The organism is Candidatus Palauibacter sp. (assembly GCF_965208055.1).
Lineage (GTDB): Bacteria > Gemmatimonadota > Gemmatimonadetes > Palauibacterales > Palauibacteraceae > Palauibacter.
Map to the genome: position 1 here is coordinate 2239807 of NZ_CBDBNY010000004.1, position 230686 is coordinate 2470492.

Genomic DNA, 230686 nt, shown 5'->3' on the forward strand with positions numbered 1-230686 from the left:
CCATCCACGAGAGCGAGTCCGGCCTGGCCGCGGTCACGGGCGAAGAGATGCGATGCTCCGACGACGGTACGGTCGCCGGCTTCGACTGCTCCGAAGTGGACCTCGTCTCCTTCCTCCCCGCCCGTGAAGTCGGGGGCGCGCGCGGGATCATGGTGAGCGACATCTGGGGCTGGGTGGATCCGCAGACGGGCCGCGAGTACGCGATCCTGGGACGGTTCGACGGAACCTCCTTCATCGACGTGACGGATGCCGGGAATCCGGTCTATCTCGGGAACCTTCCCCTCACCGAGGGGGCGACCCCCAACCTGTGGCGCGACATGAAGGTCTATGCGGATCACACGTTCATCGTGGCGGACAACGCGGGTGAACACGGGATGCAGGTCTTCGACCTCACGCGGCTGCGGGACGTGACCAGTCCCCCGGTGGATTTCGACGAGGACGCGCACTACGCCGAGTTCGCCTCCGCGCACAACATCGTCATCAACGAGGCGTCGGGCTTCGCCTACGTGGTGGGCGGCAGCGGCGGGGGCGAGACCTGCGGCGGCGCCCTGCACATGGTGGACATCCGCGATCCCCGGAACCCGACCTTCGCCGGCTGTTTCGCGGACCCGGAGACGGGGAACGCCGGATCGGGCGGCTACACCCACGACGCGCAGTGCGTGATGTACGAGGGTCCGGACGAGGACCACGCCGGCAAGGAGGTGTGCTTCAACGCGAGCGCGACGAAGCTCGGCATCGGCGATGTGACCGACAAGGACAACCCGACGCCGATCTCGAACGCCGCCTACCCGAACGTGGCCTATTCCCACCAGGGGTGGCTGTCGGAGGACCAGCGCTACTTCTACCTGAACGACGAACTCGACGAGCTGTCGGGGGGGACGACAGGGACCCGGACGCTCGTCTGGGACGTGGCGGATCTCGACGATCCGGTACTCGTGCGGGAGTTCGTGCAGGACAACGCGGCGTCGGACCACAACCTCTATATCCGCGGCGACCTCATGTACCAGTCGAACTACGTGAGCGGACTCCGGATCTTCGACATCTCCGACCCCGAGAACCCCGTGCCGGCCGGCTTCTTCGACACGGTCCGCGGGAGCCCGGACGCGCCCGGTTTCGCCGGATCCTGGAGCAACTACCCGTTCTTCCCCTCCGGGAACATCATCGTGTCGAGCATGCGCGAGGGGCTGTTCGTGCTCAGGAAGCGGGAGACCGCCCTCGTGCCCTAGTCGGGCTGGGCCGCGGCGCGGGTCACGCGGCGGAAGGCGAGGGCGGCGAGGAGGCCGATGGCGCCGAAGCCGGCCACGGCGGCGAACACGTGTTGGTGCCCGGGCAGTCCCGGTGAGTTGTCGAGCAGGACGCCCATCAGCGGCCCCATGAAGACGTCGGGGGTAAAGCCGAGGACGGAGACGACGCCCGCCGCGCTCCCGGTGTAGGCGAGCGGCACGCCCCCCTCGGCCAGGAGGGCGAAGTAGACGCCGCGGAGCGCGTAGATGCCGACGCTGGCGGTGGCGATCGTCGCGATGAGCATCCAGGCCGGGCCGGGCACGAGAACCCCCGAGGCGATGAGCAGGCAGCCGCCGATGAGGATCGCGAAGCCCCACAGGATGACGCGGGAGGCGTCGATCCGGTCTCCCAGGTAGCCCGCCGCGATCGCCGCCGCGGCACGGATCCAGAAGGCGAGCGTGCCGATCCCCGAGGCCTGGACGTCGTTGAAGCCGAGCGCGTCCCGCGACAGGAGCGAGAAGTCGTCCGTCGCCTTGTACCCGGTGTAGGCGCAGACGACGATGACGGCCTGCAGCCACACGGCCGGCAGGCGGCAGGCGGCTCTCACTCCGCTCAGCGACAGTTTCTGCACGGTCTGCGGGTTCTCCGGATCCTGCGGGTCGCCCGCCTCCCCCGCGGGTGTGCTGTCGGGCACGAGGATCCACACGAGGGCCGCGATGCCCAGCGTCATCCCGGTGAAGACCCAGATCACGCCGCGAAAGGCGGTGGCCAGCTCCTCCGGCGTGGCCGTGGCCGCATCGCGGGGGAGCAGCGCCGCGAACACGGCCACCGAAGCCGTCGCCACGAGCGCCGCGAGGAGGCCGCGCCCTCCGTCGAGCAGCCCGTAGGCGCGTCCCTGCCGCGACTGCCCGCCCCACTCGCGGGTGGCCCGGATCATGGCGGCCCAGAAAAGCAGGATGGTCGTCATCCCCCAGAAGGCCCACAGGAGGTTCATCGCCCGCGGCGTGGGGAAGCCCGCGAGCACGACCCCGCCGAGGCCGGTGGCGAGCAGCGCCAGGGCCATGAGCCGGCGGGCCGAGAACCGGTCCGCGAGCGGGCCGCCCGCGAAGTAGGCCGCCATGGCCACGACGCCGTACAGCGAGAAGGCCGTCCCCAGCTCGAGGTTCGTGATCCCGAACACGTCGAGCAGCGTCGGTCGGAAGACGCGCGCGAGGACGAAGGGGAGGAAGAAGACCGCCTCCCCCGCCGCGATGAGCGCGAGTAGGACGAGCCCGCGCTTCATCAGGCTCCCTTCCGGGTCAACGCTCCGGCTGCCGGCGCGGCCACGGGCGGGATTCGACCCGGCCGAGCGGCGTCAGGGTGCGGGACGGGCGGTACGCCTGGCGCTCCGCCAGGTCGTACTGGTCGCCCGGCGCGAGGAAGTAGAACAGACCACCGCTGTCGAGCGTGCTCTGGTTGTCGTAGATGACGACGTACGACTCTCCGATGACCTCGAAGCGGTCGCCCTGGACGACGATGGCGGTGTTCTCGTCGATCCCGATCCCGAGGAGTTCGGGCCGCGCCTCGATGATCTCGAGCAGGTCGAACTGGCGGTTTCGGTACAGGAGATGCTGGTCGATCGCCGTGTTCCTGAGGAACCCGAGTCCCTCCTCGTGACTCCCCATCATGATCGTGTTCGTGGCGGTATCGCCGCGGGCCAGGTACGACCCCTGGATCGTCGCGCCGGCGGATGACCCGCCGATCACGCCGCCGCGCTCCAGCAGCGCCCACAGTTCGTCCTCGGTCCGCGTCCCCATGTAGGAATCGACCAGGCGCCACTGGCGTCCGCCGGTGAACCACACGCCGGTCGCCTCCCGGATCGCGGCGACGAAGGCTTCGCTGTTCGCCTCGTCCCGGTCGTTCGTGTGGCGGACCGTGAGGTGTTCGACTCCCGCCGCCTGGAAAGGCCTCACGCCTCCGAACGACGGCCCGTAGGACTCGGCCCCGCCGGCCGTCGGGATCACGACGATGCGCGCATCCGCCCCGCCGGCGAGTTGCACGAAGCGCTCCGCGATCTCCGGACTCCGCATGGCGCCGCCCACGATGACGAGCGACCCGTTCGGCGGCCCGACCTCCTGGGCTTCGACTCCGGCCGGACCCGCCAGCGCGGCCCCGTACGCCGTCACCGCGACAACCAGGAGTGCACAGGCCACGCTCAACGCTCGCCGCTCTGTTCGCATCGTTCGACCCTCTCGATTCGGTTGCGCCCATGGTCTTCCGGCAGATTCCGGCGGACGATCTCACGGTACGCGGATCGCGGAGGCCGGGCGACCCCGGCAGTCCGTGGCTGCCGGCGCCGCGCTTGTCGCTCGCCGCGGGCTGGGTCACGTTGCGAGACGAACGATCCCCGGCGACCGGAGACGCAGCGTATGTCCACACCGTCCCTTACTCTCCTCGGCTCCTCTCTCTGTCTGGCCGCGCTGATCGGGAGTCTCCCCGGCTTCGCGCCACCCGAAGCCGAAGGACCGCTCCCGCCGCGAGCCGACGCCCTCGCGGGGGCCTGGGCCGCGAACGAATACGTCCTCTCGAGCGGCGACCGGCACGCGGTGCGCGGACGCATCGTCTTCACGGACAGCGAGTGGCAGGTCCTCTTCTTCGTCATGGATGGCGACGAACCCAGACGCGGCTCCGGCGAGGGCGGACGCTACACCTTCGACGGGGAGACGCTCACCTTCGAGCACCTCCATCACCTCTCGTACGGGCGGACGATGGCGGGACTTCCGGCGAGCCCGCTTGCGATGACCGCGAGGGACGGGGAGGGGCCGTTCGAACCGACCGGGGTCGAGATCGACGGCGACGCGTTGACGCTGCGCTTCCCCAGCGGGAACTCGATGTCCTTCACGCGCAGTTCCGCGTGCTGCCCATGACCGGTGCGGGTGCCGGCGACGACCACCACGGCCTGATGGGCCGAAGGGACTGGCTCCGCCTCGGGGCGACCGGCGCCGCCGCCCTCGGCCTCCCCGCCTGCGCCGCCCGGGAGGGGGACGCGCCGCCGGCGGAACTTCCGCCGCTCCGGGCCCCGGCCGGGACGGGCGACGCGGACTGGGACGACGTGCGCGCGCACTTCCTCGTCGAGCCCGGCACGGCCTACCTGAACAACGCGAGCATCGGCATGCCGCCGAGGAAGGTCGTGGACGCGGTCGCCGCGGGGTATCGGGCCATGGCCGAACTCCCGGCCCGCGGCCGCTCGGATCTGAGCGACCGGATCGCGGAGCACGTCGTGCCGGGACTCGCCGACCTGTTCTCGGTGGAGACGGACGAACTCACCCTCACGCGAAACGCGTCGGAGGCGCTCCATCTCCAGAGCATAGGGGTCGCCCTGAGCCCCGGCGACGAAGTCCTGATCACGAGCCAGGAGCATCCGGCGGGTCGCCGTCCGTGGGAGTTCCGGCAGGTGCGGGAGGGGATTCGGGTGAACGAGGTCTTCATCCCCAGCCCTCTGCCTCCCGAGGGGGAGATCCTCTCGCGGTTCGGGGACGCGATCACGCCGCGGACGCGGGCGGTGGCCTTCTGTCACGTGACTCGGGGAGGGCACCTCTATCCCGTCGAGGCGATCTGCGGGCTCGCACGCGAGCGGGGACTCGTGAGTCTGGTGGACGGCGCGCAGGCGGTGGGCCAGTTCTCCGTCGATCTGACATCACTGGGCTGCGACGCGTACAGCGTGAGCCTGCACAAGTGGATGCTGGCGCCGGCGGGGACCGGCTTTCTCTTCGTGCGGCGCGATGCGCGCGACCGCATCCGGACGGCCTTCGCGCCCGACGCCACCCCGGAGCAGCCGCAGTTCGGGCCCCCGGGCACGGCGGCGTTCCCGGTGCGCGCGGCGATCGGGACGGCGGTCGATTTCGTCGCGACGCTCGGACTCGAGGCCGTGGAGGCGCGCTGCCGCTTCCTCTCGGACCACCTGAAGTCGCGCCTCACGGAGATGAGCGGGACGAGCGGCGTCACGCTCCTCAGCGGCGCCCGCGACCGGAGCGCGCCCGGATCGACGATCTTCGAGAAGGAGGGTCTCGACGCGGTGGCCGCAGTGGGTGCGATCGAGGCGAGCATCTCATCCCACATCGACGAGCACCAGCGGGACGGCCACAACGCGATCCGCGTCTCCACGCACATCTACAATACGATGGAGCAGGTCGACCGCTTCGTCGACGCCCTGGCCCGCACGACGGGCTGAGACTGCGCCCATCCCCGGAGGTACGCATGACCGATTCCAGACGAACCCCCGAACCCCTCGCGGTCGCCGCGCTCGGCGCCGTCTTCCTCATCGGCGCGGCCGCGTGCGGCGGCGCCGGGTCCGCCGAATCGGCCTCCGCCGACAGCTCTGCCGAGGCAGCGCTTGCCGACGGGGGATCGGAGGGGGCGGCCGCCCGGGACGGCGCGATCTACGAGATCCGCAACTACCACTTCGATCCGGCCCGGTACGATGAGTACGCCGAGGTCGCGGAGGGCGAGTATATCCGCTACCTGCGCGAACACCTGGACATCGTCGGGTTCTGGATCGAATCCGGCATCCCCGCCGAGGTCCGGGGCGCGGAGCAGGACGAACTCGGTCCGGCGAACGTCACGTGGGTCATCCGCTGGGCGTCGAAGGAGGAACGGGACGAGAAGCTCCCGGAGGTGCTCGGCACGCCGGAGTGGCGCGAGATCTTCGCCGAAGTCCCGGGGGGTGGCGCGAGCTACCTGAGGATCGAGTCGCGCTTCATGGAATCGCTCGACTGACGGGCGGTTCCACCGGTCGGCTTCAGCAGCGCTCCTGCCGGAAGTCGGCGGGCCGGCAGGTGAAGCCCCACTCCGCCCACAGGCCCCTTCCCTCCGCCGATGCGGCGGCCTCCGCGGCTTCGATTCGGTCCTCGTAGCGGCGGTTGGGCGGGATGATGAACGCGAGCGCGTACCCGCTCGCCACCATGTGCTCGTTCAGCATGTCGCCACCCGGCAGGAAGAGGTAGGCGAGGTCCCGGTCGAAGGTGTCGACCCGGACGGCGTCGTACTCGACTCCGAGCGGCGTGCTCACGGGGGCCGCCCGGAGCAACTCCTCGCGGGCGCGGGCGCCCCACGGCTCCTGGGCCATCTCCGGAGCGTCGATGGCGAGGAGGCGGATCTCCCGGCCGTCGGCGCAGCGGACGGAATCTCCATCGATCACGAAGGACAGGACGCAATCCCCGCTCGGCATGAGGGGCGGCGGCGCGGGCGGGGGCGGGGTCGACTCCGAGCAGCCCGCCGCCACGAGGGCGGCAACAACGCCGGCGACCGCGAGGCGACGGCGACCGCTCCGGCGCGGCCGCGCGATCCCGGTCGGAGTTACGGGCCGCAGGGGGGTCACGGGCCGACGCGGACCATCCCCACCTCATCGGTCCCCAGATGGCGACCATCGGCGTTCACGTACCACCCCCGGAGTCGCGGCAGGCGCAGCGCGCCGCCCTCCGTCAGGCCCTCGAACGTGATGTATTCGCCGTCGTTCGCGCTCTCGTCGTGGTAGAAGCGGCAACCCACGAGCTGTGCGGTCCCGGGATCGAAGTAGAAGTACCATGTGTCGCCGCCGATGTCGGGGTCGTAGGTGACCCGGACCGCGTGAACCTCCCGGTCCATGAAAGTGGTCTCGATGACGCCGGGATCGAGGTGGGAGCCGTGGTCGGAGATCTTCATCGGAAGACCGGCCAGGAACCCGTAGTAGCTGCGCCAGAACATCCCATCCTCGCGATGGAGGCGCACCCGTTCGCGATCGGCCTCCGGGAGGTCCGCCTGCGAGACCCCCTCCACGGTCGCCGACCAGCCATCGGCCGTCGTCTCGTACTCCATCATCGATCCCCGATAGCGGCCCGAGAAGGCGAAGTCGCGCTCGTCCGCGCCGAACTCCAGGTCGACGGCGACGCGTTCCCCGCCCTCTCCGTCGGTCCCGACCCACGACATCGAGATGGATCGGCTCCCCCAGACCCCGTCCGGGTCGTGGAAGGCCACCGATCTGGCCACGAGTTCCTGCGCGGGCGTGAGATCGGCTTCCGCGACCGAACCGGAGGCGTCCTCGTCGGCCGGTGGACGGGGGCCGCAGGCGGCGGCGAGCAGGACGAGCGAAACGAGGAGAGTTTTCATGCCTGATACTAGCAACCCGCGTTGAAACGCCGCTACATTCGGGCGATCCGCCGCTTTCCACACTCGGACCACACTCGGAGGCTTTCCATGCAGCGTGATAAGACATCGAACGGGTTTCGGGCCGCGGCGACCTTGCTGCTTGCGCCCCTCGCCCTCGCATGCGCGGGCGACGCGGGAGAGGACGGTGCGGACGGTGCGGAGAGCGCGGAGGAAGCGCCCGCCGCCGCCGAGACGTCAGGCTCGCCCGAGGGTGTGATCACGGACGTCCGGGAAGTCGTCTTCGCCGATGAACTCGCGGTCGATCTCGGTGCGATGGAGGAGACGGGGAGCGGGCTCTTCATTCAGGTCCTGCGGGAGGGGAGCGGACCGCCCGCCGGCTACGGCGACGAGATGGGCGTGCACTATACCGTCTGGCTTCCCAACGGGAGCAAGGTGGACTCGAGCCACGATCACAACCCGCCGGAACCGCTCGACATGGTCCTGGGTTCGACCTCCTTGATCGATGGCTGGGTGGAGGGGGTCACCGGCATGCGGATGGGCGAGCGCCGCAAGCTCGTGCTGCCGTACGATCTCGCCTATGGCCCCGAAGGCCGGTCGGGGATTCCTCCGTACTCGCCGCTCGTGTTCGAGGTCGAACTCGCGGAGCACATTCCCACGGGGGAGGGCTGATCGTGATCCGGACCGGGGCGATCGGGCCGGGGCGGTGACCGCGTACGTCCGTTACCTCGCGCCGGACGCCACCGACGCCGCGAAGCACGCGTACGCCGCGACCGGCGGAGACGGTGGCGCCCGCTGGGGGGTCGTGGAGGATGAGGTCCTCGCGGACGGAATCATCGAGGACAGCATGGTGGAGGAACTGGCGGCGGCTCCTTTCGGCGGTGAGGTCCGAACCGGGAAGCGGGTGCGGCTCGAGGAGCTTCATCTCCTGGCGCCGGCGACCCCGTCGAAGGTCATCGCGGTGGGCCTGAACTACCGGAGCCACCTCGACAACAGCCCCATCGGAACTCGCCCGGAGCCCACGGAACCCGGCCTGTTCACGAAGCTGCCGAGTTCGATCGTCGGGCCGGGCGCCGCGATCGAGATCCCCCCGGACGCGGAAGTCGTGCACGCGGAAGGAGAAGTCGTCGTCGTGATCGGCCGCACGGCGCGTCACATCGGTCCGGAAGAGGCGGGGGACCACGTCTTCGGCGTCACGGCGGGCAACGACGTGAGCGAGCGCACGTGGCAGCGCGACGACCTGCAGTGGCTGAGGGCCAAGGGCAGCGACTCCTTCGGGCCGCTCGGGCCGCGGATCGTGACCGGCGCGGCGTGGGAGGACCTGCGGCTGCGCACGCGCCTCAACGGCGAGGTCGTGCAGGACGCGCGCACCTCGGACCTCATCTTCTCGATCCCCGAGATCATCGCCTACGCGAGCCGCTACATCACGCTGCTTCCGGGCGACGTGATCTACACGGGGACGCCCGGGAAGACCTCGACGCTCTCTCCCGGCGACCGGGTGGAGGTGGAGGTGGAGGGCGTCGGCGTGCTGGCGAACGACGTGAAGGTCGAACCACCGAAGGACGGGACATGATGAAGCCCCGCACGCGACCCCTCGCGGTCGCGCTGACGCTGGCGGTCGCGGTCGCGGCGCCTCTCGCCTCCCGCCCGCTCGCCGCCCAGCAGACGCCCGATCTCTCCACGCTGTTCGAGTTGGGGACGCTCGTGCTCGATACGAACGGCGACAGCGTGCCCGATCTCGTGAATGCCGCGCTCGTTCTCGGGGACGATCCTTCGTCGATCGTCCAGGCGGCGGGCGCCGAGGTCGCCGCCCGGCTGGGATTCGAGACGATGGCGATGGACCTGCCGCTGCCCCGGAACCCAGAGGGCGGCCGGATCGGGATCGTCGTGGGACGGAGCGGACTCGCAGTCGCCGGCCTGCGTGCGCCGGGGATCGACCCCGCCTCCCTCGACTCGGGGGAAGGGGCCGTGGCGGTGCGCGAGGAGGACGGGCGCACCTGGGTGCTCGTGGTCGGCGGGGACGAGGCGGGGCTGCAAGCGGCGGCCAGACTGTTTGCCGGCGTCCTGCCGCATACGCGAACGCTTTCGACCGCGAGGCTGAGCCGCGTCCGGGACGATCTCGCCGAGACGCTGGAGGCCGGGGGCGTGGCGGACGCGGCCGTGCGCCTCACGCAGGCGAGAGTCAGGGCGGGACAGGCCGGCGTGGGACGCGTGATCGCCGAGATCGAGGTGGATGAAGCGCAGCTGGGCACGGCCGCGGAACTCCTCCGCGGACTCGCCACGGGCGACGAGGCCCCCGACCCCGGTGAGCCGGAAGAGACGGCGGACGAGGGCGGGGACGAGTCGGCCGACGCGGAGACTTCCCGGGCGCGCCTGGCGTACCCGGGGCTCGAGTCGGTGGAGGCGCGGCTGGCGGGCGGTCCCGCGATCCGGATTGCCGGGCGGGCGACACCGGATGCCCCGGGACCGATCGCGGGCCGGCCGGGCAGCGGCGGCAAGAACGACATGGACCTCTCCAACCTCTACACCTCGCAGGGGTTGCTGGGTGGAGGCGTGCTCCCGAACCGCGTGGACGCGATGCTCGCCCCCGGCGAGGGGGGCATCGACGGCCTGCCGGACCTGGCCGGACGACTCGGACTCGAATCGACCGGGATCACGGTGCCGCTCGTCGAGCCGGCCTCGGCGATCGAGAGGGCCGCCGCCCGGCCCACGCTGGTCCTGGCCGGGGTGGACAACGCCCTGACCCGGCAGCTCGCCGACAGCGCGAAGATCGATCCGGGTTCGCTCGCCCCCGGCGAGGGGCTCATCCAGGTGGTCCCGGCGGCCTTCGGGTCCAAACCGGCCCTCGTCGTCTCCGGCGCGGACGCCGCCGGGGCCGAGCGCGCGCTCGATCAGCTGGCCCTGACGTTCCCGCACCTGGCGGAGCGCGGCGACGACCGCCCGACCGTCGACGACGTCGAGCGCGGGCTGTGGGACGCGCTGTCCGGCCACTCGCCCGTGGGCCAGGCGGCGATCGGCCTCTACAAGCTCGACCGCATCGCCGACGGGCTCGCGGACCGGCGGATCGCCCGCGCGGACGTGCTGTTCTCCGTCGAAAAGGCGGACCCCGGCCTTGAGGCGTATGTGCAGGCCCGGGCCGCGCAAGCGCTGGGCCTCGCCGACGCGGCGCAGGTCGGCGTCACGATCGACGAACGCGATGTGCAGCGGGCCGCCACGATCTTCGCCGACACGCTCGCGCTCCCCTCGGAGGTCGACCGCTTCCGGGAACTCCTCCGAGCCCACGTCCTCCCGGCGGCCGCCTCCGCCTCGGCCACCGACCCCATCCGGATCGAAGCCCGCCTGAGCGAGCCGCCGGAGATCCGCCGCCAACTTGAGCAGGAGGCGCGCGACGCGCTGATCGACGCCGGGGCGCCGGCCGACGCCGTCGAGGTTCGCATCATCTCCGCCTTCAAGCAGGGCTACTCGTGGCTCGAAGAGGTCATCCTCCCCCGCTTGGAGGGGCGCGATGTGGCGGAGATCGTCATCCGCTTCCGCCGCAACGACCCGCCGGAGGAGTGGCCTCAGCAGGCGATCCATACCCCCGTGCGCTGGCTGCACGAGATCTTCCCCATCGACGAGATCTTCGCCCGCGAACTCGGCCTCGAGCTGGAGCAGGTCCGCTTCGAGCAGACCACGGAGGGGCCGACGTACGCGGTGGATGTCACGGACTCCCGCGGCACGGGGATTCTGTCCGGCGATTTCGAGCCCCGGTGGGTCCTGCGTCCGTACTTCGACCGCTTCCGGGATTACGAGCACGTCCGCGTAACGACGGGCTGGATCCGGGCGGGGACGGGAGACCGCACGCTGGTCGACGAGCGGATCGTCACCGACCCCGAGGCCTTCTGGGACCACTACCAGAGCGTGGTTCTCCCGGCCATCTACGACTACGTGATGGACCGGCACGACGGGATCCCCGACGGCGGGAACGCGGACGCGCCCTATTTCGGCGAACTGACGGTCGAACTCGAGATGAGCGAGCCCAACTACCGGCTCGAGATCGACAACGAGATCCACGCGCCGATGGACGCTCTCCATGAAGAGATCTATTTCGGCACGATCGAGTTCTTCGATGTCCTCGGCCGCAACTCGCGCGGACAGGGGCTGACCTTCCCCGGCCGCATCCTCCCGATCATGCGGCCGCGCGGCGACGGGCGGCCGGCGGAACTCCGCGTGAGCTTCACGGGGTTCGCGACCTCCCGGCCCGCGGTCTCCGTCGCCTTCGAGGACGCGGCGGGCGCGGCGGGCGCGGCGGACACGATGCGGCTCGACATCCCGAAGACCGGCCTCGAGCGCCCTTCTGCCAGACTGGCCGTCGTCCGCGCCGGCGAGCCGGGCATCGCGCACCTCGGCCTGCGCGTTCGCGTCGATACCGACGCCGACATGCGCGACAGCCTCCTCCACTACGCCCCGCCGCGGCAGGTCGACCGGAGCATGGTCTCCGCCGAACAGGTCGAAGCCACGCTTCGCGAGATCGAGGCGCTGCGCGCGGCCGGCCTCTACGCATCCTCGCTGGCCTGGCCCGGACTCGGCTCGCTCGAAGTGTGGGCCGAGTGGACCCACGAACAGGATCCGGAATCACGCCGGACGGGGCGTCTCGCGGCGAACGGGAGGCCGGACGCCCTTCCCGACTGGCGCACCCTGCTGCCGACAGGCTGGAGCTACGGGGGCGAACGCCTCGTCCAGTGGGAGACACCCATCCCGCCCCCCGAAGGCCACGGGATCCTGGCCAGGATGGCCGAGGCCTTCGAGGAAGCGACGATGTACAAGGTCGGCGAGTCCTACCTGGGCAGAGACATCTGGGCGGCGGACCTCATGCCCCCGATCGCGGCCTCACACTGGTCGCGGGTGAAGGCGACGACCTTCAAGCCCACCGTCATCTACTCCGCGCGGCAGCACGCGAACGAGGTCTCCTCGACGAGCCACGTCCTGCGGCACGCGGAACTCCTCCTCACGGATCCCGCGCAGCGGGCGAAGCTCGACGACGTGAACGTCATCATCCACCCGTTCACGAACCCGGACGGCGCCCGGCTCGCCTACGACCTGTACCGGATCACGCCGGACTTCATCCTGCACGCCGGCTACCTGGGGTCTCTGGGCATCGACGCGACCACGGGGTCGCGGGACGACCACCCCATTTACCCGGAGGCACCCGTCCGAAACCGGCTGTGGGGTCGCTGGCTGCCCGACATCTTCCTGAATCCGCACGGGTACCCCTCCCACCAGGTCGTGCAGTTGTTCAGCGAATACTCGGGCCTCGTGCGGCGGGGTCGCGTGACGGAGCGCAACTGGGGGCTCAACAAGGGCTGGTTCATGCCGGGGTTCGGGTACGTCGACAGTCCCGACCATCCCCGGCACCGGGATGCGGCGTTCGAGATCCGCGACTACATCACGCGCGGGATCAATTCCGACCGCGATGTGTTCGAGATGAACCAGCGCAACTACGAACGCTACCGGCGCTACGGAGCCGAGTACGACCCGGATGTGTTCCGGCTGCCGATGACGGACAGCGTGCTCATCCAGATGCCGCTCAAGGGATCGAGCGGCGAATCCCGGTTCGGGTTCGATTCCGCCATCACGATCTGGTCCGGCACCACCGAGGCCCCGGACGAGACCGCCTACGGACCCTGGATGGAACTCGTGGCGAAGGCGGGGCTCTCGTGGGATCAGGCGCTGCTCGACTACCTGTACGAGGGAGAGCACGAGGTGAAACGCTCCGGCTCCTCCTTCTTCGGCGGCGTGTCGTTGCGCATGAACCGTCCCCGGCCGCCCGAGGATGAGGAGGAGTCGGAGGACGAGACCGTCACGGCGGACGGCGGAGGCTCGTAAGGGCGCATACTTGCTCGTTCCCGGCTTCGGAATTCAGTTGGGGGCGTTCTCGGACCCGTTCAACGCAGGGGAATCCCGATGCACATATCGAGGCACATGGCGAGGCGCAAAGCGATGCACATCTCGAACCACGTTCAGCACGCTGTCCCATGGCGAGGGACCCGCGGGTCGGTCTGGATGGCGGCGGTCGCGCTCATCCTCGGCGCCTCGAGCCTCGCGGCCCAGGAGGAGGGCGGCGATGCCGGGGAGGCCGAGGAGGCAACGGCCGCGGCCAACACCACCCAGGGCGTGTTCAGCGAGGAGCAGGCCACGCGCGGCGAAGATGTGTTCTACAACATCTGCGCCGAGTGCCACTTCGAGGAGGACTTCGGGGGACCGTTCATCCAGTCCTGGGCGGGCGCCTCGGTGAAGGACCTCGTGGACGAGATCGTCGCCACGATGCCGGAGGACAACCCGGGCGGGATGCCCACCGAGCAGTATCTGGACGTGGTGACGTACATGTTCAAGATCAACGGCATGCCCACGGCGAGGACGAACTTGCCACGGACGACATGGACGCGGTGGAGATCGCAGTCGACCTCGACCCCTGACGCCGTGCCGTACACGACGCGCGATTCCCTCTCCGGGGTCCGCGCCGGCATCCGCCGCTGCCTCGAACGAGCCGACGACGTCGACCGGCTGGCCGTCTCCGCGCCCGAGGTCTCGGCGTGGAGCGTGCAGGACCACCTCGAGCACCTGCTCTTCTCCGACCGGAACGTGCTGGGCTGGGTCCTGAAGACGCTGGCCCCGCCGAACCCGGAAACGAGGGAACAGTTCCCCCATGAGATCGGCTTGGCACTCCTGGCGCGCGGTTCGATTCCGCGCGGCCGGGGGCCGGCGCCGGACTTCACGCTCCCGGACGGCTTGGCATCCGCCGACGTCCGGGCGGGGTTCGAGGCGTTGGGTGCGCTGGCGGCGGGTCTCCGGACGCAACTGGCGGAACTGGACGCGTGCCGGCACACGCTCCCTCATCACGTCCTGGGGCACTTCACCCCGGCCGAGTGGCTACGCTTCCTCCACCTCCACCACCGCCATCACGACGCGATCATTCAAGACATCCTAAAGGCCTGACCGAATATCAGGTCAGCGCACTCCTACCTCGACGCATCCTCCTCCTGCTCACTCCTCCTGCTCACTCCTCCCCGGCGCTCGCACGCCGAGCGTCGTCAAGCAGGATCTCCATAATGCGGTCCAGCCGGCCTTCAATCCGAACCAAGTGGTCGCCGAGGCGTGTTTCGACTCCAGTGATGTTGGTGTTCAAGCGGGTTTCGGCTTGGGTGATGTCATTCTTCAAGCGCGTCTCGACGTCGGCGATGTCGTCCCTCGTGCTGCTCAGCAGCGTCCAGGTTAAGGTGAACCACGCGATCAGCACTGCCGCCGCACCCACCACGCCCGTAATCTGATGGCGCCACCACGGCGTTCTCGGCTCGGGGCTACTTGAACCTGGGGCACCGGGCTCGGGAATCTCTTCCCGGCCGGTCATTCCTCACCCTCCTGTAACCACTCCCAGAGCGAACGAGCTGTGTAACCGGCGTAGGACCGGTTGAGCTTGAAAACGACTCCAGATGCGAACCTGTCTTCGCCCTTGATCCCGGCCGCTACGGAAACGGCCTCGGCGAGTTGCTTCGTTCGGACCAGAAACGTTGTCGAGTTGATTTGGTACACGTTGTCGGGTTCGTATTGGTCGTTCAGGCTCTCGAGGGTTCGTGCTTCCGGTTCCCGGATCATGACGGCAAATGTATTCATCTCCCCTCCTCCGAATCGACGGCCCCTTCCCGAATCTCGCGATACCGAAATCAACAGCCTCGTCGTGGTTGGCAAAGTTGCCGTGAACCTTGCTGCCTTTGATCATCAGATACCGATCCGGGTATCTTGTCCGAAGTGCATCGATGTTGGCCAAGAGGTACTTCTGCTCCTCGGCCAGCAGGCCTTCGTGGGTTGTCGTGTTCATGCGGCCCTCCCCTTCCGGATTTCTCCTGGTACACCGTAGGAGCGTACACGACACGATCAGCAGATTCCCATCCTGACGCGCGCATCGCAATCCGGTTCGCCCCCCGGGAGCCCGGCCAAGTCGGACTCCGAAACTCAGCCAAGAATGGCCTGTAACCCTTTCAACTCCAGTTCAACTCCAATCTAGAGCCGAGCCTCACCGGGCCATCAACTAGGAACGAAATGAAGTGGATCAAAACGGGAGACGACTGAGCCGGATGGACAAGAGGAGCCTCTCGGACCGCGACATCTGCACCAAGTTCAGCACACCCGCCCTGCGACGGGGCCGGATGGATCTCTGGGCGCGCTACCGGACCCGGAAGGGGCTGACGCCCGAAGCCGAAGAGATCGTCCTTCAGGACTACTTCAACGACCGCGTGTAGTGGTGCCGGTTTTCTGGACAGAGGGGCGACTTGTACTCGCGGATCACCTTCCCGGTCGCCACGTCCAGCGCCCGGATTCGGCCCTTCTCGTCGAAGGCGAACACCACCACCCGCGCCGGCGGGTCCGCGTACAGCCCCGACACGCGGGAGACGGCGCTGCGAACGGCGGTCGAGCAGCCGAGGTGGAGGGCGCTACGGGTCCACCTGCCGGTAGAATTTCTTCGCGCCGTTCTCGATGGTCATGATGACGGCGCTCTTGGTCGGGTGGCGGGCGTCATTGTAGTGGGAGATGCGGGTGGCGCCGGCATACTGCCGGGTGGCCTGTATCTCCCGCCGGACGGCGTCGGCGTCGAGACTCCCCGCCCGCGCCGCGGCCTCCAGAAACAACCGGACCGCATCGTAGCTCACCGCGTCGCCTCCGGTGGGCTCGATCCCGTACCGCGCCACGTAGGTGTCGACGAATGCGCGCGCGGCCGGCTCGTCGGTGTCCGGCGAGAAGTGGCTGCTGAAGAAGCTGCCTTCCACGGCGGCTTCCTCGTTGTCCAGCAGCGCGGCGTTGTCCCAGGCATCGGCCCCGAGAAGCAGAGTCGGTTCTCCGGCGGCGTCGTGCACCGGCAAGGCCCTTGCCTGCGCGCTCAGCAGCGCCACTTCCTCGGCCCGGCCCGGCACGAACACCGCGCCGGGAGTCGCAGCCGCGATCCGCGCCAGCTGCGCGGCGAAATCGGTGGCGTCGCGGTCGTACGACTCCTCGGCCACGATCGCGCCTCCGGAGCCGCGGAACTGATCGACGAAGAACTCCCCGATCCCCTCGCTGTACACATCCCCCCGCTGGGTCACCACGGCGGCGGCCATCACGCCGAGCGTCCCGGCGGCGAACTCCGCCACGACGCGCCCCTGAAACCGGTCGGTGAACGCGGCCATGAAGACCAGGTCGCCAGCCGCGGTCACGCCGGGGTTGGTGGCCGCCGTCGTGATCATCGGCACGCCGAGGCGCTGGGCGATGGCCCCCACCTCGATGGCGTGCGACGAGCGGTTGGGGCCGATGAGGGCGACGACCCCGTCAGTGGCGATCAGGGCGTCGGCAGCCTCCGCAGCGGCCGACACCTCCTCCAGCCCCTCCCGGACGATGATCTCGACCGGACGGCCCGACAGGCCCCCCCGGCCGTTGACCTCATCCACTGCGATCATCGCCCCGTTGGGATAGGTCCGGACGCCCGAGACCAGGAAGCCGATTCTCACCGTCGTATCGTCGGTGTCCGGGCCGGAGGCCGGCGACATCCCGTCGCCGCACGCGGTCGCGAAGATGGCGACGCAGGCGACGCCGAGCAGCCTCATGGACCGTCGGCCTGCGGACCCGCCGGTCGCGACGCCGACCGCGGTCTTGCCGGGCATCTCGCTACCCAAGGGCCCTGCCCGCCCTCACGCGGCGGATTGCGGCGGCGCCCTCGAGCAGGAGCCAGATCTCGAGGATGAAGATCGCGGCGCCGATCACGAGCAGCATCCACTGGTTCGTGCCGAAGAAGCGGTCGAGGTTGATGACCATGGCCCAGGTCGTCATCAGGAGCAGGAAGCCCATCGGGATCATCGTCACCCAGAACGGGCGCCCCTTCCGCATCAGGTAGAGCGACACGATCAGCAGGGTGAGACCCGCCAGGAGCTGGTTCGTCGTCCCGAACAGCGGCCAGATCATCATGCCCCCGGCGCCGCGGTCGGCCGATAGCGCCAGAATCGCGCAGCTGACGACGGCGATCGCGGTCGCGACCCACCGGTTCTGGATCGCCTTGACGTTGTACTCGGCGCCGAGTTCGCTGATGATGTAGCGCTGGAGCCGGATCGCCGTGTCGAGGGTCGTCGCCGCGAAGCTGATCACGACGACCGAAGCGAAGATCACGGCTATGCTCTCCGGGATCCCGATCCCGCCCGCGAGCACGCCCACGCCGTTGACGAAGGCGGTCGTGGCGCCGGCCGTCGCCGCCTCGAAGCTCCCGTAGTGTTCCTGCCACCGGACGAGCCCCTGCGTCGCCCCCACATCCCGGCTGAGGTAGATCGCGAAGCCCGCCGTACACGCGATGATCGACGTGACCGCCAGCGTTCCCTCTCCGATCGCTCCGCCGTAGCCCACGTAGCGGGCGTCCGTCTCCTTCGCGAGCTGTTTCGATGAGGTGCCGGATCCCACCAGACCGTGGAAGCCGCTGATCGCGCCGCAGGCGATCGTGATGAAGAGGAGCGGCAGCCAGCCCGGCGTGTCCGCGGGAAGGCTGGTGTTGACCGTCGGCGCCACGACTTCCGGGTTCACCACGATCACGCCGAGGCTGATGATCCCGAGCGCGACGAAGAGTTGGTGCCCGTTCACGTAGTCGCGGGGCTGGAGGAGCAGCCACACGGGCAGCACGGAGGCGACGAACGTGTAGGCGAAGAGGATGGCGATCCATCCCACGCGCCGCCCGTCCGCTGTCGCCGCCTCCCCGGCGGCCGCCGCATCCCCTCCCGACGCGGCCATTTGCGCCTCGGTCGGACTGAAACCGATGAAGTCCGGCAGGGTGAACGGCATGTCCTGCCCGAACCAGATGAGCACGTACAGCGTCGCCAGCGCCCCGAGCGACGGGATGAGGATTCCCGTCCCCGTGCGGTAGATGAGGAACCCGACGATGAGCGCGATGACGAGCGAGCCCCACACCGGCACCACGGCGCCGGGGTTCGCCATGAACAGGTTCGCGATGATCACGGCGAACACCGCGTTCACCATGAGGAGCAGGAAGAAGATGATGAGGAGGAAGAGGACCCGGGCGCGCTTGCCGAGGATCGACTCGGTCAGCGTCCCGATCGACCGCCCCTTGTGGCGGCTCGAGATCCACAGGGCGGCAAAGTCGTGCACCGCTCCCGCGAACACCGTCCCGAGTACGACCCACAGGAAGGCCGGCAGCCAGCCCCAGATGACGGCGATCGCCGGTCCCACGATCGGCGCCGCCCCCGCCACGGACGTGAAGTGGTGGCCGAACAGCACGTGCTTGTTCGTCGGCACGTAGTCGACGCCATCCTTGAACTCGTGCGCGGGCGTGACGAAGTCGGGGTCGAGCTTGAAGACCTTGCCCGCGATGAACCGCGAGTAGATGAGGACTCCCGTGAGGAAGGCCGACAGACCAATCACCAGCAGGACGATCGCGCTCATCGGACAACCTCCTCCGCAGTTTCGATTACGGGAACCCGCCTGAGTGCGTCCACCCCCACCGGATCGGCGTCCTGGAGGTCGACGCGGAGGACAGGCCAATCTCCGAAAGACCGTGAGATTCTCGCAAGATAGGCGGCCTGGCGTTCGCGCCTGGCGGCGAACAGCGGATCCTCTCCCGCCCCGCCGTCCCGCTCCGGAAGCGCCAGGTTCACGACGATGGCCCCGACCGGGACGCCGTGCTTCGACAGGGCTGCGACGGCCTTCTCCGTCTCCCAGATCGGCAGCCGCTCGGGGATCAGGACGAAGACAAACGCCGTCCGCCGGGAATCGGTGAGGATCCGCCGCGCCTCCCGGAAGCGGTCGCGCCGCTCCTCGAGCGCCCGCAGGAGGGGGTCATGCTCGAGATCGGTCGCCTCGGACCCCGCCACGTTCTTCCACATCTGCGAGAGGGCTCCGACCTTCTTGCGCCGCTTGATGAGTCCGCCGATCCACGTCGTCATCAACTCGGGCAGGGAGAGCAGCCGCAGCGTTTGGCCGGTGGGCGCCGTGTCGAACACGATCCGGTCGTAGTCCTCCCCCTCCTCTTCGAAGATCCGCGTGAAACGGTCGAAGAGGGCGGACTCCGCCGCCCCGGGAGAGACGCGCGCGATGTCGATCTGCCGGTAGACCTCGCCCAGGAGCCGCGGGGGCGCGGCCGACTCCACGCGCGACTTCACGGCCTCGATGTAGCGGTCCGCCTCGCGCTCCGGATCGACCTCCATGGCCCAGCAACCCTCGGCCACGCGCCGCGGCCGGTCCCCCAGTTCCGCCTGGAGCACGTCCCCGGTGGAGTGCGCCGGGTCCGTGGACACGAGGAGCGTACGGTGACCCCGCGCAGCCATGTCGAGCGCGGCCACGGCGGCCATCGTCGTCTTCCCCACCCCGCCCTTGCCGCCGAAGAAGAGGACGGGCCGGTCGGGAAACGGCAGCGGGGTCGTCGGCGGCGCTCCGGTCTCGCGCGAACCCTCGTCGCTCAGCAACAGCGGAAGCCGCCCTCGGGCGGGTGCTCCATCCCGACCCGGACGTGCCACTCGTGAAACTCGTCGATGAGGGACGGATAGAGTTCGAGCATGTAGAACTGGACCGGGTTCGGGACGCCGAGGAGGTCCGAGAACCCCATCAGCATGAACGCGTCGTGCTGCCGCAGGTACTCGCGGTGGATCGTCGCGCGGTACGGGGCGATGTACAGCCCCTCGTAGATGTCCCGCGCCTCCCGGAGCCAGCGGCGCCATCGAGGCGCCGGCGTCGTCACAACCATGCGAGCGTCCTTTGATCCAGGTGCCGTTTTGAGTCGCAAAACGGAAGAAGCGATTCCGAAATCGCGCGCACGGTATCGCTCACGTCACGGTCCGAGCGCACCGATCGGAATCACGGCGACGCCGTCCTTGCGGGTGTACCCGTACCCGTTCCCGACGATGACGCCGAGCGCGGCCGGTTCCCCGCAGCGTTCCGTGTCGACCCTGTCGGCGAACTTGAGCAGGCTGCGCGCGGCGTCGTCGATCCGACCCGTCCCCAGCTTGATCTCGAACGCGGCCCACCGATCCGGCCCGGCATCCACGATCGCATCGACTTCAAGCCCCGTATTGTCGCGGTAATGGAACACGTCGGCGTCCATGGCCTGAGCGTACACGCGGAGATCCCGTACGACCATGGACTCGAACAGAAAACCGAACCACTCGAAGTCACGAAGGAGGTGCTGCGGGCCAGCCCGCAACGCGGCGACCGCGAGCGATGGGTCCACGAAATGCCGCTTGTGTGAACGGCGCAAGCGTGACCTCGACCGGAGCCGGGGCGACCAGGGCGGCTGGTCCTCCACGACCATGAGGCGCTCCAGAGCGGTGAGATAGCTACGGGCAGTGCGCTTCGTCATCGCGTCATCGGGGTCCGCGACATCGCGCCTGATGGTGGAGACCGTCGCGCAGGTGGCGACGTTGCGAGCCAGCGATTGAAGGAAACGGCGAATCCTGCCGGGATCCCTACGGACACCATCTACACGTCGCAACTCGGTTCGGCAGATGTTTTCCAGGTAGTCTCGGCAGGCGGTCAGCGCCTGCCCTTCCGGAAAGCGGCGATGCTCCGGCCACCCGCCGACGCAGATCAGTCCGGCAAGCCGGGCGGCGGACAACTCCACTTCCGGGTTTCGGGCGGGCACGCCGTTAAGCAAATCCCGGAGCGACACGCCACCCGTCGAATGGCCGAGTTCGAACAGGGACATGGTTCGAAGGCGAAGACGGCTTATGCGCCCGGCCCCGGTGTGCCGGGTTACGTCGTCGGGCGGGACCGCCGACCCGGTGAGAATGAAGTGTCCTCTCCCGGCGCGTTCATCGATGGTGTGGCGAACGTGGTTCCAGATCGCGGGCTCGACCTGCCACTCGTCGATCAGGCGAGGGGTCTTCCCTTCCAGGACCAGACGCGGGTCGACGGCGATCATGCTCCGCGCCTGTTTGTCCCTGTCGAGGAACACCGCACTGGCGGCCACGCGGCGTGCCAACTCCGTTTTGCCGCAGGCTCGGGGGCCCTCGACCAGAACGCCGCCGGACCAGGATAGGCGCTCCTTGAGTTCCTGGTCGGCCACGCGGGGAACGTAGGTGCCGATGTCGACCTCCATGGGTTCGTAGCGGTCGCGTGATGGAACCGGAAAACGGGTCGCGATCATCAAACCATAGCTCTCCGTAAGCCCCTTTTGCAATATTTCTAAGGCCCGTTTTGCAATTTCGCCAGTGGGCTATTCCGCAATTCTACTGGGGACCGTTTTGCAATTTTTCTAGGGACCGGTTCGCAAATTCCGCCCCGAAAGCCGGGCCGCGCTCAGCCGTCGTCGCCGATCGCCCGCTGGCGCTGCTCCCAGGCGCGGACGCGGGGGATCGCGGCGTCGAAGATGCGCTCGTAGTTGAGCCGCTCGACCTGGGCTCTTACGTCGGGGTCAAGCCGTTCCCACAGCGGGTCGTAGACCGTGTAGTTGGCGACGTAACCCTCCCAGTCGGCCGGGGCCACGGCGTCGGTGCCGAACAGGAAGCGCGTCGGGTGACGTTCGATGAGCGTGGCCCACGCTTCGAGGGTCGCGTCATCGCCGACCACGTACTTCGCGACTTCGTCCCACGAGATGTCGAGCGCCACGTGGTCATGGCGCGGGTCCGACAGCATGCGGTCGAGCCAGGCGACGTGCCCTTCTCCCGGGGCCACGAAGCGTCCCAGGCCAGTGTGGGCCCAGATGATCGTCGTCTCCGCGTGGCGGGCGAACAGGTCCAGCAGTTCGTCCGCATGATGCGGCGGGTCGCTCGCGCGGACATGGTCGATGTCGTTGTGGAAGATGACGACGAGGCCGATCTCCCCCGCCGTGGTCAGGATTCGGTCCAGAGCCGGGTTACGCAGGCTGGCCGCGTGCCCGGAGACCTTGGATGACACGAACTCCTTGTGGATGCTGAACTCGCCGATGCCGGCGAACACGCCGGGGAAGGTGAGCAGAACGCGCTCGATGTGGTCGGAGGCGTACATGTCCGCCGGGTTGAAGCCGGTGATCATGGGGTCGACGCGGCGGCGATCCTTCTCGGGCAGCGACAGGTACTCCCGCGCGATCACGGCGTCCACGAACGAGTAGTAGTACAGATCCGCGTTCGTGCCCAGGTAGTAGTCCGGCGCGTGGTCGCCCGACAGGAAGTAGTCCCACTTCTGCTGCAGCGGGATCCCGAACATGGCCACGCGCCCCACGCGCCCGGCGGTCATGTCCAGGTACTCCCGCGCCGTCGGGCCGCGCTGGATGTAGTTCAGGAGATGAAAGTGGGAATCGTTGAAGCGCACCGTTCCGGATGGCGTCGCGGTCGCGGCGACGGACGGGGTCGGCGATGCAGTGGTCGGCGCAGTGGTCGGCGCGGCCGGAACCGACGGGGTCGCCACCGGACCGCGCCCCGTCGCGCAGGCGGCGAGGCACGCCATCGCCAGTACACCCGCCGCACGGCTGCGTACGCCCGGGCTCACCACGCGACCGCAGCGCTGTTGTTGCGGTTGTGGGACGCCGCGCGCAGTTGGCCCGTCTCCGGATCGCGCGAGATCGCGACCCACAACCCCTCGCCGCCGAAGCGGGCCTCCATGGGGTAGATCTCCTCGTACGCGTATCCCGTCCCGTCGAGGACCTCGCGCGGAAACTTGCCGCCCGGCACGCGGAACGTGAGGGCGCCGGTCGCCGGGTCGGTATTGGGCATGAAGAAGTCGGGCGCGTCGATCGCTTCGTCCACCGTCATTCCGAACCGCATCACGTTCAGCAGACCCTGGAAGGTCCGGTGGTGCAGGCCCGAGCCCATCGAGGCGAAGCCGAGCATGGGATGGCCACCGCGGAACAGGATTCCGGTCTGCGTGGGCGCCGGGAGCCGCGATCCCGGCTCGAGGCGGGCGATCTGCGCCTGCTGGAAGGACGCCGGGTCGCCGATCGTGATCCCGTCCACGACGATCGCGGTCTTGCCCCACAGGACCGCGTTGATGCTGTGGGTGATCGCCGCGATGTTGCCGTCCGCGTCGATCGCGACCACGTCATCGGAGTGGCCGGGGCCGCGCGGCGCCCAGTTGCCGAAGGGCAGCCCGGCCCGCATGACGTTCCAGAGCCGTTCGGCGTGGTCCGGCGTGACGCGCGCCGCCGGGGTGAACTCGCCGCCGACCAGCGACGCGGCCATTTCCGGCGGCAGGAAGTCGAGCAGCGAGGCGCGGGTCACGTCGAGCGCGGTCCGCAGAGCCTCCGGCGACTCCGTCCAGTGGCCCCCGTCGAGCAGCCCGGAAGCCGCCGCGAGCCGCTGCCCCTCGATCATCGTCACGCCGCCGCGGTTGGGCGGCGGGTTCGTGTACAGCTCCCAGCCGTCCCCCAGGTCCGCCACGAGCGGCTCGTCCCAGATGACCTCGTAGGCCGCGAGGTCCTCGACCGTCATCCGGCCGCCCTCGGCCTGGATCGCGGCCGTCGCCTTCCCGGCCCACGGGCCGCCGTACATGTAGTCGGTCCCCTGCTCGGCGACCGCCCGCAGCGTCGCGGCCAGCGCGGGCTGGCGCAGCACGTCCCCCTCGACGTACGGAGAGCCGTCCTCCTTGAGGAACGTCGCCTTCGTCTCGGGAAGCCGGGCGAGATCTCCGGTCCGCCCCTCCCAGTAGCCTTCCACCTTCCTCGAGATCGGAAAACCCTGCTCGGCGACGTGGATCGAAGGCTTGAAGATCTCCGCCCACGGGAGCCGTCCGAACCGTTCGTGCGCGGCCCCGACCCCCTTCATGAAGCCGCCGACCAGCGCCGTCCGGCCGCTCACGTCGGTCCCGTACATCCCGTCGGGCGAAGAGAGGTCGATACCGCCGGGGATGTTCGCCGGATCGTCCTCGCCGAGCACGGTGTTCCACTCGGCGTTCATGGTGTGGACCCGGTCCGTGCCCGCGTCGTAGTACACGAGCGACATGATGCCGAAGTAGCTGATCGGCGCTCCGGCGGTGAGCGCGACCTGCATGAGCGAGGTCGTCATCGCCGCGTCGATGGCGTTCCCTCCCTGCTTCAGCGCCTCGAGTCCGGCACGCGCCGCGAGCCCGTTGTAGGCGACGGTGACCGCTCCGTTCTCCCCCGTCGCAACGCCGGCTTCCGTCCGGTCCACGAGTTGTGCCTCCATGAACCGCTCGTAGTCGGCGGCCCAGCGCTCCGGCGACAGATCCGTCTCCGCCCGGCATGCCGTCAGCACCAGGACGGAGGCGAGGCACGCGAGGCGAAAGCGCCCCCCGGATCGATTCGCGGCCGGGCTCACTGATCGGACGTCGCGGAGGGACGGAGCCACTGCTCCCACCATTCGAGCTGGACCCACATCCGGTGCACCATGCGCCACGGCGTCCATCCCCCGTGGTAGGAGTCGGGATAGCGCACGAACTTCGCGGGCACCCGCTGCTTCCGGAGCGCCACGTACATCTGCTCGGCCTCCTCGATCGGAACCCGGTGGTCCGATTCCCCGTGGACGAAGAGGGTCGGCGTCGTCACGCCCTTCGCGTGGATGATGGGGGAGGAACGCAGCAGGTGCTCCAGGCCGCGCTCTTCCCACGGCGGCCCGAAGAATTCGCTCTCCTTCGTGCGGGGGATGTCCGCCACGCCGTAGTCGCTGACCCAGTTCGAGATCGACGCGCCCGCGATGGCGGCGGCGAAGCGGTCGGTATGCGTGATGACCCAGTTCGTGAGATATCCTCCGTAGGAATAGCCGGTCACGCCCATGCGCGCGGTGTCGATCTCATAGCGTTCGATCGCGTGGTCGACGCCGGCCATCACGTCATCGTAGTCGTTGAAGCCCCAGCCGCCCCACGTCCCCCAGCGGAAGTCCTCGCCGTATCCGGTCGAGGCCCGCGGATTCGTGTACAGGACCATGTAGCCCTGCCCCGCGAGGAGCTGCTGGTCGAACGAGAAGGTGTTTCCGTAGGCCCCGTGCGGCCCGCCGTGCATCTGGAGCACCATCGGGAAGCCGCCCTGCCCGGCGGCGTAGCCGCGCGCCGGGAGCATCCAGCCCTCGACCTCGGTCCCGTCGGGACTCCGGAACGAGAGACGCTCCGGGCTGGACAGTTCGATCTCGGCGAGCAGGTCGCGATTCACGTCGCTCAGCCGCACCTCGTCGTCCATCGCGGCTCCGACGTCGGCGACCCGGACATCGCCCGGCTCCGTCGGCGCCGTGGCCCGGAACGCGACGCGCGAGAAATCCTCCGAGAAGGAGAAGCTCCCGAGCCGGCGGTCCCCCGCCGTCACCTGCTCGACCGGCCCCCCTCCCTCGGCGACGCGGAAGAGATGCGTGTTGCCGCGAATGCCCGCGGAGAAGTAGACGTGCCCGCCGTCCGCGCTCACGGTGGGTCCGCCGGGGATGAGATCCCACTCCGCGGTGAGGTTGCGGAGGCGCGTCCCGTTCTCGGCGTCGAACACGAGGAGGTCGGAGGGCGCCCCGCGGTCGCGGGCCTCGCGGATGATGATGTCGAGGCCTTCGTTGCCTCGGACGACGAGCCGCGCGCCGTCGGCGGACCAGGCCGGGGAGGAGTAGTTGTATCCGTCGTCCGTGAGCCGGTTCACGTCGCCGTCGAGGTCGACGACCCACAGGTCCGACCGCCCGTACGAGTGTTCATCGCGCTGGTGCGCGTCCGCGGTAAACGCGAGCCGCCGGCCATCGGGGCTCCAGACGAGCCCGGAGGCGTCGACGCCGAGTTCCGTGAGCCGCCGCGCTTCTCCTCCCTCGGCGGGCAGCAGGTACACCTCGCGGGGGGGCGTGGCGTTCGGATCGCGCGGATCGGCGAGGTAGCCCCGCCGGTCGAAGCGGTAGTTCATCCAGTCGTACTCGCGCCCGTCGAACCGCTCCACCGTGCGGCGCTCGAAGTCGGAGTCCCAGGCAGGCTCCGGGGGAGGCGGGGGCGGCGTCGGCTGGGTGAACGCGATCCAGAGGCCGTCCGGACTGAAGACGGGCGAGCCTCGCAGCCCTTCGAGCTGGAACGCTTCGCCGGCCGGCCGGTCCATGCGGAGGAACCACGTGCTCCCGGCGCCCGACCCGCCCGGGTCCGGGCGATTCGACGAGAAGACGAGGAAACGGCCGTCCGGACTCCAGCGCGGCGCGGAGGCGCTGAAGCTCGGGCTCGTCACCCGCGTGGCCTCCCCGGAACCGTCGGCGTCCACGAGCCGGATCTCGCTGTGGCGCCGGTTCTCCTCTTCGAGGACGGACGTCACGACGTACGCGACGCGCGATCCATCGGGCGAGAGCACCGGACTCCCCGCATCCATCAGCCGGTAGTAGTCCGCGAGTTCGAGCGGCCGTCCTTCCTGCGCGGCGAGCGGGGCCGGCGTGACGGCGGTGTGGGCAGCAAGCGCGGCAAGGGCGGCGACCGTCGCGACGGCCGCGACAGGCGAGAACAGGGACGAGAAGCGAACGCGCATCGCGATCCTCCTGGAGCGGACTTGGCTGCCTAGCGAGGTAACCGGTAGGCGAGCAGAAGATTGCCGGGCATCTGGCTGAACAGGTCGTAGCCCGAGTTGACGAGGATGTACCCGCGCGCGACGACGGGCCCGGGTCCGTCGATGGCGCCGCCCCGGCCCGGCACGCCGTTGACGGTCTCGAACTCGCGGGCCGTGTCGACATCCCAGAGCACCGACCCATCGTCGGTGGCAAAGGCGCGCAGGTGGCCGTCGAGGCTCCCCGCCAGGACCGCCCCCTCGATCGCGGTGGGCGCCGCGGAGAAGAATGGCATGCAGCCGGCCCGGCCCTCACACACGGACAGATCGGGGGGAGCGTGCCACAGGACCTCCCCGGCCGCGAGTTCGAGCGCGTACACGCCGGGGGTCGGCGGATCCTCGACGTTCGCCTGCGTGGAAGCGCCCGAGCGCGGGTCCGAGATGATGGCGAACGGGTTGTCGACGTTCGGGACGTAGGCCCGGCGTCCGTCGGAGGTGAGGCCCCAGTGGATGCCGCCGAGGGAGCTCCCCCGCCCGACCCGGCGCGCCCACACGAGTTCGCCCTCCGAATCGGGGTCCAACGCCCACACCATGCCGGATTTCTGTCCGGCGATCAGGAGTTGCGACCCGTCCTCGGCGGTGACGATGATCGGGGCCATGCCGAAATCGTGATCCGGCCCCGTGGGCGCGGGACAGTTCTGGAAGCGGGGCGACAGGCAGGACATGTTCCAGGCGTCGTCCGCCCGCCCCTGGAAGGTCCAGCGGGCCTCGCCCGTCTCCATGTCGAGCGCGGTGATGGCGTCGCTCCCGCCCGTCGCTGGACGCGTGTAGTTCTCGCCGGTCCCGATGTAGAGGAGGCCGCGCGCGGCGTCGACCGTCGGACTGGACCACACCGGCGCCCCGGAGGGCGCGAACAGCCGCGTCCCGGCCTCGTTCTCGCCCACGTGTCGCGGTTCCCCGGCCACGGTTCGGAACTCCCACAGCGGTTCGCCCGTCTGCGCCGAGAAGGCGGCGACCCCTCCGCTGGAAGTGCAGCACTCGTAGGCCGGATCGCCGGCGCTGATGATTTCCATCGAGGAGAGCGGGACGAAGACGCGGTCCTCGTGGACGGCCACGCTCCCCGTGACGACGTGATCCGCGTGGGTCCCGGCGGTCGCGCGCCAGCGAAGGGCGCCGGTCGTCGCGTCGATCGCGTACACGTTCGTCCGGAAGTCCGCGAAGAAGGCGGACTTTCCGCCGCCGGGACCGTCCCCGACCGCGATCGCGCCGCGCACGGCGGCGTCGCCCGCGAACATCCAGTGGACGCACCCACTCTCGAGGTCGATGGAATACACCTCGCCGTACGCCGAGCCGACGATGATCCGGTCGTCGATCACCGCCGGTTTCGAGCGCACCTGGCTCACGTCCGGGAAGCCGAAGGCCCACGCGAGTTCGAGATTCGGCAGGTCGGCGGCGGTGAGTCCGGCGCGGGCCGCATCCGCGAAGCCCGTCTCGCCGCCACCGCCGCCCCAGCCGGACCAGTGCACGACGCCCTCCGCGCCCTTCTCTGGTGGCGCGCTCGCGCAGAAGGCGGAGGAGGGCAGGCGGGTCTCGACCAGCGTCTCGCCGGTGAGCCATTCCGCCACGGCGCGGCGCTCGTCCGGCGTGAGATCCTCGCCGTGCCGGCGCATGCGGCCGCCCTCCAGCGAACCGAGGACGGCCCGGGGCGTCATCGCCCCGAGCGTGGTGAGACCGGGGGCGCGCACCGTGCGCTGCCCGGAATGACACTCCGCGCACGAGGCGGCGTACACCCGCATGCCGGGGCTGTCATCCATGGGAGGCGGATCGAGCAATCCCCGCACCGGCCCCTGGGCGGCCGCGGGCCCGGCTCCGGCAGTCAGGGCACCGGCAGCGAGGGCGGCGGCGAAAGCGGCGGCGGCGAAGCGCATCAGGCGGCTCTCCGGAACGAGATCGAACGGACCCGCGGAACATAGGCCCTCACGTTGCGTTGCGGGACGGTGCGCTCGCTAGCGGCGGATGGGGCGGGCGGCCTCGATCACGCGGTGCACGATGAGATTGGCCACCGCGTCGGCCTGTACGCCATCGTGATCGCCGGTGCCGCGCCAGTGGGTCTGGGCCACGACGACGAGCTGCCGATCCGGCACGACCCACACGAACTGCCCCCCGTACCCCCACATCACGAAGGCGGACACGTCGCCGCCGCCGCCCTGGCGGTCGCTCCAGGTCTGGTAGCCGTACCCCGCGTCCCGCAGGACGTAGCCGAGGTCGCCCACCGAGACGAGCCGGCCGATCTGCGCCTCCACCCAGGCCCGGGATACGATCTGCCGCGAGCCGGAGCGTCCGCCCTGCAGGAGAAGCTGTCCGACCTTCGCGGCATCGCGCGCGCGAAGCGCCAGCGCCGCGCCGCCCACGATCACGCTGTCCTGCATGACCGGCCAGCGCTTGTCGTCGATGCCGAGCGGCTCCAGCAACTCCCGCTCGGCGAACTCCAGCGCGCTCCCGTCGACCACGCTCTCGACGATTACCGTCAGCAGGTGCGACCCGCCGGTGTTGTAGATGAACCGCCGGCCCGGCGGGGCCACGACGGGCAGGTCCAGCACGTACCCGACAGGCTCCCCCGATCGCACCCATGGGCCGAAGTCCTCCTCGTCGGACCACTGCATACCGCTCGTCATCGTGAGCAGGTCGCGCACGCGGATGCCGCCATGCTCGGACCGCCGCGACGGATGCGACAGCCGGTCCGCCATCAAGTCGTCCGGGTCCAGGAGTCCCCGGTCGGAGGCAAGGCCGACGAGCAGCGCCGTGACCGTCTTCGTGACGGACCTCATGTCGAAGGCCGAATCCCCGTGCATGCCGCCGAAGTACGCTTCCTCGACGAGCCGCCCGTTCCGGACCGCGACGAGAGCCCGGATGTTCGGCACGGCCTCGTCGGCGCGGGCGAACGCGGCCTCCAGCATCCCCTCGTCGAACCCCTCCGCTTCGGGCGTCGAGGTCGCCCACGCGCGCGACAGGTCGACCGGCGCGGACACCGGATCGGGACCGGTCCCAGGGTCTCCCGGATCCACCGGCGCCACCGAGTCGCCGCACGCGGCCAGCGCCGTCCACGCCGCCACGCAGACGGCGACGGTCAGTTGGAGCGCTCGCACCCTGCAACGCCGCCCTCGCCATCGCCGTCGCAAAGCCCGCCGCCTATTCGCGGCGACGCCGCCGGAACGGCATCGAGAGCATCCCGCGCAGCGTCCCCCACTCCGAACGGTCCAGGTTCTCGAGCCCGAGACGGATCTCGCCCGGCTCGGACCGCAGCCGGAAGCTCCCGAAGGCCCGGTCCCAGAAGGAGAAGATGCTCGAGTAGTTCGAGTCGGTCTCCGGCTGGTGGTCGGAATGGTGGACCCAGTGCATCCACGGCGTGACGATGAGCCAACGCAGGCAGCGATCCACCCGGCCGGGCAGCCGCACGTTGCTGTGGTGGAAGAGGATGATCGGGAGGAGGATCGCCTCGTAGACCAGGAGTTCCGCCACCGTCACGCCGAGGAGGGGAAGCACGGCGAGCCGCACGGTGGAGGAGAGTACGATCTCCCCCGTGTGAAAACGGAGTCCCGACGTCGCGTCCAGTTCCGCGTCCGAGTGGTGGACCTGGTGGAAGCGCCACAGGAACCGGATTTGGTGATTCAGCCGGTGCCACAGGTACTGCCACGCATCGAAGATCACGACGGCGAGCCCGACCCGGGCCCACACCGGCAGTTCGAGCAGGTGAAGCAGCCCGAAACCGCGTTCCCTCGCCGCCTCCGTCACGAACAGCGTGGCCGCGGCGAAGAGGACGGCCGCCACCGCCGCGTTCCCCACGCCGAGGGCGAGGTTCCGCGCTCCGTGCCCCGCCCTCGCGCTCCGGCCCTCGAACATCGGGAGCACGCCCTCGACCAGCCACAGGATGGCGAGCGCGAGGGTGGCCCCCGCCGTCTTCAGGGTGCTGGGATCGTCGAACACGGGAGCGAACATAGCCCGGCGGGCCGGATTCGGGCACGGGCCGCCGACCCGCTATCGGGCGGGAGCGACGCCCTCCGCGACGCTCACTTCGGCCGCCGCGAAGAAGCCGAACGCGAAGCGGGACGGGCGGTCCAGATTCGTGACGTTCCCGCGTATGGTTGCGGGCGGGATGGAGAAGGGGTTGGCCGACCCGAGCGCGTTCTGCTCGAAGAGCGAGTAGTAGTAATCGTAGCCCAGCCTCGAGAGCGATATCTGGCGGATCTCCGCGTGTTCTCCGGGCACGATGGCGATCTCATCGTTCGGCTGGAAGCCGACCACGTCCTGCCCGTCGTACAGTTCGTCCCGGCTCACGAGGTTGATCGCGTTTCCGGGGTCCGGCGGGATCTCGTTCACGCCCTCCACGAGTTGTTCCCACAGGTAGTAGTTCGCGACGCCGGCCGGGTCCTCGAAGTCGATCGCGGCCCGATAGCCTTCCTCCTCGATGAAGAGCGACTCCTCCTCGAACACGAAGTACAGCGAATCGATCGGGGGCACTCCCCACAGCAGAGCCGACGCTTCGTACACGTCTCCCGCGTACTCGAGGAAGAGCGTATACGTCTCGCCGACGCGCGCGAAGAGATGTTCCGTCCCGTACAGACCCGCCTCGATCTCCGGGAACGCGTAGGCGCGGCCGGCCCCATCGACGACGGTGACGATGGCGCCGGTCGCGGGCGGGGTGGGCCGGCTGTCGAAGAAGCCCGCCGTCGTCGACAGCCGGATGCGCTGCCTGCCGCTCGGCGCATCCTTGACGAGTTCGATCCTTCCCTCCACCACGAGTCTCGGCTCCGGGTCGGGAATGTCGACGTCCACGACCCGTTCGCATCCCGTCGCCGCGAGGCACGCGGCCAACGCGAGCAGACGGCCGGCCGTCACAACGCGATTCTCCGCGCCGCCACGCATCAGAAGTTCCACCGATAGCTGATGCTCGGCACCACGCCGAACACGGCGGTCTCCACGGCCTCGGTGACCGTCCGCGAATCCCGGTTCTGGCGGAAGGCGATCGCCTGCGCGTTGAAGCGGTTGTACACGTTGAACAGCCCGAACTGGAGTTCTCCCCGGCCCCACCTCCTGGTGGCCGACACGTCCAGACGATGATAGTCCGGAAGGCGCCTGGCGTTCCGCGGACCGTACTCTCCCAGAATCAGGCCCGCGAACTGATACCGCGCGACGGGGTACGTCGTCGGCAGCCCCGTGGCGAAGACGAAGTTCGCCCCGAGGCTCCAGTCCTCGCCGAGCCGGTACAGTCCCGTCAGCGCGAAATCATGCGTCCGGTCGTAGGGGGATGGATACCAGTCTCCCCCGTTGACGCCGGGATCCGCCACCGTGAGCCCGGGTGTGCGCTGATCCGAGCGAGCGAGGGTATAGCTCGCCCACCCGGTGAAGCGTCCGCGGGTCTTCCTCAGGAGGAATTCCACCCCGTACCCGCGTCCCTCCCCCGGGAGGAGAAGCGTCTCGAGCCGCCGGCTGAAATAGATGTCCGCCCCGTCCACGTAGTCGATCAGGTGGCGCGCCCGCTTGTGGTAGACCTCTCCCGAAAACGCGTAGCGCCCTCCGGCGAGCGTGGTCACGTAGCCGAGCGCGAACTGGTCGGCGACGTGCGGCTTCACGTAGGGCCCCACGGGATCCCACAGATCGAGCGGGGTGGGGGAGTTCGTGTTCGTCACCAGCCGCAGGTACTGCCGCGTGCGGGAGTAGCTCGCCTTGAGCGACGAGGCATCGTTGAGCCTGAAGCGCAACCCGAGCCGCGGTTCGAGCCCGCCGTAAGAGACGATCGTCTCCCCGTTGCCGTACCGCGTGCTGTCCACGATGGCGCCGGGCTCGTACCGGCCCAGTGCGGGACGATAGACCACGGGCGCGTCGTTCTCGTAGTCGTATACCGTCGCCTCGCCACGGCGGATGAACCCGGTCGCCCGAACCCCGTAGCGGAGCCCCAGGCGTCCGATCTCCGTCTCGTGCTCGATGTACGCCTCGGGGGCGACGCCCTTACGGGACTCGAACTCCGTCGCGATGACCGCCGAGCCTTCGCCGGGGGCGATGTTCGCGGGCTGGATCTCGTAGCTGCGGAACCCCAGCCCGAACTCCAGCCGGTCCGACGGACTCACGTCCCACGACTCGTCCACGGTCACGCTGAAGTTGCGGATCCCCGCGTCGAGCGAGGCGGCCTGGGCGTTGAAGCTGTTCTGGATGTGGTACTCGTAATCGCTGTAGGTCACGGTCAGATGGGAGAAGACCGGGCCGAACACATGGTTCCAGCGCAGCGTGCCCGCCGCATTTCCCCACCCGGCGGAGGCCTGGGTCCCGATCCGCAGCCGGTCGCGGCCGAAGTATCCGGAGAGCATGACCTGGCCGGTGGCGCCGTAGCGCGCGTTCGCCTTGGCGTTGAGGTCGTAGAAGTAGGCGGTGCTCTCCTGGATCGAGGGGTCGCTCGACAGGGCCAGGAAGAGGTCCGCGTAGGTGCGGCGGCCCGCGACGAGCCAGGATCCCTTCCCGTCGAAGAGCGGCCCCTGGAGGCTCAGACGGCTGGAGAGGAGGCCGATCGTGGCCGCCCCCTCGAACTCGCGCGAGTTGCCCTCGCGCTGGTGGATCTCCAGCACGGAGGAGAGCCGGCCGCCGTAACGGGCCGGGATCCCGCCCTTGTAGAGGGTGACGTCCCCCACCGCGTCCGAGTTGAAGGTCGAGAAGAGGCCGATGGCGTGGGCCGGGTTGAACACCTCGGAGTCGTCGAGGCGAATCTGGTTCTCGTCGCCCGCGCCCCCGCGCACGTTGATCGCGGTCGTCGCGTCGTTCGCCGTGCTGATGCCGGGATAGAGGGTCAGCGTGCGGATCGGGTCCGCCTCGCCGAGGACCAGCGGGAGTTCGGAGAGGGCGGGGACGTCGAGCCGGACGACGCTCATGTCGAGGCTCGCCGGGTCGAGATCCGGCGGTTCCCGGTCCGCGGTCACCGTGAGTTCCGACACGATGACCGGCCTGAGGGGGAGCGCGAAGTCCCGCGTCATCGTCTCCTGGAGATCGACGAGCTCGGTCACGGTCTGGTAGCCGAGGCTGGCGACGCGGATCGAATACCGTCCGGGAGGTAACTCGACCGAGTAGAATCCGAACCGGTTGGTCCCGATGATGAGGCCGCGCTCCGTGATGTCGAGCCGGGCGGCCCGGATCACCTCGTCGTTCTCCGCCACCCGCACGTAGCCGGAGAGGCGCACCGGCTCCGGTTCCTGCGCGTATGCCCGGCCGGCTCCCGCCGTCGCGACGACCCCCTGCGCGAGGGCCAGGATCGTCAGCGCTGTTCCAATGTGGAAGCGGATGCTGCCCTCCGCCTGAAGTCGGGATCGTTGCCGGCGTCGTCGGCCGTGGCCGCGCGACGCCGGGGGACGCAGTTTCCGGGGCCGAGGCTCGCGGCCGCGACACCCTGTCGCTGGGAACACAACCTACAACGAACAAACGTCACATAGGACCGAACATGATGAACCGGATTCTCCCCCGGGTGTTCCTTGCATTCGCGGCCTGCGCCGGCGCGACGGAGGTGCGGGACGCGGCCGCGCAGACCTTCCCCACCGACGATCCCGTCATCCGACAGATGTGGGAGGAAGGGATGGGAGAGGGCTCGCAGGCGTTCGATCTCGCCCAGGCGCTGACGGACTCGATCGGCCCGCGGCTCATGGGTTCGCCGGGGTTCGAGGCGTCCGCCGACTGGCTGCTGTCGAAGTACGAGGCCTGGGGGATCGAGGCGGAGAAGCAGGAGTATGGGACGTGGACCGGGTGGGATCGCGGCTACAGCCACATCGACTTGATCGCGCCGCGCGTGCGCTCGCTCGAGGGGATGATGCTCGCCTGGAGTCCGGGCACGGACGGACCGGTGGAAGCGGACGTCGTGCTGATGCCGAGCGTCGGATCGCGCGAGGAGTTCGACGCCTGGCTGCCGGCGGTGGCCGGCAAGGCGGTCGCGATCTCCTTCCCGGAACCGACCTGCCGCGAGGACCAGTCGTGGGAGGACCACGCGACGGAGGCGACGGTGGAGCGGATGCGGGCCGCGCGTGACGAGGCCCGCCGGGCCTGGTTCGAGGGCATGTTCAGCGTGGGCGGGGACTTCGCCCAGCGGATCGCCGACGCGGGGGCCGTCGCCCTGCTCACCGGGCGCTGGTCGCAGGGCTGGGGCGTGGACAAGATCTTCAGTTCGCCGAGCCGCACCGTACCCGGGCTGCACCTGAGTTGCGAGGACTACGGGCTTCTGGCCCGGCTCGCCGAGCGGGGCCAGTCGCCGCGCGTGCGCATCGACGCCCGCGCCGAGTTCCTCGGAGATGTACCCGCCTTCAACGTCGTGGGACGGATCCCCGGCACGGAACTTCCGGACGAGTACGTGGTCCTGAGCGCGCACCTCGATTCGTGGGATGGGGCCTCGGGCGCCACGGACAACGGCACCGGCACGATCATGATGATGGAGGCGATGCGCCTCCTGAAGACGGCCTATCCGAACCCCCGGCGGACCATCCTCGTCGGACACTGGGGCGGCGAGGAGCAGGGACTCATCGGGTCGACCGCCTTCGCGGCGGACAACCCCGAGGTCGTGGACGGGCTGCAGGCCGCCTTCAATCAGGACAACGGCACCTGGCGGATCGACTACATCCGCATGCAGGGCTTCACCGGCGCGGGAGCGCACTTCGGGCGCTGGTTCTCGAAGATCCCCGTGGAGATCACCGGACACATCGAACTCGACATCCCCGGCGTGCCCGAGACGGGCGGCAGCGACCACATGTCGTTCATCTGCAAGCCGGCCCCGGGCTTCCGGCTGCAGTCGAACTACCCGGACTATCGGCAGTACACCTGGCACACGAAACCGGGACACCTTCGACAAGATCGTATTCGACGACCTGCGGAATAACGCGACGCTCGCCGCCATGCTCGCCTATCAGGCGTCCGAGGACCCCGAGCGGGTGCCGCGCGACACGCGCGTGCTGCCGGCGGGCCGCGACGGCGGGCCGGGCCAGTGGCCGCAGTGCCGCCCCCCGCGCCGGAGCGCCGGCGGCTGAAGCCGGAGGCCCCAGGCCGGCTACCCGAGGCGGGGGCCCCGTTCGTCCGCGGGGTTCAGCCCGGGAGCGTGAGGACTTGACCCGGATAGATCCGGCTGCCGTCCAGGTTGTTCGCGGATCGGAGGCGGGTCACGGTCGTGTCGTGACGACGGGCGATCTCCCACAGCGAGTCGCCCGGCCTCACCTCGTACCGCCCTCCGCCGGCCGCGTACCGCTGCGCGGCGGCGCGTGTGATGCGTTCGACGTACGCGGCGTACTGCTGCGGGAAGAGCGCGACGTGGTAGTGCGGCGGCCGGCGCTCCATTGTCGCCTCCAGAACCCCCGAGCCCTCCAGTTGGAGCAGAACCCGTTCCAGCCATGCGCGGCAGTTTCCGGCGGGACGGCGAAAGTCGAGCGCCATGCCCGTCGGGTGGACGGAGCGCGGGGAGGCGTTCCTCGGCTGCCGGTTCTGCGGTCGGGTCAGACTCGTGACGACGAGCCGCTCGCCGCAGGCGCTCCGGTACTGGGGGGCGAGCCGAGATATGAACAGCTTGACCTCGGGTCTGGCGTAGGGAAACGAGATCTCGTGGAGCACGTAGTCCGGCGAGGCGGGCACTTGCACGAGATATCCCTCGTTCACGAAGCGCTCGACCTGGGCGGGCGTGGCGATGTATGTGAAGTCGTGCTCGCGCGCGACCCGGTTCTGAAGGTCCAGCGATCTCGTCCCTCCGCGCAGGCTCTGCCCCGAGGTCTCACCGGATACGGCCACGGCCAAAAGCGCGGCTGACGCGTAAACGGAAAGATGCGAATTTCGAAGGGACCGCGCGCGCAGGCGCGGCAACAGCGTCCAGGTTTTCACGATGCCTCCACCCCGTTGATCCACCCCACCTGAACTGCGTCCGGACCTGAAACATAAGCGAACAGTGCGCCGACCTTCAACTTCGCCGGCGGGAAGGCGATCCGGGGAGCCCGGTCCGCGGCCGGGCCGCCTTTCCTGGTCACGGTGCGCTACGGCTCGCGGCGGATCCCGAAGAAACCCTCCCGCCGGGCGAGCGCGCGGCGGATGGCATCGGGCTCGGCGCGGGCGAATCGGATCGGCGTTCCGGGCCGGGCCTGCGCGAACGCGTCGAGCGCGGTCGGATCCACGGAACCGAGCTTCGCGTAGCCGCCGATGGTCGGGCGGTCCCGCATGAAGACGAGCGGCAAGCCATCGCCCGTGACCTGCACGGTCCCGTCGACGAGAGGCGTCGAGTCGAGGACGCGCGGACCCGAACTCAGGGCGGGGCCGGCCAGTCGGCCGGCTGCGCGGTCGCTCGCCGGGTCGACGGTCCATTCCGCGTCGAACACCCGCTCCCGATCCCCGTTCGAGAACTCGGCCCACTCGTAGCCGACGATCAGCGGCAACGTCAGCGACACCGTCTCGGGCGGGACGAGTTCGGGGGGCAGCCGCCGCACCGGACACGCGCGTCCGGGTTCGCCCCAGCGGAGGGGTTCGCCGGCGCGCAGGGACCGGCCGAGCAGCCCCGGCAGTCCGTCGCGCGCCACGGCCGACGCGGAGCCGAACGCCGTGGGGACGTCGAGGCCGCCGGGGAACGCGACGAAGGCGCGCATGCCGGTCGCGCTGTAGCCGAGCCGGAGCACCTGGCCCGCACGTGCCTGAACGGTGCGCCAGACGCCCGTTTCGACGCCGTCGAGCGTGGCGGCGCAGTCGGCCCCCGTCAGCGCCACGGCCGTCTCGACGGCGAAGCGCAGGGCGAAGCCGCCCAGGGTGATCTCGAGCGCGGCCGCCGCCGGATCGTTGCCGACGAGCCGGTTGGCCCAAAGGTACGCGCGCTGATCCATCGCGCCCCCGGGAGCCAGCCCGGCGCGGCGGCCGGTCCGCCGGCCCAGATCCTGGATCGTGCAGAACGGCCCGGGGCGGTCCACGACGCCGTGCGGGCTCATCCGTCCGCAGCCTCGTACTCGTCCCGGTCGACCGGACGGAACTCGACCGTGCCTCCCGGCCGGAAGCGCGCGATCCGTTCGGCGGCATCGGCGAAGAGCGCCGCGGGAACGCGGCCGATCAGACGCCAGCCCCCCGGCCCCGCCGCCGGATAGACGCCGGTGCGCCGGTCCGCGATCCCGACCGACCCCGTTTCGACCCGCGCGCGGGGCGTCGCGAGGCGCGGCAGGGCGATCCGCGCGTCCACGTCGCCCATGTACGCGAACCCCGGCGCGAACCCGGTCGCGAGCACGGCGTACCTCCTGCCGCTGTGCAACCGGGCCACATCCGCTGCGTTCAAGCCGGCGTTCGCGGCCACCTCCTGGAGATCGGGCGCAAGATCGGCATCGTAGCACACGGGCAGGATGACGGCCTCGCCCGTATCGGCCCGCGGTTCTTCCGCCAGGCATCTGTCCGCGGCGGCGGCCAATGCGGACTCGATCTCCTCGGGGTCCCAGCTATCGGGCGCACCCTCGACGAGCAGCCGGTTGAAGGCCGGAATCGTCGCGCGGAGGTCCGGCAACGCCTCGCGCGCGAGGCGTTCGAGACCCAGGACGCGGGCGATACCGTCCCGGTCGGGCGCCACCGGAAGCGTGACCAAGGCGCTCACCGGCCCCGGGAAGGTGATCACCGGCGATCTACTGCTTCGGCGGCACGAGTTCGCGGATGCGGCGGAGCACTGCCGTGGCCGATGGGTTGTCGCCGTGCACGCAAAGCGTCTCGGCCTCCACCGCCAGCGGGCCCTCGGGCGTCTGCACGAACCCGTCGAGGAGGTTCGCGACATGGCCGGCCACCGCGTCCGCGTCGGAGAGGACGGCCCCGTCGATTCCGCGCGCCTGAAGTCGTCCGTCCGCCGCGTAGGCGCGATCCGCGAAGGCTTCGAACGCCAGCGTGAGCCCGGTGTGCTCCAGCATCGCAGCGTGCCGCTCGCGCTCCGGCGTCGCCTGGAGGACGAAGGCGAGTGACGGATCCACCGCGGCCACGCCCTCCGCCAGCCGAGTGAGCAACTGGTCATCCCTCATCATCGCCAGATACAGTGCGCCATGCGGCTTCACGTGCCGCAGGCCGATCCCCAGCGCCCCCGCGACCGCTTGCAGCGCGCCGATCTGCGCCTGCACCTCGAGCACCAGCGACTCGAGCGGCCAGTCCAGCTTCAGCCGCCCGAAGTTGCGCCGGTCGGGGTAGCCGGGGTGGGCCCCCGCCTGCACGCCGTGCCCGGCCGCCAGACGCAGCGTGCGCGCCATCGTATCCGGGTCCCCCGCATGGCCGCCGCAGGCGATGTTGGCCTGGTCGATGAGAGGCATCACCGCTTCGTCGGCCCCCTTCTCCCAGGGCCCGTAGCTCTCTCCCATGTCGCAGTTGATCAGCATGCGGGAAGATACCGATGCGGGAAGGGCGTCCGCACCTGTTTCTCGCCATGACGCCGCCCGGGACGCCGCCCGGGACCCGACACGGCTGGCGGCGCGCCGTCCGCCAAGCGAGAATCCATGGTGGGCCGGTAATGGCTACTGCATTGGCCACTACATTGGCTACTGCGTCTGTCAACGGGAGTCAGAGCACTATGCTGCGAATTCTCACCCGGACGCCGGCGATGGCGGTGCTGTCCGCGCTCGTTCTCGGACTCGCGGCCGCGGACGCCCGCGCGCAGGACGAGCATCTCGAGATCGCGAAACGCGTGCTGTCGAGCGCCCCCCTGTTCGACGGACACAACGATCTCCCGTGGGCGATCCGGAACGCGGACGCGCCCCGCGATGTCCGCGCCTACGACATCTCGCGTCCCACGCCGGGGCACACCGATCTCGCCCGCCTTCGGGCCGGCGGCGTCGGAGCCCAGTTCTGGTCCGTCTACGTCCCCGCCTCGGTCATGGAGGACGGCGGCGGCGCGCGCATGCAGCTGGAGCAGATCGACATCGCGCGCCAGATCATCTCCGATCACCGCGAGGACCTGGGGCTCGCGCTCACCGCCGCGGACGTGATGGACCAGTTCCACCGCGGCAAGATCGCCTCGATGCTCGGCATGGAGGGAGGCCACGCGATCGAGAATTCGCTCGGCGCCCTGCGGGCCTTCTACGCGCTCGGGGTCCGGTACATGACTCTCACGCACAGCGCCAACCTCCCCTGGGCGGACTCCTGCTGCGAGCTGCCCGAACTTGGAGGACTCTCCGCCTTCGGCGAGGAAGTCGTGCGCGAGATGAACTGGCTGGGCATGCTCGTCGACATCTCGCACGTGTCGCCGGGAAGCATGCACGACGCACTCGACGTGGCCGAAGCGCCGGTCATCTTCTCCCATTCCTCCGCCAGGGCGGTGACGGACCACCCCCGCAACGTGCCGGACGATGTGCTGCGCCGACTGCCGGAAAACGGCGGCGCGGTCATGGTCACGTTCGTCGAATCCTTCGTGAACCAGGACGTCACCAACTACGTCGGCCCACCGGAGGGACGCCCGCGCGCCACGCTGGCCGACGTCGTGGCGCACATCGAGCACATCCGCGACGTGGCCGGCATCGACCACGTCGCGATCGGGGGCGACTTCGACGGGATCGACCGTGGGCCGGTCGGGCTGGAGGACGTATCGACGTACCCCGCCCTGTTCGCCGAACTCTCGCGCCGCGGGTGGACCGAATCCGAACTGCGGGCCCTCGCGGCCGACAACCTGCTTCGCGTCATGCGTGCCGCCGAAGCCACCGCGCGCCGGCTCCAGGCCGAACGCGACCCCTCCATGGCCACGATCGAAGAACTGGACGGGCTGGTGCCTTGAGGCCCGCCGTCCCCAACCGAGAGGAAAGACCCATGAGAACAGCGCCGCTCAGACGAACCCGGACCGCACGGGCCCTTCCGTTTGGAATGATCGCGGTCCTCTTCTCCGCAGCCTCTCTCGCCGCCCAGGATGTCGCGGGCATCGTACTCGTGGAACCGTTCAAGGTGGGAACGTTCGCGATCAGAGACGTACCGCGCGTGGGGCTCGTGCTGCGCGACGCCCTGGTCATCGACATCGAACTGGCGAACGAAGTACTCGAGCGGAACCGCGCGTTTCCGAGGATCCCGCCGCCGACCGACATGCTCGACCTCATCGGCCGCTACGAGTATGGCCTCCAGCGGCGCCTGTATGAGATCGTCAACGAGACGGTGGCCTACCAGCGGCTCACGGGCCCCACCCGCGCGGAGTACGTCTACGACGTCGAGGATGTGCGGATCCTCCCGCCGATCATGTATCCGGGCAAGATCCTGAATGCAGCGAGCAACTTCTACAGCCGTGTCGCGGCGAACGCCCCGGAGGGGGAGGGGGAGGATGCCGTCCGCGAGCGCCGTGCGAACCGGGGCATTCCGTACCTCTACCTGAAGCCGTCGCGTGGCGCGGTGATCGGGACCAGCGACCGGATCGTCATCCCCCACGGCCGGGAGCAGACCGACTGGGAGGTGGAACTGGGCGTGGTCATGGGACGAGCGGCGAAGTACGTCGCCGCGGATGATGCCCAGGCAACCGTCTTCGGATACACCGTGACGATCGACGTCTCCGACCGCGGCGGGCGCCCTCCGGGAGGCAACCCCACGACATCGGACTGGCTCGTGGAGAAGGGGCACGACACGTTCGCGCCCATGGGCCCGTGGATCGTCCCGAAGGAGTTCTACGGCGACCCGATGGCTGAGTTGCGTCAGACGTTGGACGTGGGCGGAGAACGCATGCAGGAGGCGACGGCCGGGGACATGATTCATACGCTATGGGAGTTGATCGAGTACGCTTCCTCGATTCTGACCCTCTTCCCGGGCGACGTGATCAACCTCGGCACCTCCGGCGGCATCGGCATGGGCGAGGAGCGATTCCTGCAGCCCGGCGACGTCCTCAGGGCCACGATCGACGGGATCGGAACCATCCAGCTCCCGGTAGTGGAAGGGCCGCCGCCCGTGGGCGACATAGGTGTCCGACTGCCGCCTCTGTGGAGCTACAGGCGAGATCCCGGCTCATGAGGGCGCTACTCGCGGCCGCGGCTCTGGCGTTCTCCGCCCCGCTGTCGGCCCAGGGAGGGCCGGAGATCGAGATCGCGGAGCCCTTCAAGGTGGGGACGTTCGAGATCGACGGCGTTCCGCGCGTGGCTCTCGTGCTGCGTGACGCGCTCGTCGTCGACATCGGAGAGGCGAACGGGGACCTCGAGCGAAACCCCGCGTATCCGCCGGTTCCGCCGCCAGCCGACATGATCGACCTCATCGGCCGTTACGACTACGGCGTTCGGCTCCGCCTGTACGAGATCGTCAACGACCTCGTGGCCCGGGGCGGGCTGTCCGGGAGCGGCAGAGCCGACTTCGTCCACGACCTCGAGGACGTGCGGATCCTCCCGCCCATCATGTACCCCGGAAAGATCCTGAACGCGGCCGTCAACTTCTACAGCCACGTCAACGAGGCAGGCTCCGAGGAGGACCGACGCGAAGCCCGCCGCCAGCGGCGTGAGAACCGAGGCGTCCCCTATCTCTTCCTCAAGCCGACGCGCGGGGCGGTGATCGGAGCCGACGACCGGATCGTGATCCCCTTCGGCCGGGACCGCACGGACTGGGAAGTGGAACTCGGCGCCGTGATCGGGCGCAGCGCCAAGTACGTGGACGCCCGGGACGCCGAGGACCATGTGTTCGGGTACACGGTGACGATCGACGTTTCCGACCGCGGCGGACGACCGCCCGGCGGCAATCCCATGACATCCGACTGGTTCGTCGGGAAGGGCCACGACACGTTCGCGCCCATGGGTCCGTGGATCGTCCCCAGGGAGTTCTACGGCAACCCGATGGAGAAGCTGCGCCAGACGCTGGACGTCGGCGAGGAGCGCATGCAGGAGGCGACCGCGGGAGACATGATCCACACGCTGTGGGAGTTGATCGAGTATGGGTCCTCGGTCGCGACGTTGTTCCCGGGGGATGTGATCAACAACGGCACCTCGGGCGGCGTGGGCATGGGCACCGCGGTTCGCGGCGAGACGCGATTCCTGCAGCCCGGCGAGGTCGTCAGCGCTTCGATCGACGGCATCGGCACGCTGACGCTCGAGGTCGTGGCCGAGACGGAGCCGGCGGGCGGAACCGGCGCCCGGCTACCGCCCGTCCGCAGCTACCGCGGCAACCGCTAGCACGGCCGGGACGGCGGCAACTCACGCCCGCGGCGGCGGATGACGCCCAGGCCGGCCCTGGGGTTGTGGATGTGCACGGCCCTGGTGGTCGGGAGCATGGTGGGTTCGGGCGTCTTTCTGCTGCCCGCCTCGCTCTCCCCGTACGGGGGAATCAGCATCCTCGGCTGGCTGGTAAGCGCCGGCGGGGCCATGTGCCTGGCGCTCGTGATGGCGCGGCTGGGCACGTTGATTCCGAAGGTCGGCGGCCCCTACGCCTTCGCGCGCGAGGGCTTCGGCGACTTCGTCGGATTCTGGGTCGCGTGGTCCTACTGGATCTCGCTGCTCACCGCCAATGCGGCCCTCGCCGTGGCGACCGTGAGCTACGCGACCGTCTTCTGGCCCATGCTGGGCGCTTCTCCCGTCGCCGGGGGCATTGCGTCCCTCGCGGCCCTCTGGGGCCTGACGTTCGTGAACGCCTGGGGCGTGCGCGCGGCGGGGCATGTGCAACTCGTCACCACGGTACTCAAGCTCCTGCCGCTGGCGGCGGTCGGCACCATCGGCTTCCTCTACTTCCAGCCCGAGCACTTCCGGCCGTTCAACCCCGCAGGAGGGAGTCCGATCACCGCCATCACGGCGACGGTGACGCTCACGCTCTGGGCCTTCATGGGACTCGAGGCCGCGACGGTTCCCGCGGCCGATGTGCGGGACCCGGCGCGGACGATCCCGCGGGCCACGATCCTCGGCACCGTGATCGCGGCATCGATTTTCATCATCAGCACCTCCGCCGTGATGGGGATCATCGCGCCGGCGGACCTCGCCGTCTCGACCGCGCCCTTCGCGGACGCAGCCGGATCGATCTGGGGGAATGCCGGCCGGCTCGTGATCGGCGCGGGCGCCACGATCGCCTGCTTCGGCGCGCTCAACGGCTGGATCCTGCTCTCCGGCCAGCTACCGCGCGCGGCTGCGCAGGATGGCCTCCTTCCGGCCGCCTTCGCCCGCCTCAGTCCGCGCGGCACACCCTCCTTCGGGCTCATCTTCGCGGCGGGCGTCGCGACGGTCCTCATCGCCATGAACTACACGCGCGGCCTCGTCCAGGCCTTCACGTTCCTCATTCTGCTGTCCACGCTCGCGACGCTGCTCGCCTACGTGTTCGCGAGCACGACCGCCCTGCTCTTCGCCTTGCGCGAGCGCTCCGCCGCAAGGGACGCCTCGCGCGCGGCGCAGGCCCCCGGCGGCACGGCCCCCTTGGGGCGGCTGGTCGTGGCGATCCTCGCCTTCGGGTTTTCCTTCTGGGCCATCGCGGGGGCGGGGACCGAAATCGTGTTCTGGGGCTTCCTCCTCCTCGTGGCGGGCGTTCCCGTGTTTGTCGTAATGCGGGCCCGGGGCGGGGGAAGCGACGAGGCAGGCAGGCAGGTCGAGGGCGGCTGAGCCCCGCTCAATCCCCGGTCGCCGCGCGCTCCAGAATCCGGAGGAATTCGTCCAGCGCGGTGCGGCCCTTGTCCCGGGCGTAGTAGCGGCGCACTTCACGATACCGGTCCGCCGGATCCAGCTTCATCCCCTCCGTCATCACCCACTCCTGGATCGGCGCCGGCCGGGGGCCCCACCACCCGCGCTCGCGGAACGACTCGTCGTAGATGATGAGGATCGGAATGGACCGGCTCGTCCCGTTCGTCAGATGGGCGTCCATCAGATCCGGGTTTTCGTCCCGCGGGAGGACGCGCAGTTCGATGTTCCCGACCGCCTCGGCCAGCCGGTCGAACACGGGGAGGGTGTTGATCGCGTCGCCGCACCAATCCTCGGTGAGCGCGACGACGTTCCAGGCGCCGTCGATGGCGCGGGCGCGCTCCAGCGTTCCTTCGTCCACGGCCGCGCGGCGGGCCAGCGCGTGCCACAGTTCGCGGTTCTTCTCGACCGTCTCCAGGTACTCGGAGAACGTCGATGCGTGGCTAAATCGCTCTCGATTCAAGCTCGGGATGCCTCGTGCTGCGGTTCATGCCGGGGCGGCGGGGCCGGCGATGCCGACGGCGCCGCGGCCAGCGAAGGTACCGGTGCCGCCGTAGCTTCAGCCAGATGAACGGACGGCTGCAGACCGAAGCGAGGTTCGGCGTCGCCAGCATGGTGGCGCCGCTTCGGCGCGTGGCGATGCGCCGGCCGGGCCGGGCGACGCTGGCGGCGGATCCGGCGCGCTGGCACTACGCGGAGCCAATCGACCCCGACCGGCTGCTCCGCCAGTACGACGCGTTCGCGGCGTGCGTCGCGGCCTCGGGCGCCGAGATCGAGTGGATCGATGGCGCGGGGGACGACGGACTCGCCGACGCGATCTTCCCCTTCGACCCTTCCTTCATGACCTCCGGCGGCGCGATCCTGTTGCGGCCCGGGAAGGCCCTGCGGCAGCCGGAGGTGGCAAGCCACGAGGCGCTCTACCGGCGGGTCGGTGTGCCGGTGGTCGGCGCCATCGAGCCCCCGGGAACCGCGGAGGGCGGCGACCTCCTGTGGATCGACGATGCCACGCTCGCCGTGGGCCGCGGCTTTCGCACGAACCAGGCCGGCATCGACCAGCTCCGCGACTTCCTGTCGCCGCTCGGCATCGAAGTCCGCGCCTTCGATCTCCCGATGTGGCAGGGAAGCGCCGCCTGCCTTCACCTGCTCTCGCTCGTCAGCCCGCTGGACCGCGATTTGGCGCTCATCTATCCGCGGCTCTTCCCGGTCGCGCTTCACCAGTCGATGCGGGAGCGCGGCATCGAACTCCTGGAAGCGGGAGATGAAGAGTTCCGGGCCTCCGGCGGCCTGAACCTCAACGTCCTCGCGACGGCCCCGCGGCGCTGCATCGCCCTCGACGGCTTCCCCGACACTGTCCGACTCATGCAAGAGGCGGGCTGCGAAGTCACCTGTTTCGAGGGGGACGCGCTCTGCATCCCCTGTGAGGGCGGGCCGACCTGTCTCACGCTTCCCATCCTCCGAGATCATCGATCCTCCGCACTGAAGACGATCCCATGAATCGCACCTTGAAGCGCATCATCATCGGCATGCTCATCGTCATCGCGGGCCTGGTCGGCGTCGTCTACGGCGTCGGCAGTTTCCTGCCGCAGGATCACGTGGCGGCGGTGCGCGCCGAGTTCTCTACCTCACCCGAGGAGATCTTCGCGACCGTTGCCAACTACCGGGCGTATCCCGAATGGCGACCGGCCGTCGAAGGCATCGAGGAGCTGCCGGCGCGGGACGGAAAGCCGGCCTGGGTGGAACTCGGCGCCACCGGACCGCTTCCCATGGAGTTGACGGAGAGCGAGCCTCCGACGCGGCTCGTGACGACGATTCTCTCGGAGGGCATGCCTTTCGGCGGCCGATGGATCTTCGAGATCGAACCCGCCGCCGCGGGAGCGACCGTTACGATCACCGAGGAGGGCGAGGTCTACAGCCCGGTCTTCCGCTTCGTGAGCCGCTACCTCATGGGGCACCACGCCACCGCATCGCTCTTCCTCTCCGACCTCGGCGCCCGCTTCGATCAGGACGTCGCCGTCGACGTGGTTCGGTAAGCCCCCATCCCGGCGACGCGGCGCGATCAGCCTCCGGTCAGCTAGCCGACTCCGTCAGGCGACGAAGAACTCCCGGATGCCGCTGAGGCACATCTGGCAGCCGATGGCGAGCAGGATCAGACCCGAGAAGCGCTCGAAGATCCGCACCGCCCGGCGGCTCAGCGCATGCGAAAGGAAGCTGGCCGCCAGGAGCACCGCGAGCACGCCCAACGACGCGACCAGCACCGCGACGAGCGTGGCGACGGGAATCCCGATCAGCGCGCCGGCCTCGTCCAGCGCCAGCGTGATCACGGCGGTGATCGACGCCGGCCCCGCGATCAGCGGCATGACGAGCGGAACCCAGAGGTGGTCCTCGGTCTCGCCCGGATCCCGGCGTACGCCCGTAATCCCGAACCCGGCCCCGCGGAGCATCTCGAGCGCGGCGAGGATGACGACGAGGCCGCCGGCCGTCCGGAACGCGGCGAAGCTCACGTCGAAGAGGTCCAGGATGCGCGCGCCGGCGACCGCGGCGACGGTGAGTACGATGAGCACTCCCACCGCCACCTTCACGGCCGCGCGCCGGAGTTCCACGCGCGAAAACCCGTCCGTCGCCGCGAAGAAGAACGGAAGCTCGGCGAGCGGATTCGTGAGCGCGATGAGCGCAATGCTGCCGTAGAGAATCTGGTCGGTCACGGGGACACGATATTCCCGCCCGGCCGCCTGCGCGACCTTCGCACCCGTGGCCGGGACCGCGTGCGTCCCGCATGTTGGCAGGGTTCCAGAAACCTGTCGTCCGGATTCCGGGGGAAGCCATGAAACGCCTCACGTTCGCGGCCATCGCGCTCGCTCTTCTCGCACCGGCAGCCGCGGCTGCCCAGCAGGAGCGGTCCTACGATTACTTCGCTCCGCAGCGGGAGATGATCCAGCGCGGCGTCCAGGCCATCCTCCAGTGCAACGGCCTGTTCACGGGAGACCGGACGCTGGAGCAGGTCTTCGAGCAGGAACTCGCCTATCTGCGCGACCCGGTCGGGACGGCCGAGGGCGGCGACTACGTCGTGGACTGGGAGAGGAAGGCCGTCGCCATCGGCGAACCCGGCGCGATCCCGACCATGAGGGCGGCGTTCCGCGAAGGGATCGGGTGCGTGATCCTGTCGCCGGACCAGACCTTCGACGACATCGACGACCTGCCGATCCTGGAGGCGCCGCCGCTGGCCGGCGATCCCTCGGCCGTGGCGTGGCCCGACGGCGACCTCGTCATGAGTCGCCCGCTCCCGGCCGGCGTCGACCCGGGGGCCCTCCAGGCCGCCTCCGACTGGACGTTCGACCGCGAGTCCCCGGAGCAGGTGACGCTCAGTCTCATCGTCGTGCACGACGGGCAGATCATCCACGAGCGCTACGCTCCCGGCATCGACATGTTCACGAAGACCCGCACGTGGTCGACCGCGAAGAGCATCGCCTCGACGCTCATCGGCATGCTCGTGGACGAGGGCAAGCTGGCGCTCGACGAGCCCCTGCCCTTCGACTGGCTGCCCGGGAACGCGGGGTCCGCGGAGACCGATCCCCGGCGCGAGATCACCCTCCGTCACGCACTCAACATGTCCAGCGGACTCTATCCCGTGGACAGCTGGGGGATGGAGTACGCGACCGGTTCCGGCTTCTCCTACTGGGCGGGCGCGAGTTCGGTGGACGGGGCGCGCAACCGCTCGCTCATGCGGGAGCCCGGCACGTTCTGGGACTACGAGAACTACGACACGCTGCTCGGCGTGTACGCGATGAAGCAGGCGATCGGCGACCCGCAGGCCTACCTCGAGTTCCCGCGGGAACGCCTTCTCGACCGGATCGGGATGCGGAACACGTTCCTCAGCACCGACCGCTTCGGCGACTTCATCATGAGCAGCCAGGTCTACACGACGGCCCGGGATCTGGCCCGCTTCGGGCTGCTCTACGCGCAGAACGGAATGTGGAAGGACGAGCGCCTGATCTCCGAGGAGTGGATCGACTTCGTGCGGGCGCCGGCCCCCGCCACGTCCGAGACGGGCAACTTCTACGGCGGCCAGTTCTGGCTCGTGCCCGACGGCCGCACGGACGTGCCGAAGGGCGCCTACTCCACCGCCGGCAACCGCGGCCAGTTCGTCGTCATCGTCCCGTCACACGATGTCGTCATCGTCCGGCGCGGGCTCGACTACGGCCGGCAGGGCTTCGACCGCTGGGACATGACGCGGGAGGTGCTCAAGGCGTTCGAGCCCGTAGCCACGAACCCGTAGCCCAACGGCCACGCTACGCGGCGCGCGGGTCGGGCCCGGCGGGGGTCAGACCCAGCGGCCGCTGTGGAGTTGGAGGACGAAGGGGTTGGTGTCGCGCTCCACGCCCACGGTGGTCTCGGGGCCGTGGCCGGGGTAGAGGCGGGTCTCGGGCGGTAGTGTCAGCACCTGCGACCGGATGGACTCCATGAGCACGCCGTAGTTCCCGTTCGGGAGATCCGTCCGTCCGATCGACCCGCGGAAGATCACGTCGCCCACGATCGCCACGGGGTATGACGTGGAGACGAACATCACGTGTCCCGGAGCGTGGCCGGGCACGAACGCCACTTCGAACTCCGAGCCGCCGAAGGCGATGTTCGTGCCGGGGACCAGGTCGATGTCGGGCGGCGGCGGTTCCACGCATGGCACCCCGAAGACGAGGGCCTGGTTCGCCACGTTGTCGTAGAGCGGCCGGTCCAGCGGATGGAGGTAAATGGGCGCCCCGGTCTCCCCCTTCGCCTCCCTGAGGCCGTCGATGTGATCCAGGTGGGCGTGGGTGACGAGGAGCGCCGCGATGTCCAGGTCGCGGGCGCGCGCCTCGGCCAGCGCCTCCGGTGTCGCGGCTCCGGGGTCGATCAGGAGCCCGGTGCGGCCATCCTCGCAGACCAGCAGCAGCGTGTTCTGCACGAACGGTCCGCCCGTGAACGTCAGAATCTCGATCTTTCCCCCTCGATTCCCGCGCGATTCCCGCTCCATTCCCGCGCGATTGTGCCCGCTTTCGGCCCGCCGAGCGGGTGAGGCGGAGTCTATCCGCGGCGCCGGGGGGCGGCAACGGATTTGCCCTTCCGGATTTGCCTTTCCCTACGCGCCGGGCGCAGGATTGCGCGATGAACCTCACCCCCCGCTGGGCGGACCTCGCCCGCATGCTGCGCCTGGCCCTCCCGATCGTGACCGTCCAGGTCGGCATCATGATGATGGGCGTCGTGGACACGCTCATGGTCGGCCACCTGTCGGCGACCGATCTCGCCGCGGTCGGCCTGGGCAATATCTACTTCTTCCAGATCGCCGTGTTCGGGATGGGCGTGCTCATGGCCCTCGATCCCATCGTCTCGCAGGGTGTGGGGGCGGGCGACCATGAAGCGGCCGCCCGGGGGATCCAGCGGGCGCTCGTGCTCACCCTCTTTCTGACGGCGATCACCTCCCTGCTTTTTCTGCCTGCCACGCGCGTCTTCGCGCTCCTGCGGCAGCCCGCCGATGTCGTGCCGGTGGCCGGGGGGTACGCGCTCGGGTCGATCCTCGGGATGCTCCCCTTCTACGCGTTCGTCGTACTCCGGCAGAGCCTGCAGGCGATGGGTCGCGTGGCGCCGATCGTGTGGACGATCGTGGGAGCGAACGCGCTGAACGCCTTCCTCAACTGGATCCTGATCTACGGGAATCTCGGGGTCCCGCAACTCGGGGCCGTGGGCTCGGCGTGGGGGTCGAGTCTCGCCCGCTGGTGCATGGCGGTGGCGCTCCTGACGCTGTCCTGGCGCTCGATGCGTCCCTACCTGGGCCGGTTTCGGCGCGAGGCCCTCCACGGGCGCGCACTCGTGCGCATGGTGCGGCTGGGCACGCCGATCGGCTTTCAGCAGCAGCTCGAGTTCGGGGCCTTCGCCGTGATCGGCGTCATGATGGGCTGGCTCGGCACCGAGGCGATGGCGGGTCACCAGATCGCGCTCAACCTCGCCGCGCTCACCTTCATGGTGCCGTTCGGGATCGCGGCCGCTTCCGCCGTCCGGGTGGGACACGCCGTCGGACAGGCGGACATGGACGCGGCGAGGCGGGCCGCGGCCGCCGGGATCCAGATCAGCGGCGTCTTCATGCTCGCGACCGCCGCCGCCTTTCTCCTCTTCCCCCGCTTCTGGGCCGGCCTCTACTCGCACGATCTCCCGGTCATCGCGATCGCCGCCTCCCTGATTCCGATCGCCGGCGTCTTCCAGGTCACCGACGGCCTCCAGACCGTCGCGGCCGGCGTGCTGCGCGGCGCCGGAGACACCTTCACGCCCTTCCTCGTCAACGCCCTCGGCTTCTGGCTGCTCGGCGTGCCGGTGAGCTACTTCCTGGCCTTCCGCGCCGACTGGGGGCCGCGCGGCCTGTGGTGGGGCCTGGCCGCCGGACTCGCCGCGGTGGCGGTCCTCCTCTTCGCTCGCCTGCGCCGCGTCCTGCGCCGTGAGGTGCGCCGCGTGGCCATCGACGCGCCGGCGTAGCCCCCATCCCCGGGTTGGTGGGGAGCCATCCGTTTCTCGATGCGCTTTCAAATAGACGAAGCTTGACTTTCAATCAGCCAGATACAATCTTTCAATCAGACGGACGCAATCTTTCAATTGGTCGCAACATCCGGGAACCCGAAAGGACCCAAATGTTGTATCGCCGTTTTGTTGAAAACCGAATCATGGAGGCCTTGACGGACACGCGAGTCGTGATGCTGTGCGGTCCCCGTCAGTCAGGGAAGACCACGCTGGCACAACAGGTCGCGGGCACGGATATCCCCTTCTTCACGCTCGACGACGCCATCACTCTCAATGCTGCCGCGACCGATCCGACCGGTTTCGTGCGTGGCCTCGACCGAGCCGTGATTGATGAGATCCAGCGCGTACCGGATCTCTTGCTGGCGATCAAGACCGCCGTCGACACCGACCCCCGGCCGGGACGCTTTCTGCTCACGGGATCCGCGAACCTGATGACGCTGCCCCGCGTCGCGGACTCCCTCGCGGGACGCATGGAGATCATACGCCTGCTGCCCCTCGCACAGGCGGAGTTGCGAGGAACCCGAACCACCTTTCTGGAGCGGGCATTCGCAGGCGACGCCCCAACCTCCGCCACCCCCATCCTGGATACCGGTCTCCTGGACGTCGTTCTCGCTGGAGGGTATCCCGAGGCACTGACTCGTTCGGCGTGGCGCCGGCGCCGGGATTGGCACCTGAACTACGTCGAAGCAATCCTGCAGCGCGACGTTCGCGATGTCGCCCGCATCGACCAACTCCAGTCCATGCCGAAGTTACTTGGCGTTCTTGCCGCACATTCCGGGCAGCTTGTGAACTACTCGGGATTCGGCTCCGTGCTGGATATGAACCACGTGACGACGAAAAGATACGTAGGCGTGCTCGAAGACCTGTTCCTCATTCGGACGCTTCAACCCTGGTATTCGAACGCTCTGAAACGTCTCGTGAAGTCGCCGAAGCTGCACTTCCTCGATTCCGGATTGCTGGCGTCCTGGAGCCGGCTCTCGCCGGAAAAGCTGCGTCGCGACCGGACGCGGTTCGGCCCACTGCTGGAAACCTTCGTCGTCGGCGAACTCCTGAAGCTGGAGAGTTGGGCTGACGATCCCTACACGTTCTCCCATTTCCGGGACAAGGAAGGCCACGAGGTCGATGTCGTACTGGAAGACGGAGGCGGGCGGGTGGTAGGGATCGAGGTCAAAGCGTCGGCCACGGTCTCGCGGCGCGATTTTGCCGGTCTCGAGCGCCTCAAGGCCGCCTGTGGCGATCGCTTTGCGCAGGGGCTGGTCCTTCACGACCACGACCGGACGACCCCCTTCGGCTCCCGCCTGGCCGCCGCGCCTGTCTCGACGCTCTGGTCCTGACGCCGCCGGTTGCCTCCGCTTCGTCGTGCGGGGCTCTCTACAACGTGACCTTGGCGCCGTGTGTCCCATCTAACGGACGACGGACGACAAGCGGCGGGTTCCATGATTACACGACGACGTACACGACGACGGTTTGAGCGACGATTCCAGCGTCTCCTCCCGGTGGCCCTGCCGGTGGTTCTCCCGGTGGCCATCGCGGGCCTCGCGCCAGCGGCGCTGGGTGCGCAGGCCGGCCATGTCCACTACCTGCGCTCCGTGCAATACGACTTCCACGTGCCGGAGCGCTGGGCGGAGTTGCGCGACCGGATCGCGGCGCAGAGCGCGGCCTCGATGGTGCTTCTCTTCGATGGCTCCCGGTCGATCATGATGCCGGATCCCGAGGAGGCGGAAGAGGCCCGCGGGGGCGGCGCCGGCGGCTCGGACCGGATGGACCGCCGCGCGCTCGGGATGGCCCTGCGACTGCGGATGGCGTCCGCCTCGCGCAGCGATCAGGAGGACCTGCTCCAGGCCTATGTGGACTTCGGGAGCGGGGCGATCACGGAAACGCGCGAGTTCATGGGCCGGACGTTCCTCATCGCGGGGGACCGGCCCACGTACCAGTGGAAGCTCGGCACCGAGCAGCGCGAGTTTCTCGGCTACATGGTCCAGAAGGCAACGGCCGTCCACGACGGGGCGGAGATCGAAGCCTGGTTCACGCCGCAGATCCCGGTGCAGGCAGGCCCCGGCGAGTACGGCGGGCTGCCCGGGCTCATCCTCGTGCTCTCGCTGGACGGCGGCCACCTCCTTTATTCGGCGACTGAGGTGAATCTCGACGGCCTCGGCGACGTCGAGATCGCCCCGCCGACGGAGGGGGAGATGGTCACGCGCGAGGAGTACGAAGCCCTCGTGGCGGAGAAACTCGAGGAAATCCGGGCCACGCGCGGAGCCGGCAACCGGCGTCGCCCCTTCGACGGGGGGCTCCGATGAGGCGGGCCGGGTCGATGGGTCCGACCCCGGCGTTCCCGGCGCGAACGCGCCCGATCCTGGCGCTGGTGGCGACGGCGCTGGCGTTCACGGCGCTCCTGCCCGGTCTCGTCCAGGCCCAGGACGAATACACCGTGAGCGGCGTGATCGCCGACGCGGCGGGCGAGGGGCTTAGCGGCGCCATGGTGGTGGCGCTCGCGAAGCCCGACTCGGTGCTGACCCGTTTCACGACCTCCAGCGGCGACGGCATCTTCGCTCTGGGGGACCTGGAACCCGGGGAGTACATACTGCAGATCACCCTCCTCGGACACGGCACGGTGCGGCAGGATCTCTCCCTCGCGGGTGAGGACGTACGCGTCGGCACGATCACGCTCGAGGTGATGCCGGTGGAGATGGACCCGCTCGTCATTACCCTCGACCACGTGCCCTTCCTGAACCGGCGCGACACCCTCGGCTACAACGCCCTTGCCTTCCGGACGCGGCCCAACGCGACGGTGGAGGACCTCCTCCGCCAGCTTCCGGGGATCGAGGTCGAGACCGACGGATCCATCACGGCGCAGGGCGAAGAGGTCGAGAACGTCCTCGTAGACGGCAGGGAGTTCTTCGGGGGCGACCCCACGATGGCGACCCAGAATCTGCCCGCCGAGGCCGTGGACCGCGTGGAGGTCTACGACAAGGAATCGGACATGGCCGAGTTCACGGGCATCGCCGACGGCGAGGAAGAGCGGACGATCAACCTGGAACTCAAGGAAGAGGCGCGGTCGGGCTATTTCGGCCGCACGTCGGGCGGACTCGGGGCAGATGTGGAGAACGCCTCCGTTTCCCCCGGATTCGGCGAACGCGCGGCCGCGCGGCTCCCCGCCACCAGCGAGTCCGGGACGGTGGCCGGCGGGATTCCGTACGCGGGTGCCTTGTCGATCAACCGTTTCTCCCCCACCACGCAGCTTGCCCTCGTCGGAAGCGCGAACAACGTGAACCAGGCCGGGTTCGGGTGGGGCGATGCGATGTCGTTCGGCGGACGGGACTTCGGCCGCGGCGGCGGCGGCGACGACGGGCTCACCGAGACCGCGATGCTGGCGCTCAACGTCAACCACGACTTCGGCGGAAACGACGACCACTGGATCCGGACGAGCTACCGCCTCACCACGCTCGACAACTTCCAGAACGAGACGCAAAGGCAGGAGCAACTCCTCGGCACGAGCGCTTCATCCCTCGTCGACCGCGCCACGCGCACGGACACCGACAACTCGAGCCACCGGGTCAACCTCAATTCCCAGTTCACGCTCTCGGAGGGCCATGAACTGCGGCTGCGCGGGAATCTGAACGCCCGCGCCTCGCTGCTCGACCGCGTCGACTTCCAGGACACGCGCTCGGGCACCGGACAGTTCCTCACGGCCGCGGCGACGAACTACGACGTGGACAGCGACGACGTGGGCGGCGACGCCCGACTCACGTGGCGCAAGCGACTCGACGACAGCGGGCGGAGTCTTTTCGCGGAGGCCCGGGTGAACCTCAGCGATGCCGACCGCTTTACGAACCTCGCGTCGTCGATCGAGGGCAACGTGGAGAACCCGCGGGCCCGGGCCGGCGACGTGCTCCAGGAGCAGACGAATGTCGGCCAGACGCTGACGCACTCGGTCCGGTTGTCCATGACGCAGCCCATGCCCGCCGGCTCCATGCTGGAGGTCTACGGCGAGCGGAGCGCGACCGCCGAGGACGAGAACCAGTCGGTGTTCGACATCGGGCCTGACGGCCGGACGCTGAACCCGCTCCTCACCTCCGGGTTCGAGCGGACGTACAGCTACCTGCGCGGCGGCTTTCGCTTCAACCGCTCGAACGAGGCCGGACGGCTCGTGCTCGGACTGCGCCTCCAGGGTTCGAATCTCGAGGGGACGATCCTCGACCGGAGCGAGGAGATCACGAACGGATACACGCATGTGCTGCCCAACGCCGAATACCGGCTGCAGCTCGACGACATGCGCACGCTTCAGTTCCGGTACTCGACGTCCACGCGCGAGCCGCGCATGACGGATCTTCAGCCCTTCGTCGACAATCGCGATCCGTTGCGGATCCGGGTGGGGAACCCGGACCTGCAGCCGGAATACACGCACCGTCTGCGGACGGAATACCGCTTCTTCGACACGTTCAGCTTCGTCAACCTGTTCACCTGGGCGAACGTCAGCGTCACGACGAACGACATCTCCCAGGCCCGGACGGTGACGGAGCGGGGGCTCCAGACGATTTCGCCCGTGAACCTCGGGCGCTCGTGGTCGGCGAACGGCGGCGCGAGCTTCGGAACGCCGCTGCGCTGGATGGGCGGACAGGTGGACCTGAACTACAACCTCGGATACTCCAGTTCGAACGAGTTCGTGAACCAGGTCGAGAACCTGAGCCGCTCGCTCTCGCACACCTTCGGGATCGAACTCGAGAACCGCGCCAAGGAGGACTACGATGTGCGCGGCGGCGCCAAGGTGACGCTGAGCGACGTCAGCTATTCCTTGAACGAGGAGTTGAACGAGGACTACGTCAATTCCACGCTGTACGGGAGCGCGGACTTCTACCTGGGGGCGTGGACGCTGGGCACGGAGTTCCAGTGGAGGCTCTACGACCAGGACCTGTTCGGCCCGGGGCGGAATGTCGCGCTCTGGGAGGCTTCCCTGCAGCGCCGCATCCTGAACGACCAGGCCGAGATCCGGCTGGTGGGGTTCGACCTTCTGGGCCAGAATCAGGGGGTGACGTACACGAACTCGCCCGGCTTCATTCGGGAGAGTCGGATCGAGTCGCTCACGCAGTACGTGATGCTGAACTTCACCTGGTATCTCGGGAACCGCTCCATGGCCGGCGGCGGTGGCAGGGGCCGCGGGGGAGACCGCTCCCGCAGGTAGCCCGGAGGACAACTTCCAGCACGGCACGGGGTTCGTCATGACCGAACCGACGGGTGGGCGCGTCGTCTCGCTCGACGCGTTCCGGGGGTTGACGATCGCGGCGATGATCCTCGTCAACAATCCCGGCAGTTGGAGCCATGTCTACGCGCCCCTCGCCCACGCGGAGTGGCACGGGTGGACGCCCACCGATCTCATCTTCCCCTACTTCCTGTTCATCGTCGGCGTCGCGCTCCCCTTCTCCTTCTCGCGCCGCCTCGCGGAGGGCACGGACCGGGGGCGACTGTTCCGGCACGTCATCCGCCGCTCGCTCATTCTGATCGGGTTGGGTCTGGCGATGCGGGCCATCCCGGACTTCGACCTCTTCGACATGCGACTCTACGGGGTGCTGCAGCGGATCGGACTCGTCTACTGCGCGGCGGCGGCGCTCTACCTGTGGGGATCCGCCCGCGTGCGGTGGACCGCGGTGGGCGTTCTCCTCTTCGGGTACTGGGCGCTCGTGGCGGGGGACCTGTCGCCGGACGGGAACCTCGGCGCCCGCCTGGACCGGCTCCTCATGGGAGACCGGCTGTGGCAGGGGACGTGGGATCCGGAAGGGCTTCTCTCCACGCTGCCGGCCATCGGGACCTGTCTGCTGGGGATCTTCTGCGGGGAGTGGCTCCGGTCGGAGCGCTCGGGAGTGGCGATCTCGCGCGGAATGTGGATCGCCGGCGCCTCGCTCGTCGTGCTCGGACTCGCGTGGGACACGGTGTTCCCGATCAACAAGAACCTGTGGTCGAGTTCCTACGTCCTCTTCAGCGCGGGGACGGCCCTGCTCCTGTTCGGCGCCATGTACTGGCTCATCGACGCGAAGCGCTGGCGCGGGGCGTGGGTGATGCCGTTCGTCGTGTACGGGATGAATTCGATCGCCGTGTTCGTAGCCTCCGGCATGTTCGCCAAGATGCTGGCCCGGATCCCGGTCGGGGGCGACGGGGGCATGTCGCTGAGCGCGTGGTTGTACGAGAACGCCTTCAGGTCCTGGGCGGGAAACTACGGCGGATCGCTGGCCTTCGCGCTGGCCCAGGTGCTGTTCTGGCTCGGCATCATGTGGCTCCTCCACCGCCGCGGCATCTACATCAAGACCTGATCCGCCGCAGGGATTGTCGCGTCTTTCCCCCTTTCTTGGCGACCGTTGGCAATCTCGGCTTCAATCCCGTTTGTTTCGGTCATTCGGGTGTTCGCCGAGACCGGCGCCGAGCTCTTCCCGGTGTCGTTCGCCATGGCGGAGTTCACCGACACGGACGATGACCGCGCCGGGTTCTCCTTCGCTCTGCCGGCGAATTGGACCGGGGAACTGGCGAGCATCGCCCTGCGGGGTCCGCGAGACTCGGCGACCCTCGACCGCGACAGCGACGATCCCGTCACGCTCCTGCGCGACACGGCGACGGGCCGGATCCGCGGCATTCTCGATGGTCCTCCGCCACCGGCCCCGGGCTCCGGCGTCCCGGCCGCAGCTGCCCGCGAGGAATTCGAGACGCGGTTCAGCCGCGCGGGATCCCGAGCGCGGGGAACGAACGGCCCTAACCCCCTCCACCGCTCTCGGCCCACCGCATGGCGGCCAGCGTCCCCGCTCCGAAGACGGCGAAGGCGGCGATCAGCGGGTACACGGTTCCGTCGAAGCGGTGGCCCACGAGCGCACCGGCCGGCACCGCGATGAACGTGGAGAGCGAAGCGACGACCGCCGCGCCCACGCCGGCGATGTGGCCGAGCGGCTTCATCGCGAGCGCATTGAGATTCCCGAACAAGAGCCCGATACAGAAGAAGGCGACGAGCATGTAGCCCAGAAAAAGCCCGAATGGAGGCAGCCCCTCGAAGGGGACGGCCAGCCCGCAGGCCGCGGCCGAGACCAGGACGGAGGTCGCCGTCGCCGCCCTCGAGAGCCGGCGCATCCCATGCTTCATCACGAGGCGTCCGTTGAGGAGCGAGGCGCACCCGAAGGCGAGGGCGAGGACGCCGAACCAGAGCGGAAAGAGCGCGCCGGTGCGATAGGCGTCCTGGAAGATCTGCTGGGCGGAACTCAGGTAGGCGAGAAAGGGCGCGGACGCGCATCCCGCGGCGAGTGTGTATCCGAATGCGGCACGGGTTCTCACGACTTCCAGGACGGCCCGGCCGATGTCCCGCGGGGAGAGGGGTCGGCGGCGGACAGCGGGCAGGGTCTCGGGCTGGCGAAGCGAGAACCACGCCAACGCGATCGCGGCGATGGCGAAGATCGTGCCGAAGATGGCGCGCCAGTCCCCGAACCACAGGATCCCCTGGCCCAGGGCCGGAGCGATGATGGGAACGAGGATGAACACCGCCATCGCGAAGGACATGAGGCGCGCCATGCGGCGTCCTTCGTACTGATCGCGCACCATGGCAATGGTCACGATGCGCGGGGCCGCGACTCCGATGCCCTGCAGGACGCGACCCGCGACCATCACGGCGAAGGTGGGCGCGAATATGCTCACGAGACATCCGGCCATGAACAGGGCGAGGCCGGCGTGTATCGCGGCCCGGCGCCCGATGCGATCGGAGAGCGGACCGAAGAGGATCTGGCCGAGCCCGAGTCCCAGAAAGACCGCCGTGATGACGAACTGGGCGTCGTTCCGGTGCAACACCCCGAGGTCGGCGCCGATCGCAGGCAGGGCCGGCAACATCGCGTCGATCGAGAGGGCGACGAGCGACATCAACAGCGCGATGAGCGCTATGAACTCGCCGGGACGAAGGGCGGGCCCGACCGCCGCCCGGGTCAATCCTCTCGGAGCTACAGTCCCGCCGCCATCAACTCCGCGAGCACGCGCTCGGGGCGCAGGGGGATGCGGCGCATGCGGACGCCGGTCGCGTCGGCGATCGCGTTCGCGATGGCGGCGGGGACCGTGCGGTGCGAGGGCTCGCCCGCCCCGTAGTGCGGCAGGTCCGGGCGGTCCGGGTTCGGGTCCCCGTTCACGATCACGACATCGATCTGCTCGGGCGCATCGCGGTGGGTCAGCGTCGGGTGCGTGCGCCAGTCGACGCTCGTCACTCTCGCCCCGTCGAACTGCACCTCCTCGTACAGCGTCCGGCTGATCCCGTGCAGGAGGTTGCCCTGGATCGTGCTCTCGAGGCCGTCCGGGTTGATCACGAGGCCGCAGTCGTGCGCGCACACCATGCGCTTCACCCACACGCGTCCGCTCTCCCGGTCGACCTCGACCTCCGCGATGGTGGCGACCGCGGTCTGTATGCGGTACGCGTAGGAGATGCCGCGTCCGGTGAGGATGCGCTCGTCGCCCGGCGCGGGGGGCGAGGGCCTCGCGTCCCAGCCGTACGCGTCCGCCGCCGCCTCCACGACGGCGATGGAGCGGGCCCGGCGGAATGTCGCGTCGTCGTCGGTCGACCCGCGCAGGAGACGCAGCCGGAACTCGACGGGGTCCGCGTTCGACGCCCCGGCCATCTCATCGATGAACGACTCCCCGGCGAACGTCGTCTGCGGTCCGTTGGGGTCGCGCAGGTTCCCGGTGCGGAGCGGCGTCTCGAAGGCGAGCGGGAACCGGACGGCCCGCGTCTCCTCCCGACGGTTCGGAATGTGGTACATGGCATCGGGCCCCCGGCCGCCGCCGGGGGACGGGCGCTCGGGGCGGATCCCCATGAGCTGGGCGACGAGCACGGTATCCGCCTGGTTGTACCCCACGTGCGCGTAGTTGGCGATGCGAGCGCGGTAGGCGAGCGCGACCACGTTCCCCGCCTCGTCGAGCCCCCCGCGCAGGTCGATGGCGAACGCCGGGCCTTTCGTGTCCCACGCCGTCTCCTCGTGCCGCATCCACTGCACCCGCACGGGTCGGCCCAGCTCCCGGGCCAGGTACGCCGCCTCGAAGCCCGCGTCGTCCGCCGCCGTGCGCCCGTAGAGTTGCGGGCCCTCCATCCAGATCACCCGCACCTGCTCCGGCGGCATGCCGAGGAACTCGGCGATCCCCGTGCGGTGGCTGTAGGGCTTCATGTCGTTCGTGTAGATCGTCATCTGCCCGTCCGATGGGTCCGCCACGGCGTGGGCGGGACCGATCGCGGTGTGTCCCTGGAAGGGGATGTCGTAGCCGGCCTCGACGACCATCGCCGCACCCGCGAGCGCCGCGTCGGGGTCGCCCTCCGCGCGGGGACGCGGAGAGTTCCCGGTGCCCGCGCCGACGGGGGTCGCGCCGCGCATGTAGTCGAAGAGGTCTTCGGACGGCGGGAAGGGCGCCGTCGCCGGCTTCTCCCACTCCACCGCGAGGTTCTCCGCCGCCTGGATCGCCTGTTCCTCCCGTTCGCAGACGACCGCGACGTAGTTTCCCTCGTGGACGACGCGGATGAAGCCGGGGATCCCGCGCACGGAGGATTCGTCGATGGAGACGAGCCTCGCGCCGGCGAAGGGCGGACGCACGTTCCTGGCGTGGACCATCCCCGGGAGCGTCACGTCGACCGCCCACTCGAGCGACCCGTCGACCTTGGCGGGGATGTCGTACCGTGGGATGGACTGTCCGACGATCTTCAGTTCCCGGACCGGTTTGACCGGCGCCAGACCGGTCGTCTCGTTGACATTCCTCCCCGTGAGGGCGATGTCGAAGCGTCGGCCGCCGATCAGTTCGCCGTACGTCGCTGTTCTCGAGGGATCGGAGGCCGCGGAGATGACGCCTTCGCTGACGGTGAGTTCGTCGACAGGGATCTCGAAGCGCTCCGCGGCCAGTTCCAGCAGCACTCGACGCGCTTCCGCCGCGACCCGTCGCGCCGCCAGCGCGTCACGCTCGATGGCGTCCGAACCGCCCGAGCCGCCCTGGTCCACCGTCATGTCGGTGCGGCCCATGACGAGGGTCGCCCGATCATAGGCGAGGTCAAGTTCGTCGCACATCATCTGCCGCATCGCGGTTCCCGTGCCCTGCCCGCCATCGGTCTTGCCGACGTAGAAGGTGGCCGTGCCGTCGTCATGCACGACGAGCCACGAGTCGAGCTGGAGAAAGTCCGGATCGGGATACAGGTTCGCCTCATCGGGGGCTCGGGGGCCGTTCCGGCCAAGCCCCGCCACACCGATGCCCCCCACACCGCTGAAGCCGAGGACGAACACCCCCGACGTCTTGAGGAAGTCCCTGCGGGAGGTGCTCTCCTCCCACGGGGCCAGCGCCCTGTCGATCCCCGCGGGCAACCGCTCGGCGCGCCTCACCGCCCCACCTCCCCACCGACGCCGTCCGCTCCGTTCGTCCGGTCAGCCATCGCCTCCGAGGCCCGTCTCACGGCGGACTGGATGCGGTAGTACGTCATGCAGCGGCAGAGGGCGCCGTTCATCCCCTGCCGGATCTCCTCATCGCTCGGCGTCGGATTGCGGTCCAGGAGCGCCTTGGCCGTGAGGATCTGGCCGTTCTGGCAGTACCCGCACTGCGGCACCTGCTCGTCGATCCACGCCTGCTGGACGGGATCCAGCTCACCCGTGGCCGACAGCCCTTCGAGCGTGGTGATCTCGCCCGTGGCGCGTGACACCGGCCGCATGCACGAGCGGATCGCGCGGCCGTCCATGAGCACCGTGCACGTCCCGCACTGGCCGAGGCCGCAGCCGAACCGGGGCCCCCGCAGTCCGAGGTCGTTCCGGAGGACGTAGAGCAGCGTCGTCGACGGATCGACATCGACCGTGTGCGTCTCGCCGTTCACGCGCAGCGTGATCATGGAGCGACGCACTCGAAGCTGTCCTCGCGCTTCGGGTCGCCGGCGCCGTTGTAGGCGGCGTGGGCCGGCCACGGGCACACGGGCCGCTGCATCTCGACGCCGCTCTCGCCGAACTTCGTCGCCACGAGCCGCTCGGGGGCCTCGTCCTCCTCGACCCACGACTCGATGGCGGCGATCCAGTCGACGAAGTCCGGCCCCGGACCGCCGGCGCAGTGCAGCACGCCGGGCAGCATGAACAACCGCGTGTAGTCCTCCGCCTCCTCGTCGCCGGCGGTCACGCCCTCGTAGTAGGCGATCGTGCCGCTCGCCGGGATCGCGGAGTCCGACCATCCGGTCCAGAGGATCAGCTTCCCGCCCGCCGTCTTGAACCCGCTCAGGTCCGTGTCCGTCGCGTTGAGGAGCCCTCGGGCGCGGCGCGTGTCCTCCTCCCACTCGAAATAGTCGCTGAAGTCGTACGCGGAGTAGTCGAAGTCCGGGTCATCGAAGATGATGTACTTGTACATCTGGGTGCCGAAGGCGTAGTGGAGGTTCGGTCCGCCCGGACCCAACTGCATCTCCCGTCCGGTGACCCACAGCTTCCACCCTCCGTCGTCCGTCTCGCCTCCGAAGGGGAAACCCGGATAGATGTGCCGGTCTCCCGCGCGGGCGCCGCCGTAGATCACCTCCGCCGCCGCCCGCTGTTCGTCCGTCAGTCCCTCGATCGCGGCGATGTCGACATCGCATGCCATGGGGTTCGTCATGAACCCGTCTTCCACGCCGTCGTTCCCGTCGCACGCCTCCAGGATCGCGGCCTCGAGGATCGCCGCGGCCTCGTCCGTGATGACCGGGGTCGCGAGGTCGTTCGGATCGGGATACAGGGCCTGCTGTGTCTGGAGAAAGAAGGCGCCCAGCCCGGGCCAGTCGTAGGCGGGGGCTCCGGACACGATGCCGTCGAAGTCGTCCGGATAGCGCTGCGAGGACATCATCGCCTGGCCGCCGCCGCGGGAGCAGCCGATGAAATACGAGTACTCGATGTCGCGGCCGTAGAAGAGCCGGACGATGGTCTTCGCCGCCTCCGCCGTCACGTGCACGGCCCGGTGGCCGAAGTTCACCTCGCGGTCGGGCCGGTCCAGCGCCCAGCTCGCGTCGATCCCCGGGCCCTGGTGTCCGGTGTCCGTCCCCGCGGTGGCGAAGCCGCGAGTCAGCACCGAGACCGGCCCGGCGAACTGGAGCGCCTGGTTCTGGACGCTCCCCACGAACCCGCCGCCGCCACCCATGAGGAAGCGGCCGTTCCAGTCCCCGGCCAGCGGGAGGAGGAGTTCGAAGTGGATCTCCTCGTCGATCGTCCCGCGCACGCGGCAGTGGGCCGGATCGTTCGCGCCGGCCTCGACCTCCGACACCTCGTCCAGCACAAAGCCGCTCCACGACATGGCGGTCAGCTGGTCACAGGTGAGGGCGGGAACGAGGTCGACCGCGGGGGCGGGGGTGAAGGCGGCCAACGTCAGGACGGCGGCGGACGAAACCGCGAGGCGGCGCGACGGAGTCATGTGTCTTTCCCGGGTCGGAGTGTCCCGCGACTGGCACCTCCGAGCGCGACCCGCGGGTCAGGACTCGGAGGCGCGACCGAACAGAGTTACGGTGCCGCCGGGGACGCCGGGCCGCAACGGTCTCCGGGCCCGGGGTCGCGGATTCAGTGCGGCTTGTCGGGCAAGCGCAGACGGACGCTATGGCCCTCCATGTGGGTTCGGAACATTCGCTGCGCTTCTTCGGGCGTGAGCTCGCCTGCCTCGAAGGCCGCGTGGAGCCGGCGGACCTCCATGGCCAACTCAGTGGTGAGCTTCTCCAACCGGGGACCCGACAACTCATCGAGGGCCTCCGTCGTGGTTCCCAGACGCAGCCACAGATCTCTGGGGATCGTTCCTTTCCCGACTTCGCCCGCTTGCAAGCGCTCCCCCAGCTGCCCCCGCGTCTCGCGCGCCATGTCACGCACACGCTCCATGCGCTCGATCGTTGCGCCGATTTCCGCTTCGACTTTCGGGTCGAGTTTGAGCGCCTGGAAGGCTCCGTCTTCGTCCACGTACCCGACGCCCGCTTCCGGATCGACCGCCCATTTCCCCGAGTGGACCAGGTGGTTGCCATCTTCATCCACGTACCCGATCTCGGCTTCCAGGCCGGAACCCGCGCGCGGGCCGCCAGTGGTTTCCGCGCCAATGATTCCTTCCACGCCGACGACGCCTTCCGAGCCGACGACGCCTTCCAGACGCGAGGCGCGCTCGGGCTCGCCCGGGCTCTGCGGGATCGGGGTGTCGCAGGCCAGCGCGAACAGACCCAACCCGGCCGCCGCTGCCATGATGGAAGCCCGGATTCGGGGCTTTCTCGTCGCAGTGCTGATCATCATGAGTCTCCTTTCGATTACAGGGTGGCCGCCACGAATCAGGGCCGGCACGGTATCCGGCGTCCGTCGACACCCGGCGGCGACCGTCAAGAGAAGGCGCGCGTAGCCTCGCGCCGGTGTGCCACGGGCCAGAACGCGGCGGTCGCAGTCTCCTTCGACGGCGAGGCGGAGCCTTGCGAGCGACCACCAGACCGCGGGATTCCAGGGCGAGAGCGAGGCGAGCAGGAGCCCCGCCGCCAGGAGTGCCGGATCGCGCGCCCGCACATGCTCCCGTTCGTGGAGGACGACCATCTCGAGTTCCCTCTCGCCGAGGCCGAAGGTCCACGACGGAAGGACGATCCAGGACCGGATCAGCCCCACGACCGCCGGCCCGAACCGCGCCGACCGCAGGACTTCCTCTCCGCAGACCTCCCGAGGCTCCCACCTCGCCCGCAGCCGCCGGAGCCGGAGGCAAAGCAGGGCAAAAAAGATGAGGACGAGTACCGAGCCCAGGGTCCAGAGGGCTCCGAGAGCGTCCTCCAGACGCATCCCGGCGAGCACGCTCCCACTCTGTAACGGGATCGCGGCTCCCGGCGTCCCGAGTTCGTACAGGGCGTGGACGGGAATAGCGAGCGGTCCGGGACCGTCCGTGGTTGCCGCGGCGGGAAGGAGTCGGGGGAAGAACGGCGCCAGTCCGCCGACCCCGAGGGCGCCGATCCAGACCCACCGGGTCGGCCGACCGAGGGCCCGCAGACCGCGATCGAGGAACCACGCGGCCCCGGCGACGAGGACGGCGACGATCAGGCCGTAGATCATCGTGGCCAGTGTCATGGCTCGCTCTCCTCCAGTTCATCGAGGATCCGCCGCATGCGCTCCAGTTCTTCCGGCGAGACCTCGCGGCCCGAGATGAGTTGCGCGAGCACGAGTTCCGCCGACCCGCCGAAGATCTTGTCCCGGATCCGGGACAGGGCCGTCTCTCCGGCCGTCTCGGAGGCGACGAGCGGGAAGTAGCGATACGCGCGACCCTCGGCCTCGTGCCGGACGGCGCCCTTCTTCTCCAGGATCTGGAGGATCTTGAGCACCGTCGTGTAGCCGACCCCGTCGTCGAGCGCGTCCTGAACCTCGCTCACCGAACCGGACCCCCTGCGCCACAGGACGCTCATGATGTCCAGTTCCCGGTCGCTGAATGTCGGGTCTCTCAAGGTCTCACCCCCTTGCCGGCCCTTGTGGGCCGCGTCCGCGGTCCAGCCATATACGAACATCTTCGTACGAGAGGATACGTGGCTCTGCCCTCGCTGTCAACGAAGATCTTCGTAAAAGGAGAAGCCGGGAGTCGATTCGGTTGTGCGGGGCTCTGCCCGCCGGCGTCAGTCGTCCGGGCCGATGAGCCAGCCTTCCCGTTCGAAGGCGGGAGATGGATAGGTGTAGAACCCCTTCCCCGACTTCACGCCGAGGTCTCCCCGCTCGATCATCCGCTCGAGGAATTCCGGCGGCCGGTCCGCAGGGTCGCCCGACGCCTCGTGGTACACGTGCTCGATGTCCCGGATGACGTCGAGTCCGACCGCGTCCATCAGTCCGCACGGGCCGATCCGAGTCCCCCAGTCGAGCATCCACGCCCGGTCGATCTCCTCCGCGCTCAGGTAACCCCCGGCGATCAGGTGCAGCGCCTCCTTCTTGATCGCGCGCCAGATCCGGTTCGTCGGATAGCCCTGGATCTCGCGGCGGGCGACGATCGGCACGAGGCCGAGTTGGCGGAGAAATCGTTTCGCGGCGCCGGTCGTCTCGGGGGCGGTCCCGGGGTGCCCCATCACCTCGACCTTGAGGTGCTCCGGGGTGCCGAAATTCATGTTCGTGAACCGCGCGGGGCGCCCCGTGGATTCCGCCAGCCACGAGCCGGGCAGGGATGAGGTGTTCGAGGCGATGAGGGCGGTGGCGGGCGCCGCCGCGCCGATGCGGGCCAGGACGACGCGCTTGAGTTCGAGATCTTCGGGCACCGTCTCGATGACCCAGTCCGCATCGCGCACGCACGCCTGCAGGTCGTCGCAGGTCTCCACGAGCGAGCGCGCCTCCGCCAGCGTTCCGCCGCAGCCTTCCGCACGGGTTTCGAGCAGGAGATGTACGGCCGGCAGCGCCTCCGCGAGCGCCGCGCCGGAGACGTCATGGAGTTTCGCGCGCACGCGTCGCGCCGCGCAGGCGTAGGCGATCCGGCGCCCCATGGTGCCCGCGCCGACGATGGCGACGGTTCGTACCACGTCCTCCGCTTCGGACATGACATCCTCCGGGCTCTTGTGAATCCGCGTTTTTCGATCAAGGCTCCGTGACGATCCTGAGCCTCCGGCGAGGCGACAGCCAGCGCTTCACGCCGGACCCCGACGCACCGGATCAAACGGAAGATGCGGAGGAATGGAGTGACTGAGACAGCGCACGAACCGTGGAACTACGGGGACCCCCACGCCTACATGGAGCGGGTCGCCGGCGGGATGCCCCCCGTCATCATCTGCCTCGCCTCCAACGGCGGCATCCAGGGCAAGGAGTACAACGACGCGCTGCCCGAGACCGCGGAGGAACTGGCGGATTCCGTGGGAGAGGCGTACGACGCGGGCGCCTCGATGGTGCATATCCACGCGCGGAATCCGGAGACGTTGTGGAAGGGCGCGACGACGCCCGAGTTGTGGCTGGACGCGAACCGTCGCCTCCGCGAGCGCTGCCCCGAGATCATCATCAACAACACGACCGGCGGCGACCTGTGGATGGACGATGAACAGCGCCTGTCCTGTCTCGACGCCAACCCCGAGGTCGCGTCGCTGAACCTCGCCCCGGACATGGGCAAGTTCAGACTCAAGCCGCGCGGGGAGGAGTACACGCACCCGCGCCCCGCGATCGACTACGACGACTGCGTGCCGTTCTCCTACAGGCAGATCGCGCATTTCGCCGCGGAGATGAAGGATCGGGGCATCAAGCCCGAACTCGAGACGTACCATCCCGGCTGCGGGTGGGTGATCCGGGATCTGATCGCGCAGGGGCTGATCGAACCGCCGTACTGGGTGCAGACCGTCATGGGCTACCAGACGTCGAGTTGGCCCACGGTGGACAACGTCGTGAACATGGTGCGGGAGTTCCCCGAGGGATCCGTGTGGCTGTGCTCCGGCATCGGGCCTCACCAGCTCCCGATGACCACGCTCGCCACCCTCATGGGCGGACACGTCCGGGTGGGGCTCGAGGACAACATCTACTACCGCCGGGGAGAGAAGGTCCGAAGCAACCGACAACTCGTCGAGCGGGCGGTGCGGATCGCGCACGAACTGAACCGGGAGGTCGCCACGCCCGCGCAGGCGCGCGAGATGCTCGGGCTCTCCCCCACCCCGTCGCAGCACGACTGAGGTCGGAGGCGACCGCGTGGCCGACCAGGTGACCGAGCCCATGAACGACTCCGCGACCGGATGCGGCGCATCCGATTCCGGCGGGGAGCGGGAGGTCCTCGGGAGGGGAATCCGGCTTCGGTCCCTCTTTTCGCTCGCCTTCGGGACGATCATCGGGGTGGGCTGGATCACCGTCATGGGCGCGTGGCTGAGCGGCGCCGGCGTGATGGGGGCGATCATCGCGTTCGGGATCGGCGGTCTCGGCATGCTCGCCATCGGCCTCTGCTACGCGGAGATGGCCGCCGCGTATCCGGTCACGGGGGGCGAGGTCGCCTACGTGTTCGAGGCGTGGGGCGTGCGGTGGAGCTTCGCCTGCGCCTGGTTCCTCGGCTTCATCTACATCTTCACCACCTCCTTCGAGGCGATCTCCGTCGAATGGGTCGTGTCCGCGCTCGTCCCTGGATTCGGCGGTCCGGTGATCTACACGCTGCTGGGGCAGGAGGTGCGGCTGTGGAGCCTCGCGCTCGGTCTCGCGGTCATGGCCATCATCGCGATCATCAACTACCGGGGCGGCAAGACGGCCGCGTGGTTCCAGGATCTGATGACCGGCGGGCTCATCATCCTCACGCTGGTCTTCGTCGTCGCAGGGGTGGCGGGAGGGAGCGTCGCCAATCTCGAGCCCATGTTCACGGGGACGACTCCGAGCGCCGCGCTGGCCGGCGTGGCCATCGTGCTCGCGACGGCCGGGTTCTGGTACGCGGGGTTCGACACGATCCCCCAGGCGATGGAGGAAGTGGAGTCGGGCGCCCGGCTGCGACTCCTCCCCCGCGTGATCGGCGCCTCGATCGTGTTCGCGCTCCTCTTCTACTGTCTCGTGATCCTCGCGACGGCGATGAGCCTCCCGCGCCCGCAGTTGCTCGTGGCCGAACTTCCCGCCGCCGCGGCGATCGAGGCGGCCTTCGCATCGCCGCTGCTCGGACGGGTCGTCCTGTTCGCGGGGCTGTGCGGACTGATCACGACGTGGAACGCGCTCTTCTTCGCAGCCACGCGCATCGTGTTCGCCATGGCGCGCGCCCACATGATCCCGCACCGGCTCGCCGCCGTGCACGAGCGGTACGGCTCACCGTCGGCCGCCGTGATCTTCGTCGCGGTCATGGGGGCCGTGGGCGCGCTGTTCGGGCGGAACGCGATCCTGGTGATCGTCGGCGGCGCGTCGATCTCGGCCGGCGTGGTCTTTTTCGTCGTCGTGCTCGGCGTCCTCCGGCTGCGCACGACTCGGCCCGATCAGCCGCGCCCGTACACCGTGCCCGGAGGCCGCGCGTTCCTGTACGTCAGCGCCCTTCTCGCGCTGGGGCTGGCGGGAGTCGCCGCGTGGGAACCCTTCCGCGCCGCAGGGGGGCGGATCCCCGCCGAGTGGATGGTACTCGGCGCCTGGTCCGTGCTGGGCTTCGTCTTCTACCGGGCGGCCGCCCCGCTGCGCAGAACCGTGAGCGAGGAGAGGCTGCGCTGGCTGATCCTGAGCGAGAGGGACCCGGAGAGCGAGCCATGAACACGAGTCGACGTCACTTCCTCCGCCGGTCGGCGGGCGCGCTCGCCCTGGCTCCGATCATGCCGGTGGGACGGCTCGCGCTGTACGGGGGGCGGGACGGGGCGCTTCCCGATCCCGGGACCCACTCGCCGGGCGACGCGGCTTCACGGTCCCCCGGTTTGGGTCGCCCGCAGGAGGCGTGGGTGGCGCGGGCGCGAGCCGAGATTCCCGCCTCGACGGAGAGTCTGTACTTCCAGACCGGCGGGATCGGCCCCGCACCCGAGGCTGTGATCGACCACGTTCAGGAACGGCTGGCCTTCCAGAACCGGAGCCCGGCCGAGCCCCGCATCTCGGCCGAGATGGCCCGGATCGAGCCGGACCTGAGGGCCCAGCTTGGGCGCGTGTTCGGCGCGGAGGCCGAGGAGGTCGCGCTCACGCACAGCACCTCCGAGGGGATCGCCATCGTCGCGTGGAGCCTGAACTGGGAGCCGGGCGACGAGGTCGTGATCTCCAACACGGAACACCCCGCCAACGTCATCCCGTGGTACGTCCTCCGGGACCGGTTCGGGATCGCGATCCGCGAGATCGACCTGAGTGCGGGCACGGGGCTGATCGACGAGGTCCGCGGCCAGCTCTCCGACCGCACGCGGATGGTGAGCATCAGCCACGTGTCGCGGAACAACGGTCGGACGCTGCGGACCGACGAGTCCGCCGAACTGGGAGACCTCCTGCGCTCGCGCGGCGTGCGATATCACCTCGACGGCGCGCAGGGCCCCGGCTGCATCGCCACCGACTTCCGCGCCCTCGGCTGCGACTGCTACTCGACCTGCGGCCACAAGTGGCTGCTCGGCCCCAAAGGCACGGGCGCGCTCTTCGTCCGCCGGGAACGGCTCGACGACGTGCAGCTGAGCTGGGCCGGTTCGCACAGCCACGCGACGATGGACTACGAGGGCCGGTACACGCTGCTCCCCAGCGCCGCGCGCTACGAGTTCGGCACCCGCGCCCTCGCGGATTTCGCCGGCTTCGCTCGCGCCGTCGATTGGCTGGAGGACATCGGGCTGCAGAAGATCGAGGCGCGGATCCAGTCGCTGGTCGACCACGCGATCGAGACGGTCGACGCCACGGACGGACTGGGGGTGTCGTCTCCCGGCGCGCGCCCGGACCGGTCAGGCGTATTCGTCGTTCAACTCCCCGAGGGGTGCGACGCCACGCAACTCTATAACGACCTGCGCGAAGACGAGGGGATCCTCGCCTCGCCGGTCCGGCAGGAGCGTGACTTCCGCCTCTCGATCCACTTCTTCAACACCCGCGACGAGATCGACGCCGCGATCGCAGCCGTCGCGGCGCGCTGCACGTGACCCCGTGCCCAGGTGACGGCTTCGTCAAGCCCGCAGCGTGGGCACGTCGTAGAGCGTAATGCGCGAATCTCGCGTTACCAGGATGAGGCCCTCGGCCCGCGCTTGAGCGATAAGCATTCTGTCGAACGGGTCGCGGTGGTGCTGCGGGAGCGTTGCGGCTCGCTCCGCATGGTCGAACGTCAGTGCCAAGTGCTCGAACCGCTTCTTCTCTACGATGGCCGCCAGATTGTCCGGAGCTGTGAGCCGGCCCCTGGCTTTCTTGATGCCGATTTCCCAGCCCGAGACCGCGCTCACGAACACTTCGTTGTTCGGATCCGAGATGACTTCACGCGCCGACTCGGCGATCTGTCCCCAATCGGACACCCACCACAGGAACGTGTGCGTGTCGAGTAGCAGCCGCATCCGTCAGTCAGCGCCCGGAAAAATCCTGGAGTTCTCGAACGCGGCAATGATTTCTTCGTCGTCGTCGTCGAAGTCCGGAGCGATCACGATCTCGCCCTCGAGACCTCCCGGCTGTCGAGGTTCGACAGATTCCTGGTACGGCGTCAGGCGCACCCAGGGTTGTCCCGAGTTGCAGATCACCACGTCTTCCCCTTCTCGGGCTAGCCTGGCCAGACGGGAGAGCTGTGATTTCGCTTCGTGCATGTTGACCCTCATGGTGCCTTCCTCACTTCAACGGTCTAGCTAGACTAAGCCTAGCTAATTCATTTCGGGTCAGCAACCGGCTCGTCCGTAAGCAGTCCCGTCCCGCCGTTTCCACGGGAAGGAGCCTTAGACCACCCGTCGCGGGAGCCGCGGATTCATGGACTGGATGATGCCGAGAAATCCGAGTCCCGTCCGCTCGGCGACGGAGTGGGGAAGCACGGACGGATGATCGGGGCCGATGAGGGTGGCGACGTCGCCGACCTGGACCGTCTTCTCCGGACCGATGTCGAGAATCGTGTGCGCGGAGTTGACCCCTCCGGCGACCGGGTACGGACGGCCGTTGATCAGCACTTCGCAGGTTCCGTTCGCCTGGGACGGATAGCCATCGGTGCGGCCGATCGGGAGCAGCGCCACCCAGGTGGGCCGGTCGGGCATGAAGGTGCGGTTGAAGCCCGCGCTGTCGCCCGGCTCGAGGCGTTCGACCCGCACCACCCGCGCGTTCAGGCGGAACACGGGCTTCAGGTCGGCCATTTCCTTCGCACCTTCGCCGCCGGGGTGGTTCCCGAACAGCGCGTTCCCGGGCCGCACCATGTCGTAGTGCGCCTCGGGCAGATGGAACAGCTCGAACGAGGGTGAGGCGTGGAGGGTGCCGAGCGGAAGGTTCCTCCCACGGGCCCAGGCGAGGAGTTCCTCGAAGCGGGCGTGTTGCTCCCGGTCGAAATCCAGGTCGTGTGTGAACATGGTGTAGGTGCCGTTCACGTCGACATATTCGCTCTGGACGAGTGCCTCGATCCAGCGGCGGGCGCGCGTGTACGGCATTCCCTCCCGGTTCATCCCCGTGTCGATGAAGAGCTGGACGGGTACGGGACGGCCCAGGCGCCCGGCCACGCTCCGCAGCCGCGCCGGCGCGTCGTCCAGCCAGACGGACGGGAGCACGTCGTGCCTCGCCAGCTCCTCGATCTCGTCCTCGGATCCCTCGGCCATGACCACGATGGGCTTGGTCACCCCTTCCTCCCGCATGGCCAGCGCTTCCTCGACGCGCACGGAGGCGATGCCACCCACCTGGGGCATTCCGGCGAGGAGCGGCCCGACCGCACGGTCGCCCAAGCCGTACGCGTTGTTCTTCACGACCGCGAGGATGGGGCGGCCGCTCGCGAGCCGCGCGGCCTCGCGGACGTTGTGGGCCCAGGCGGCGCGGTCGAGTTCGATCCACGGGTCGAAGCGCCGGGGAGTCCAGGTGCGGTCGGTGGTGGCTGCGGCAGGCAGCCGGCCGGCGCCGGTACCGCGCGTCCCCATGGCTGTCGCGCAGCCGGAGGTTGCGGCGAGACCGAGGGCAGTGCCGGTCAGGCGGAGGAAGCGGCGGCGCGGGAGAGGGGATGACGGGCGATCCATGGGCCCTCCGAGCTCAGCGGGGTAGTGCACGTTGACCTTGGCGTTGCCTTCTTTTTCCCGAAGACACTACGCTTCGGCCATGAGCACGATCAACATCTCGCTCCCCGCGCGGCTGAGATCATTCGTTGACGAACGGGTCGTCGAAGGTGGCTACGGCAGTTCCAGCGCATACATCCGTGAGCTGATCCGCCACGACCGAGACCGCCAGCTCCTTCGAGGTCTCCTGCTCGAAGGTGGTGAGTCCGTTCCCACCGTCACTGCCGATCGGCCGTATTTCGAGGCGTTACACTGCCGGGTTCGCCGACACTCCCCGGAGTGACACCGGAACCCCTCACGCCGCGGACCGCAGGCCAGCCGAGGCGTAACGTCCCGACGTATGTCTGGACGATCCTGGCTCTGGCGGGAGGGCTGGCCGCGGGCGGGGTCTTCCCCGGGCCGTTGGCGCCGGTGGCGAGCGCCACGTCGACGCTCATCGCATGGGTTGTCGACGTCGTGCCTCTGCTGATCCTCGCGGCCCTCAGTCCGGCCATCGCGACCCTGGTGCGGCGCGGACTCGCCGGACGCTTCGCCGGCGCGGTCGTCCTCTGGTACGTCTTCACGTCGACCGTCGCCGGACTCATCGCCGTCGTGACCTCCGCCACGATCTTTCGCATCCCGCTGACCACGGGGGACCGGGGCGTGTGGACCGAAGCCGCGGCCATGCTGCGGAGCCTCGGGGAAGGCGGGGCCTCGTGGCCGCTGCTCGCGATTCTCGCCGGAATCCTGCTCGGAGCCCTCGGCGCCCGGCACGATGCCACCTACCGGGTGCTGCGGCGGGTCGCCGACGCGATCGAACGGGCAGGCGGCAGGCTGGCCTACGTCATGCTCCCGCTCATCCTCGCCTTCGGCGTCACCTTGGGCGTGCGCTTCGGCGGGAGTCTGGGACTCTCCCACTACCTGACGATGGCCGCCTATACGGGCGCCCTCGTCCTTGTCTGGTGGGTGTTCTACACCTTCGTGCTCGTGCGCAGGATCGGGCGTCGGCCCGTGGGACCCGTCCTGAGGGAGTACTACGTGCCGACCGCGGTCTTCGCCGCGGGCACCTGTTCGTCGCTCGCGACGCTCCCCGTGAACCTCGCGAACGCGAAGAAGGTCGGCGTCCGCGACGAGGTGGCCGACTTCGTCCTCCCGTTCGGCGCCGTCGTGAACCTGGATGCCAGCGCGCTGGCCTACGTCGCATACGGACCCTTCGTCGTGGCGTACGTCTTCGGCCTGGAACTGAGCTGGATGATGATGCTCGCCGCGTGGCCGGCCGTCGTCCTGTTCACGATCGCGGCTCCGGGGCTCCCGGCCGGGATGGGGACCGCGCTGTGGAGCGCGACCCTGTTCGCGAGCATGCTGGGGCTCGAGGGACAGGCGCAGGGAGAGTTCATCGCGAGCTGGATCGCGCTCTCCGGCGGCCTCCCCGACATGCTGCGCACCGCGACGAACACGACCGGAGACGGCTACACCGCGATCATCTTCGACGGACGTTTCGACCGGTTCTTCGCGAGGGACCGTGGCTGACGGGGGCGTGGCCAAGGCGGAAGTGGACCTGTCCCCCGGTGCGCGGCGGCTCGTGCACGTGAACGGACGCGTCCGGCCCGGCGAGATCGTCGTCGTCGTGACCGATCCGACGATGGGGCGGTACGCGGAGGCCGTCGCCTCGGCCGCCCGCGACGCCGAAGCCGCCGTCACCGTCTGCATCATCCCGCTGCGCGAGCAGGACGGACAGGAGCCGCCCCCACCCGTGGCGCGCGCCATGGCCGAGGCGGCCGTCATTTTCTCGCCCGTGCGGGTCTCGATCACCCACACGCGGGCCATGCGGACCGCGCTCGAGGCGGGGGCGCGCGTCTGCATGATGACGGCCTACACCGACGCGATCATGACCAGCCCCGCGCTGCTCGAGACCGACTTCGAGGCGCAGGCCGACGTCTGCCGGCGTCTGGGCGCGGCATTCACGAAGGGCGAGTCGGTGCGCCTCACCTCCCCGCGCGGGACGGATCTCCGCTTCGGGATCGAGGGTCGCGTGGCCAACGTGCTGACGAACATCCCCGAACCGGGAGAACTCGCGCCCGTCCCCGACATCGAGGTGAACGTGGTACCGGTGACCGGGTCGGCCGAGGGCACGCTCATCTTCGACGCTTCGGTCCCCTACCTCGGCATCGGCATCCTGGAACAGCCCATCGTGTGTTCGGTGCGCGACGGCGTCATCGTCGAGATGGCCGGCAACGCGCAGGCCGATTTCCTGCGCGAGCACCTGGAGTCCTTCGCCGACCCGCACTGTTTCAACATCGCGGAACTCGGCGTCGGTCTGAACCCGAACGCCCGTCTCACGGGAGAGATGCTCGAGGACGAGGGCGTCATGGGCACGATCCACATCGGCATCGGCACGAGCCACACGCTCGGCGGCGAAATCGTGGCCCCGATGCACTACGACCTCCTCATGTGGAAGCCGACCATCGCCGTCGACGGCCGCATCGTGCAGCGGGACAAGGAGGTGCTGGCATGAGGGGCGTTCCCGCATGAGAAGAGGTGCGGAGATCCTCGTGCGCACGTGCGCCAACGTTGAGGCGGGCGAAGAGGTGGTCATTGTCACGGACCCGGAACGGATGGCGATTGCGCGGGCCGTCGCCGATGCCGTTCTCGAGGCGGGAGCCGTGGCGAGCATCGTGATCCCGCCCGAGCGAGCGATCGACAACGAGGAGCCGGGACCGGCCGTGTCCGCGGGGCTCTCGGCCGCCGACGTCGCCTTCCTGCCCGTGACGCTGGCGCTGGCGCACACCCGCGCGGTGCGCGAGGCGATAGGCGCCGGAGCCCGAGTGCTCTCCATGACCGCGTTCACCGAGCGGATGATGCGCGAAGGCGGGCTCTTCACGGACTTCCGCGCGCGTAGACCGCTATGCGACGCCCTCGCGGCGAGGCTCACCGCCGGCGAACGCCTGCGCGTGACGAACCCCGCCGGGACCGATCTCATCATGAGCCTCGCGGGCGTGACCGGTAACAGCCACGCCTGCCTGCTGGACGGCCCCGGTTTCTCCGCCGTCCCCAACATCGAGGCCAACTGCGCTCCGGCACAGGGCACCGCCGAAGGGGTGTTCGTCTGCGACGGGAGCATCCCCTACTACGGCGTGGGCCCGATCCGCGAACCCGTGACCTTCCGCATCTCGAAGGGCTTCGTCACCGACATCGAGGGCGGCGACCAAGCCGAATTCCTCGCGGATCTGCTCGCCCGACAGGACGACCCCTGGGTCTATAACCTCGCCCAGTTCGCCTTCGGTCTGAACCCGGCCTGCACCGAGTTCACCGGCGAGATGCTCAACGACGAAGGGGTGAACGGCACGGTCCATATCGGCATCGGCACCTCCGCCAACCTCGGCGGCAACGTCTCCGCCAAGACCCACTTCGACGCCGTCGCCCGCGCCCCAACCGTATGGATCGACGAGGAGATCGTGCTCCGTGACGCGGAGATCCTCGTCAACGGCTGAACCGATCTGTTTTTCAGAAATCCTGGACCAGCTGCCGCATGCGGCGCTTCGTGGCCTCGTCCGGGAGGCGGCCGAAGGCGGTCCCGATGTTCTCCGCCATGTGGTCCGGGTTCGTCGTCTCGGTGAGGGCGCACGTCACGGCGGGATGAGCGAGGATGTACTTGAGAGAGAACTGCGCCCAGCTCTCGCAGTCGAACTCGGATGCCCATTCGGGCAGGTCGCGTCCGCTCACGCGTCCGAAGTAGCTGCCATTCATGAACGGGCGGTTGATGAGGACGCCCAGCCCGAGGTCCCGGGCGAGCGGGAGGAGACGGTCCTCCGCGTTCGGCTCCATCACCGAGTAGTTGACCTGCACGAAGTCGAGCGGCTCCGACCTCATGAACGCCTCGAACGCGTCGTGCTGGCCGATGTTTGAGGTGGTGACGCCGATGTAGCGCGCCTCCCCCGAATCCTTCCAGCGGCGCACGTTGGGCCAGTGCACGTCCAGGTCGCGCATGCTCTCGACCTCGAGCAGGTCCAGGGTGCGGCTTCCAGTGAGCCGCTGGTTCTGCCGCATCTGCTCGATGCCCGACGCTTCCCCGTCCGTGTTGATCTTCGTCGCGACGAAAAGGCGGCCGCTGAACTCCGGCGCCTGGAGGACTTCGCCGAACTCCGCGTCGACCTCGGGCGTGCGCGGCGAGGTGTCGACGACCCGCCCGCCGTGCTCGAGGAGGATTCGGATCACGCCGAACAGAGGCTCCGTCCCTTCGGTAGGGATCTCGAGCACGGGCTTCGAGGAGCCGAAACCGACGATGGGCAGCGCCTCCTCGGTCCCCGGTATCGGCCGCGTGGGGAGCGTCTCCTGGGGCGGCAGCGTGTTCCCGAACACGGCGCGCGGAGCCGCCAGCACCGCACCGGCGCCCGCCAGACCGATCAGGAAGTCGCGGCGTGTCGTATCGCTGTGGGTCGTCATGGGCCCTCCTTCAATCGGTCCAGCGGCAGATGCGGCATCAATCTAACGGCAGAAACGGCAACGATGCAGCGGCAGAAATGGCGACGATACAGCGGCAGGTTTGGACGCGCCGGAGGGCTTAGGGAGTTCAGGGCCCATCTCGCCCTCCTGTCCATGCGGATCGACCGTCAAGGCGCTTCCATGTCGCTTCCCACTGGACCCAGTGACCTGTCTCCGGGGCCGTGCGCACGGTCACGTCCTCATGGGGTTCCGCGACGAGAGCAAAGTCATCGCGTGTCAGCGTGTGCAGTTCGTCGCGCGAAAAAAAGTGGACAGGAAGACCCTGCTTGGGACCGGACTCATAGCGGATCGTGAACCCGCCAAAAACATTCCGTTCCACGACCGTGTGGGGTCGACGTACCTGGGTCGATGCGGCTGGTCTCATGGCGGGGCAACCTGGGCCGGCGACTCGTGAAGGCGCCCAAGACGTACCTGCGAGACAGCGGAGTCTGTCACGCTCTTCTCGGAATCGAATCGCTGGACTCTCTCCTGGGACATCCCGTGGCCGGGAGCAGCTGGGAAGGGTTGGTGATCGAGAACATCGCGAGCGCACTCCCGGCGCACGCCTCGCTCGGCTACTACCGGACCGTGGGCGGGGCGGAGGTCGATCTCGTCATCGAGCTCGGTGCGGGTGAGATCTGGGCGGTGGGAATCAAGCGAAGTACCGCACCTCGGGTTTCGCGTGGTTTCCACAGCGCCTGTGAGGACCTGCGGCCGGCCCGCAAGCTCGTCGTCTACCCCGGTCGCGAGAGGTTCTCGCTCGGTCGGGGCATCGAAGCTGTCCCGCTGAGCGAAGTCCGCACGGCATCAATACGGCGGCACGAATAACATATGTTCAACGATGCCCGGTGCATGAACGGGACAGCCATGCGGCGGCGTCCGCCAAGCCGCCGAAGGTGTACAGGTGAATGTCGACGGCCGGCACCCTCTCGCGGACGCCCGGCGCCTCCCCACGGTCGGGCAGGTGCGCGGCCAGCTCCCGCGCGATCGGGGTCGGCGACCACCTGCCAGCCAACCGTGCGACCTCCGGCGTGCGCCTTAGCGCCCGCGCGGACGCCCCGACGCCGCAACGGATCGCGTATCCGATCAGCGTGCGTAGCGCGACGGGCCCCGGCACCCCGATGCGAACCGGCAGCGTGCAACCGGCCTCCCTCGTCCGCGCCAGCCAGGCGAGAGCGGGGGCGGGCGAGAACACGAACTGCGTCACCAACCAGAGCTCCGAATCCGTCGCCCGGGCGTATTCCGTCTTGCGCCGAAGTGCTTCATCCAGGTCGACCGGGCCGACGAGGGGATGGCCCTCCGGATACGACGTGACGCCAAGCCGCCGCAGACCGTGCTCGGCAAGCAGCCCGGAGTCGAGCAGGGCCGGCGTATCGGAGTACGGGCCGGCGGGCGCGGCGCGGTCGCCGGCCACCAGCATCAGGGAATCCACCCCTGTCTCCACCAGCGCGGACAGCCAGTCGCCGAGCTCGTCCCGGCTCCGCATCGAACGCGCCGACAGGTGCGGCACCGGCTTCATGTCCGCCGCCAGCACCCGTTCGCAGGCGGCGATCGTGTCCGGCCACCGGCCCTTCGACGGGAACGGCACATAGACTGCGGCGCCGCGGGGCAGGTGGCCGGCGAGGACTCCCGGCGGCGGCACCTTTCGCGCCGGAACCTCCACGGATGCACCGAGGGCCAGGTCGCGGAGCGCGGCCCGAATCCGGGTCTCCGCAGGAGGCGGCATTCGGTCGGACGCGGTTGGGCCCTCAGGTCCGGCCGGTGCGGCGCAGCACCCTCAGGTGGTTGCGCACGTTGTCGTGTTCGAAGTAGGCGTCCTGCAGATGGCGCCGCCCGTTCGACACCATCTCGGTGCGGCCGTGCAGCACGCGGTGTCCGGCGCACAACAGGATGTGTCCGCCCTCCAGCCGGAAGGCTACCTGGGCGGCGGGGTCGTTGACGCGGCTCGACAGCTCGTGGTAGGCGGCGTAGAACTCGCCCAGCCGGGGCTCCGTCAGGGGTATGGCCTGCATCTGCGCGGTGTTGAAGCGAATCATCCTGATCTCGCCGTCGCTGCCCAAATCGACCATGGGGTTGGCCGCATAGCACTCGTATTCGTCGCTGAAGATGCGGAACGGCACCCGCACCGAGCACAGAACGTCGAACTTGTCGGGGTGCTCGCGGCGCAGGGCCTCGAGCAGGCCGAACCCGTCCACGACGGTGGATTCGCCGCCATCGCACTCGTTCACCAGCATGTGCAGCGCCTGCACGCTCGGGGGCCACGTGTAACTGGTGAAGTCGTTGTGCGCTCCGACGGCCAGAGCCGTGTGCGCGATGTTGTATCCCTTCGGATCGAGCTTGACGTTGTGGATGCGCTCGAACAGCACCTCGCGGACCGGACCCAGACGGGCGGCGAGTTCCTCCAGCGAATCCGGTTCGGTGGGAGCGTCGACCAGCACGCACACCCCGGTGCGCAGAAACTCCTCGATCAACTCCGCCGCCGCGTGGTCGCTCGCCAGGAACCGTTGGTAGTCGAACGTGCGCGGCTGAAACTGCCCGTCCCAGTACTGCAGCTCGAGACGAGGCCGACTCAGGAGTCCGTGGATGTCGCTCGAGCGGTAGCGTGTGCGGTGTCCGTCCGGCCAGGCGATGGAGATCGCCTCGGTCCCGGATCCGGCGCCTTCGATGTCGACCGTCACCGGTCGCAGGTCGCTGGGGACGCGGAAGACGTGGAATCGCTTCTCCGTCGTCTGCTCGACGCAGCACTCCCCGCAGCCACAGTTGTCGCGCAGCCAGAGGTAGGGGAGATCGGTCCGTTCGCCATCGTTCCAGATTGCCGTCAGGGCGTCCACATTCTCCGCGAGGCTGCTGATCGAGTGAGACATGGTCGATCCCCCCTCCGTTGTGACGGGCTGATAGCGAACCTTACCGGGTATCGAGCCCCCTTGACAATGCCCACCGGCGCTGCCGACGCTGCCCTGCGAAGAATCGCCCGAAGAACACTCACCGGGAGAGTGACCGGCATGCCCCGTACGGCGACGACGAACGGAGAGTCGAGCGGTCCCGTGGTGAGCTTCACCCGCATGGAGGACGGCACCCGCGAGGACTACGAAATGCTTGCGGACCTCGAGGAGGAGTTCGCCGCCGCCGCCGCCGACCGCGTGCTGGCGCACCTCCGCCAGTTGGCCGGTTCCATGGGCGGCTACAAGGTCGACCGACTGGAGCATTCTCTGCAGAGCGCGACCCGCGCGCACCGCGATGGCGCGGAAGAGGAGATGGTCGTGGCCGCGCTCCTGCACGACATCGACGACCTGCTCGCCCCGCACAGCCACGGGGAGCTGGCCGCGCTCCTGCTGCGCCCCTTCGTGACCGAACGCACGCACTGGATCGTCCGCCACCACGGCCTGTTCCAGCGCGTCTACTATGCCCACCACGTGGGCGGCGACCCCGACGCGCGCGACAAGTACCGCGACCACCCCTGGTTCCAGGACGCCGTGGACTTCTGCCACCGCTGGGACCAGTGCTCGTTCGACCCCGACTACGACTCGCTGCCGCTGGAGTTCTTCGAGCCCATGGTGCGTCGGGTGTTCGCGCGCGAACCCTTCAGCCTTGCGCCGAGATAGACCTATCGCCGCCGCGGAACCGAAACTGCTCTCCGGTGGGAATCCCCAGATTCCGAAGGGTGACGGGGACGCGCCCGTACAGGCCTACATCGCGGCCATGCCGGACTGGAAGCGCGAAGTCGGCCGCTACTTCCACATCCACGAGGACGACGAGATGGACGAGGACCTGCTGGCGGGCTGGCTCAGACAAGCGGCAGCGCTGCCCGGAGAGGACCTCTTCTCATGATCGAATGGCTGGGCATCGGGCACCTGTTCGAGCTTTCCGGGACCGAAGCGATCGTCGGCTTCCTCGCTCCGCTGGCGATCTGCGCCGCGTTCTTCGTCGTCCATCTCATCCTGCCGGGGAAGCGGGTCCCCGGGCATCTTCGAGCGCGTCCAAGTCTACACCTACGACGTGATCCACGAACGCCTCGGCTTCAAGATGATCTGGGGCGGCATCCTGGTGTACGGGTGGCTGTACATCCTGCCGCTGTGGGGCATGGCCGTGTACGCGGACCCCGGCTTTGCGGCGCCCTGGAGACAGGTCTGGCCATCGGCGCCCCCGCCCTCTTCCTCGTCGGGTGGGGCATCGCGCGCGGCGCCAACATGCAGAAGTACACCTTCAAGCGCTGGCCCGACCGCAAGTTCCTCGGCCTCATCGAACCCGAGCACATCGAGGCCGGCGACCGCAAGATCCTGTGCAGCGGCCTGTGGGGCGTCGCCCGCCATTTCAACTACCTGGGCGAGGGCTTCTTCTCGCTCTCGATCGCCCTCGTATTCGGCTACTTCACGAACCTGTGGGCCTGGACCTACTTTATCTTCATCGTCGGCCTGTTCATTTCCCGGCAGCGTCTCGACGACAAGTTCTGTGAAGAGAAATACGGCCCGGAGAAGTGGGCCGAATACCAGGCGCGCGTGAAATACCGAATCATCCCCGGAGTCTATTGATGCCGGACTGGTCGCGGAGGCGGTTTCTTGGGAGCGGGCCGGCGGCCGCCGCGGTCGCTGCCGTTTGGGGATGCGCGCCGGACGAGGAGGCGCGGGTGGGCGGGGGCAGGCCATCGGCGCCGCTCACCGGACCTCGCCGCTCGCTCGCGGAGCCGGGCCCCATGCTCCCGCCCGTCCCGGCGATCCTGCTCACCGTGAACGGTCGACCCGGCGACCCGGACGAGATTTCGGTGCTGTGGACGTTCGTCGTGAGCGGCGACCCGCCCCAGATCGGGGTGAGCGCGGCCTTCGAGCATCAGGCGAGGGAACTCCTGGAGATCCACGACGAGTTCGTGCTCAACGTCCCGCTCGGGTCGATGGTCGAGGCGTTCGACACCGTCGACATGAACTCCGGAAGGGTCGCCGACAAGTTCGAACTCTCGGGTCTGACGCGGGGCGCCGCGACCTCGGTCGATGCACCCACGGTGGAGGAGTCTCCCATCCATTGCGAGTGCCGCATCTTCGACTCGCTCGAGGTCCCGCCCGAGCGGAAGCTCTTCCTCGCCGAAGTCGTGGCGACGACAGCCGTCGCGGACGCGGTCGACGAAGCCGGTCGCCTGATCGTGCCCGCCGTGGACTTCTTCGGGATGACCGCCGGGAGCGGCGAGCACTACACGATGGGTCGCCGGGTCGGAAACATCGGGATGACGGTCGGCCGGACCGACATCAAGTACTGACGGCCCACCTCAGCGTTCCTCCGTCTCCCACTCTTCCCTCAGAAGTCCGTAGTACACGTCGTCGACGCGCTCATCCCGCAGCGTCCGGTGGCTGCGCAACACCCCTTCGCGGGTCATGCCCAGCTTCTCCATCACCCTCAGAGACTGCGTGTTCCGCCCATCGGCGTATGCGTACACCTTCGCGAGCCCGCGCTCGCGGAACGCCCAGTCGACGACGGCACGGGCCGCTTCCAGGGTCAGACCTTTGCCCCAATGCTTCCTCGCCAGGGAGTAGCCCAGGGCTCCCGTCGCGTATTCGCTGTCGATCTCGATTCCGACGCCGCCCACGACCCTCCCGTCCAGGACCATCGCCCACACGGGCCACACGTCCCGTGACGTGAGGAACCGGTCCTCCACGAACTCGGCCGCGTGTTCCCTCAGGTAGGGCATCGGCGCCGTCAGGTATCGGCCCCACTCGGGATCGCGGGCGAACTCGAAAATGTCGTCCACGTCTTCCCGGCGGTGCGGCCGAAGCAGCATCCGCTCCGTTCTGATCTCGAACTCTCGTTTCCCCATCGTTCAGCCTATTCGACGTGTCCCCCCCGACCCTTCGTCTGCGGAGCCGAGCCAGCCCCGTAGGCAATCGCCCACACACCACCTCGGTAATCGTCGTTTCCCTGGTGTGCCTCCAGTGAGGCCCTGGCCGGGACCGGTTCGCCGTCCATCAACAGCCCCTCGATATGACACGCGATCGCCTCCCGGGCCGACTCGATCACCTCGTCGAGGGTGTCACCGGCCGAGAAACAGCCGGGAAGATCGGGCACGGTGACGCCATACCCGCTGCCGGCGTCCTTGTGAACCACGATCGGAAAGCGCATCAGTGGCTAAGACCCTTCAATACCCGAGCAGTTCCGGAAGGAACAGCACGGCGCCCGGCAGGAATGCGACGGCCACCGTGAGCGCGAGCATCAGCGCCAGGTAGGGCCACAGCGGGCGGGCGACGTCCGCCGGCTCCACGCCTCCCACCGAGCAGGCCACGAGGAGGCTCACGCCCACGGGCGGCAGGAACACCGAGATCCCCTGCGTCGCCACGATGACGGCGCCGTAGTGCACGGGATCGATCCCGAGTTGCATCGCCAGGGGCAGCAGGATCGGCGTCAGCAGCACGACCGCGGGCACCCCCTCGAGGATGGCGCCGAGCGGAAGGAAGATGAGAATCGTGAGGAGCATGAACCCGATCTGGCCACCGCCGATCCCCACCACCGATGACGCCAGCGTCTGCGGCACCTGCAGGACGGCGAGGACCCAGCCCAGAAGGTGCGCGGCGCCCACCACGAACAGCACCATCCCGGACACCACGGCCGTCTGGACGACCTTCCTCCACAGCTCCGCGAGGGTGAGGGATCGGTACACCAGTCCCGCCAGGAGCAGCGCGTAGGCGACGGCGACGGCCGCGGCCTCCGTGGGCGTGAAGAATCCGAAGCGGATGCCGCCCAGGATGACGACGATCATGAAGAGCGGGAGCAGGGCGTCGATCGCCGCGCGGCGGAGTTCCGCCGCGGATGCGCGCTCCGCGGCCGGCCACCCTTCCCTGCGCGCCTGCCATCCGATCTGCGTCATCAGACCCACGGCGATAAGGAGCGCGGGGACGATCGAGGCGACGAACAGCGCGCCGACGGACACGTTCCCGATCACGCCGTAGACGACCATCACGATGGCCGGCGGGATGAGGATCCCCATCCCGCACGCGGCCGAGACGATCGCCGTGGCGCGCGCCCGGCCGTACCCGTTCGCGGTCAGTTGTGGCACCATGATGCCGCCCACGGCGGCCGCGTCCGCGGAAGTGGAGCCCGACACGCCCGAGAAGAAGATCTCGGCCACGATGACCACCTGCCCGAGCCCTCCGGGGAGGTGGCCCACGAGCGCGCGGGCCAGCGTCACCAGGCGGCGGCTGATCCCTCCGACCTCCATGAGATAGCCGGCGAGGATGAAAAGGGGGACGGCGAGCATGGGGAACGAATCCATCCCGGCGACGATCTGCTGCGGGATGACGACGAGCGGCAGATCCGCCACCAGTATGGCGATGACGGCGGCGATGGCGAGCGCGAAGCCGATCGGCACCGCCGCCAGCACGAGCAGGCCGAAGATCCCGAGGAGGAGGCCGCCCATCAGCGGCCCTCCCCGACCGAGCGCCCCGCAGCCGCCGGTTCTCGCGGGGGGGCCAAAGCGTCGGCCGACGGCTCCGCCAGCAGGTGGATCACCATCAGCGCACCGGATACCGGCGCCGCGGCATAGACGAGCGCGACGGGCAGGTTCAGCGCGGCGGAACGCTCTCCCATGGTGAGGTCCATGAGCGCGATGCCCGTGCCGATGAGGAGGAGCGCGAAGAGCAGCACGATCGTCCCCGCGAACACTTCGACGACCCTTCTTGCGCGCGCCGGCAGCCGTCCGGTGACCTGATCGAACCGGAAGTGGGCCCGCCGCGCCACCGCCAGCGAGGCCCCGAGCAGCGACAGCCAGATGAAGCAGAAGCGCGACACCTCCTCGCTCCACGGATTCGGGTAGGCGAAGAGGTAGCGCATCAACACCTGCAGGAGGACGACATCGCACACGGCGATCAGGAGGACGCCGACGGCGTACGTCTCGAGCGCGATGAGCACCCGGTTAAGCGTCTGGAGGCGCCTCGTCATTCGAAGAGTTCGCGACCGCTTTTCATCTCGACCTCCTGTATCGGATCTGCGATACAACGTGTCGTGCTACCGCGTGCCCACGTCAAACCGGATGCTGACGACATGCATTGCTACTGCAAACTATCATGATAAATTGAACACCATGTTCGAACGATCACTGATTCTGCCGGGTGCAGGCACGGAGACATTCTTCCTGTGGGGGCCACGCCAGGCGGGCAAGAGCACCCTCTTGCGGCAGCGCTATCCGGACGGCCGCTGGGTCGACCTGCTGAAGAGCGACGAGTTCCGCCGCTACCTGACGAACCCGGAGTTCCTGCGCCAGGAAATCGACGCGGAAGGGGCGCACCCGAACCGTCAGATCGTCATTGATGAAGTCCAGAAGGTGCCCGCGCTCCTTGACGAGGTTCACTGGCTCATGGAAAACCGGGGCGTCAGCTTCGCGCTGTGCGGATCGAGCGCGACCAAGGTGAAGCGGGGTGCCGCCAATCTCCTCGGGGGGCGGGCCGTCCGCTACGAACTGCTCGGGATCACCGCGAACGAACTCGGTGACGGCTTCGACCTGACGCGTCTGCTCAACACGGGCTATCTCCCTCGCATCTACCGAGCCCGCCGCCCCGTCCGTCTCCTGGACGCCTACATCAACGACTACCTCGTCCAGGAGGTCGCCGCAGAGGGAGTTGTCCGGCAACTTCCCGCCTTCTCACGCTTTCTGGACGCGGCATCGTTGAGTGACGGAGAGATCGTCAACCTCTCGAACATCGCTGCCGAATGCGGCGTCGCGCTGTATACGGTGAAGAACTATTTCCAGGTTCTGGTGGACATGCTGCTGGCTCGCTGGGTCCCGTCCTATCGCGCCCGCCCGAAGCGGCGGGTCATCCAGGCGCCGAAGTTCTATTTTGCGGATGTGGGGATCGTGAACCGGCTCGCGCGGCGTGGTTCCGTGACTCCCGGCTCCGAGTTGTACGGAAAGGCCTTCGAGAACTGGGTGTGCCACGAGTTGTCCGCCTGGCTCAGCTACCGGGAATTCGATGGCGAGCTCTCGTACTGGCGGCTGGCGGGCGGAACCGAAGTGGATTTTGTGGTCGGCGACATGCAGCTGGCGATCGAGGCCAAGGCGAGCGCGAACATCGGCTCGCGCCATCTCCGGGGCCTCCGCAGCGTCATTCGCGACCACCCCTCAATCGGGCGCCGAGTCATCGTTTGCCTGGAAGCTCGCGCCCGGCGGACATCCGATGGTATCGACATCCTCCCCGCAGACGAGTTCGTCCGGCAACTCTGGCGGGATCGTTTGGTGTGACCTTCCCGTGTATCGCCGCAGCGATACCTACGGGCGTTCGGACGCGGCGCGGTCAGCCTCCGACACGAGCCGTCCGATCAGCGCTTCGCCGTCCGGCAAACGGTCGGCCAGTTCGTCCCGGATGCGCGGGCTGACTGCCGGGCCGAACGGCGCCAGGTTCGGACGCGAGATCTCCACGCCGGCCGCGCGCATCTCCGCGATGGCGTCCGCCTCCATCCCGCGCGCGACTTCGCTCTGGTACGCGAGCGCCTCGGCCGCCGAACGGTCGACGGTCGCCCGGATTTCGGCCGGAAGCCCCCGATAGAACGGCTCGTTCACGAGGAGCGTGATGGGGTTGTAGGTGACGGATGTGAAGCTGTAGAACTTCGCCACCTCGTGGAGCCGGCTGCTCACGAAACCGACCGCGTTCGCCTCTCCGCCGTCGATCACGCCCTGCTGGAGCGCGGAGTAGACCTCGCCGTAGTTCATCGGCGTCGCCTGCACGCCCAGCGCGGCATAGGCGGCGAGGTACGTCGCGTTCTGAAGGACCCGGAGCTTCAGGCCGGCGAGATCCCCGGGGGTCTCCACGGGGCGACGCTTGTTGTAGACGTGGCGAAACCCGTAGTCGAGGAACCCCAGCGAGCGGACGCCCGTGCGCTCGAGGAGGAGGTCGCGCCACCAGTCCCCGATGGGGCCGTTCATCACCGCGAGCCCGTGGCCACGCGTCTCGAACAGGAAGGGGAGATCGAACACCTGCGTCTCCGGCACCCAGCCCGAGAGCACCGGCGTGCCCGTGATCGCCATGTGCACCGCGCCGACCTGGATCTGCTCGAAGGCCACCCGCTCGCCCCCGAGTTGTCCCGACGGATAGATGACGACCCGGAACCGTCCGTCCGTGCGCTCCAGCATGAGGTCCCGGAACCGCTCCGCCATGAGGTGGAACTCCGACCCGGTCGATAGCACATGGGAGAAGCGAACCTCCCAGGTGGCCGAGTCGGCGGGCGGGTCGGAATCGGCCGACCCGGGCCCGCGGCACGCAGGCGTCAGCAGCGCTGCGACCGCCACCACGCCAAACCGGATCCCGACGCGCGGCGCGCCCGCGTTCACGAACCGTCGACCCTTGGCGAAGCCGCCCGCTCTCTCGATATGGACTCGCCTGTCCACGGGTCAGGCGCCCCAGACCGTCTGGCCGCCGTCGATGAACAGGGAAGCGCCGGTCACGAGGCGCGCCTCGTCGTTCGACGCGAGATACACGATGGCCCCCACGACGTCGTCGGGGACGCCGATCTTGCCGAGCGGGATGCGGGCGAGGCGCCGCTCGCGGAACTCCTCCCGCGCGATGTCGGCGCGGTTGAGGTCGGTTTCGATCAGACCCGGGGCGACGGCGTTCACCCGGATCCCGTGGGGCGCGAGTTCGAGCGCCATCTGCTTCGTCAGCATCTCGACCCCCGCCTTCGACACGCAGTAGTGGGTGAGGTTCGGCGCGGCCACCGCCTGCCCGGCGGACGACACGTTGACGATCGCGCCCCCCGCCCCGGCCTCGACCATGCGGCGCCCCACCGCCTGCCCGACGAGGAAGTAGCCCTTCAGATTCACGCTCTGAATGTCGTCCCACTCCTCCTCGTCGATCTCGAGGAAGGGCGTCCGCTTCAGGATCCCCGCGTTGTTCACCAGGATGTCGAGGCCGTCCAGGAAGTCGCGCGCCCCGGCGACGAAGCGCTCGACATCCGACCGGGAGTCCGTGGAGCCCTGCACGGCGACCGCGCGGCGTCCCATCGCCTCGATCTCACGGACGGCGCTCGCGGCATCTTCACGACTCTGCCGGTAGTTGACCGCCACGTCCGCGCCCTCACGCGCCAACCCCAGGGCGATGCCGCGACCGATGCTCCGAGAGCCGCCGGTGACCAGAGCACGCTTGCCTTCAAGACGCATGGAAAACTCAGGGTTCGAGGGCGAGTGGGGCGCCGAACCCACATAGTCCGGGCGCTCACGGGGATTCGCAACGCACTCGGTCCCATCTACCTTTACCTGATCCCAAACCTCCCGCGGAGAGATCCATGAAACCCCTGGTTCGACTCTCACTCGCGTGCTCGCTGGCACTCCTCTCCACACAGGCGGTGTCCGCCCAGTCGTTTCCGTCCGACGACCCCGTCATTCGGGCGATCTGGGAGGAGGGCGTCGAGCGCTCGCAGGTCTACGAACTCGGCCAGGTGATGATGGACTCGATCGGGCCGCGCCTCACCGGCTCGCCCGCGATGGCCGGCGCCAACGACTGGGCGCTGGCGAAGTACGCGGAGTGGGGCATCGAGGCGTACAAGGAGCAGTACGGCACATGGCGCGGGTGGGAGCGCGGGATCACCCACATCGATCTCGTCTCGCCGCGGGTCAGGTCGCTCGAGGGCATGGCCGCCGCATGGAGTCCCGCCACGGATGGCCCCGTCGAGGCGGAGATCGTGATTCTGGCGGACGCGGGCGGCCCCGACGCGTTCCAGGCGTGGCTGCCTGAGGCGCAAGACAAGTTCGTCCTCATCTCGCGACCGGAGGCGAGTTGTCGTCCGCGGGAGAACCTCGAGCAGTTCTCCCGGCCCGAGACGCGGGCCCGCATGACGGAGGAGCGCGAGCGGGCGGTCGCGGCGTGGCGCGAACGCGAGGAGAACACGGGCATCGGCCGGCGCGTCCTGCCCGAAGCGCTCGATGCCGCCGGGGCCGCCGGGGTCATCCGCTCGCAGTGGTCGGAGGGCTGGGGTGTGAACAAGATCTTCGGCACCGGGAACGAGCGGGCCCCGTTGCTCGACCTGAGTTGCGAGGCGTACGGGCTCCTGTACCGGTTGGCCGAGAACGGTCAGGGGCCGGTCCTGCGCGTCGACGCCCGGGCCCGCTTCCTCGGCGAGGCGCCCGTCTTCAACGCCTTCGCGGTGATCCCCGGCAGCGCCGAGCCGGAGGAGTACGTGATCCTCGGCGGCCACTACGACTCGTGGGATGGTTCGGACGGCGCGCTCGACAACGGCACCGGCGCGGTCGCGATCATGGAGGCGATGCGGATCCTGAAGCACGCCGCCCCGAACCCCCGTCGCACGATCATCGGCGCCCTCTGGAACGGAGAGGAACAGGGCCTGAACGGGTCACGCGCCTTCGTCGAGGATCACCCCGAGATCCTCGAGCGCACCCACACCGTGTTCAACATCGATCACGGGAACGGGCCGGTCACCTTCATCCCCATGCAGGGCTTCGCCGCGGCCGGCGGGCGCTTCGGCGACTGGCTCGCGCAGATCCCGAGCGAACTCGCGGACCTCGTCACCCTCGAGATCCCCGGGATGCCCGAATCCGGCGGGACCGACCACGCATCCTTCCTCTGCGCCGGCGTGCCGGCGTTCAGCTTCCACGTGGGCCCCGGCCGCAGCGCCATGAACATCGCCGACAACCGCTGGGACACGAGCACCTACACCTGGCACACCAACCGGGACTCCTTCGACAAGATCATCTACGAGGACCTGCGCGACGACGCCGTGATGACCGCGATGTTCGCCTACCTGGCCTCCGAGGACCCGGAACCGATGCCCCGCGACCGGCGCGCCATGCCCGATGGCTCCGCATGGCCGGAATGCCGTCCCCCGACGCGGAGTTCGGGCTCCCGCTGACGCCTCACAGGGGTGGCACGAGACCGCCGGATACTAATCTGACACGGATTAGTACAGCATTAGTACCTGGCGCATGGTCAGCGGGCGGGTCTCGCCTCCGCGTCGAGGTTCAGGGACCAGTTGTTCCACTTGTGGTCCGGCGAGGCGCCGAGGGATCGGTAGAAACCCTCGGCCGCGCGGTTCCCGTCCATGACCGTCCAGGTCAGTTCGGCCGCACCGATGGACCCGGCATGCGAAATCACCGCCGCCATCAGAGCCTTTCCCGCCCCCGTGTTCCGCGCACTCTCCTCGACGAACAGCTCCTTGAGCACGACCTTCGGTCGAAGCGTGTAGGTCCAGGGAATCGTGTACACGACGGCCATCCCGACGAGATCACCATCCTGCTCGGCCACAAACGCGGTGAAGAGACGCGCCTCGCCAAAGCCATGCTCGAGCACGCTCTCCCTCGTCACCGCGAAGTCGTCGATGTACTCCTCGAACCGCGCGAGCCCCCGCATCAACTCCAGCAACCGATCCACATCTCTTGGCTCAGCCAACCTGACGCGCATGCAATGGGACTCCGTGCTTGAGGAAAGCGTTGAAAGTAAGTCGACCTCCCGCAGATTGATCGCCCGGCAATCCGCCTCGGCGAGCGGGCGAAGCCCCCGCGAGCACACCGACAATCCTACCCGGCACCTGTGCCAAGAAAAGGAACGCCCGGGAGAATTTGGCCAGCGAAGGGGCGACAGCCCCGAAGCGCGCGACATTCTGGCGGGCACTTTTCCCTTCCGAAGGAAAAAGGAACGCCTGGGAGAATTTGGTCAGCGAAGGGGCGAAGCCCCGAAGCGCGCGAGTTCTCGCGGGCACTTTTCCCTTCCGAAGGAAGAGAAATGCGCCCGGGAGAATTCGAATCCCCAACCTCCTGATCCGTAGTCAGGTGCTCTATCCAGTTGAGCTACGGGCGCTCGATGTGTCCTGCGTGCGGAATCGGCGAGACCCCGCGGTGCTGCATGCCCAGGAGAGGATTCGAACCTCCACGTCCGTAAAAGGACACTAGCCCCTCAAGCTAGCGCGTCTGCCAGTTCCGCCACCTGGGCCGGTGATGCTCGGGGGGGGAGTCGAACCCCCACGGGATGTTAATCCCACAGGATCCTGAATCCTGCGCGTCTGCCAGTTCCGCCACCCGAGCCTGCGCCCCTGAACCCTCGGGTCCGGGGAGTCGCCTCCCACGAACCGGTGCTGCTGGCCCGGCCGGGACGAGTGCGCCCGACAGGATTCGAACCTGTGACCTCTTGCTCCGGAGGCAAGCGCTCTATCCAGGCTGAGCTACGGGCGCAGACACGAAACGCGCCGCCGGAAGAGGCGACGCGCCGTGGACGCAATCTAATGGGGTGGGGACCCGCCGTCCACAAGGCCGGACGACGGCGGTCATCGGAGGCCGTCGGGGTCGCCACCGGGGCCGTGACTGCGCTCGCGACCGGCGTCGGGGGGGTCTGACTTCTGGTTGTTTTCTGGTTGCTCGCTGGCTGAACCAGAAACTCCGGGTTCGAGGAGCTGCCAGTGTCCTGCTCGCGACGATCCGACCCGCACGATCGCCCCGGACGCCTTCAGGCGGCGCATGTGGTACTTGATACCATCCAGCGTGAGGCCGACGCGCTCCGCAAGCTGCTTCTGAGTCATCCGGGGGTCGGCCGCCAGGAGAGCCAGGATTCGTTCCGGGACGGTTTTGGGGGTAGTGATTGGGGTAGTCGAAGCAGGTTTTGGGGTAGTCCGCTCCGTTTTCGGGGTGGTCTCCGCCTTCCTCCAGATCCGGGTCACGAAACCCGCGCCGGCCTCGAACTCCGGCTCCGGCAGGCCAGCCTCGGCGCAGCGCCGGATCATGTCGACCGTCCCGGTGCCCATCCTCTCGATGTAGCGCAACAAGTACATCGACTCGGCGATCAGCGGATTGGCGGGTAGCGACTGGTGCGCCAGGCGCAGCTTCTCCACGGTGAGTCGGTCATGGCCTACCGTCGTTCCCCCCAACCTCCCGGCGAGCGATCGCGAGCTGATCGGCAAGCTCCTGCCTCGACGGCAGGTAGAGCTGGTATTTCGACGCGTAGATGTTGGCGTCCTCGGGCAGGGTCAGCTCGACGACGGCGTCGTTCTTGTCGTCGCAGAGCAGGATGCCGACGGTCGGCAGTTCGTCCCCGGTCCTCACGTAGCGGTCGAAGTAGTTCACGTACATCTGCATCTGGCCGAGATCCTGATGGGTCAGATTCCCGAGCTTGAGGTCGATCAGCACGTAGCACCGCAGGAGGCGGTTGTAGAACACCAAGTCGACGAAAAAGTGACTGTCGTCGAAGCTGAACCGCTTCTGACGCGCCTCGAAGAGGAAGCCCTTTCCCAGCTCCAGCAGGAACTGCTGAAGCCGGTCGATGATCGCGGTTTCCAAGTCGCTCTCGGAGTAGGCGAGGCTCTCCTCCAGTCCCAGAAACTCCAGGATCACGGGGTCCTTGATCAAGTCCGAAGCCTTCTCCACCACCTGCCCCTCGCGAGCCAGGCGACGAACCTCATGCTTGTCTCGGCTGAGCGCGAGCCGCTCGTACAGGGAGCTGTCGAGCTGGCGTTTGAGTTCGCGGACGCTCCAGTCGTTGCTCTCGGCCTCGATTTCGTAGAAGCGGCGGGCGTCGGGGTCGGTCACCGATAGCAGGGTGACGTAGTGGGACCAGCCGAGGGGGAACCGCGCGGCGAGCCGTGCGAGACTTGGATCCGTTGCTGGCGAGAGACCGGATGAAATCCGAGACAGCGTATCGGATTTCGGTTGGTCGCGAGAAATCCGAGACAGTGTGTCGGAATTCGACCCATGACCAGAAACCCGAGCCGGTATCGCGACATCGTCGCCGACCGAGACCTCCTCGATGATGTTTTCGTAGTTTCGGTAGAACCGCCGCATCTGCTCCAGAACGTCCACCGAAAAGCCCCGCCCGATCACCGCCTTCAGAGCCGCCGACAGTTTCTTCAGGGTCTGCTTGCCGTACTCAGCCCGATCAGCGCCGTTCTGCTCGTACTCCACGATGTACCATCCGAACAGCCAGTTCCGCACGACCAGCGAACGGTCGATGGCGCGGGAGGCTGAGCGCCGGGTCTCCTCGTGGGTACGCCGACACAGCTCGACCAGGCGCTCGAAATCGAACTCCCAGCTCATACCGACCCCCCCCCATCCGAACACCCATTTCGTCTTCCACCCCGTGTCGTCGCCTGCCATGCGGCCCAAGTTGGATCCCGGATCGTCCCCGTTCCGGAGCTGCGCCAACCGCCCTGGACGGCGAAGGGTAGTCGCTTCTCGTCCGCTACGCGCGGCAGTCGTAGTAAAGATAGCCGGCGGCGGCACGCCCGGCGTGTCCCATGAGCTCGCCGGCACACGTTTCTTCAGAGACGCAATGATGTTCCGGTATCCGGAGGGGGACGACGATGCACAAACGCCGGACCTGGCCTGCGATCCCGTTGTTGATCGCCGTAGCGGTGGCTGCCGGCTGCGACGGTGGCAGGCGGTATCGGGATCGGATGGCAGTCATCGAGGTCGGTTCCGATGGGAGCCTTGGGTTCGAGGCCGGAGTCCAGGTGACCCTGCCCGACACCATCGCGGCCGGTCGCGCGGTGCATGTCAGGATCAGGACCTACGGGGGAGGCTGCCTCATTCGCGACCCGCAACGCGGCGGGCAGACCTTCGTGAACGTGAAGGGGCGGGAGGTCGTCATCATCCCGTGGGACCGGCTTGATCTCGGTCCCCGGTCACCTACGGTCAACTGGAACTGCGCGGGTGTGCTGACGTACTGGACGCGTGTCGTACCCGTCGTATTCCATGAGCGGGGTACGGCCACGGTCGCCATCCGCGGAATCAGCGAGGACACCTATCCGTCGAGGGTCATCGAAGTCGTTTTTCGGCTCGAAGTCGTATGAGCGGGACGCCGCGCAGAAGCCGGAACTCCGGTCAGCGGCTCGACGAGGCCGCGGCCGCGTCGTCGATGGAGCCGATGACGAGGTCGAGGAGGCCGTCGATCGCGCCGCCGGGGATCCAGCGGGCCACCACGACGAGGTCGTTCACGGGGTCGCAGTAGATCATGTTCGTGCCGTTGCCGAGGTGCGCCCACGCCTCCTCCGGCGCGCTCGGATAGCGCTTGTCCCCCTCTTCGTCCGCGACGTTGAGCATGAAGTTCATGAACCCGTAGGAGCCGTTGGCCGGGCCGGGCGTCGTCGCGAGGTCGAACCACTCCTCGGACAGAAGTTGCCGGTCCCCCCACGTCCCGCGCCGCAGCGTGAAGAGGCCGAAGCGCGCCTGGTCGCGGGCGCTGATGAACATGCCGCCGCCCCAGTGGCCGCCGCCGCTCACCGACTGCACGCGACGTCCATCGATCGTGACCCACGAGTTCTCGTAGCCGTTCCAGCGCCAGGTCGGAGAGGCTCCGATCGGCCCCATCACGCGTTCGTGCAGGACTTCGGGCAGTGGGCGCCTGAGGACGCTCATCGCGGCGAGCGCGAGGAGGTTCACGCGGGTGTCGTTGTACTCGTAGACGGTGCCGGAAGGGTGGCGAGCGCGCGTCAGCCAGGTGGAGGGGTCGCCGCTCGGACGGTCGGCCCAGTCCGGCTTGCCCCACAGCGTGCCCTCCCAGTCGGAGGTCTGCCGCAGGAGGTCATCCCACGTGATGGTGCGGTTGTGCTCGGACTCGAACAGGGTCGTCGGATCGGGCTTCCCGAAGCCGATGCGGTCCACGCCGGGCTCTCCGTCACCCGGGGGCACGTCGATCGGGGCCATGTACTCGCGCACGGTATCATCGACCGAGCCGATGAGTCCGTCATCCCACGCAAGTCCCACCGATGTCGAGAGGAAGGACTTGGTCACGCTGTACGTCATGTCGACGCGCCTCGTGTCCCCCCACTCCGCGACGATGTAGCCGTGGCGCACGATCATCCCGGCCGGTCCGCCCCGCACGCTGAAGGGACCGATCCCCTCTCCGAGCGGTTCGCGCCCGAAACTCCGGCTGTGCTGGAACTCCCGGTCGCGCGCCTGGCTCGTCTCATGCTCGAGCGCGTATTCGACAGCCGCCTGGACGCCCGCCGCGCTCATCCCCACCTGCTCCGGAGTGCGCGTCTCCCACGCGTCTCCGCGCGCCGGCAGGTACTGCGCGGCTCCCGTGCCCGGAAGCGCGATCGTCGCGGAAACCGCAAGAAGTCCAGCCCAAAGCACACCGCGATGAGTGTGAGTCATGCCCCGCATGAGAACCTCCTGATTCGGATCGATCATCCGAGGCATCGTAACGACTGACACCGCGCCGGTACACGGGCCCTGGACGCGGGCAGACTGCCGACTACCGCGGGGAGAAGCGGAGCCGCACGACGCGCTGAACGTCGAACGCCATCCGCTGGAGGCCAAGCGCCACGTCCTCGCTCATCTCACGACGACGCTGCGTTCGACGCGCACCGTATCGGCCTGCCGATTGGAGCCGAAGGATGGATACGTGATGTCGTTCAACCCGAATACCGTCACGGCTCCGACGCCTGGAGACGTGAACCGCAGATGGACGATCCGATCCGTTATGCGAAGAAAGCCGGGGCAGTTCACACCGGGGATCGTGCGCATGAACGGAGTAACCTCCGCCGTGAGACCGCGAACGTCGATCTGTGTTCTGCCCTCCTCGAGAAGACAGCCGGAGTACGTCCGTATGGTCACGGGAAAGGATTGGCGCACGCCTACGGTTTCGGGGGCGCGAACCACGGCGGTATCCGACGACGGAGCACCACGGGAAAAGTCGATGGTCGCCATAACCTCGCCTTCTCCTTCACCGGAGAAGACAGCTTCACAGCCGGTCGCGAAACCGGCTGCGAGTACCGCCATCACGATCCAGGGTTTCACCGTCATCAGGCCCGGCACAGACCGCCGCGCGCGGGACCTCCACAACGTCGATTCTGTCCGCATCGCCATCCTCACGACGAGCTATCGGGCCCGTTGAGAGCCCGTTGCCATCATCCCGTAAACGTATGTGAGGGCGCCGTCGGGACACCCGGGCGGTTCCCCTGGTCGACGGCGGCGGCGCGCCCGGCCCGATCCCCGCCAACGCCGTCCGGACTGCTACGAGGAGCGCGACCTGCCGAGCCAGCGCCGTACCCAGCGAATGGCCACGCTCGGGCCGACCGCCATCACGCTCGCCAGCAGGTCGAACCCGATGTCGAACCAGTCGAACGTGCGGCTGGGCAGGAAGAACTGGATGCACTCGTCTACTACGCCGACCGCTGTGGTCGCTGCGATGGCCAGCACGGCGGGTATCGGGACGTGCCTCCCGTGGGCCTTCCGTTCCACCAGGGCCTCGTGGATGATGAGCGCCAGCACCGCGTACTCGATGAGATGGGAGCGCTCGGTGGCGGCGATTCCGCGCGCGAGTCCGATGACGGCGATCGCCGCGACGCCCAGGGCGAAGCCGACCTCGACGCCCCGGGACCGCTCCCGGAGCCCCTGAACGAGGATCATCGCCCCGATCAGGAGCATGCCGCCGCCGAACAGGGTGGGGGTGAGCTCGAGCAGCCCGCTCTCGCGGAGCGCGTCGGCGATCGTGCGCGCGAGATCGGCCGTCGCATAGATCGCCACGACCACGGCCAGCGCCCAGATCCACAGGCGCCGTTCCCGGCGCGACGAGAAGTCCGGCATCCGCATCTCCATCCCGGCCCGTGTGGATGGCCACCCCGTGAACCATCGCGCAACGAGCCATATGATTAGAAGGTGACGACCCTTTGTGTCGCCGAGACGCTGAACCGCGGGGAGACGTTCCGATGAAGGTAACCATGATTCGCGCAACGGTCGCGGTGGCGCTGGTCGCCGCCGTGTCGATTCCGGTCGCGCTGGCGCAGGATGGCGGCGCCGTACCGCGCACGCCGGACGGCCGGCCGGACCTGCAGGGGAACTGGACGAACGGGACGATCACCCCCATCGAGCGGCCCCAGGGGTTCGAGGCCGTGCTCACGCCCGAGCAGGTCGCGCAGATCGAGGGCGGACGGCAGGAGTGCATCGAGGCCCACTCCGGGTCCAGCGATCCCGATCGTGACGCGCCCGCGGAGGGCGGCACCGCGATCGGCTGCGACTTCATCCTGGAGGCGGCGGCCGGCGGCACGGGGGGGTACAACCTCTTCTACCTCGATCGGGGAGATCAGGTCGCGGTCGTGAACGGCGAGCCGCGCAGTTCCCTCCTCACCGCGCCGGCAGACGGTCGCATCCCCGGACGCACCGCCGAGGCGCAGCAGCGGCTGGGCCAGCTCATGGCCGCGCGCGGCCGGCACGGCGAGTACGACAACCCCGAGAACCGCCCCCTCTCCGAGCGCTGCATCGTCTCGTTCGGGTCCAACGCCGGCCCGCCCATGCTCCCCAACTACTTCTACAACAACAACTACACCATCGTGCAGACGCCATCCCACGTCGTCGTCATGACGGAGATGGTGCACGACACCCGCATCATCCCGATCGGCGCCTCCCCCAACTCCGGGGAGGCGGACCAGAGCGGCGCCCCGCCATCGTTCCCCGAGGCGATCCGTCCCTGGTTCGGGGATTCCCGCGGCTGGTGGGAGGACGACACCCTCGTGGTCGAGACGACGAAGCTCAATCCGGAGCAACTCACGGCCTACCGCGAGTTCTTCGGTGCGACCTCGAACATGAAGATCACGGAACGGCTCACGCGCGTGGACGCGAACACGATCAACTACGAGTTCCTGATCGACGATCCCGACACGTGGGAGAGTCCGTGGGGCGGCGAGGTCCCGTTCGTGAAGATGGACGACCTCCTGTACGAATACGCCTGCCACGAGGCCAACTACGCGCTGGAGAACGTGCTGCGCGGGGCGCGGGCACAGGAGCGCGAGAACCGGTAGGGCACAAGCCGACTCCCGGAAAGCGAGGCGAGGCGGCGGGAGGAACGAGGCGGCGGGAGGAAAAATGCGCCGTCAGGGAGTCGAACCCCGAACCTACTGATTAAGAGTCAGTTGCTCTGCCAATTGAGCTAACGGCGCGTGCGATCTCATGGAGCCGAGGGGATTCGAACCCCTGACCTCTGCAATGCCATTGCAGCGCTCTCCCAGCTGAGCTACGGCCCCGCGCTTCAACTTCTTTTGCCGGCGGACGGCTGTCGCCGCGCCCGTCCGCCAGGTTTTCCGTCCATACCCCCAAGGGGAATCGAACCCCTATCTCCACCTTGAAAGAGTGGTGTCCTAGCCGTTGGACGATGGGGGCTCGTGCCGCTGTCGTCCCCTGCTTGCCACGCGCCCGCCAGGACTCGAACCTGGGACCCCCGGCTTAGAAGGCCGGTGCTCTGATCCAACTGAGCTACGGGCGCCCGCTCTTCTGCTCCAAGCTGCTCCGCTCCAAGCTCGCGGCGGGATTTGAACCCGCGACCTCATCCTTACCAAGGATGCGCTCTACCCCTGAGCTACGCGAGCGACAGGGGCGGAGGGACTCGAACCCCCAACCGCCGGTTTTGGAGACCGGTGCTCTACCAATTGAGCTACGCCCCTCTGCCGCTTCCCGCGAACCGGCCGATGGCGGCCCGTGGCAAATGGCTGGGGGCGGAGTCGAACCGCCGACACCGGCGTTTTCAGCGCCGTGCTCTACCGCCTGAGCTACCCAGCCCTTTCAGCCCTACTCCGGGGGTGGGATTCGAACCCACGACCTAGTGGTTAACAGCCACCCGCTCTGGCCACTGAGCTACCCCGGACCGTACCCCTCTCTCGCAAGAGAGATCGGAGAACAAAACGCCTCGCCCCGCAACTTGGCGAGGCGAGGCGAGGGATAGCGGGGGCAGGATTCGAACCTGCGACCTTCGGGTTATGAGCCCGACGAGCTACCAGACTGCTCCACCCCGCAACGCGGCTCGGAGGATACAAGAGCGAGGAGCAGGTGTCAACCGCGAAACGGCCGCTGGCGGCGCTCCGCCGCGGGCGGTCCCGGAGGCTATGCCGTGGCCGATCCTCCGCCCCAGCCCCGCGGGTCCGGTCCCCCCGTCAGTCGGCCGGTATCCGGGTCGATTCCGACCGCGTGGAGTTGCGCGACGAACGCGTCGTTCGCGACGTCCAGGCCGCGCCCTTCGAGTTCGTCCCTGAGGTGATGGTACAACTGCGGCTCCATCTCCAGCAGGTGATCCTCCCAGTGCCAGCGCGGGACGGACACGGCTTCGAGGGCCGACATGCCGAAGTCGACCGTATTGCTGATCGTGTGCTGGACGGCGCCCAGGATCCGGGTGCCGCCGGCCGCACCCGTGACCAGAATCGGGCGTCCGTCGCGGAGCACGATCGCGGGCGAGATCCCCGTGATGCGCGCCTTTCCCGGCGCGATGCTGTTCGGTCGACCGGCGAGCGGGTTGAACTGGAACATGCAGTTGTTCCAGGTGAAGCCGAGCCCGTCGGTGACGACCCCCGAAGCGGATCCGAGCGTGTGCGTGAGCGCCACGCAGTTCCCGGCCCGGTCCGCCGTCGAGAGGTGCGTCGTGTCCGGGCCCTCCGGCGGCTCCTCCACGACATCCGGCGGGAGTTCGCGGCGGTCGATGAAGCCCCTAAGTTCGGCGGCGCGATCCTTCGACACGAGGATGTCCGTCGGATCGTCGATGAACTTCGGGTCGCCGTGGTACCGGCGGCGGTCGATGAAGGAGAGGATCTGGGCGCGGCCGAGCAGTTCCACGTGGTCCGCCTTGCCGTGCTCGAGGTCCGGAACGTCGTAGCCCTCGAGGAGGTTCAGGATCTCGATGACCTGCGCGCCGCTCCCCGGCAGGGCGTTCGAGAACACGTCGTGCCCGCGGTAGGCGCCGCGCACCGGGTCGTAGACATCGGGCGTGTACGCCTCGAGGTCGGCCAGCGTGATGAGCCCGTCGTTGCGTTCGAAGTCCGCCGCGATGCGTTCGGCGATCTCGCCCCGGTAGACGACGTCGGCGCCGCCCGCGGCGATGAGTTCGAGCGTGCGGCCATAGTCGGGCTGCACGAGCCGTTCCCCGGCCCGCCACGGCGCGCCGTTGTTGAGGAAGATGCGCGCGGAGGCGTCGGTCGTCCGGACCTTGGTGAAGAACGGAACGACGCCCGAGGACGACTCGGTCCGGGTCGTGAAGCCGCGCGCCAGCGCGCCGGGGATCTCGAACCCGTCGTACGCGAGCCGGATCGCCGGTTCGACGAGTTCGGCCCACGGCCGGGTCCCGAAGCGGGTCCACGCCTCCCACAGGCCGGCGATCGTACCGGGCGTGACGACGGCCTTGTAGCCGATCTGGTTGATGTCGCCGCGCACCTTCCAGCGGTCCGCGTGCCCGTAGATCCGCCCCTCGAGGGCGCTGCGGTAGATGTCGGGGGTGGCCCTGCTCCCCGCCCGCCCGTGGAAGTCGATGGACGTGGCGCGTCCGGTGCTCGCGTCGTACACGACCATGCAGCCGAAGCCGCCGACCCCCGCCGAAAACGGGGTCGTGATGAACTGCGCGAAGGCCGTTGCGATGGCCGCGTCGATCGCGTTGCCGCCGCGCCTGAGGGCCTCGACCCCGGCCTCCACGGCGATCGGCCCGCGCGCGACGACGATCCCGCCGCCCGCGTCCGCGTCCCCCGCATCCGAGGCGCCGGCATCCGAGGCGCCCGCAGCCGTCTCCTCGCCGCCCGGACCGCACGCGCCGAGCGAGCCCGAGGCAACGGCCCCCACCCCGGCCGCCGCCGTCGCGATGAAGGCCCTTCGTGACTGAACATCCGCGGGTCGGAGGTCGGTTCCGTCAGTCGTCACGTCACGGCTCCTTGTTGGCGGCGCCAGGTGGCGGCGTTTCGGCGCGGGCTGTTAAGGTTCGCCCCTCAGCCTGGCGCACGACGCGCAGCATGCGGCCAAAACCCGATTACGGCCAGATCTCGATTGAAGATATACACGAAAGGCGGGGACGGAGGGGAGACCGGCCTCCTCGGCGGCGCGCGGGTCCCGAAGGACGATGCGCGGGTCGGGGCGTACGGCACGGTCGACGAACTCAACGCCGTGATCGCGGTGGCGCTCGCGCTCGACCCGGACGGCGCGACGCTCGGCGATTCCGGGCCGGCGCTCGGAGCCGTCCAGGAGGACCTGTTCACGATCGGGGCCCGCCTCGCCGCCTCCAATCCCGACCGGTTGCTGCGGAAGGGCACGATTCCGGCCCTCTCCGCCGACCGGATCGAAGCGCTTGAGACGTGGATCGACGCGCTGGACGCCGAGCTTCCGGCGCTCGATGCCTTCGTTCTGCCCGGCGGGTCGCCCCTCGCCGCGCAGTTCCACGTCGCGCGCACCGTGTGTCGGCGGGCGGAACGGGGCGTCACCGCTCTCCTCGAGGAGCAGCCCGACCTCGCCGACGTCGTCGTCCCCTACATCAACCGTCTCTCTGACCTGCTGTTCACGCTCGCCCGGGCCGCGAACCGGCGGGCGGGCCGCGAGGACTCGATGTGGCTGCCCCGGCGGAAGCGGGACGACGGCGGGCGATGAAGACACATGAAGACACAATGCGGACCGTGACGCGCACCCCGTTTCGACTCAGACCGCCGGGCGCGGATCTCCGCGGCGACTACCGGTCGAGCACCGCTCCGGTCGAGGGGGAGGGCGCTTCTCCCGCCGGCGGTGCGGCGCTCGTCGTCTGCCACGGCTTCAAGGGGTTCAAGGACTGGGGCTTCTTCCCCCATCTCTGCGAACAACTCGCGGAGCGGACCGGGATCCCCGTCGTCTCCTTCAACTTCGACGGCTCCGGCGTGCGCGACTCGGACTTCGATGATCTGGAAGCCTTCAGCCGCAACACCTTCTCCCGCGAACTCCAGGATCTGGAAGCCATTCTCGACGGACTCGCGACGGGCCGGCTCGGAGACCTCGAGGTCACGCCGGCCACGCGCTTCGGTCTGCTCGGACACAGCCGGGGCGGCGCCACCTGCATCCTCAAGGCGGGCCTCCGGTCTCAGGTCCGGGGGGTCGTCACGTGGGCCTCGATCTCGTCGGTCACGCGCTACGAGAGCTTCGCCGACCGGTGGGACGCCGGGGAAACCGTGATCATCCCGAACGCGCGCACGAAGCAGGACATGCCGCTCGAGCGGAACGTGCTCGACGACATGCGTGCGAACCGGGAGCGCCTCGACGTGCTCGGCAGCGCCGCGAGCCTGCGGATTCCGGTCACGGTGGTGCACGGGACGGCCGACGAGTCCGTGCCCTTCAGCGACGCCCGGCGGATCGCCGACGCGGCAGGAGACCTCGCGCGGCTTGTCGGGGTAGAAGGTGGGACGCACACGTTCCAGGCCGGACACCCGTTCGCGGGGACGACACCGGAACTCGAAGAAGCGATCGACGCCTCGGTCGAACTGTTCACGCGCGCGCTCGGTTGAAAGTTGAAAGAGGCCAGGGGATGGGACGAATGATCCGGAACCGACCGATCGGAAGGCGAGCTTCGCGGCTCGCGGCGGCAGCAGTGGTCGCCCTGGCCGCCGGACTCGTGACGGGAGGCTGCGAATTCGAGCGGCTGGACAGTAACGGCTCACCGCTGGCGGACGAGGGGCCCGATCTCGCCGAGCAGGTCGCCTCCCTGCTCGACCTGCAGGCGGCGGCGTGGAACGCGGGTGACCTCGAGGGTTTCATGAGCGCCTACTCCCCATCTCCGACGACGACCTATATCGGATCGACGGGACTCATCGAAGGCTACGACGGGATTCGGGAGCGATACGCCCCGGGATTCGCGGAGGGCGCGGCGCGGGACAGCCTCCGCTTCGAGGGCCTGCGGGTCCGGGAGGTGGATGAGCGGGTCGGCGTCGCGACGGCGCGCTACGTCCTCGAACGCGAGGGGATCGTCACATCGACGGGGCCGTTCACGCTTGTCCTGCTGAACGTGGAAGGAGCCTGGCTCATCGTCCACGATCAGTCGGCCGAAGGCGGTGCCGAAGACGGTGCCGAGGACAGTGGGGGCTGACCTGCGGATGCGGAACTTCGACTACATCATCGTGGGGGGCGGCCTCGCGGCGGTCTCGGCGGTGGACGGGATCCGAGAGATCGACCGCGAAGGCTCGATCGCCATCTTCGCGGAAGAGCCCGATCCTCCCTATCACCGGCCTCCTCTGTCGAAGGAGTTCCTGCAGGCGGAGGGGGCGCCGCGGGACCTGCTGCACGTGAAACCCGCGCGCTGGTTCGACGACCGGGCGAACGAACTCACGCTGTTCACGGACGCGCCGGTGAAGCGTCTGGACGCGCGCGCCATGACCATCCACACGGCCGCAGGGGACGCGTTCCGGGGCCGTCGCATTCTGATCGCCACGGGGGGGCGGGCGAAGCGGCTCGACGTGCCGGGAAGCGATCTCCCGGGCGTGCTGTCCCTCCGCACCGCCGCCGACTCCGAGCGCCTGCGCGAAATGGCCCGGGGGGCGTCGCGCGTCGTGCTCGTCGGCGCCGGCTTCATCGGGATGGAACTGGCTTCATCGCTGTCGAAGTTCGACGTGGATGCCGTCGTCGTGGAGGTGGAGCCGCGCGTCTGGGCGCGCGTCTTCCCGGAGACGATCGCGAGTTTCCTCCGCCGCTACTTCGAGGAGCGCGGCGTGCGATTCATGATGGGCTCAGGCGTGGCCGCCTTCGAGGGCGAGGGACGTCTTGCGAGGGTCGTGCTCGACAGCGGCGAGGAGGTCCCGGCCGACCTTGCGATCGTGGGCGTCGGGATGTCGCCGAGCGATGAACTCGGCGCAAGAGCCGGCCTCGCGGTCCAGGACGGGGTCGTCGTGGACGGGTTCGCGGAGACGACGGCCGCCCACATCTACGCGGCGGGCGACGTGGCGCGCTTCCCCGATCCCCTGGAGGGCGGACTGTCGCGCCTCGAGCACTGGGACCACGCCCGCGCCCACGGGCGCCACGCGGGCCGCAACATGGCCGGCGCGAGGGAGGCGTTCGACCATCTCTCCTATTTCTTCACGCACGTCTTCGATCTCAGCATCAACGTGTTCGGGGAGACGGCCGAGGTGGACCGCACGATCGTCTCGGGCGAACTTGGCTCCGGCCGCTCGATCGTCTACTGCGTGACGGACAACCGGCTCATCGGCACGATCCTCATCAACGCGACCGGCGCGCTGGAGGACTGCCGGGCGCTGGTGCGCGCGCGCCCCACGGTCGAGGATCTGTTGAAGGAATTCGAGAAGCCGGGCGTGCGGCCCGGCGAGTTGGTCGGATAAGGGGCCGGGGCCGGATACGGTCGAAAGGTGACGGATACTATGGAAGCGAACGATACAAGGGATCCGATGGACGGCATGGGCTCGGCGGGCGACGCGCCGTCAGCGGACGAAACCCCGTCGGTCGCCCCGACGTCCGAGGATACACCCGAGATCGAGGAGAAGGTGCGGACCGCGCTTCGGACCGTGACGGATCCCGAACTCGGCATCAACATCGTGGATCTCGGGCTCGTGTACGAGGTCGAGGTCGAAGAGGGCGAGGCGAAGGTCACAATGACGCTGACGAGTCCCGGCTGTCCGGCGGGAGGGCAGATTCTCGGGGGCGCCAAGGACGCGGCGGAGACGGTGGACGGCGTGGAGGAGGCGGTCGTGAGCCTCGTGTGGAAGCCGTTCTGGACGCCCGAGAGGATCGACCCGGCCGTGCGGGCGATGATGGGCTTCTGACCGTGTCCGGATCCTGACGGTGTACGGGTTCTGACGATGTACGGGTTCTGACGATGCTCCTGCGGCTGTTTCTGCTGTTCACGATCGTCCCCGTCGTGGAACTCGCGCTCCTCATACGCATCGGCGGCCTGCTCGGGCTTGGGCCCACCCTCCTCCTCGTCATCGGGACGGGCGCGGCGGGCGCGTGGCTCGCCCGGCGCGAGGGGCTGCGGGCTTGGCTCGCCGTCCGCGACGAACTCCAAGGGGGTGGTCTGCCGGGCGAGTCGCTCGTCCACGCCCTGCTGATTCTCGCTGCGGGGGTCGTCCTCATCACGCCCGGCGTCCTCACCGACATCGCCGGTATCCTGCTCCTCATTCCGCCCGTGCGGGGACGGCTGCTCGCCCGCGTCCGGAACTGGCTCGGCAGACAGGTCGAGGGCGGCGCGATCCGCGTGGTTCACGGTCCCGGCGACGGCTTCTCGGGGCTGCACGGGGATTTCGGCCAGGGACGCGGCGCTCGCCGGCCGGGTCGCCGGGGCCAGCAGCGCCCCGGACGGGAAATCGTCATCGAGGAAGAGGAACCGAAGACCGACTGACGTGCCGGATGCACAGCGGAGGGCGCTGCCCGCGGACGCTTGCAAGGCAGGACGTCGGGTTCAACCTTTCGAAGCATGAACAGCGTGAAGCAGCCCATCAGCATCATCGGCGCGGCCGCCGTCCTCGCGGTCGCCGTCGGCACCCTCGCGGCCGACAAGGCGCGGGCCGCCGGCCCGACCGAACTCCCACCGTGGGTCGATACGACTCCCTGGATCGGCGCCTGCCTCCTCACCCCTGAGGTGGTCAGGCTCTCCGGCACCCAGAGCGCGCCCGGGAGCCGGGGATCGATGACGCTCAGGCAGCCCGGCTCGCCGTTCGAGATCACCGTCGACGAGGGCGGCTTCCAGACGTTCGACATCGAGATCCAGGTCGACCAGATGCGCAAGCGGCGCGGCGCCGTCTATGTGGTGTGGGCCGCGAAGCCCGAACTCGACGAGTGGGTGCAGCTCGGCACTCTGTCCGAGGAGAACCGGCTCACGGGGCGCGTCGCCTGGAACCAGTTTCTCATCTTCGTGAGTGAAGAAGCCTCGGCCGATGTCGAGCGCTGGCAGGGACCGATCATGCTCACGGGGTTGTCGCCCTCCGGCCGGCTCCACACGATGGCCGGCCACGGCCCGTTCGAGGCCATGAACTGCCAGCTCTACTACTGAGCCGAGTACTGAGCCGGGCGGTGAGCGGACCGGGCGTGCGGGTGGCCCGACACTGCGCCGTCGCAGCGATCGTCCCCGCCCTTATCGGAATGGCGGGTACGCCACCGGCATCGGGGCAGCAGCACGCGGGCCACATGATGGCGACGGACAGCATGGGGGCGGTGTGGCGCATGCCGCCGCAGCCGATCCCGATGCCGATGATGTTGCCGGGCCTGATGGGCGCCGTCCCCGGGGTAACCCCGTACCTGCCCGACCCCGGCCACGATCCCGCGATGCTTCCGGAGGCGGTCTTCCGCGAGGTCGTGGAGATGGCCGACGGCGACACGCTCCGCCTCGAGGCCGGGTTCGTGCGGCGCACGATCGGCACGCGCACCTTCACGATGTACGGCTTCAACGGGCAGTATCCCGGGCCCCTCATCCGCGTCCCGCAGGGCGCGGAGATCGTCGTGCTGTTTACCAACAACATCGACCTGCCGACGGCGGTCCATTGGCACGGCGTGCGGCTCGAAAACGAGTTCGACGGGGTCCCCGGCGTCACCCAGGACCCGGTCGAACCCGGCGAGTCATTCATGTACCGGGTTCATTTCCGGGACGCGGGCCTCTACTGGTACCACCCCCACCACCGCGAGGACATCCAGCAGGATCTGGGTCTGTACGGGAACATGCTCGTCGACGCGCCGGCCCCGGACTACTACGGCCCGGCGAACGGCGAGGACTTCCTCATGCTCGACGACCTGCTGGTCGACGAAGGGGGCCTCTTCCCCTGGGGACGCGAAGCCGCCGTGCAGACGCTCATGGGCCGCTTCGGGAACCAGTTGCTCGTGAACGGCGAGCCGCGCTGGGAGGCCACCGTCCGGCGCGGCGAAGTGCGGCGTCTATACCTCACGAACGTCGCGAACACGCGCACCTTCAACCTCGTCCTGGAAGGTGCGGAGATGAAGCTCGTAGGGGCCGACGTGAGCAAGTTCGAGCGCGAGAGTTTCGTCTCGAACGTCATCCTCGCCCCGGCCCAGCGGTACATCGTCGACGCCCGCTTCGACGAACCGGGGACCTGGGCGCTCCTCAACCCGATCCAGGCCATCGACCACTTCAACGGCCGCTTCTATCCGCAGACCGACACGCTCGGGATCGTCACCGTCCTCGACGAACCGGTGGCGCAGGACCACGGCGACGCGTTCTCCACCCTGCGCGAACACGCGGACGTCATCGAGGACATCGGCCGCTACCGCGCCGAGTTCGGCCGGCCCGTCGATCACGAACTCGAACTCACGGTCCGGGTGGGGGACCTCCCCAGCGACATCGTCGCCGTGATGGCGATCGACACCCTCTACTTCCCGCCCGTCGAGTGGACCGACGCGATGCCGATGATGAACTTCCTCTCGACGTCGGAGAACCTGACCTGGATCCTGCGCGACACCCGGACGGGGAAGGAAAACCGGGACATCGACTGGCGCTTCACGGTGGGGGACGTGCGGAAGCTCCGCATCCACAATCAGCGCCGCTCGTTCCACCCCATGCAGCACCCGATCCATATCCACGGCCAGCGCTTCCTCGTGCTCTCGAAGGACGGGGTGCCGGCGGACAATCTCGCGTGGAAGGACACAGTCGTGATCCCGGTCGGATCGACGTTCGACATCCTGCTCGAGGCCTCCAACTCTGGCCGATGGATGGCGCACTGCCATATTGCGGAGCACCTGGAGGCCGGCATGTCCATGGTGTTCACGGTGGACCCCGGCTAGCCGGGGAGCAGGAACCCCGGCGCCCCGATCGAAACGGAGGAGAGAATGAAGTTCAGCAATCGGACGATGTGCGCGGCGGCGGCCGTGACCGCGCTCGGAGCCGTCATCGCCGCCCCGGCCGCACTCGGCGCGCAGGCGATCGATGTCGTGGAGCGCGGCAGCCGGAACATGGAAGTGCTCGGACATGTCCCGCTCGGCCCGCGGCTCAGCATCGCGGACATGGACATCGAGCAGGAGATGCACCGGCCGTACGCGTACGTGGCGCGCATGCAGTACGGGCCGGTTGGTCCGAAAGGGCTGGACATCGTCTCGATCGAAGATCCGGAACATCCGGAGGTGCTGTACGAGTGGCGGATCGAGGACCAGGATCTCCACCTGCGCACCGGCGGGATGGACGTGAAGCACTTCAAGTGGGGAGACCGCTACTACGTCGTACAGTCGCTCCAGTTCGGGCAGGGCGGCCCGGACTCCGACATGGGCGCGGTCGTCCTCGATGTGACGGGACTGCCGGACGCCTCGACGGTGCGTGAGGTGGCCCGCATCAAGGAGCCCGATCTCCCGGGCGGCTTCCACAACATCTTCATCTACAAGCACTCGAATATGAACGTGTACCTCGTGGCCACGGTCTCCGGCCCGTACGCGGCCGTGTACGACCTCGGCGCGCTGGTCGACGGGCGAAGCGACGCGATGGTGGCGCAGATCCCCGTCCCGGATCAGGGGATGGCGGGGAACCGGCGGCGGGGATACCACGATTTCTATCTCGGCTATCACCCGGAAACGGGGACGGACCGCTTCTACGGCGGCGGCACCGGCGGCTACTACGTTTACGACGTGACGGATCTCGACAACCCGGAGCTTCTGACGCAGATCGTCGGGGTCTCCGGGATTCGCAGCGGTCACACGTTCACGCCCACGCCGGACGGGAACTTCGCGATCGCCGAGACCGAGTATCAGTACGCGCCGCTGAGGATCTTCGACCTCAGGCCCGGACTCAACGGCGAGGTCCCGGCCATCAACCGCCCGATCGCGGCGTGGACGGCGAACTGGAAAAACCTCGTGCACAACCACGAAGTGCGGTGGCCGCTCGTGTTCGTGTCCGGCTACCTGGACGGGCTCGTCGTGTTCAACATGATGGACCCGGAGAATCCGATCACGGTGGGCCACTACGACACCTATCTGGGGCCGCCGAACGTCGACCGGACCGCCGTCTTCAACGGCACGTTCGGGGTCGATGTCCGGAACGAGGACGGGCTCATCGTGGTGAGCGACATGACGACGGGTCTGTGGACCTTCCGGATGGAGGGCTTCCAGGGGTGGAACGGCGACGACTGGGGCGTGCCGAACATCTCCAGCGCCCAGGACTGGGACAACGGACCTGCCGGCGCGGCCGGGCGCATCACGACGGACCAGCAGGACCAGCAGGGCGACTGACGCCGGCAACATGAGCACCCGGCCACGGCTCCTCGTGGTCGGGAGCCCCTCTCTGGATCTCCTGCACCTCGGCGGCCGCTCCGTGCGGTCCGCCGGGGGCGCGGGACTCTACACCGCGCTCGCGGCGCAGCGGGCCGGGGCCGAAGTCACGGTCGTCGCGCCGCGTCCCGAGCCCATGCCGCCGGAACTCGAGCCGGCGGACCGCCTCCTCGACTGGCGGGGGCCGCCCGTTCCGCCCTCCGCGCTCCCTCACTTCGAGATCGAGTACTTCCCCGACGGCCGGACGGTCTATCGCCAAGCGGTGCGCGGATCCGAGGGGGACATCCGCTACGGCGACATCCCCGACGCCGGGCCGGACGCCTTCGCCTACGTCGTCCCTCTCCTCGATCCGGAACTGCAGTTGGGGTTCGCGCGGCGGCTGTCCGCGGCGGGAGTGCGCGTGGGATGCGGGACGTACGCGCCGGGGATCCGCGCGCATCGGGAGGTCGTCACGCGGGTCGTGGAGGCGTCCCGCTACTTCTTCTGCAACGAGGAGGAAGCCGGGCTCCTCTTCGGGTCGATCGACGACGTCGCGGTGGCGCCGGGGCGCGTGGTCTTCGTCACGCGGGGTGCGCGGGGGGCTCGCGTCGTCCTGGGCGACCATGCCATCGACGTCCCCGCTCCCGAGGTCGACGAGGTGGATCCGACGGGCGCCGGCGACACCTTCTGCGGGACCGCGCTGGCCCGGCTCGCGGCCGGAGACCACCCCGGCATCGCCGCGCGGGTTGCGACGGCCCGTGCCGCCCAGACGGTGACGGGCATCGGTCCGGCGCCCCTTCTCTCGGACGACCCGGCGCCGGCGGTGGCGCGAGATGTTCGGGTTCGCCTCGACGAGGACCGCGTCCGGCGCGTGGCCGGGGTCATCGCGACGGCCCCGGAGGCGGCGGCATTCGACTTCACCGGCGCGGACTTCCCCGAACCCGGCGATCCGGCGGCGCTCGATTTCTTCTTCGCGGGGACGGTGCAGCAGTTCGGTTTCTGGCACGAGCGCGCGGGCCGCTACGAGGAGCCGATGATCGCCCCGCTTGGGGGGCGGGCCCGCAAGGGGAGCGACTACCTGTGGGCCGCCTACCTGCGCTGGGCCCGGGAGGCCCCGGAAGAACTCACTCCCTCCGGGCAGGCCGCCCTCGACGAGACGGACTTCGATCATCGTCTCCGGGACGACGGCGGGCACAACCCGCTCCCGGCCGGCCCGCTGCATCCGGCGTGCGCCCGGGCGTACGGCCGCGACATGCTCGCGCTCGGCCTGACCTCCGCCTCGCTCGTGGCGGACGCCAACGCCGCGGAGCGGCCCCTCGCCCACTTTCTCTCACACCTCGATGCGGTCCGCGGCTACGGGGAGGATCCGTGGCGCAAGAAGTCCGCCCTCCTCGCGGCGATCCTCAGCCAGCGGCCGGAGCGATTCCTGCGGCTCGGGGAGGCGGAGGACGTGCCGCCGATCATCGACTACCATTGCCAGCGCAGTTGCCTCCGGCTCGGCGTCGTCTCGGTGACCGACGAGACGCTGGCCGCGAAGCTCGCGAAGCGGGAGGTTGTGAGCGCGGAAGAAGAGGAGGCCGTGCGGGCCGCGTGTTACGAGGCGGTCGGGGAGATCCGGCGCCTGAGCGGGCGCTCCATGGGGGCCGTGGACTGGTTCTTTTTTCAGAACAGGGTACGGTGCCCGGAGATGACGGAACCGGACTGCGCGGCGTGCCCCGCCGACCCGGCGTGCGCGCACCGGACCAGGCTCTTCCAGCCGGTGTTTCGCACGACCGCGTATTGAGGCCGGGACGGTTCACGGACGACCGGCCGGACCAAGGACGACCGACCCCAGGAATCGGGAGAATCTCATGAGAAAGTTCGGAGCGACGTGGCTTCTCGCCGCAGCGATCCTCGTCACGCCCGCGGTCGCCGCCGCGCAGGATGACGCCGGAGCGGGGGCGGTCGCCGCCGTGCAGGCGTTGTTCGACGCGATGGCCGCCCGCGACGGCGACGCGATCCGCGGCCTGCTGACTGAAGGCGCCACCTTCGTGGCCACGGCGGAGACCGCGGATGGCGTGCAGGTCCGGGAGAGCACCGGCGCCGAGTTCGCCGCTTCCATCGGTCAGCCGGGCCCCGCCCTGCTCGAACGCATGTGGGACCCGCACGTGATGATAGAGGGTCCGATCGCCGTCGTGTGGACTCCGTACGACTTCCATGTGGACGGCGAGTTCAGCCACTGCGGGATCGACGCGGTCAGCCTCGTGCAGGCGGGAGACGGCTGGAAGATCTCAAGCATCGCCTACACGCGCGAAACCGAAGGCTGCGAGCCGAGCCCGCTCGGCCCGCCCGGCGGCTGACCCCGGCGGCCAAGCTTACTGGGACTCACTCCTCGACTACGCCGACCGCGTCGAGAAAGTCTCCCACGAAGGCGGCTACATCAGCGCGGTGTTGAGTACTCCCGGGGACCGCAGCTTCCGAACTCGGTGGAATCAGGAAATCCACTCGCGCCAATCCCGAGCCTCGGGCAGAATCCCCCGCGGAATCAACAGGCGAGGTACCAGGCCTCCGACGACGACGATGCTGTCCCGCATGAGATCGCCGAGAATCGTCGCGACATGGAGGAGGCAGCTCTCGATGAGTCGCGTTGCGCCCTCGTCGTAGTCGACGGCAGTTCGACGCAGGGGCTCCACTATGTCACCGACCACGGCAACGATGTGCCTCGCAACTCTTTAGCTGCCTCGGCGGCGCGCTCGGGCTGGGCTTTCAGGTCGAGGAAGGCCTGTACGGTCGAGACGCACTGCGTGCCGTCAACGATGTTCGATCCGTGGAAGACGCCATCGTCCTTCGGTACTACGATCCAGACGTTAGCTCCGGCACGCCGTTCCCGCACGCCGGCAGTCTCCATCAATTCGACGGGGGAGCGCTTTATATAAGCCGTGACAAGGCGAAACGTCGCGTACGACGAATAGAGCCACGCGGCGGCAAGCCCCGTGAACGCGTGGTCCACCTGGCCCAGTGTTTCGCGAAGCCTTGCGACCAGCCTGGGCCAACCCCCGCACATGACGGCTGATGTAGCCCTTGTCGACTCCCGTTGCCCGCCACAAGCCCTGCTGGGAGAAGTGCTCGTTCGGGTGCAGGAGGAGGTGTCTTACGATCCTCGAGCCGCGCGGCGCGACGAGGGTTTTCGGCCTTCCCCTCCGCGGGAATCGGTTCGGTTGACCGAGCAGCTTGACGGTAAGACGCGGAGCGTGGATGGACGCACCGCGGAGATCGGTCACGCCGCCGAACGGAGTTGCCACCGGCGCCACAGGAGGTAGATGGCGGGGATCACGAGCAGCGTGAGGACCGTCGCGGAGATCATTCCCCCGACCATGGGCGATGCGATCCGCTTCATCACGTCCGCGCCGGTGCCGGAACTCCACAGGATCGGCATCAGCGCCGCGGTGATCGCGGTCACCGTCATCACGACCGGGCGCAGTCGCTCCAGCGCCCCTTCCCGGACCGCGGCCCCGACATCGGCGGGGGTCCGTATCCTGCCCGCGCGCCGGTGGCGGTGGAACGCTTCGTCGAGATAGATCAGCATCACGACGCCGGTTTCAGCCGCCACGCCGGCGAGCGCGATGAACCCCACCCACACGGCGACGCTCGTGTTGTAGCCCAGGAGCCACAGGAACCAGATGCCGCCCACGAGCGAGAACGGCAGGGCGAGCATGACGATCAGCGACTCGGCCACGCCCCGGAAGTTGAGGTACAGGAGCAGGAAGATGATCCCGAGGGTCACCGGAATCACGACGCGCAGGCGCTCCTGCACCCGCTGCATGAACTCGTACTGCCCGCTCCAGACGAGGGAGTACCCGCTGGGGAGTTCGAGTTGGTCGGCGACGACGCGGCGGGCCGCCTCCACGTAACTCCCGACATCGACGCCCTCGATATCGATGAAGACGGTGGTGACCGGAAAGGCGTTCTCCGTCTTCACGGCCATGGGCCCCTGGACGGCCGCCACGCGCGCCACCTGCCCGAGCGGGATCTGCGTGCCGTCGGGAGCGGCCACCAGCACCTCGCGCAGGTTCTCGAGATCGTCGCGCAGCTCGCGCGGATAGCGGACGTTCACCGCGTACCGCTCGCGCCCCTCCACGGTGATCGTCGCGTTCATCCCGCCGACGGACGCCATGATCGCGTTGTGCACGTCCCCCACGTTGAGGCCGTAGCGCGCCGCCTCCGGCCGGTCGACGTCGATGTCGACGTAGTACCCGGAGACGCCGCGTTCGGCGAAGGAGCTTCGTGTCCCGGGCACCGCGCGCACGATGCGCTCGACCTGCTCCCCGAGTGCCTGCAGCGTGTCGAGATCCGGGCCGAAGATCTTGATCCCGACAGGCGTTCGAACGCCCGTCGCCAGCATGTCGATGCGCCCCTTGATCGGCATCGTCCACGCGTTCGTCACGCCGGGGAGCGTGACCGCCTCGTCCATCTGCGCGAGCAGACCCGCGGATGTCAGGCCGGGACGCCAGTCGTCCCGCGGCCGGAGGGTGATCGTCGTCTCGAACATGTCGAGCGGTGCGGGGTCGGTGGCGGTTTCCGCGCGGCCCGCCTTCCCCAGCACTCTCTCCACTTCGGGGAAGGACGCGAGGACGCTGTCCTGGTAGCGCATGATCTCGCGCGCCTGGGCGATCGAAGCCCCCGGCACGGTCGTCGGCATGAACAGGATCGATCCCTCATCGAGCGGCGGCATGAACTCGCTCCCGAGCCGCTGCCACGGGAAGATCGTCGCTCCGAGGAGAAGCCCGGCGGCGGAGACCACGAGCCACGGGCGCCTGAGCGCGGCGTCGAGGAACGGCCGGTACAGCCAGCGCAGCGCCCGATTCACCGGGTTGGCGCGCTCCGGGCGGATCCGCCCGCGCACCAGATACCCCATGAGCACGGGGACGAGCGTGATCGCGAGGAAGGCGGACCCGGCCATGGCGAAGGTCTTGGTGAACGCGAGCGGCTTGAACAGCCGGCCCTCCTGCTGCTCGAGCGCGAACACGGGGAGGAAGCTGAACGTGATGATGAGGAGGGAGAAGAAGAGGGGCGGACCCACCTGCTTCGCGCTCTCGAGGACCACGTCCCAGCGGGAGGCGCCGGGGGCGGCGCGCTCGAGATGCTTGTGCATGTTCTCGATCATGACGATCGCCGCGTCCACCATGGCCCCGATCGCGATCGCGATCCCGCCGAGGCTCATGATGTTGGCGTTCACGCCGATCCAGCGCATGACGATGAACGAGAGGAGGATGCCGAGCGGGAGCGTGACGATTGCGACGAGCGCCGACCGGAAGTGCAGCAGAAACAGCAGCGCCACGGCCGCGACGACGAGCGACTCCTCCACGAGCTTCTCGCGGAGCGTGTCGATGGCCCGGTGGATCAGATCGCTGCGGTCGTAGGCCGGCCGCAGCCGGGTGCCGGCCGGCAGCCCCGCGTTGATCTCCTCCAGCCGCTCCTTCACGAGTTCGATCGTCTCGAGGGCATCGGAGCCGAACCGCATGACGACGATCCCGGCCACGACTTCGCCCCGTCCGTCGAGGTCCGCGAGGCCGCGGCGGGGGGCTGGGCCTTCCTGCACCGTCGCCACGTCGGCGACCCGAATCGGCGTGCCGTTCGGCGTCGATCCGACGGCCACGTTCTCGATGTCGGTGATCCCCCGCAGGTAGCCGAGACCGCGAATCATGTATTCCCGGCCGCCCATCTCCAGGACGCGCGCCCCGATGTCGATGTTGTGATCGCCGATCGCCTGCGACACCCGCGTCACGGGGATGTCGAACGCGCGCAGCCGCTCCGGATTCACCTCCACCTGGTACTGCTTCACGAACCCGCCCAGGCTCGCGACCTCGGCCACACCCGGCACGGCGGTCAGCTGATATCGGATATACCAGTCCTGCAGCGTGCGCAGTTCGGCGAGGTCCAGACTGTCCGATTCAAGGGTGTACTCGTAGACCCAGCCCACGCCGGTCGCGTCCGGGCCAAGCGCGGGTTCCACGGTCTCCGGCAGTTGACGCCGGATCCCGTTCAGGTATTCGAGGACGCGGGAGCGCGCCCAGTAGATGTCCGTGCCGTCCTCGAAGATCACGTAGACGAGACTGAGGCCGAAGAAGGAGAACGCTCGCACGACGCGCGCCCCCGGCACCTTCAGCATCTCCGACGCAATCGGGTACGTCACCTGGTCTTCGACGATCTGAGGAGCCTGTTCCGCGAAGTCGGTCTGGACGATGACCTGCACGTCGGAGAGGTCCGGGATGGCGTCGAGCGGCGTCGTGCGCACGGACCACAGCCCCGCGCCGACGATGGCGGCCGTGCCGAGCAGGACGAGGAACCGGTTCCGGATCGACCATTCGATGACGCGCGCGATCATCGTCCCTCCATGCCGTGGCCCGCATGCTGCATGCCCGGCATGCTTCCGCCCGTCGCACCGAGGCGGGATTCGGCATCGATGAGAAAGTTCGCGGAAGCCACGATCGTCTCGCCTTCCGCGAGTCCGCTCAGGATCTGGACCAGATCGCCGGCCCGCGCTCCGAGGACGACCTCATGCGGCATCAGCAACCCTGTCTCGTCCCGCACGAAGACGAGATTCCGTTCGCCCGTCACGATGACGGCCTCCAGCGGCACCGCGATTTCGTCGCGGATCGCCGCGACCTCGAAGAAGACGGTGGCGAACATCCCCGGCTTGAAGCGCAGGCCGGGGTTCGGGACCGAGACCCGGACACGGTTTGTGCGGCTCGCGACCTCCACGGTGGGATAGACGAAGCTCACCGTCCCCATCATGTGTTCGCCCGGGTAGGCGGTGACCTCGATGTGGGCCTGCGAGCCGACAGCGACGAACTGGAGATCCTGCTCGAACACCTCTCCCTCCACCCACACCGTCGAGAGGTCCGCGATCCGGTACAGGCGCGCGCCGGGCGTCACCCGCTGTCCCTCGACGACGTCCTTCTCGAGCACGATCCCGCTCACGGGGGCGACGAGGCGCAGGGTCTTCGTGACCTCGCCCGTCTGTTCGAGCCGCTCGATCTGCTCTCCGGTGATGTCCCACCAGGCGAGGCGGCGACGGCTGGCCTCGAGCATGGACTGCGCGCTCTCCCACGCTTCGCCCGCGGTCGGCGTGACCCGCGCCGCGAGGCGGCGCGCCGTCAGAAGCTCCTCCTGGGCCGCCACGAGCGCGGGGCTGTAGAGGGTGAGCAGCGGCTCCCCCCGGCGAACGGCTTCGCCGGTCGTCGCGACCAGCAGTTCCTCGACGAAGCCGTCGGTCTTGGGCGTGATGTCGGCGATGTTGCCCTCGGGCGCGTCGATGCGGCCCACGGTCCGGATCTCGCGCACCGCGGAGACGCGCTCCACCGTGGCGTAGGTGACGCCGAGCGCCTGCTCCTGTTCCGACGTGAGCTGTACGAGACCGCGCCCGACCGCCGGCATCGTGTCGATCTCCGGGGGCGCGGCTGTCGCAGCCATCATGTGGCCGGCGTGATCACCTTCCATGCCGGGCATCTCCGCCATTTCGGAGTCCCCGCCGCAGGCCCAGAGGGCGGCCGCGGCCAAGACGAGCCCGAGTCGAGCGCGTGCGACCGGCAAGAGGTTGAATCGCTTCATCGGACCATCTCCGTTTCGCCCCCCAACAGGGCTTCGATCTCCGCGACGGCCGTGTGGTAGGCGGCAGTCAGCCGCACGCGTTCGATCTCGTATCGGTTCACCGTGAGTTCGCTCTGCACGAGCGTCATGAAATCCACTTGGCCCACGCGGTAGGCGGAGAGCGACGATTCCACCGCGGCCCTCGCCTGGGGGAGGATCGACGTCACATAGAGGTCGTGGAGCCGCAGGGCGCGGTCGGACTCGGCCCGCGCCTCCGCGATCCGGGCCCAGGTCTCGTTCAGGAGTTCGAGTTCGGCGGCCTCCTCGGCAGCCTGCCGGGCGAACGCTTCATCCCGCAGCGGCAACTGGCGGGAACCCGCCCACAGCGGGATGCTGACACCCACGCTGAAGCTCAGCATGTCCGGGAACAGGGGCCGGTGCGCGTAGTCGGCCCCAAGCCTCAGATCCGGGTAGAGGCCGCGGCGCGCGGCCTCGTAGGCCGACTCCGCAGCCCGAATCCGTTCGCGCGCGGCGCGCAGCGCGGGCCGTCTCTCCGCGGCGCGCGCCATGAGGTCCGTGACGCGGGGCAGCGGCTCGCCGGGTCCGGACAACTCGAGCGCGCCCACGTTTCGTTCGGGCTCGCGCCCCAGGAGCGCGTTCAGCCTCGCCGCCATGGCGAGCCGGGTCTGCTCGGCCGCCGTGATGTCCTCCGTCATCGTGGCGACAGCGACCTGGGCCTGGAGGACATCGTTCTGAAGGCCTGTCCCCACGGCGTAGAGCGTGTTGGAGACATCGAGGAACTCGCGCAGGAGGTCGCGGGTGGCGCGCATGATGTCCAGCGCCCGGTCCTCGAAGGCGATCTCGAAGTACACCGCCTTCACGCGCCGGACGAGGGCGGCCTCGGCGTCGAGGACCGCCAGTTCCTCGGCGACCGCAAGGTGTGCCGCGCGCGCCTCCGCGAACCCGAGCTTCCCCGGCCAGGGGAGCACCTGCTGAACCTGAAACGCGTTCATGGTCATTCGCTCGCCCGCTCCGAACCCGTCGAGGGGACGGTTTCCGAGCCGGAACGAGACGACCGGGTCCGGTGGGGCGCCCATTTGCGGCACGCGGGCCCGGGCGGCGTCGGCCCGAAGACGGGCGACCCGCAGCATCGGGTTGGCGCCGCGCGCCGCGGCGACCGCCTCGGCCAGAAGGAGCGTGTCGCGCTCCTGCGCCCTGCACGGGAACGCCATGGCCCCGACGGCCATCACGGCCCACGTGACGAGCCGGATGCCCGGGCGGATCCCGTCCCTTACGCGGGCCCCGCCGGCATGGTATGCGGCTGGCATGAGATGCCTCTCATCTGAACGGTGACAACTCGCCCGCAAGTCGCCATCGTCGAAGGGCGACCGGGGCGCTCGTGCGGATGCGTCCGTTCAGGCGGCTTTCGGAGGGGGCGTGTCCGGAGAGGCTCTGGATCGGAGTTGCGTCCCGGCGCCGACCGGGGTGGCGTCGGAGTCGTCGGCCGGAGAGCGGAAGCCGGCGGTGGCCGCCGGGAGCGAGGCCTGCAGCACGACGGCGCAGCCCATCAACGAGTGACAGTCGGTCCCCGCGTCCGCACCCTCCGGCGGGGACTCGACCAGAGCCCGCATGCCCGCCATCGGGTGGTGCTCCCCGTGCTCATGCGACCCCGCCTCGCACAGCGGGGCGCGCAGGTACGGAAGCACCAGCGTGACCAGAAGCAGGGAAATGGCGAACCGTCGCATGATTCCAGTCTACACCGCCCCATCCGGCGTGTCGATGCGGGGGAACGCCCTCTTCAGCCGGAACCGGCCAAATCTAGGCCGTCACCATCAGCGCGGTTCCGTACATGACCAGCAGGCCGAGGAGGAGGCCCGTGGCGTTCAGAGGGGTGAACAGGCCCTGCGGCCAGCTCTTCCGGATCAGCCGCGTGACTTCGACGATCACCTGGATGATGGCCCCGGCGCCGAGCGCGAGAAAGAAGGTCGCCAGCGTCGGCGAGTAGGAAAATCCGCCGGCCCACGCCCCGAGGACGGTCGGCAGTCCCGCGATCCCGCCCATGAACGCGAAGTGCCGAAGCGCCGGCCGTTTGCTCGCCACGGGCGCGACGATGGCCAGCCCCTCCGTCGTGTTGTGGAGCGCGAATCCGATCACGAGGAAGCTCCCGAGCGCGATCTCTCCCAGCGAGAAGGCCGCCCCGATGGCCAGCCCCTCGCCGAGGTTGTGCAGTCCGATGCTGATCGCGATCAGGTAGGCCACCGTGAGCCCGGGACTCGCCCCGCTCCCGCCGCCCTTGCCGCGCCCGAGGTTCCCCAGGGCTCGCAGGCCGACGATGGCGCCGATCACGCCGACGGCGATGAGCCCGGCCGCCTGGAACCCCTCCGGCACGAGCGCCGATGCCTCGAGCGTGTCCTCGAACGCGTCCACGACGAGGAACGCCAGCAGGCCCACGGTGAGGCTGAGGTAGAAGTGGATCCACTTGCGGTCGATCCGCCGCAGAAAGGGATACCACAGCAGGCCCACGAGGACGGGGATGACACCCGCGTAGAGGCCGAGCAGTCCGAAGGTCGTCAGGTACAGGGCGTTGGGCCTCGGGGAGATCGTCGCGACGGCCACCTCGTGGTCGAAGGTGAGGCCGGTGGAGGTCACCAGCCGAATCACGTGGAGTTCCCCCTCCACCCAGGGATAGTCCAGCTCGAGCGTGGCCCGGGCGAGGCGCGGAAGGGTCGGTTCCCCATCGATCTCGAACCGCCAGAAGGCGTCGTCCACGATCACCTGCGCGATGGTGGCCGCCTCGGGCCCCCCGTTCACGACGTGCACGCGCATGACGCCGCTCTCCGGGAAGCTCACGCGCTCGATCGTGAGATCCTCGACCGGTGGGAACGCGTCGCGGAAGGGAGCCGTGGGATCGGCGCCGAAGAAGAAGACGACGAGTCCCGCCAGCAGCGCGAGCGGGAAGAGGCCCAGGATCCAGCGCGCCGGTCCGCGCCCGGGCGGAGCGGCGTTGGACCGTTCGTCAGACATGGCCGCGCACGGGCACGCCATCGTCTGCGGCGAGCCGCTCGACCGCCTCGAAGAAACCCATCCACCCCAGTTCCGCGAACTCGCTCTGGTGCGCGTGGAACATGTGCATGCCGGGGTTCTCGAGCCGGAACTCGAGCACGTGCCGCTCGCCCTGGCACATCATGATCGTGTCCGTGAGTTCGTACTGCTCCGGCCGCGTGCCGGTCCGGAAGACCTTGAACATGCCCGCGTGCAGGTGGAACGAGTTGATGAGGTCGAACTCGGTCGTGTTGACGAGGTAGATGCGGCACAGGTCGTTCACGCCCACGCGCACCGGATGGTGCTGGTAGTAGAACGCCGAAGTATTGACCGCGTACACCTCGTTGTCCCCGTCGAGGTTGCTGTCGAACGCGTTCATCACCATGACCATCTCCCGCGCGGGTTCCCGGCCCCCGGGCGGATCCACGATGAACGTCCCGTACAGACCCTTATGGATGTGCCGCTTGAGCGGCATGGTGTGGCAGTGGTACAGGTGGAGTCCGAACGGCTTCGCTTCGAATTCGTAGGTGAAGCGCTGCCCCGGTTCCACGATGGGCTCGAAGCCGTCCATCTCCGGCGGGTGCGTGCCGTGGAAGTGGATGGTGTGGGGATGAGAACCCGCGTTGACGAACTCGACCTGGAGGAGGTCCCCCTCCGTGCAGCGCAGAGTCGGACCCGGCACCTGCCCGTTGTAGGTCCACGCCGGGAAGAAGATGCCGGGCGCGATCTCGATGTCGCGGTCGAGCGCCACCACCTCCCAGCGCCGCACGACGCGCCCGTCGTCGCGCGTCGTGACCTCGCCGTAATCGAAATCGGCGATGAAGGCCGCGGGGTCGAACACGCCGTCGGGCCCGGGCATGCCGACGACCCCCATCGCCTCCTGGCGCCCCCCGTGCGGGCCCGCCGCAGCGGCATCCTCTCCGGGCTCGCGTCCGGGCTCACGCGACATGGCGCCGCTGGCCGCCAGGGCGTCTCGCGCGCCGCCCCGGGATGCCAGGTCCAGCACCGTCGCCCCCGAAACACCGGCAACCCCCGCGGCGCCGAGCTTCAACCAGTCGCGCCGACTCAACTTCTCCGGCTTCACTTGTCCTCCGGACTTCCCGCCAACACCCGCGCGGGCCGCAGCCCGCAGCCAATTTTTAGTCTAGGCTAAAAATCGTTTTCCCGAAGATGCACGACTCCCCGAGCGGCGTCAACAAGCGCCCGTCAGTCCGTGGTGAGCCGGGCCGGGGTGAGGCGGGTCAATCCGTGGCGGGCTGGCTCTCGAGGGTCATCGCTTCCACCGCGCGGAGGACGCGGGTGCGGGCGGCCTCCCGGGCCCGGTCGAGTTCGGCGCCGGCCTCCGCCTTCGCCCGGGCGACGCGCGCGAACTTGCCGGGCCGGACGCGATCCAGTCGGGCACGGGCCCTGGCGGCGGCGCGGTCGAGACGTACGAGATCCCGTTCCTGGCGCGCGCGTTCGATGCGCCGCAGGCCAGCCTCCCGGGTCCGCTGGATGCGCGACAGAGCCCGGTCCAGGCGCCGGTTCACACGGTCCGCCGAGTCGCGATAGAACTTCGCCGCGAATTCCCGGGGAGTCGCCGTGCGCGCGTAAAGCACGTTGGCGAGTCGCAGGAGACTCAGGACCCGGATGTAGAACCACCCGATGTCGAACTCCCACCAGTGCGCCTTGAACTTCGCGGAGCGCGGATCCGCGTGGTGGTTGTTGTGCAGTTCCTCACCGAGGATCCAGATCCCCCAGGGATAGAGATTGTGGCTGTCGTCGCGCGTCCCGAAGGTTCGGTAGCCGAGCGCGTGTCCGAGACCGTTGATGATGTTCCCCATGAGCGGCATCCAGAACACCATGCACGTCCAGACGATGAGCCCGGGGATGAGCCCGAACAGGAACAGGTCGAGAACGAGCATGAACCGGATTCCAAGACCGCGGCGCTTCGCGTAGACGTTGCGCTCGACCCAGTCGTCCGGGGTTCCCTTCCCGTACTTCTCGAGCAGCGTGTGGTCTTTCGAAGCTTTCCGGTAGAAGAAGAGCCCGCCGAAGGCGATGTTCGCGAGACCCTCGAGCGTGGGCGAGTGCGGATCGCCCTCGCGGTCGGCGTAGGCGTGGTGCTTCCGATGGATCGCCACCCACTCCTTCGTCACGATCCCGGTCGTGAGCCAGCACCAGAAACGCATCGCGTGCTCGACCACCGGGTGGAAGACCACTCCGCCGTGCGTCGCCGAGCGGTGCAGGTAGAGCGTGTTGACCATGTTCGTGAGGTGACCGGCGACGAGGATCCACACGAGGGCGATCCACCACGGTTCTCCCAGGATCGCGTAACCTGGCATGCGTTTTTCTCCTCATCTCTCTGCGTTTCGGTGCGGACCAACCAACCTAACTCTGGAGCACGTCGAGCGCCCATTGAGCGTGTTCGCGGACGAGCGGGGACGGGTCCTTCGCGAGGCGCTGCAGGACGGGGCGCGCGGCGGATCCGCCCGCGTTGCCGAGGCCGACCGCCAGGTTCCTGAGCAGCCCGTCGCGGCCGGGGCGGCCGAACGCCGTCCCCCGGTAGCGCGTGCGGAACTCGCCGGCGTCGAGGGCGGCGAGTTCCTCCGCCCAGGCCACCATGTCCTCCCGCGGCACCGGTTGGCCGGGCCGCAGCGCGAACGGCGCCTCTGCCGGGACGGGGGCGTCCGAGTTCCAGGGACACACCTCCTGACAGATGTCGCAGCCGAACACCCGGTTTCCGATCGCGGGGCGCAGCGTCTCGGGGATGGATCCCCGCAGTTCGATGGTGAGATAGGAGATGCAGAGTCGGGCATCGAGGAGGCGGCCTTCGAGAATCGCATCCGTCGGGCAGGCGTCGATGCAGCGCCGACAGGTTCCGCAGCGGTCGTGGACGAACGGTGGATCGGGTTCGATGTCGAGATCCGTGAGCAGTTCGCCCAGCATGAAGTAGGACCCGAAGTCCGGGTGGAGGAGCATCGTGTTCCTGCCGATCCAGCCCAGGCCCGCCCGCTGCGCGTGGTCACGCTCGAGGACGGGGCCGTAGTCCACGTAGCGCTTCGTGCGGGCGCCGGGAGCAAGGTCCCTGATGGCGGCGGAGAGCGCGTCAAGGCGCTCCTCGAACACGTCGTGGTAGTCGCGGCCCCGCGCGTAGCGGGCGATCACGGGCAGCCGGCGATCAGCGCTCGGCGCCGTCGCGCTGGCGGGCTTCGAGCCTGCAGGTTCCGATCCGTACAGGAGGCTGACGACGATGAGCGTCCGGCAGCCGGGAAGCGCCTGCCCCGGGTCGAGGCGGCGGCGAACGGCGTCCTCGCGCGCCATGTAGGCCATATCGCCATGGTAGCCGTTCGCGAGCCAGTCCTCGTATGCCTCCGCGTGCGTCGGGGGCGCCGCCGGAGCGAACCCCACCTGATCGAACCCGGCGGCCCGCGCCGCCGCCCGGATCTTCCGTTTCACCCGAACTTTCCGGCGCTCACGCACAGATCGGCAACCGGGCACTCGGCGCAACGCGGTTTCCGCGCGTGGCAGACCGTGCGGCCATGGAGGATCGACCGCCACGCGAACGGGTGCCATTCCTCGCGCGGCAGCACCCTCATGAGATCCTTCTCCACTTTCGGGGGATCGACCTCGTTCGTGAGGCCGAGGCGGTGCGTGACACGCTTCACGTGCGTGTCCACGACGACGCCCGCGTGAAGTCCGAACGCGTTGGAGAGCACGACGTTCGCGGTCTTTCGGGCGACGCCGGGGAGCGTGAGCAGGTCTTCCATCGTCGGCGGGACCTCCCCGTCGTACACGTCGACGAGACGGCGGCCCAGCCCCTGCAGGTGGCGCGCCTTGTTGTTGAAAAATCCGGTCGGTCGCACGGCCTCCCGCAGCTCCTCCAGCGGCGCGTCGGCGTACGCGCGGGCGTCGGGATAGGCCGGGAAGAGCGTGCGCGTGACCCGGTTCACGCGCTCGTCCGTGCACTGCGCCGAGAGCACCGTCGCGACGATCAGCTGGAGCGGCGTCTCCCAGTCCAGCGAGACGGTGAGGTCCGGATAGAGGGAGGCAAATCGCGGGGACAGCGCCGCGGCCAGTTCGGAACGGGCCTTCCAGGAACGAGGCCGCCGCACCACGTCAGGCGCTCTTCGCGGGGGCCGGCCCGACGAGACCCATCCGCTGCAGCCGCTGCACTCTCGCGCCGACCTCCCGCGGGTCGAGCACGCCGACGACGAACCCGTTCTCGATCACGATCAGGTACGATACCTGGATTCGAATTCGGAACAGGGCTTCCGCCAGAGATTCGTCCGGACGGGCCGAAGGGAACTCCTCGGCGGGTCGCGTGACCGCCGATACGGGCGTGGTCGCGCGAGCCTCCTCCGGCACCGCCGAGACGGCCCGCGCTTCGACGACCCCGACCAGGTCGCCGTCTCGTCCTACCGGGTACGCCTCCTCCCGTCCGCGCAGGAAGTAGTCGGATATGGCCCGCTCGACGGGCATCGCCGCCTCGATCATGCGGGGTCGGGGGTTCATCACTGTCGCGACCGGGATCCGGCGCAGCATCGTACGGAGTTCGAAGTGCCGCAGGCTCGATGAGGCCGCTTTGACGACGAACCAGCCGATGAACGCCGCCCACACACCGGAGATGAACTGCCCCCGGCTCAGGTTGAAGAGCCCGAGGACGATGAGCGCGCCGCCGAACAGTCGTCCGCCCTGCGTGGCCCACCGGGTGGCCTTGACGAGATCTCCGGTGACGGCCCAGACGATGGAGCGGAAGATCCGACCCCCGTCGAGCGGAAAGCCGGGGATCATGTTGAAGACGGCGAGCACGAAGTTGAGGAGCGCCAGGAATCCGAGCACCGTGACCACCGGCTCCGGGGCGGCCCAGGCTTCCGCCGCCACCCGCGCGCCGTGGAACGCACCGGCCAGGACGACGCTCGCGAGGGGACCCGCCGCGGTGAGCAGGAACTCGTCCAGCGGACGCCGAGGCTCGTCGCGCGCCTGCGCGATGCCGCCGAAGATGAAGAGCGTGATGTGCTCGACTTCCACGCCCCGCGCCCGGCCCGCCAGGGCGTGACCGAGTTCGTGCAGGAGCACCGAGAGGAAGAAGAGGAGCGCCGCCGCCGTCCCCATCGCGAGGTACGTGGATGATGGATAGAAGGGCAGTGCCCGCGGGAATTCGCGCGTGGTGAAGGTCCAGATCACCAGCGCCGCGATCGGGAACCACGAGTAGTCGATCCGGATGGGGAAGCCGAACCAGCGTCCGATCCGGAAGCTGCCGAACAACGGCATCAGCCGTCCTCGGCGGACTGGCGGGCGGACTGGGGGCCGGGCTGGCGGCCGGGTTGGCGGCCGGGCTGGCGGCCGGGCGGAGGGCCGGACCGGGGGGCGGACAGGGAGTACGCACGACCGGAGATCACCGCGGGCCTGTACTTCTTCTTGCGTCCGAAGCGCCACCACGGGCGCCGGCGGCGGATGACAACGCACAGGCGGCCCCCGGCGATGTTCGGCACCTCCACGAACGCTCGACTCGCGTAGATCGGGGCTTCCACGGCGTAACGCCGCCCGCGCCACTCGAAGACGGCTTCATCCGCGCCTTCCGGGATGATCGACTCCAGGAACAACTCCGATTCCAGCCTCACGACGCCGTCCGGTCCAGAGGGCAGCGCGCGGCAGAAGTCCGGATCGAAGGGCGCTCCCGCGTGTCGGCGCAGATTCTGTTCGTTCGCCCAGTCCACCACATCCAGTCCCATCTCCCCGGCGGCGGATTCCCGGTGGTGGAGCAGTTCGTGCAGGATCGTCTCCCACAGCTCGCCCTCCCAGTCGAAGTCGGGGTCCTCCTCCGCGAGCGCCCGGAAGGAACCGTGATAGAGGATGAGTTCCGAACGGACATCGCCGTCCCCGCCGGCGCCGCTCGGCCACGCCTCCGTGAAGCACTCCCCCATCGTGTACACCCACTCGAAGTCGGGGTGGCGGGCGGGCCGCTGCTCGATCGTCATCCCGTCGACCCCCTCCCGGACCTCGGCGGGGATGTCGTTCCACATCCGGCGGGCCGCGGTCTCGAATCGGGTGAAGTTCACCGCGCGACGGGGACGGTAGCCGCCCCCGTCAGGCGTCTTCCGCCGAAGCCGCCGAACCTGCGGCGTGGGCGGCGAGCCAGCGGTTGAGGCCCAGGAAGGCGGTGATCGCGATCGCCCACTGGATGAGCACCGTCCCGGCGTTGAACTCCGAGAAGAGCGTGAACGACGCGGAGAGGTCGTTCAGATCGACGGCCTCCCACAACCACCAGCCCGTGATCACGACCGCCTGCACGGCGACGAGTCGAATCACGACGTTCCACCACTTCCCGACCACGAGATCGCTGCCCTCGCTGTTGATGAACTTCGTGCGGAAGCGGTCGACGCCGTGGCGCATGACCATGATCGAGAAGAAGAGGCCGCTCAACATGAGTCCGACGCCCCACACCCAGTCCTGGTTGCGGAAGACCTCGATCCAGATCGCCGACGGGAGCCCGAGCACGAGGCCGAGGCCACCGATCGTCAGCACCGCCTTGCGCCGCTCGATCCCGGCGTCGGTAAGCACCCGCGTGGACAGTTCGATCATCGCGATGAGGCTGCTCCAGGCCGCGAACACGAGCGCGAGGAAGAAGAGGATCATGAACACGGATCCCCCCGGCATGAGCCCGAACAACTGCGGGATCCAGATGAACGTCAGTCCCTCGTTCCCCGCCCCCACGATCTGGTCGGCCGCGTTGGGCAGGATCGCAAAGACCGTACACAGCACCATGATGCCCGCCAGCAGCGACACGGAGTTGTTCCCGAAACCGAGCATGAAGGCGTTGAGCGTCGTGTCTTCCCGTTTCCTCATGTAGACCGCGTAGGCCATGATCAGCCCCCACCCCGCGCCGGTGTCCCACGCGTTCTGCGTGAGGGCCTCGAGCCAGATGGTGGGATCGCCCAACGCCCCCCAGTCGGGCGTGAACAGGAAGGCGAGACCCGCGCTCGCTCCCGGCAGCGTGACGGCCCGGATCGCGAGCGCCAGGACGAGCAGGAGGAGGCTCGGGATCAGGAAACGGGCCGCCCGCTCGATCCCGCGGACCCCGCGCAGCACGACGAAGACGCCGAGCCCGATCGCGATGGCGTGCGTGAGGACGGGCCACGGCGACCCGATGAAGCCGTCCCAGAACTGCTGGGGGCCCACGCAACCCGTCGCGGCGGGGTCGCAGACGGCGGTCGGGACGGTCCCCGTCACAGCGGCGAACAGATACCGGATCGTCCAGCCCATCACGACCGTGTAGTAGAACAGGATCGCGGCCGAGACGAAGGCGACCCAGGCGCCCATCCAGGCCGTGCTCTTCCCCCCCAGCCTGGTGAACGCCCCGATCGGCCCCGAGCGCGCCTGCTTGCCGGCGGCGAACTCGGTGAGGATCAGCGGCACGGACCAGAGGAGGAGGAAGACGACCCACGCGACGAGGAAGGAACCGCCCCCGTTGGAGGCGGCGATGCGCGGGAAGCGCCAGATGTTGCCGGTTCCGACGGCCATCCCGAGCATGGCCAGCATCATCGCGGCCCGGGAACTGAAGACGGGATTCGTCATGCTTCGCCTCTCTCCACTGACCCTTCCTCCGCTTCCTCGCGCGCCGGGAGCCGCCGGAGCCAATCATCCAGTGTCTCGTTGAAGGCGCCGGGGCGCGAGATGTGCGAGCAGTGTCCGGTGCCGGGAATGGGAACGTACTCGGCGTCCGGTAGCAGTTCAGTGATTTCGCGCGCCCAGTCCACCGGACAATACTCGTCGCGTGGGCCCTTCACCACGAGCGCGGGCACCGCGACGTCCCCCAGATCCGATCGCAGATCCAGACGCCGCAGACCCGAGACGCGGCGATCGGAGACCGTCGGGGGGACGGTTCGCGGCCCGGTGAAGAGCGCGTACTCGATCAGGGCATCCCGGCCCGGCGAGTCGTCGAAGATCCAGACGCCGAGTCGGCTCCAGGCCCGGGCCAGGCCGCGGGAGAGTTCCGTCGGGAGATATCGGGTCGTCAGCATGGCGAGAGGGATGAGCGCGGCCCGGTTGAAGCCGACGTGATGGTAGGAGACGCGCGCCAGCGGGTTGCACAGGACGATCCCGCGCACGCGCTCGGGAAACCGGCTTGCGAAGCGCATCGCGATCGCGCTCCCGAGGCTCGTCCCGATGAGCACGAAGCGGTCGACGCCGCGCGCCTCGATGAGTTCGGCCACATCGTCGACCAGACGGTCGAAACCGTCCGTCGCGGCAAACTCGCGCCGCAGATCCGCGCACACCACGCGATGGCGCCGGGCGAAGCTCGGCAGCTGATACCGGAACGTCTCCTTCGGACCGTCCGCGCCGGGAACCCAGACGAGCGCGTCCCCCGACCCCGCGTCGACGTACTCGACCCTCTCGCCGTCGGAGTACTCGAGGACACCGCCCGAGAGCGCTTCGCCGGAGCCGTCCCGGATGGGCGGCCGCACCAGCGCCTGGTTGCGGCGCGTCATGGCCAGCCACCACGCGACGCCCGCGAGCCCGGCCAGCCCGCCGAGCGCGAACCTGCCGGGCAGGCCGGTCCACCGCGGCCCGCTCATTTCCAGCGCTCGACGCGCGTGAGCAATGTGTCGGGCGTGAGCCCCTCCACGCCGAACTGCGGCGCGAGCTGCGCGGCATCTTCGCGGCGGCCGGCCGAGAGGACCTCGAGCACAAACTTGCCCGCCGCGCCCGTCCGGTGCCATTCGGGCCCGAAGCGCTTGTTCAGCCGATCGATGATGATCGAGCTGAGCATCCAGCCGCGCAGGCGCCGCGCCGCCTGGAAGCCCCGCCGGTGATCCGTAAGGTAGGTGCCCGGATGGTGCGCGAATCCGGTCGTTTCACTCAGCAGATCGGCGTATCGATCGGCCTGCTCACCGGGCCGCTCGGCCCGGGCCAGCTCCAGTTCCCACAGCAGGCGCGCGGTATCGCGGCGCAGACGGTAGAGCCTGAGGAAGCCCGCGAGCTGCCGGTAGGCCTCCAGCGCGGCGCCCTCCAGTCCCGTCACGGATTCGATCCAGACGCGATCCAGCGTCAGCGAGTCGAACACCAGACCGAAGGATTCGCCGATCGAATCGTCGCCCAGCACTCGCTCCTCCCACGAGAGGGCGGCGGCTGCGTGCGTGTAGTGGAGCGCGTGTCCCGTTTCGTGGAGCAGGCGCCTCGCATCGATCCAGCCACCGAGCGGACACACGACGAGCCGCACGTCCCCGGGCACGTCGATGACCGCCGTGTACGACCGCTCGTCCTTGAGCGGTCGCCGGTCGATGTCGACGCGCACGGAGCGATCGAACACCCGACCCAGTGCCATCACCTCCATGGCGCGGCGAACATGCGCCGCGAACGGCTCGATCTCGAAGTGCCGTCCGAGCCAGCGCATCCCCATCAGCCACCGCGCGTCGGCTCGCGTGGGCGTCACCCCGTTCGCGTCGAGGCGCGGGCCCGCCTCCCGCGCGAACATCTTCCGATAGCGGGCCTCGGTTCCCTGGAGGATGGCGTTCGCGTCGCGCTCCAGCCGGGCCAGGTCCAGACCGGCCAGCCGCTCCCGCGACTCGGTGTAGGCGCCCAGGCCGAGCTGCACGACGGCCTCGCGGCCACGGTGCACGACATCCAGCCGGAGCGCCGCGGCCTCTTCGATGCGTCGGTGGCGCGCCGCCTCCCAGCCGAGCCGCTCCTCGCGATCGTCCGCGCGCACGATCCAGTCCGGCACGCGTCGCAGCGGAATCTCCCGCCCGCCGAGCGAGACCGTCGCGCCGGTCTCCCACGACCGCAGTTCGTCCTCCAGCGGAGCCACCTCCGCCTCGATCTGCTGGCCGGCGACCCAGTTGAAGAGCGTCTTCAGCCGCCGACGCTCGTCTCCGTACGCTTCGGACAGTTCCCGCTGGATGGCCTGCAGGACGCCGGGACTGAGCAGGAACCGATGTTCCCGGTACAGCGACGCGAGCGAAGGCCGCTCGTCCAGCCCGCTGCGGAGCCGATAGTGGGCGCGCGCGAGGGCGCTCTGCAGGCGCTGGGCCCGATCACGGATCTCCGCTACGCGAAACGGCAATCGCGGCCCGCCCGGTCAGTCTCCGGGGCGGGCGCCGCCGACCGCGGCGCCGAGCCACGCCGCGACGCCCGACAGCGGCACGCGCGTCTGCTCGAGAGAGTCGCGGTCGCGCACCGTGCACGTCTCGTCCTCGAGCGTCTGCCCGTCGATCGTCAGACAGAAGGGGGTCCCCGCCTCGTCCTGCCTCCGGTATCGCTTGCCGATCGATCCCGCGATGTCGTAGAAGACGTTGAAGGTTCCGCGCAGATCATCCGCCAGCTTCTCGGCGACCTCCGGCATCCCGTCCTTCTTCACGAGCGGGAAGACCGCCGCCTGGAAGGGAGCCAGCGCGGGCTCGAGCCGCAGCACCACCCGCTGTTGACCGCCGACTTCCTCCTCGTCGTAGGCATCCGCCAGCACGACCAACAGCGTCCGGCTGAGCCCCGCGGAGGTCTCGATCACGGACGGCACGTACTTCCGGTTCGCCGGCTGGTCGAAGTACTCCAGCTTCTTCCCCGAGTGCTCCTGGTGACGGCCGAGGTCGTAGTCCGTCCGGTTGTGGATCCCCTCGAACTCCTGCCACCCGAACGGGAACCGGTACTGGATGTCCGAGGCGTCCTTGCAGTAGTGCGCGAGTTCATCCGGCCCGTGCCGGTGGAAGCGCAGCCGCTCCGGCCGGATGCCCAGCGTCTCGACCCACGCCATGCGGCGCTCCTTCCAGGTTTCGAACCACTCGTCCTCCGTCCCCGGCGCGACGAAGAACTGCATCTCCATCTGCTCGAACTCGCGCGTGCGGAAGATGAAATTCCCCGGCGTGATCTCGTTCCGGAACGCCTTCCCCACCTGCGCGATCCCGAACGGGACCTTCTGGCGCATCGACTCCTGTACGTTCCGGAAATTGACGAAGATTCCCTGCGCCGTCTCCGGACGGAGATAGACGGTCGCCGCCTCGTCCTCCACGACCCCCATGAACGTCTTGAACATGAGGTTGAACTGGCGCGGGTCCGTCCACTGACCGGTGGTTCCGCACACCGCGCACTGCTGGGCCTCGGGCTCGCCCGACTCCAGTTGCGGCAGGTCGTCCGCGCGGAAGCGGCGGTGGCAGTTCCGGCACTCGACGAGCGGGTCCGTGAAGGCGCCCACATGCCCGCTCGCGACCCACACCTCGGGGTTCATGAGGATGCCCGCATCGAGGCCGACGACGTTCGGATGGCGGTACACCATCTCGCGCCACCAGAGATCCTGGATGCGGTTCTTGAGTTCGATGCCGAGCGGGCCGTAGTCGTAGACGGACCCCACGCCTCCGTAGATCTCGGAGGACTGGAAGACGAACCCCCGCCGCTTGGCGAGGGACACGAGCTTGTCCATCAGGCCGGGGGGATGGCCGGAATCGGCGGCGGAATCCGTGTTCGTTTCGTCGGTCATGGATATCTTCGGCAGCCGCTCGCGCTGGGCGCGGCGGCGGAATCGGCTGGAATCACCGGAGCCCAGGGAATCGCGAGCGCGGCTCCGGCCGCGAGCGCGGCAACGATAGCCGCCGCCGGCAAAGAGGAGCAACCAAGCTCGCGGCACCGGTACGGATCGCTGGCGGTCCGGCACCCGGGAAACGAGATTCGGAGCCGTGCGGTCGCGGCGCTTGGCCGGCCGCGGCAACCCCCGGCGAGACGAGAGGAGCGGGCGGGACGAGATGATCGGTACCCGGATGCAGGCGGCACTCAACGAGCAGATCACGCAGGAGCTGTACGCGAGCCAGGTCTACCTGTCCATGTGCGCGCACTTCGAGGGCGAAGGGCTCCCGGGCTTCGCGCACTGGATGCGCGCGCAGGCCGAGGAGGAGCGGGAGCACGCGCTCCGCATCTTCGACTTCGTGCACGACCGCGAGGGACAGGTCTCCCTGCGCACGATCGATGCCCCCCCCTCCGAGTTCGGTACGCCGCGGGAGGTGTTCGAGGAGGCGCTGGGGCACGAGCGGAAGGTCTCCGAGATGATCGGCAACCTCTATCGCCTCGCGATGGACGAAGCGGACTATCCGGCCCAGGTCATGCTGCAGTGGTTCGTCAACGAGCAGGTCGAGGAGGAGAAGACGATCTCCGACATCGTCGACCGGCTGCGGCTCGCGGGCGACGACAAGTCCGCCCTGCTCATGCTCGAGACGGAGCTGGGCCAGAGGACGGGCGACCCGGGGGCGGACGCCGCCACGTAGTTGCCGCCCACTTCTCCATTTGCTCGCCACATTGAGCAAATTTACTCACGACATTGAGTAAATTGTCGTGTCCTACCCGCCGGGGGTTTCGGTGAGGTGGCGGGCGGGGCCCCTCAGCACCTGGCCCGGTTTCGCGCCCGTCACAGAGCCGTCGAGGATCACGGGGACGCCGTTTACGATCACGTGGTGGATGCCCACCGAGTAGCGGTGCGGGTCCACGTAGTCGGCACGGTCGATGATGCGGTCGGCGTCGAAGATCGTAATGTCGGCCATCATCCCGTTCGCGATCCGGCCGCGCTCCGACTGGCCGATCTCGTCGGCCGACATCGAGGTCATCTTCCGGATCGCCTCCTCCAGCGTGAGAACCCCCATCTCGCGCACGTAGCGGCCGAGGATGCGCGGGAACGTACCGTAGCTCCGGGGATGCGGGAATCCGAGGCCGTAGCCGACCGGATCCCCGTCCGTCTCGAACATCGCCTGCGGGTGCTGCATGATGCGGATGACGTCCGCCTCGTCCATGAAGTGGTAGATGGCGCTGAACCCGCCCGCCAACTGAAGTTCGATCGCGAGCTGCACGCCGGTCGCGTCGTTGTTCGGCAGCCCCCGGTCCGCCGCCATGTCCGACATCCGTTTCCCGTTGTACTCGGGGAAGGCGCGGAGCGTACGGAACTGGATCCGTGAAAGGTCCCCGCCCGTCCAGTCCCGCCGCATCCATTCCTCGGTCTCCCGCTCCACCCGCGGCCGGATCTCGGGATCGGTCACCCGCACCCGGAACGAGTCGATACCGCCGGCCAGCACCCATTGCGGGAAGAGCACGGTGGAGCCGGTACTTCCCGCCATGTACGGGTAGAGGTCGACCTTGACGTCGATCCCCTCGGCGCGCGCGGAGTCCACCAGCGCGAGGGACTCGACGGTCTTGCCCCAGTTGTCCACTCCCATCGCCTTGAAGTGGTTGATGTGGACGGGGAGTCCGCCCTCGGCGCCGACGCGGATCGCCTCGCGCACGGCCGGCAGGAGCCCGCGGGCCTCGTCGCGCATGTGCGTGTAGTAGATGCCGCCGTACTCCGCCGCGACCTTCGCCAGTTCGATGACCTCCTCGGTTTCGGCGTAGTTGGCCGGGACGTAGAGGAGCCCGGTCGAGAAACCCAGCGCGCCGTCCTCCATCGTCTCCCGCACGAGGTCCCGCATCTCGTCGAGTTCCTCGGGGGTGGGCGCGCGGTCCTCCATCCCGATCACCTGCTTCCGGGTCCAGCTGTGGCCCGCGAAGAAGCCGGTGTTGGGGGCCACCTCGAGATCATCGATGTAGTCGCGCAGCGGATACGGCTGGTCGCCGCTGTGAAGCGAGGGGAGGATGGTCGTGATCCCCTGGCGGATGAAGTTCTCGGCCAGCGGCCGCCGGTGGACCTGGTTCTGGACGTGGTTGTGGTGGTCGATGAACCCCGGCGAGACGATGAGGCCGGAGGCGTCGATCTCCTCGGCCCCCCGTCCCGAGAGCCCGCCGTCGCGCGCGATTTCGACCACGCGGCCATCGCGGATTCCCACGTCGGCGGTGAAGCGGTCGGCCCCCGTCCCGTCGACGACCGCGCCCCCGACGATGACCAGGTCGAAGGCGGCGTCTCCCGGGCCGGCCGGCGCGGCCTCGTCCGTCGATTCGGGCGGCGCGCCGCATGCGGCAAACACGGCCGCCGCGGCCACCGTCGCCGCCGCCACCGCCAGCGCCGGACGCACCCTCCTCCGCCGCATCGTCGCGGGGCGCATCTATCGCCCGCTCGTGCTCGTCTGCGCCCGCTCCATCTCCCACACGGGCACGCCGTCCCGCTTGTAGATGATCCCGTCCTTGATCACGTCCGTCACGTAGCCGAGCACGTTGATGTCGAACAGCGGGTTGCCGTCCACCACGATGATGTCCGCGAGCTTGCCGGGCTCGATCGTCCCCGTCTCGCGGAGCCCGAGCACCTCCGCCGCGACCTTCGTCGCCGATGAAATCGCCTCGATCTCCGTCATTCCCATGTCGACGAGCGCGGACACCTCACGCCACGCCGACTCCGCGTGGAAGTTGAGCGGCGAGCCGGTGTCCGTGCCCATCGCCATGAGAGCGTCCGCATCGATGAACTGGCGCGCCGCCCGCTCGCTGTTCCGGATCTGCCGCGGCGTGCTGCGGAAGTACGGTTTCCGCCAGAAGTCGTCCTTCGTGTACGAGCTCAACACCTGCTCGCGGATCGGAGGCGGGAAGCTGTTGATGATATCCGGGTCCCACAGCCGCTCCGGGAATTCGAGCGTGGCGGGGTAGACCCAGATCCGGTGCGAGATCGTCTGGACGACCGGAATCCCCTCCATCGCGATGTAGTCGACGAGTTCCTGTGAATAGGCGGGGACGCTGCCGCCCGAGCCCGCATGCTGAAGCACATCGCAGCCGCCGCGGATCGCCCCCCACACGACCTCTTCCTCGTAGACGTGGCAGTGGATCGGGACGCCGGCCGGACCGGCGACGGCCTTGATGGCCCGCATGTCCTCCTCGGTCGTGCCGATCCACGTCTTGATGACGTCGACCCCCGCGTCGATCAGCATCCGCGTCCGCTCTGCAGCCTCCTCGGGCGTCCGGTGCAGGACGCGGAGTTCGTCGGGCAGGAAGTCCCATGCGTACCGGGTGACCCAGGGTCCGCTCACGAGGAGTCGGGGGCCGGGGACTTCGTTGCGGTTGACCCGGTCGCGGAAGGCGAGGCTCGACATCGGCGCCGCGAGATCGACGCCCGCAGTCACACCCGCCGCGAGCAACTGCTTCGCGGAGGTCTCGTAGACGAGGTCGTCGTTCCCCTCGAACCACGGGAACCATTGGCTGTAGTCACCGTGTCCGAGAATCATGATGTGCACGTGCGCGTCGACCATCCCCGGCATCATCGTCTTGCCCCGCGTATCGATGATCTCCGCCTCCGGCGGGATCTCGATCTCGGCCGCGGGCCCCACGGCGACGATCCGGTTCCCCTCGATGACGACGGCCGCGTGGTGGATGGGATTCGCCTCGTATCCGTCGAGCAGTTGGCCTCCGACGAGCGCGATCGTCCGGTCCTGGGCGGTGGCGGGCGGGACCGCGCTGAGCGCGGCGAAGGCCGCGAGCGCGAAAACCCCGGCCAAGCGGGGGAGTCTGCGGGCGGAAGTCATCTGTCCTCCTCTGCCTGCGCGGGCTGGGTCGATGAGCCCGTCAAACGTGCGGCGCCCCAAGGCGGGGCGGCAATGGCGGCGGATTGTGCGCAGGCGTTCACGCAGGAACGTCCCGGAGCGTCAGGCAGAGAGCTCGAACAGGCTGCTCCGTGCTGCTCGGCGATCGAAGGTATACGTCGAGGCACAGCCGCTTGCGCGGTTGGAACGCCCGATCAGGTAGTCGGCGAAATCGGCTCCGCCCGACTCGTAGTCACGCAAGGCAAGCCGAACGATCTCACTGTCCTCTACGATGAGTTCGGCAGCCCCCAGGAGCTGTCTGACGACTTCTGTCACGGCGTTCTTCTCGTAGCGATAGCCGCGCCTCAGCACCCACACAAGTTCGATGAGGACCGGAACGCAGACATGGCCGGGGGACTCGACCGTACAACGGCTTTCGATCAGCCGCGTCGCTGTGGCGGCGAGTTCCGGGTCGTCCCCGGTGATGAAGCGCACCAGAATGTTGGTGTCCAGCCCGATCAACGTGGCCGGTCCCCGCGAACAGCCGCCCCGGCGATCACTTCGTCCATCTCATCCTGGCTGAGCGGAGTGGCGGGCCTGGGGAGCATTCCGGCCAGTGCCATCACCGAGCCCGTGATCGGGGTGACGCGCAGGGTCCCGTCTTCTTCCATCACGAACGCGATCCTGTCACCCGCCTTGAGATCGAGCCGGTCCCGGATGGGCTTCGGCAGCGTGACCTGACCCTTGCTGGTGATCGTCGCTTCCATCTCGGTTCCCTCCCCGCTTCTCCTTACCGTAAGTAAGGTAGGTGCGTCCGTACTCGATGTCCATTCCTTGCCTCGTGCGGCTCGCCGCTCCAAGCATTCGGGAACCGACTCGCGCGGAGGGACATCAAGCAGCTCCTGGAGATCACGACTCGGATGGAGGATCGGCTGCGTCGGATGGCCAACCGGGAGAACGCCTGATCCGGAACTTCGGTGCCTACTTTGGCGACTACTCTCCCCGGTAGACCGGGTCGCGCTTCCGTGCGAACGCCTCGAGCCCCTCGCGCCAGTCCTCGGAGGCCATGCAGGTGAAGAGCGCCTCGGCCTCGAGGCGCAGCGCCTCCTCGGGGTCGGCGGATTCCGCGCGGTCGAGGAGTTGCTTCGCGAGTCGCATCGAGATGGGTGCGTTGCGGGCCAGGCGCTCGGCGAGTCGGCGGGCGGCGGGGAGGACCTCGTCCGCCGGGAGAACCTCATTCGCCAGACCCCACGCGCCGGCCTCCTCCGGGGTGAAGTAGCGCCCCAGCAGGATCAATTCGACCGCGCGCGCGTGTCCCACGCGCCGCCGGAGCGTGTAGGCCGTGCCGCCGCCGATGAACGTGCCCAGCGCGACCTCCGGCATGCGGAGCTTCGCCTCCTCCGCCACGATGACGAAATCGCACGAGAGGGCGAGTTCGCAGCCCGCCCCGATCGCGTGTCCGTTCACGGCCGCGACCACCGGCTGCGGCAGCGTCTGAAGTGCGCGGAACACGCGCTGGCTCGTCTCGACGTAGGCGCGGCGTTCGGCGAGCGACGCCTCGTGATCCCGGTGCGCCTTGAGGTCAGCCCCGGAGCAGAACCCCCGTCCCGCCCCCGTCACGATGACGACGCGCGTCTCGAGGTCCGCTCCGATGCGCGCGAGTTCGGCCTCCAGCGCCTCGTACATGGGGAGGCTAACGGCGTTGAGACGGTGCGGACGGTTGAGACGGAGGATCCGAACGGGACCCTCCGCCTCGACCAGAAGCGGGACTTCGGCGGCTGCGCTCAGCTTCCCGCGTCGTCCGTGGTGGTGACGGGCTTCGCGGGCTTCACGTGCATCTCGAGCCAGCGGTCGGTCTCCCACAGCACGTGCAGGACCGACTCGCGCGCCGCGTAGCCGTGGCTCTCCGCGGGCAGGAAGACGAGCCGCGCCGTCGCGCCCAACCCCTTGAGCGCCGCGTAGAAGCGCCGCGACTGGATGGGGAAGGTGCCCGAGTTGTTGTCGTCCTCGCCGTGGATGATGAGGATGGGCTCGTTCACCTTGTCCGCGTGCATGAAGGGCGACATGTACAGGTAGAGGTCCGGGTCCTCCCAGAAGAGCCGCTGCTCCCGCTGGAAGCCGAACGGCGTCAGCGTCCGGTTGTACGCGCCGCTGCGCGCCACGCCGGCCCGGAAGATGTCGGAGTGGGCGAGCAGATTGCCCGTCATGAACGCGCCGTAGGAGTGTCCGCCGACGCCGACCCGGTCCGGATCCACGACGCCGCGCCGCACGCCCTCGTCGATCGCCGCCTGGGCGTTCGCCACGAGTTGCTGGCGGAAGGTGTCGTTGGGCTCCGCGTCGCCCTCGCCGATGACCGGCATCGACGCGTTGTCCAGCACGGCATAGCCCCGGGTCACGTAGGGGACGGCGCCGCCGTAGGGGATCCGCGTGAACTGGTACGGCGAGTCGCGTCGCTGGCCGGCCGCCGCCGCGCTCTTGAACTCGGTCGGATACGCCCACACGAAGGTCGGGAGCGGGCCATCGCGCTCCTGGTCATAGTCCGCCGGCAGGTAGAGCGTCGCCGAGAGCGGGATGCCGTCCCCGCGCTCGTACTGGATCGCCTCCTTGCGGATGCCGGCGAACTGCGGATACGGGTGCGGGAATTCGGTCACCGCGCTGGTCGTTCCCCGTTCGAGGTCGCGCAGGAAGTAGTTCGGGGGCTCGTCCACCGACTCCCGCCGCGTCATCAACCGCCCGTCCTCGAGGAGCGTGACCACGCCCTCGTAGTACGGCGCCTCGGAGCGGAACAACTCCTCTTCCTCTCCCGTTTCGAGGTTCCGCTTTCTCAGGAAGGGACGGTTGCCCTCGGGCGAAGCGCCCTGCCCCGCCAGGTAGATCGAAGATCCCCCGTCGGCGGTCATGAGGACGCCCCGGCCGCGCTCGTTCGTCGTGAACATCGGGAAGCCGGGGTTGTTGTACCGGTCCTCCGTCTGGAGATCGAAGATCAGCTCCATATCGCCCGGGGCGGCAGGATCGATGCGGTACGTGCGCTGCTGGCGGGTCGAGAACCAGTTCTCGCTTACGAAGGCGAACCCCTCCTCCGCCCACATCACGCCGCCGTAGCGGAGCGGGAGCGCCGCGATCGCGACGGGGTCGCCGGAGAAGGGCGCCGCGTGCATGAACACCCGGTCGCGGATGTCCGCCTCGGCGAGGGCGTCGCCGCCGTCCTGTGCCTCCGTCCAATACAGCGTCGCGTCCGCGTCGGCGCGCCAGGCGATCGACCGCACCCCCGTCGGAACCGACCCGAACGACGTGGGGACGCCGTCCTGGAGCGGGAGTTCCGCGACTCCGTGCACCACGTTCCCCTGCGCATCCCACACCTCGATCGTGCGCGGGAAGCGGGAGGCCGGCACCTGGTACGAGTACGGCCGGTGGGTGGTCTGCACGAGCAGGTACTCGCCATCCGGCGACGGCGAGGCGCCCGAGAAGATCGACGGATCGCCAACCATGGCCGCCGATCCGTCGAGGCCGACGCGGGCCAGTTGCGCCGTCGAGTAGTACTCGTAGAGCGCTTCATCGTGCTGGTCCTGCAGCAGGTCCTGGTACGTGCGGGCGGGAGCCGCTTCTCCCGACGTCTCCTCGATCATGGGCGCCGTCGGCACCATCGGCTCGGCGGGCGCCGGGCCGCGGCCGGGCGGAACCGCCATGGCGTAGAGGAAGTCTCCTTCCGGCGACCAGTTGAACGGGGCCCCGAAGCCCACATTCACCATGTCGAGGTCGGACAGCCGCCGCGCCTCCGCGGACGCGACATCCAAGACCCACAGCTGCACGGCCGAATCCGTGTCGTGCGTGAACGCCACCGTGCTCCCGTTCGGCGACCAGCGCGTGTTGCGGATGCGCGGATTCTCGGGCAGGCCGGTGACGGTACGCTCTTCCCCGTCGAGCGTGCGGAGCGCGAGACCGTTCGAGGGGCGGGCGCGGCTGGGGCCGTTCGTGCGCGGGTTGATGCGCAGCCCGGCGATCCGCAGTTCCGGCGCGGCGACCTCGGCGATCGACGGCAGGCTGGGCCGCATCGTGAGCAGCATCACCGACTCGTCGGGACTCAGACTGATTCCCGGGGTCGCCGGGGCATCGACGAGCGCGGCGAGTTCGGCGGCCGGCGTCTGGTAGCCATCCGCACCCTCCTGCGCGGCGACGTCCGGCGTGGCCGCGGCGAGGATAAACGCGAAGGAGAGGAAGGAGAGGGAGAATCGAAGGACTCGGCGGCTGCCGTGATCGTGTCGCAGGTCGTGTCGCAGATCGTGTCGCATTGTACAGGCTCCAGCTGATGACCGAGGTCGCTTTAACCGGGATCGGGACCACCGTGGCATAGTCCGAACCGGTCCTGGCACACGCAAGACGCGCCGGCAGCCGTGCCGGTCGCCCCTGGCTGTCGCGCGGCCCCCCGGTGCGATAGCGTTGCCCGACGGCGAACGGCAGCGGCGTTCGCGGGCGCACACAAAAGGGAAAGGGAGACAGGGAGATGCGGATGATGGACGCGCGTTACCTTCGGCTGTTCGCGGCGGGCGCCCTGGTGGCGGCCGGGTCGGCCGGCTGCGCACCCGAGGGAGACACGGAAGATGTCGACGTCTCCGAGGCGCCGGTCGAAGAAGCGGCTCAGGTGGTGCTCGGTCCGGTGGACGGACACGACCTGCCCCCGGCGGACCTCGAGCGCGTACTCGCCGGCAGCCCCGCGCCCGACTTCACGGCGCTTTCGAGCACCGGCGAGCCGATCACGCTCTCCGACTACCGCGGAGAGAAGAACGTCATCCTCTTCTTCTACCGCGGCCACTGGTGACCGTACTGCGCAAAGCAGCTCGGAGAGCTGCGAGACTTCATGACGCCCGAACAGCGCGAACGGACCGAACTCCTGGCGATCGCTCCGGACAGCCCCGAGGACATCGGGCTCATGGTCGACCGCGTCCTCGAGGACTACGACTACGCCCTCGACTTCCCGCTCCTGTCCGATGACGGCTCCGCGATCACCCACCGCTACGGACTCCTGAACGAGGACGACGGGCGCGAACGCCAGATCCCGCACCCCACGACGTACGTCATCGACATGGACGGGACGGTGCGCTGGAGCTTCACCGAGGTGGACTACCGCATCCGCCCGGAGCACGCGGACATCCTGGCCGCGCTCGACGCCCTGGAGCCTTAACCGGCCGCCCTGGCAGGCCGCCGTAGCAGGCCACCGACGGCAGACTGCGGTCTGCCGTCGAGCTATCTCGAGGCGTCGCCCTCGAATCGGCAGCGGCCCATGCGGCAGCGAATGCCGGTCAGCTCCTGACTCAGCCGCTTGAGCCGGGCGCGCGCCTCGGAATCGTAAGCCTGGGCGTTGGCCCGGGCGGGCGTGAGACCGCTGAAGTACTGCCCGCTCTCGAAGTCGTCGGAGTCGACCACCTGCATCGTCGCGTCGGCGCCTTCGGCGATGGTGGCGCGCGGCGTCGCGCCCAGCCGCCGCACCATGCCGGTCGGCATGTAGGTCGCCGGATGGAGCGAGCCGACCACGATCCCGGTCCCGTCCAAGTCCTCGGCCAGATCGAGGGTGAACATGATCTGGGCGAGCTTGCTCTGGGCGTAGGCACGGCGGCCGCTGAAGTCGTTCTCGATCATCACGTCGTCGAAGTCGATCGGCGTCTGCGCGCCGGACGACACGTTCACGATGCGCGCCGGCGTGCTGGACAGGAGGCGCGGCATGAGCATGTGGGTGAGCAGGAAGGTGGAGAGGTAGTTCACCTGGAAGCGGTACTCGTGCCCGTCCTCGGTGACCCACCGCTCGTCCGGGGCCGAGCCGAACCCCGCGTTGTTGATCAGGATGTCCAGGCGGTCATAGTCGGCCAGCAGCGTCTCGGCGAAGGTGCGGACCTCCGCGAGAGACGCGAGGTCGGCACGGTAGAAGCGGGCGCTCCCGGGTCCCGCCGCGTTAATGGCGTCCACCACCTCCGCCCCCCGCTCCTCGTCGCGCCCGTGGACGATGACGTGATCGCCCCGCGCGCCCAGCCGCAGGGCGAGTTCCCGGCCGAGGCCGGACGTGGATCCCGTGACCAGGGCCACCTCCTGACCGGCGGTCGGCGCCGGGGTCTCCTGGGCCGCGACCTCGCGGACGGCAGCGGGCCATGCGGTCATGAGGACGGCGGCGGCCATCGCGGCGGCCGTCTTCCCGGGCGCAATCTTCTTGAGTGTCATCTTGAGTGTCGTGCGGTTCATGGGTGTCATCTTCCCTTTCAGACGGGTCCGACGGGTCAGGGGACGAGTTCCTCCTCGACGAGACGGGCGATCCACAGGCCGGAGTGAAGGTCGGAGGTGAAGATCCGGCCCTTGAACAACTGGGCGCCCCACGTCATCGACCAGTTCGGCACGGCGCCCTCCGGCGATGACGTCTTGATCGCGCCGATTTCGCGGCCCTGGCGGTAGAGGTCGCCGCGCAGTTCGCCCGAGATGTCCAGCACGCGCAGCCCCGCCTGGTAGTAGCCGACGTAGAGCCGGTCGCGGTCGTCGCTCCACAGGTTGTGGGCCCCGGCTTCGGGCACGGCGTAGTGGGCGACCTTCACGGGATCGTCCATGTCCGTCATGTCCAGCACCTCGACGAAGCCCCGCGCCTCGATGGGGCCGAGCGCGTTCGGATCCCAGTCCGACGGGTAGATCTCCGCCGCGACGAACAGGTACTTCCCGTGCCGCCAGGCGACGTGCGTGTTCCCCTGCCCCGAGACCCAGCGCGAGACGAGCTTCGGGTCGCGGGCCGTGCCGCCGTGGGTTCCGGCGCCCGCGTCGAGGATGTAGATGCCCTCGTTCCAGAAGGAGGCGTACGCGTACCCGTCCTGCACGATGACGTCGTGCAGACTGCGGATCGGTTCGTCGTGCACCCAGCGGTTGATCTCGCGCGGGTTGGCGGGGTCGGAGATGTCGAGGATCACGATCTCGCTCGTCCCGTTGTGGCAGGCGTAGACGAGGTCCTCGTCCCCCAGGATCCAGACGTTGTGTACGCCCCCCGTCACCGTGTCCGTGTACTCGGAGAGGATCTCGGGATGGGCGGGATTCGAGAGGTCGAGGAAAACGATGCCGTTCCTCCGGCTGGAAGCCCCTTCGCGGGTGACGATCCCGAGGCGGTTGTTGGGATGGATCTTCACATCGTTGATGCGGCGGGCGTCGAGCTGGATCGAGTCGGTGAGGACGGGCTGCGCGGGGTCCGTCACGTCCCACACCTTCATCCAGTCGTGGTAGAAGGTGCCGAGGTACGCGTAGTCCCGTCCGTCGACGCCCTCGAACACCCACGTATCGCCGGCGCGGTGCGTGGAGGTGATCCCGCTTCCCACGAGTTCGAGGCGGGCCGTGTGGCGGCGGGGTTCGACCCGCACGGAAACCGTTCGGGCGATGGCCGGTCCCGCGATCGCGGTCACGTGGTACGTACCCGGCTCCTCCGCCACGAAGAGTCCGCGCCCGTCGACGGGTTCGACGCTCGCCCCGCTCGGAGTGACGCTCCACAGCGGCGCCAGAGCGATGCCCTCCCCCGTCCCGTCGCGACCGAGTAGCCGAAACGCCGCGACATCTCCCGTCGAGAGCGAGCTTACGTCCTCGGAAGCCACCAGTTCGTAATCCTCGGCCGGGTTGGGTCGCACCGTGACTTCGACCTCTGCCGTGGCGGCTCCGGCGGAGACCGTGAGCGCGGTCTGCCCGGGCGCGTGGCCGAGGACGCGCCCTGCGTCGTCCACCGTCGCGACCGCGGGATCGGCCGACGCGAACTCGAACTCGATGTCCTCCGCGGCGGCGCCCAGGGCCGTGTAGGCGCCGAGGTCAAGGGCGGCCGTCGCGCCCGCGTAGACGGGGCCGGCGACGCGAGCCTCGATCCGGTCGGCCTCGAGGCGGGGGACGATGATCCGGACCCAGCTCGGTTCGCCGCGGAACATCGCCGCCACGCGGGATTCGCCCGGCCGCACCGCCGTCACGATGCCCTCGGCCGTTACGGTCACGCCGTCGTCGGCCGCGAACCAGCGCACTTCCGAGGCGGCGGCTTCTTCCGCGGTGCCCTGGATCGCCGCGCGGAGCTGGAAGGACATCCCCACCTCGAGTTCCAGTTCAGCCGGTGAAGCGACGGCGTAGACCCGCTCCTGGGCGGTGAGGGCCGGCGGGCCGGAGATCGCGACGCACGCGGCGAAGGTGGAAGCGAGAAGGGCAGGGCGGAGCGACATCGTAATCCTCCGTGTACGGATGCGATTCGACGGACTCGAAAGCTCGGTGCGATGGGCGCGGGCGGCAACAACCCGCGTGGTTGACCCGGCCCCGGCGGCGTGGGAGCTTCGGCCTCCATGGAGACGCTCGACGCCGGATACGCGGCCGGGAGGCCTTCCTTCTCGGAGGAAGCGGCGGCGCGGCTCGTCCGGACGCACTGGGGTGTGGACGGGACGGCCCGCGAATGCGCCAGCGAGCGAGACCGGGTGTTCCGGATCTCCGACCGGGCCTTCGACGGGACTGCGGAGGGAGGCCCCGATGGCCCCGGGGTCCGCGGATACCTGAAGGTCTCGAACCTGCTCGAAGACCGCGCGGTCCTCGAAGAGGAAGCGGCCATGCTCGAGGCTCTTTCGGAGTCCCAGGCCTGCTTCGCGCTCCCCCATTGGCGCCCCCCCGCGAAGGGCCGGGAGGCGGAGGTCTCCGCGGACACATCGACGCATGGGCGCCTCATCGAACACGCGATCGGCGGGCGCGCGCACTTCGCCCGGTTCCTGGAGCCGGTTCCGGGCATTCCACTGGACCGTTTCCGGCCGCACGGACCCGAACTGCGCAGACAGATCGGACGCCTCGCGGGGATCCTCGACCGTTCCTCGTCGGAGGCGGCGGGTGCGGACCGCGCGATGATCTGGGACCTTCGCGGCGCCGCCTCGCTCATCGCGGAGAACCTGGGCGCGATCCGCGAACCGGGCCGGCGCGAACTCGTCGCGGGAATCCTCGAGCGGCATGCCGCGGTCGTGCGGCCGCGGGCGGGTGAGTTGCGCGAGAGCCTGATCTACAACGACGCGAACCCGGCCAACATCCATGTCGATCCCGGACGCATGAAGGGCGGAGCGCCGCACGTGGTGGGCGTCGTGGACTTCGGCGACGTGATCCGGTCGTGGACGGTGGCGAACCTCGCCGTGGCCTGCGCCTACGGCGGGTTCGGGACGCGCGATCCGGTGGCCGCCTTCTGCGACGTGGCACGCGGGTACGCCGCGGAGCACGAAGTCACGGAAGCCGAAGCGGACGTCCTGTATGAACTGGCGCGCCTGCGCCTCGCGCTCAGCGTGACGGTGTCGTCGGTTCGCGGCGCGCAGGAGCCGGACAACCAGTACCTGCTCGTGAGCCAGGCTCCCGCCTGGGAGGTGCTCGAACGACTGGACGCGACGCCCCCGAAGCTGGGGCGCTACCGGCTGCGGGAGGCCTGCGGACACGCGCCCTGTCCCTCGACCGCCCGGGTCGTCGCGGCACTCGAACGCGCCGCCCCGGACGCAGCGCCGGTGCTCGATCCGGATCCCCGGACAGTGGCCACCGTCACGCTTGACCTGAGCGTCGAGTCGGGGGACGACGGCGGGACTTTCGATCCCACGGACCACTCGAAGTTCTCGCAGCGGCTGTTCGACCGGATGCGGGACGCGGGTGCGAAGATCGGCATCGGACGCTACGACGAGGTGCGGTGGTGGTACACGAGCGACGCCTTCCGGGCGCCGGGGAACGAGATGGACGAGTGGCGAACCGTCCACCTCGGCGTGGACCTGTTCGCGGAGCCGGGGACCCCCGTCCTCGCGCCGCTCGGGGGTCGCGTCGTGTCGGCGCACGACAACGCCGACCGCCTGGACTACGGCCCCACGATCATCCTGGAGCACGAACTGGAGGACCCGGCCGGCGAAGCGGACGGACCTGTCCGTTTTCGGACGTTGTTCGGGCACCTGTCACCCGAATCTCTCCCGGCAATCGCGCCCGGCGAGGTCGTGGAACCGGGCCGCACGATCGGCTGGATCGGGGCCCCGCCGGACAACGGCGACTGGGCGCCGCACCTTCACTTCCAGATCTTCGTCGATCCGCTCGGCTGCGACGGGACCTTCCCCGGTGTGGCCGCCCCGAGCGCGCGCGATGTCTGGACGGCGGTGAGCCCCGACCCGAACCACCTGCTGCGGCTTCCGGGCGAGGCGACGGCTCCAGGGCCCCGCGACCACGCCGCGCTGATCGAGGACCGGAACCGGCGGCTCGGCCCTTCGCTGAGTCTCTCCTACGGGAGACCCCTCCACATCGTGCGGGGGCGCGGTAGCCGGCTCTACGATATCGAGGGACAGCCCTTCCTCGACTGCGTGAACAACGTCGCGCACGTCGGACACGCGCACCCGCGCGTGAACGAGGCGGCCCGCCGGCAGATGGTCTCGCTCAACACGAACACGCGCTACCTGCACGAAGCGATCCTCGAATACTCGGAGCGGCTGACGGCCCTCTTCCCGGCCCCGCTCAGCGTGTGCTTCCTCGTCTGCTCGGGCACGGAGGCCAACGAACTCGCCCTGCGCATGGCGCGCACGCACACCGGCAAGGTGGGCGCGGTCGTCCTCGACGGGGCCTACCACGGCAACTCCAGTTCGGTCGTCAACCTGAGCCCCTACAAGTTCAACGGCCCCGGCGGCAAAGGGCTCCGGCCCTGGGTCCGCATGGCGCCCATGCCGGACCTCTTCCGGGGGATCCACCGCGGCCCGGAACGCGAGGTGGCGCCCCTGTACGCGGCGTACGTCGGGGAGGCGGCGCGGACGCTCGAAACGGAACCCACCTGGTTCGGGGACCGCCCGCCCGGCGCGGCCGCCTTCTTCCACGAATCCATCCTCAGTTGCGGGGGGCAGATCCCGCTCCCGGCCGGATACCTCGCGGCTTCCTACGCCGGAGCCCGCGAGCAGGGCGCCGTGTGCGTGGCCGATGAGGTGCAGGTCGGCTTCGGACGCGTGGGGTCGCACTTCTGGGCGTTCGAGGAGCACGGCGTCGTCCCCGACATCGTGACCCTTGGCAAGCCGATCGGGAATGGGCACCCCCTCGCCGCGGTGGTCACGACACGCGAGATCGCCGAGTCCTTCGCCAACGGGATGGAGTACTTCAACACCTACGGCGGGAACCCGGTCTCCTGCGCCATCGGCCTCGCCGTCCTCGACGTGATCGAAGAGGAAGGACTACGGGAGAACGCCGACCTCGTCGGCAGGCGGCTGCTCGAGGGGCTCGAATACCTGCGCGACCGTCACGAGCACGTGGGCGACGCGCGCGGCCGGGGTCTGTTCACGGGGATCGAGTTCGTCCGCCGAGGGGGTGACCTGGAGCCGGCCGCCGACCTTGCCGACGCCGCCGTCCAACGCATGCGCGACAAGGGGATCCTGCTTAGCACGGACGGCCCCGACCACAACGTGATCAAGATGAAGCCGCCGCTCGTCTTCTCCGAAGCCGACGCGGATCTGCTAGTCTCGGGCCTCGACAAGGTCCTCTCCGAGACCGCCTTCCTGCGCTGAGGGCTGCAGAACGCTCCACCGTTCTCTCCATCAGGGTGCGATTTCCCGGAGACACTCGGCAATGTAGGCGTTCATGGAGAGCCGCTGGCTGCCAGCCTTGGCGGCGAGCCTGCGGTGAAGCTCCGGATCGATTCTGAGCAAGAGGCGGCCGGAATAAGGCTTGCTGGGCTTTCTCCCCTTCTCCTCGCAGTACTCCAGGTAATCGTCTACGGCGCGTCGCATCGACTCCTTCAACTCCGTCACCGACCTGCCCTCGAAGTTGATGCCGTCTCGGGTATCGATGATGTGGCCCGAAAAAAACTCGTATTCGTCGTCGTACTCGAAGATGCCGGTGTACCCTCTGTACTCAATCATGGCGCGACTCCTGCCCGTTCCAGGAAGCGACGCATTCGCTTCACGAGTCCCTTGCCGCATTCGGGGCGCGGGTGGGGACGGTGGACGGTTTCCACTTCCCCGTTCAACTCGATGATCACCGATGAACCGCGCCGCTCGTGAATCTCGGCACCCACGCCTCGAAACATGGCCTCGACATCCCTCCACCTCAGGTTCCCTCTTGCCCGCTTGTCAAAGATCGCGGCGAGGGTTCTCTGGTGGCGTCGGTGCATGGTATCATGATATCGTTATATGATATCGTACGCAAACCGGGATGGGATCCCCCTGGCTGCTGGCCTTGGCGGCGAGCCTGCGCCTCGAAGTTGATGCTGTCTCGGGTATTGTCGTCAGGTCGGGAGTTGCCGGAGGAAGTCCTCGAGCGGGAGCACCTCCGCCCCATCGAGCCGCTGAGGGCGCTCGCCGAGGAACACGATGATCCGGCGCGCAACGCGGTCGCATCGGCTCGCGAGCGACGACAGTCCGCCGAGCATGCGCCGGCTCACGCGTCGGCTCGCCTTCACCTCGATCCCCCATACCTCGCGCCCGACCTCGAGCACGAAGTCCACTTCAGCCCCGTGTCGCGTGCGGTAGTGGAAGAGCGCGGCCTCGGGCCAGATCGTTCCCAGCCTCCGATGCAGTTCGCAGGCGATCAGCTGTTCCAGCAGGACGCCCCGCTCGTCGGACAGCGGCATATCCAGGGGGCGGCGCAGCAACGCATTGCGCACCCCGAGGTCGAAGAAGAAGAGCTTTGCGTGCCGAACGAGACTCGCACGGCTCGACCCGCGCAGCCCGCTCCACGCCGGAACGCGGAACATGACGAGCGTGTCCTCGAGCACCTCGATGTATCGGCGGGTCGTCTCGTAACCGAGGCCCGCATCCCGGCACATCGCCTGCACGTTGAGGATCCGGCCGGAGGAAGCGGCCATCAGGTCCAGCAGCCGGGCAAAGCCGCCGATGTTCCGGACCAGCGCTTCCGCCTGGACTTCTTCCCGCAGATATGTGTCCGTGTAGCTCCTGAGGTCGGCGGCACGGGTCAAGGGGTCCGGTTCAGAATAGATGCCAGGCAGCGTTCCGTGGGCCAGCGCGCGATCGAGGTCGAAGTCCTGTCCCAGCTCCGCGGCGAGGAGCGGGTGCAGGTGATGGACGTGAACCCTTCCCGGCAAGAGGTTCGCCTGCCCGCGCCGCAGCTTGCGGGCACTCGACCCCGAGAGGAGAAACCGGAAACGCCCTGGCCGGGCGTCGAGGTAGACCTGCACGGCGTCCAGCAGCGCGGGGACCCGCTGCACCTCGTCGAGAAACACCGTCGTCACGGTCGGGGCCGCCGCCTCGAGTTCCCGCTGCAGCCGCTCGGGGTGTGTCGCGTAATCGCGGAAGGTCTGCGGGTCCGCAAGATTCAAAGAGAGATCCGGCCCGGTCGACGAGAGCAGGGTGGACTTCCCCACCTGTCGCGGCCCGAGCACCAAGGCGCTGCGACGGGTGGATTCCAGATGTCGGGCCAGAATTCTCGTGTACATGCGGGTGAATATGCCGTATTTTTACCCGCATGCAAGCAAGAACTACCCCACTTACTCAGCCGTTGTCGGTGGCGGCGGTGCGTTCGTCGTCGTGTGTGCCCCAGCGCTCGAACCACTTCCTGAGGATGAGTTGCGTGCGCAGGAAGTTGGACGGCAGGCGCGACGTGCCGTGCCACTCGCCCTCGAACTGGACCATCGCGGTCGGCTTGTTCTGCGCCTTGAGCGCCTGGTAGAACTGCTCCGTCTGCGACATCGGCGTGCGCAGGTCCAGGACGCCCGTCATGAGCATGGTCGGCGTCGTGACGTTGCCCACGTACGAGATCGGCGAGCGGCGGATGTGCTCGCTCGGATCCACCCACGGGAACTCCTGGAAGTCGGCGTACCAGCGCAGGTAGTTGCCGTCGACCTCGTTCGGGAAGTTGAACCAGTTCACGACCGGACAGTTCGCCGACGCGGCCCGGAAGCGGTCCGTGTGCCCCACGACCCACGACGTCAGGACGCCGCCGCCCGAGCACCCGTAGACGAACAGGTTGCCGTCGTCCACGTAGCCGCGGGAGATGACCTCGTCCACGCTCGACATGAGGTCGTCGAAGTCGTGGTTCGGATAGTCGTACTGGATCGCGTTCCCGAACTCCGTCCCGTAGCCGGAGCTGCCGCGCGGGTTCGTATAGAGGACGACGTATCCGTTCGCGGCGTGCTCCTGCCACGAGAAGTTGAACCCGCCGTTGTACATGCCGTGCGGGCCGCCGTGAATCACGAGAATGAGCGGATACTGCCGCGACGCGTCGAAGTCCGGGGGCTTGATGACCCAGCCGTGAATCGGGAGTCCGTCGTGGGATGACTCGCTCCAGACCTGCTCGACTTCGCCCAGCGTGACGCCCGCCAGCACGTCCGCGTTCACATCCGTCAGTCTCGTGCGCCGGTCGGGCCGGTCGACGGGGAAGGCGTGGATGTCGCCGGGTTCATGCGCGTCCCCCCACATCCCCACGGCCATGCCGCCGTCGCTCACGTCGTTGAGGCCGAACATCTGCGGGCCCTCGCTCATCGCCCGCACGTCGCCGTCCACCGAGGCGTAGTGGAGGTTGCGGTAGCCGTCCGCCGTGGCGTCGAAGTAGATGCCGCCGCCGTCCGGGGCCCAGTGCAGCGCCCCGGGACTGCGGTCCATTTCGGCCGTAAGGGCGCGCGGGTTCGATCCATCCGCGTTCATCACGTAGACGGCGGACTCGATATAGTCGAACGTCGTCGTGTCGTGCCCCACGTAGGCGATCATGCGCCCGTCCGGCGACGGCACCGGCCGGTTGTCCGGGCCCTTGCGCGTCGTGACCTGGCTCAGTTCGCCGGACTCCGCGTCGAGCCGATAGATCTCCGTCTCCTGCCATCGGTATTCGGCGTCCTCGATGATGAGGCCGCTGAACAGGAGCGACCGGCCGTCGGGTTCCCACGTGGGGACGCCGAAGTTGTAGTCGCCCTCGGTGAGTTGGCGCGCGGTGCCCCCTTCGGCGGGGACCACGAAAATGTGCTGGTACTTGTCACCCAGGAATCCGATGCGGTCCTGCCGATAGACGAGGCGCTCGATGATTCGGGGGCCCGGCGTCCACGTCGCCCCCTCCGGCTTCGGCAGCGAGAGGGACCAGTGGCGCGCCGTGGGCTGCTCCGCCCCCACGCGCATCGTGAACGAGAAGCGCGTCCCATCGGGAGACCAGGCCAGGTTGGAGGGACTGTCCGTGAGCCGCGTCACCTGCGAGACGGCGCCCTCGGCGTCCATCCAGCGCACGAAGATCTGAGTGTTCCCCTCGTCGTCGGGCGCGAGAAACGCCAGGCGACTGCCATCGGGCGACCAGCGCGGCGAGGACCCGTCGACGAGGTGGCGGGGGCGGCTGCCGTCCGGATTCACGATCCAGATCGAGGACTCCCACGCGTCGTTCATCTTGTCGACCCACAAACGCTCGTAGACCACCGAGCCGCCGTCCGGCGCGATCCGCGGATCCTGGACCCGCTCCCAGTCGAGCCACGACTCGAGCGCGAGGGCGCCGTTCGTTTCCTGCGCGACGAGCGGCGGGGCGGGGAGGGCGAGACCGCAGAGCAGGCCGGGTAGGAGGATCGCTGCGAGGGTGACGGGACTCCGGACGGGATTCCGGAAGAGGACGCGGGGGGAAGCGGGGGCGCGCGTGTCCATGGGTACCTCCTGGGGTGAAGGGCGCCGGGCCTTTTGAAACATGGGATGCGCCACGCCGCGTGCATAGACCGTGTGCGTGGCCCCGCGTGGCCCCGCCCGCCCCCATGCCGCCTGAAGTCCGGCGTCTTATGTTGGATTCGGAACGACTGCGGCTGCCGCTCCGGGATGCGGCGACCCATAACACGGGAGGTTTCCGTGACGACTCGCACGCCCACCGACGCGACCCCCCTGCCGGACCGTCGCAGATTCCTCAAGCGTGCCGCGGCGGGAGCCGCCCTCGCGGCCACGCCGGCGTGGACCTTCGCCCGCTCGAAGCCCGACCTCGGCCTCGAGGATCTGTCGGCGCGGCGAGACCTCGCGGGGACCGGGGACGAGTCTTTCTGGGAGATGGTGAAGGGCCAGTTCCCGCTTCGCCCCGGCCTCATCCTCGTGAACGCGGCCAACCTCTGTCCCTCCCCCTGGCCGGTGCAGGAGACGGTGTTCGGCTACACGCGGGACATCGATCAGGACGCCTCGTTCCACAACCGGGCCAAGTTCAACGCGCTCGCCGCGAAATCGGTCGAGTCTCTGGCCGAACTGCTCGGCGCCTCACCCGAGGAGATCGTGATCACCCGCAACACGTCCGAGAGCAACAACGCGGTGATCAACGGACTTGTGCTGGGCGCCGGAGACGAGGTCGTACTGTGGGACCAGAACCACCCCACGAACAACGTGGCCTGGGACGTCCGGGCCGACCGCTTCGGCTACAGGGTGATCCGCGTGACGACACCCCCGGCGCCGGAGACCGAGGATGAGTTGATCGACGCCTTCGTGAGCGCCTTCACGGACCGCACCCGGGTGCTGGCGGTGACCCAGATCTCGAACATCTCGGGCGTCGAACTCCCGGCGCGCCGCCTGTGCGAGATCGCGCGTGAGCGCGGCATCTACGTCCACATGGACGGGGCCCAGAGCTTCGGCGCGGTGGCGGTCGACCTGCACGACATGGGGTGCGACTCGTACACGGGCAGCGCCCACAAGTGGTTCTGCGGGCCGAAGGAAGCCGGTGTCCTCTACGTGCGGGCGGACCGGGTCGCCGAACTGTGGCCCAGCGTCGTGGGAGTGGGCTGGGACGGTGCGATCGCCGGGGGCGGGGCCGACAAGTTCGGCACCTTCGGGCAGCGGGACGACGCCGCTGTGGCGGGTGTGGGGAAGACGGTCGAATTCCACCAGGCGATCGGCGCGGCGGCGATCGAGGCCCGCATGCGCGCTCTCGCGGCCGGCCTCAAGGCGGCCATCCGCGAGCGGATCCCCGGTGTGAAGTTCCACACTTCGGATGTGCCGGGCCTCGGTGGCGGCGTCGTCATCGCGGAGCTGGGGGTCGACGATCACACGGAGATCTACAACCGGATCTACGAGGAACACGGCGTCGCGGGCGCGCTCCGCACGGCGCAGTTCCCCGGCATCCGGCTCTGCCCGCACATGTACAACACGATGGCCGAGATGGAGCAGGTCGCCGATGCGCTCGCCCGATCCGTCTGAACTGCGGCTGGCCGTCGAGTCGAATCGGGACGCGGACACGTTGCGCCGTTTCCTGGCCGCGTTGCGTCCTCTCCTGCGCGAGCACTCCGCCCGCTCGGCATGGATCGTCGGATCCCACGCCCGCGGGACGGCCGGTCCCGAAAGCGACATCGACGTGATCGTGGTCGCGCCGACCCGGCACCCCTCCGTGGAGCGTTTCCGGGACTACCTGCCCGCAATCATCGCCGCCGGTGTCGGAGTCGATCTCGTCGTGTACACGCCGGCCGAGTTCGAGCGACTGCGGGGCGAAGGGCGCCCCTTTCTCCGGCACGCCATGCAATCGGCCATGGCCATCGAGGTCTGACCGCCGTGTGGGATGGCGCCGAGGAGGCGCGCAGGTGGTTTGCCCAGGCCGAGAACGATCTCGAGTTCGCGCGCCTCGCCCTGCGCGAGAGGTTCTTCCACCAGGCGTGTTTCATCGCCCAGCAGAGCGCGGAAAAGTCCGTCAAGGCGATCGGCTACGGACTCGGCGACCGGACGATCATCGGTCACTCGGTGGTCGCGCTCGCCGAGCGTTATGCGGAGAGGGTCGACGGCCTTGGGCGCCTGATGGAGGACGCCGGAGTTCTGGATCAGTTCTATATCCCGACCCGCTACCCGAACGGCCTTCCCGGCGGGGTTCCGTTCGCCGCCTTCCACGAACCGCAGGCGCGCGCCGCGATCGAGGCCGCCGAGCGCTTCCTGGCTCTGGCGGGCACGCACGTCGACGAGGATTAGCATTAGCCGGCGGCCCGCACCCGGTGGCCGCTAGAGTTCGCCGCGGTTCTTCGCCCAGAGCGCGTAGTGGCAGGCGCGAGCGGTGAGGGCCATGTAGGTGAGTGAGGGGTTCTGGCAGGCGGATGAGGGCATGGCGGCGCCGTCGATCACGAACAGGTTCGGCGCATCCCACGCCTGGTTGAAGCCGTTGAGGACGGAGGTCGTCGGATCCCGCCCCATGCGGGCCGTTCCCATCTCGTGGATCGTGAGGCCGGGCGCCGTGAGATCCGTGAGCAACTCGACGTCCACGCCGCCGCCGGCTTCCAGCATTTCCGCGGCGCGGTCCGCGCTGTCCCGCATCATCAGGCGTTCGTTGTCGCTCCACTCGCAGTGGATGCGGAGGGCCGGGATCCCCCACGCGTCGACCCGCTCCGGATCGAGTTCGATGTAGTTCTCCTCGCGCGGCAGGCACTCCCCGAAGGCGCCGAGTTCGAACTCCCACACGCCGGGTTCCGTGAGTTGGCGCTTGTACTCCGCCCCGAAGCCCGGCATGTCGAGGCCGCGGCTCCAGCTCTGCCGCGTCGACCAGCCCTGGTAGCCGTAACCCCGGATGAAGTCGGGCGAAGGCTCCGTCACGTTGCGGAAGCGCGGGATGTAGATCCCGTTGGGGCGCTCGCCGGTGTAGCCGTGGTCCTCCCAGCCCGGGAACTTCGCCTTCGCGCCGGTGCTCATGGTGTGATCCATGAGATAGCGGCCGAGGGCCCCGCTCGAGTTCGCGAGGCCGTCCGGGAAATCGGCGGACGTCGAGTGGAGGAGGATTCGCGTCGACTCGAGCGCCGAAGCGCCCAGCATGACGATCTCCCCGAAGAACTCCAGATCCTCCCCTGTCTGCCGGTCGATGACCCGCACACCCGCGACCCGCCCGCGGGCGGCGTCCCAGATCACGCTGTGCACGACGCTGTCCGGCCGCAGCGTCATCCGGCCGGTGGCCTCGGCGGCCGGGAGGGTGGCGTTGAGCGAACTGAAGTAGCTCTTCGTCCGGCAGCCGCGGTGGCAGGGACCGCAGTAGTGGCAGGCGCTCCGTCCCTTGTGGTCGCGGGTGAGGACCGCCGTGCGTCCGATCGTCATCCTCCGCGTGTCGCCGAAGTCGCGCGCGATCGCCTCCTTCACGGCGTTCTCGACGCACGTCATGTCCATGGGAGGCAGGAGGACGCCGTCCGGCAGTTGGGGGAGGCCCTCGGCGCGGCCGCTGATGCCGACGAACTCCTCGACGTGCGCGTACCACGGCGCGAGGTCCGGGTAGCGGATCGGCCAGTCGACGCCGATCCCGTCGCGCGCGTTGGCCTCGAAGTCGAGGTCGCTGAGGCGGTACGACTGACGCGCCCACATGATCGAGCGTCCGCCGACCTGGCGGCCCCGGATCCAGAGGAACGGCTTCTCGTCGGGCGTCGTGTACGGGTTCTCGATGTCGTTGACGAAGAACTTCCGGCCCATCTCGTCGCAGGCGTAGCACTCGCGCTGGACGGGCTGCTCGGCGGCCAGCGCCTTGCGGTCGTTCCAGCCGCGGTACGGCATGCGGTACGGGGGCACGTGTTCCACATAGTCGCGTTCCGGGACGATCATGGGGCCCGCCTCGAGGACGAGCGTGCGCAAGCCCAGTTCCGTGAGTTCCTTCGCGGCCCAGCCGCCGGTGATGCCCGAGCCGACGACGATCGCGTCCCAGACCTCCTGGCGGCTCACGACCGCCCCCCGGCGCCGCTTTGTTGCCCACGCTGTTCGCCGGGGCGGCCCTCGCCGGCGCCGTACTGGTCGAGGATGACGCACCCCTCGAAGGCGCCGGGGATGATCCGGTATCCGAGCGTCCGCAGACCGGCCTGAGACGTGAAATAGCCGGCGAGCGTGAAGCGCTTCATGTCGTAGAAGAAGGTCTCCCGCTCGTCCTCATCGGGGTCCCGGCGGAGGCGGTCGAGGTCCGCGTCCATCCGCGCGACGAGTTCCGTCTGCTGGGCCGGGGTGCAGTCGGCGAAGTCGGCCCCGTGGGCTCCCCGGGCTGTGGGGTCCACAGCGTCCAGGCCGGCGAGGAAACGGTCGCGGTCCGCCGCGTCCAGCCAACCGGTCAGGAGAGCATCGACGAATGCGGACACGCCCGCCTCGCTCGCGCCGGGCGTGTCCGTCCGGGGGATGATGGTCTCGGCGAGCGCCGTCACCGTCCGCGCCTGCGCGGGCGTGAGCGTCGCGGGCGGCGCGCCGCCGACCGGTCCGGTGACCGCGCGGATGCGCTCCCCCAGCGCCAGCGCCTGCCCCACCGCGCCCCCCGGCACGAGGAGCGGCGCGCCCGCCGCCGCACCGATGATCTCGAGAGCCCTGCGCCGTCTCACAGTCGCCGTCTCACAGTCGGGGCCTCCCCGGACGCGTCGACGTGGGCGGACAGCGGGATTGCTGCCGCGCTCCGCCATAATAGGCCGCGGCACGCCCGGCGCGAAGACCGTCCCCGGACAACGGTTCGACGGCGACCGGAACGCGCGACATATTGCGGCATGGACAGATCGCAACGGACAGACCGATGAAGCGACGAAGATTCGTGCAGCACTCGCTCGGCGCCGGACTCCTCGTCACCTGCGCCCCGCGCGCGGCGGCGGCCGGGCTCCGGACGCTCCCGGAGGCCTGGGGGCTCCAGCTCTACACGGTCCGCTCGCTGATGGCCCGCGATGTGGAGCGGACGCTGGCCGCGGTGGCCCGCATCGGATACGGCGAGGTGGAGTTCGCCGGCTATTTCGGCCGTTCGCCGGCGGAGATCCGGGCCGCCCTCGACGCGCGCGGACTCACGGCGCCCGCGGTCCACCTCTCGCTCGAGGAACTGCGGTCGAACTTCGAGGAGGCCGTGGACGCGGCGGCCGAGATCGGACACCGCTATCTCGTCCTGCCCTACCTGGCGGGTCCCGAGCGTCCCGGAGCCGATGGCGCAACGGGAACGGCCGTCGTCGACGGATACCGGCGGCTCGCGGACGAGCTCAACGGGTTCGGAGCGCGCTGCCGCGAGGCCGGACTCCGCTTCGCCTATCACAACCACGACTTCGAACTCGAAGAGGTGGACGGCCTCCGCCTCCTCGACGTGATGATCGAGAACACGGACCCGGAACTGGTGTGCTACGAGGTCGACTTCTACTGGCTCGTGCACGGCGGCGGCGATCCGTTCGACTACTTCAGCCGGTACCCCGGCCGCTTCGACCTCTGCCACGTGAAGGATCGCACGACGGAGGGCGAGATGGTGGACGTGGGGGCGGGCGTCATCGACTTCGAGGCGATCTTCGAGCAGTCCGCCCAGGCGGGGCTCATCCACTACTTCGTCGAGCACGACGCGCCGGGCGATCCGATCGCGTCGGTTCGCCTGAGCTACGAACACCTCGCAGCGCTTGATGGCTGAACGCTCCGGCCCCGGCGACGGGACGCCCGTCAGCCGCCGCGACGCCCTGCGCGCGACGGGCGCCGCCTCGCTCGGTCTCCTCGTCGGAGGCACGGCGACCTCTGCGTCGGCGCTCGCCACGGGGGCCCGGCCGGCGGGTCGCGGTGAGCCCGAGGCCCGCCGGTCCGCCGACGCCATCACGCAGTCCGTGGCCCGCTGGTGCTTCGAGGAGATCCCCCTCGTCCCCTTCTGCCGGGGCGTGGCGGACATGGGTCTCACCGCGATGGACCTGCTCACGGTCGAGGAGTGGCCCGTCGCCCACAACCACGGTCTCACGGTCTCGTGCGGCGATGTGGCCGCCGGCACCATCGAGGACGGCCTCAACGAGCCGAGCAACCACCGCGGCATCATCGAGGCGTTCGAGCGCCACATCCCCCACGCGGCCCGCGTCGAAGTGCCCAACGTCATCTGCTTCTTCGGCAACCGCCGCGGGATGGAGAACGGCGTCGGGATCGAGAACTCCATCCGCTGCCTCGCCGAGTGCGCCCCCATCGCCGAGTCCGAGGGCGTCACGATCCTCGTCGAGGTCCTCAACTCGAAGCCCGGCGGGCACGTCGACTACATCGGCGACCGCATGGACTACGCGCTCGAGATCATCCGGGCCGTGGACTCGCCCCGCGTGAAGATCCTCTACGACATCTACCACATGCAGATCATGGAAGGGGACATCATCCGCACGCTGACGGATGCGAGTCCCTGGATCGGCCACTACCACACGGGCGGGGTTCCCGGGCGAGCCGAGATCGACGACTCGCAGGAACTGAACTATCCCCCGATCGTGCAGGCGATCGCCGACACGGGCTTCGAGGGCTTCATGGCCCACGAGTTCATCCCGCGGAGCGGCGACCCCCTGCGCTCGCTGCGCGAAGCCGTGGAGTTGTGCGCCCTCTAACCAGCGCCGCCTGCTTCTTTCCCAGCCACAGCGCGATCATCAGCCACAGTCCGGCCAGGGGGACCATGGTCAGCGCAAGCGCGGAGCTTCCCAGCCCGAACGCGCCCAATCCCGCAAAGGACCACACGCCGATCTGGTCGCCGGCCCGGTAGACGAACAGGTCGTTGAAGTTCTTCGCCTTGTACTTGTCCCGGCGCGGCAGGACGGTATAGAGCACCTCCCGCGTCGGCACCGCCAGCGCGAAATTCCCCGCCCTGCGAAGAACCTGGAACGCGACGAACACCGCGAAGACCGGCGCCGCCCCCAAAGCCAGGAACCCGAGGACGCTGAGCACGGGCAGTATCCCGAGCGCCAGGCGCACGCCGAGCCACTTCAGAATGCGGCCGGTCAGAAAGAGTTGGGTGAACAGGGTGAGCAGGCCCACCGTGAGATCGATCCGCGCGAAGACCGAGGTCCGTTCCGCGCTCGTCGCAAAGGTGCGGGAGATGATTTCCGCCTGGATGTTGTAGAGGAAGGTGGAACCGATGGTGAACAGCAGCATGAAGGCGCCGATCCCGAGCAGATAGGGCGACGCCAGGACCCGCCGGATCCCCTCCAGCGCCGAGCCCCCGATCACCTCCTCCATCTCCCCTCCGCCGCCTGCCGCATCGGGACGGCTGTCGATCGCGCCGCCCGAATCTTCCGCCGCGGCCGGGCGGGACGCGCAGCGTGAATCGAGCGCCTTGAGGCAGAGGACCGCGCCCTCGAGCAGCAGCACCGAGAACAGCAGGAGCGTCGCGGGCGACAGGAATCCCGCGAGGAAGGCCGTGATCGAGGAGCCGAGGATCCCCCCCACGGTTCCGCCGACCCCGATGAGGCCGAAGAGCCGCCGGCTCTGGCGTTCGCGGAAGATGTCCGTCATGAACGACCAGAAGACGGAGACCACGAACAGGTTGAAGACGCTGATCCAGACGAAGAAGGTCCGGCCGATCCACACCGCCGCGGCGCCATCGGTCACGACCCTCAGCAGCACGAAGTAGACGAGCAGGTTCAGCATGAAGAAGCGGTACGTGAGGGTCACGAACCGCCGCCGGGTCCACCGCGACACGACGGCGGCGAAGATGGGGTGGACAAGGAGCATGGCCATCAGCGTGCCGGTGAACAGCCAGGGGATGTTCTCGACCCCGCCCGCGACCGCCATTTCCTCGCGGATGGGCCGGATCACGTAGTACGCGGAGAGAATGAAGAAGAAGTAGAGGGCCGAAAGCAGCACGAGCCCGACTTCCTCCGGGCGGGTCCCGGTCAGTCGGGCGGCCGCCCTGCGCGGGGCGCTGTCGGAAGGCGGGTTCATCGTGTGATCTGCTCCAGGCTCGCGAATTGCAGGTCGCAGCTTGCCGCTCGACGGAGGATGGGATTCTCTTCAGAATCGTCAGCACCCCGGGGGGTCGTCACCTCCGGCGTGCACTCCGGCGCGGATCCTATTCCGAAAGGGACGAACGTGGAAGGTCTGCCGAATCGGATCCTCAGAGTCCTCAACATGAAGTCGGGCGAGTTCGGGCTCGCCGTCCTGTCCGCGCTCTTCTTCTTCCTCGTCCTCTGCGGCTACTTCTTCCTCCGCCCGGTGCGGGAGGCGATGGGAGTCGCCGGCGGGATGGGCGACCTGCGCTGGCTCTTCGCCATCACATCGGTGGCGTCGCTCGGCGCCGTCCTCGCCTTCGGGGGCGTCGTCGCGCGCACGAACCGCCGGCGCTTCATCCCCGTGGCCTATCTCTTCGTCATCACCTGTTTGATCGGTTTCGCGACGCTCCTCATCCTGGACGCGCGGGCGGGCGGCGGCCTCATCGGCACCGACGCGGAGACCGGCCTTTCGCGCGGCATCGGATACACGTTCTACGTGTGGCTGAGCGTCATCAACCTGTTCTCGACCAGCGTGTTCTGGGCCTTCATGGTCGACGTGTTCGACGTCGATCAGGGCAAGAGGATGTTCCCCTTCATCGGGATCGGAGGCACGCTGGGGGCGCTCGCCGGGGGCGGGGGCGCGAGCCTGATCAGCGGCCTCACCGACAGCCCCTACCTGCCCGCGGGCCTCATGCTCATCGGGGCCGGCTGCTTCGGGCTCGCGATCGCCGTCATGCTGATCCTCGACGGCACGGCGGGCCGCTCGAAGCTTTCCCGGCTCGAGACGGCGCCAACCGCGGCGGGCGCGGAAGGCGGGAACGGGAGCGCATCGGGCGCCAGGATCGGAGGCGCGTTCTGGGACGGGGCGCGGGCCGTGGCCACCTCGCCCTACCTGCTCGGCGTGGGGCTATGGGTCGTGTTCATGGCCGTGTCGAACACGCTGATCTACTTCACGCAGGCCAACGTGATCCTCGAGGCGACGGACACCTTCAGCCAGCGGGTGGGGAGCTTCGCGAACTTCGACTTCCTCGCGCAGGCCGCCACCCTGTTCACGCAGATCTTCGTCACGACGCACGTGATCCGGAAGCTCGGCGTAGGCTGGACGCTCGCCATCCTTCCCCTCGTGACGGTGCTCGGGTTCGCCGTGCTCGCCATGTGGCCCCTGTACGGGGTGATGCTGATCTTCCAGGCCGTCCACCGCGCCACGCGCTACGCCGTGTCCCGGCCCTCGCGCGAGACGCTGTTCTCGGTCGTGGCGCCGGCCGAGAAGTACAAGGCCAAGCCCATCGTGGACGTCTTCCTGTACCGGGGCGGAGACCTCGCGGGCGCCGGCATCGACGGCCTGTTCGCGATGCTCGGGCTGGCGCTGGCGTGGGTCGCGATGTCCACGGCGCCGCTGGCCGGGATGTGGATCGTACTCTCCGTCGCGCTTGGCCGGGCCCAGGCGCGGCGCGTGGCTTCCTGAGCCGCCTGACGGTGCCGACGCTGCCCGACGATCTCTTCGGTCCGGGCTCCCCGCTGCGGGTCATCGGCCACCGGGGAGCCGCGGCGGTCGCGCCCGAGAACACGCTTCCCTCCTTCGAGCACGCGGTGCGCGTGGGCGCCGACGCGGTGGAACTCGATCTCCATCGGAGCGCGGACGGCCGCCTCATGGTCATCCACGACCCGAGCCTCCCGCGCACCACCGACGGGAGGGGGCAGGTGGAGGAGATGACGCTGGAGGAACTGCGCCCCTTCGACGCCGGTTACCGCTTCACGACGGACAACGGGAAGACGTTTCCCTTTCGGGGGAAGGGTATCCGCATCCCGGCCCTCGAAGAGGTACTCGAGGCGCTGGGAGATCTTCCCGTGGTGACGGAGATCAAGTCGGCGGCCGCGGGGCACGAACTGGGCGCATGGCTACAGAGGAGCCGGAATCGCAGGGACCGGGAGCGGATTCTGGTCGGCGGGTTCGAGCGCGAGGAGGTGGAGCCCGCGAGCCGGCACGCCCGCTGGCGCTGCGCCTACCAGGACGAACTCCGCGCGTACGTCCTGCTCGGGAAGCTGGGCCTGGGGGGGCGGGTCGCGCCGGCCAACTGCGATGCCGCCATGCTGCCAGAACGGCAGGGCGCGTTGCGCATCGTCACGCCGCGCTTCGTCCGGCGCGCCCACGCCGACGGCATGGGGATCTTCGTCTGGACCGTGAACCACCCGGACGACATGCGGCGACTCCTCGACTGGGGCGTGGACGGACTCGTGAGCGACGCTCCCGGGCGGGCGCGCCGGATCCTGGACGAGAGGGATGTGGGGGGAGATGCCGGAGTCTGAAGCGCGGCCGCGGACGATCCTCCACGTGGACATGGACGCGTTCTATGCCGCAGTCGAGGTGCGCGAGGACCCGTCGTTGCGCGGGAAGCCCGTCATCATCGGATCCGCCCCGCGCCAGGGCCGGGGCCGGGGCGTCGTCTCGACGGCGAACTACGAGGCCCGGCGCTACGGCATCCACTCCGCGATGCCGATCTCGCAGGCGTGGCGACGCTGCCCCGGCGGCGCCTACGTGCGTCCGCGCATCGCCTTCTACGCGGAGATCTCGGGACGGATCTTCGACATCTTCCGCTCGTTCACGGACCAGGTGGAGACGCTCTCGCTGGACGAGGCCTTCCTCGACGTGACCGCCAGCCGGCGGCTGTTCGGAACGGGGCCGGAGATCGCGACCCGGATCCGGCAGCGGATCGCCGAAGAGGAGCGGCTCACGGCATCCGTCGGCGTCGCCTCGAACAAGTACGTGGCGAAGGTGGCGAGCGACCTGAGGAAACCGGACGCGCTCGTGGTCGTGCCGCCGGGGACCGAGCGGGAGTTCCTCGCGCCGCTCCCGGTATCGCGACTCTGGGGGGCCGGGCCGAAGGTGCAGGCCCGCCTGGCCCAACTCGGCCTGAAGACGATCGGGGACCTGGCGCGCAACAAGCCCGACTTCCTCGAGGCGTCCCTGGGCCGGAAGCTCGGGCGGCGCCTCCACGAACTCGCAAACGGGGTCGACGTGCGGAGGGTCGACCCGCGGCCGGGGCGAAAGTCGCTTGGCAAGGAGGTCACGTTCCCGAGCGACGTAGAGGACCGGAGCCGGGTGGAACGGACCCTGCTCGCCCTGTGCGAGGGGGTCGCGCAGTCACTCCGAAGGAAAGGGATCGCGGGGCGCACGGTGCAGTTGAAGCTGCGCTGGGATGGCTTCGAGACGCACACGCGGCAGCGCACACTCGAGCGGCCGGCGGACATGACCGAGGCCATCTGGCCCGTCGCGCGGGAACTGTTCCGGCAGGCGGACGATCCCCGTCGTCTCGTGCGGCTGGTCGGCGTCAGCCTCTCCGGCTTCGACCATCCGGAAGACGAGCAACTCGGGCTCCTCGGCGGCGACGACCCGGCCACGTCCGACGGGGAGGCCCGGCGTGAGTTGGCGAAGACGATGGACGCGGTCGCGGACCGGTTCGGCCGCGACGCGCTGAAGCGGGCCGCCCTTCTCGATTCGAACGTGCGCGGCGCGTAGCCGAGACACCGCGGGGCACACAGCGAGATACACAGCGAGACACACAGCGAGGCAACGATCATGCAGGTATTCCCGATTCCGCCGGCCTCCGGGCGCGGCATCCTCTGGTTCTTCGTCATCATGATGGTGGTCCTGGGCGCGGTGACGCTGATGATGGGCTGGGCGGCCTGGTCCACCCGGAACAGCCGCGCCGAGGTTTCGCCCGGGGGACTGAAGCTGGTGGGCGACCTCTGGGGCCGGACGATCCCCCTCGACCGTCTCGAACTCGACGAGGCCCGCGTCGTGGACCTCCGCGGCGAACCCGACCTCGTCCCGCGCCGGCGCACGATGGGGACGGCGCTCGGAGGCTACTCCGCGGGATGGTTCCGGCTCCGCAGCGGGGAGAAGGCGCTCCTCTACCTCACGGACCGGCGACAGGTCGTGTACATTCCCACGCACGACGGGTACTCGCTCCTCCTGAGCCAGAGCGAACCCCGGCGCTTCCTGGACGCCCTGCACGACGCGACCGGAGGCACGACCGAAGACGCCGACGAAGCCACCGAAGGAGAGTGACGACGGATGCTCCCGACACGCGATGAGGCGCTCGCGATCGTCCACGAATACACCGAGAGTCCCGGACTCCGGCGCCACATGCTGGCGGTGGAGGCCAGCATGCGCGCATACGCGAGGAAATACGGCGAAGACGAGGATCGCTGGGGCGTCGCGGGCCTGCTGCACGACTTCGACTACGAGCGCTGGCCCAACCACGACCGCGCGCCCGATTCGGAGCATCCCTCGACGGGGGTCGCCATCCTGCGCGAGAAGGGCGTGGACGAGGACATCCTCGAGACGATCATGGCCCACGCGGACTACACGGATGTCGAGGCGACGACGCGGATGTCGAAGACGCTCCGGGCCGTGGACGAACTCACGGGGTTCATCACCGCCTGCGCCCTGGTGCGGCCGACACGGCTCGCCGGCATGAAGACCCGGTCGGTGAGAAAAAAGATGAAGGACAAGGCGTTCGCCGCCGCCGTGAGCCGCGACGAAATGCTGGAGAACTGCGCCGAACTGGGCGAAGACATGGGCGAGCACATCGCCTTCGTCATCGCCGCCATGCAGGTTGCGGCGGAAGATCTCGGCCTGAACGGCCCCACCCCCGGCTGAACCGCCGTGCGGACCGGCCCCCGATTCGGAGGTAACCGAGCATGACCACGACGACCGTAATCATGATGATCGGCATCCTCGGATTCGTCTGGGGAGGACTCGCCATCCTCGCGTCGGTCGCCTGGCGCAAGGAAGGCGCCAAGCGAGGCGGAGAGGGCTGACCGCCCGCAATGCCCGTAGTGCCCGTAGTGCCCGTCACGACGGACAGGAAGCAGAAGCGCCGTGGGGGAGGGACCCTCCTGGTGACGCTGGCTGCGCTGGCGGTCGGATCGTGCTTCCTTCCCCGTCCGATGCGCCCGCCCGAAGCCACGCCGGCAGCCGTACCGGATTCGGCACGGGAATCGGTCGCCCGCGACTCGTCGGCCGTGGAGGCCACGCGCCGGGATTCGATCGCGAGGGCGCAGCAGGAGGCGGCGCGGCAGGATTCGATCGCGAGGGTGCAGCGAGAGGCCGCCCGCCGGGACTCGATCGCGAGGGCCGAGCGGGCCGCCGCCGCCCGACGCGACTCCATCCTCGAGGCCGAGCGGGCCGCCGCGCGCCGAGATTCGCTGGAGGCCGCGCGACGCGACTCGCTGATCGCCGCCGCCCGACGCGACTCGCTGGCCAGCATCGAGACGGCCCGGGCCGCGGTCGAAGCGGAGTTGGCGGAACTCCGCGAATCGGGTCCCGTCTACGTCGCCCACGACGAAGCGCCCCGCCTCGTGTGGGACACCGATGCCGAGGCCGCGCTGGCGACGACCCTGCTTCCGGTCATCCGCGCCAGGGGACTCGACGCGGACATCGCGGCCTCCATCTGGCTCCTCGTGCGGATCGACGGAAGGGTCGAGGCGACCGCGATCCAGGTCTCGTCCGGCGACCAGGCCTTCGACGCGGCGGCCGTGCGGGCGGCCCGCGGAATGCTCTTTGCTCCCGCCCTCCGCGGCGGCCGCGTGGCGCCCGTATGGGTTCTGCGCGAAATCTCGCTTCTCATGCGGTAGCCGCGGCCTTCTTCGCCCACCGTGGGGGGCTGCGATCCGCCGTCCGACCGAATAGCTTGCGCGCCCGATGCCACGCCGCGACGACATCTCTTCGATCCTTCTCATAGGCTCCGGCCCGATCGTGATCGGCCAGGCCTGCGAGTTCGACTACTCCGGGACGCAAGCCTGCCGGGCGCTCCGCGAGGAGGGATATCGAGTCATCCTGGTGAACTCGAATCCCGCCACGATCATGACGGACCCGGACATCGCTGACGCGACCTACATCGAGCCCCTGACGGCCGACTGGGTCGAGCGGGTGATCGAAGTCGAGAAGCCCGACGCGCTCATCCCGACGATGGGCGGCCAGACGGCGCTCAACGTCGCGCTCGAACTCGCCGAACGCGGGGTGCTCGACGAACACGGGGTGGAGTTGATCGGCGCCGATGTCCGGGCGATTCAACTCGCCGAGGACCGGGAACAGTTCGCCGAAGCGATGCAGCGAATCGGGCTCGAGTTGCCGGCGGGAGGCTTCGCCCGCTCGCTCGACGAGGCGCTCACGCTGGTCGAGAACACGGGATTCCCCGCCATCATCCGGCCGTCCTTCACCCTCGGCGGCACCGGCGGCAGCACCGCCTACAACCGCGAGGAGTTCGAGGATCTCGTCCGCTCCGGCATCCGCTCGTCGCCGATCGGAGAGGTGCTCATCGACAAGAGCATCATCGGCTGGAAGGAGTTCGAACTCGAGGTGATGCGGGACCGGGCGGACAACGTCGTCATCGTCTGTTCGATCGAGAACTTCGACGCCATGGGGGTGCACACGGGCGACTCGATCACGGTGGCGCCGGCGCTCACGCTCTCGGACCGCGAGTACCAGGCGATGCGGGACGCGGCCATCGCGTGCATCCGCGAGATCGGAGTGGACGCGGGCGGCTGCAACATCCAGTTCGCCGTGCACCCGACGACGGGCCAGATGCTCGTCATCGAGATGAACCCGCGGGTGTCCCGGAGTTCGGCGCTCGCGTCGAAGGCGACCGGGTTCCCCATCGCCCGCATCGGCGCCAAGCTCGCGGTCGGTTACCGCCTCGACGAGATCCCGAATGCGATCACCCAGGTAACGCCTTCGTGCTTCGAGCCGGTGCTCGACTACATGGTCGTGAAGATCCCGCGCTTCGCGTTCGAGAAGTTCCCGAAGGCGGACGCCACGCTCGGCGTGCAGATGAAGGCCGTGGGCGAGGTGATGGCGATCGGCCGCACCTTCCAGCAGGCGTGGCTCAAGGGCTTCCGCGCGCTCGAGAACGGACGGACGGGGTGGCTTCCCTCCCCGGACCCGGATCAGGACCGGCTGGAGGACGACGAGGTCGACACGGTACGGGCCGCGATCCGCACCGCGACGCCGGAACGCCCCTTCCAGCTCTACCGCGCCTTCCAGGCGGGCCTCTCCGTGTCCGAGATCAACCGGATCACGGGGATCGACCCCTGGTTCCTCTCGCAGCTCGAGGAACTGGTGCGGGAGGGCCAGGCCTTCGCGGCGGCCGCGGAGGTCACGCCCGGGGACGTCGAACGGTTGAAGCGGACCGGCTTCGGCGACGCGGAGATGGCACAGTTGCGCGGAACAACGGAGGCTGAGTTGCGCGAGGTCCGCCAGGCCGCGGGACTCCGGCCCGTCTACAAGACCGTCGACACCTGCGCGGGCGAATTCCCCGCCGCCACGCCGTACCTCTACTCGACGTACGAAGACGAAAACGAATCCGAGCGCTCCGACCGGCGCAAGATCATCATCCTCGGCAGCGGCCCGAACCGCATCGGACAGGGCATCGAGTTCGACTACTGCTGCGTTTCGGCCTCGCTCGCGCTGCGCGAGGAAGGGTTCGAGACGATCATGATCAACTCGAATCCCGAGACCGTCTCCACCGACTTCGACATCTCGAACAAGCTCTACTTCGAGCCCCTGACGGTGGAAGATGTGCTCGCGATCGTGGAGCAGGAGAAGCCGGAGGGCGTCATCGTCCAGTTCGGGGGACAGACGCCGCTGACCATCGCCCGCAAGCTCGAGCAACTCGGCGTCCCCATCCTCGGGACGAGCGTCGAATCGATCGACCGCACCGAGGACCGCCGCCGCTTCGACCAACTCTGCCGCGAGCTCGGCGTGCCCATGCCGCCGGGCGGGACCGCCACGAGCATCGACGAGGCGCTGGAGATCGCGGAGGAGATCGGGTATCCCGTCCTCGTCCGGCCCAGCTACGTGCTCGGCGGCCGCGCGATGGAGATCGTCTACGATCCGGTCTCGCTGCGGGAGTACTTCGCCCGCGCGGTGCAGGCCTCTCCCGAACATCCCGTCCTCCTCGACCGATTCCTCGAGGACGCCTTCGAGGCCGACGTGGATGCGGTGTGCGACGGGGAGACGGTCGTGATCGGCGGAATCATGCAGCACATCGAGGACGCGGGCGTGCACTCCGGCGACTCGGCCTGCGTGCTGCCGCCCTACCTCCTGCGCGACGTCGACATGGAGGCGATGCGCCGCTTCACGCGGGACTTCGCCCTCGCGCTGGACGTCCGGGGCCTCATCAACGTGCAGTTCGCGGTGCACGAGAAGACGGTCTACGTGCTCGAGGTGAATCCGCGCGCGAGCCGCACGGTGCCGTTCGTCAGCAAGGCGACCGGGGTTCCGCTGGCGCGAGTGGCCGCGCGGGTGCTGGCGGGCGTGAAGCTCGCCGACCTCGGACTCGGGGATGAACTCGTCCCGCACCAGGTCTCCGTGAAGGAAGCGGTGCTCCCCTTCGACAAGATCCCGGATGCGGACACGGTGCTCGGGCCGGAGATGCGGTCCACGGGCGAGGTAATGGGATACGCGGACAGCTTCGGCCTCGCGTTCGCGAAGTCGCAGATCTCCGTCTACCAGGCCCTGCCGACCGAGGGCGCCGTCGCGATCACGGTGCACGACCAGGACAAGCCGAACATGGTCCCCATCGCGCGGCGCTTCCACGAACTCGGCTTCTCGATCTTCGCCACCGAGGGCACGGCCAGGTATCTGCGCGGTCGCGGCGTGCCCTGCGAGCGCATCCTGAAGGTGCACGAGGGGCGGCCGAACCTCCTCGACCGCATCGTCTCGGGCGAGGTCCAGCTGCTCCTGAACACCCCGCTCGGCAAGCACGCGCAGTACGACGACTACATGATCCGCCGCGCCGCCGTCGTCCGGCGGGTCCCCTACACGACGACCCTTTCCGCAGCCGCGGCAGCCGCGGACGCGATCATCGCGCTCCGCCACCGCCGCCACACGGTCCAGAGCCTCCAGACGCGCGACGTGACGAAGGTGGAAGAGGACCGGCTCACGAGGACCGCCGGCCCCGTCTGACGTTCCCGCGGGAACGTCCTCGCCCGCAGTTCCATTTCACCTGCCCAGCCAGTTCTCATCTTGTTGCATGTTTATTCATTATCTTGTATATCTTCCCGCCCCGCGCGGGCGCATCCTCGTGCGGATCTCACTCCGTGAACGGTTCGACGTAACTGCCACCTCAGGATCGACGCATGACGAAGAAGAGCGTGAAACGGGTCGCCCTGGCGTACTCCGGCGGTCTCGATACATCGGTGATGGTCACCTGGTTGAAGGAAAACTACGACTGCGAGGTCGTGGCGGTCGTCGTGGACGTCGGCCAGAAGGAGGACTTCGAGGCGGCTCGCGAGAAGGCGCTGGCGACCGGTGCGATCGCCTGCCGGGTCATCGACCTGCGCGAGGAGTTCCTGACCGGGTGCGCCTTCCCCGCTCTGAAGGCGGGGGCCGTGTACGAAGGCCGCTACCTGCTCGGCACCTCCCTGGCCCGGCCCGTGATCGCGGCCGCCCAGGTCGAGGTCGCGCGCGAGTACGACTGCGACGCGGTCGCGCACGGATGCACCGGCAAGGGCAACGACCAGGTCCGCTTCGAACTCACCTACCAGGCGCTCGCTCCGGACCTGACCGTGATCGCCCCGTGGCGCGAGTGGGAAATCACCTCCAGGGAGGACGCCTTCGCCTACGCCGCGGAACGGAACATCCCCGTGCCGGGCAGCCCCCGGAAGCTGTACAGCATCGACCGGAACCTGTGGCACACGTCGTTCGAGGGCGGCATCCTCGAGGATCCGGGCGCGGCCGCACCGGACGAGTTGCGGGAACTGACGGTCGATCCGGCCGAAGCGCCGGACACGCCCGAGGACGTCGTGATCTCCTTCGAGGGCGGCGTCCCGGTGGCGCTCAACGGTGAGGCGCTCGATCCGGTGACGCTGATTCAGGGTCTGAACGAGAAGGCAGGGACCCACGGGGTGGGGCGCGTGGACCTCGTCGAGAACCGGCTCGTGGGCATGAAGAGCCGCGGCGTCTACGAGACGCCGGCGGGAACGGTCCTTGTCGCCGCGCTCGCCGATCTCGAGTCGATCACGCTCGACCGGGACACGGCGGGCTTCAAGCGGGGGATCGCCGACCGCTACGCGGAACTCGTCTATCAGGGCCTCTGGTTCTCGCCGCTGCGTGCGGCCTTCGACGCGTTCCTCGATGAGGCGCACGCGACCTCGACCGGAGACGTGACCGTTCGGCTGTTCAAGGGCTCCGCGATGCCGGTGGCCCGCACGTCGCCCTTCTCGCTGTATCGGGAGGATCTCGCCACGTTCGAGGAAGATTCGGTCTACGACCAGGCCGACGCCGGCGGCTTCGTCCGCCTGTGGGGCCTGCCTTCGAGTCTGGCGGCACGAGTGCGGAAGGCGGCGGAGGCGGACGGCCCCGTCACCGACTTCGCGTCCAACGGCGCGGATGCGGCACGGGTTGGCCCGGAGGGGGGCGCGGGACCGGGAATGGCGGTCCCGGCGGGCCTGCCCAGGCGAGCCAGCCGGCCGCTGGTGTCCACCCGAGGCTGACCGCCCGTGACGGAAGGACCCGAAGGGAGAGCGCCGGGCGACGCCCTTTGGGGAGGGCGCTTCGCGGTCCCCGTACATCCGGCGATTCTCGAGTTCACGAACTCGCTCCCGTTCGACCGCAGGCTGGTGCGGCATGACCTCCTCGCAAGCCTCGCGCATGCCCGCATGTTGCGCGAGACGGAAATCCTCTCGACGGCTGACAGCAACCTGATTCTGTCGGGGCTGTCGGAGATCCTGCGGGAGGTGGAGAACGGCGAACTCAGGGTCGAAGGGCCGGACGAGGACGTCCACACCTGGATCGAACGCACGCTCGTCGAGCGCGTGGGCGAAGCGGGCAAGCGGCTGCATACCGCGAGAAGCCGGAACGACCAGACCGCGATCGCGCTCCGGCTTTACGTGCGCGAGCGACTGGAGGATGTCCTCTCGGGGGTGGCCGGGTTGCAGCGGGTGCTGACGGGCCAGGCGGCCTCGTTTCGGGAGACCTTCCTGCCCGGCTACACGCACCTGCAGCGGGGACAGCCGGTCAGCCTCGCGCACCACCTCCTGGCCCACGTGGCCTCGCTGGCCGCGGACGCGGAACGGCTCCGCGCGGCGCACCGGCTGGCGGGCGTGTCGCCACTCGGCGCGGGGGCACTCGCCGGGACGTCGTTCCCGATCGATCCGCAGCGCAGCGCCGCCCTGCTGGGGCTCGACCGCACCTTCGCCAACAGCATGCACGTCGTCGGCGACCGCGACTACGTGCTCGACGCGGCGTACGCCTGCGCCATGCTCTCCGTGCACCTGTCGCGCTGGGCGGACGAGATCGTGCTCTGGTCGACGCGCGAGTTCGGGTTCATCGACCTCGACGACTCCGTGGCGCAGGGCAGCAGCATCATGCCGCAGAAGAAGAATCCGGAGGCCGCCGAGATCCTGCGCGGCAAGTCGGCGCGGGCGATCGGAAACGTGACGTCGCTGCTCGCGCTGATGAAGGGTCTCCCCCTCACCTTCAACAGCGACTTTCAGGAGGACAAGGAGCGCCTCTTCGACTCCCTCGATACGGCGGACTGGTCGCTGGCGGCGGCGATCGCGATCGCGCGGGGCGTGAACTACCGGACCGATGCCATGGAGGCGGCGCTCGCCGGCGGGATGCTGACCGCGACCGAACTCGCCGACTATCTCGTCCGCGGCGGCGTCCCCTTCAGGACCGCGCACCGCGAGGTGGGCGAGGCGGTGCGCCTGGCCGAGGAAGGCGGCGTGGAGCTGTGGGAACTGGACCTCGAAACCCTTCGGACGTGCTGCCCCACGGTGGGAGACGACATGCACGAAGTGCTGCGCCCGGAGGCCGCCGTCGTCGCGCACGACTCGCCGGGCGGGCCGGCGCCGGGACGCGTGCTGGACCAGTTGCAGACGTGCGACCGCGAAGTGGCGGCGCTCGAAACCTGGCTCGATGGCCGCACCGAGCCGCCGATCCGGCGCGCTCACCTCGAGGAGCGGCTGCTGGACGCGGAGGTCGCGTGACGCCGGCACGCCGCAGAGCGCGCGAGCGGGCGATCCTGCGGATCATCGACCGCCGGCCGATCCGGACGCAGACCGAACTCGTGGCCGCGCTCGCGCGGGAGGGCGTCTCGACGACCCAGGCGACGCTGTCGCGGGACATCCGGCGCCTCGGCGTCGTGAAGCGGCCCGGCGCGCGCGGGCCCCGGTATCAGCGCGCCGAGCCCGAGACCACCCCGCCCAACCCCCGCCGCGTGCTGGCGGTGACGCTCAGCGAGTTCGCGCTGGAGGTCGGCCCGGGCGACGCGCTGCTCGCGATCCGGACGCTGAGCGGCTGCGCCAACGCCGTCGCGATCGCCGTCGACGAGTCGGACCTGGAGGGCGTCGTCGCGACCGTCGCGGGCGACGACACGATTCTCATCCTGTGCCGCGACGCGGAGGTGCGGTCCCGGCTCACCGCCGACCTCAGGTCTCTGGCCGGCCTCTGAGAGGAAAAGCGTCACCCTCTATCGCCGTCCGGCCAGGGTTCGACCCGGCCGGCGGGCGAGAGGAGCGCTACCGGGTGCCGCTCGTGATCGGCTGGCCGGGATAGACACCGGGCACGATCTCCCCGTCCCGGACCACGGCCGTCCCCTCGACGAGGAGGTGCATGACCCCTTCCGAGGGCGCCGCCGGATCCGCGTACGTCGAGCGGTCGATGATCGTCTCCGGGTCGAACACGACGATGTCCGCGTCGGCGCCGGCCTGCACCCTGCCCTTCCGCGCCATCACCGGCGCGAAGCCCTCGACCCGCTGCGCCGGCAGGATCGTCATCTTGGCGAGCGCGTCCATGAGGCTCAGCGCCCCACGCTCGCGCACGTAGTGCCCGAGGACCCGCGAATAGGTGCCGGCGCCGCGTGGATGGATGGCGGCGTACAGGTACGGGATCCCGTCGCTGGCCACGATCACGTCGGGCTGCGCGATGATCCACTCGTTCGTCTCCTCGTTCCTCCCGTGGATCACGACCCAGCCGCCCTGCTCCCGGTAGCGGCGGAAGCTCTCCGCATTGAGCCGTTCGGGGGTCCCGGACCACTGCAGGCGGCCGTATTCCTCGTCGGAGAGCCCCTCCCACGAATCGAACAGGGCCGACTCGATGCGAGTCGAGCCCGCCGTATAGGGGTAGGATTCGGTCGTGATGTCGATCCCGCGCTCGCGCGCCCCGCGGATCATCTCCAGCGTCGTGCGCGCCATCTCGTCCGCGCTGGAGTTCATGTGGACGATGTGGAGCGAGGCCCCCGTCGCGAGCGCGTTCGCGATCACCTCCTGGAAGGCGCCCAGCGTACCGCCCGAGTTCTCGCCCCGGATGTGCACGTAGGCCGGAGCCCCCTGCGCGGCCGCGAGCTGGAAGACCCGGTAGATCTCCGTCCGCGAGGCGCCCGGCGTGTACGTGATCCCGAACCCGATCCCGAGCCCACCCTCCTCCAGGCCCGAAGCGATGAGCCCGTTCAGTTCGATAATCTGGTCGTCGTCCAATTCGCTGTACACCGCTTCCGACTCGAACGGGCTGGGCTCCCCGGGCGGCGTCATCGTCGAGTGCCCCGCGTCCACGCCCGTGACGAGCTTCACGCGAGCGCCCGGGTGGCTCACCGTCGCCCCGAAGTGGATCGGGGCCGTCCCCTCGCGCGAGGCGACCCATTCGGCCACCGGGTACACGCCGATCTCCATCTCGAGCGCCGTCGTCACGCCGTCGAGCGCCTGGAGCTTCGCGCTCACCGTGTCCTGTCCATGGGCGTGCAGGTCGATGAAGCCGGGTGCGACCACGAGGCCGGCGGCGTCGATCGTGTCCCGTCCCTCGACGCCTCCCTCCGTCACCGCCGTGATCCGGCCATCGGCGACCGCGACATCGCGCACGGCGTCCAGTCGCGTCTCGGGGTCCATGACCCGGCCCCCTAGGATGACGAGGTCCGCGACGCCCTCCGCTCCGGCGGCTGTGTCCCCGCTCTCAGGGGAAGCGCAGGCCGCGATCGCGAGGATCATCAGCCACGCGGTTCCGAGCGTCGAGGCCCGCGGCCCGAACGCCGTTCGTCGGCCACGGCCGATGCCGCTGTCGATCGTCATGCGACCACCTTTCCCGGGTTCATGAGCCGCTTCGGGTCGAGCGCCTCCTTGATCGAACGCATGGCGTCGACCGCCTCCCCGTGCTGCGCCCGCATGTAGGGGATCTTCCCGTAACCGACCCCGTGCTCGCCGGTGCAGGTGCCGCCGACCGCGATCGCCTGCTCGATCATGCGCGCGTTCACCCGCTTCGCCCGCGCCATCTCCTCCTCGTCGTCCGGATCGACGATGAACAGGACGTGGAAATTCCCGTCTCCCGCGTGGGCGACGATGGGCGCCAGGAGGCCCTCCGCGTCGATGTCCTCGCGGGTCTTGAGGAGACACTCGGCGAGCGAGGAGATCGGGACGCAGACATCCGTCGCCCACCCCCGGGCTCCCGGACGGAGGGCGAGCGAGGCGTAGTAGGCCTCGTGCCGGGCCGCCCACAGCCGCGACCGCTCCTCGGCGCGCGTGGCCCACTCGAAGTCCGTTCCGCCGAGTTCCTTCGCGATGAGACCCACTTCGGTCGACTGCTCCTCGACGCCGGCGGCCGACCCGTGGAACTCGAAGAAGAGCGTGGGACGCACCGGATAGTCGAAGTCGGAATACCGGTTCACCGCGTCCATCTGCACTTCGTCGAGGAGTTCGACCCGCGCGACCGGCACTCCGCTCTGGATGGTGTAGATCACGGCGTCCACCGCGTCGGCCAGCGTCGCGAAGGAGCACACCGCCGAGGCGATCGCCTCCGGGATCCCGTGCAGCCGGAGCAGGACTTCCGTGATGATGCCGATCGTGCCCTCGGAGCCGAGGAAGAGCCGCGTGAGGTCGTATCCCGCCGACGACTTTCGCGCGCGCCCGCCGGTCCGGATCACGGTCCCGTCCGGGAGGACGACGGTGAGTCCGAGCACGTTCTCGCGCATCGTGCCGTAGCGGACCGTGGTCGTCCCGGAGGCGCCGGTCGCGGCCATCCCGCCCAGGCTCGCATCGGCGCCCGGGTCGATGGGGAAGAAGAGGCCCGTCCCCTTCAGGTGCTGCTCCAGCGCCATGCGCGTCATCCCCGCCTCGACGCGGCAATCCATGTCCTCGGGGTGGAGTTCGATGAGGCGCGTGAGGCCGCTCGTCGCGATCGTCACCCCCCCGCGCAGCGCGGCGACATGCCCCTCGAGCGAGGTCCCGGCCCCGAACCCGATCATCGGCACATCGTGCCGGTGGCAGGCGCGCACGACCGCGGAGACCTCGGCCGTCGACTCGGGGAAGACCACCGCGTCGGGCGGCTCGTTGGCGTGGAACGACTCGCCTTCGCCGTGCTGCCGGCGCATCGCCTCGGCCGTCGTGAAACGGTCGTCGAACACCTCTTCGAGTTCGTTCTCGAGCGCCGCCGGGAGCGGGGTCCGTTGCGTCGGTGTGCTCGTGCTCATGCCGGACGTTGCCGCCCCGCCCCGCCCCGCGTCAACGCGTGCCGGGGGCGGCGTTACCGTGCGCGGTCTCTTGACCCGTGCCGGGGACGCCCGGACTTTGCGCGCATGGACATGCGTGGAGTGATGCTCTTTCTGCATCTGATCGGGCTGGCGCTGTGGTTCGGCGTCACCTTCTCGCTCGCGATCCTCGGCGTCCGGGCCAACAAGACGGGCGACCGGAACGTGATCGCGTTCATCTATCGCGCCGGCCACCGGCTGCTCAGGGGTCCCGGGCTCCTCGGGATGCTGCTGACCACCATCGCGGGATTCGGGCTCGCCGGCCTGGGCGGCTACGGCGTCTTCCGGCTCACGCCGCACTGGCAGTTTCAGATGCAGGTGCTGGGGCTGATCGCGTTCGCCCTCGCGGTGGCGATCCAGATCCCCAACTCGGGCCGGCTCGCGCGCGCGGCGGAGGCCTCCGCCAACGCCGGCGAGGACAGCGCCTCGTTCGTTCGCTTCCGGAAGACGAACGCGATCGTGGCTTCGATCAACGGCGTGCTGATCCTGATCGTGACGCTGCTGGGGACCATCCGCCCCATGTAGCGGCGGCCGGTCGGTGTGGCTGCGGTTCAGTCGGACCCGGCGAGCCGTGCGAAATGGTCCGCGCGCCGGTATGCCCATTCCGCGGCTTCCGGATCCCCGTGCAGCTCGTCGGAAACTCCCTGGAAGATGTGCGCCATGTAGTACGCGCCGGGAATGTTCGACCTCGTGGACGGATCCGGCCATTCGTCCCAATCCAGGACGTCGTTCACGAGAAACACGTCTTCCAGCAGTTCCGCGGTGCGGACCCGGTCGTTCCACGTCGGCAGGACCGAATCGGGAAAGTACTCGCTCAGGTCGACGAGGGTCTCGGAGGCCTCGAGCCGTCCGTCCACGAGCCTGAAGGCGAGTCCCTTTCGGACGAGGTGAGGCTGCAACTGCCACTTGTCCCACACGGGCCAGGCAGTCGCCGCGAAGTAGACGGGCCGGTCCCCCAGGGACTGCCGCGCGATCTGGAACACCCTGATGTCCGCGGGCGGAACCACATCGCCTCCGCGCACCGTCCCCGAGATGCGGTCGGTGAGTTCGTAGGTCGAGTCCTCGGGCACCGACAGTACCTGTGAGAGGTCATCGATCCCCGTGCCGGGCGCCGGGATGGCCGAGCGCGTCGGCGGCGTCACGGCCATCTCCGCGTACAGATCGGCCGCCATCGCCGGATCGAACTCCCGCTGGCACACGATCGTCGTGGGAGAATCCTCCGCGGACTCTCCCGGCTCGCACGGCGTCGTCAGCCGCCGCAACTGCTTGTGATACCAGTCCGTCCCCAGGTACGACTGCACGATGACCGTCACATCGCGCCGGATCCCTTCGACCTCCTGCATATACCAGAGCGGGAAGGTGTCGTTGTCGCCGTAGGTGAAGAGCACGGCGTACGGTTCGACGGACTGCAGCATGTTGTACGCCAGGTTGCGGGCGGCGCGGTCCCCCGTCCGGTCCGCCTGCCCGAAGTTGAAGAAGAAGGGGATGAGCCCGAGCGCGAGGAGCGCCGCCGCCTTCCGGTGCCGGGGGCCGAATCCCGCCGGCAACGGTTCCGGCTCGCGCGCCGCGGCCGCGCTCCACGAAGAACTCCGCCGCGGAGACGCGGTCCACCGTCCCCACAGGGCGGCGAGTCCCAGTCCGGCGTAGAGGCCCCACAACTGGAAGCCGATGATGAAGAAGTAGTCCCGCTCCCGCACCTCGTGGGCCGCGAGGCTCGGCGCCTCGTCCCAGTACATCGAGTAGCCGTACCGGAAGTTGAGGTAGTAGACGAGCAGCAGCGTGACGGTGAGGAAGAGCGTCCCCGCGTAGACGAACGTCTTCCGGTCGCTGCGCAGGTGGGTCCACAGGCCGACGAGCGCGAAAAAAAGGAAGAGGATGCTCGCCGCGAGGCGGGCGCCGGGCGGCAGCGAGCGCGCCCATTGCCAGTCGAAGTACTGCCAGTAGTTGGCCATCTGGGCCGAGAGCGGCGCCTGGCGCTGGGAGACCGGCGTCGGGGCGTACTGGTCGCGGATCAGCGAGCGGGCGAGCGGCTCGCACGCCACGGCGAGCTTGCTCTGCCCGTAGCGGTCGTCGATCCGCCGCGGCGTGACGGCCGAGACGAGCGTGGGGCACTCTGGATCGGCCTCGTCGATGATCGGGTTCTGCGCCGAGCGGATGGGGACGAAGAGGAACTGCAGGGAGTAACCCACGGCGAGCAGCGCCGCGCCGAGCCCCAGAACGCGCGGGTTCAGCACGGCCCGCCACCGGTGCAGCAGCACGAACGCGGCCAGCGCCAGCCCCGGCAGCATCGACATGGTGTGGTTCGCCCACCCCAGGCCGAGGACGAGCGCCATGAGCACGAGCAGCCGGTTCCCGCGCACCGTGTCCGCCCGGTCCATCCAGACCATGGCCAGGTAGCTCACGAGGGCCACGACGAACATCGAGAGCGGATAGACCTTCTCGTTCAGGTTCGACTGGGTCCACACCGTGAAGGCCGTGGCCCCGATCCACGCGGCGGCGACCGCGGCCACGAGCACCTCGTGCCGGTTCTCGCGGAAGCGCGCGACGATGCGGACGACGGCCAGGAACCAGAAGAAACTCGCCCCCGCGGAGAGCGTGGCGCCGAGCGCGTTGATCCGCATGGCGACGGGGAGGCCCGTGAACCCCGTCAGCAGGTCCCACGCGCGGCCGACGACGACGAAGAGCGGGTTCCCCGGGGGGTGGGGGAGTCCGAGGATGTGCGCCGTCGTCACGTACTCCGAGGCGTCCCAGAAGCCGACCGTCGGAGCCAGGGTCAGGAGATAGAGCGCCCAGATCGCGCCCGCGGTCAGCAACGCCCAGGCCCGCAGCGTCAGCGGACCGACCTTCTCCTGTTCGATTCGGGTCATCGCGCCACCCTCCGACCGGCCCGATAGCCCGCAGCCGCCCTCAGTTCCCCGGAACGCCGAGGCCGGCGAGCAGCCCGAAGTGGTCCGCGCGCCGATAGGCCTGCTCCGCCGCTTCCGCATCCCCGAGATGCTCCTCCGACATGCCCTGCAGGTAGTAGGCGAGGTAGTATTGGGCCGGGATGCTCGACTGCGTGGACGGCTCGGGCCACTCGTCCCACTCCAGCACGTCTTCGACCTCGAACACCTCCCACAGCAGTTCCGCGGTGCGGGTCCGGTCGTTCCACGTCGGCGATATCGTGTTCGGCATGTACTCGCGCAGGTTCACGAGGTCGTCCGTCGCCTCCAGCGGCGCGTCCACGAGCTTGAAGGCGAGCCCGTGCCGGACGAGGTGCGGCTGCAGTCCCCACTTCCCGTACACCGGCGGCGCCGTCGCCGCGAAGTAGACCGGCCGGTCTCCCAGCGACTGCTGCATGATGTGGAACACGAGGATGTCCGGGTACAGAATCGAATCCCCGCCGCGCACGCTCGCCGTCACCGCGCTCGAGACCTGGAACGCGGTGTCGCGGGCGATCGCGATCCCCGGCGCGAGCCCGTCAATCTGCGCGTCGCTCAGGGCGATGATCGAGCGCGTCGGAGACGGCGACGCCGCGTCGACATACGGGCTCGCCGCGTTCGCCGTATCGAAGGGACGCTGGCACACGATGGTCGTGGGGGAATCCGCCGCGGACACCCCCGGCTCGCACGGCGACGTCAGGGACCGCAACTGCTTCGGATACCAGTCCGTGCCGAGGTAGGAGTGGACGATGACGGTCACGTCGCGCCGAATCCCCTCCACCTCCTGCAGGTACCAGAGCGGGAAGGTGTCGTTGTCTCCGTTCGTGAACAGCACCGCGTACGGTTCCACCGACTGCAGGATGTTGTACGCCCAGTCGCGGGCCGCGCTGTCCTCCGTCCGGTCCGCGCGCGCGAAGTTGAAGAAGAAGGGGACGAGCGCGACGGCGAGGATCGGCGCCGCCCTCCGGTGCCGCGCGCTGAAGCCGGCCGGCCGGTCCTCCGGCAGACTCGTCCTGCCCGGGGGCACCGCCGCGCTCCTCCGCCGGGCCGGGGCGCTCCAGTTACCCCAAAGCGAGACGAGCCCCAGTCCGGCGTAGATCCCCCACAACTGGAAGCCGATGATGTAGAAGTAATCCCGCTCCCGCACCTCGTGCTGGAGGATGTTCGGCACCTCCTCCAGGTACAGCGAGTAGCCGTACTTGAAGTTGAGATAGAAGACGAGAAGGAGGGTGACCGTGAAGAAGAGCGTGCCCGCGTAGACGAAGGTCTTCCGGTCGCTCCGGAAGTGGGTCCAGAGGCCGACCAGCGCGAGGAAGAGGAAGAGCATGCTGGCGGCGACCCGGCCGGCCGGCGGCAGCGAGCGCGCCCACTGCCAGTCGAAGTACTGCCAGTAGTTCGCGTACTGGGCGGACAGCGGAGCCTGGCGCTGCGTGACCGGTCCCGGGCCGTACTGGTCGCGGATCAGCGACAGGGCCAGCGGCTCGCACGCGACGGAGAGCTTGCTGTTTCCGAAACGGTCGTCGACCACCTTGGGGGTGACCGCCGAGATGAGCGTCGGACACTCCGGGTCCGCCTCGTCGATGATCGGGTTCTGCGCCGACCGGATGGGGACGAAGAGGAGCTGCACCGAGTAGCCGACCGCGAACAGGGCGACGCCCAGCCCGAGGACGCGCGGGTTCAGGGCGGCGCGCCAGCGGTGGAGGAGGACGAAGAGCGCCAGCGCCGGGCCGGGCAGCAGCGACATGGTGTGGTTCGACCAGCCCAGACCGAGCAGGAGCGCGATCAGGACGAGCAGCCGGTTCCCGCGCGCGGTGTCCGCCTCGTCCACCCAGACCATCGTCAGGTAGCTCACGAGCGAGACGACGAAGAGCGAGAGCGTGTAGACCTTCTCGTTCAGATTCGACTGCGTCCAGACGGTGAAGGCGGTCGCCCCGATCCAGACCGCGACCATCGAGGCCACGAGGATCTCGTGCCGGTTCTCGCGGAAGTGCGCGACCATGCGCGCCACGGCGAGGAAGGAGAAGAAGCTCGCGCCGGCGGAGAGCGTCGCGCTGAGCACGTTGATGCGGAGCGCGACCGGGAGTCCCGTGAAGCCGAGCAGCAGATCCCAGAAGCGGCCCACGAGGACGAAGAACGGGTTCCCCGGCGGGTGCGGGAGCCCGAGGATGTGCGCCGTGGTCACGTACTCCGACGTGTCCCAGAAACCGGTCGTCGGCGCGATCGTCAGCAGATAGAGCGACCACACGGCGAGGGCCGTCACAAGCCCCCACAGACGCAGCGTCAGCGGACCGATCTTCTCGCGCTCGATGCCGTTCATCACGCCGGTGCTACGCCGCTCCGTTCACGAAGTTCGCGTGGGGAGATGCCGCCACGAGTCTGGAACGACCGCAGCGGTTCTACGTGCGCGCCGAAACTAGCCACCGGTCGCGACGGGAGCGAGCGGTTGCGGGACGCTTAACGGCCGGACCGGTCGAGCGGCCAGAGCTGCACGGACTCGATTCCGAGGTCGTCGGACACGCTCCCCAGAATGTAGTCTTCGCCGATCTCGAAGATGTCGAGATCCGGGGGGAGGTCCATCAGGCCGAGTACGCGGCCGTCGTCGTCGAAGACCGTCCACGCGGGAACCGGTTCTCCGGGCAACTGGTACTCCTCCACCCAGAGATAGCCGCGGGCGTCGGTGTGGACCCGGCCGAACGCGGGGAAGGCCTCCAGCAGCGGCATGTCGGCCAGCTCGGCCATCGTTTCCGCCCGTTCCTGCTCGGTTTCGTCTGCGTACTGCTCGGCAAGATAGGCATCGACGTCGGCCTGGCTCGGACTCCGCACTCCGTGCTCGCGTCTCACGATCCTCGCCACCGCGCCTTCCGGCGTATAGGCCCGAATCTCGTAGAGGTCGTTGGAGCCGATGATGATCAGATCGCCCCACACGCAGGCGACCGCGGAGTGACGGAAGGGCTGTGGGTACACGGCCAGCCCCCGGTCGGCGAATATGTACCACTCCGAGGCCGGGTACTTGCCGAGCGCCGCATGCAAGCTGCCGTCCGGCGCAGCGATAGCGTACTCGACCTCCCAGCGAACCATTCCGGTCCCCATGGTGCCGGCCGTGAAACTGGGCAGGGTCCCCAGGAACATCCTTCCGCCCGATAGCACGCCGTAGAGTCGGTAGTAGGGATCCTCCAACAGGAAAGTGCGGCCGTGAACGCCGTCGGCGTCGAAGATCGAGACCCTTCTTGCATACATGTCCGATGCCGCGATGGAGTCGCCCGACCAAGGTCCGACGCTCCAGGGAGCGTCGAAATCGCCGAACTCGCCCGGCCCTTCGCCTCGGCCTCCCCACGTTGCGAGGTGGGTGCCCGACCCATCGAAGGCCCGTAGTTCGCCGGACCCTGCGTTCGCCACGACGATTCTGCCGTCCGGCAGCTTCGTGGCATCCATGACCTGGTACAACTCGTACGCCGGGTCTCCCTCGAAGGCGCCGATCGAAAGCACGGGCGTCGCCGCAATGCGCCAACCGAGGCGAATCTCCGGGGTGGGTCTCTCGTTCTCGACGATCGTCACCCCCGCGCTGTCGCGGATCACGGATTCAAGGGCCGAGGGTTCCTCTTCGGAATTCCTGCACGCGGCGGCCAGTGAGCCAGCCAGGATGCATGCCGTCAGTAGAGCGGTCGTCTTCATCTGCCACCTCCGTGCGGCGGAGTGATTCGCGACCGGATCGCGTACGACACACTGACAGGCCGTCAGGGATCGGCCCGATCGAGCGGCCACAGTTGGACGTACTCGATCTGAAATTCGTCGTAGACGGCGCCGAGAATGTAGTCGGGGCCGATTTCGAACACTCGCAGGCCGGGTGGAGTCTCCAGGAAACCGAGCACTCGGCCCGCAGGGTCGAACACGGTCCAGATTCGTCCGGTTTCCCCGGGTTGGCGGTACTCCTCGACCCAGAGATACCCCGGTTCGTCCACTCGTATGGTGTTGAACGCGGGGAACGCCTCCGTCAGAGCCATGTCGGCCACCTCGGCCACCCGCGAGGATCGCTCCTCGTCGGACAGGTTCCGGTACCGGCGGGAAACGTAGGCTTCGAGGTCCGCGCGGGTGGGGCGGCGAGCGTCGTGGTCGCGCCGCACGATCCGCGTCAGCCTGCCGTCCGTCTCGTAGGCGCGGATTTCATAGCGGTCGTTCGCGCCGATGACGACATGGTCTCCCCACACGGCATAGACCGGGGAGCGGCTGAACGGATGCGGACGGACGGACATGTCCTCCGCACTCGCGGCCCATTCCCTGCCCGGATGCGTACCCAGCGTCGAATGTGACCTGCCATCCGCCGCGGCGATCCCGTACTCGAGTTCTATGCGGACCACTCCGTCCGGGAACTCACCATCGGGAGGGCGAAAGCTCGACACCGTCCCGACGAACAGCTCCCCGTCGGGCAGGACTCCGATGAGCCGGTAGAAGGGATCCGGCAACGCAGTCGTGCGCCCGTGCGCTCCGTTTGCGTCGAAGACGGAGAACCGCCTGGCGTAGGTGTCCGATGCCGAGATGGAGTCGCCCGGCCAGCGCCCGACTCCGGAGAGCCCGCCGCGCCCGAATTCCCCCGGCCCCTCTCCCTCGCCGCCCCAGGTGCCCAGGTGGGCGCCGGTTGCGTCGAACATCCTCAATTCGGCGGAACCCGCGTTGGCGACCACGATCCTTCCATCCGGGAGCCGGGTCGCATCCGCAACCCGGAACAGTTCGTAGGCGGGGTCGCCTTCGACTGCGCCGATCGAGAGTGTGGGCTCCGGGCCGATCCGCCAGCCGAGCCGCGAGTCCGCCGCAGGCTTCTCGTTCTCCGCAATCGTCACGCCCGCGCTGTCCCGCACGACCGATTGAAGGCCGGAGTCCATGCTCCGGGCGCTCCCGGCTGCGGTGAGAGAGACCGTCGTCGCGAACAACCCACCGAGGACGAATCTCCGCATGCCAACCTCCCAGTTTGTTCAGCGGCCTTCCGACATCGTGACCAACTCCGGGGGGACGGGATAGAGGGACACATACTCGATGTCGAGTTCGTCGGTTTCCGTCACGATCAGGTGCCGCCGGCCGACGCGGGTGAGGTTGGCGTTCGCAGGGAGCGCGAGGCGGCCCAGGAGACGCCCCTCTCCGTCGAACGCGAGCCAGCGTTCCCCTTCGGGATCGCCGGGGCGCGGCATCTCCCGCGCCCACACGCTCCCGGCCGGGCCGGGACGAAGTCCGGACACGGTGCCGAACCGCTCGGCGGCGGGTGTCGCGTCGAAGCGGCGCAGGGCCGATGGCCGCTGTTCGCCCGGGATCCGGCGGCTCATGGCCTCGCGGGCCGCGGCCACGTGCGCCTCCGTGACGGTGCGGTCGCGTCCGGTCCAGCGAATCAACCGGGTCAACCGTCCCGCGGGATCCAGGACGCGGACCTCGTACGCATCTCCCAGCGTGAGCGCGATGCCGTCCGGCAGGGCGCGGGCTCCGGCCAGCCCCTCGAAGTGCCGGTCGACAAAGACGGTCTCGCCGCCGATTTCGACCGGCCCGAGGTTCCAGCCGGGGACGTTGAACACCGTATCCCGGAGGGCTCCGGTCGCGTCGTAGCGCATCCCGGTGAGCGGCGACCAGGTGAACTCGTCGGAGCGGGCCATGCGGAGGCTTGTGACGAGGACGCTCCCGTCCCCGAACCGTCCGGCGGGGATCGGTGCCGGCGGGACCGGGCGCAGTGGGCTTACCGAGAGGAACGCTCCACCCTCCGTCCAGTAGGCGAGCCGTCGGTTCCGCCAGTCGTAGATGACGAGCGAGTCCGCCCCTGCCTTCCAGATGTTCTGCGGCAGCCCGAATTCCCGCGGTCCTTGCCCCGGAGACCCAAACACATCCCGAAGATCGCCGTCCGGAGCGAAGAGGCGGATGAGGGGCTCCACCTGGCTCACGACGGCGACGGAGCCGTCCTCCAGTTCCAGGGCGTCCACCACGCGGAACAACTGTTCCTCGGGCGGGCCGTCCTGCCGGCCCAGCCGCAGGCGGGGCTCCGCCGGCAACGCGAATTCGGGAATCTCCCCGTGATTCTCGACAATCTCGACCCCAGCGCTGTCGCGCACGGAAAAGTCCTGAGATCGGTCGCCGGAAGAGGCGTCGCACCCGATGCACAGGACGGCCGCCGCCAGGGATGTTGCCGCACGGAAGCTGTCCATCGGTCCCTCCTATGGGATCCGGGTGAAGCGGACGCGGGCGGCTCGCCAGACATCGAGAGAGTCGCGTGTCGTGCCGTAGAGGGTCGTCTCGGTGACCCAGGGAGATCCGAGGTGCGTGATGCGGCGCGGCCAGCGGTATCGCGCCACCAGCGTGCCGTCGCGGTAGACATCGGCTTCACGCGTCTCCTGTCCTTCGACCCCCGTCTTCTCCACCCACAACCGGCCTGCTCGATCGAAGAAGAGTTCTTCGAGCACCGGCTTGCGGTCGGGGATCCCCCATGGATGTTCCCGCAGGTCGAACCTCTCCTTCTCCTGGTCGATCCGGGCCTGCGCGCCTCGCCGCTCATCCGGGCTCAACTCCGGTCCCCGCAGCGGCGCCCGGACCAACGACGTGCTCCCGTCGGGATGGTGGAGGGTGACCGCGTATGCGGAACTGACGGCCGTGGCCCACCAGCCTCCCGTCCCGTGCCCGTGAATCCATAGCGGACCGAAGGGCTGGTAGACGAAGAATGAGGCGGCCTGATCTCCAATCATGATGTCGACCGGGCTGAAGCCCGTGGCCTGCTCCTCGGCCGTCGCCATCGGGACCGTATCCACGGCGGTGCCGGGACCCAGGTGAAAGCGTGTGAACCGGGTGTCGCCGGCCGCTATCCCGAGATCCACGAGCCGGCCCTCCGCGTCGAAGGTCACCGGGGCGATCAGGTTGAAGGAGGCGTTGACGCTCCTGAGGCCGCGCACATACTCCGCGCCCTCGGCTTCGAGCCTGAACGCGCTGTAGCGGACACTCTCCCGTACCCACAGGAGGCCATCGGGCCCGAACGTCATGCAGCAGGGATTCGTCATCTCGCCGGGACCCTCTCCCTGGCCGCCGAAGCTGAAGGCGAAGCGGCCGTCCGGCTCGAACACCCGCACCTCGTGAGTCTGGTAGTCCGCGACGATCACCCGCCCGCGGTCGTCTTCCACCACGGAGCCGATGGTCGTGAACAGGTAGGGATCCTCGCCCTCGACCTCGCCGACCTCGAGGTCGATCGACCCCTCCCAGACCGGGACTTCCGGCGGCGCGGAGGCACCGCCATCCGCGCACGCCGCGACTCCCACGAGCAGCGCGATCCCGGCCGGGACCGCGGGCTTCATGAGCCGGAGCGGTCGAGGGACCAGGACTCCACGTACTCGATGTCGAGGGCGTCTCGCCGAGTGCCGAGGATGTGGTCCTCACCGATCTCCTCGACGGTGAAGCTTCCCGGCATCTCGACCAGGCCGAGGGCGCGGCCCTCGGGATCGAACACGGTCCACAGCCGGTGCGTTTCCCCGGGCAACCGGTATTCCTCGATCCAGAGGTAACCCAACCGGTCGACGAGCACCCCGGCGAAGGCGGGGAAAGCCTCGACGAGCGGCATGTCGGCAACCGCGTCCAACGCCTCGGGCCGGTCGGGGTTCTGCCGGGCCACGTAGTCGCGCAGGTCGGCCCGGGTCGGCGCGCGGGCCTCGTGCTCGCGGCGGACGATCCTCGCCAGCGACCCGTCCGGCCGGTAGGCGCGGATCTCATAGCGGTCGTTGGTGGTGATGACGACCAGATCGCCCCACACGAAATCGAACGCGCGGCGATCGAAGGGATAGGGGCGGGGAAACGGCGGCCCGCCGGCCGTATTGACGAAGTACAGTTCCGACCCGCGGTACGCACCCAGGTCGTGCCGCACGCTTCCGTCCGCCTGGAGGATCCCATACTCCAGATCCGACCGGATGAGCTCCGAAGTGCCCGGCTCCCCGCGCTCGAACGTGCTGAGCGTGGCGGCGAAGGCCCCGCCGTCCGGCAGCGGGCCGACCATCCGCTGGTAGCCGCCCTGTAGCCTGAGGGCGCGACCGAACGTTCCATCGGCGGAGAAGATGGAGATCCGGCTGCTGAAGGAGTCCCTGGCCATCAGCGAGTCGCCCGGCCACGGTTCCACCCCGCCCGGAGCCATGGCGCCGAACTCGCCGGGGCCATCGCCCCGGCCGCCCCACGATTCGAGGTGGACGCCGGCCGAATCGTAGAGGCGAAGCTCGCCGGTCCCCGCGTTGGCGACCACGATCCGCCCGTCGGCGAGCCGCATCGCGCCGCCGACGCCGAAGAGTTCGTACGCGGGATCGCCCCCGGCCGTCCCGATCGTCACGGCCGGCGCCGTGCCAATCCGCCACCCCAACCGCGAATCGAGCGGAGGCCGCCCGTTCTCGACGATCGTGACCCCGGCGCTGTCACGCACCGTGCTTCGCAGGCCTCCTGCGCCATCGCCCCCGCCGCCGCGCGGTCCGCCCGAGCACGCTGCCAAGAAAACGCCACAGAGGACGCCGACGAGGGCCGGCGGAAGGAACCCGGGAATCCGCATCGTGCGGGGTCTTCGGATGGTCATGGCTTAACCAGGGGATAGAGACGCACGTGCTGGATGTCCTGCGCGTCGCGCCATACGCCGAGGATGTAATCGTCGCCGATTTCCAGACCCGGGGCGAAGTCCGGGATGAAGCCTCGTTCCAACCCCGGCGGCACCGAGACGCTGCCCAACCACGTGCCGTCGGCGGCGAAGACCTCGAAGGGCCCGACGTCTATCCCGGCACCGAAGAACGGCTCCACCCAGAGATTCCCCCCGGCATCCAGGCGGATGGAGCGCAAGACTGGCAGCGTCGGGGCCCTGGGGTCCTCGCGCCGGCTCCGCGCCATCTCCTCCGCCTGTTCGCGCGAGACGCCGCCGTACAGGACGTTCGTCTCGATGTACTCCTCGATCTCGGCATCCACGTGGGCCGTCGTGACGGGGGGCGGCGCGATGTCGCGGTGCAGGATCCGCGCGGTCCTGCCGTCTTCGAGGCTGAACAACCGTATGTGGTACGCCTCTGTATCGACGGCCGCGAAAGTCCCGGGAGCGACGGCGAACCGAGGCCCCTTTCCAAAGTCGTAACCGATGTGCGCGACGCTTTCGCCATAGCGTCGTATGACACCCTCTTGACCGGGAAAATCCGACACCACCTCGATCGTCCCGCCCGAAAGATCGAGGGTGGCGATCCTGATCCCCGGCCATCTCACGACGCCTCCCTCGGGCATGTCACCGCCGTCCGTGAAGTTCATGACCAGGTGGCGGCCCGAGACTCCCACGGCCGACCGCGGCCGAGACTCGCGCCAAGGCGGCTCCACCGGGAGCGTGTGGACGAGTTCGCCTTCAGCGTCGAAGATCTGTACGCGCTGCAGTCGGATGTCGTACGTAACGAGGGAGTCGCCCGCGAGCGAACCGAGGAAGGAGAGAAACTGGTGCTCGCCGGGCCCTTCGCCCGCTCCGGCCGCACGCCACACGAAGGTCCCGTTGCGATCGTAGCGGCGGAGTTCGCCGGAGCCCCCGTCCGCGAGGACGATGTCGCCCGAGCTGAGGCGTATTGCCCCTTTAACATCGTCGAGCAGGTAGTCGGGATCTCCGATGGCGGTCCCGATCTCGAGCAACGGCTCTTCGCCCACGGTCCAGCCTTCGTCCGGCCCCCACAGCGGCTCGACAGCCGTGGCGACCGCCACGCCTGCGGAATCCGTGTGCAGCGTGCCCGTCGGCGCCCCCGCCGAATCACAGGCCTGCAGAACGAACACGACCAGGAGTGGAAGGAGACAACCGCAGCAGCCGTGACCCATGACGCTCTCCCCGTGGCAGGTTCAGTCGTACCGAACCGGGGACACGTTCAGCGGCGGCTTGGTTGCGCGGAGGCCGGGCGGCCCTGCGACGTTCGGGACGGCTCCACCCTCACTGGAATCCAAGAGCCCCGAAGCCGATAACGGCCTCGGGGCTCTTACCTCAGCGTCTTGCTGCACCCGAAGGCTATCCGCAGTAGAGGACGACCTGAGGAATTACGTTTGGAGTATCGTCAAATCTCACCCATAACGCAACTTGCGGAATTGCTATGCTATCCATCGGAAGCCTTCGAAGTGCACTCTCAGCGGAGCGGCTGAATGCCTACGCCCAGCCTGAGGACTTGGTTTCTGGGTGAGCCTCTGCAGGGCGCCGTATGAGCAGGGGCGCACTGGTGGGCCGCGCCTCTGGCCCGAACTGGCGACGAGGGGATTCCCGCACCTACCCGAAGCCAAGCGCACGCGCAGTCAGATCTTCCACGCCTTGGATCCGCTCCGCGACCTGCGTAACCGCGTGTCTCACCATGAGCCCGTCTGGGGACCGGAAGCTCGACCGAAGCCATGAGGAAATCCTCGAGACCATCGCCTGGATCAACCGCGACTTGGCGACGACCCTGCAGCAACACTCGCCGCTTCCGGCGGTACTCGATCGGGGCGTAGCCGGCTTCCGCGCGCAGGCCGATGCAATCATCAAGTGATGCCCGGCAGCTTCGCCTATGGCCGAGTGCTCGCTGCCAGTTCGTACACCAGGACGTTTTCTACGTCCAGGTCGTCTCGGAGCACGCCGAGGAGGAGCCCTCCGGTCACGTCGAGGATGCGGAACCGGGGGGGAGTCTCGACCCGTCCCAGCCACTCTCCGTCCGGGGAAATGACGGTGTACGGCGATCCCTCTTCCGGGTAGGCCGGCCGGTAGGAGGGCAGCCATACGTTTCCGTCGGCGTCGGCGAAGGGGGACCCGAAGAGCGGTATCGGCTGGCCGATCATGGCGCGATACCTGGACATGTCTTCCTGAATGATCTCCTCGAGCCGGGAATCGGATACTTGGTAGTTCATCCGGCCGATCATTCGGTTGTAGGCCTCGCCGCGCTCCAGGAGTTCCCCGGTCAGCAGCTTGGGCTCGGGCCGCCACCGCACGACCTGGGTTACCGCGCCGTCCGGCCGGCGCCAGGTGATCTCGGGCCGGTCGGACCTCGTGTAGACGAACCGCCCTGCAGCGGCCGTGACCTCGCCAACGGGCCGGATGATCGGGTTCATCGCCCCTCGCCTCGCTCGCACGACGTGGTCGTACGACGCGACCGTGTCGAGGGCGCCGGTGTCGATATCGAACAGGGTCATGTGCCCGGCGAGCCACTCCTCCTCTATGTCGAACCAGGAACGGTAGGCGTATCGGTCCATCAGCAGCAGCTCACCGGATGAACCGATCCCCGCCACACCGATGTGGGCTGCCCGAGGGGTGCTCACGATGCGCGCGACCGAATCGCCAACGAAGAGAGTGAGGCGAGACAGACGACGGTCTGGCACAAGGACGCTGTCCTGGCCCAGGACGAACGCCGAGTAGGGCTCGATCACTTCGCCCGGACCCTCTCCAACCCTCGCGAGCACCTCGTGCGTCGTCCCGTCCGGACTCAAGACGACCACTTCGCCGTACCACTCGGCGACGACCGCGCCTCCATCCGGGAAAAGCCGGCCGGCATCGGGCGACAGGAACTTGTAGTCGCGCGGGTTGGCTCCGTGCCGGTATAGCGGTTCCGCCGCGAGGACGAAGGGGGCCTCGACCTCCGGCTCTCCGGCATATTCGACGATCCGCACGCCGGCGCTGTCCCGGATCTGGACCCCGATGTCGTCCGTGAGCCCGGGGTCTCCCCCGCAGGCGGCGAGGGCCGCCGCCAGAATCGGTATATGGTTCAGCGTCAGTGCGTGGCTTCGCCTCGGCACGCGGCGGGTCACCGGCGGAAGGGCAGGTCCGCGATGTCGTACCAGTCGAGGGCCCGGTCCGGAATCCCGTCGGCATCATCCGGCCCGGCCTGCCGGTCGACCAGCACAACCAGGGTCGACCCAAGGAGGTCGAAGGCTCTGAGCCGATCCCTCACGCGCACCGACCCGAGGTATGCGGCATTCTCGTACACGTCCAGCCAGGACCATTCGTGCTGGTCGCGCTGGGTGGCGATCCAGTAGCGGTTGGAGCCGTCGAACAACTGCTGGCCCGTGGACAGATGGTAGTTCTTCGGAGTGGCGCGATAGCGCTCCAACCCCTCGTCGATGGCGGGTGAACGTGGGAGACCCCGCGACCTGTTGAAGGCCAGGAGTTCCTCTTCCATCCGGGCCACGTCCCGCTCGTCCGGAAGTTCCGGGACGTACATCGGCGCGCGGACCACGGTGGCGTCACCCGTGTCACCGGTGCCGCCGACGAAGATCAGGTGCCCTTCGCAGGCCACGAACGCCCATCCCCCCGCTGGGTGGGGGAGGCCGTGGATGACCTGCCCGCACTCGATGTCCCAGGGACCGGGCGGCGACCCTTCCTGCCCCACGACGTCCCCGGAGGCGAGGTCCACGTCGTATCGGGTCATCAGCGATCCGGACATCTGGCCGAGCATCACCATGTAGTCCAGCGACACGCCTGACACCGCGGCGCCGAACGCTGGGAAGGGCTGGAACACCGCCGGCAGCATCACCTCCGACACGTGGGCGCCGGATGGCTCGAAGACCGTGAAGCGGCCCAGGTCGGAATCCACCACGCCGACGGTTCCCGCCTCTCCGCGAGTGAGATACGTGGGCTCGCCAAACTCTCCGGGGCCCTCGCCCTCGCGCCCGAAGATTCCGACGACGCTGCCCTCCGCGTCCACGCAGCGGACGCGCACTTCGTAGGAGTCGATGACGCAGGCCGTGCGCTCGTCCGCGAGCAGCGCGACTTCTTCGCTTTCGCTCAGCGGCACGGCCGTCGTACTGATGAGTTCGGGCCAAAAAACACCCGGGCCCGCAGCGTCACCCGGACCGCACGCGGCGGCGAAGACGGCGAAGGCCAGGAGTGGAATGTGGAGACGCCCTCGGCGCGCGTGACGCATGACTCTCTCCGGCCTCTATCTCATCGGGGTCGTCGGGGGACCGTATCGGTGGCCGGAGGAGGCAGCGTATCGGCCACCGGAGGACGCAGCACCCGGAGGAGGAAGTCCACAGCCTCTTCGGATCCCGTGCGGCCGAGCCAGTAGATGCCGCGTTCCCGCACCTCCTGGTCCGGTTCGTTGCGGATGAGTTCCATTAGCACCCGCGGGGCTCCGGAGTCGGAGTCGGCCCGCTCGTAGATGGCGTAGATGGCCTGCCTCTTCAGGAAGGACTCCGAAATCTCTCCGTAGAGGTCGGCAAGGTACGCCACCGTCACGGTCGGGTGACCCGCCCACGCGGTGAAGGCTTCTTCACGCACGTCTTCGGATTCCTCCGGGTCGAAGGCGACGGAGCGCGCCCAGGCGGCGGTTTCCATGTCCTCTTCGTCACGCATCCTTCGTTGTACCGCCCACAGCAGATCCTCCTTGAGGTCATCCGAATCGAGATTTTCGTAGATCGGAATGAAGGCGCCGGCTTCCATGTCATCCCGATAGGCCAGCGCTCTGACCGCCGCGCTGCGGACGCTGTACGACTTGGATCGATTGAGGGCCACGTTGACGAGGGCGTTGACGGCCGCGTTGCCGAGGGAATGCCCCATCTCGGCGGGCCCGGCCGAACTCCCCGAAAACTGACTCCGGCGAAGGGCCTCGATCGCGTCGCTCTGCATGGCGAAGTCGTCCGAGTCCGCAAGTGTCCGCTGGAGGACATCGAACGCATCCCAGGAGTTGAAACGCCACATTTCCTGCAGCGCAGTCCTGCGGACGGATCTCTCCGAATGGCGCTGGATAATGTCGAGCAGAAGGTCCTCGGCCTCCTCGGTTCCCTCTCGCGCGATGAGTCCGACCGCCCCCTCGTGCAGCCGCGTCGCACACTCGTCGTTGCGGGCCAGGACGTCACGAAGCACCTGCATCCGATTGACCCTCTCGTAGCGCATCACGGCCTCGAGCGCCGCCAGCTGCACGGACACATCGTCGCACGCTTCCTGTTCCTGCGTCGCGGCGCGCAGGGCCTCCCGGTATTCCGTCCGCTGCCAATCGACCGGCTCCGACCGTCGGTCCGCCCACATCGCGCGGGCGTCACCCTCGTCGGTCGCACGGTCCGGGAAGGCCCACGCCCGCTCGAGATCGGTGAATCTCTCCGAGGACTCCGCCAGTCGCCGGAGGTAGTCCTCCGCGTCCTGTATCGGATCGAAGGCGTCGCCCAACAAGGCGGCCAGCGAGTCGGCGGCCAGCGAGTCCGGCAGAGCGCTGATGTCGGCCGTCGACACGGGAAGCGAGACGGTTCGGCCCGCCACCTCCACGGGCATCACGCGAAAACCGGGCGTCGTGGCGGCGACGTCGAGGGTCTCCTCCGCCTCGCGCAGCAGCCGCTCCGCATCGCCGGCGTCGCCCTGAGACGCGAGCTGGCTTCGGATCTCGAATTCCAGGCCCCGCGCGTCGTGGTACAGCCGCCCGGCCTCCCTGTGCCTGCGAGAATCGGCCGGCCGCGCCTCGTCGAACCCGACCATCAGTATTTCCAGCAGCAACCGCGCCTCACCCAGGTCGCCGAGGCGATAGCGGGCGAACGCTTCCCAGTAGTAGGAATCGGGCTCAAACGGGGGGGTCGTCAGCGCGGACTCGGTTCGAATCCCCTGGAAGAGCGCCACCGCGCGTTCAAACTCCTCCGCGTTGATGGCGCGACGCGCCTCGAGGAAGCGCGCCACCTCTTCCTGCTGGACCGTCTGCGCGGCCAGGCTCTCCGTCCCGAGCACCTGCAGCGCATGGCGCGTGGGCGCGGCGTCCACAGTTGTGAGGCCGGCCAGCAGCAGCCCGGTCCATGTCAGTTGTCTTAGACGATCATTCATGGTATGCCTCCATCGTATGCCTCCGTACGGTTCCATTCACGTGCCGCTCGCGGCACGCAGCCGCATCAGCGTCCCCTGCCGTTCCATGCTTTCGCGGGCGAGTTCGCGCTCGAAGTCCGGCGCGTCCGGGCCGAGGCGCGCGATCTGCACCAGCACGAGTTCGAGATCCTGCAGCAGAGCCCGCGGCTGCTGGCCCTCGGCGACAGGTGTGTTGAGCAGCGAACGTGTCTCGACCAGAAATTCGCGCGCCCACCTGGCCAGGTCGCGCTGCGATTCGTCGCTTCCGATATCCGTGCGGAATGCGACGAGCAGGGCCTGGGTCCGGTCCAGGTGACGGGATATCCGCGCCGTGTCGTATTCGTCCGCGGCGGCGCGCGCCGGCGGGTCCGCTTCGGGCCGCACCGGAGTCCGGACCGGGGCCGGATCGGCTGCCGGCGGCGGCGTGGCGGCCGCGAACTGCCGGTTCGTCTCCAGGGGCTCCTCGACGACGGAAAGCGCCAGCGCCTCCTCGGCGGCCGTCGGCGCGAGGGGTCCGGAGTCCGTCGCCGCGACGGACGCAGGCGCCGACGCCGGCGCCGCCGACGCGACCGTTTCGGGTTCCGCGGCCACCGGCAGCTGCGAGCCACCGTCGAGCGCCACGGCCAGCGCGACCGAAGCGGCGGCGGCTCCCGTCAGCCACGCCGCTGTCCGGCCGGGCCGCCTGCCGAGCGTCCGGGCCACGACAAGCCGAAGCGGTCCGCGCGTCGTCTTGCGGGCCCCGGCGGCGTCCGGCTGCCGCGCGACCCACTCGGCCTCGATGCGCTCCCACATCGCCTCGCGCGGCGCGAGCGGCGGGTCGTGGTAGCCGAGCGCGTCGAACGGGTGATCGAACGGGTCATCCACCGCGCCGCCGACGCCGGCCGCGTCGCACGTCACGTCCGCCGTCTCGAGCGAGTCGGGCGCCGGCGCCGCCCCCAGCCGCATTTCGATCCCGGCCCACATCGCCTCGACCGGAGGCTCCGGCGGGTCGTGGTAGCCGGCCGCCTCCCGGCGGAGGAACCGGGCAAAGCGGCTCGCCTCGTCCGTGCGATCCTTCAGCATGCCCATTCTCCCGCGAAGTCCGCGAGTTTCTCCCGCAGGCGGCCGCGCGCCCTGAAGAGTTGCGACTTGGAGGTCCCGGACTTGATCCCGAGCATCGCCCCGATTTCCTCGTGCGTGTAGCCCTCGAGATCGTGCAGCAGGAAGACGGTTCGATAGCCCGCGGGAAGTTCGTCGATCGCGCGGTGCAGGCGCTCCTTGACATCGGGTTCGAGGCGGTCCGGGCCGCCGGTCGAGCGGAGATCCTCGTGCAGCGCGGTCTCGCGGCTGCGGAAGCGCTTGACTTTGCGGAGCCCGTTCAGCGACACCGTCGTCGCGATCGATCCGAGCCACGTCCCGAACGCGGCCTCGCCGCGAAACGTGTCGATCTTCGTGAACGCCCGCACGAACGTCTCCTGCGTGAAATCCTGGGCGAGATGGTCCTCGCCGGCGAACCGGTAGCATATCCGGAACACCCGATCGACGTGCGCATCGTACAACGCGCGCGCCGCGTCCTCGTCTCCGTCCCTGAGCCGCTGAATGAGTTGCGGTTCCGTCACCGTGCCGGGGTCTCCGGGTACACGTCGGTTCTTCCGCTTCTTCTGCTTCTGGATCGGTGACACAGGCAACTGGGGATTGGTTGCGCGGGAATCGGGCGGACCGTCGGCGGAGGAATCGACGGGCGGACCTGGGGGACGACCGGACCGCGGCGGCGATGCGCCGCGGCCGGCCGTCCGGAGGCGGGGTTCCGGGAGCAGCCGAGGCTCCCGGTCGGACGGCGAGCGCCCGAATCCGTTACTCAGGCGACGGCGACCGCCGCCCCCTGCACGACCTCGGCGATGTGTTCCAGCGCCCATTCGAGGCTGGCCTTTTCGATCGTGAGCGGAGGCGCGAAACGGATCACCTGCTCGTGCGTCTCCTTGGCAAGGACCCCGCGCGCCTGCAGTTCCTCGCAGAACGGACGCGCCGATCCGGACTCGTCCCGGATCACGACGCCGATGAACAGGCCGCGGCCCCGCACATGGTCCACGTGGGGAGAATCGATCGATTCCAGTTCCCGCTTGAACCAGGAGCCCAGTTCGTTCGACCGCCCGGCGAGATCTTCATCCCGTATCACGTCCAGCGCCGCCGCGCCCACCGCCGCGCCCAGCGGATTTCCGCCGAACGTCGAGCCGTGGTCTCCCGGATGGAAGACGTCCATGACCCCGGAGTTGGCGAGGATCCCGGAAACGGGGAACACACCGCCTCCGAGCGCCTTCCCGACGATCATGATGTCGCCCCGGTCCGCCTCCCAGTCGGCGCAGAACAGCTTGCCGGTTCGCCCGAGACCCGTCTGGATCTCGTCGTTGATCATGAGGACGTTGTTCGCCCGGCAGATCTCCAGCGCCCGCGCGTAGTAACCATCGGGCGGCACCACGACGCCCGCCTCACCCTGGATCGGCTCGACGAGGAAGCCGACAGTGTTCGGCGTGATCGCCGCCTCGAGCGCGTCCGCATCCCCGTAGGGAATCGGCACGAAGCCCGGCGTGAAGGGGCCGAACCCGGACGTGGATCCCTCGTCCGAGGAAAAGCCCACGATCGTCGTCGTCCGGCCGTGGAAATTGTCCTCGCAGACGATGATTTCCGCCTGGTCTTCCGCCACGCCCTTCAGCGTATAGCCCCACTTGCGGGCCGCCTTGATCGCCGTCTCCACGCCCTCGGCGCCGGTGTTCATCGGCAGCGCTCGCTCGAACCCCGTCATCTCGCACAGCTTCTGGAGGAACGGACCCATGCGGTCGTTGTGGAAGGCGCGCGACGTGAGCGTGAGCTTCTCCGCCTGCGCGCGCAGCGCCTCGATGATGCGGGGATGACGGTGTCCCTGGTTCACGGCGGAATAGGCGCTCAGCATGTCGAGGTACTTTCTGCCCTCGACGTCCCACACCCACTCGCCTTCGCCGCGCTCCAGCACGACGGGAAGCGGATGGTAGTTGTGGGCGCTCCACTGATCGACCTGAGAGATGTAATCGCTGGTGTTCATCGCTTCCTCACTGAGCTGCCGAGATTGAGCTGCCGAGATTGCGGCCGAGACTGAGCTGCCGAGCGATCTCGACCATGGGTTGATACAGGTCCGGGCCGGATTGAACCGGGCTTGAGAGAGTAGGCGAAAAGCCCACGCCCGACAAGGTGATTCGGGTGCGTGTCCCCATCGGTCCCCGTCCATGTCGCGGGCTGCTACCTTGGGCGCATGAGCGACGCCTCCGTCATCCCCGACCTTGCCGAATTCTCCCGCCTCGCCGAGCCCGGCCGGATGGTGCCCGTGGCCATCGAGATCCCGTTCGACCTCGACACTCCGGTCACGGCGTTCTCGAAGCTCCGACGCGGCCCGTTCTCCTTCCTGCTCGAGTCGGTGGAGGGCGGGGAACGCTGGGCGCGATTCAGCTTCTTCGGCTCGGAGCCCCGGGAAGCGTGGCGACTCGACGGGTCGGAGATCCGGCTCTGGACGCCCGCGGGAGGCTGGGGCGAGCCCGAGACGACGAGCGATCCGTTCAGCGCCTTCGATGCGTGGATCAACCGTTACGAACCGGTCGAACTCCCCGCCCTGCCGCGGTTCTGGGGCGGGGCCGTCGGATTCTTCGGCTACGATACCGTACGCTGGCTCGAGCGGTTGCCCGCGGCGCCACCCGACGACCTCGGCGTGCCCGACGCCTGCTTCATGTCGACGGAGCACATGCTCATCATCGACAACCTCTATTCGCGGGCCGTCGCCGTGGCGGCCGTGCCGGTCACGCCCGACGACGACCCGGCCGAACTGTACGGGAAGGCCGTGGACCGACTCATCGACTGGGTTCGCGGCCTCGAGAGACCGCACGGGCTGGGGCCGATGGGCGGCGGCGGGGCGCGCACCGCGGAGGTGGCCGGAAACCGCTCGCGGGAGGACTACGAGGCGGCCGTCGAGCGGATCCGCGAGTACATCGTGGCGGGCGACGCCTACCAGGTCGTCGTCTCGCAGCGCGCCGGCTCCCGTTTCGGGGGCGACCCCCTCGAGCTTTACCGCGCACTCCGGCGCAGCAACCCGTCGCCCTATCTCTTCTTCATCGAACTGGACGGCATGCGCCTCATCGGCTCTTCCCCCGAGACCCTCGTCCGCGTTGAAGACGGGATCGTGACCGTGCGCCCGATCGCCGGGACGCGACCGCGCGGGGCCACGCCGCCGGAGGACGAGCGGCACGCGCGCGAGCTGCTCGCCGACGAGAAGGAGCGGGCGGAACACCTCATGCTGGTGGATCTCGGCCGCAACGATGTGAGCCGGGTCGCCCGTCCCGGCTCCGTCGAGGTGTCGCGCTTCATGGAGATCGAGCGCTACAGCCACGTCATGCACCTCGTGAGCGAGGTGGCGGGGTCGCTGAAGGACGGAGCCGACGCCGTCGACGCGTTCCAGGCCTGCTTCCCCGCCGGCACACTGACCGGCGCCCCGAAGGTGCGCGCGATGGAGATTCTGGACGAACTCGAGCCGACCCGTCGCGGACCGTACGGCGGGGCGGCGGGTTACGTGGGCTACGGCGCGACGAGCCTCGACATGGCCATCGTGATCCGGACGCTGCTTTCCGTCGGCGACCGCGTGTACGCGCAGGCCGGGGCGGGGGTCGTGTACGACTCGGAACCGGCGCGCGAATGGGAAGAGACCCGCCACAAGGCCCGCGTGCTACTCGAGGCGCTGGAAAAGGTCTAGCGCCTTTTCTCAAATCACATGTCTGCGTTCCTTCAGAAGGGAGGCTCTCGTCTTGTTTGTCTATATCGATGAATCCGGCCATCCACACCCGAATGATCCGCATCCGCGGCCGGTGGATGTGGGCGTGTGCTTGAAGCGTGAAGACGTCCGGCAAATCACGGGAGCCCTCCATCGCTTCAGTGAGGATTTCCGGGCCAGCATCGGCGGTGCGACGCGGCTCCGAAGCGATGAGCGCGAAGGGAAGGCCGTCGCCTTCCTAAGTCGGAAGGCGTTGTTGGCGTGGCCCAAAACGGGTGTACGCAGACTCCGTTATGGATCTCATCCGGAATCTTGATGTTACGATCTTCGCTATGGTGATGGAGCGGCCGGACAGGGCAATTTACCGAGGCGATGATTACCTCCAAACCCAGCACCGATGGATCCTCGAACGCGTCGATGCCCTGATCGAACTGAAAGAGACAGGACGTATGGCAACGTTGGTCTTCGACGGCCGCGACCCCGCCGAGAACGTCAGGCTGGACAGGTGTTTCTCCAACTTCCTCTTCCGTTCGGTCGAGGGCCGGGCCATGACGCGGATCGTGCCCGGAGTGCTCTTTGTGGACTCGGAGATCACACCGGGAATCAAGCTGGCAGATTTTTGTGCCTACATCCTCAGGGTCTACTACGAGTGCGAGCTTGATCGACAAGATCCGCGCGGTGACCCCTACCTCGCGACGATCAAGCGCTACGCGGAGATCATCCGACGGAAGACCTTCGATTGGGAAGACGAGAGCGGCGACAAATCCTGGGGAATTCGCACGATGGGGAAAGAACATTTTTTCTACAACGAATAACTCTCCCCCGACTCCCTAAGATCCTTAAAAGACGGGAGCCAGTCGCGGCACCAAGGGTCTGACGACCCCCTCCGGGCACCACTTCCGGCTCCACAGCAACATTTGGGATTCCTGACGGCCCTGTCAAGCCCGGGCGAGACGTTCCTCACGGGCCACGATGGGGTCGATTTGGGTGGGGTACTGCTTGGCGTAGGCGAGGGCTTCCTCGAGCGCCTCCGTCCGCGTCCCCGCGAAGCGCTGGCCCACGGCGGCGCTCATCGCGCGGCCCGGCCCGGCCGCCGCCGCGACCTCCCACACCTCCGGCCCCCCCCGCAACGCCGCCCGCCGGCCCGCCCGGGTTTCCCGGAACTCGATCTGCGGGAATCTCTCCGCCGCGAGCCATTCCAGGAGAATCCGCCTCAGTCCCTCGGAGGGCGTCCATTGCTGCTCAAGGAACACGCGTTCGAGTTCCGACTCGACCTCGCGCGAGACGCGCGTGCAGAGAGGACGGGGCAGAGGCATGTATACATGGTATACCATCCGCCGGAGACATGCCAGACGGCATGGCCCCGTGGGCTTGGCGGCGAACCGCGATGTAACCCTTTCCCCGTTTGCGGCGTCTACGGGTGTGTCGCCGGACGCTCGCTGTTCGTCGCAGGAGCGCGGCAGCGGCCTTCGGCCCAGGTAAGGAAACGAGGCGACCATGAACATTCGCGGAATCCCGGCGCGCGTCGGCGCCCTGCTGGTCCTGATCCTCGCGGTCGCGGACCCGACCCCGTCTCACGCCCAATCGGAGACGGGCGCCGTGCGGGGGAAGGTGCTCGACGCGACGGCCAACGTCGGAATCGCCGGCGCCCAGGTCTTCCTGGCGGGGACGACGATCGGCACGCTGACCGACCCGGAGGGCGGGTACTTCCTCTCGGGCGTGCCGGCGGGGGAGCAGGTCATCACGGTTCGGCTGATCGGCTACAGGGAGACCAGCAAGTCGATCGCCGTCACGGCGGGCGAGACGGTCACGCTGGACTTCACCGTCGAGCAGACGGCGTTGCGACAGCAGGATCTCACTGTGACGGGCGTGGCCGGCGAGACCCCGCAGGTCAAGCACCCTTACGCGGTCGAGCGCGCGGCGCGCGGCCTTGCCGCCACTTCGGCCATACGGGCGTATCCCGACTTCAACACGGAATCGTACGCCCCCATCGAGGAGAACGACTTCCGGCTCGTGAGCGCGTCGCCGCTCTCTACCTTCTCGATCGACGTCGACCGCGCGTCCTACGCCAACGTTCGGCGCTTCATCCAGGCGGGGGAGCGGCCGCCCGTCGACGCGGTTCGAATCGAGGAGATGATCAACTACTTCCCGTACGAGTGGGACGACGTGTCGGGAGAACACCCCTTCGCGGTCGAGACGGAAGTGTGGGCTGCGCCCTGGACGCCCGAGCACCGGCTGGTCCGTGTCGGCCTCAGGGCGCCGTCGGTGGAGACGGCTCACCTGCCACCCGGCAACCTGGTCTTCCTGCTCGACGTGTCCGGGTCCATGTCGTCGCCCGACAAGCTCCCGCTGCTGAAGAAGGCCTTCGCTCTGCTCGCCGAGCAACTCAGACCGCAGGATCGGGTCGCGGTCGTCGTCTACGCGGGAGCCGCGGGTCTCGTCCTCCCCTCGACGCCCGGCAACCGGCGCGGGAAGATCCTCGAGGCGGTGGACCGGCTGGAGGCCGGCGGAAGCACGGCGGGCGGCGCGGGAATCGCGCTCGCCTACGACGTTGCGCGGAAGCACTTCATCGAGGGCGGGAACAACCGCGTGATCCTGGCGACGGACGGCGACTTCAACGTGGGCGCCTCCAGCGACGGCGAGATGGTGCGGCTCATCGAGGAGGAACGCGACAGCGGGATCTTCCTCACGGTCCTCGGCTTCGGCACCGGGAACCTGAAGGACTCGAAGATGGAGCAGATCGCGGACCACGGGAACGGCAACTTCCACTACGTCGACGGCCTCCTCGAAGCGCGGAAGGTGCTCGTGGAGGAGATGGGAGGGACGCTGTTCACGGTCGCGAAGGACGTGAAGCTGCAGGTGGAGTTCAACCCCGCGCGGGCCGCCGCATACCGGCTGATCGGGTACGAAAACCGGCTGCTCGCCGACGAGGACTTCAACGACGACACGAAGGACGCGGGCGAACTCGGCGCCGGACACACGGTGACCGCGCTGTATGAGGTCGTGCCCGCGGGTCTCCCGGTCCCCCGCGGCGTGGATCCATTGCGGTACGAGTCCACCGCCGGCCCGCAGCCCCCGGTTGAAACGCCTCCGGGCGCGTTTGAGGACGAACTGCTCTACGTGAAGGTCCGCTACAAGGACCCGGACGGCTCCGAGAGCAGGCTCTTGGCGCATGCGGTCGCGGACCGCTCCCGGTCGCCTTCGCGGAGCTTCCGGTTCGCCGCGGCCGTGGCGGGGTTCGGCATGCTGCTGCGAGACTCGCCCCACGCCGGACGGTTCACGCCGGATGATGTCATCTCGCTGGCGGAAGGAGGCCGGGGCGACGATCCGCGGGGATATCGGGGAGAGTTCATCCGCCTCGTGGAGGCCGCGCGCGACCTGGATCTGCTCGGGACGGCAGCGGAGGAGGGCGACCGGCGTTAATGTGGCGCCTCGTCCCCGGGCCGCGGCGCCGACGAGTGCGGTCGCGGCGGCCCGCACCGGGAGGGCGCCCCCGTTGAAGCTCAGTTGAAGCTCAATTGAAGCTCAATCGACGCATCTCCGGCCGGATCGAACGGCCGGCGGACAAGCGACGCTACGTGCGCCGGCTGTTCGCCGGCGTGGCCGGCCGCTACGACCTCACCAACGACGTCATGTCGCTGGGTCTCCACCGCCGCTGGAAGCGCCGGCTGCTCGCCCGGGCCGACCTGCGCCCGGGCCACCGCGTCCTCGACCTCGCGGCCGGCACGGGGGACCTCGCCCGGGGAGCGCTGGACCAGGCCGCGCGCGGAGCGTTCGAGGTGCAGGTCGTCGCCGCCGATCTCACGCTGGAGATGATGCGGGTCGGGCGCGGAAGACCGGGTCCCGGCCTCGCCGGCTGGATCGGGGCCGATGCGCTTCGCCTGCCCTTCCCCGATGGCGCGTTCGACCGCGTCGTCATCGGCTACGGGCTGAGGAACTTCGCCGGCCTGGACTCCGCGCTGGCCGAGAGCTTCCGCTGCCTGCGCCCGGGCGGCCGGCTGATCTCACTCGATTTCGGGCACCCGCGCTCCGAGGCGCTGCGCCGCATCTACCTCGGATACCTCGACGTCTCGACCCGCGTCGCGGGTTGGGCGCTTCACCGCGATCCGGAGTCCTACGTGTACATCCCCGAGTCGCTGAGGAGGTTCCCGGACCAGCGGGAGATGGTCCGCAGGATGGAAGCGGCCGGGTTCGTGGAGTGCGGCTACGAAGACCTGATGATGGGCGCCATGGCCGTCAATTACGGAGACCGCCGCTAGTGTCGCGGCCGGATTTTCGAGCTAGATGTTCGGGTTGGATTCCGTCTTCCAGACGGTGAACTGGCGCTGGCCGGATTCGCTTTCCTCGAGGCGAACCTTCAACGCATCGCCATCGGCCAGTCGCATGTGGTCGCGCATCTCCAAAGGAATCGTGATACGGCCACCGCTTCCTACGGTGATGTCGCGGTAATACAGGACGCGGAAGATCGCCATCTAACCTCCCCATGGAGGGTTGGATTCGGCAAAGCGAGGGGAATCCTCAATATGGGGATTCAGCGGCCCCGGCGGTAGACCGGTCCGCTGCACGCCCGCGGCTGCTGCTTGGCGAGGGGTGCGGGCAGTCCGTATCATCGGGGCCGTGAATACACCCGCCATTCGCCTCCAGGGCGTCACGAAGCGCTTCGACAGGAAGACCGCGGTCCGCGATCTCGACCTCGAGATCCCACGCGGATCGATCTACGGCCTTATCGGCCCGAACGGCGCCGGAAAGACCACGACACTCCGGATCATCCTCGACGTCATCGGGCCTGACGCCGGTTCGGTCGAAGTCTTCGGGTCCCCCAACGTCGAATCCATGCGCACCCGCATCGGGTATCTGCCGGAGGAGCGCGGGCTGTACCAGAAGATGACAGCGGCCGATCACCTCGCGTTCTTCGGCCAGCTCAAGGGACTGCGCCGGAAGGAGGCGCTCGCGCGGGCCCGGGAAGGGCTGGATGCGGTGGGTCTCGGTGACCGGGCGGACGACAAGGTGGAGACCTTCTCGAAGGGGATGGCCCAGAAGGCCCAGTTTCTCGGGGTCATCCTTCACGAGCCCGACCTGCTGGTGCTCGACGAGCCCTTCAGCGGCCTCGACCCGCTGAACGTCGAACTGTTCAAGCAGATGCTGCAGGAACGACAGCAGGCCGGAGCCACGATTCTGCTCTCGACGCACCTCATCGAGGACGCCGAGCGCCTGTGCGAGCGCGTGTGCATGATCGCCGGAGCGACCAAGGTGCTCGACGGACGGGTCCGCGACATCAAGGCCGCGGCGGGGCGACGCGACATCGCGCTGTCCTTCGAGGGGAACCCCACGTTCCTCGATGCGCCGGATCTCATCGAGGACATCTCGGCGCACGGCACGTACGTGGAGGTCCGCATGGTGGAGGGGGCGGACCCCCAGGCCCTGCTGCGGCAGGCGGTGGAGAGCGGCGCCCTGATCTCGCGCTTCGAACTGATCGAACCGTCGCTGCGCCAGATATTCATCGAGAAGGCCACGGAGGCCGGGCTCTCGCACGAGGACGAGAGTGACGATGACGAGGCGGCGGCATGAATCCGTTCACGCCGAGGGTGGCGACGGTGGTCCGCCGCGAGTTCATGATGCGCGTGAAGTCCAAGTGGTTTCTCATATCCACGCTGGGCCTCCCCGTTCTGATCGTCGGGCTCGGCGCGCTCTCCGCTTTCCTCGCGGTGAGGGGGGCGACGGATGCGGGCGAGGAGCGCAGGGTCATCGGGGTCGCCGATCCCGCGGGGCTGATCGGCGACCTCGTCGTTGAAGAGTTTCTCGCCGACGGGCTCGACGCCGTGCGCGCCGAGGACATGGAGGAGTTCTCGATCGACGAGGCGCGGGCGCGACTCTCCGACGCCTCGTACGACCTGCTGCTGATGATCCCGAGGAGTGCGGGCCGGCGCTCTGCGGAGATGCCGGGGGAGACACCGGACGCGGACGAGGGGGACCGGGAGGAGACGACGCTGCTCGCGCGGGCCAGCGTTCCGTCCGTCATCGAAGGTTCGGTCCGGGGGGCACTTCAGAGGGCATCGGTACGGGCGCGCCTGCGCTCCATCGGCGTGCAGAGCATCGATCCGGGCGCGCTGCTCCAACGGACTTCCTTCGAAGTCGTGAACGTGACGGAATCCGGAGAGGCGCGATCCCAGGACGTCTACCGGATGCTGAGCTTCGGCATCGCCTTCTTCTTCTACTTCATCCTGCTCATCTACGGGCAGATGATCGTGCGGGCGATCCTGGAGGAGAAGCAGTCCGACATCGTCGAGATCATGGTCTCGTCCCTTCGCCCGTGGGAACTGATGCTGGGGAAGATCGTCGGCGTCGGGGCGGTAGGCGTTGCGCAGATGGCCGTCTGGGCGCTGATCTTCGCGCTCGCGGCGGTCTACGGCCTCACGGCCGGAGCATCCACGCTTGCCGAGGCGGGGATCGACATCGCGAACATCCCGATCCCGTGGGGTACGCTCGTGTTGATGCTCTGCTTCCTCGTTTTTGGGTATCTACTCTACGCGGGGATGTTCGCGGGCGCCGGCGCGACGATCAGCAACGAGCACGATGCCCAGCAGGCGATACTCCCCGTCATGATGCTGATCATCCTTCCCTTCATCGCGACGCAGGGCGTGATCCAGAGCCCGAACGCCGGTTGGGGCGTCATCCTCTCCCTCGTGCCGTTCTTCAGTCCGCTGGTAATGCCGGCGCGGCTGTTCGCCACTTCGGTCCCGGTGTGGCAGTGGCTCGTGTCGCTGGTGCTGCTGGGAGTGTTCGTCCTCGGGGCGGCGTGGGTCGCGGGCCGCATCTTCCGGGTGGGGATTCTGATGAAGGGCCAGCGCGCCAACCTGCCGCAGGTGCTGCGGTGGATACGCCACGGCTAGCCGGCCGTGACAGAAGCGCGCGGCGAACCTCCTTCGCCGTCCTCCTGGCCCTCCTCTTGGCCCTCGGCGGCGGACTGTGCGCCGGGGCGTGCGGGACCGACGCGGACACCTTCGTGCTCGGCGCCACCACGTCCACCTACGATTCGGGTCTGCTCGAACACCTGATCGCCCGCTTCAACGAAGACCACCCCGGGCTCCGGGTGCGCACGGTCATCGCCGGCAGCGGCGAAGCGCTGGAACTCGGTCGCACGGGAGACGTGGATCTCCTGCTCGTGCACGCGCCCGAAGCCGAGGCCCGCTTCATCGAGGCGGGTCACGCGCCACGGCGGCGTCCCGTCCTCTTCAACGAATACGTGGTCGCCGGCCCGCCCTCGGATCCGGCGCGGATTCGGGGATCCGCATCGCCGTCCGAGGCGTTCGCGACCCTCGCGCGGGGGGGGCACGGCTTCGTCTCGCGCGGCGACAGTTCGGGCACGCACTACCGCGAGATCGCCCTGTGGCGCGAGGCGGGCGTGGCCGGCGGCGGCACGGGGTACGTCGAGTCCGGGCAGGGACAGGCCACGACGCTGCACGTGGCCAGCGAACGCGGCGCCTACGTCCTCACGGACGACGCGACGCTCGCGATGCTGTCGGAGGTGCTCGACCTGGCCGCGCTCGTCGAAGATCACGCGTCGCTGCGCAACGTCTACTCGCTGCTGGCGCCACGAGCCGCGATCCGGCCCGAGCGCGCCGCGGTCTTCGCAGACTGGCTGCGCTCCGGCGACGGACGCCGCGCCATCGGGGAATTCCGGGTGCGCGGCGGCCCCGAGGCGCTGTTCGCCCCGTGGCCCGGCGACGATCCGCCAAACTAGATTCGGCGCGTGGATCCGCTGCTCGAGGCTCTCCGGCTCATCACGTCGGGTGACCTGTACGTCTGGAACGTCATCTTCCGCTCTCTGCAGATCAGCGGATCGGCGCTCCTCCTGGCGATGGTCATCGGACTTCCCATCGGGATCGCGGTCGGGCTGACGCGATTCCGGCTTCGCCTGCCCGTGGTCGCGGTCATCAACGCGGGTCTCGCCTTCCCGCCCGTCGTGGTCGGCCTCGGAGTCTTCCTCTTTCTGTCGCGGGCCGGCCCGCTCGGCGACCTGCAACTGCTCTACACGCCGGCCGCCATGATCGGCGCCCAGGCGATCCTCGCCGGCCCCTACATCGCGGCGGTGAGCCTCGCCGCGGTGGAGAACATCCCCCGGGACATCTCGCTTCAGGCGCGGGCGCTCGGCGCGAGCCGGCGGCAGGCCATCCTCCTGCAGCTGAGGGAGGTGCGGACGTCGCTCGTGGCCGCGGTGGCGGCGGGGTTCGGGGCCATCATCAGCGAGGTGGGCGCGGTGATGATGGTGGGGGGCAACATCCTCGGAGAAACCCGGGTGATGACGACCGCGATCGTGCTGGAGACGCGGCGCGGCAACTTCGACGTCGCGATCGCCATGGGGATCGTACTCATGCTCCTCGCGCTGTGCGTGAACGCGGCGCTCCTCCTGCTCGGCCGGCGCACGATCCGCCGCGGCCAGGTCGCGTGAACGCCGCAGCCGGACCGCTTCTCGGCGGCGTCGGCCTGCGCCGGGTCTACGGCGGGAGGACGGCCATCGAGGTGGACCGCATCGAACTGCGCGAGGGCGAGATGCTCGCGGTGTTCGGGCCGAACGGGGCCGGCAAATCCACGCTGCTGCGCCTGCTCGCCATGCTGGAGAAGCCCGACACCGGGAAAGTCACATTCCGCGGCGGTTCCGGGCGGCCTGCCGAGCGAGCGCTCCGGGCCGCGTCCGCCGTCGTGTTCCAACGCCCTCACTTCTGGAGCGATTCCGTCGAGTACAACGTCGGCCTCGGCCTGGCTCTGCAGGGCGTGCCACGCCCCGAAGCTCGCGTCCGCTCGCGCGCCGTGTGCGAGCAACTCGCGATCTCGCACCTGCTGGGAGCCCCGATATCGCGGTTGTCCGGAGGAGAGGCGCAGCGCGTGGCGCTCGCGCGGGCGCTGGTGCTCGACCCCGAGATCCTCTTCCTCGACGAGCCGACGGCGAACCTGGACACCGATTCGCGGCTCGACCTCCGTCACGACCTGGAGCGGGTGGCCCGGGAACGGGCGACGAGCGTCTTTCTCATCACTCACGACCGGGGCGAGGCCTTCCACCTCGCGGATCGGGTCGCCGTGATCCGGGACGGGAAGCTGGTCCAGACGGGTACGCCGAAGGAAATCTACGAGAACCCCGCCGATGTCTACACGGCGCGCGTCACCGGGGCGGAGTTCACGATCTCCGGCGTCGTGACGCGGGCGCACGAGCGCATGGTCACCGCCGACATCGGGGGCGCTTCGCTCGTGGCCCAGGGCGAGGCGGTCCCGGGCACGCCGGTGAAGATCGCCTATCGGCCGGAAGATCTCGTTCTCGGACCCCCGGACGTCCCCCCGGCGGACCTGAGTACGCGCAACCTCCTCGTGGCGACCGTGGAGGAACGGCGCGACATGGGCGGGCTCGTGCGGCTGCGGCTCCGCGGCCCCGTCGAACTCGTAGCCCTCGTCACGCTCGACGCCGCGGAGGAACTCGGCGTCGACCCCGGAGTGCGCGTCGCCGTACGCGCGAAGGCCACCGCGCTGCATGCGTTCGCGGCGGCCCCGCCGGCCGCGACGCTCTCCGACCCGGACAGCTAGCCCGAACGCCGCCGGATTCCGGGGCCCGTCCAGATGACGATGGCCCCGCAGCGCCCCACGGCCCCGCCGAACTCGGCCGGCAGCTCACTCGGACCGCGATAGACTTCGATCCCGGCGATCTCGGACGGCGAGACGAAGTTGTCGATCGATTCGCCGGCCCCGCCATCGCGGATCACGCGCACGCCGTCCAGGTACACGTTCGCGTTCATGCACCCGTATTCGGCGCGGCTCCTCAGGCTGGGCACGCCCCGCGTCATGCGGATGATGCAGTTGTTGTTGGCGCCTCCGGTGCACTCGGTGCGCACGCCCGGAATCCGTCCCAGGTAGTGCGTCACGCGGATCGCGCCGGCGTCGTGGATGTCGTCGCGCGTGAGGAATATTCCGGCGCCGATCGCCTCGCCCAGTTCGCGCCGGTCGTAGAACCCCTGCAACTCCAGTCGTTTCTCACGCAACGCCGTGACGACGATCGGCGCGAGTTCGATCGGGTCCGCGCTGAGTTCGAAATCCACTTGCACCGTTCGGTCGCTCGGAAGGTGCACCAACTGGTCCAGGGGATCGAACGTGATGTGATCCACGGCCACCCGGTACATGCCCGGATCGAGGTCGGTGAACATGAAACGGCCGCTGCCATCGGTCATGCGCTGCCGGTCCTCCGCCAACAGCGTGTCCGAGAGAATGATGCTCGCCGCTTCGACGGGACGACGGGATCGCCGATCGACCACCCGACCCACGATTCGGCCGGGCACGGTGAGCAGACTGGCGAGCGCGCCCTCCTCCACGCCCACGAGGATGTCCCACCCGGCGGGGGGGCCGGGTGCGATGTTCACCCGCGCCGGCTCCGTGCGGAAGGACGGAAACCTCGCGCTCACCGTGACATCCTTCAGGGGCGGAAGGCCGCAGAGGATGTACACGCCCGCGTTGTCCGCCTCCACGGAGATGGTGCGCCGCTGTCCTTCGTTTTCGGTCCAGGTCGCGGAGACGGTGGCCCCGGGAAGGAGGATGCCCTGGAGCGTATCGCGGACGATGCCCGCCAGACCCGTGAGGGACGGATCCATATCCGCCGGACACGTCACGATGCTCCGGGAGGGGGCGAGGGGCGGGCTCTGAGCGGCCAGGCGAGATCCGGCCGCCAGCAGGATGGCGGCTCCCGCCAGAGCCAAGGACGCGGCCCGATAAACGGCCCTGTTCCGCGCCCGCGCCTCCGAACGACCCTCTCGATGTGTTCGCATCCTGCGGTCTCCGCCGCTACGTCGCCAAGCCACGCATGGAAAGTAATGCAAGCGCGCATCGCGCACACGACGCGCGCCGGACCGCCGCCGTGACGGACCGCCGGCGATTCGCGACGGGCGATGGTATTGCGAGACCCTCCCGGACGCTGTCACTCTTTCGAAGGTTCTTCGGCTGCGGAGTCTCATCTTGCAAATCGTGCGAAACCGGCAAGCTCGCTGCGCAATCGGCGTCGTTGGTGTCCTTCTCGGACTGTCCGGCTGCCTGAATCTGGGGGTCGGACTCTCCCCGACCGTCGGGAACATGCTCTCGTCCGTCGTCAGCGAGGGATCCGCCCTGCCCGAGTTCGCGCGCGCCGCGGGGGGGCCGGGGTCCATGCGAGTCTCGGGCCAGATCGTGGGCCGGCTGCGGTGCGATTACGTGTCCCCCGACCTGCGGGAGGTCGACGGAGGACTGGAACTGTCCATCACGATCGTGTCGGGCCGGCAGGGCTGCAACAGTCTGACGCCTTCGACGCTGTCCTACGTGGCGAACATCTACAACGTCGAGCCCGGATCCTGGTCAATTCTCGTGGAGCATCGCTACGAAGGCGTGGAGGGCATACCCGGCGAGCGTCTGTACGACGTCGTCACGGTAAACTAGCTGCCGAAAGCTCCCCGACGAGACATCGCTCCAGGGCATCACTCCAGGGGGGCGGAGCGGGAATGGAGCCCGAGAAGATCCGCGTCGCTCATGTCGGCCAGGGCGCGCGTCGCCTCGGCCACGCTGCGGCTCTCGTGCGACAGCCAGCGCGGCGGCTCGAAGGGGTCCTCAAGGCAGACGAAATAGATGCGGGCCGCCTGGGGCGTATTCGGCTGGCCACCCGAGACATAGGCTTCCCAGCGAACCATCCCTCCGTCGAGGAACGTGCGGGAGAGCGCCTTCTTCGGATCCACCCTCGCGGCGCTCACACCTTCACCGAGCGTGCAAGCAGTTCGCGGAGTCCCACCTCGTTCATTTCGGCCACGGCCTCCTTCGGCACCTTGGAGATGCCGGGCGGCGCCTGGTTGTAGCGCTGCGGAATGGTGATGTCGTCCTGGTTCCGGAACATCACGAGCAGCCGGGGCGACTGTTGCGTGGTGCCGGAGAAGATGGAAAACTCGGCCTCCCAAGTGGCCCCGGATTCGCTCTTGAACCGGGTTCGGGCGCTGTCCGCGGCCCCATCCATCCGGAAGATCAGTTTCTTCAGAAGCGACATGTGTGCGCCGGTTGGTGCGTTTGCGTGAAACCGTTGGACGTCGGCGCCGGGACACTAGGCGAGTCGGGCGCGACCCGCCAGCCTGAAGGGTTCCGATGCGGACGCGAAGCTGCGAGTTTGCATCGGATTCGATGCCCGGCTGGTGGTTTTTCCGCCTCCCGTCGGCCACGCAAGGAGAACGTCATGCCGGCCCACCATCGCTCGTCCCGCGTCTCGGCGGCGCGCCGCCCGTACCCCGCGACGATCGTCTTCCTTCTCACCGTCCTCCTCCTTCCGTCCGCTGCGGCCGGTCAGGACGCGGACGTCATCGATGCCTTTTCCCGGCAGATCGCATCGGATGTCGCAGCGGACGGCATCGGCGGGATCACGGCGGCGGTCTTCAAGGGAGATCAGGTGCTGTGGGCGCAGGGGTTCGGCTGGGCCGATCCGGCGAACCGCGTGCCCGCGGGCGTGCGAACGATCTACCGAACCGGGTCGATCTCGAAGTCGGTGACGGCGATCCTGATGGCGGACCTGGTGGAGGAGGGGACGGTCGCGCTCGATGACGCCGTCGTGGACCACCTGCCCGAGGCCGCCGGCTTCGGGGACCCGCCGGACGGCATAGCGCCGATCACGTTCCGGCAGTTGGCCAGCCACACCGCCGGCCTCATCCGGGAGCCCGAACTCGAAGGCGCCGCAGCCGGGCCGATCGAGGACTGGGGATACAAGATCCTCGCTTCGATCCCCCACACCCGGTTCTACACGATGCCCGGAACCCGGTATCAATACTCCAACATCGGGTACGGCGTGCTCGGTTACGCCCTGCAGCGGGCCGCCGGGACCTCCTTCATGGACCTCGTCGAGGACCGCCTCTTCGAGCCGCTCGGGATGCGCTCCTCGACCTTCATCGTCGGCCCGGAACTGTGGCGGCGCGTCGCGGTGGGCTTCGCGAACGGGGCCGACGGCGCCGTGGACTCCGACTTCCCGGCGCGCGAGCACGAGGGGCGCGGATACAAGGTGCCGAACGGCGGCGTTTACGCGACCGTCGGAGATCTCGCGACGTTCGCGGCCGCGGTCATGGGGCTGACCGAACACCCGCTCCTGGAGCCGGCCACCCGACGGGAGGTCATGACGGTGCAGACGCCCGAGGATCCCGACGCGGGGTACGGACTCGGTTTCTCGATTCGGCCTGTCGCGCTCGAAAGCGGCGCCGTGCGGTTCGTCGGCCACGGCGGTTCCGTCGCCGGATACAACATGTACCTCGTGTTCGAACCCGAGAGCGGCTACGGCGTCGCGCTCGGCCGCAACTACAATCGCGGCGCCACCAACCTTGGCGAGGCCGGGAACGGGCTCCTCGAGGCGCTCCTCGAGGCGCTCCTCGAGGCCGGCAATTGAACCCCGCGTCCCGGCGATTCCGCCACGGTATCGCGCCGCTCCTCGCGCTGGCGGCCGCCGTGCTCGCGCCGTCCCCCGCCGCGGGTCAGGACGAGGAAGAAGAGCGGGTCCCCCGCATCTGCCGGCAGCTCGGACAGGCTGAACTCGAGGTCGGCATCGAGGGCACGATCCGGGACGATGAGAGCCAGGTTCTTCTGCCGGGGGCGACGGTCCTGATCCGCTACGAAGCCGAACGCGGGCTGACGACGCCGGAGGATGTACGGGTCGAAGCGGATGAGCGAGGGCGATACCAGGCCTGCGGCCTCGAAGCGTTTCGGGAGATCCGGGTGCGACCGAACTATCGGTCCCGGCGCGGGAAGGAGCGCAAGGTCGAACTCGACCGGTCGCAGTTCGTCGACCTCGAGGTGGACATGGGGGACGCGGCGTTCGTCGTCTTTTCCGTCGTGAACGCCGCGGACGGGCGCCCGGTGGCAAGCGCGCAGCTCGACTTCTCTCCGCTGCCGATCTCCGGGATCACGGATACGCTCGGACGCGTGGCGTTCCGCTCCATCCCGCCGCTCACCTACGGCCTGCGCGTCGCGCACATCGGTTACGCGCCCCTGGAGACCGAGATCAACATTCTCACGGACCAGAGCGCGGAATTCCGCGTCGAACTCAACACCCGGGCGATCGCGCTCGCGCCGATCGAGGTGCGGGTGACCGGCCGTGACCCGTTCCTGCTCACGTCGGGGTTCTACGACCGCCGGCAGTCCATCGACGAGGGCTACTTCGCGACCTATCCGGAGATCGACCAGTTCATCCACCTCGGGCAGGTGTTTCAGTTCAAGCGGGAACTCTCCATCCGGTACCGCCGCAACCAGCTCATCCTCCTCAACGGCAGGCCGGCCAGCCGCCTCGGATTCAATCGGAGAAACCTGGGCGAACTGAAATTCGACACCGTTCGGGGAATCGAGGCGTACAGGTGCAGTGAGGCGCCGCCGGAGATCATGAACCAGGTACCGAACACCATGCTCCTGACCGACTGCAATCTGATCGCGATCTGGACATACTGAGACGCCTCCGGCGTGCCGTCCGCGACGTTCTGTGGGGCACGCAGGAGGACTTCACGTCGGGAAGCCTGAACCGCGGGGTCCTGCTCCTCGCCATCCCGATGGTGCTGGAGATGGCGGGGGAGTCGCTCTTCTTCCTCGTCGACATGGCCGTCGTGAGCCGGCTCGGAGCCGGCGCCCTGGCCGCGATCGCCCTCACGGAAGCGATGCTGGCGGTCATCTACTCGGTCGCGATGGGCCTCGCGATGTCCACAACCGCGATGGTCGCGCGCCGGACGGGGGAGAAGGACGAGCGCGGCGCCGCGACGGCCGCCGTGCAGGCGATCGTGCTGAGCGTCGGCATCGCCGCGGTCCTCGGCCTTACCGGAGCGATGCTGGCCCCGTGGCTGCTCCGCGTCATGGGAGGATCCCCCGAAGTCGTCGCGCAGGGCACGACCTTCGCCCGCATCCAGTTGGGCGGGATGGTCGTGATCATCCTCCTCTTCGTGAACAACGCGATCTACCGGGGGGCGGGCGACCCCTCGATGGCCATGCGTTCCGTGTGGCTGGCGAACGGCATCAACATCGTGCTCGACCCCGTGCTCGTGTTCGGCCTCTGGATCTTCCCGGAACTGGGACTCCCGGGCGCCGCCGTGGCCACGACGACCGGACGCGGGATCGGGGCCCTGTACCAGTTGTGGCACATGTCACGCGGCGAGCGCGTCCGGGTGCGGCGCGGCGACCTCCGGGTCCACTGGCCGGTGATCCGTCGATTGCTGCGGGTGTCGGTGGGCGGCGTGGGGCAGATGCTCGTGACGCAGGTCAGCTACATTCTCTCGATCCGCATCCTGTCCGAGTTCGGGACGATCGCGCTCGCGGGCTACACGATGGCGATCCGCGTCGTCATCTTCATCATCCTCCCCGCCTGGGGCCTCGCGAACGCCGCCGCCACGCTCGTGGGCCAGAATCTCGGCGCCGAGAGGCCCGACCGCGCCGAGCGGGCCGTCTACCTCACGGGCTTCTGGAACATGCTGTTCATGGCCGTGGTGACGGTGGTCTTCGTGGCTTTCCCGGAGCCGATCCTGGCCCCGTTCGCCCCGGACCCGGAGACGCTGGACGTGGGGGTGCGCGCGCTCCGGATCATCAGCTACGGGTACATCTTCTACGCCTGGGGCATGGTGACGATGCAGGCCTTCAACGGAGCCGGGGACACGGCGACGCCGACCTGGATCAACATCGGCGTGTTCTGGTTCTTCCAGCTGCCGCTTGCGGCCGTCCTCGCCTTCGGCGTCGGGTGGGGCGAGATCGGCGTGTTCTGGTCGTTCGCGGTCGCCTACTCGCTATCGGCCGTCGTCGGCCTCTGGATCTTCCGCCGCGGCCGCTGGAAGCAGAAGATCGTCTAGCTACGCGGTACACCGCGCGCGCCGGGAAACACCCCTCGCCTGAAGGGAGAACGTGACGCGAACCTGCGCACCCTCGCCCAGTTCCACGCTCTGCACGGAGGTCTCAAAACCTCCGCACAGGGCACGGATCCGGTATGAACCCGGGGGGAGACCCTCCAGGGAGAACGCGCCGGAGAGGTTCGTCGCCGCCCGGAAGTCCGCATCGACCACCGTTATGCGCACGGCCTCAAGCGGCCGTCCGGTGACAGCGTTCGTCACTACGCCTGTGATGGATGCGGGGGAGGTCACCGGGACACTGAGCCTGACGTCCGTCGCACTCGTGGCCTCTACCATCGATGCATCACCTCGGTGCGGACCGTAGGCAGCCGCCAATTCCACCTCTGTTCCGGCCGGGAGATCGCACAGCCGATAGCGTCCCAGCGAATCCGTCCTGGTGACCGTCGCGACGGGGTCCGAGTTTAGGTACGTCGCGAATGACACGACCACGTGCGCCGCCGGCAGCCTCACCTTCGTGACCTGGTCCTCGACGAAACCCTCCAGAGTCACCTCACCCGGGCGTCCGGCCGATTGGCACAGCTTCACCTCGAGTTGCGGTATCTCTGCCGTCGCGGTCATCCAGTTGGACCACGCGATGATCACTCCGCAGTCCCTCGTCTCATCGTTCCAGGCGAACAAGGGAATCTTCGTACCCGGTTGATACACCTCGACGGCGCCCACGTCGTGCGCCGAGAGTTCCTCAAGCAGCGTAGCGGGCGGCGGTCCCGGCAAGCGGTATGTTCCCAGGTTGGTCGAGATCGGTCTGCTGGTCCGCCGCCCGGCAGTCCTGCCGATCAGTCTCCGATCGAGCCAAACCTGAACTCGGGGACAGCCCGATAGAGGCGCACGGAACTGGAGCGACGACATGAAGTCGTTCAGTCGAACGAAGCCTACTTTGTTGGCCTCAACCCATTCGGGTTCGAGAAAGGTGCCCCATCCCTCCTCCCTCCGGTCGTAGAACCCGGATTCGACCAAGCGGGGCGGATGCCCTTCCACGTCCACTTCAATCGGGGCAAGCGGTATCGCGCGCGGCTGAAGGCGTACGTCCAGGGGGGGTGGAGCACCTGGTCCGATCTCCAACGGGGCGCTGAGAACCTCGTAGCCGAGCCGCTGCACGCCGAGCGTATGCACGCCGGGCGCAACTTGAGCGAAGGCGAAGGCGCCGTCGGGTCGCGTGATCGTTTCCCGGACCTGGCCGGACGGGTCGACGAGCCGCACGGTCGCACCTTCGATCGGCTCGCCCGTCTGGTCGTCGACGACGGTTCCAGCGACCTCCACTCCCTCTTGAGCGCTTGCCTCGGGGGGCCGCAGACCGTGACTCACGGCCACGGCGAACACCAGAGCCAGTACCGACGCCCCGCCGACCCCTCGCCGTTGCTCGCGCGCTACCCTCATTTGGTACCGGCTACCCTTTGTCGAGTTGGACGCTTACTTAGTCTGACGCCGAGAACGTGGCCCGCGTCACAGCGCGGGACCGGGTGAGGAGGGATTCTTGATCAGCGCGACGGTGCACGAAAGACGCCGGGCACAGCTCTCTGCCTTGCTGGGCTGGCTGTCCGCGTGCCTGTCCGGGTGCGGCGGCGCGGCGGATCGGGGAATGTCCGAAGCCGGGCCGTCGGTGCGAGCTGCGATCATCCGGGACTCGGCGGGATTGGAGCTTGTCACCGTCGAAGTAGCAGCCGCTTCCCTCCCCGAATGGGTGCTGGACACCGTCCTGGTCACGATCGATGGCTCTTCTCCGGATCTGTCGAGCGTCCTCGAAGCCCTGTGGTTGAGCGACGGACGGATCGTCATTCCCGATCTGAGCACTAACCAGTTGCATGTTTACGGTTCATCGGGCGCCTATCAGCGAAGTTACGGAGGTAGCGGGGACGGCCCGGGAGAGTTTCGCCGGATCCGTTCGGCGATGGCCGCACCGGGAGACACGATCTCCGTGTTCGACTTCACGGACGGCGCGGACGGCACCCTCCAACTATACCATCCGGATGAAGGCTTCCTGCAGTCGGTTGCTCTGCCCGCGACCGCTGGGGAAGGTAGCAGACTCCAAGGCTGGAGTTGGGGTTCCGGTAGTTACGTCGGTCTCCTGGAAGATCGCGAACCCATGACGCGCGTGGCGCCGGAACTGCATCGCTGGCCGACTTCATCGGTTCTCGAACTGTTCAGGGGTGAGGCCGTCGCGGCCCCCGTGGTCCGCTTCCCGGGGAGCTATGCGGGCTTCCACGACTCGGGGATGGACGTGAGGCTGCCGTTCACGCATCGGCCGGTTGTCCTCTTCGGATCCGGCAGGCTGCTGTACGGGACGGGGCAGCGCTTCGAACTCCTTGAACTCGACCCGTCCTTTGCGCTCCGGCGGATCATCCGCTGGCCGTCGATGCGAGAGCCGCTGGAAGATGAGGACTTGGAGCAAGCTCGATCGGAATGGCTGGCGCCCCGGGAGGGGGCGGCCGATCCGGAATCCCTGCGGATGATGCTCGACGTGATGTTCGCGCCGGAACTGCTCCCGGAAAACCGGCCCGCGATCGGGAAGGCGCTCTTCGACGACGAGGGCCGGATCTGGGTCGCCCGTTTCGAGCCCTTCGTGTTCGTCGAGACGCTCTACTATGTGCTCGAACCGAACGGCGAACCCTTGGCGCAACTTCGGATCCCCGCCGAGAAGCGGGCGTTGCTGTCGGGAGTCCGCGATGACCACGTCCTGCTCGCCGGCAAGGATGCTTTCGACGTTCCGAAGATCGAGGTCGTACGGATACGGAAGCCCTAGCTTCCGGTCTCCATTTGCGTGCCCGGCGCCAATTGCACCACGCGCACGATCGGGTAACCCAGGTCGTGCGTGTCAACGTAGGCCATGAGGCCGTCCGGACCGAACGCGTCCGGGATTCGGAGCCCCCCCGGCTGGATCGTGCCCAGGTATCGGGCGTCGGTCGTCACGATGTCGATCGCCCCCTCCTCGTTGGGTAGCGGGGTCCGCGCCACCCACAGGCGATCGTCGGCGTCGACGGCCAATGCTTCGATTGCGGGGATGGCCTCGGCGAACGTCATCCGCTCGACGCGGGCCCGGAGCGCCTCTCTCAACTGGCTCGCGAAGTCGTCAGGCATACGGATGTCCGGGCGCCCCGCAATGGATAGAGTCGATGGGTTCCGACTCCGCTCGAGTTCGGCCAGCCGGCGCTCCCGCTCCGCATCCCGGACTGCGTTCGTCACCGGGGTCGGGGACAGCGGCCGTTCCAGAACCTCTCCCACCGTACCGTCCTCGCCGATCAGCTTGATCCGGTATCCTGCGGAGTCGACGACGGCGAGTCGGCCGTCCGAGAGCGCAGCATAGTGCAGCCCGGGGTCGAACGCCCTCACGGGACTGAGATTGAAGGAAAAGCTGCCTCCGCCGGCTTCCGCTCCGTCTCCGGTGGGTGGCGGCGGCTCCCAGGCCGTGTAGAGCAGCTTGCGAGTACCATCCGGCCAATAGCGGGCGATGGGACGTCCGGCTTCGTCTCCCGTTCCGCCGACGGAGCTGCTTACGGACATCGTCTCCGCCGTTCCGCTGACCACAAACTCACGGTCGGTGATGATGCTCCCGTCCGAGAGCCACGCGCCCACGCCGGCGGGCGCACCCTGTGTCGGATCGAAGGGCGCCGATTCCGCGTATTCGCCCTCGGGCGAGAAGAACTGAATCCCGTTGCGCGCGCCGTCGAACACGGCGAGACGACCATCGGCGAGCAGGAACATCGATGCGGGCTGCGTCAGTTCGCCCGGGCCTTCGCCCTGCCGGGAGATGGTTCGAAGGTGGGCCCCGTCCCGGTCCAACACGACGACGTGCGCCGCCTGTTCGTCCAGGATGAAGAGATCGCCTGCCGCACTGAAGACCAGGTCGGAGATGGACCCGAAGACCTCCCAGTCTTCCCCATCCAGAGCGCCGGCGATCCAGCGGGATTCATACGCGGGAGTGATCGTGAAGTCCGGGCTGTTCATGGCCGCCGACCCGCCGGCGGGGGCCCCGCCCTCGCCATCGCTCCCGCACGCGGCCAGGAGGCAGAGGCTGGCGCCGGACAGGGGATGACGCGAATGACGCCAGGTTGGGTGGATCATGGGTTCCCCTCCGCGGGCGGTGCCGTCTTCCGCTCCGAGGGAAACCGTCACCTCGCGGATGGTTGCGCGGCGGGCCCCGGGGCCCGCCGCCTCGCGCTTAGATCACGTGGAACGTCACCCACTGGGAGATCCGGGCGGCAGTCGGCTCATCGCGGTTGCTCGCGGGCCGGAATCGCATCTGCTCGACGACTTTCGCGGCGGCGCGGTCCAGCGCTTCGTTGCCGCTGCTCGTCTTGACTTCGTAGTTGACAACGGCGCCCGACGGGTCGACGTACACCCACATCTCGACCCGGCCACCGATACCCGCTTGCTTCAGGTCGCTCGGATAGGCTCTCTCGAGCACCTGCTGGATCTCCCCAACATTCTGAAGAACCGGGGCGGTGTCGTACGGGGCGAAGATCGGCTGGTCCGCCGGGGCATCGCCGTCCGCGGCGCCGGCCTTCGTCGTGATTTCGATCACGCCGTGACGGGCCCTCTCTCCGTAGGCCTCCTGAGCGGCGCGACCCTTCACCACCTCAACGTGATCGATGTCGAGTTCGCCAAGATGCGATAGCCCCGCGGCGTCGGAGATCACGCCATCGATGACGATCAACGGATCCGGCATGTTCTCAGGACGGGGCACAACCCGGACCTCCAATAGGCCATCCCGGTCGACATCGTCGAGGACCCCCGTGGCAACGATGTCTTCGATCTCAAGACCACGGTCGGTAGCGATCCGTGTTCGGGAGAGTTCCCCGTCTTTCACGCGGCTCAGGGTAAGGTACGTACGGGCGTCCTCCGTCGGATCGTCTTCCGCGGCCCCACCCTTCGTCGTGATTTCGACCACACCGTTCCTGGCACGCTCGCCGTACATCTCGACGGCCCGATCGCCCTTGACGATCTCGACATGGCCGATATCGAGGGCCTGGAGGTCTCCCAGGCTCGTGCCCTCGGATTGAATGACTCCGTCGACGATGATGAGCGGCGCTTCATCCGTTGCCGGCCTGACAAGAGCATCCGGGGCCCCGTCCTCGTCAACGTCCAGCACCTCGAAGGTGACCCACTGGGAGACCCAGACATCGGTCGGCTCGTCACGGTTCATCGCGGGCTCGAAGCGCATCGTCGCGACCACATCGGCGGCGGCAGCGTCCAGAGCGTCGTGGCCGCTGGGCGTCTTGAGTTCGGAGTTCCGGACCACCCCGGACGCGTCGAGGTACAGCCACATCTCCACTCGTCCGCCGATTCCCGCTTCCTTGAGGTCCTGTGTGTAGGCCTCCATCAGCGCGTCCGACACCTCCCCGGCGTTCTGAAGAACCGGAGGCCTGTCGTACGCGATGAAGGACGGCCGGTCTCCGCGCGCCATGGCCTCCTCGCCGGGCCCCAGCGGAGGCGCCCATTCGCTGGATTCGGACGGCGGTGTCACCGTCGCGGCGGGCGGTTCCGGCGCGTTCACGGAAGTCTCGGGTCCGGGGCAGCCGAGCACGAAGAGGACGGCGACCATGACCACCCCCGAAGCGCCCAGCGTTCGGAGCGGACGCATGCTGGCCGCCGGCTCGGTCATGCGGCGCAGGCGTCGTTCCACGGCCGGCTTGCGTTCGGCGAAGGCGGCTGCCGCGAGCAGCGGGCCGGAGACGCGGCTGCCCACGGTGAGGAGGGCGTCCGCGTAGTCGCGCGGCGACTCCCCCCGCCGGAGCACGCGACGGTCGCAGTCGAACTCGATCGCGAGCCGCAGCCGGGACACCTGCCACCATACGAGCAGGTTCCAGGGCATCAGCACGAGGGCGGCGACCGCCGCGGCGAAGAGCCGATGGTCGCCGGCGCGCTGATGCTCCCGCTCGTGGAGAAAGACGAGGCGGAGCAGCCTGTCCTCGAGTTCGGGGATCCACCTCGGCATCACGACGATCGAGCGGCGGATCCCGACGACGGCCGGTCCCCGCTCGTCGGAGATCATGACCGGCGATCCCGCGACGTGGCCCGGCGTCCATGTCCGCATCTCCGACCGCAGCCGACCGTAGATCCGTCCCAGATAGCCGACCATGGCGGCGATCAGGAGCAACCAGCCCCATGCCAGAACCGTTCCCACGGCCGCCGCGTCGAAACCCCCACCGGCCTCCGCGGCCGTTGCCGGCAGTTCCGGCGCCACGGCGACGATCGCCAGATCGCTCGACCCGACCGCCGGCGCGGCGGACGACACCTCGAAGCCGGGGAGGAGTCCGGGAGCGAAGAAGGCGACGACGGGCACCGTCACGGATCCGGCGATCGCCGCGAACCACGCCCAGCGCACGGGCTTGCGGAAGTGGCCCAGCGCCCGCTCCGAGGCGAAGGCGGCCAGGGCGAGGAGTCCCGAAATCAACAGGCAGTATCCGATCCAGGCGATGACCATGTCCCTACTCCTTCGAGCTGAGGCGTTCGTCCACCAGACCGCGCAGGTTCTCGAGGTCCTCCTTCGAGAGCGCCCGGTCGGAGACGAGGTGCGTGAGCAGCAGTTCCGGCGACCCCTGGAACATCTTCTGAACCAGCCGGCGCACCGCGCTCGCCCCGGCGCATTCCCGCCCGACGAGCGTGTGATAGCGGTAGGCCTTCCCCTCCTGGGTGTGCCCCACGTACCCCTTCTCCTCCAGCGTCCGGAGGATCGTGAGCACGGTGGTGTAGGCCAGCTCATCGCCGAGGCGTTCCTGCACCTCCGCCACGGTCGAGGCCCCTCTCTCCCAGAGCACCGCCATGAGGTCGAGTTCCCGAGTCGTGAACTTGATCTCCACGAGACCCGTCCTTTCGTCCCGAACCGTCAGCGTCGCCACCCGCGGCGGCCGGCCGTCGTCGAAGCGACGGGGCCGAGCGCGGCATCGTTCCCGACTGAGCGTAAACGCGCCGGGGCGCCGCTGTCAACTAGGTACGTAGTAGAAACGTCCGAAGGAACTCGATCGGGACATCGGGGCGGGACGCCCGGGTTACGCGCGCAACCAGTTGTGTGCGAAACGCACGAACCAGGAAGCGCCGGCGGACCGCAGGAAGCCGCAGGCCTCGCGTTGATCGCCGGGCCGGTTGGGTGAGGAGTACGTGCCGGCCAACACTCTCAGCTTCTCGGCGCTCAGCCTGTCTATCTCGGCTGTGTGATCCGCAGCTTCGATGAGACCAGCGACGGTGGCCTCGTGGTCGCGAGTCCCCATCGCCGCCGCACGAAACCAGGTCACCAGGTAGAGGTCGTTCTCCCCCACCCCATCGGAACCATCCCCTATCCGTTCGAGGCAGGCCTCCACCTCGCTCTGATTGTCATCGGTCATCGCCAGGAGGCCGGTGAGTGCCCATGCCTGCGCCCCGAACGGATGTTGACCCATGTGCCCGGGACACCGGAGCAACCGCTCCATGTACTCTCGGCAGAGGGCATAGTCCCCCTTGAAGAAGACGCACTGCGCCTGATTCAGCAGGGCATGGGCTCGGGCTTCGGGTGGACTCTCGAGCGCCTCGTCCATTTCGCGGCAGCGATCGAGTTCATCGAGCGCCCGCTCGAAGTTGCCGAGTTCCAGCAGCACCGCGCCCAGGTTGTTGAGGTTCGCCGACTCGTGGCGGTTCCCGTCGAGGGACTCGGAGGCGTCTTCCAGAAGCCGGAGGGCATCGTGGAGACGCGCGCCTCGCATCGCCACCCAGAACTCGGCGGCAGTGGCGGCCCTGAAGCCCTCGTAGCCGAGCCAGTTGAGCTTGTGGCGGCAGGTCTCGAGCACCAGGCGAGCCTCCGTGAGACCGCTTTGACCTCCGACCTGGTGGAAGAGGAGCCGAAATGCATCGCACCAGACGCCCGCGTGGCGGGCATCCTCCTGGACGATCCCTCGGAGATGCGTGCGGATCCTCTCGAGACCCGGCTTCCCGGTGCGCCGGAGCGTAGCATCCGTTGCCTCGAGTACGACCATCTGCACGGTCAGCGCGCGGATGAGGGCCGGGTCGGTCGCGTGCCCGCGAGCCTCCGCCAGATTCCGTCGGTGCAGACCCGTCGCGAGTCGGTCTCCCGACGCCACCGCCGCCCGCGCCAGCGCCAATTGGACGTGGCTCAGGTCGTTCCCGGTGTCCGCGACAGCGGCAATCTGGTGCAGCACGCCCGCGGCCCGTCGAAACCGGCCTCGCTGAAACTCGGCTTCCGACAGGAGGAAGCCGGAGCGCAGACGCTCGGCTCCGGCCGTGGCATGCTCGAACGCCAATGCCGCCGCCTGACCCGCGACCGGCGACCGGCCTTCCCGCAAAGCCCGCTTCGCGACCTTGCAGGCCAGACCGAAAGCACGGGAGGACTCTCCGGCCGCGGCGAGTTCGGAGGCGGCCGCCGCACGCGCACCCAGACCGGCGTTCTCAAGGGTTCGAGCCGCTGCCAGGTGTACCTTCGTTCTCTCGTCCGGCTGCAGATTCCACGCGAGTACGGCGCCGGCCAGCGGACGGCTCAGCGTCCATTGGTCGGTATCGGAGTGTAACCAGCCCTTGGCGCGGAGTCCTTCAAGAGCCTCCCCGCTCGAATGTCCGGCCACGATTACATCGGCGTGGGCGCGCGCCGCGCGCGTGAGCAGCGCCAGCGTCGTCGCCAGCCGTCCTTCACGGTGCGAGAGCGCGGTCAGTTGATCGCCGACGAGCGACCGAACCTCGGCGGACCGCTCATACGCCAATCGTCCGCCCGATTCCCGGTCGCTGGCTGTCGCAGGGCTGAAGTTGTGACGCATCCACGCCCTGAGGATCGCCCGAGCCAGAGCCGGATTGCCTCCGGAGAGCCTCGCGCTCTCGACCGCCTGGGGAGGACTGCAACCCGTCTCGGTCCCCACAAGCGACGCCGCGCACGCTTCGGTGGTGAGTGGATCGAAGTTGATTACGAAGTCCACCAGACGGGCGGCTTCCGCCTGCCGAGCCACCTCCGGGTCCGAGAAACCGACGATCATGGCGCCTGATGGATCTGCTGGATCTGCGGTCCGCATGACCTCATCCACGGCGGCCCAATCCCGAACATCGGCTCTGATCACAATGAGCCGGGTCTTTCGCGGGTAGCGGCGCAACTCCGACGCCAGCGTCTCTCGCGTCCCTGCCAGGTCCGGCGGAAGCCACTGCACCAACCCTCCGCCGCTGTAGACGAGTCCGGCAAAGTTCCGCACGACCTCTTCGCGCCCGAGACCGCGCTCACCGGCCAGGACCAACCGTACGGGCGCGGCGCGGGATGCACGGAGAGCGACCCTCAGTTGGCGGAACTCTCCTCCTCGATCCGACATCCGCGGTTCGTGGCGCTCGCGGACGACCGGAGGCGCGGCGTCAAGCTGGCTCCGAGCCCACGCCGCCGTTTCCGTCAGCTTCGTGGCGCCGGCGACCCACCCGCATTTCTCCAGTGCTCCGTAGTATGCAAGGGCGGAGGCGTAGTCGCCCTTCATGCCCAATGCACGCATGAGAGTGCTGTGCGCGTGCTCGTCGAACTCGTTTTGCCTCACGAGCCGGAGCGCGGCCAGACACGTCCGGTCCCAGTCGCCGCTCTCCTCGGCGGCTTGTTGTACGTTCTTCAGCGCCATGGCGACCAGAACGCGGCAACGCTCCCGTTCGCCGTCCAGCCAGCGCTCGAACTCGTCGGCTCCCAGGTTGAGCAGGCCGGGGGCGAATTCTCCCCGGTACAGATCGATGACGGTCTCGTGGTCCCTGTCCTCGAACGCCCGTTCGAAAGCATCGAGTTCGTACGTAACCCGCTGCGGTATGAGCCGGACCGTGTTGACGTCCACCGTGATCACCGGACCCATGGACGACCGGATGTCGTAGAGTGCCTGGCTGAGCGAATGTCGCGCCTTCTTGTCGCGGCTGTCCCAGAGCAGATCGGCGAGCTTCTCCCGCATGTGAACGGTTCGGGGGTGCGCAACGAGATAGAGCAGGAGGCCCATGTGCTTCCGTGACCGCAGCGGGATCCTCGTCCCGCGTGCGTTCGAGGCCGCGACCTCGCCGAAGCAGTGCAGCGTGAGCATGTTCTTCTCCCCTCGAGGATCGACGTGGCGCCAGCGGTTCTGTCGCCCCAAAACTACTTACGAGGGAGATATGTACTGGGTATCAACACGTTGCGCCACAAGATGATACGAGGTGTTGGACCGACTTTTTCAAGCGCACGCGCACCCCCCTAAATGGGGGGAATGGAGAGGGGCGGCAGCTGGCTACTTCGTCCAGATCACAACGGCGCCGCAGCGAGAATCGGAGCCGGAGAACTCGGCCGGGAGTCCCGCCGCCCCACGTAGACCTCCAGCCCGGCGATTTCGGCCGGCAGGACCAGGTTGTTGAGTGGCTCGGGAGGCGGCCTGCTGCTGAAGGGACCGTCTCCTGCGGCGCGGCTCCAGCGTTCTTCGCTCCCTCGAACTACGAGGTTGCCGTCGAGGTATACGTTCAGCTGGCACTCCTCATCCGAGAATCCGGTCGAGGCCCTCGTGCTGTACAACCTGCAGCCGCGTCCCTGGAGGTCGCAGTTCGCGAGCCGAACGCCCGGGGCGTCCGCGACCATGTGCGTGATGCGGAGGGGCGCCCGGCGCTCGATGTCCGCCGCCGTGAAGTACGTGCCGTTACCGGTCAAGTCTCCCCAGTACCTGCGTTCGTAGAAGCCGTTGACCTCCAGGCGGCGTGGTCTCGTCGCGGTCGCGACCAGCGGCTCCAACTCCACGGGGTCCGGCGACAGGCCGATGTCGACCTCTGTGGTGAGCCCCCATGTCACGGTGACCGGGTACGTCAGCGCAGCGTATCCGAGGTGCCGCACCGAGAGTTCGTGCCCCCCGCCGGGGAGCCCACTGAGGGCGAAGCGGCCCCGTCGGTCGCTGGCGACCACCTCCGGGCGACCCGTGATGGAGACCGCTGCCGTGGCGACGGGCTGATCGGTCCGTGCATCTCGAAGCGGCGAGAGTTGCACGGGGAAGGGCTACAGGGGGGGCTGGATTTCGTCCGGGGCCGCGAGACCCTCGTGGATCGCCTCCTCGACCTCGTCGAGCATGTCCGGCCACTCGAGCGCGGGGTTCTTCGTCACGGTGATGAAGTTCTCGACGATGAGGAGGGCGCGAACCCCGTCCACCTCGAACAGGCGGGCGGCCAACGGGTCCTCGGCGGCGGATTCGGGATCGAAATAGCTTCGGCTCCCCTCGCCCGGGATGTCGCGGTCGAGCACGAACTTCGCCGCGTGCGGATTCGGGGTTCCCTCGACGGTGATCTGGATGCCGGGGTCTGTCATCGGGTCCGGAGTTGGTGGCGGTGGATGCGATCCGTTTGAGTATCGGCAGGCTGGGCCTGCTCGCAAGGCCTCCTTGCCCGGACTTCCGCCCGCGGGCACGATGCGAACGCGGACCCACCGACCCTGGATGATCCATGATCGCTCACAGGCAACGCGGACTCGGCGCCGTCCTTCCGGTGGCGGCGCTGGCGGCGCTCGCGGGGGCCACCGCGGCGGCGGCGCAATCGGGCCCCGCCGGGCGGGCGCCGGATCGCGTCCTCGCCTTCCCCGCCCCGGTCGGAGAGGAACGGCTGGACGTGGACCGCGGGGCCATGGGCGCCTGGCACCGCATCCGCAAACTCGCCACGACGGCCAGCCTGCTCCACGTCACCGCGCACCCGGACGACGAGCACGCCGGCATGCTCGCCCTGGCCAGTCGGGGGTGGGGCGCCCGGACGGCGCTGCTCAGCCTCAACCGCGGCGAGGCCGGGGCGAACGCGATCGGCCCAGAACTCTTCGACGCCCTCGGCCTCATCCGGACCCGCGAACTCGTCCTCTCCGGCCGCTACTACGGTCTGGACGACCTCTACTTCACGATGGCGGTCGACTACGGCTACTCGAAGTCGGTGGACGAAGCCTTTCGAAGCTGGGACCGCGAGGCGGTGCTCGAGGACATGGTCCGCGTCATCCGCCTCAACCGCCCGCTCGTCGTCGTGAGCCGCTTCCACGGGTCGACGCGAGACGGGCACGGCCACCACCACGCGGCGGGGCTGCTCACGCCGGAAGCCGTCGCCGCGGCCGCGGACCCGACGCGCTTTCCGCACCACATCACGGAAGAGGGGCTCCGGCCGTGGCGGGTCCTCCGCACGTTTCGGGGAGGGGTTCGAGTCGGCGAGCCCTACGATGTGGAGGTGAATGCGACCGGGCTGAGCCCCTGGCTCGGCGACACCTGGCAACGCTGGGCCAGCCGGGGTCTCGGCCTGCAGCGCTCCCAGACGGCGGGGCGCGTGCGGGCGGGGGGTGGCCGCTATTTCTACGAACGCCTCGACGGAACCGGCGATGGGGCGGGCGCGGCGACCGGAATCGGGGATTCGTTCTTCGCGGGGCTCGACACGACGCTGAGGGGGCTCCCGGCGCTCCTGGACGAGGCGGCCTCTCGGGAGGTGGATTCGCTGCTCGCCGAACTGGACGGCCTCGTCGGCGGGGTGGCGGCGGCGTTCGACTTCCGCAACCCGGAGGGCGCCGTTGCCGACCTGGCTCGGGGGCTGGGATGGCTCCGGGCGGCGATCGCCGCGACGCCCGCCGAGTCCGAGACCCGGTTCCACCTCTCGCTGAAGGAACGACAGTTCGAGGAAGCCCTTCTGGCGGCGAGCGGAACCACCGTGTCCGCGGAACTTGTGGGCGGCCCGACCGGCAGCGGCGAGGCCGTCCTGACGCCGGGCCAGCCCGCCGCGATCCGCCTTCGGATCGAGCCGCCGGAATCTGCGGAGGGCGCCGGGGTCGCGGTCCGGATCGTGAGCCGCGGCGGCGAGTCCTTGACGCCGTCGAACCGGGTCGCCCTCCAGCCGGATGGCTCGACGGAGCCGCTCGAGGTGCGGGTTCCGGCTACGCCCGCCGCACCGTACTTCGGGCGCGGGGACGTGTCGGAGAACCACTACCAGGTGTCCGACTCGGCGGACCTGCACCTCCCGTGGCGGCGTCCGGCGCTGGCGGCGGAACTCGAACTCGCCATCGGGGGACGCGTCATGGCGCGCACGGTGCCGGTGACGGCCCCCGTCGCGCGTCTGCCCTACGGCTCCGTGACGCGGACGGCGGAGACGCTGCCCGCCCTCTCCGTTTCCCTGACTCCGGGCGTGCGCATCGTGCCCGTGGACGGCGAGGGCAGCGGCAGCGGCTCCCCGGGGGAACCGGCCGCGACGCCGCTGGAAGTGCGAGCGCGGGTCGTGGCGAACGCGGCGCCGGTCTCCGCCACCGTTCGTCTCGAGCTGCCGGAAGGGTGGAGCCTGATCTCCGGCGCTCCCGGCACTCCCGGCACTCCCGGCACCGTGGAGCACGAGTTCCGCAGTCCGGGCGAGACCATGGACGCGGCGTTCTTCCTCACGCCCCCGGCCGGCTGGCGAGGCGAAGCGGAGATCGCGGCCGTGGCCCGCGCGCGGGGAGTGGACTATCGCCGCGGGTACCGGACCATCGAGCACCGGGACCTGCCGCTCGCGCGGCTGTGGCGCCCCGCGCGGACCACGGTGCGGTCCGTGGGCGTCGCCCGGCTCGACGGCGTCCGGGTCGGCTACGTGATGGGGGTCGGCGATGAAGTCCCGGCCGGGATCGAGGCGCTCGGCGCCACGGTCGAACTCCTGGACGAAGCCGCTCTCGCGGAGCTGGATCCGGCCGTCGGCGCGGGATCCGGCGGGGAGGCGGGGTTCCACGCGATCGTCGTGGGCACCCGCGCCTACGCCGTGCGCGAAGACCTCGTCGAGCACAACCAGCGCCTCCTGGAGTACGCCCGCCGGGGCGGGCACCTCGTCGTCCTCTACCAGACGCAGGAGTACGTGCCCTCGGCGATGGCGCCGTATCCCGCGTCCCTCCCCCGAGGGGCGGAGGAAGTGTCGGAGGAGGACGCTCCCGTCCGCCTGCTCCGGCCCGGCCACCCGTTGATGGCGGCACCCAACCGCATCGCCGAAGCCGATTTCGACGGGTGGATCGAGCAGCGCGGCTCCAAGTTCTTCTCCGACTGGGATCCGGCCTACACGCCGCTCGTGGAGACGCACGACACGGGCCAGACCCCGCAGGAAGGCGTGTGGCTCACGGCCCCAGTGGGCGAGGGGCGCTACACCTATCTCGCGCTGGCCCTCCACCGGCAGTTGCCGTACGGCGTGCCGGGCGCCTACCGCATCCTCTCCAACGTCCTCACGCCTCGCGCGGCATCGACGCCCGCGCCCGATGGGGACCGCTGACGGGTGGCGCTGACCACGCTCGACTGGGTCGTCGTCTGCGTCTACGGCGCGATCGTCCTCGCCATCGGGTTCGGGTTCGCCAGGCGGGCGAGCGGCAGCATCGAGGACTACTTCATCGCCGGCCGCTCGCTTCCCTGGTGGCTCGCGGGCACGTCCATCGCGGCCACGTGGTTCGCGACGGACGCCCCGCTCGCGACGGCCGCCCTCGTGCGCCGGCAGGGGGTGTACGGCAACTGGCTGTGGTGGTACGAGGCGGCGGGGATCCTCATGCTGACCTTCTTCTACGCGCGCCTGTGGCGGCGGGCCGGCGTCCTCACGGACGCGGAGGTCATCGAGATCCGCTACGGCGGCGCCCCGGCCCGCGCCCTGCGCTGCTTCTCCGCGGTGTACCAGGGACTCCTCAAGAACGCCGTCGTCATGGGCTGGGTCATGCTGGCGATGGTGAAGTTCAGCCAGGTGCTTTTGGGGTGGGACCCCGCGCTGACCCTGACCGTCTGCATCGGACTCGCGCTGGCCTACACGGTCGCGTCGGGACTGTGGGGCGTCGTCGTGACCGACCTCCTCCAGTTCGTCGCCGGCATGCTCGGAGCGATGACCCTGGCCGGGATCGTGCTCACGCGCTTCGGCGGGCCGGCGGCGATGGCAGAGGCCGTGCGCAACGTTCCGGAGGCGCCGCCCGGCGCCCTCGATCTCGTGCCGTCCACCGCGACCGCGTCCTCGCTCGAGATCGTCTCCTTCCTGTGCCTCATCGGCGTCCTCTGGCTGAGGAGCGGACAGGGCGATGGCTACGTGGCCCAGCGCCTGTTCGCGACGCGGGACGAGCGGCAGGCCGTGAAGGCCTCGCTGTGGTTCGCCTTCGCGGGAACGGTGCTCCTCACCTGGCCCTGGATCGTGGTGGGACTCGGGTCGCTCCTCGTCTTCCCGCCGGGGACGATGGAGCCGGCGCTCGCCGCCGACCCCGAACTCGCCTATCCGATGATGATCCGGGAACTCATGCCGGCCGGGCTCAGGGGGCTGATGGTCGCCACCTTCCTGGCCGCGTTCATGAGCACGATGGACACGCACCTGTGCTGGGGGGCGTCGTACATGGTGAACGATGTCTACCGCCGTTTCTGGCGGAGGGACCGCTCCGAGCGGCACTACGTCGCGGCGTCGCGGATCATGGTCGTGGTGCTCGCGGTGGTCGCCGCGGGCGTGGCGTGGCAGCTGGACTCGATCCAGCGAGGGTGGATCTTCATCATCGAACTCACGGCGGGGGTCGCGCTCGTCTGGCTCCTGCGCTGGTACTGGTGGCGGGTGAACGCGTGGGCCGAGATCGCCGCCATGGCCGGTTCGGTGCTCCTGGCCAACGGGCGCCTCCTGCTCGGCGCGCTCGAGCCGGTCCTGCCCGCCGCGGCGATCCGGGCCGTCGACGGCTTCTACGCGCCGGAGATGGACCTCATCCGGGGGGTGATCATCCTCGTCGCGTGCACCGCGCTCTGGCTGGGCGTCGTGCTTGCCACCCGGCCCGAGTCGGACGAAGTGCTGGACCGCTTCTACCGGCGGGTGCATCCGGGCGGCTGGTGGGACCATGTCGCGGAGCGCACCGGCGTCCGCTCCGCCGACCCGCCCGCGAGCCGCATGTGGCCGGGGTTCCTGCTCGGCGCGCTCTTCGTCTACGCCAGCCTCCTCGGCATCGGACACCTGCTCACGGGCCGAGCCGGCACGGGCTTGCTCCTGCTCGCCGTGTCGCTGGCGGCGGGCGCCATCACCGTCCGGATCGCGCACGCCGACACCCCCGCAGCGCCCCCGGGGGCTTCGGGGACGTCACCGTGAACGACGACCTCGGGATCGTCCTCGTCGGGGCCGGCAGCCGCGAGTTCGGCCCCGCCTCCATCCGCGACCTGCTCCTCAGCGATCCGCTCTGTGAGCGGGCATTGAGCCTGGTCCTCGTCGACATCGACCCCTCGGAACTTCCCCGCACCCGGGCGTACGCGGAGGCGGTCGCGGAACGCCTGGACCGGCGTGTCGCCGTGTCCGCGACGACGGATCTCGAAGCCGCGCTTCCCGGCGCCCGCGCGGTGGTCCTCGCCATCGAAATCAACCGCTACTTCTACTGGGCCCAGGACTTCCACATCCCCCGCATGTTCGGCTCCTCCCAGATCTACGGAGAAAACGGCGGGCCGGGCGGCCTCTTCCACGCCCTCCGCAACATGGGTCCCGCCGTCGAGTTGGCGCGGGCCATGGAGGTCCACTGCCCCGAGGCGTGGCTCGTCAACTACACGAACCCGCTCACGAAGCTGTGCGAAGCCCAGACCCGGCTCTCGTCGGTACGCGTCGTCGGACTCTGCCACGGCGTCTTCCACGGGATGGAACAGATGGCGCGCCTCCTGGAACTGCCGGTGGAGCGCCTCGAAGCCCGGGCGAGCGGACTCAACCATTTCAGCTGGTTCGAGTCCGTGCGCGACCGCAAGACCGGCGAGGATCTCTACCCGAGACTCCGGCGCCGCGAGCGGGAGGCGCACTGGCTCCACGACTGGGACGAGATCGCGCTGAGCCGGATCCTGTTCCGGGTCTTCGGCCGGTATCCCAGCCCCGGAGCGAACCACATCGGCGAGTACCTGGGCTGGGCGCGGGAATTTCTCGGCAGCAGCCTGCTCCAGTTCTTCTACGACCCCGCGCGGGGCGCGCCGTGGGAGACGGGCGAGACGCCCACCTGGCTCTACAACCTCGGCGAGAATCCGACCAACGTGCCCGCGTTTCCGGAGTCCCCGCTTCCCCGCGTGCGGGACGACGGCGACGAGACGGGCCGGGAAGGCGAAGTCGGAGCCGCCGGGGAACTGACGCCGTCGGGCGAACTCGCGGTCCCGCTGCTGGAGGGAGTCCTGTGCGGGATCGACACCCGTCTCGACGCGGTGAACGTGCCGAACCAGGGATACGTGCCGGGCCTGCCCGACGGCGCCGTCGTCGAAGTCCCCGCCCGCGCCGACGCGAGCGGGCTGCACCCCGCAGTCATGGAACCGCTGCCCGAGGGGATCCTGGGACTGCTCAGAACCCAGACGTCGATCAACCGCCTCGTCGTCGACGCCTTCGCCGACGGTTCCCGCCGGACGCTGCTGCAAGCGCTGTTGCTGGACCCGACGACGACCTCCTACCGTGCCGCCGTCCACATCATCAATGAGATGTTCCGGCTCCAGGGGGATGTGCTGCCCGAGATGGAGTGGTGACCAACCGAGCCACGGTCTCAGGGGCGTGCGCCCGTCGTGTCGGCATCGCGTTGTTCGCCGGCGGGATGTTCCTGATCCCGGGCTGCGGCTCCGAGTCCGGCGAACGCGTGACCGCGGACGCGGCGGGGCCGACTCTCACTCCCGTCGACAGCATTCCACTGCCGGAAGGCGACACGCTGTACATCGGCAACCCATACGCTCTGGTCGTCGACCCCTTCGACGGGTCCTTCCACATATCGGACATCTTTTCGGCACGGGTCCTCAGGTTCCGTAGAGACGGCGGTCTGATGCTCGTGTACGGACGGCCGGGAGAGGGGCCGGGAGAGTTTCGCGGCGGGCCCGGAGCTCCGATGCTCATCGACGATTCGACCGTAGCCGCCCAGGCCACAGGGTCGCGGCGCGTGAACGTCTTCGACCGAAACACCGGAGAGACCATTCGGGTTGTGGACTTTCCCGCGCTGGGCGGCATCACTCCCCCGGTGGTGATCGGCGAAGACGTCTGGATGACCGATTTCGAGCTCCAGCGCGAAACGTCGGTGACTCGTTGGCGGCCGGCCACGGACGAATTCGCGAGCATGGGCGGACTCCCCCAGGAATACGTCGCCTCGCTCAGCACCGACAACTGGTCCTATGCGAGCCTTTTTCGGATCGGTTCTCTTGCGTACGCCGACGGACGGTTCGTGCAGGGCTGGTCCGGATTGGACGAGATGTTCGCCCTGAACCTGCGGGGCGAGGTGGTGGACACGGCGGCCATCCCCGTGGCGAGGAGAAAGGGCGTCCCGGCCGATCTCAGGGAACGCATCGACATCGAGCACATGCCGGGCCGCGAGCAACTGGAGGGCAGTTCGCGACTGCGCCAACTTTTTCCGCGGCCGGGCGGCGGCTTCCTGTTCACCCACCACGACCAGACGGCACTGAGGATGCGACCGATGCCGGTGCTCACCGCGAAAACGTGGGTCGGGATCCTCTCGCCAGACCTCTCACAAGCGTGTGTGGACACCCTCGTGCCGCACGACTTCGAGATTCGGCCGATGGAGACCTTCCGGGGGGACACGCTGTTCGTCCTGGACCGGCGCATCGACGATTCGCAGCAGCTTCAGACCTGGATTCTGATGTTTCTGGTCTCGGACGAGGAGTGCGACTGGTTGAGCACACGGCCCGG

The 230686-nt window shown here is 68.8% G+C and carries 202 protein-coding genes and 13 tRNA genes (2 of these 215 running past the window's edge); 89 read left to right on the plus strand and 126 right to left on the minus strand.

Annotated elements, in window-relative coordinates:
- Positions 1-1226: the final stretch of a choice-of-anchor B family protein gene (locus ACOGXI_RS09915; RefSeq protein ID WP_419938693.1), read on the plus strand. 1243 nt of this gene lie to the left of the window's left edge; the window shows 1226 of its 2469 coding nt (coding positions 1244-2469); its start codon lies beyond the left edge, outside the window; the stop codon is at positions 1224-1226.
- Here the strand turns inward: ACOGXI_RS09915 and ACOGXI_RS09920 are convergent.
- Positions 1223-2506: an MFS transporter gene (locus ACOGXI_RS09920; protein WP_419938694.1), complete on the minus strand. Its 1284-nt coding sequence runs from the start codon at positions 2504-2506 to the stop codon at positions 1223-1225. The two genes, ACOGXI_RS09915 and ACOGXI_RS09920, sit on opposite strands and share 4 nt — an antisense overlap.
- Positions 2507-2522: 16 nt before the next feature.
- The gene (locus ACOGXI_RS09925; RefSeq protein ID WP_419938695.1) at positions 2523-3416 is read right to left on the minus strand and encodes a cyanophycinase; all 894 of its coding nucleotides are present in this window, start codon (positions 3414-3416) and stop codon (positions 2523-2525) included.
- A gap of 216 nt (positions 3417-3632) precedes the next feature.
- On the opposite strand from ACOGXI_RS09925, the gene ACOGXI_RS09930 reads away from it, so the two are divergent.
- From ACOGXI_RS09930 to ACOGXI_RS09940, 3 genes are read left to right on the plus strand one after another with little or no spacing between them, the layout of a single operon-like run.
- Positions 3633-4130 (plus strand): hypothetical protein, encoded by a 498-nt coding sequence (locus ACOGXI_RS09930; protein ID WP_419938696.1) that lies wholly within the window; start codon positions 3633-3635, stop codon positions 4128-4130.
- Positions 4127-5434: an aminotransferase class V-fold PLP-dependent enzyme gene (locus ACOGXI_RS09935; protein ID WP_419938697.1), complete on the plus strand. Its 1308-nt coding sequence runs from the start codon at positions 4127-4129 to the stop codon at positions 5432-5434. Before ACOGXI_RS09930 ends, ACOGXI_RS09935 begins: the two co-directional genes overlap by 4 nt.
- A gap of 26 nt (positions 5435-5460) precedes the next feature.
- Positions 5461-5979, plus strand: coding sequence for a hypothetical protein (locus ACOGXI_RS09940; protein ID WP_419938698.1), 519 nt, complete (start codon positions 5461-5463; stop codon positions 5977-5979).
- A gap of 22 nt (positions 5980-6001) precedes the next feature.
- On the opposite strand, the gene ACOGXI_RS09945 is transcribed toward ACOGXI_RS09940, so the two are convergent.
- The gene (locus tag ACOGXI_RS09945; protein WP_419938699.1) at positions 6002-6580 is read right to left on the minus strand and encodes a thermonuclease family protein; all 579 of its coding nucleotides are present in this window, start codon (positions 6578-6580) and stop codon (positions 6002-6004) included.
- Positions 6577-7347 carry a DUF6503 family protein gene (locus ACOGXI_RS09950; RefSeq protein WP_419938700.1) on the minus strand — a complete coding sequence of 257 codons (771 nt, stop codon included), beginning with the start codon at positions 7345-7347 and terminating at the stop codon, positions 6577-6579. Before ACOGXI_RS09950 ends, ACOGXI_RS09945 begins: the two co-directional genes overlap by 4 nt.
- A gap of 87 nt (positions 7348-7434) precedes the next feature.
- On the opposite strand from ACOGXI_RS09950, the gene ACOGXI_RS09955 reads away from it, so the two are divergent.
- The 4 genes from ACOGXI_RS09955 (at position 7435) to ACOGXI_RS09970 (ending at position 14319) form a co-directional block, all read left to right on the plus strand.
- On the plus strand, positions 7435-8016 hold the full coding sequence (locus ACOGXI_RS09955; protein WP_419938701.1) for an FKBP-type peptidyl-prolyl cis-trans isomerase: 582 nt from the start codon (positions 7435-7437) through the stop codon (positions 8014-8016).
- A gap of 34 nt (positions 8017-8050) precedes the next feature.
- Positions 8051-8917, plus strand: a complete 867-nt coding sequence (locus ACOGXI_RS09960) for a fumarylacetoacetate hydrolase family protein (RefSeq protein WP_419938702.1) — start codon at positions 8051-8053, stop codon at positions 8915-8917.
- The gene (locus ACOGXI_RS09965; RefSeq protein WP_419938703.1) at positions 8914-13209 is read left to right on the plus strand and encodes a M14 family zinc carboxypeptidase; all 4296 of its coding nucleotides are present in this window, start codon (positions 8914-8916) and stop codon (positions 13207-13209) included. Before ACOGXI_RS09960 ends, ACOGXI_RS09965 begins: the two co-directional genes overlap by 4 nt.
- Before the next feature lie 96 nt (positions 13210-13305).
- Positions 13306-14319 (plus strand): c-type cytochrome, encoded by a 1014-nt coding sequence (locus tag ACOGXI_RS09970; protein ID WP_419938704.1) that lies wholly within the window; start codon positions 13306-13308, stop codon positions 14317-14319.
- Between the two features lie 61 nt (positions 14320-14380).
- Here the strand turns inward: ACOGXI_RS09970 and ACOGXI_RS09975 are convergent, their stop codons facing one another.
- Both ACOGXI_RS09975 and ACOGXI_RS09980 read right to left on the minus strand, forming a co-directional pair.
- On the minus strand, positions 14381-14731 hold the full coding sequence (locus ACOGXI_RS09975; protein ID WP_419938705.1) for a hypothetical protein: 351 nt from the start codon (positions 14729-14731) through the stop codon (positions 14381-14383).
- The gene (locus tag ACOGXI_RS09980; protein WP_419938706.1) at positions 14728-14994 is read right to left on the minus strand and encodes a hypothetical protein; all 267 of its coding nucleotides are present in this window, start codon (positions 14992-14994) and stop codon (positions 14728-14730) included. The genes ACOGXI_RS09975 and ACOGXI_RS09980 overlap by 4 nt, the downstream gene beginning before the upstream one ends.
- Positions 14995-15455: 461 nt before the next feature.
- On the opposite strand from ACOGXI_RS09980, the gene ACOGXI_RS09985 reads away from it, so the two are divergent.
- Positions 15456-15620 carry a hypothetical protein gene (locus tag ACOGXI_RS09985; protein ID WP_419940249.1) on the plus strand — a complete coding sequence of 55 codons (165 nt, stop codon included), beginning with the start codon at positions 15456-15458 and terminating at the stop codon, positions 15618-15620.
- Here ACOGXI_RS09985 and ACOGXI_RS09990 read toward each other — a convergent pair.
- The 14 genes from ACOGXI_RS09990 to ACOGXI_RS10055 all read right to left on the minus strand — a co-directional run bounded on the left by ACOGXI_RS09990 (position 15599) and on the right by ACOGXI_RS10055 (position 33969).
- A complete protein-coding gene (locus ACOGXI_RS09990; RefSeq protein WP_419938707.1) occupies positions 15599-15763 on the minus strand; it encodes a hypothetical protein in 165 nt (54 codons plus the stop codon). The two genes, ACOGXI_RS09985 and ACOGXI_RS09990, sit on opposite strands and share 22 nt — an antisense overlap.
- Positions 15764-15812: 49 nt before the next feature.
- Positions 15813-17012, minus strand: a complete 1200-nt coding sequence (locus tag ACOGXI_RS09995) for an ABC transporter substrate-binding protein (RefSeq protein ID WP_419938708.1) — start codon at positions 17010-17012, stop codon at positions 15813-15815.
- A gap of 4 nt (positions 17013-17016) precedes the next feature.
- Positions 17017-18789: a carbon starvation protein A gene (locus ACOGXI_RS10000; RefSeq protein WP_419938709.1), complete on the minus strand. Its 1773-nt coding sequence runs from the start codon at positions 18787-18789 to the stop codon at positions 17017-17019.
- Positions 18786-19808: an ArsA family ATPase gene (locus tag ACOGXI_RS10005; protein WP_419938710.1), complete on the minus strand. Its 1023-nt coding sequence runs from the start codon at positions 19806-19808 to the stop codon at positions 18786-18788. The genes ACOGXI_RS10000 and ACOGXI_RS10005 overlap by 4 nt, the downstream gene beginning before the upstream one ends.
- On the minus strand, positions 19802-20086 hold the full coding sequence (locus ACOGXI_RS10010) for a cory-CC-star protein (protein WP_419938711.1): 285 nt from the start codon (positions 20084-20086) through the stop codon (positions 19802-19804). The genes ACOGXI_RS10005 and ACOGXI_RS10010 overlap by 7 nt, the downstream gene beginning before the upstream one ends.
- Before the next feature lie 84 nt (positions 20087-20170).
- On the minus strand, positions 20171-21484 hold the full coding sequence (locus tag ACOGXI_RS10015) for an ATP-binding protein (RefSeq protein ID WP_419938712.1): 1314 nt from the start codon (positions 21482-21484) through the stop codon (positions 20171-20173).
- A gap of 152 nt (positions 21485-21636) precedes the next feature.
- On the minus strand, positions 21637-22626 hold the full coding sequence (locus tag ACOGXI_RS10020; protein ID WP_419938713.1) for an amidohydrolase family protein: 990 nt from the start codon (positions 22624-22626) through the stop codon (positions 21637-21639).
- A gap of 173 nt (positions 22627-22799) precedes the next feature.
- Positions 22800-24587: a gamma-glutamyltransferase gene (locus ACOGXI_RS10025; protein WP_419938714.1), complete on the minus strand. Its 1788-nt coding sequence runs from the start codon at positions 24585-24587 to the stop codon at positions 22800-22802.
- Positions 24584-26731 carry a prolyl oligopeptidase family serine peptidase gene (locus tag ACOGXI_RS10030; protein ID WP_419938715.1) on the minus strand — a complete coding sequence of 716 codons (2148 nt, stop codon included), beginning with the start codon at positions 26729-26731 and terminating at the stop codon, positions 24584-24586. The genes ACOGXI_RS10025 and ACOGXI_RS10030 overlap by 4 nt, the downstream gene beginning before the upstream one ends.
- A 29-nt stretch (positions 26732-26760) precedes the next feature.
- Positions 26761-28674 carry a PQQ-binding-like beta-propeller repeat protein gene (locus ACOGXI_RS10035; RefSeq protein WP_419938716.1) on the minus strand — a complete coding sequence of 638 codons (1914 nt, stop codon included), beginning with the start codon at positions 28672-28674 and terminating at the stop codon, positions 26761-26763.
- Between the two features lie 78 nt (positions 28675-28752).
- Complete coding sequence (locus ACOGXI_RS10040) at positions 28753-29892, minus strand: serine hydrolase domain-containing protein (RefSeq protein ID WP_419938717.1); 1140 nt, start codon at positions 29890-29892, stop codon at positions 28753-28755.
- Between the two features lie 43 nt (positions 29893-29935).
- Complete coding sequence (locus ACOGXI_RS10045; protein ID WP_419938718.1) at positions 29936-30730, minus strand: sterol desaturase family protein; 795 nt, start codon at positions 30728-30730, stop codon at positions 29936-29938.
- Between the two features lie 51 nt (positions 30731-30781).
- Complete coding sequence (locus tag ACOGXI_RS10050) at positions 30782-31642, minus strand: DUF4249 domain-containing protein (RefSeq protein ID WP_419938719.1); 861 nt, start codon at positions 31640-31642, stop codon at positions 30782-30784.
- Between the two features lie 26 nt (positions 31643-31668).
- Positions 31669-33969: a TonB-dependent receptor gene (locus tag ACOGXI_RS10055; RefSeq protein ID WP_419938720.1), complete on the minus strand. Its 2301-nt coding sequence runs from the start codon at positions 33967-33969 to the stop codon at positions 31669-31671.
- 257 nt (positions 33970-34226) lie between these two features.
- Between ACOGXI_RS10055 and ACOGXI_RS10060 the strand changes: the two genes are divergently transcribed.
- Both ACOGXI_RS10060 and ACOGXI_RS10065 read left to right on the plus strand, forming a co-directional pair.
- Positions 34227-35645, plus strand: coding sequence for a M28 family peptidase (locus ACOGXI_RS10060; RefSeq protein WP_419938721.1), 1419 nt, complete (start codon positions 34227-34229; stop codon positions 35643-35645).
- Positions 35646-35661: 16 nt separating this feature from the next.
- Positions 35662-35793: a hypothetical protein gene (locus ACOGXI_RS10065; RefSeq protein WP_419938722.1), complete on the plus strand. Its 132-nt coding sequence runs from the start codon at positions 35662-35664 to the stop codon at positions 35791-35793.
- Between the two features lie 55 nt (positions 35794-35848).
- Here ACOGXI_RS10065 and ACOGXI_RS10070 read toward each other — a convergent pair whose 3' ends face one another.
- The 4 genes from ACOGXI_RS10070 to ACOGXI_RS10085 form a co-directional block, all read right to left on the minus strand.
- Positions 35849-36541: a DUF5715 family protein gene (locus ACOGXI_RS10070; RefSeq protein WP_419938723.1), complete on the minus strand. Its 693-nt coding sequence runs from the start codon at positions 36539-36541 to the stop codon at positions 35849-35851.
- Between the two features lie 239 nt (positions 36542-36780).
- A complete protein-coding gene (locus ACOGXI_RS10075) occupies positions 36781-37716 on the minus strand; it encodes a biotin-dependent carboxyltransferase family protein (protein WP_419938724.1) in 936 nt (311 codons plus the stop codon).
- A complete protein-coding gene (locus tag ACOGXI_RS10080; RefSeq protein WP_419938725.1) occupies positions 37713-38384 on the minus strand; it encodes a 5-oxoprolinase subunit B family protein in 672 nt (223 codons plus the stop codon). Before ACOGXI_RS10080 ends, ACOGXI_RS10075 begins: the two co-directional genes overlap by 4 nt.
- Before the next feature lie 7 nt (positions 38385-38391).
- A complete protein-coding gene (locus ACOGXI_RS10085) occupies positions 38392-39123 on the minus strand; it encodes a 5-oxoprolinase subunit PxpA (RefSeq protein ID WP_419938726.1) in 732 nt (243 codons plus the stop codon).
- A 191-nt stretch (positions 39124-39314) separates the two neighbouring features.
- Here ACOGXI_RS10085 and ACOGXI_RS10090 point away from each other — a divergent pair, with 191 nt between their 5' ends.
- Genes ACOGXI_RS10090 through ACOGXI_RS10105 form a run of 4 tightly spaced genes read left to right on the plus strand, consistent with a single transcriptional unit; the run spans position 39315 to position 44268 of the window.
- A complete protein-coding gene (locus tag ACOGXI_RS10090) occupies positions 39315-40511 on the plus strand; it encodes a dipeptidase (protein WP_419938727.1) in 1197 nt (398 codons plus the stop codon).
- Positions 40512-40543: 32 nt separating this feature from the next.
- Positions 40544-41719: a fumarylacetoacetate hydrolase family protein gene (locus ACOGXI_RS10095; protein ID WP_419938728.1), complete on the plus strand. Its 1176-nt coding sequence runs from the start codon at positions 40544-40546 to the stop codon at positions 41717-41719.
- Complete coding sequence (locus tag ACOGXI_RS10100) at positions 41716-42861, plus strand: fumarylacetoacetate hydrolase family protein (RefSeq protein WP_419938729.1); 1146 nt, start codon at positions 41716-41718, stop codon at positions 42859-42861. The genes ACOGXI_RS10095 and ACOGXI_RS10100 overlap by 4 nt, the downstream gene beginning before the upstream one ends.
- A 39-nt stretch (positions 42862-42900) precedes the next feature.
- The gene (locus ACOGXI_RS10105) at positions 42901-44268 is read left to right on the plus strand and encodes an amino acid permease (protein WP_419938730.1); all 1368 of its coding nucleotides are present in this window, start codon (positions 42901-42903) and stop codon (positions 44266-44268) included.
- A 7-nt stretch (positions 44269-44275) separates the two neighbouring features.
- Here ACOGXI_RS10105 and ACOGXI_RS10110 read toward each other — a convergent pair whose 3' ends face one another.
- A complete protein-coding gene (locus ACOGXI_RS10110) occupies positions 44276-44806 on the minus strand; it encodes a thioredoxin family protein (protein ID WP_419938731.1) in 531 nt (176 codons plus the stop codon).
- Positions 44807-44910: 104 nt separating this feature from the next.
- On the opposite strand from ACOGXI_RS10110, the gene ACOGXI_RS10115 reads away from it, so the two are divergent.
- Positions 44911-45837 carry a dimethylarginine dimethylaminohydrolase family protein gene (locus tag ACOGXI_RS10115; protein WP_419938732.1) on the plus strand — a complete coding sequence of 309 codons (927 nt, stop codon included), beginning with the start codon at positions 44911-44913 and terminating at the stop codon, positions 45835-45837.
- A complete protein-coding gene (locus ACOGXI_RS10120) occupies positions 45834-46373 on the plus strand; it encodes an SRPBCC family protein (protein WP_419938733.1) in 540 nt (179 codons plus the stop codon). Before ACOGXI_RS10115 ends, ACOGXI_RS10120 begins: the two co-directional genes overlap by 4 nt.
- Before the next feature lie 54 nt (positions 46374-46427).
- Here ACOGXI_RS10120 and ACOGXI_RS10125 read toward each other — a convergent pair whose 3' ends face one another.
- Entirely contained in the window at positions 46428-47045 is a 618-nt protein-coding gene (locus ACOGXI_RS10125) for a MarC family protein (protein ID WP_419938734.1), read from the minus strand.
- A gap of 119 nt (positions 47046-47164) precedes the next feature.
- Here ACOGXI_RS10125 and ACOGXI_RS10130 point away from each other — a divergent pair, with 119 nt between their 5' ends.
- Positions 47165-48616, plus strand: coding sequence for a serine hydrolase domain-containing protein (locus ACOGXI_RS10130; protein WP_419938735.1), 1452 nt, complete (start codon positions 47165-47167; stop codon positions 48614-48616).
- Positions 48617-48661: 45 nt separating this feature from the next.
- Here ACOGXI_RS10130 and ACOGXI_RS10135 read toward each other — a convergent pair whose 3' ends face one another.
- Positions 48662-49348, minus strand: a complete 687-nt coding sequence (locus ACOGXI_RS10135; RefSeq protein ID WP_419938736.1) for an MBL fold metallo-hydrolase — start codon at positions 49346-49348, stop codon at positions 48662-48664.
- Positions 49349-49479: 131 nt separating this feature from the next.
- On the opposite strand from ACOGXI_RS10135, the gene ACOGXI_RS10140 reads away from it, so the two are divergent.
- The 5 genes from ACOGXI_RS10140 to ACOGXI_RS10160 all read left to right on the plus strand — a co-directional run bounded on the left by ACOGXI_RS10140 (position 49480) and on the right by ACOGXI_RS10160 (position 57185).
- On the plus strand, positions 49480-50838 hold the full coding sequence (locus tag ACOGXI_RS10140; RefSeq protein ID WP_419938737.1) for an MATE family efflux transporter: 1359 nt from the start codon (positions 49480-49482) through the stop codon (positions 50836-50838).
- Positions 50839-50990: 152 nt separating this feature from the next.
- Complete coding sequence (locus tag ACOGXI_RS10145) at positions 50991-52214, plus strand: ATP-binding protein (protein ID WP_419940185.1); 1224 nt, start codon at positions 50991-50993, stop codon at positions 52212-52214.
- A 102-nt stretch (positions 52215-52316) separates the two neighbouring features.
- Positions 52317-53180 (plus strand): GLPGLI family protein, encoded by an 864-nt coding sequence (locus tag ACOGXI_RS10150; protein WP_419938738.1) that lies wholly within the window; start codon positions 52317-52319, stop codon positions 53178-53180.
- Between the two features lie 14 nt (positions 53181-53194).
- Positions 53195-56062, plus strand: coding sequence for a TonB-dependent receptor (locus ACOGXI_RS10155; protein ID WP_419938739.1), 2868 nt, complete (start codon positions 53195-53197; stop codon positions 56060-56062).
- Positions 56025-57185, plus strand: a complete 1161-nt coding sequence (locus ACOGXI_RS10160) for an acyltransferase family protein (RefSeq protein ID WP_419938740.1) — start codon at positions 56025-56027, stop codon at positions 57183-57185. The genes ACOGXI_RS10155 and ACOGXI_RS10160 overlap by 38 nt, the downstream gene beginning before the upstream one ends.
- A gap of 433 nt (positions 57186-57618) precedes the next feature.
- On the opposite strand, the gene ACOGXI_RS10165 is transcribed toward ACOGXI_RS10160, so the two are convergent.
- From ACOGXI_RS10165 to ACOGXI_RS10195, 7 genes are all read right to left on the minus strand, one after another.
- Positions 57619-58830 carry a multidrug effflux MFS transporter gene (locus ACOGXI_RS10165; protein WP_419938741.1) on the minus strand — a complete coding sequence of 404 codons (1212 nt, stop codon included), beginning with the start codon at positions 58828-58830 and terminating at the stop codon, positions 57619-57621.
- 11 nt (positions 58831-58841) lie between these two features.
- Positions 58842-61244: a molybdopterin cofactor-binding domain-containing protein gene (locus tag ACOGXI_RS10170; protein ID WP_419938742.1), complete on the minus strand. Its 2403-nt coding sequence runs from the start codon at positions 61242-61244 to the stop codon at positions 58842-58844.
- Complete coding sequence (locus ACOGXI_RS10175) at positions 61241-61741, minus strand: (2Fe-2S)-binding protein (protein ID WP_419940186.1); 501 nt, start codon at positions 61739-61741, stop codon at positions 61241-61243. Before ACOGXI_RS10175 ends, ACOGXI_RS10170 begins: the two co-directional genes overlap by 4 nt.
- Positions 61738-63267, minus strand: a complete 1530-nt coding sequence (locus ACOGXI_RS10180) for a tannase/feruloyl esterase family alpha/beta hydrolase (protein WP_419938743.1) — start codon at positions 63265-63267, stop codon at positions 61738-61740. The genes ACOGXI_RS10175 and ACOGXI_RS10180 overlap by 4 nt, the downstream gene beginning before the upstream one ends.
- A gap of 143 nt (positions 63268-63410) precedes the next feature.
- The gene (locus ACOGXI_RS10185) at positions 63411-64925 is read right to left on the minus strand and encodes a M56 family metallopeptidase (protein ID WP_419938744.1); all 1515 of its coding nucleotides are present in this window, start codon (positions 64923-64925) and stop codon (positions 63411-63413) included.
- Positions 64922-65296, minus strand: a complete 375-nt coding sequence (locus ACOGXI_RS10190; protein WP_419938745.1) for a BlaI/MecI/CopY family transcriptional regulator — start codon at positions 65294-65296, stop codon at positions 64922-64924. Before ACOGXI_RS10190 ends, ACOGXI_RS10185 begins: the two co-directional genes overlap by 4 nt.
- A 165-nt stretch (positions 65297-65461) precedes the next feature.
- Positions 65462-66364 carry a 3-hydroxyacyl-CoA dehydrogenase family protein gene (locus ACOGXI_RS10195; protein ID WP_419938746.1) on the minus strand — a complete coding sequence of 301 codons (903 nt, stop codon included), beginning with the start codon at positions 66362-66364 and terminating at the stop codon, positions 65462-65464.
- A gap of 138 nt (positions 66365-66502) precedes the next feature.
- Here ACOGXI_RS10195 and ACOGXI_RS10200 point away from each other — a divergent pair, with 138 nt between their 5' ends.
- The 3 genes from ACOGXI_RS10200 to ACOGXI_RS10210 are packed head-to-tail and all read left to right on the plus strand — an operon-like array spanning position 66503 to position 70339.
- Positions 66503-67474 (plus strand): 3-keto-5-aminohexanoate cleavage protein, encoded by a 972-nt coding sequence (locus tag ACOGXI_RS10200; RefSeq protein WP_419938747.1) that lies wholly within the window; start codon positions 66503-66505, stop codon positions 67472-67474.
- Between the two features lie 16 nt (positions 67475-67490).
- Entirely contained in the window at positions 67491-69002 is a 1512-nt protein-coding gene (locus tag ACOGXI_RS10205; protein WP_419938748.1) for an APC family permease, read from the plus strand.
- Positions 68999-70339, plus strand: a complete 1341-nt coding sequence (locus tag ACOGXI_RS10210) for an aminotransferase class V-fold PLP-dependent enzyme (RefSeq protein ID WP_419938749.1) — start codon at positions 68999-69001, stop codon at positions 70337-70339. Before ACOGXI_RS10205 ends, ACOGXI_RS10210 begins: the two co-directional genes overlap by 4 nt.
- A gap of 24 nt (positions 70340-70363) precedes the next feature.
- Here the strand turns inward: ACOGXI_RS10210 and ACOGXI_RS10215 are convergent, their stop codons facing one another.
- The 3 genes from ACOGXI_RS10215 to alr form a co-directional block, all read right to left on the minus strand.
- Entirely contained in the window at positions 70364-70741 is a 378-nt protein-coding gene (locus ACOGXI_RS10215; RefSeq protein WP_419938750.1) for a type II toxin-antitoxin system VapC family toxin, read from the minus strand.
- A gap of 3 nt (positions 70742-70744) precedes the next feature.
- Entirely contained in the window at positions 70745-70996 is a 252-nt protein-coding gene (locus tag ACOGXI_RS10220; RefSeq protein ID WP_419938751.1) for a type II toxin-antitoxin system Phd/YefM family antitoxin, read from the minus strand.
- A 114-nt stretch (positions 70997-71110) separates the two neighbouring features.
- Positions 71111-72376, minus strand: coding sequence for an alanine racemase (alr, locus tag ACOGXI_RS10225; RefSeq protein ID WP_419938752.1), 1266 nt, complete (start codon positions 72374-72376; stop codon positions 71111-71113).
- A gap of 79 nt (positions 72377-72455) precedes the next feature.
- Here alr and ACOGXI_RS10230 point away from each other — a divergent pair, with 79 nt between their 5' ends.
- From ACOGXI_RS10230 to ACOGXI_RS10245, 4 genes are read left to right on the plus strand one after another with little or no spacing between them, the layout of a single operon-like run.
- On the plus strand, positions 72456-72695 hold the full coding sequence (locus tag ACOGXI_RS10230) for a ribbon-helix-helix domain-containing protein (RefSeq protein WP_419938753.1): 240 nt from the start codon (positions 72456-72458) through the stop codon (positions 72693-72695).
- Positions 72692-73921, plus strand: coding sequence for a cation:dicarboxylate symporter family transporter (locus ACOGXI_RS10235; RefSeq protein ID WP_419938754.1), 1230 nt, complete (start codon positions 72692-72694; stop codon positions 73919-73921). Before ACOGXI_RS10230 ends, ACOGXI_RS10235 begins: the two co-directional genes overlap by 4 nt.
- Complete coding sequence (locus ACOGXI_RS10240; RefSeq protein WP_419938755.1) at positions 73914-74906, plus strand: aminopeptidase; 993 nt, start codon at positions 73914-73916, stop codon at positions 74904-74906. Before ACOGXI_RS10235 ends, ACOGXI_RS10240 begins: the two co-directional genes overlap by 8 nt.
- 13 nt (positions 74907-74919) lie before the next feature.
- Positions 74920-75882, plus strand: a complete 963-nt coding sequence (locus ACOGXI_RS10245; RefSeq protein ID WP_419938756.1) for an aminopeptidase — start codon at positions 74920-74922, stop codon at positions 75880-75882.
- A 13-nt stretch (positions 75883-75895) separates the two neighbouring features.
- Here the strand turns inward: ACOGXI_RS10245 and ACOGXI_RS10250 are convergent, their stop codons facing one another.
- Positions 75896-76834, minus strand: a complete 939-nt coding sequence (locus ACOGXI_RS10250; protein WP_419938757.1) for an aldo/keto reductase — start codon at positions 76832-76834, stop codon at positions 75896-75898.
- A 408-nt stretch (positions 76835-77242) separates the two neighbouring features.
- Here ACOGXI_RS10250 and ACOGXI_RS10255 point away from each other — a divergent pair, with 408 nt between their 5' ends.
- The gene (locus tag ACOGXI_RS10255; protein WP_419938758.1) at positions 77243-77701 is read left to right on the plus strand and encodes a DUF4143 domain-containing protein; all 459 of its coding nucleotides are present in this window, start codon (positions 77243-77245) and stop codon (positions 77699-77701) included.
- A gap of 7 nt (positions 77702-77708) precedes the next feature.
- On the opposite strand, the gene ACOGXI_RS10260 is transcribed toward ACOGXI_RS10255, so the two are convergent.
- Together ACOGXI_RS10260 and ACOGXI_RS10265 are read right to left on the minus strand one after the other, a co-directional pair.
- A complete protein-coding gene (locus tag ACOGXI_RS10260) occupies positions 77709-78599 on the minus strand; it encodes a methylenetetrahydrofolate reductase (protein WP_419938759.1) in 891 nt (296 codons plus the stop codon).
- 22 nt (positions 78600-78621) lie between these two features.
- Positions 78622-79737 carry a TauD/TfdA family dioxygenase gene (locus tag ACOGXI_RS10265; protein WP_419938760.1) on the minus strand — a complete coding sequence of 372 codons (1116 nt, stop codon included), beginning with the start codon at positions 79735-79737 and terminating at the stop codon, positions 78622-78624.
- A 138-nt stretch (positions 79738-79875) separates the two neighbouring features.
- On the opposite strand from ACOGXI_RS10265, the gene ACOGXI_RS10270 reads away from it, so the two are divergent.
- The 4 genes from ACOGXI_RS10270 to ACOGXI_RS10285 all read left to right on the plus strand — a co-directional run bounded on the left by ACOGXI_RS10270 (position 79876) and on the right by ACOGXI_RS10285 (position 82118).
- Positions 79876-80475 (plus strand): HD domain-containing protein, encoded by a 600-nt coding sequence (locus tag ACOGXI_RS10270; protein WP_419938761.1) that lies wholly within the window; start codon positions 79876-79878, stop codon positions 80473-80475.
- Positions 80462-80701: a hypothetical protein gene (locus tag ACOGXI_RS10275; protein WP_419938762.1), complete on the plus strand. Its 240-nt coding sequence runs from the start codon at positions 80462-80464 to the stop codon at positions 80699-80701. Before ACOGXI_RS10270 ends, ACOGXI_RS10275 begins: the two co-directional genes overlap by 14 nt.
- A 224-nt stretch (positions 80702-80925) precedes the next feature.
- The gene (locus ACOGXI_RS10280; protein ID WP_419938763.1) at positions 80926-81402 is read left to right on the plus strand and encodes a DUF1295 domain-containing protein; all 477 of its coding nucleotides are present in this window, start codon (positions 80926-80928) and stop codon (positions 81400-81402) included.
- Entirely contained in the window at positions 81402-82118 is a 717-nt protein-coding gene (locus tag ACOGXI_RS10285; protein ID WP_419938764.1) for a flavin reductase family protein, read from the plus strand. Before ACOGXI_RS10280 ends, ACOGXI_RS10285 begins: the two co-directional genes overlap by 1 nt.
- Before the next feature lie 9 nt (positions 82119-82127).
- On the opposite strand, the gene ACOGXI_RS10290 is transcribed toward ACOGXI_RS10285, so the two are convergent.
- The 4 genes from ACOGXI_RS10290 to ACOGXI_RS10305 are packed head-to-tail and all read right to left on the minus strand — an operon-like array spanning position 82128 to position 84787.
- Complete coding sequence (locus ACOGXI_RS10290) at positions 82128-82673, minus strand: GNAT family N-acetyltransferase (protein ID WP_419938765.1); 546 nt, start codon at positions 82671-82673, stop codon at positions 82128-82130.
- An 8-nt stretch (positions 82674-82681) separates the two neighbouring features.
- Entirely contained in the window at positions 82682-82975 is a 294-nt protein-coding gene (locus ACOGXI_RS10295) for a type II toxin-antitoxin system HicB family antitoxin (RefSeq protein ID WP_419938766.1), read from the minus strand.
- A gap of 16 nt (positions 82976-82991) precedes the next feature.
- Positions 82992-84266, minus strand: coding sequence for a TRAP transporter large permease (locus ACOGXI_RS10300; protein WP_419938767.1), 1275 nt, complete (start codon positions 84264-84266; stop codon positions 82992-82994).
- Positions 84266-84787: a TRAP transporter small permease gene (locus ACOGXI_RS10305; protein WP_419938768.1), complete on the minus strand. Its 522-nt coding sequence runs from the start codon at positions 84785-84787 to the stop codon at positions 84266-84268. Before ACOGXI_RS10305 ends, ACOGXI_RS10300 begins: the two co-directional genes overlap by 1 nt.
- 142 nt (positions 84788-84929) lie before the next feature.
- Here ACOGXI_RS10305 and ACOGXI_RS10310 point away from each other — a divergent pair, with 142 nt between their 5' ends.
- A complete protein-coding gene (locus ACOGXI_RS10310; RefSeq protein ID WP_419938769.1) occupies positions 84930-86084 on the plus strand; it encodes an ATP-binding protein in 1155 nt (384 codons plus the stop codon).
- Positions 86085-86111: 27 nt separating this feature from the next.
- On the opposite strand, the gene ACOGXI_RS10315 is transcribed toward ACOGXI_RS10310, so the two are convergent.
- The gene (locus ACOGXI_RS10315; protein ID WP_419938770.1) at positions 86112-87227 is read right to left on the minus strand and encodes a TRAP transporter substrate-binding protein; all 1116 of its coding nucleotides are present in this window, start codon (positions 87225-87227) and stop codon (positions 86112-86114) included.
- Between the two features lie 3 nt (positions 87228-87230).
- The gene (locus ACOGXI_RS10320; RefSeq protein ID WP_419938771.1) at positions 87231-87995 is read right to left on the minus strand and encodes an SDR family NAD(P)-dependent oxidoreductase; all 765 of its coding nucleotides are present in this window, start codon (positions 87993-87995) and stop codon (positions 87231-87233) included.
- Positions 87996-88120: 125 nt separating this feature from the next.
- On the opposite strand from ACOGXI_RS10320, the gene ACOGXI_RS10325 reads away from it, so the two are divergent.
- The gene (locus ACOGXI_RS10325) at positions 88121-89701 is read left to right on the plus strand and encodes a M20/M25/M40 family metallo-hydrolase (RefSeq protein ID WP_419938772.1); all 1581 of its coding nucleotides are present in this window, start codon (positions 88121-88123) and stop codon (positions 89699-89701) included.
- 77 nt (positions 89702-89778) lie between these two features.
- On the opposite strand, the gene ACOGXI_RS10330 is transcribed toward ACOGXI_RS10325, so the two are convergent.
- From ACOGXI_RS10330 to ACOGXI_RS10360, 7 genes are all read right to left on the minus strand, one after another.
- Positions 89779-90237 carry an N-acetyltransferase family protein gene (locus ACOGXI_RS10330; RefSeq protein ID WP_419938773.1) on the minus strand — a complete coding sequence of 153 codons (459 nt, stop codon included), beginning with the start codon at positions 90235-90237 and terminating at the stop codon, positions 89779-89781.
- A gap of 334 nt (positions 90238-90571) precedes the next feature.
- A tRNA-Arg gene (locus tag ACOGXI_RS10335) sits at positions 90572-90645 on the minus strand.
- Positions 90646-90691: 46 nt separating this feature from the next.
- Positions 90692-90777 (minus strand) — tRNA-Leu (locus ACOGXI_RS10340).
- Between the two features lie 6 nt (positions 90778-90783).
- A tRNA-Leu gene (locus tag ACOGXI_RS10345) sits at positions 90784-90869 on the minus strand.
- A 72-nt stretch (positions 90870-90941) separates the two neighbouring features.
- Positions 90942-91016: transfer RNA gene (locus ACOGXI_RS10350), tRNA-Arg, on the minus strand.
- A 92-nt stretch (positions 91017-91108) separates the two neighbouring features.
- On the minus strand, positions 91109-91669 hold the full coding sequence (locus ACOGXI_RS10355) for a winged helix-turn-helix transcriptional regulator (RefSeq protein ID WP_419938774.1): 561 nt from the start codon (positions 91667-91669) through the stop codon (positions 91109-91111).
- 10 nt (positions 91670-91679) lie between these two features.
- A complete protein-coding gene (locus ACOGXI_RS10360) occupies positions 91680-92927 on the minus strand; it encodes a PDDEXK nuclease domain-containing protein (protein WP_419938775.1) in 1248 nt (415 codons plus the stop codon).
- Positions 92928-93226: 299 nt separating this feature from the next.
- Between ACOGXI_RS10360 and ACOGXI_RS10365 the strand changes: the two genes are divergently transcribed.
- The gene (locus ACOGXI_RS10365) at positions 93227-93622 is read left to right on the plus strand and encodes a hypothetical protein (protein WP_419938776.1); all 396 of its coding nucleotides are present in this window, start codon (positions 93227-93229) and stop codon (positions 93620-93622) included.
- Between the two features lie 31 nt (positions 93623-93653).
- Here ACOGXI_RS10365 and ACOGXI_RS10370 read toward each other — a convergent pair whose 3' ends face one another.
- The 3 genes from ACOGXI_RS10370 to ACOGXI_RS10380 form a co-directional block, all read right to left on the minus strand.
- Entirely contained in the window at positions 93654-94928 is a 1275-nt protein-coding gene (locus ACOGXI_RS10370; RefSeq protein ID WP_419938777.1) for a serine hydrolase domain-containing protein, read from the minus strand.
- 180 nt (positions 94929-95108) lie between these two features.
- Entirely contained in the window at positions 95109-95435 is a 327-nt protein-coding gene (locus ACOGXI_RS10375) for a hypothetical protein (protein ID WP_419938778.1), read from the minus strand.
- Positions 95436-95789: 354 nt separating this feature from the next.
- The gene (locus tag ACOGXI_RS10380) at positions 95790-96362 is read right to left on the minus strand and encodes a VanZ family protein (protein ID WP_419938779.1); all 573 of its coding nucleotides are present in this window, start codon (positions 96360-96362) and stop codon (positions 95790-95792) included.
- A 122-nt stretch (positions 96363-96484) separates the two neighbouring features.
- Here ACOGXI_RS10380 and ACOGXI_RS10385 point away from each other — a divergent pair, with 122 nt between their 5' ends.
- Entirely contained in the window at positions 96485-97573 is a 1089-nt protein-coding gene (locus ACOGXI_RS10385) for a hypothetical protein (protein ID WP_419938780.1), read from the plus strand.
- A 65-nt stretch (positions 97574-97638) separates the two neighbouring features.
- On the opposite strand, the gene ACOGXI_RS10390 is transcribed toward ACOGXI_RS10385, so the two are convergent.
- The 10 genes from ACOGXI_RS10390 to ggt form a co-directional block, all read right to left on the minus strand.
- A tRNA-Lys gene (locus tag ACOGXI_RS10390) sits at positions 97639-97711 on the minus strand.
- Between the two features lie 11 nt (positions 97712-97722).
- Positions 97723-97795: transfer RNA gene (locus tag ACOGXI_RS10395), tRNA-Ala, on the minus strand.
- Positions 97796-97859: 64 nt separating this feature from the next.
- Positions 97860-97931, minus strand: a tRNA-Glu gene (locus ACOGXI_RS10400).
- A gap of 28 nt (positions 97932-97959) precedes the next feature.
- Positions 97960-98034 (minus strand) — tRNA-Arg (locus tag ACOGXI_RS10405).
- 31 nt (positions 98035-98065) lie between these two features.
- Positions 98066-98137: transfer RNA gene (locus ACOGXI_RS10410), tRNA-Thr, on the minus strand.
- A 2-nt stretch (positions 98138-98139) separates the two neighbouring features.
- Positions 98140-98212 (minus strand) — tRNA-Trp (locus tag ACOGXI_RS10415).
- 42 nt (positions 98213-98254) lie between these two features.
- A tRNA-Phe gene (locus ACOGXI_RS10420) sits at positions 98255-98327 on the minus strand.
- A gap of 12 nt (positions 98328-98339) precedes the next feature.
- Positions 98340-98412 (minus strand) — tRNA-Asn (locus tag ACOGXI_RS10425).
- A 75-nt stretch (positions 98413-98487) separates the two neighbouring features.
- Positions 98488-98561: transfer RNA gene (locus ACOGXI_RS10430), tRNA-Met, on the minus strand.
- A gap of 87 nt (positions 98562-98648) precedes the next feature.
- On the minus strand, positions 98649-100442 hold the full coding sequence (gene ggt, locus ACOGXI_RS10435) for a gamma-glutamyltransferase (RefSeq protein ID WP_419938781.1): 1794 nt from the start codon (positions 100440-100442) through the stop codon (positions 98649-98651).
- Between the two features lie 123 nt (positions 100443-100565).
- On the opposite strand from ggt, the gene ACOGXI_RS10440 reads away from it, so the two are divergent.
- From ACOGXI_RS10440 to ACOGXI_RS10490, 11 genes are all read left to right on the plus strand, one after another.
- Positions 100566-101159 carry a cob(I)yrinic acid a,c-diamide adenosyltransferase gene (locus tag ACOGXI_RS10440; RefSeq protein WP_419938782.1) on the plus strand — a complete coding sequence of 198 codons (594 nt, stop codon included), beginning with the start codon at positions 100566-100568 and terminating at the stop codon, positions 101157-101159.
- Complete coding sequence (locus tag ACOGXI_RS10445) at positions 101156-102040, plus strand: alpha/beta hydrolase family protein (RefSeq protein ID WP_419938783.1); 885 nt, start codon at positions 101156-101158, stop codon at positions 102038-102040. Before ACOGXI_RS10440 ends, ACOGXI_RS10445 begins: the two co-directional genes overlap by 4 nt.
- Positions 102041-102069: 29 nt before the next feature.
- Positions 102070-102618, plus strand: a complete 549-nt coding sequence (locus ACOGXI_RS10450; RefSeq protein ID WP_419938784.1) for a YybH family protein — start codon at positions 102070-102072, stop codon at positions 102616-102618.
- The gene (locus ACOGXI_RS10455) at positions 102596-103861 is read left to right on the plus strand and encodes an NAD(P)/FAD-dependent oxidoreductase (protein ID WP_419938785.1); all 1266 of its coding nucleotides are present in this window, start codon (positions 102596-102598) and stop codon (positions 103859-103861) included. The genes ACOGXI_RS10450 and ACOGXI_RS10455 overlap by 23 nt, the downstream gene beginning before the upstream one ends.
- Before the next feature lie 39 nt (positions 103862-103900).
- Positions 103901-104302 (plus strand): metal-sulfur cluster assembly factor, encoded by a 402-nt coding sequence (locus tag ACOGXI_RS10460; RefSeq protein ID WP_419938786.1) that lies wholly within the window; start codon positions 103901-103903, stop codon positions 104300-104302.
- A gap of 53 nt (positions 104303-104355) precedes the next feature.
- On the plus strand, positions 104356-104877 hold the full coding sequence (locus ACOGXI_RS10465) for an FxsA family protein (protein WP_419938787.1): 522 nt from the start codon (positions 104356-104358) through the stop codon (positions 104875-104877).
- A 75-nt stretch (positions 104878-104952) separates the two neighbouring features.
- Positions 104953-105528: a hypothetical protein gene (locus ACOGXI_RS10470; RefSeq protein ID WP_419938788.1), complete on the plus strand. Its 576-nt coding sequence runs from the start codon at positions 104953-104955 to the stop codon at positions 105526-105528.
- 20 nt (positions 105529-105548) lie between these two features.
- Positions 105549-107267 (plus strand): multicopper oxidase family protein, encoded by a 1719-nt coding sequence (locus ACOGXI_RS10475; RefSeq protein WP_419938789.1) that lies wholly within the window; start codon positions 105549-105551, stop codon positions 107265-107267.
- A gap of 45 nt (positions 107268-107312) precedes the next feature.
- Positions 107313-108698, plus strand: a complete 1386-nt coding sequence (locus tag ACOGXI_RS10480) for an LVIVD repeat-containing protein (RefSeq protein WP_419938790.1) — start codon at positions 107313-107315, stop codon at positions 108696-108698.
- 10 nt (positions 108699-108708) lie between these two features.
- Positions 108709-110499, plus strand: coding sequence for a carbohydrate kinase family protein (locus ACOGXI_RS10485; protein ID WP_419938791.1), 1791 nt, complete (start codon positions 108709-108711; stop codon positions 110497-110499).
- A 67-nt stretch (positions 110500-110566) separates the two neighbouring features.
- A complete protein-coding gene (locus ACOGXI_RS10490) occupies positions 110567-111055 on the plus strand; it encodes a nuclear transport factor 2 family protein (RefSeq protein WP_419938792.1) in 489 nt (162 codons plus the stop codon).
- A 132-nt stretch (positions 111056-111187) separates the two neighbouring features.
- Here ACOGXI_RS10490 and ACOGXI_RS10495 read toward each other — a convergent pair whose 3' ends face one another.
- From ACOGXI_RS10495 to ACOGXI_RS10575, 17 genes are all read right to left on the minus strand, one after another.
- Positions 111188-111388, minus strand: coding sequence for a hypothetical protein (locus ACOGXI_RS10495; protein WP_419938793.1), 201 nt, complete (start codon positions 111386-111388; stop codon positions 111188-111190).
- Entirely contained in the window at positions 111388-111705 is a 318-nt protein-coding gene (locus ACOGXI_RS10500) for a hypothetical protein (RefSeq protein ID WP_419938794.1), read from the minus strand. Before ACOGXI_RS10500 ends, ACOGXI_RS10495 begins: the two co-directional genes overlap by 1 nt.
- A 267-nt stretch (positions 111706-111972) precedes the next feature.
- The gene (locus ACOGXI_RS10505) at positions 111973-115080 is read right to left on the minus strand and encodes an efflux RND transporter permease subunit (RefSeq protein ID WP_419938795.1); all 3108 of its coding nucleotides are present in this window, start codon (positions 115078-115080) and stop codon (positions 111973-111975) included.
- Positions 115077-116306, minus strand: coding sequence for an efflux RND transporter periplasmic adaptor subunit (locus ACOGXI_RS10510; protein ID WP_419938796.1), 1230 nt, complete (start codon positions 116304-116306; stop codon positions 115077-115079). The genes ACOGXI_RS10505 and ACOGXI_RS10510 overlap by 4 nt, the downstream gene beginning before the upstream one ends.
- Positions 116303-117613, minus strand: a complete 1311-nt coding sequence (locus ACOGXI_RS10515) for a TolC family protein (protein WP_419938797.1) — start codon at positions 117611-117613, stop codon at positions 116303-116305. Before ACOGXI_RS10515 ends, ACOGXI_RS10510 begins: the two co-directional genes overlap by 4 nt.
- Before the next feature lie 87 nt (positions 117614-117700).
- Positions 117701-118030, minus strand: a complete 330-nt coding sequence (locus ACOGXI_RS10520; protein ID WP_419938798.1) for a hypothetical protein — start codon at positions 118028-118030, stop codon at positions 117701-117703.
- A gap of 73 nt (positions 118031-118103) precedes the next feature.
- A complete protein-coding gene (locus tag ACOGXI_RS10525; RefSeq protein WP_419938799.1) occupies positions 118104-119309 on the minus strand; it encodes a ZIP family metal transporter in 1206 nt (401 codons plus the stop codon).
- Positions 119302-120411 carry a multicopper oxidase domain-containing protein gene (locus ACOGXI_RS10530; RefSeq protein WP_419938800.1) on the minus strand — a complete coding sequence of 370 codons (1110 nt, stop codon included), beginning with the start codon at positions 120409-120411 and terminating at the stop codon, positions 119302-119304. Before ACOGXI_RS10530 ends, ACOGXI_RS10525 begins: the two co-directional genes overlap by 8 nt.
- Positions 120412-120568: 157 nt before the next feature.
- On the minus strand, positions 120569-121651 hold the full coding sequence (locus tag ACOGXI_RS10535) for an acyl-CoA desaturase (RefSeq protein WP_419938801.1): 1083 nt from the start codon (positions 121649-121651) through the stop codon (positions 120569-120571).
- A 46-nt stretch (positions 121652-121697) separates the two neighbouring features.
- Positions 121698-122765: a tRNA epoxyqueuosine(34) reductase QueG gene (queG, locus tag ACOGXI_RS10540; protein WP_419938802.1), complete on the minus strand. Its 1068-nt coding sequence runs from the start codon at positions 122763-122765 to the stop codon at positions 121698-121700.
- The gene (gene nth, locus ACOGXI_RS10545) at positions 122762-123421 is read right to left on the minus strand and encodes an endonuclease III (protein WP_419940187.1); all 660 of its coding nucleotides are present in this window, start codon (positions 123419-123421) and stop codon (positions 122762-122764) included. The genes queG and nth overlap by 4 nt, the downstream gene beginning before the upstream one ends.
- Before the next feature lie 4 nt (positions 123422-123425).
- Positions 123426-124580 (minus strand): site-2 protease family protein, encoded by a 1155-nt coding sequence (locus ACOGXI_RS10550; RefSeq protein WP_419938803.1) that lies wholly within the window; start codon positions 124578-124580, stop codon positions 123426-123428.
- Complete coding sequence (locus ACOGXI_RS10555) at positions 124580-125368, minus strand: hypothetical protein (protein WP_419938804.1); 789 nt, start codon at positions 125366-125368, stop codon at positions 124580-124582. Before ACOGXI_RS10555 ends, ACOGXI_RS10550 begins: the two co-directional genes overlap by 1 nt.
- Positions 125369-125396: 28 nt before the next feature.
- Positions 125397-126884, minus strand: coding sequence for a sodium-dependent transporter (locus ACOGXI_RS10560; protein WP_419938805.1), 1488 nt, complete (start codon positions 126882-126884; stop codon positions 125397-125399).
- The gene (locus ACOGXI_RS10565; RefSeq protein ID WP_419938806.1) at positions 126881-127885 is read right to left on the minus strand and encodes an alpha/beta fold hydrolase; all 1005 of its coding nucleotides are present in this window, start codon (positions 127883-127885) and stop codon (positions 126881-126883) included. The genes ACOGXI_RS10560 and ACOGXI_RS10565 overlap by 4 nt, the downstream gene beginning before the upstream one ends.
- Positions 127882-129372 (minus strand): hypothetical protein, encoded by a 1491-nt coding sequence (locus ACOGXI_RS10570; RefSeq protein WP_419938807.1) that lies wholly within the window; start codon positions 129370-129372, stop codon positions 127882-127884. The genes ACOGXI_RS10565 and ACOGXI_RS10570 overlap by 4 nt, the downstream gene beginning before the upstream one ends.
- 15 nt (positions 129373-129387) lie before the next feature.
- Positions 129388-130776 (minus strand): glycine--tRNA ligase, encoded by a 1389-nt coding sequence (locus ACOGXI_RS10575; RefSeq protein WP_419938808.1) that lies wholly within the window; start codon positions 130774-130776, stop codon positions 129388-129390.
- A gap of 262 nt (positions 130777-131038) precedes the next feature.
- Between ACOGXI_RS10575 and ACOGXI_RS10580 the strand changes: the two genes are divergently transcribed.
- Complete coding sequence (locus tag ACOGXI_RS10580; RefSeq protein ID WP_419938809.1) at positions 131039-131554, plus strand: ferritin; 516 nt, start codon at positions 131039-131041, stop codon at positions 131552-131554.
- Positions 131555-131626: 72 nt separating this feature from the next.
- Here ACOGXI_RS10580 and ACOGXI_RS10585 read toward each other — a convergent pair whose 3' ends face one another.
- From ACOGXI_RS10585 to ACOGXI_RS10610, 6 genes are all read right to left on the minus strand, one after another.
- On the minus strand, positions 131627-133312 hold the full coding sequence (locus ACOGXI_RS10585) for an N-acyl-D-amino-acid deacylase family protein (protein WP_419938810.1): 1686 nt from the start codon (positions 133310-133312) through the stop codon (positions 131627-131629).
- Positions 133313-134713, minus strand: a complete 1401-nt coding sequence (locus ACOGXI_RS10590) for an amidohydrolase family protein (protein ID WP_419938811.1) — start codon at positions 134711-134713, stop codon at positions 133313-133315.
- Positions 134714-134833: 120 nt separating this feature from the next.
- Positions 134834-135232, minus strand: coding sequence for a PIN domain-containing protein (locus ACOGXI_RS10595; protein WP_419938812.1), 399 nt, complete (start codon positions 135230-135232; stop codon positions 134834-134836).
- Complete coding sequence (locus ACOGXI_RS10600; RefSeq protein WP_419938813.1) at positions 135229-135477, minus strand: AbrB/MazE/SpoVT family DNA-binding domain-containing protein; 249 nt, start codon at positions 135475-135477, stop codon at positions 135229-135231. The genes ACOGXI_RS10595 and ACOGXI_RS10600 overlap by 4 nt, the downstream gene beginning before the upstream one ends.
- Positions 135478-135703: 226 nt before the next feature.
- The gene (locus tag ACOGXI_RS10605; protein ID WP_419938814.1) at positions 135704-136573 is read right to left on the minus strand and encodes an enoyl-CoA hydratase/isomerase family protein; all 870 of its coding nucleotides are present in this window, start codon (positions 136571-136573) and stop codon (positions 135704-135706) included.
- Positions 136495-138999, minus strand: coding sequence for a S9 family peptidase (locus tag ACOGXI_RS10610; RefSeq protein ID WP_419938815.1), 2505 nt, complete (start codon positions 138997-138999; stop codon positions 136495-136497). The genes ACOGXI_RS10605 and ACOGXI_RS10610 overlap by 79 nt, the downstream gene beginning before the upstream one ends.
- Before the next feature lie 221 nt (positions 139000-139220).
- Here ACOGXI_RS10610 and ACOGXI_RS10615 point away from each other — a divergent pair, with 221 nt between their 5' ends.
- Positions 139221-139889 carry a peroxiredoxin family protein gene (locus ACOGXI_RS10615; protein ID WP_419940188.1) on the plus strand — a complete coding sequence of 223 codons (669 nt, stop codon included), beginning with the start codon at positions 139221-139223 and terminating at the stop codon, positions 139887-139889.
- 62 nt (positions 139890-139951) lie between these two features.
- Here ACOGXI_RS10615 and ACOGXI_RS10620 read toward each other — a convergent pair whose 3' ends face one another.
- The gene (locus tag ACOGXI_RS10620; protein ID WP_419938816.1) at positions 139952-140938 is read right to left on the minus strand and encodes an SDR family NAD(P)-dependent oxidoreductase; all 987 of its coding nucleotides are present in this window, start codon (positions 140936-140938) and stop codon (positions 139952-139954) included.
- Between the two features lie 35 nt (positions 140939-140973).
- Positions 140974-142917: an Ig-like domain-containing protein gene (locus ACOGXI_RS10625; RefSeq protein ID WP_419938817.1), complete on the minus strand. Its 1944-nt coding sequence runs from the start codon at positions 142915-142917 to the stop codon at positions 140974-140976.
- Positions 142918-143034: 117 nt separating this feature from the next.
- On the opposite strand from ACOGXI_RS10625, the gene ACOGXI_RS10630 reads away from it, so the two are divergent.
- A complete protein-coding gene (locus tag ACOGXI_RS10630) occupies positions 143035-146226 on the plus strand; it encodes an aminotransferase class III-fold pyridoxal phosphate-dependent enzyme (RefSeq protein WP_419938818.1) in 3192 nt (1063 codons plus the stop codon).
- Positions 146227-146256: 30 nt separating this feature from the next.
- Here ACOGXI_RS10630 and ACOGXI_RS10635 read toward each other — a convergent pair whose 3' ends face one another.
- The 4 genes from ACOGXI_RS10635 to ACOGXI_RS10650 form a co-directional block, all read right to left on the minus strand.
- Complete coding sequence (locus ACOGXI_RS10635; RefSeq protein ID WP_419938819.1) at positions 146257-146580, minus strand: type II toxin-antitoxin system HicB family antitoxin; 324 nt, start codon at positions 146578-146580, stop codon at positions 146257-146259.
- Entirely contained in the window at positions 146577-146831 is a 255-nt protein-coding gene (locus ACOGXI_RS10640; protein ID WP_419938820.1) for a type II toxin-antitoxin system HicA family toxin, read from the minus strand. Before ACOGXI_RS10640 ends, ACOGXI_RS10635 begins: the two co-directional genes overlap by 4 nt.
- A 114-nt stretch (positions 146832-146945) precedes the next feature.
- A complete protein-coding gene (locus tag ACOGXI_RS10645; protein ID WP_419938821.1) occupies positions 146946-148112 on the minus strand; it encodes an ATP-binding protein in 1167 nt (388 codons plus the stop codon).
- A 55-nt stretch (positions 148113-148167) separates the two neighbouring features.
- Positions 148168-150288 carry a S9 family peptidase gene (locus ACOGXI_RS10650; RefSeq protein ID WP_419938822.1) on the minus strand — a complete coding sequence of 707 codons (2121 nt, stop codon included), beginning with the start codon at positions 150286-150288 and terminating at the stop codon, positions 148168-148170.
- Between the two features lie 195 nt (positions 150289-150483).
- Here ACOGXI_RS10650 and ACOGXI_RS10655 point away from each other — a divergent pair, with 195 nt between their 5' ends.
- Genes ACOGXI_RS10655 through ACOGXI_RS10665 form a run of 3 tightly spaced genes read left to right on the plus strand, consistent with a single transcriptional unit; the run spans position 150484 to position 152562 of the window.
- A complete protein-coding gene (locus tag ACOGXI_RS10655) occupies positions 150484-151806 on the plus strand; it encodes an aminotransferase class V-fold PLP-dependent enzyme (protein ID WP_419938823.1) in 1323 nt (440 codons plus the stop codon).
- Positions 151784-152149 (plus strand): nucleotidyltransferase domain-containing protein, encoded by a 366-nt coding sequence (locus tag ACOGXI_RS10660; RefSeq protein WP_419938824.1) that lies wholly within the window; start codon positions 151784-151786, stop codon positions 152147-152149. The genes ACOGXI_RS10655 and ACOGXI_RS10660 overlap by 23 nt, the downstream gene beginning before the upstream one ends.
- Positions 152150-152154: 5 nt before the next feature.
- The gene (locus ACOGXI_RS10665) at positions 152155-152562 is read left to right on the plus strand and encodes a HEPN domain-containing protein (protein ID WP_419938825.1); all 408 of its coding nucleotides are present in this window, start codon (positions 152155-152157) and stop codon (positions 152560-152562) included.
- Positions 152563-152592: 30 nt separating this feature from the next.
- On the opposite strand, the gene ACOGXI_RS10670 is transcribed toward ACOGXI_RS10665, so the two are convergent.
- Together ACOGXI_RS10670 and ACOGXI_RS10675 are read right to left on the minus strand one after the other, a co-directional pair.
- Complete coding sequence (locus ACOGXI_RS10670) at positions 152593-154281, minus strand: GMC oxidoreductase (RefSeq protein WP_419938826.1); 1689 nt, start codon at positions 154279-154281, stop codon at positions 152593-152595.
- The gene (locus ACOGXI_RS10675; RefSeq protein WP_419938827.1) at positions 154278-154919 is read right to left on the minus strand and encodes a gluconate 2-dehydrogenase subunit 3 family protein; all 642 of its coding nucleotides are present in this window, start codon (positions 154917-154919) and stop codon (positions 154278-154280) included. The genes ACOGXI_RS10670 and ACOGXI_RS10675 overlap by 4 nt, the downstream gene beginning before the upstream one ends.
- A gap of 185 nt (positions 154920-155104) precedes the next feature.
- On the opposite strand from ACOGXI_RS10675, the gene ACOGXI_RS10680 reads away from it, so the two are divergent.
- Together ACOGXI_RS10680 and ACOGXI_RS10685 are read left to right on the plus strand one after the other, a co-directional pair.
- The gene (locus ACOGXI_RS10680; protein WP_419938828.1) at positions 155105-155965 is read left to right on the plus strand and encodes a sugar phosphate isomerase/epimerase family protein; all 861 of its coding nucleotides are present in this window, start codon (positions 155105-155107) and stop codon (positions 155963-155965) included.
- Entirely contained in the window at positions 155958-156896 is a 939-nt protein-coding gene (locus ACOGXI_RS10685) for a hydroxypyruvate isomerase family protein (RefSeq protein ID WP_419938829.1), read from the plus strand. The genes ACOGXI_RS10680 and ACOGXI_RS10685 overlap by 8 nt, the downstream gene beginning before the upstream one ends.
- Here the strand turns inward: ACOGXI_RS10685 and ACOGXI_RS10690 are convergent.
- The gene (locus ACOGXI_RS10690) at positions 156832-158226 is read right to left on the minus strand and encodes an NTP/NDP exchange transporter (protein ID WP_419938830.1); all 1395 of its coding nucleotides are present in this window, start codon (positions 158224-158226) and stop codon (positions 156832-156834) included. The two genes, ACOGXI_RS10685 and ACOGXI_RS10690, sit on opposite strands and share 65 nt — an antisense overlap.
- 147 nt (positions 158227-158373) lie before the next feature.
- Here ACOGXI_RS10690 and ACOGXI_RS10695 point away from each other — a divergent pair, with 147 nt between their 5' ends.
- The 11 genes from ACOGXI_RS10695 to ACOGXI_RS10745 all read left to right on the plus strand — a co-directional run bounded on the left by ACOGXI_RS10695 (position 158374) and on the right by ACOGXI_RS10745 (position 170734).
- Positions 158374-159738, plus strand: a complete 1365-nt coding sequence (locus ACOGXI_RS10695) for an NTP/NDP exchange transporter (protein ID WP_419938831.1) — start codon at positions 158374-158376, stop codon at positions 159736-159738.
- An 11-nt stretch (positions 159739-159749) separates the two neighbouring features.
- Entirely contained in the window at positions 159750-160580 is an 831-nt protein-coding gene (locus ACOGXI_RS10700; RefSeq protein ID WP_419938832.1) for a glycerophosphodiester phosphodiesterase, read from the plus strand.
- Positions 160567-161790, plus strand: a complete 1224-nt coding sequence (gene dinB / locus ACOGXI_RS10705; protein WP_419938833.1) for a DNA polymerase IV — start codon at positions 160567-160569, stop codon at positions 161788-161790. Before ACOGXI_RS10700 ends, dinB begins: the two co-directional genes overlap by 14 nt.
- Before the next feature lie 60 nt (positions 161791-161850).
- Positions 161851-162342 (plus strand): PH domain-containing protein, encoded by a 492-nt coding sequence (locus ACOGXI_RS10710; protein ID WP_419938834.1) that lies wholly within the window; start codon positions 161851-161853, stop codon positions 162340-162342.
- A gap of 6 nt (positions 162343-162348) precedes the next feature.
- Positions 162349-162936 carry an HDIG domain-containing metalloprotein gene (locus ACOGXI_RS10715; RefSeq protein ID WP_419938835.1) on the plus strand — a complete coding sequence of 196 codons (588 nt, stop codon included), beginning with the start codon at positions 162349-162351 and terminating at the stop codon, positions 162934-162936.
- A gap of 41 nt (positions 162937-162977) precedes the next feature.
- Positions 162978-163097: a methionine/alanine import family NSS transporter small subunit gene (locus ACOGXI_RS10720; RefSeq protein WP_419938836.1), complete on the plus strand. Its 120-nt coding sequence runs from the start codon at positions 162978-162980 to the stop codon at positions 163095-163097.
- Between the two features lie 81 nt (positions 163098-163178).
- Positions 163179-163913: a TonB family protein gene (locus tag ACOGXI_RS10725; RefSeq protein WP_419938837.1), complete on the plus strand. Its 735-nt coding sequence runs from the start codon at positions 163179-163181 to the stop codon at positions 163911-163913.
- A 67-nt stretch (positions 163914-163980) separates the two neighbouring features.
- Complete coding sequence (gene carB / locus ACOGXI_RS10730) at positions 163981-167244, plus strand: carbamoyl-phosphate synthase large subunit (RefSeq protein ID WP_419938838.1); 3264 nt, start codon at positions 163981-163983, stop codon at positions 167242-167244.
- A 173-nt stretch (positions 167245-167417) separates the two neighbouring features.
- The gene (locus ACOGXI_RS10735) at positions 167418-168773 is read left to right on the plus strand and encodes an argininosuccinate synthase (RefSeq protein WP_419938839.1); all 1356 of its coding nucleotides are present in this window, start codon (positions 167418-167420) and stop codon (positions 168771-168773) included.
- A gap of 6 nt (positions 168774-168779) precedes the next feature.
- Positions 168780-170270, plus strand: a complete 1491-nt coding sequence (gene argH / locus ACOGXI_RS10740; protein WP_419938840.1) for an argininosuccinate lyase — start codon at positions 168780-168782, stop codon at positions 170268-170270.
- Positions 170267-170734, plus strand: coding sequence for an arginine repressor (locus ACOGXI_RS10745; RefSeq protein ID WP_419938841.1), 468 nt, complete (start codon positions 170267-170269; stop codon positions 170732-170734). The genes argH and ACOGXI_RS10745 overlap by 4 nt, the downstream gene beginning before the upstream one ends.
- Before the next feature lie 67 nt (positions 170735-170801).
- Here the strand turns inward: ACOGXI_RS10745 and ACOGXI_RS10750 are convergent, their stop codons facing one another.
- Together ACOGXI_RS10750 and ACOGXI_RS10755 are read right to left on the minus strand one after the other, a co-directional pair.
- A complete protein-coding gene (locus tag ACOGXI_RS10750; protein WP_419938842.1) occupies positions 170802-172343 on the minus strand; it encodes an amidohydrolase family protein in 1542 nt (513 codons plus the stop codon).
- Positions 172340-173737 (minus strand): FAD-linked oxidase C-terminal domain-containing protein, encoded by a 1398-nt coding sequence (locus tag ACOGXI_RS10755; RefSeq protein ID WP_419938843.1) that lies wholly within the window; start codon positions 173735-173737, stop codon positions 172340-172342. The genes ACOGXI_RS10750 and ACOGXI_RS10755 overlap by 4 nt, the downstream gene beginning before the upstream one ends.
- A gap of 123 nt (positions 173738-173860) precedes the next feature.
- On the opposite strand from ACOGXI_RS10755, the gene ACOGXI_RS10760 reads away from it, so the two are divergent.
- The gene (locus ACOGXI_RS10760; protein ID WP_419938844.1) at positions 173861-174319 is read left to right on the plus strand and encodes a DUF2269 family protein; all 459 of its coding nucleotides are present in this window, start codon (positions 173861-173863) and stop codon (positions 174317-174319) included.
- Between the two features lie 26 nt (positions 174320-174345).
- Here the strand turns inward: ACOGXI_RS10760 and ACOGXI_RS10765 are convergent, their stop codons facing one another.
- The 8 genes from ACOGXI_RS10765 to ACOGXI_RS10800 all read right to left on the minus strand — a co-directional run bounded on the left by ACOGXI_RS10765 (position 174346) and on the right by ACOGXI_RS10800 (position 186531).
- Entirely contained in the window at positions 174346-176661 is a 2316-nt protein-coding gene (locus ACOGXI_RS10765; RefSeq protein ID WP_419938845.1) for a DUF2723 domain-containing protein, read from the minus strand.
- A gap of 40 nt (positions 176662-176701) precedes the next feature.
- Complete coding sequence (locus ACOGXI_RS10770) at positions 176702-179032, minus strand: DUF2723 domain-containing protein (protein ID WP_419940189.1); 2331 nt, start codon at positions 179030-179032, stop codon at positions 176702-176704.
- A gap of 137 nt (positions 179033-179169) precedes the next feature.
- On the minus strand, positions 179170-180387 hold the full coding sequence (locus tag ACOGXI_RS10775) for a hypothetical protein (RefSeq protein WP_419938846.1): 1218 nt from the start codon (positions 180385-180387) through the stop codon (positions 179170-179172).
- 62 nt (positions 180388-180449) lie between these two features.
- Positions 180450-181664 carry a hypothetical protein gene (locus ACOGXI_RS10780; protein ID WP_419938847.1) on the minus strand — a complete coding sequence of 405 codons (1215 nt, stop codon included), beginning with the start codon at positions 181662-181664 and terminating at the stop codon, positions 180450-180452.
- Between the two features lie 18 nt (positions 181665-181682).
- Positions 181683-182891, minus strand: coding sequence for a hypothetical protein (locus ACOGXI_RS10785; RefSeq protein ID WP_419938848.1), 1209 nt, complete (start codon positions 182889-182891; stop codon positions 181683-181685).
- Positions 182892-182900: 9 nt separating this feature from the next.
- Entirely contained in the window at positions 182901-184025 is a 1125-nt protein-coding gene (locus ACOGXI_RS10790; protein WP_419938849.1) for a 6-bladed beta-propeller, read from the minus strand.
- Positions 184022-185131: a hypothetical protein gene (locus ACOGXI_RS10795; RefSeq protein ID WP_419938850.1), complete on the minus strand. Its 1110-nt coding sequence runs from the start codon at positions 185129-185131 to the stop codon at positions 184022-184024. Before ACOGXI_RS10795 ends, ACOGXI_RS10790 begins: the two co-directional genes overlap by 4 nt.
- Before the next feature lie 143 nt (positions 185132-185274).
- On the minus strand, positions 185275-186531 hold the full coding sequence (locus ACOGXI_RS10800) for a hypothetical protein (RefSeq protein WP_419938851.1): 1257 nt from the start codon (positions 186529-186531) through the stop codon (positions 185275-185277).
- A gap of 518 nt (positions 186532-187049) precedes the next feature.
- Here ACOGXI_RS10800 and ACOGXI_RS10805 point away from each other — a divergent pair.
- On the plus strand, positions 187050-187223 hold the full coding sequence (locus ACOGXI_RS10805) for a hypothetical protein (protein ID WP_419938852.1): 174 nt from the start codon (positions 187050-187052) through the stop codon (positions 187221-187223).
- Positions 187224-187239: 16 nt separating this feature from the next.
- On the opposite strand, the gene ACOGXI_RS10810 is transcribed toward ACOGXI_RS10805, so the two are convergent.
- From ACOGXI_RS10810 to rocD, 6 genes are all read right to left on the minus strand, one after another.
- Positions 187240-188460 (minus strand): hypothetical protein, encoded by a 1221-nt coding sequence (locus tag ACOGXI_RS10810; RefSeq protein ID WP_419938853.1) that lies wholly within the window; start codon positions 188458-188460, stop codon positions 187240-187242.
- An 8-nt stretch (positions 188461-188468) separates the two neighbouring features.
- A complete protein-coding gene (locus ACOGXI_RS10815; RefSeq protein ID WP_419938854.1) occupies positions 188469-189587 on the minus strand; it encodes a hypothetical protein in 1119 nt (372 codons plus the stop codon).
- Positions 189588-189607: 20 nt separating this feature from the next.
- A complete protein-coding gene (locus ACOGXI_RS10820; RefSeq protein WP_419938855.1) occupies positions 189608-191467 on the minus strand; it encodes a HEAT repeat domain-containing protein in 1860 nt (619 codons plus the stop codon).
- A 36-nt stretch (positions 191468-191503) separates the two neighbouring features.
- Positions 191504-192547 (minus strand): hypothetical protein, encoded by a 1044-nt coding sequence (locus ACOGXI_RS10825; protein ID WP_419938856.1) that lies wholly within the window; start codon positions 192545-192547, stop codon positions 191504-191506.
- Positions 192541-193083, minus strand: a complete 543-nt coding sequence (locus ACOGXI_RS10830; RefSeq protein ID WP_419938857.1) for an RNA polymerase sigma factor — start codon at positions 193081-193083, stop codon at positions 192541-192543. Before ACOGXI_RS10830 ends, ACOGXI_RS10825 begins: the two co-directional genes overlap by 7 nt.
- Before the next feature lie 239 nt (positions 193084-193322).
- Positions 193323-194540, minus strand: a complete 1218-nt coding sequence (gene rocD / locus ACOGXI_RS10835; protein ID WP_419938858.1) for an ornithine--oxo-acid transaminase — start codon at positions 194538-194540, stop codon at positions 193323-193325.
- Between the two features lie 159 nt (positions 194541-194699).
- On the opposite strand from rocD, the gene ACOGXI_RS10840 reads away from it, so the two are divergent.
- Both ACOGXI_RS10840 and ACOGXI_RS10845 read left to right on the plus strand, forming a co-directional pair.
- The gene (locus ACOGXI_RS10840; RefSeq protein ID WP_419938859.1) at positions 194700-196232 is read left to right on the plus strand and encodes an anthranilate synthase component I family protein; all 1533 of its coding nucleotides are present in this window, start codon (positions 194700-194702) and stop codon (positions 196230-196232) included.
- Between the two features lie 311 nt (positions 196233-196543).
- A complete protein-coding gene (locus tag ACOGXI_RS10845; protein WP_419938860.1) occupies positions 196544-197065 on the plus strand; it encodes a hypothetical protein in 522 nt (173 codons plus the stop codon).
- A gap of 123 nt (positions 197066-197188) precedes the next feature.
- Here the strand turns inward: ACOGXI_RS10845 and ACOGXI_RS10850 are convergent, their stop codons facing one another.
- Positions 197189-197566, minus strand: a complete 378-nt coding sequence (locus tag ACOGXI_RS10850) for a hypothetical protein (RefSeq protein ID WP_419938861.1) — start codon at positions 197564-197566, stop codon at positions 197189-197191.
- 181 nt (positions 197567-197747) lie between these two features.
- On the opposite strand from ACOGXI_RS10850, the gene ACOGXI_RS10855 reads away from it, so the two are divergent.
- Complete coding sequence (locus ACOGXI_RS10855; protein ID WP_419938862.1) at positions 197748-199673, plus strand: YfbK domain-containing protein; 1926 nt, start codon at positions 197748-197750, stop codon at positions 199671-199673.
- 95 nt (positions 199674-199768) lie between these two features.
- Positions 199769-200509 (plus strand): ubiquinone/menaquinone biosynthesis methyltransferase, encoded by a 741-nt coding sequence (locus ACOGXI_RS10860; RefSeq protein WP_419938863.1) that lies wholly within the window; start codon positions 199769-199771, stop codon positions 200507-200509.
- A gap of 21 nt (positions 200510-200530) precedes the next feature.
- Here the strand turns inward: ACOGXI_RS10860 and ACOGXI_RS10865 are convergent, their stop codons facing one another.
- Entirely contained in the window at positions 200531-200722 is a 192-nt protein-coding gene (locus ACOGXI_RS10865; protein WP_419938864.1) for an AbrB/MazE/SpoVT family DNA-binding domain-containing protein, read from the minus strand.
- Positions 200723-200867: 145 nt separating this feature from the next.
- Between ACOGXI_RS10865 and ACOGXI_RS10870 the strand changes: the two genes are divergently transcribed.
- From ACOGXI_RS10870 to ACOGXI_RS10890, 5 genes are read left to right on the plus strand one after another with little or no spacing between them, the layout of a single operon-like run.
- The gene (locus tag ACOGXI_RS10870; RefSeq protein ID WP_419938865.1) at positions 200868-201818 is read left to right on the plus strand and encodes an ABC transporter ATP-binding protein; all 951 of its coding nucleotides are present in this window, start codon (positions 200868-200870) and stop codon (positions 201816-201818) included.
- Entirely contained in the window at positions 201815-203140 is a 1326-nt protein-coding gene (locus tag ACOGXI_RS10875; protein WP_419938866.1) for an ABC transporter permease, read from the plus strand. Before ACOGXI_RS10870 ends, ACOGXI_RS10875 begins: the two co-directional genes overlap by 4 nt.
- A complete protein-coding gene (locus ACOGXI_RS10880) occupies positions 203122-203991 on the plus strand; it encodes a substrate-binding domain-containing protein (RefSeq protein WP_419938867.1) in 870 nt (289 codons plus the stop codon). Before ACOGXI_RS10875 ends, ACOGXI_RS10880 begins: the two co-directional genes overlap by 19 nt.
- A gap of 9 nt (positions 203992-204000) precedes the next feature.
- On the plus strand, positions 204001-204699 hold the full coding sequence (locus tag ACOGXI_RS10885; protein WP_419938868.1) for an ABC transporter permease: 699 nt from the start codon (positions 204001-204003) through the stop codon (positions 204697-204699).
- On the plus strand, positions 204696-205823 hold the full coding sequence (locus ACOGXI_RS10890) for an ABC transporter ATP-binding protein (protein ID WP_419938869.1): 1128 nt from the start codon (positions 204696-204698) through the stop codon (positions 205821-205823). The genes ACOGXI_RS10885 and ACOGXI_RS10890 overlap by 4 nt, the downstream gene beginning before the upstream one ends.
- On the opposite strand, the gene ACOGXI_RS10895 is transcribed toward ACOGXI_RS10890, so the two are convergent.
- Positions 205820-207052 carry a carboxypeptidase regulatory-like domain-containing protein gene (locus tag ACOGXI_RS10895; RefSeq protein ID WP_419938870.1) on the minus strand — a complete coding sequence of 411 codons (1233 nt, stop codon included), beginning with the start codon at positions 207050-207052 and terminating at the stop codon, positions 205820-205822. The two genes, ACOGXI_RS10890 and ACOGXI_RS10895, sit on opposite strands and share 4 nt — an antisense overlap.
- Before the next feature lie 187 nt (positions 207053-207239).
- On the opposite strand from ACOGXI_RS10895, the gene ACOGXI_RS10900 reads away from it, so the two are divergent.
- A complete protein-coding gene (locus tag ACOGXI_RS10900) occupies positions 207240-207692 on the plus strand; it encodes a hypothetical protein (RefSeq protein WP_419938871.1) in 453 nt (150 codons plus the stop codon).
- Between the two features lie 38 nt (positions 207693-207730).
- Here ACOGXI_RS10900 and ACOGXI_RS10905 read toward each other — a convergent pair whose 3' ends face one another.
- Both ACOGXI_RS10905 and ACOGXI_RS10910 read right to left on the minus strand, forming a co-directional pair.
- Positions 207731-208000, minus strand: a complete 270-nt coding sequence (locus ACOGXI_RS10905; RefSeq protein WP_419938872.1) for a hypothetical protein — start codon at positions 207998-208000, stop codon at positions 207731-207733.
- Positions 207997-208287, minus strand: a complete 291-nt coding sequence (locus tag ACOGXI_RS10910) for a hypothetical protein (protein ID WP_419938873.1) — start codon at positions 208285-208287, stop codon at positions 207997-207999. Before ACOGXI_RS10910 ends, ACOGXI_RS10905 begins: the two co-directional genes overlap by 4 nt.
- 183 nt (positions 208288-208470) lie before the next feature.
- Between ACOGXI_RS10910 and ACOGXI_RS10915 the strand changes: the two genes are divergently transcribed.
- From ACOGXI_RS10915 to ACOGXI_RS10925, 3 genes are all read left to right on the plus strand, one after another.
- Complete coding sequence (locus ACOGXI_RS10915; protein WP_419938874.1) at positions 208471-209661, plus strand: serine hydrolase domain-containing protein; 1191 nt, start codon at positions 208471-208473, stop codon at positions 209659-209661.
- Positions 209658-210713 (plus strand): hypothetical protein, encoded by a 1056-nt coding sequence (locus tag ACOGXI_RS10920; RefSeq protein ID WP_419938875.1) that lies wholly within the window; start codon positions 209658-209660, stop codon positions 210711-210713. Before ACOGXI_RS10915 ends, ACOGXI_RS10920 begins: the two co-directional genes overlap by 4 nt.
- Positions 210714-210811: 98 nt before the next feature.
- Positions 210812-212092 carry an MATE family efflux transporter gene (locus ACOGXI_RS10925; protein ID WP_419938876.1) on the plus strand — a complete coding sequence of 427 codons (1281 nt, stop codon included), beginning with the start codon at positions 210812-210814 and terminating at the stop codon, positions 212090-212092.
- Here ACOGXI_RS10925 and ACOGXI_RS10930 read toward each other — a convergent pair whose 3' ends face one another.
- A complete protein-coding gene (locus ACOGXI_RS10930; RefSeq protein ID WP_419938877.1) occupies positions 212093-213523 on the minus strand; it encodes a carboxypeptidase regulatory-like domain-containing protein in 1431 nt (476 codons plus the stop codon).
- Positions 213524-213620: 97 nt separating this feature from the next.
- Here ACOGXI_RS10930 and ACOGXI_RS10935 point away from each other — a divergent pair, with 97 nt between their 5' ends.
- Positions 213621-214886: a 6-bladed beta-propeller gene (locus tag ACOGXI_RS10935; protein ID WP_419938878.1), complete on the plus strand. Its 1266-nt coding sequence runs from the start codon at positions 213621-213623 to the stop codon at positions 214884-214886.
- Here ACOGXI_RS10935 and ACOGXI_RS10940 read toward each other — a convergent pair.
- From ACOGXI_RS10940 to ACOGXI_RS10965, 6 genes are all read right to left on the minus strand, one after another.
- Positions 214883-216205 (minus strand): 6-bladed beta-propeller, encoded by a 1323-nt coding sequence (locus ACOGXI_RS10940; RefSeq protein WP_419938879.1) that lies wholly within the window; start codon positions 216203-216205, stop codon positions 214883-214885. The genes ACOGXI_RS10935 and ACOGXI_RS10940 overlap by 4 nt on opposite strands.
- 97 nt (positions 216206-216302) lie before the next feature.
- On the minus strand, positions 216303-218567 hold the full coding sequence (locus ACOGXI_RS10945) for a TonB family protein (RefSeq protein WP_419938880.1): 2265 nt from the start codon (positions 218565-218567) through the stop codon (positions 216303-216305).
- A gap of 4 nt (positions 218568-218571) precedes the next feature.
- Positions 218572-218982, minus strand: a complete 411-nt coding sequence (locus ACOGXI_RS10950; protein WP_419938881.1) for a BlaI/MecI/CopY family transcriptional regulator — start codon at positions 218980-218982, stop codon at positions 218572-218574.
- A 150-nt stretch (positions 218983-219132) separates the two neighbouring features.
- Entirely contained in the window at positions 219133-222150 is a 3018-nt protein-coding gene (locus tag ACOGXI_RS10955; protein WP_419938882.1) for a BTAD domain-containing putative transcriptional regulator, read from the minus strand.
- A gap of 197 nt (positions 222151-222347) precedes the next feature.
- Entirely contained in the window at positions 222348-223073 is a 726-nt protein-coding gene (locus ACOGXI_RS10960; RefSeq protein ID WP_419938883.1) for a carboxypeptidase regulatory-like domain-containing protein, read from the minus strand.
- 9 nt (positions 223074-223082) lie between these two features.
- The gene (locus tag ACOGXI_RS10965) at positions 223083-223388 is read right to left on the minus strand and encodes a NifU N-terminal domain-containing protein (RefSeq protein WP_419938884.1); all 306 of its coding nucleotides are present in this window, start codon (positions 223386-223388) and stop codon (positions 223083-223085) included.
- 134 nt (positions 223389-223522) lie between these two features.
- Here ACOGXI_RS10965 and ACOGXI_RS10970 point away from each other — a divergent pair, with 134 nt between their 5' ends.
- The 4 genes in view from ACOGXI_RS10970 to ACOGXI_RS10985 are tightly spaced (at most 3 nt apart) and all read left to right on the plus strand, a layout consistent with a single transcriptional unit that may run on beyond the window.
- Entirely contained in the window at positions 223523-226318 is a 2796-nt protein-coding gene (locus ACOGXI_RS10970; RefSeq protein ID WP_419938885.1) for a PIG-L family deacetylase, read from the plus strand.
- Between the two features lie 3 nt (positions 226319-226321).
- Complete coding sequence (locus ACOGXI_RS10975) at positions 226322-228133, plus strand: sodium:solute symporter family protein (RefSeq protein ID WP_419938886.1); 1812 nt, start codon at positions 226322-226324, stop codon at positions 228131-228133.
- Positions 228130-229524: an alpha-galactosidase gene (locus ACOGXI_RS10980; protein WP_419938887.1), complete on the plus strand. Its 1395-nt coding sequence runs from the start codon at positions 228130-228132 to the stop codon at positions 229522-229524. Before ACOGXI_RS10975 ends, ACOGXI_RS10980 begins: the two co-directional genes overlap by 4 nt.
- Positions 229521-230686, plus strand: the 5' portion of a protein-coding gene (locus ACOGXI_RS10985) for a hypothetical protein (protein WP_419938888.1). It continues 7 nt past the right edge of the window; 1166 of the gene's 1173 nt are visible here — the first part of the coding sequence; it begins with the start codon at positions 229521-229523; its stop codon lies beyond the right edge, outside the window. The genes ACOGXI_RS10980 and ACOGXI_RS10985 overlap by 4 nt, the downstream gene beginning before the upstream one ends.

What these genes read in the sequence shown, in the direction of transcription:
- ACOGXI_RS09920 (WP_419938694.1), bottom strand. Translation starts at nt 2,506, where the DNA reads ATGAAGCGCGGGCTCGTCCTACTCGCGCTCATCGCGGCGGGGGAGGCG.
- ACOGXI_RS09930 (WP_419938696.1), top strand. Translation starts at nt 3,633, where the DNA reads ATGTCCACACCGTCCCTTACTCTCCTCGGCTCCTCTCTCTGTCTGGCC.
- ACOGXI_RS09935 (WP_419938697.1), top strand. Translation starts at nt 4,127, where the DNA reads ATGACCGGTGCGGGTGCCGGCGACGACCACCACGGCCTGATGGGCCGA.
- ACOGXI_RS09940 (WP_419938698.1), top strand. Translation starts at nt 5,461, where the DNA reads ATGACCGATTCCAGACGAACCCCCGAACCCCTCGCGGTCGCCGCGCTC.
- ACOGXI_RS09950 (WP_419938700.1), bottom strand. Translation starts at nt 7,347, where the DNA reads ATGAAAACTCTCCTCGTTTCGCTCGTCCTGCTCGCCGCCGCCTGCGGC.
- ACOGXI_RS09955 (WP_419938701.1), top strand. Translation starts at nt 7,435, where the DNA reads ATGCAGCGTGATAAGACATCGAACGGGTTTCGGGCCGCGGCGACCTTG.
- ACOGXI_RS09965 (WP_419938703.1), top strand. Translation starts at nt 8,914, where the DNA reads ATGATGAAGCCCCGCACGCGACCCCTCGCGGTCGCGCTGACGCTGGCG.
- ACOGXI_RS09970 (WP_419938704.1), top strand. Translation starts at nt 13,306, where the DNA reads ATGGCGAGGCGCAAAGCGATGCACATCTCGAACCACGTTCAGCACGCT.
- ACOGXI_RS09975 (WP_419938705.1), bottom strand. Translation starts at nt 14,731, where the DNA reads ATGACCGGCCGGGAAGAGATTCCCGAGCCCGGTGCCCCAGGTTCAAGT.
- ACOGXI_RS09980 (WP_419938706.1), bottom strand. Translation starts at nt 14,994, where the DNA reads ATGAATACATTTGCCGTCATGATCCGGGAACCGGAAGCACGAACCCTC.
- ACOGXI_RS09985 (WP_419940249.1), top strand. Translation starts at nt 15,456, where the DNA reads ATGGACAAGAGGAGCCTCTCGGACCGCGACATCTGCACCAAGTTCAGC.
- ACOGXI_RS09995 (WP_419938708.1), bottom strand. Translation starts at nt 17,012, where the DNA reads ATGCCCGGCAAGACCGCGGTCGGCGTCGCGACCGGCGGGTCCGCAGGC.
- ACOGXI_RS10000 (WP_419938709.1), bottom strand. Translation starts at nt 18,789, where the DNA reads ATGAGCGCGATCGTCCTGCTGGTGATTGGTCTGTCGGCCTTCCTCACG.
- ACOGXI_RS10010 (WP_419938711.1), bottom strand. Translation starts at nt 20,086, where the DNA reads ATGGTTGTGACGACGCCGGCGCCTCGATGGCGCCGCTGGCTCCGGGAG.
- ACOGXI_RS10015 (WP_419938712.1), bottom strand. Translation starts at nt 21,484, where the DNA reads ATGATCGCGACCCGTTTTCCGGTTCCATCACGCGACCGCTACGAACCC.
- ACOGXI_RS10030 (WP_419938715.1), bottom strand. Translation starts at nt 26,731, where the DNA reads ATGCGCGTTCGCTTCTCGTCCCTGTTCTCGCCTGTCGCGGCCGTCGCG.
- ACOGXI_RS10035 (WP_419938716.1), bottom strand. Translation starts at nt 28,674, where the DNA reads ATGCGCTTCGCCGCCGCCGCTTTCGCCGCCGCCCTCGCTGCCGGTGCC.
- ACOGXI_RS10060 (WP_419938721.1), top strand. Translation starts at nt 34,227, where the DNA reads ATGATGAACCGGATTCTCCCCCGGGTGTTCCTTGCATTCGCGGCCTGC.
- ACOGXI_RS10065 (WP_419938722.1), top strand. Translation starts at nt 35,662, where the DNA reads ATGCTCGCCTATCAGGCGTCCGAGGACCCCGAGCGGGTGCCGCGCGAC.
- ACOGXI_RS10075 (WP_419938724.1), bottom strand. Translation starts at nt 37,716, where the DNA reads ATGAGCCCGCACGGCGTCGTGGACCGCCCCGGGCCGTTCTGCACGATC.
- ACOGXI_RS10085 (WP_419938726.1), bottom strand. Translation starts at nt 39,123, where the DNA reads ATGCTGATCAACTGCGACATGGGAGAGAGCTACGGGCCCTGGGAGAAG.
- ACOGXI_RS10090 (WP_419938727.1), top strand. Translation starts at nt 39,315, where the DNA reads ATGCTGCGAATTCTCACCCGGACGCCGGCGATGGCGGTGCTGTCCGCG.
- ACOGXI_RS10095 (WP_419938728.1), top strand. Translation starts at nt 40,544, where the DNA reads ATGAGAACAGCGCCGCTCAGACGAACCCGGACCGCACGGGCCCTTCCG.
- ACOGXI_RS10100 (WP_419938729.1), top strand. Translation starts at nt 41,716, where the DNA reads ATGAGGGCGCTACTCGCGGCCGCGGCTCTGGCGTTCTCCGCCCCGCTG.
- ACOGXI_RS10105 (WP_419938730.1), top strand. Translation starts at nt 42,901, where the DNA reads ATGACGCCCAGGCCGGCCCTGGGGTTGTGGATGTGCACGGCCCTGGTG.
- ACOGXI_RS10115 (WP_419938732.1), top strand. Translation starts at nt 44,911, where the DNA reads ATGAACGGACGGCTGCAGACCGAAGCGAGGTTCGGCGTCGCCAGCATG.
- ACOGXI_RS10120 (WP_419938733.1), top strand. Translation starts at nt 45,834, where the DNA reads ATGAATCGCACCTTGAAGCGCATCATCATCGGCATGCTCATCGTCATC.
- ACOGXI_RS10130 (WP_419938735.1), top strand. Translation starts at nt 47,165, where the DNA reads ATGAAACGCCTCACGTTCGCGGCCATCGCGCTCGCTCTTCTCGCACCG.
- ACOGXI_RS10135 (WP_419938736.1), bottom strand. Translation starts at nt 49,348, where the DNA reads ATGGAGCGGGAATCGCGCGGGAATCGAGGGGGAAAGATCGAGATTCTG.
- ACOGXI_RS10140 (WP_419938737.1), top strand. Translation starts at nt 49,480, where the DNA reads ATGAACCTCACCCCCCGCTGGGCGGACCTCGCCCGCATGCTGCGCCTG.
- ACOGXI_RS10145 (WP_419940185.1), top strand. Translation starts at nt 50,991, where the DNA reads ATGTTGTATCGCCGTTTTGTTGAAAACCGAATCATGGAGGCCTTGACG.
- ACOGXI_RS10150 (WP_419938738.1), top strand. Translation starts at nt 52,317, where the DNA reads ATGATTACACGACGACGTACACGACGACGGTTTGAGCGACGATTCCAG.
- ACOGXI_RS10155 (WP_419938739.1), top strand. Translation starts at nt 53,195, where the DNA reads ATGGGTCCGACCCCGGCGTTCCCGGCGCGAACGCGCCCGATCCTGGCG.
- ACOGXI_RS10175 (WP_419940186.1), bottom strand. Translation starts at nt 61,741, where the DNA reads ATGATCACGCTGCGCGTGAACGGCGAGACGCACACGGTCGATGTCGAT.
- ACOGXI_RS10180 (WP_419938743.1), bottom strand. Translation starts at nt 63,267, where the DNA reads ATGACTCCGTCGCGCCGCCTCGCGGTTTCGTCCGCCGCCGTCCTGACG.
- ACOGXI_RS10185 (WP_419938744.1), bottom strand. Translation starts at nt 64,925, where the DNA reads ATGACACTGGCCACGATGATCTACGGCCTGATCGTCGCCGTCCTCGTC.
- ACOGXI_RS10195 (WP_419938746.1), bottom strand. Translation starts at nt 66,364, where the DNA reads ATGTCCGAAGCGGAGGACGTGGTACGAACCGTCGCCATCGTCGGCGCG.
- ACOGXI_RS10210 (WP_419938749.1), top strand. Translation starts at nt 68,999, where the DNA reads ATGAACACGAGTCGACGTCACTTCCTCCGCCGGTCGGCGGGCGCGCTC.
- ACOGXI_RS10215 (WP_419938750.1), bottom strand. Translation starts at nt 70,741, where the DNA reads ATGCGGCTGCTACTCGACACGCACACGTTCCTGTGGTGGGTGTCCGAT.
- ACOGXI_RS10220 (WP_419938751.1), bottom strand. Translation starts at nt 70,996, where the DNA reads ATGAGGGTCAACATGCACGAAGCGAAATCACAGCTCTCCCGTCTGGCC.
- alr (WP_419938752.1), bottom strand. Translation starts at nt 72,376, where the DNA reads ATGGATCGCCCGTCATCCCCTCTCCCGCGCCGCCGCTTCCTCCGCCTG.
- ACOGXI_RS10230 (WP_419938753.1), top strand. Translation starts at nt 72,456, where the DNA reads ATGAGCACGATCAACATCTCGCTCCCCGCGCGGCTGAGATCATTCGTT.
- ACOGXI_RS10245 (WP_419938756.1), top strand. Translation starts at nt 74,920, where the DNA reads ATGAGAAGAGGTGCGGAGATCCTCGTGCGCACGTGCGCCAACGTTGAG.
- ACOGXI_RS10250 (WP_419938757.1), bottom strand. Translation starts at nt 76,834, where the DNA reads ATGACGACCCACAGCGATACGACACGCCGCGACTTCCTGATCGGTCTG.
- ACOGXI_RS10255 (WP_419938758.1), top strand. Translation starts at nt 77,243, where the DNA reads ATGCGGCTGGTCTCATGGCGGGGCAACCTGGGCCGGCGACTCGTGAAG.
- ACOGXI_RS10260 (WP_419938759.1), bottom strand. Translation starts at nt 78,599, where the DNA reads ATGCCGCCTCCTGCGGAGACCCGGATTCGGGCCGCGCTCCGCGACCTG.
- ACOGXI_RS10265 (WP_419938760.1), bottom strand. Translation starts at nt 79,737, where the DNA reads ATGTCTCACTCGATCAGCAGCCTCGCGGAGAATGTGGACGCCCTGACG.
- ACOGXI_RS10270 (WP_419938761.1), top strand. Translation starts at nt 79,876, where the DNA reads ATGCCCCGTACGGCGACGACGAACGGAGAGTCGAGCGGTCCCGTGGTG.
- ACOGXI_RS10285 (WP_419938764.1), top strand. Translation starts at nt 81,402, where the DNA reads ATGCCGGACTGGTCGCGGAGGCGGTTTCTTGGGAGCGGGCCGGCGGCC.
- ACOGXI_RS10290 (WP_419938765.1), bottom strand. Translation starts at nt 82,673, where the DNA reads ATGGGGAAACGAGAGTTCGAGATCAGAACGGAGCGGATGCTGCTTCGG.
- ACOGXI_RS10295 (WP_419938766.1), bottom strand. Translation starts at nt 82,975, where the DNA reads ATGCGCTTTCCGATCGTGGTTCACAAGGACGCCGGCAGCGGGTATGGC.
- ACOGXI_RS10300 (WP_419938767.1), bottom strand. Translation starts at nt 84,266, where the DNA reads ATGGGCGGCCTCCTCCTCGGGATCTTCGGCCTGCTCGTGCTGGCGGCG.
- ACOGXI_RS10305 (WP_419938768.1), bottom strand. Translation starts at nt 84,787, where the DNA reads ATGACGAGGCGCCTCCAGACGCTTAACCGGGTGCTCATCGCGCTCGAG.
- ACOGXI_RS10310 (WP_419938769.1), top strand. Translation starts at nt 84,930, where the DNA reads ATGTTCGAACGATCACTGATTCTGCCGGGTGCAGGCACGGAGACATTC.
- ACOGXI_RS10320 (WP_419938771.1), bottom strand. Translation starts at nt 87,995, where the DNA reads ATGCGTCTTGAAGGCAAGCGTGCTCTGGTCACCGGCGGCTCTCGGAGC.
- ACOGXI_RS10325 (WP_419938772.1), top strand. Translation starts at nt 88,121, where the DNA reads ATGAAACCCCTGGTTCGACTCTCACTCGCGTGCTCGCTGGCACTCCTC.
- ACOGXI_RS10360 (WP_419938775.1), bottom strand. Translation starts at nt 92,927, where the DNA reads ATGGCAGGCGACGACACGGGGTGGAAGACGAAATGGGTGTTCGGATGG.
- ACOGXI_RS10365 (WP_419938776.1), top strand. Translation starts at nt 93,227, where the DNA reads ATGGCAGTCATCGAGGTCGGTTCCGATGGGAGCCTTGGGTTCGAGGCC.
- ACOGXI_RS10370 (WP_419938777.1), bottom strand. Translation starts at nt 94,928, where the DNA reads ATGACTCACACTCATCGCGGTGTGCTTTGGGCTGGACTTCTTGCGGTT.
- ACOGXI_RS10380 (WP_419938779.1), bottom strand. Translation starts at nt 96,362, where the DNA reads ATGCCGGACTTCTCGTCGCGCCGGGAACGGCGCCTGTGGATCTGGGCG.
- ACOGXI_RS10385 (WP_419938780.1), top strand. Translation starts at nt 96,485, where the DNA reads ATGAAGGTAACCATGATTCGCGCAACGGTCGCGGTGGCGCTGGTCGCC.
- ACOGXI_RS10445 (WP_419938783.1), top strand. Translation starts at nt 101,156, where the DNA reads ATGAAGACACATGAAGACACAATGCGGACCGTGACGCGCACCCCGTTT.
- ACOGXI_RS10450 (WP_419938784.1), top strand. Translation starts at nt 102,070, where the DNA reads ATGATCCGGAACCGACCGATCGGAAGGCGAGCTTCGCGGCTCGCGGCG.
- ACOGXI_RS10460 (WP_419938786.1), top strand. Translation starts at nt 103,901, where the DNA reads ATGGAAGCGAACGATACAAGGGATCCGATGGACGGCATGGGCTCGGCG.
- ACOGXI_RS10465 (WP_419938787.1), top strand. Translation starts at nt 104,356, where the DNA reads ATGCTCCTGCGGCTGTTTCTGCTGTTCACGATCGTCCCCGTCGTGGAA.
- ACOGXI_RS10470 (WP_419938788.1), top strand. Translation starts at nt 104,953, where the DNA reads ATGAACAGCGTGAAGCAGCCCATCAGCATCATCGGCGCGGCCGCCGTC.
- ACOGXI_RS10480 (WP_419938790.1), top strand. Translation starts at nt 107,313, where the DNA reads ATGAAGTTCAGCAATCGGACGATGTGCGCGGCGGCGGCCGTGACCGCG.
- ACOGXI_RS10485 (WP_419938791.1), top strand. Translation starts at nt 108,709, where the DNA reads ATGAGCACCCGGCCACGGCTCCTCGTGGTCGGGAGCCCCTCTCTGGAT.
- ACOGXI_RS10490 (WP_419938792.1), top strand. Translation starts at nt 110,567, where the DNA reads ATGAGAAAGTTCGGAGCGACGTGGCTTCTCGCCGCAGCGATCCTCGTC.
- ACOGXI_RS10505 (WP_419938795.1), bottom strand. Translation starts at nt 115,080, where the DNA reads ATGATCGCGCGCGTCATCGAATGGTCGATCCGGAACCGGTTCCTCGTC.
- ACOGXI_RS10510 (WP_419938796.1), bottom strand. Translation starts at nt 116,306, where the DNA reads ATGAAGCGATTCAACCTCTTGCCGGTCGCACGCGCTCGACTCGGGCTC.
- ACOGXI_RS10515 (WP_419938797.1), bottom strand. Translation starts at nt 117,613, where the DNA reads ATGCCAGCCGCATACCATGCCGGCGGGGCCCGCGTAAGGGACGGGATC.
- ACOGXI_RS10520 (WP_419938798.1), bottom strand. Translation starts at nt 118,030, where the DNA reads ATGCGACGGTTCGCCATTTCCCTGCTTCTGGTCACGCTGGTGCTTCCG.
- ACOGXI_RS10525 (WP_419938799.1), bottom strand. Translation starts at nt 119,309, where the DNA reads ATGTCTGACGAACGGTCCAACGCCGCTCCGCCCGGGCGCGGACCGGCG.
- ACOGXI_RS10535 (WP_419938801.1), bottom strand. Translation starts at nt 121,651, where the DNA reads ATGCCAGGTTACGCGATCCTGGGAGAACCGTGGTGGATCGCCCTCGTG.
- ACOGXI_RS10550 (WP_419938803.1), bottom strand. Translation starts at nt 124,580, where the DNA reads ATGCCGTTGTTCGGCAGCTTCCGGATCGGACGCTGGTTCGGCTTCCCC.
- ACOGXI_RS10560 (WP_419938805.1), bottom strand. Translation starts at nt 126,884, where the DNA reads ATGACGAATCCCGTCTTCAGTTCCCGGGCCGCGATGATGCTGGCCATG.
- ACOGXI_RS10565 (WP_419938806.1), bottom strand. Translation starts at nt 127,885, where the DNA reads ATGAGCGGGCCGCGGTGGACCGGCCTGCCCGGCAGGTTCGCGCTCGGC.
- ACOGXI_RS10575 (WP_419938808.1), bottom strand. Translation starts at nt 130,776, where the DNA reads ATGACCGACGAAACGAACACGGATTCCGCCGCCGATTCCGGCCATCCC.
- ACOGXI_RS10580 (WP_419938809.1), top strand. Translation starts at nt 131,039, where the DNA reads ATGATCGGTACCCGGATGCAGGCGGCACTCAACGAGCAGATCACGCAG.
- ACOGXI_RS10585 (WP_419938810.1), bottom strand. Translation starts at nt 133,312, where the DNA reads ATGCGCCCCGCGACGATGCGGCGGAGGAGGGTGCGTCCGGCGCTGGCG.
- ACOGXI_RS10590 (WP_419938811.1), bottom strand. Translation starts at nt 134,713, where the DNA reads ATGACTTCCGCCCGCAGACTCCCCCGCTTGGCCGGGGTTTTCGCGCTC.
- ACOGXI_RS10600 (WP_419938813.1), bottom strand. Translation starts at nt 135,477, where the DNA reads ATGGAAGCGACGATCACCAGCAAGGGTCAGGTCACGCTGCCGAAGCCC.
- ACOGXI_RS10610 (WP_419938815.1), bottom strand. Translation starts at nt 138,999, where the DNA reads ATGCGACACGATCTGCGACACGACCTGCGACACGATCACGGCAGCCGC.
- ACOGXI_RS10620 (WP_419938816.1), bottom strand. Translation starts at nt 140,938, where the DNA reads ATGAACCGCACGACACTCAAGATGACACTCAAGAAGATTGCGCCCGGG.
- ACOGXI_RS10625 (WP_419938817.1), bottom strand. Translation starts at nt 142,917, where the DNA reads ATGTCGCTCCGCCCTGCCCTTCTCGCTTCCACCTTCGCCGCGTGCGTC.
- ACOGXI_RS10630 (WP_419938818.1), top strand. Translation starts at nt 143,035, where the DNA reads ATGGAGACGCTCGACGCCGGATACGCGGCCGGGAGGCCTTCCTTCTCG.
- ACOGXI_RS10635 (WP_419938819.1), bottom strand. Translation starts at nt 146,580, where the DNA reads ATGATTGAGTACAGAGGGTACACCGGCATCTTCGAGTACGACGACGAA.
- ACOGXI_RS10640 (WP_419938820.1), bottom strand. Translation starts at nt 146,831, where the DNA reads ATGCACCGACGCCACCAGAGAACCCTCGCCGCGATCTTTGACAAGCGG.
- ACOGXI_RS10645 (WP_419938821.1), bottom strand. Translation starts at nt 148,112, where the DNA reads ATGTACACGAGAATTCTGGCCCGACATCTGGAATCCACCCGTCGCAGC.
- ACOGXI_RS10650 (WP_419938822.1), bottom strand. Translation starts at nt 150,288, where the DNA reads ATGGACACGCGCGCCCCCGCTTCCCCCCGCGTCCTCTTCCGGAATCCC.
- ACOGXI_RS10660 (WP_419938824.1), top strand. Translation starts at nt 151,784, where the DNA reads ATGCGCTCGCCCGATCCGTCTGAACTGCGGCTGGCCGTCGAGTCGAAT.
- ACOGXI_RS10680 (WP_419938828.1), top strand. Translation starts at nt 155,105, where the DNA reads ATGAAGCGACGAAGATTCGTGCAGCACTCGCTCGGCGCCGGACTCCTC.
- ACOGXI_RS10685 (WP_419938829.1), top strand. Translation starts at nt 155,958, where the DNA reads ATGGCTGAACGCTCCGGCCCCGGCGACGGGACGCCCGTCAGCCGCCGC.
- ACOGXI_RS10690 (WP_419938830.1), bottom strand. Translation starts at nt 158,226, where the DNA reads ATGAACCCGCCTTCCGACAGCGCCCCGCGCAGGGCGGCCGCCCGACTG.
- dinB (WP_419938833.1), top strand. Translation starts at nt 160,567, where the DNA reads ATGCCGGAGTCTGAAGCGCGGCCGCGGACGATCCTCCACGTGGACATG.
- ACOGXI_RS10710 (WP_419938834.1), top strand. Translation starts at nt 161,851, where the DNA reads ATGCAGGTATTCCCGATTCCGCCGGCCTCCGGGCGCGGCATCCTCTGG.
- ACOGXI_RS10715 (WP_419938835.1), top strand. Translation starts at nt 162,349, where the DNA reads ATGCTCCCGACACGCGATGAGGCGCTCGCGATCGTCCACGAATACACC.
- ACOGXI_RS10720 (WP_419938836.1), top strand. Translation starts at nt 162,978, where the DNA reads ATGACCACGACGACCGTAATCATGATGATCGGCATCCTCGGATTCGTC.
- carB (WP_419938838.1), top strand. Translation starts at nt 163,981, where the DNA reads ATGCCACGCCGCGACGACATCTCTTCGATCCTTCTCATAGGCTCCGGC.
- ACOGXI_RS10735 (WP_419938839.1), top strand. Translation starts at nt 167,418, where the DNA reads ATGACGAAGAAGAGCGTGAAACGGGTCGCCCTGGCGTACTCCGGCGGT.
- ACOGXI_RS10750 (WP_419938842.1), bottom strand. Translation starts at nt 172,343, where the DNA reads ATGACGATCGACAGCGGCATCGGCCGTGGCCGACGAACGGCGTTCGGG.
- ACOGXI_RS10755 (WP_419938843.1), bottom strand. Translation starts at nt 173,737, where the DNA reads ATGAGCACGAGCACACCGACGCAACGGACCCCGCTCCCGGCGGCGCTC.
- ACOGXI_RS10760 (WP_419938844.1), top strand. Translation starts at nt 173,861, where the DNA reads ATGCTCTTTCTGCATCTGATCGGGCTGGCGCTGTGGTTCGGCGTCACC.
- ACOGXI_RS10765 (WP_419938845.1), bottom strand. Translation starts at nt 176,661, where the DNA reads ATGACCCGAATCGAACAGGAGAAGGTCGGTCCGCTGACGCTGCGGGCC.
- ACOGXI_RS10770 (WP_419940189.1), bottom strand. Translation starts at nt 179,032, where the DNA reads ATGAACGGCATCGAGCGCGAGAAGATCGGTCCGCTGACGCTGCGTCTG.
- ACOGXI_RS10775 (WP_419938846.1), bottom strand. Translation starts at nt 180,387, where the DNA reads ATGAAGACGACCGCTCTACTGACGGCATGCATCCTGGCTGGCTCACTG.
- ACOGXI_RS10780 (WP_419938847.1), bottom strand. Translation starts at nt 181,664, where the DNA reads ATGCGGAGATTCGTCCTCGGTGGGTTGTTCGCGACGACGGTCTCTCTC.
- ACOGXI_RS10785 (WP_419938848.1), bottom strand. Translation starts at nt 182,891, where the DNA reads ATGGACAGCTTCCGTGCGGCAACATCCCTGGCGGCGGCCGTCCTGTGC.
- ACOGXI_RS10790 (WP_419938849.1), bottom strand. Translation starts at nt 184,025, where the DNA reads ATGAAGCCCGCGGTCCCGGCCGGGATCGCGCTGCTCGTGGGAGTCGCG.
- ACOGXI_RS10800 (WP_419938851.1), bottom strand. Translation starts at nt 186,531, where the DNA reads ATGGGTCACGGCTGCTGCGGTTGTCTCCTTCCACTCCTGGTCGTGTTC.
- ACOGXI_RS10805 (WP_419938852.1), top strand. Translation starts at nt 187,050, where the DNA reads ATGAGCCCGTCTGGGGACCGGAAGCTCGACCGAAGCCATGAGGAAATC.
- ACOGXI_RS10815 (WP_419938854.1), bottom strand. Translation starts at nt 189,587, where the DNA reads ATGCGTCACGCGCGCCGAGGGCGTCTCCACATTCCACTCCTGGCCTTC.
- ACOGXI_RS10820 (WP_419938855.1), bottom strand. Translation starts at nt 191,467, where the DNA reads ATGAATGATCGTCTAAGACAACTGACATGGACCGGGCTGCTGCTGGCC.
- ACOGXI_RS10825 (WP_419938856.1), bottom strand. Translation starts at nt 192,547, where the DNA reads ATGCTGAAGGATCGCACGGACGAGGCGAGCCGCTTTGCCCGGTTCCTC.
- rocD (WP_419938858.1), bottom strand. Translation starts at nt 194,540, where the DNA reads ATGAACACCAGCGATTACATCTCTCAGGTCGATCAGTGGAGCGCCCAC.
- ACOGXI_RS10845 (WP_419938860.1), top strand. Translation starts at nt 196,544, where the DNA reads ATGGATCTCATCCGGAATCTTGATGTTACGATCTTCGCTATGGTGATG.
- ACOGXI_RS10850 (WP_419938861.1), bottom strand. Translation starts at nt 197,566, where the DNA reads ATGCCTCTGCCCCGTCCTCTCTGCACGCGCGTCTCGCGCGAGGTCGAG.
- ACOGXI_RS10855 (WP_419938862.1), top strand. Translation starts at nt 197,748, where the DNA reads ATGAACATTCGCGGAATCCCGGCGCGCGTCGGCGCCCTGCTGGTCCTG.
- ACOGXI_RS10865 (WP_419938864.1), bottom strand. Translation starts at nt 200,722, where the DNA reads ATGGCGATCTTCCGCGTCCTGTATTACCGCGACATCACCGTAGGAAGC.
- ACOGXI_RS10875 (WP_419938866.1), top strand. Translation starts at nt 201,815, where the DNA reads ATGAATCCGTTCACGCCGAGGGTGGCGACGGTGGTCCGCCGCGAGTTC.
- ACOGXI_RS10895 (WP_419938870.1), bottom strand. Translation starts at nt 207,052, where the DNA reads ATGCGAACACATCGAGAGGGTCGTTCGGAGGCGCGGGCGCGGAACAGG.
- ACOGXI_RS10910 (WP_419938873.1), bottom strand. Translation starts at nt 208,287, where the DNA reads ATGTCGCTTCTGAAGAAACTGATCTTCCGGATGGATGGGGCCGCGGAC.
- ACOGXI_RS10915 (WP_419938874.1), top strand. Translation starts at nt 208,471, where the DNA reads ATGCCGGCCCACCATCGCTCGTCCCGCGTCTCGGCGGCGCGCCGCCCG.
- ACOGXI_RS10925 (WP_419938876.1), top strand. Translation starts at nt 210,812, where the DNA reads ATGGTGCTGGAGATGGCGGGGGAGTCGCTCTTCTTCCTCGTCGACATG.
- ACOGXI_RS10930 (WP_419938877.1), bottom strand. Translation starts at nt 213,523, where the DNA reads ATGAGGGTAGCGCGCGAGCAACGGCGAGGGGTCGGCGGGGCGTCGGTA.
- ACOGXI_RS10940 (WP_419938879.1), bottom strand. Translation starts at nt 216,205, where the DNA reads ATGATCCACCCAACCTGGCGTCATTCGCGTCATCCCCTGTCCGGCGCC.
- ACOGXI_RS10945 (WP_419938880.1), bottom strand. Translation starts at nt 218,567, where the DNA reads ATGGTCATCGCCTGGATCGGATACTGCCTGTTGATTTCGGGACTCCTC.
- ACOGXI_RS10955 (WP_419938882.1), bottom strand. Translation starts at nt 222,150, where the DNA reads ATGCTCACGCTGCACTGCTTCGGCGAGGTCGCGGCCTCGAACGCACGC.
- ACOGXI_RS10965 (WP_419938884.1), bottom strand. Translation starts at nt 223,388, where the DNA reads ATGACAGACCCCGGCATCCAGATCACCGTCGAGGGAACCCCGAATCCG.
- ACOGXI_RS10970 (WP_419938885.1), top strand. Translation starts at nt 223,523, where the DNA reads ATGATCGCTCACAGGCAACGCGGACTCGGCGCCGTCCTTCCGGTGGCG.